The sequence below is a fragment of the Magnetospirillum sp. 15-1 genome (genome assembly GCF_900184795.1).
GTDB lineage: Bacteria > Pseudomonadota > Alphaproteobacteria > Rhodospirillales > Magnetospirillaceae > Phaeospirillum.
Window position 1 is genome coordinate 169,309 of sequence record NZ_FXXN01000027.1, and the last position, 224,779, is coordinate 394,087.

At 66.9% G+C, this 224,779-nt stretch carries 217 protein-coding genes, 1 tRNA gene, 1 other RNA gene, 1 pseudogene and 1 riboswitch (2 of these 221 running past the window's edge); of the genes and pseudogenes, 103 read left to right on the plus strand and 117 right to left on the minus strand.

All coding sequences use genetic code 11. From position 1 onward, the window contains the following. Together hisN and nth are read left to right on the plus strand one after the other, a co-directional pair. A protein-coding gene (hisN, locus tag CP958_RS18990) for a histidinol-phosphatase (RefSeq protein ID WP_096703777.1) crosses the window boundary here: on the plus strand, positions 1-365 show its end. Its footprint begins 412 nt before the window's first position; 365 of the gene's 777 nt are visible here — the last part of the coding sequence; the start codon falls outside the window, past its left edge; its stop codon occupies positions 363-365. After that, on the plus strand, positions 362-997 hold the full coding sequence (gene nth / locus CP958_RS18995) for an endonuclease III (protein WP_096703778.1): 636 nt from the start codon (positions 362-364) through the stop codon (positions 995-997). Before hisN ends, nth begins: the two co-directional genes overlap by 4 nt. Here nth and CP958_RS19000 read toward each other — a convergent pair. Further along, complete coding sequence (locus tag CP958_RS19000; protein ID WP_096703779.1) at positions 994-1,404, minus strand: hemerythrin family protein; 411 nt, start codon at positions 1,402-1,404, stop codon at positions 994-996. The two genes, nth and CP958_RS19000, sit on opposite strands and share 4 nt — an antisense overlap. A 71-nt stretch (positions 1,405-1,475) precedes the next feature. On the opposite strand from CP958_RS19000, the gene CP958_RS19005 reads away from it, so the two are divergent. Then, complete coding sequence (locus CP958_RS19005) at positions 1,476-1,955, plus strand: metal-dependent hydrolase (RefSeq protein WP_096703780.1); 480 nt, start codon at positions 1,476-1,478, stop codon at positions 1,953-1,955. Here the strand turns inward: CP958_RS19005 and CP958_RS19010 are convergent. Beyond that, on the minus strand, positions 1,941-2,546 hold the full coding sequence (locus tag CP958_RS19010; protein ID WP_096703781.1) for a DUF4337 domain-containing protein: 606 nt from the start codon (positions 2,544-2,546) through the stop codon (positions 1,941-1,943). The genes CP958_RS19005 and CP958_RS19010 overlap by 15 nt on opposite strands. Positions 2,547-2,604: 58 nt before the next feature. Here CP958_RS19010 and CP958_RS19015 point away from each other — a divergent pair, with 58 nt between their 5' ends. From CP958_RS19015 to CP958_RS19060, 10 genes are all read left to right on the plus strand, one after another. Beyond that, on the plus strand, positions 2,605-2,880 hold the full coding sequence (locus tag CP958_RS19015) for a YciI family protein (protein WP_096704180.1): 276 nt from the start codon (positions 2,605-2,607) through the stop codon (positions 2,878-2,880). After that, positions 2,880-3,293 (plus strand): EVE domain-containing protein, encoded by a 414-nt coding sequence (locus tag CP958_RS19020; protein WP_096703782.1) that lies wholly within the window; start codon positions 2,880-2,882, stop codon positions 3,291-3,293. Before CP958_RS19015 ends, CP958_RS19020 begins: the two co-directional genes overlap by 1 nt. Further along, positions 3,290-3,607, plus strand: a complete 318-nt coding sequence (locus CP958_RS19025) for a Rieske (2Fe-2S) protein (RefSeq protein WP_242442994.1) — start codon at positions 3,290-3,292, stop codon at positions 3,605-3,607. The genes CP958_RS19020 and CP958_RS19025 overlap by 4 nt, the downstream gene beginning before the upstream one ends. A gap of 153 nt (positions 3,608-3,760) precedes the next feature. Continuing rightward, complete coding sequence (acs, locus tag CP958_RS19030; protein ID WP_096704181.1) at positions 3,761-5,698, plus strand: acetate--CoA ligase; 1,938 nt, start codon at positions 3,761-3,763, stop codon at positions 5,696-5,698. Positions 5,699-5,794: 96 nt separating this feature from the next. Continuing rightward, entirely contained in the window at positions 5,795-6,601 is an 807-nt protein-coding gene (locus tag CP958_RS19035) for an alpha/beta hydrolase (protein WP_242443037.1), read from the plus strand. 50 nt (positions 6,602-6,651) lie between these two features. Next, entirely contained in the window at positions 6,652-7,605 is a 954-nt protein-coding gene (locus tag CP958_RS19040) for an acetyl-CoA carboxylase carboxyltransferase subunit alpha (protein ID WP_096703785.1), read from the plus strand. Beyond that, a complete protein-coding gene (locus CP958_RS19045; protein ID WP_096703786.1) occupies positions 7,602-8,345 on the plus strand; it encodes a glycosyltransferase family 2 protein in 744 nt (247 codons plus the stop codon). Before CP958_RS19040 ends, CP958_RS19045 begins: the two co-directional genes overlap by 4 nt. After that, positions 8,342-9,082, plus strand: coding sequence for a VTT domain-containing protein (locus CP958_RS19050; RefSeq protein WP_242442995.1), 741 nt, complete (start codon positions 8,342-8,344; stop codon positions 9,080-9,082). Before CP958_RS19045 ends, CP958_RS19050 begins: the two co-directional genes overlap by 4 nt. Continuing rightward, positions 9,066-9,662 (plus strand): BON domain-containing protein, encoded by a 597-nt coding sequence (locus CP958_RS19055; protein ID WP_096703787.1) that lies wholly within the window; start codon positions 9,066-9,068, stop codon positions 9,660-9,662. The genes CP958_RS19050 and CP958_RS19055 overlap by 17 nt, the downstream gene beginning before the upstream one ends. A gap of 58 nt (positions 9,663-9,720) precedes the next feature. Beyond that, positions 9,721-11,082, plus strand: coding sequence for a DUF4139 domain-containing protein (locus CP958_RS19060; protein WP_096703788.1), 1,362 nt, complete (start codon positions 9,721-9,723; stop codon positions 11,080-11,082). A 14-nt stretch (positions 11,083-11,096) separates the two neighbouring features. Here CP958_RS19060 and CP958_RS19065 read toward each other — a convergent pair whose 3' ends face one another. The 4 genes from CP958_RS19065 to CP958_RS19080 form a co-directional block, all read right to left on the minus strand. Then, the gene (locus CP958_RS19065; RefSeq protein WP_096703789.1) at positions 11,097-11,339 is read right to left on the minus strand and encodes a hypothetical protein; all 243 of its coding nucleotides are present in this window, start codon (positions 11,337-11,339) and stop codon (positions 11,097-11,099) included. A gap of 38 nt (positions 11,340-11,377) precedes the next feature. Then, positions 11,378-11,584: a hypothetical protein gene (locus CP958_RS19070; protein ID WP_096703790.1), complete on the minus strand. Its 207-nt coding sequence runs from the start codon at positions 11,582-11,584 to the stop codon at positions 11,378-11,380. Positions 11,585-11,912: 328 nt separating this feature from the next. Continuing rightward, positions 11,913-14,699 (minus strand): DNA polymerase I, encoded by a 2,787-nt coding sequence (gene polA / locus CP958_RS19075; RefSeq protein ID WP_096703791.1) that lies wholly within the window; start codon positions 14,697-14,699, stop codon positions 11,913-11,915. Further along, complete coding sequence (locus CP958_RS19080) at positions 14,696-14,899, minus strand: zinc-finger domain-containing protein (protein ID WP_096704183.1); 204 nt, start codon at positions 14,897-14,899, stop codon at positions 14,696-14,698. Before CP958_RS19080 ends, polA begins: the two co-directional genes overlap by 4 nt. Positions 14,900-14,948: 49 nt before the next feature. Between CP958_RS19080 and CP958_RS19085 the strand changes: the two genes are divergently transcribed. The 4 genes from CP958_RS19085 (at position 14,949) to CP958_RS19100 (ending at position 18,161) form a co-directional block, all read left to right on the plus strand. Further along, positions 14,949-15,902 carry an ABC transporter ATP-binding protein gene (locus CP958_RS19085; RefSeq protein WP_096703792.1) on the plus strand — a complete coding sequence of 318 codons (954 nt, stop codon included), beginning with the start codon at positions 14,949-14,951 and terminating at the stop codon, positions 15,900-15,902. Positions 15,903-15,925: 23 nt separating this feature from the next. Beyond that, a complete protein-coding gene (locus CP958_RS19090) occupies positions 15,926-16,897 on the plus strand; it encodes an alpha/beta hydrolase (protein WP_242442996.1) in 972 nt (323 codons plus the stop codon). An 82-nt stretch (positions 16,898-16,979) separates the two neighbouring features. Then, positions 16,980-17,564, plus strand: coding sequence for a hypothetical protein (locus tag CP958_RS19095; RefSeq protein WP_242442997.1), 585 nt, complete (start codon positions 16,980-16,982; stop codon positions 17,562-17,564). A gap of 6 nt (positions 17,565-17,570) precedes the next feature. Next, positions 17,571-18,161, plus strand: coding sequence for a hypothetical protein (locus CP958_RS19100; protein ID WP_096703795.1), 591 nt, complete (start codon positions 17,571-17,573; stop codon positions 18,159-18,161). A 21-nt stretch (positions 18,162-18,182) separates the two neighbouring features. Here CP958_RS19100 and CP958_RS19105 read toward each other — a convergent pair whose 3' ends face one another. The 4 genes from CP958_RS19105 to metZ form a co-directional block, all read right to left on the minus strand. Continuing rightward, positions 18,183-18,788 (minus strand): hypothetical protein, encoded by a 606-nt coding sequence (locus tag CP958_RS19105; protein WP_242442998.1) that lies wholly within the window; start codon positions 18,786-18,788, stop codon positions 18,183-18,185. A 74-nt stretch (positions 18,789-18,862) separates the two neighbouring features. After that, positions 18,863-19,522 (minus strand): GTP cyclohydrolase I FolE, encoded by a 660-nt coding sequence (folE, locus tag CP958_RS19110; protein WP_242442999.1) that lies wholly within the window; start codon positions 19,520-19,522, stop codon positions 18,863-18,865. A 69-nt stretch (positions 19,523-19,591) separates the two neighbouring features. Further along, positions 19,592-19,984, minus strand: coding sequence for a Co2+/Mg2+ efflux protein ApaG (gene apaG / locus CP958_RS19115; RefSeq protein WP_096703796.1), 393 nt, complete (start codon positions 19,982-19,984; stop codon positions 19,592-19,594). 83 nt (positions 19,985-20,067) lie between these two features. Further along, on the minus strand, positions 20,068-21,264 hold the full coding sequence (gene metZ / locus CP958_RS19120; RefSeq protein ID WP_096703797.1) for an O-succinylhomoserine sulfhydrylase: 1,197 nt from the start codon (positions 21,262-21,264) through the stop codon (positions 20,068-20,070). A 51-nt stretch (positions 21,265-21,315) separates the two neighbouring features. After that, positions 21,316-21,394, minus strand: a riboswitch (SAM riboswitch). A 171-nt stretch (positions 21,395-21,565) separates the two neighbouring features. Between metZ and fabI the strand changes: the two genes are divergently transcribed. After that, positions 21,566-22,369 (plus strand): enoyl-ACP reductase FabI, encoded by an 804-nt coding sequence (gene fabI, locus CP958_RS19125; protein ID WP_096703798.1) that lies wholly within the window; start codon positions 21,566-21,568, stop codon positions 22,367-22,369. Positions 22,370-22,371: 2 nt separating this feature from the next. Here fabI and CP958_RS19130 read toward each other — a convergent pair whose 3' ends face one another. Together CP958_RS19130 and CP958_RS19135 are read right to left on the minus strand one after the other, a co-directional pair. Next, a complete protein-coding gene (locus CP958_RS19130) occupies positions 22,372-22,647 on the minus strand; it encodes a hypothetical protein (RefSeq protein ID WP_096703799.1) in 276 nt (91 codons plus the stop codon). A 69-nt stretch (positions 22,648-22,716) separates the two neighbouring features. Beyond that, positions 22,717-23,352, minus strand: a complete 636-nt coding sequence (locus tag CP958_RS19135) for a helix-turn-helix transcriptional regulator (RefSeq protein WP_096703800.1) — start codon at positions 23,350-23,352, stop codon at positions 22,717-22,719. A gap of 119 nt (positions 23,353-23,471) precedes the next feature. On the opposite strand from CP958_RS19135, the gene CP958_RS19140 reads away from it, so the two are divergent. The 6 genes from CP958_RS19140 to CP958_RS19165 are packed head-to-tail and all read left to right on the plus strand — an operon-like array spanning position 23,472 to position 27,225. Next, entirely contained in the window at positions 23,472-23,825 is a 354-nt protein-coding gene (locus CP958_RS19140; RefSeq protein ID WP_096703801.1) for a hypothetical protein, read from the plus strand. Next, the gene (locus CP958_RS19145; protein WP_096703802.1) at positions 23,822-24,322 is read left to right on the plus strand and encodes a hypothetical protein; all 501 of its coding nucleotides are present in this window, start codon (positions 23,822-23,824) and stop codon (positions 24,320-24,322) included. The genes CP958_RS19140 and CP958_RS19145 overlap by 4 nt, the downstream gene beginning before the upstream one ends. Before the next feature lie 22 nt (positions 24,323-24,344). Continuing rightward, positions 24,345-24,557, plus strand: a complete 213-nt coding sequence (locus tag CP958_RS19150) for a hypothetical protein (RefSeq protein WP_096703803.1) — start codon at positions 24,345-24,347, stop codon at positions 24,555-24,557. 2 nt (positions 24,558-24,559) lie between these two features. Further along, positions 24,560-26,197 (plus strand): portal protein, encoded by a 1,638-nt coding sequence (locus CP958_RS19155; protein ID WP_096703804.1) that lies wholly within the window; start codon positions 24,560-24,562, stop codon positions 26,195-26,197. After that, positions 26,184-26,450, plus strand: a complete 267-nt coding sequence (locus CP958_RS19160; protein WP_096703805.1) for a hypothetical protein — start codon at positions 26,184-26,186, stop codon at positions 26,448-26,450. Before CP958_RS19155 ends, CP958_RS19160 begins: the two co-directional genes overlap by 14 nt. A gap of 37 nt (positions 26,451-26,487) precedes the next feature. After that, a complete protein-coding gene (locus CP958_RS19165) occupies positions 26,488-27,225 on the plus strand; it encodes a hypothetical protein (RefSeq protein ID WP_096703806.1) in 738 nt (245 codons plus the stop codon). Positions 27,226-27,413: 188 nt separating this feature from the next. Here the strand turns inward: CP958_RS19165 and CP958_RS19170 are convergent, their stop codons facing one another. Continuing rightward, entirely contained in the window at positions 27,414-28,172 is a 759-nt protein-coding gene (locus CP958_RS19170; protein WP_096703807.1) for an MBL fold metallo-hydrolase, read from the minus strand. Between the two features lie 18 nt (positions 28,173-28,190). Beyond that, positions 28,191-28,922, minus strand: coding sequence for a chemotaxis protein (locus tag CP958_RS19175; protein WP_096703808.1), 732 nt, complete (start codon positions 28,920-28,922; stop codon positions 28,191-28,193). Positions 28,923-29,109: 187 nt separating this feature from the next. Here CP958_RS19175 and CP958_RS19180 point away from each other — a divergent pair, with 187 nt between their 5' ends. Further along, complete coding sequence (locus CP958_RS19180) at positions 29,110-29,592, plus strand: hypothetical protein (protein WP_242443000.1); 483 nt, start codon at positions 29,110-29,112, stop codon at positions 29,590-29,592. A gap of 55 nt (positions 29,593-29,647) precedes the next feature. Here CP958_RS19180 and scpA read toward each other — a convergent pair whose 3' ends face one another. The 4 genes from scpA to CP958_RS19200 form a co-directional block, all read right to left on the minus strand. Further along, a complete protein-coding gene (gene scpA / locus CP958_RS19185; protein WP_096703810.1) occupies positions 29,648-31,798 on the minus strand; it encodes a methylmalonyl-CoA mutase in 2,151 nt (716 codons plus the stop codon). A gap of 20 nt (positions 31,799-31,818) precedes the next feature. Then, complete coding sequence (can, locus tag CP958_RS19190; protein ID WP_096703811.1) at positions 31,819-32,478, minus strand: carbonate dehydratase; 660 nt, start codon at positions 32,476-32,478, stop codon at positions 31,819-31,821. Next, positions 32,475-34,466: an acetyl-CoA carboxylase biotin carboxylase subunit gene (accC, locus tag CP958_RS19195; protein ID WP_096703812.1), complete on the minus strand. Its 1,992-nt coding sequence runs from the start codon at positions 34,464-34,466 to the stop codon at positions 32,475-32,477. The genes can and accC overlap by 4 nt, the downstream gene beginning before the upstream one ends. Positions 34,467-34,646: 180 nt before the next feature. Next, a complete protein-coding gene (locus CP958_RS19200; protein ID WP_096703813.1) occupies positions 34,647-36,185 on the minus strand; it encodes an acyl-CoA carboxylase subunit beta in 1,539 nt (512 codons plus the stop codon). A gap of 174 nt (positions 36,186-36,359) precedes the next feature. Here CP958_RS19200 and CP958_RS19205 point away from each other — a divergent pair, with 174 nt between their 5' ends. Continuing rightward, positions 36,360-37,796 (plus strand): short-chain fatty acyl-CoA regulator family protein, encoded by a 1,437-nt coding sequence (locus CP958_RS19205; protein WP_096703814.1) that lies wholly within the window; start codon positions 36,360-36,362, stop codon positions 37,794-37,796. Positions 37,797-37,995: 199 nt separating this feature from the next. Here the strand turns inward: CP958_RS19205 and CP958_RS19210 are convergent, their stop codons facing one another. After that, complete coding sequence (locus tag CP958_RS19210) at positions 37,996-40,422, minus strand: helicase-related protein (protein ID WP_096703815.1); 2,427 nt, start codon at positions 40,420-40,422, stop codon at positions 37,996-37,998. Between the two features lie 50 nt (positions 40,423-40,472). Between CP958_RS19210 and ffs the strand changes: the two genes are divergently transcribed. Next, positions 40,473-40,571: signal recognition particle sRNA small type (ffs, locus tag CP958_RS19215), an RNA gene on the plus strand. A 117-nt stretch (positions 40,572-40,688) separates the two neighbouring features. Here the strand turns inward: ffs and CP958_RS19220 are convergent. The 6 genes from CP958_RS19220 to CP958_RS19245 form a co-directional block, all read right to left on the minus strand. Continuing rightward, entirely contained in the window at positions 40,689-41,045 is a 357-nt protein-coding gene (locus CP958_RS19220; RefSeq protein ID WP_096704186.1) for a MarR family transcriptional regulator, read from the minus strand. Positions 41,046-41,130: 85 nt separating this feature from the next. Continuing rightward, positions 41,131-41,841, minus strand: coding sequence for a nucleotidyltransferase family protein (locus tag CP958_RS19225; protein WP_242443001.1), 711 nt, complete (start codon positions 41,839-41,841; stop codon positions 41,131-41,133). Beyond that, the gene (locus tag CP958_RS19230) at positions 41,838-42,845 is read right to left on the minus strand and encodes a phosphotransferase (protein ID WP_096703816.1); all 1,008 of its coding nucleotides are present in this window, start codon (positions 42,843-42,845) and stop codon (positions 41,838-41,840) included. The genes CP958_RS19225 and CP958_RS19230 overlap by 4 nt, the downstream gene beginning before the upstream one ends. Then, positions 42,829-43,308, minus strand: a complete 480-nt coding sequence (tsaE, locus tag CP958_RS19235) for a tRNA (adenosine(37)-N6)-threonylcarbamoyltransferase complex ATPase subunit type 1 TsaE (protein ID WP_096703817.1) — start codon at positions 43,306-43,308, stop codon at positions 42,829-42,831. The genes CP958_RS19230 and tsaE overlap by 17 nt, the downstream gene beginning before the upstream one ends. Next, a complete protein-coding gene (locus CP958_RS19240; RefSeq protein WP_096703818.1) occupies positions 43,305-44,249 on the minus strand; it encodes a tyrosine recombinase XerC in 945 nt (314 codons plus the stop codon). The genes tsaE and CP958_RS19240 overlap by 4 nt, the downstream gene beginning before the upstream one ends. A 1-nt stretch (position 44,250) precedes the next feature. Continuing rightward, positions 44,251-44,964, minus strand: a complete 714-nt coding sequence (locus CP958_RS19245; protein WP_096703819.1) for a DUF484 family protein — start codon at positions 44,962-44,964, stop codon at positions 44,251-44,253. A 50-nt stretch (positions 44,965-45,014) separates the two neighbouring features. Between CP958_RS19245 and CP958_RS19250 the strand changes: the two genes are divergently transcribed. Genes CP958_RS19250 through recQ form a run of 4 tightly spaced genes read left to right on the plus strand, consistent with a single transcriptional unit; the run spans position 45,015 to position 49,632 of the window. Beyond that, the gene (locus tag CP958_RS19250; RefSeq protein WP_096704188.1) at positions 45,015-47,207 is read left to right on the plus strand and encodes a primosomal protein N'; all 2,193 of its coding nucleotides are present in this window, start codon (positions 45,015-45,017) and stop codon (positions 47,205-47,207) included. Positions 47,208-47,258: 51 nt separating this feature from the next. Further along, positions 47,259-47,492: a type II toxin-antitoxin system ParD family antitoxin gene (locus tag CP958_RS19255; protein WP_096703820.1), complete on the plus strand. Its 234-nt coding sequence runs from the start codon at positions 47,259-47,261 to the stop codon at positions 47,490-47,492. After that, positions 47,485-47,796 (plus strand): type II toxin-antitoxin system RelE/ParE family toxin, encoded by a 312-nt coding sequence (locus CP958_RS19260; protein ID WP_096703821.1) that lies wholly within the window; start codon positions 47,485-47,487, stop codon positions 47,794-47,796. Before CP958_RS19255 ends, CP958_RS19260 begins: the two co-directional genes overlap by 8 nt. Positions 47,797-47,805: 9 nt before the next feature. Next, on the plus strand, positions 47,806-49,632 hold the full coding sequence (gene recQ / locus CP958_RS19265; RefSeq protein ID WP_096703822.1) for a DNA helicase RecQ: 1,827 nt from the start codon (positions 47,806-47,808) through the stop codon (positions 49,630-49,632). A gap of 12 nt (positions 49,633-49,644) precedes the next feature. Here the strand turns inward: recQ and CP958_RS19270 are convergent, their stop codons facing one another. Then, positions 49,645-49,875 (minus strand): zinc ribbon domain-containing protein, encoded by a 231-nt coding sequence (locus CP958_RS19270; RefSeq protein ID WP_096703823.1) that lies wholly within the window; start codon positions 49,873-49,875, stop codon positions 49,645-49,647. 322 nt (positions 49,876-50,197) lie between these two features. Between CP958_RS19270 and CP958_RS19275 the strand changes: the two genes are divergently transcribed. The 10 genes from CP958_RS19275 (at position 50,198) to CP958_RS19320 (ending at position 58,300) form a co-directional block, all read left to right on the plus strand. Continuing rightward, a complete protein-coding gene (locus CP958_RS19275; RefSeq protein WP_068428768.1) occupies positions 50,198-50,752 on the plus strand; it encodes a F0F1 ATP synthase subunit delta in 555 nt (184 codons plus the stop codon). Further along, positions 50,752-52,281 (plus strand): F0F1 ATP synthase subunit alpha, encoded by a 1,530-nt coding sequence (gene atpA, locus CP958_RS19280; protein WP_096703824.1) that lies wholly within the window; start codon positions 50,752-50,754, stop codon positions 52,279-52,281. Before CP958_RS19275 ends, atpA begins: the two co-directional genes overlap by 1 nt. Before the next feature lie 22 nt (positions 52,282-52,303). After that, positions 52,304-53,188 (plus strand): F0F1 ATP synthase subunit gamma, encoded by an 885-nt coding sequence (locus CP958_RS19285; protein WP_096703825.1) that lies wholly within the window; start codon positions 52,304-52,306, stop codon positions 53,186-53,188. 20 nt (positions 53,189-53,208) lie between these two features. After that, positions 53,209-54,636, plus strand: a complete 1,428-nt coding sequence (gene atpD, locus CP958_RS19290) for a F0F1 ATP synthase subunit beta (RefSeq protein ID WP_096703826.1) — start codon at positions 53,209-53,211, stop codon at positions 54,634-54,636. Positions 54,637-54,713: 77 nt separating this feature from the next. Further along, positions 54,714-55,115 (plus strand): F0F1 ATP synthase subunit epsilon, encoded by a 402-nt coding sequence (locus CP958_RS19295; protein WP_096703827.1) that lies wholly within the window; start codon positions 54,714-54,716, stop codon positions 55,113-55,115. Between the two features lie 117 nt (positions 55,116-55,232). Next, positions 55,233-56,054, plus strand: a complete 822-nt coding sequence (locus CP958_RS19300) for a ferritin-like domain-containing protein (RefSeq protein WP_096703828.1) — start codon at positions 55,233-55,235, stop codon at positions 56,052-56,054. A gap of 11 nt (positions 56,055-56,065) precedes the next feature. Then, a complete protein-coding gene (locus CP958_RS19305) occupies positions 56,066-56,629 on the plus strand; it encodes a pyridoxamine 5'-phosphate oxidase family protein (protein ID WP_096703829.1) in 564 nt (187 codons plus the stop codon). Between the two features lie 62 nt (positions 56,630-56,691). After that, positions 56,692-57,114, plus strand: coding sequence for a hemerythrin domain-containing protein (locus CP958_RS19310; RefSeq protein WP_096703830.1), 423 nt, complete (start codon positions 56,692-56,694; stop codon positions 57,112-57,114). Then, the gene (locus CP958_RS19315; RefSeq protein ID WP_242443002.1) at positions 57,111-57,695 is read left to right on the plus strand and encodes a hypothetical protein; all 585 of its coding nucleotides are present in this window, start codon (positions 57,111-57,113) and stop codon (positions 57,693-57,695) included. Before CP958_RS19310 ends, CP958_RS19315 begins: the two co-directional genes overlap by 4 nt. Beyond that, complete coding sequence (locus CP958_RS19320; protein WP_096703832.1) at positions 57,692-58,300, plus strand: hypothetical protein; 609 nt, start codon at positions 57,692-57,694, stop codon at positions 58,298-58,300. Before CP958_RS19315 ends, CP958_RS19320 begins: the two co-directional genes overlap by 4 nt. A 39-nt stretch (positions 58,301-58,339) precedes the next feature. Here CP958_RS19320 and CP958_RS19325 read toward each other — a convergent pair whose 3' ends face one another. The 6 genes from CP958_RS19325 to CP958_RS19350 form a co-directional block, all read right to left on the minus strand. Beyond that, a complete protein-coding gene (locus tag CP958_RS19325) occupies positions 58,340-59,104 on the minus strand; it encodes an enoyl-CoA hydratase-related protein (protein WP_096703833.1) in 765 nt (254 codons plus the stop codon). Positions 59,105-59,290: 186 nt separating this feature from the next. Then, complete coding sequence (locus CP958_RS19330; protein ID WP_096703834.1) at positions 59,291-62,107, minus strand: FAD-binding and (Fe-S)-binding domain-containing protein; 2,817 nt, start codon at positions 62,105-62,107, stop codon at positions 59,291-59,293. Further along, positions 62,104-62,760 carry a lactate utilization protein gene (locus CP958_RS19335; RefSeq protein WP_096703835.1) on the minus strand — a complete coding sequence of 219 codons (657 nt, stop codon included), beginning with the start codon at positions 62,758-62,760 and terminating at the stop codon, positions 62,104-62,106. The genes CP958_RS19330 and CP958_RS19335 overlap by 4 nt, the downstream gene beginning before the upstream one ends. Beyond that, positions 62,753-64,189, minus strand: coding sequence for a LutB/LldF family L-lactate oxidation iron-sulfur protein (locus CP958_RS19340; RefSeq protein WP_096703836.1), 1,437 nt, complete (start codon positions 64,187-64,189; stop codon positions 62,753-62,755). Before CP958_RS19340 ends, CP958_RS19335 begins: the two co-directional genes overlap by 8 nt. Then, positions 64,179-64,928, minus strand: a complete 750-nt coding sequence (locus CP958_RS19345; RefSeq protein WP_096704189.1) for a (Fe-S)-binding protein — start codon at positions 64,926-64,928, stop codon at positions 64,179-64,181. The genes CP958_RS19340 and CP958_RS19345 overlap by 11 nt, the downstream gene beginning before the upstream one ends. Positions 64,929-65,036: 108 nt before the next feature. Next, positions 65,037-65,642 carry an FCD domain-containing protein gene (locus tag CP958_RS19350; RefSeq protein ID WP_242443003.1) on the minus strand — a complete coding sequence of 202 codons (606 nt, stop codon included), beginning with the start codon at positions 65,640-65,642 and terminating at the stop codon, positions 65,037-65,039. A gap of 202 nt (positions 65,643-65,844) precedes the next feature. On the opposite strand from CP958_RS19350, the gene CP958_RS19355 reads away from it, so the two are divergent. The 5 genes from CP958_RS19355 to rmuC all read left to right on the plus strand — a co-directional run bounded on the left by CP958_RS19355 (position 65,845) and on the right by rmuC (position 71,112). Further along, positions 65,845-67,488: a lactate permease LctP family transporter gene (locus tag CP958_RS19355; protein WP_096703837.1), complete on the plus strand. Its 1,644-nt coding sequence runs from the start codon at positions 65,845-65,847 to the stop codon at positions 67,486-67,488. Positions 67,489-67,581: 93 nt separating this feature from the next. Further along, positions 67,582-68,298, plus strand: coding sequence for a gamma-glutamyl-gamma-aminobutyrate hydrolase family protein (locus CP958_RS19360; protein WP_096703838.1), 717 nt, complete (start codon positions 67,582-67,584; stop codon positions 68,296-68,298). After that, entirely contained in the window at positions 68,295-69,179 is an 885-nt protein-coding gene (locus CP958_RS19365) for a pseudouridine synthase (protein ID WP_096704191.1), read from the plus strand. The genes CP958_RS19360 and CP958_RS19365 overlap by 4 nt, the downstream gene beginning before the upstream one ends. Then, positions 69,154-69,705 (plus strand): 16S rRNA (guanine(966)-N(2))-methyltransferase RsmD, encoded by a 552-nt coding sequence (rsmD, locus tag CP958_RS19370; protein ID WP_096703839.1) that lies wholly within the window; start codon positions 69,154-69,156, stop codon positions 69,703-69,705. The genes CP958_RS19365 and rsmD overlap by 26 nt, the downstream gene beginning before the upstream one ends. Before the next feature lie 75 nt (positions 69,706-69,780). Next, on the plus strand, positions 69,781-71,112 hold the full coding sequence (gene rmuC / locus CP958_RS19375) for a DNA recombination protein RmuC (RefSeq protein WP_096703840.1): 1,332 nt from the start codon (positions 69,781-69,783) through the stop codon (positions 71,110-71,112). Between the two features lie 41 nt (positions 71,113-71,153). On the opposite strand, the gene mtnA is transcribed toward rmuC, so the two are convergent. Both mtnA and CP958_RS19385 read right to left on the minus strand, forming a co-directional pair. Beyond that, entirely contained in the window at positions 71,154-72,242 is a 1,089-nt protein-coding gene (mtnA, locus tag CP958_RS19380; protein WP_096703841.1) for an S-methyl-5-thioribose-1-phosphate isomerase, read from the minus strand. Continuing rightward, positions 72,239-73,126 (minus strand): S-methyl-5'-thioadenosine phosphorylase, encoded by an 888-nt coding sequence (locus tag CP958_RS19385; protein WP_096703842.1) that lies wholly within the window; start codon positions 73,124-73,126, stop codon positions 72,239-72,241. The genes mtnA and CP958_RS19385 overlap by 4 nt, the downstream gene beginning before the upstream one ends. Positions 73,127-73,227: 101 nt before the next feature. On the opposite strand from CP958_RS19385, the gene CP958_RS19390 reads away from it, so the two are divergent. Next, positions 73,228-73,455: a VF530 family protein gene (locus tag CP958_RS19390; RefSeq protein WP_096703843.1), complete on the plus strand. Its 228-nt coding sequence runs from the start codon at positions 73,228-73,230 to the stop codon at positions 73,453-73,455. On the opposite strand, the gene msrB is transcribed toward CP958_RS19390, so the two are convergent. The 5 genes from msrB to elbB all read right to left on the minus strand — a co-directional run bounded on the left by msrB (position 73,436) and on the right by elbB (position 78,284). After that, a complete protein-coding gene (gene msrB, locus CP958_RS19395) occupies positions 73,436-73,831 on the minus strand; it encodes a peptide-methionine (R)-S-oxide reductase MsrB (RefSeq protein ID WP_096704192.1) in 396 nt (131 codons plus the stop codon). The two genes, CP958_RS19390 and msrB, sit on opposite strands and share 20 nt — an antisense overlap. Before the next feature lie 99 nt (positions 73,832-73,930). After that, on the minus strand, positions 73,931-76,093 hold the full coding sequence (gene pnp, locus CP958_RS19400) for a polyribonucleotide nucleotidyltransferase (protein ID WP_096703844.1): 2,163 nt from the start codon (positions 76,091-76,093) through the stop codon (positions 73,931-73,933). Between the two features lie 170 nt (positions 76,094-76,263). Further along, entirely contained in the window at positions 76,264-76,533 is a 270-nt protein-coding gene (gene rpsO, locus CP958_RS19405; RefSeq protein ID WP_096703845.1) for a 30S ribosomal protein S15, read from the minus strand. Between the two features lie 9 nt (positions 76,534-76,542). Further along, the gene (truB, locus tag CP958_RS19410) at positions 76,543-77,478 is read right to left on the minus strand and encodes a tRNA pseudouridine(55) synthase TruB (RefSeq protein ID WP_096703846.1); all 936 of its coding nucleotides are present in this window, start codon (positions 77,476-77,478) and stop codon (positions 76,543-76,545) included. A 137-nt stretch (positions 77,479-77,615) separates the two neighbouring features. Next, a complete protein-coding gene (gene elbB, locus CP958_RS19415) occupies positions 77,616-78,284 on the minus strand; it encodes an isoprenoid biosynthesis glyoxalase ElbB (protein WP_096703847.1) in 669 nt (222 codons plus the stop codon). 103 nt (positions 78,285-78,387) lie between these two features. Between elbB and CP958_RS19420 the strand changes: the two genes are divergently transcribed. The 5 genes from CP958_RS19420 (at position 78,388) to CP958_RS19440 (ending at position 82,160) form a co-directional block, all read left to right on the plus strand. Then, positions 78,388-79,884: a carboxypeptidase M32 gene (locus CP958_RS19420; RefSeq protein WP_096703848.1), complete on the plus strand. Its 1,497-nt coding sequence runs from the start codon at positions 78,388-78,390 to the stop codon at positions 79,882-79,884. 23 nt (positions 79,885-79,907) lie between these two features. Then, positions 79,908-80,210: a hypothetical protein gene (locus CP958_RS19425; protein WP_096703849.1), complete on the plus strand. Its 303-nt coding sequence runs from the start codon at positions 79,908-79,910 to the stop codon at positions 80,208-80,210. A 2-nt stretch (positions 80,211-80,212) separates the two neighbouring features. Then, the gene (locus CP958_RS19430) at positions 80,213-80,518 is read left to right on the plus strand and encodes a hypothetical protein (RefSeq protein ID WP_096703850.1); all 306 of its coding nucleotides are present in this window, start codon (positions 80,213-80,215) and stop codon (positions 80,516-80,518) included. An 8-nt stretch (positions 80,519-80,526) separates the two neighbouring features. Beyond that, a complete protein-coding gene (meaB, locus tag CP958_RS19435; RefSeq protein WP_096703851.1) occupies positions 80,527-81,516 on the plus strand; it encodes a methylmalonyl Co-A mutase-associated GTPase MeaB in 990 nt (329 codons plus the stop codon). An 89-nt stretch (positions 81,517-81,605) separates the two neighbouring features. After that, positions 81,606-82,160: a protein phosphatase CheZ gene (locus CP958_RS19440; protein WP_170959038.1), complete on the plus strand. Its 555-nt coding sequence runs from the start codon at positions 81,606-81,608 to the stop codon at positions 82,158-82,160. A gap of 12 nt (positions 82,161-82,172) precedes the next feature. On the opposite strand, the gene CP958_RS19445 is transcribed toward CP958_RS19440, so the two are convergent. From CP958_RS19445 to CP958_RS19455, 3 genes are all read right to left on the minus strand, one after another. After that, positions 82,173-83,621, minus strand: a complete 1,449-nt coding sequence (locus CP958_RS19445) for a TrkH family potassium uptake protein (RefSeq protein ID WP_096703853.1) — start codon at positions 83,619-83,621, stop codon at positions 82,173-82,175. A gap of 7 nt (positions 83,622-83,628) precedes the next feature. After that, positions 83,629-85,077 (minus strand): TrkH family potassium uptake protein, encoded by a 1,449-nt coding sequence (locus CP958_RS19450; protein WP_096703854.1) that lies wholly within the window; start codon positions 85,075-85,077, stop codon positions 83,629-83,631. 203 nt (positions 85,078-85,280) lie between these two features. Then, the gene (locus CP958_RS19455) at positions 85,281-86,669 is read right to left on the minus strand and encodes a leucyl aminopeptidase family protein (RefSeq protein WP_096703855.1); all 1,389 of its coding nucleotides are present in this window, start codon (positions 86,667-86,669) and stop codon (positions 85,281-85,283) included. Positions 86,670-86,750: 81 nt separating this feature from the next. On the opposite strand from CP958_RS19455, the gene CP958_RS19460 reads away from it, so the two are divergent. Then, positions 86,751-87,377 (plus strand): glutathione S-transferase family protein, encoded by a 627-nt coding sequence (locus CP958_RS19460; RefSeq protein ID WP_096703856.1) that lies wholly within the window; start codon positions 86,751-86,753, stop codon positions 87,375-87,377. 12 nt (positions 87,378-87,389) lie between these two features. After that, on the plus strand, positions 87,390-88,154 hold the full coding sequence (locus CP958_RS19465) for a hypothetical protein (RefSeq protein WP_096703857.1): 765 nt from the start codon (positions 87,390-87,392) through the stop codon (positions 88,152-88,154). A 9-nt stretch (positions 88,155-88,163) separates the two neighbouring features. On the opposite strand, the gene CP958_RS19470 is transcribed toward CP958_RS19465, so the two are convergent. Genes CP958_RS19470 through CP958_RS19495 form a run of 6 tightly spaced genes read right to left on the minus strand, consistent with a single transcriptional unit; the run spans position 88,164 to position 92,575 of the window. Beyond that, positions 88,164-88,394 carry a DUF2283 domain-containing protein gene (locus tag CP958_RS19470; protein WP_096703858.1) on the minus strand — a complete coding sequence of 77 codons (231 nt, stop codon included), beginning with the start codon at positions 88,392-88,394 and terminating at the stop codon, positions 88,164-88,166. Then, entirely contained in the window at positions 88,391-88,660 is a 270-nt protein-coding gene (locus CP958_RS19475; protein ID WP_197706429.1) for a hypothetical protein, read from the minus strand. The genes CP958_RS19470 and CP958_RS19475 overlap by 4 nt, the downstream gene beginning before the upstream one ends. 4 nt (positions 88,661-88,664) lie before the next feature. Then, positions 88,665-89,258: a recombination mediator RecR gene (recR, locus tag CP958_RS19480; protein ID WP_096703859.1), complete on the minus strand. Its 594-nt coding sequence runs from the start codon at positions 89,256-89,258 to the stop codon at positions 88,665-88,667. A gap of 24 nt (positions 89,259-89,282) precedes the next feature. After that, positions 89,283-89,606: a YbaB/EbfC family nucleoid-associated protein gene (locus CP958_RS19485; RefSeq protein WP_096703860.1), complete on the minus strand. Its 324-nt coding sequence runs from the start codon at positions 89,604-89,606 to the stop codon at positions 89,283-89,285. After that, the gene (locus tag CP958_RS19490) at positions 89,603-91,426 is read right to left on the minus strand and encodes a DNA polymerase III subunit gamma/tau (RefSeq protein ID WP_242443004.1); all 1,824 of its coding nucleotides are present in this window, start codon (positions 91,424-91,426) and stop codon (positions 89,603-89,605) included. Before CP958_RS19490 ends, CP958_RS19485 begins: the two co-directional genes overlap by 4 nt. Positions 91,427-91,474: 48 nt before the next feature. Next, positions 91,475-92,575 (minus strand): TAXI family TRAP transporter solute-binding subunit, encoded by a 1,101-nt coding sequence (locus CP958_RS19495; protein ID WP_347337848.1) that lies wholly within the window; start codon positions 92,573-92,575, stop codon positions 91,475-91,477. A gap of 86 nt (positions 92,576-92,661) precedes the next feature. On the opposite strand from CP958_RS19495, the gene CP958_RS19500 reads away from it, so the two are divergent. Further along, positions 92,662-93,693 (plus strand): hypothetical protein, encoded by a 1,032-nt coding sequence (locus CP958_RS19500; protein ID WP_096703863.1) that lies wholly within the window; start codon positions 92,662-92,664, stop codon positions 93,691-93,693. 36 nt (positions 93,694-93,729) lie between these two features. On the opposite strand, the gene CP958_RS19505 is transcribed toward CP958_RS19500, so the two are convergent. Continuing rightward, positions 93,730-94,230: an HPP family protein gene (locus CP958_RS19505; RefSeq protein WP_197706430.1), complete on the minus strand. Its 501-nt coding sequence runs from the start codon at positions 94,228-94,230 to the stop codon at positions 93,730-93,732. 663 nt (positions 94,231-94,893) lie between these two features. Here CP958_RS19505 and CP958_RS19510 point away from each other — a divergent pair. Next, the gene (locus CP958_RS19510; protein WP_096703865.1) at positions 94,894-95,466 is read left to right on the plus strand and encodes a TetR/AcrR family transcriptional regulator; all 573 of its coding nucleotides are present in this window, start codon (positions 94,894-94,896) and stop codon (positions 95,464-95,466) included. Here CP958_RS19510 and CP958_RS19515 read toward each other — a convergent pair. From CP958_RS19515 to petA, 13 genes and pseudogenes are all read right to left on the minus strand, one after another. Beyond that, positions 95,448-95,819, minus strand: a complete 372-nt coding sequence (locus CP958_RS19515; RefSeq protein WP_096703866.1) for a response regulator — start codon at positions 95,817-95,819, stop codon at positions 95,448-95,450. The two genes, CP958_RS19510 and CP958_RS19515, sit on opposite strands and share 19 nt — an antisense overlap. 20 nt (positions 95,820-95,839) lie before the next feature. Further along, positions 95,840-98,944 carry an EAL domain-containing protein gene (locus CP958_RS19520; protein ID WP_242443006.1) on the minus strand — a complete coding sequence of 1,035 codons (3,105 nt, stop codon included), beginning with the start codon at positions 98,942-98,944 and terminating at the stop codon, positions 95,840-95,842. A gap of 67 nt (positions 98,945-99,011) precedes the next feature. Further along, a complete protein-coding gene (locus CP958_RS19525; protein WP_096703867.1) occupies positions 99,012-100,253 on the minus strand; it encodes a nucleoside transporter C-terminal domain-containing protein in 1,242 nt (413 codons plus the stop codon). Continuing rightward, complete coding sequence (locus CP958_RS19530) at positions 100,250-101,350, minus strand: hypothetical protein (RefSeq protein WP_096703868.1); 1,101 nt, start codon at positions 101,348-101,350, stop codon at positions 100,250-100,252. Before CP958_RS19530 ends, CP958_RS19525 begins: the two co-directional genes overlap by 4 nt. 48 nt (positions 101,351-101,398) lie before the next feature. After that, positions 101,399-102,313, minus strand: coding sequence for an SAM-dependent methyltransferase (locus CP958_RS19535; RefSeq protein ID WP_096703869.1), 915 nt, complete (start codon positions 102,311-102,313; stop codon positions 101,399-101,401). Continuing rightward, positions 102,310-103,179, minus strand: coding sequence for a lauroyl acyltransferase (locus tag CP958_RS19540; RefSeq protein WP_096703870.1), 870 nt, complete (start codon positions 103,177-103,179; stop codon positions 102,310-102,312). Before CP958_RS19540 ends, CP958_RS19535 begins: the two co-directional genes overlap by 4 nt. After that, a complete protein-coding gene (gene lpxK / locus CP958_RS19545; protein ID WP_096703871.1) occupies positions 103,176-104,153 on the minus strand; it encodes a tetraacyldisaccharide 4'-kinase in 978 nt (325 codons plus the stop codon). The genes CP958_RS19540 and lpxK overlap by 4 nt, the downstream gene beginning before the upstream one ends. Next, a complete protein-coding gene (locus CP958_RS19550; protein ID WP_096703872.1) occupies positions 104,140-105,414 on the minus strand; it encodes a 3-deoxy-D-manno-octulosonic acid transferase in 1,275 nt (424 codons plus the stop codon). Before CP958_RS19550 ends, lpxK begins: the two co-directional genes overlap by 14 nt. Beyond that, positions 105,411-106,112, minus strand: a complete 702-nt coding sequence (locus CP958_RS19555) for a lysophospholipid acyltransferase family protein (RefSeq protein ID WP_096703873.1) — start codon at positions 106,110-106,112, stop codon at positions 105,411-105,413. Before CP958_RS19555 ends, CP958_RS19550 begins: the two co-directional genes overlap by 4 nt. 4 nt (positions 106,113-106,116) lie before the next feature. Further along, a complete protein-coding gene (locus CP958_RS19560) occupies positions 106,117-107,901 on the minus strand; it encodes an ABC transporter transmembrane domain-containing protein (RefSeq protein ID WP_096704195.1) in 1,785 nt (594 codons plus the stop codon). A 200-nt stretch (positions 107,902-108,101) separates the two neighbouring features. Next, positions 108,102-108,854: a cytochrome c1 gene (locus CP958_RS27120; protein WP_347337851.1), complete on the minus strand. Its 753-nt coding sequence runs from the start codon at positions 108,852-108,854 to the stop codon at positions 108,102-108,104. A gap of 12 nt (positions 108,855-108,866) precedes the next feature. Beyond that, a pseudogene (locus CP958_RS27125) lies at positions 108,867-110,099 on the minus strand (cytochrome b N-terminal domain-containing protein); the annotation flags it as partial. 11 nt (positions 110,100-110,110) lie between these two features. Next, positions 110,111-110,665: a ubiquinol-cytochrome c reductase iron-sulfur subunit gene (petA, locus tag CP958_RS19570; protein ID WP_096703874.1), complete on the minus strand. Its 555-nt coding sequence runs from the start codon at positions 110,663-110,665 to the stop codon at positions 110,111-110,113. Positions 110,666-110,817: 152 nt separating this feature from the next. Between petA and CP958_RS19575 the strand changes: the two genes are divergently transcribed. Further along, positions 110,818-111,297, plus strand: a complete 480-nt coding sequence (locus CP958_RS19575) for a TrmH family RNA methyltransferase (RefSeq protein ID WP_096703875.1) — start codon at positions 110,818-110,820, stop codon at positions 111,295-111,297. A gap of 2 nt (positions 111,298-111,299) precedes the next feature. Continuing rightward, on the plus strand, positions 111,300-111,998 hold the full coding sequence (locus CP958_RS19580; protein WP_096703876.1) for a class I SAM-dependent methyltransferase: 699 nt from the start codon (positions 111,300-111,302) through the stop codon (positions 111,996-111,998). Here the strand turns inward: CP958_RS19580 and CP958_RS19585 are convergent. The 11 genes from CP958_RS19585 to CP958_RS19635 all read right to left on the minus strand — a co-directional run bounded on the left by CP958_RS19585 (position 111,995) and on the right by CP958_RS19635 (position 119,809). After that, positions 111,995-112,507, minus strand: a complete 513-nt coding sequence (locus CP958_RS19585; RefSeq protein ID WP_170959040.1) for a hypothetical protein — start codon at positions 112,505-112,507, stop codon at positions 111,995-111,997. The two genes, CP958_RS19580 and CP958_RS19585, sit on opposite strands and share 4 nt — an antisense overlap. An 89-nt stretch (positions 112,508-112,596) precedes the next feature. After that, on the minus strand, positions 112,597-113,055 hold the full coding sequence (gene rlmH / locus CP958_RS19590) for a 23S rRNA (pseudouridine(1915)-N(3))-methyltransferase RlmH (RefSeq protein WP_096703878.1): 459 nt from the start codon (positions 113,053-113,055) through the stop codon (positions 112,597-112,599). After that, positions 113,055-113,573 (minus strand): ribosome silencing factor, encoded by a 519-nt coding sequence (rsfS, locus tag CP958_RS19595; RefSeq protein ID WP_242443007.1) that lies wholly within the window; start codon positions 113,571-113,573, stop codon positions 113,055-113,057. The genes rlmH and rsfS overlap by 1 nt, the downstream gene beginning before the upstream one ends. Continuing rightward, positions 113,483-114,094 carry a nicotinate-nucleotide adenylyltransferase gene (locus CP958_RS19600; RefSeq protein ID WP_096703879.1) on the minus strand — a complete coding sequence of 204 codons (612 nt, stop codon included), beginning with the start codon at positions 114,092-114,094 and terminating at the stop codon, positions 113,483-113,485. Before CP958_RS19600 ends, rsfS begins: the two co-directional genes overlap by 91 nt. A gap of 166 nt (positions 114,095-114,260) precedes the next feature. Continuing rightward, positions 114,261-115,532, minus strand: a complete 1,272-nt coding sequence (locus tag CP958_RS19605) for a glutamate-5-semialdehyde dehydrogenase (protein WP_096703880.1) — start codon at positions 115,530-115,532, stop codon at positions 114,261-114,263. A 17-nt stretch (positions 115,533-115,549) separates the two neighbouring features. Further along, entirely contained in the window at positions 115,550-116,263 is a 714-nt protein-coding gene (locus CP958_RS19610) for an N-acetylmuramoyl-L-alanine amidase (protein WP_096703881.1), read from the minus strand. A 1-nt stretch (position 116,264) separates the two neighbouring features. Continuing rightward, complete coding sequence (gene proB, locus CP958_RS19615; RefSeq protein ID WP_096703882.1) at positions 116,265-117,380, minus strand: glutamate 5-kinase; 1,116 nt, start codon at positions 117,378-117,380, stop codon at positions 116,265-116,267. Continuing rightward, positions 117,377-118,669, minus strand: coding sequence for a GTPase ObgE (obgE, locus tag CP958_RS19620; protein ID WP_096703883.1), 1,293 nt, complete (start codon positions 118,667-118,669; stop codon positions 117,377-117,379). Before obgE ends, proB begins: the two co-directional genes overlap by 4 nt. A 181-nt stretch (positions 118,670-118,850) precedes the next feature. Beyond that, positions 118,851-119,120, minus strand: a complete 270-nt coding sequence (gene rpmA, locus CP958_RS19625; RefSeq protein WP_096703884.1) for a 50S ribosomal protein L27 — start codon at positions 119,118-119,120, stop codon at positions 118,851-118,853. Between the two features lie 30 nt (positions 119,121-119,150). Continuing rightward, the gene (gene rplU, locus CP958_RS19630; RefSeq protein ID WP_068428581.1) at positions 119,151-119,453 is read right to left on the minus strand and encodes a 50S ribosomal protein L21; all 303 of its coding nucleotides are present in this window, start codon (positions 119,451-119,453) and stop codon (positions 119,151-119,153) included. 143 nt (positions 119,454-119,596) lie between these two features. Next, positions 119,597-119,809, minus strand: a complete 213-nt coding sequence (locus CP958_RS19635) for a DUF1289 domain-containing protein (protein WP_197706431.1) — start codon at positions 119,807-119,809, stop codon at positions 119,597-119,599. Between the two features lie 101 nt (positions 119,810-119,910). Between CP958_RS19635 and CP958_RS19640 the strand changes: the two genes are divergently transcribed. The 6 genes from CP958_RS19640 (at position 119,911) to rbfA (ending at position 127,026) form a co-directional block, all read left to right on the plus strand. Beyond that, on the plus strand, positions 119,911-121,125 hold the full coding sequence (locus CP958_RS19640; RefSeq protein ID WP_096703885.1) for a 6-phosphofructokinase: 1,215 nt from the start codon (positions 119,911-119,913) through the stop codon (positions 121,123-121,125). Between the two features lie 158 nt (positions 121,126-121,283). After that, entirely contained in the window at positions 121,284-121,781 is a 498-nt protein-coding gene (rimP, locus tag CP958_RS19645) for a ribosome maturation factor RimP (protein WP_096703886.1), read from the plus strand. Positions 121,782-121,796: 15 nt separating this feature from the next. Then, positions 121,797-123,308: a transcription termination factor NusA gene (gene nusA, locus CP958_RS19650; protein ID WP_096703887.1), complete on the plus strand. Its 1,512-nt coding sequence runs from the start codon at positions 121,797-121,799 to the stop codon at positions 123,306-123,308. A gap of 10 nt (positions 123,309-123,318) precedes the next feature. Further along, the gene (locus CP958_RS19655; protein WP_096703888.1) at positions 123,319-123,915 is read left to right on the plus strand and encodes an RNA-binding protein; all 597 of its coding nucleotides are present in this window, start codon (positions 123,319-123,321) and stop codon (positions 123,913-123,915) included. Between the two features lie 27 nt (positions 123,916-123,942). Further along, entirely contained in the window at positions 123,943-126,558 is a 2,616-nt protein-coding gene (infB, locus tag CP958_RS19660; RefSeq protein ID WP_096703889.1) for a translation initiation factor IF-2, read from the plus strand. A gap of 36 nt (positions 126,559-126,594) precedes the next feature. Further along, entirely contained in the window at positions 126,595-127,026 is a 432-nt protein-coding gene (gene rbfA / locus CP958_RS19665; RefSeq protein WP_096703890.1) for a 30S ribosome-binding factor RbfA, read from the plus strand. A 317-nt stretch (positions 127,027-127,343) separates the two neighbouring features. On the opposite strand, the gene leuB is transcribed toward rbfA, so the two are convergent. The 9 genes from leuB to CP958_RS19710 form a co-directional block, all read right to left on the minus strand. Then, positions 127,344-128,453: a 3-isopropylmalate dehydrogenase gene (leuB, locus tag CP958_RS19670; RefSeq protein ID WP_096703891.1), complete on the minus strand. Its 1,110-nt coding sequence runs from the start codon at positions 128,451-128,453 to the stop codon at positions 127,344-127,346. Between the two features lie 93 nt (positions 128,454-128,546). Next, positions 128,547-129,152: a 3-isopropylmalate dehydratase small subunit gene (gene leuD, locus CP958_RS19675; protein ID WP_096703892.1), complete on the minus strand. Its 606-nt coding sequence runs from the start codon at positions 129,150-129,152 to the stop codon at positions 128,547-128,549. A gap of 11 nt (positions 129,153-129,163) precedes the next feature. Further along, complete coding sequence (leuC, locus tag CP958_RS19680) at positions 129,164-130,567, minus strand: 3-isopropylmalate dehydratase large subunit (protein WP_096703893.1); 1,404 nt, start codon at positions 130,565-130,567, stop codon at positions 129,164-129,166. Between the two features lie 173 nt (positions 130,568-130,740). Continuing rightward, positions 130,741-131,187 (minus strand): 50S ribosomal protein L19, encoded by a 447-nt coding sequence (rplS, locus tag CP958_RS19685; protein WP_008615877.1) that lies wholly within the window; start codon positions 131,185-131,187, stop codon positions 130,741-130,743. A gap of 3 nt (positions 131,188-131,190) precedes the next feature. After that, positions 131,191-131,907: a tRNA (guanosine(37)-N1)-methyltransferase TrmD gene (gene trmD, locus CP958_RS19690; RefSeq protein ID WP_096704199.1), complete on the minus strand. Its 717-nt coding sequence runs from the start codon at positions 131,905-131,907 to the stop codon at positions 131,191-131,193. Further along, the gene (gene rimM / locus CP958_RS19695) at positions 131,897-132,427 is read right to left on the minus strand and encodes a ribosome maturation factor RimM (protein ID WP_096703894.1); all 531 of its coding nucleotides are present in this window, start codon (positions 132,425-132,427) and stop codon (positions 131,897-131,899) included. Before rimM ends, trmD begins: the two co-directional genes overlap by 11 nt. A gap of 6 nt (positions 132,428-132,433) precedes the next feature. After that, positions 132,434-132,802 carry a 30S ribosomal protein S16 gene (gene rpsP / locus CP958_RS19700; RefSeq protein WP_096703895.1) on the minus strand — a complete coding sequence of 123 codons (369 nt, stop codon included), beginning with the start codon at positions 132,800-132,802 and terminating at the stop codon, positions 132,434-132,436. A gap of 46 nt (positions 132,803-132,848) precedes the next feature. Then, positions 132,849-134,213: a signal recognition particle protein gene (ffh, locus tag CP958_RS19705; protein ID WP_096703896.1), complete on the minus strand. Its 1,365-nt coding sequence runs from the start codon at positions 134,211-134,213 to the stop codon at positions 132,849-132,851. 165 nt (positions 134,214-134,378) lie between these two features. Continuing rightward, positions 134,379-136,148: a DEAD/DEAH box helicase gene (locus tag CP958_RS19710; RefSeq protein ID WP_096703897.1), complete on the minus strand. Its 1,770-nt coding sequence runs from the start codon at positions 136,146-136,148 to the stop codon at positions 134,379-134,381. A gap of 337 nt (positions 136,149-136,485) precedes the next feature. On the opposite strand from CP958_RS19710, the gene CP958_RS19715 reads away from it, so the two are divergent. From CP958_RS19715 to CP958_RS19760, 10 genes are all read left to right on the plus strand, one after another. Beyond that, on the plus strand, positions 136,486-137,961 hold the full coding sequence (locus CP958_RS19715; protein WP_242443008.1) for a TolC family protein: 1,476 nt from the start codon (positions 136,486-136,488) through the stop codon (positions 137,959-137,961). Continuing rightward, entirely contained in the window at positions 137,939-139,960 is a 2,022-nt protein-coding gene (locus CP958_RS19720; protein ID WP_096703899.1) for an ATP-binding cassette domain-containing protein, read from the plus strand. Before CP958_RS19715 ends, CP958_RS19720 begins: the two co-directional genes overlap by 23 nt. Before the next feature lies 1 nt (position 139,961). Continuing rightward, positions 139,962-141,347, plus strand: a complete 1,386-nt coding sequence (locus CP958_RS19725) for an HlyD family type I secretion periplasmic adaptor subunit (RefSeq protein WP_096703900.1) — start codon at positions 139,962-139,964, stop codon at positions 141,345-141,347. 24 nt (positions 141,348-141,371) lie between these two features. After that, positions 141,372-148,463 carry a cadherin-like domain-containing protein gene (locus CP958_RS27395; RefSeq protein ID WP_096703901.1) on the plus strand — a complete coding sequence of 2,364 codons (7,092 nt, stop codon included), beginning with the start codon at positions 141,372-141,374 and terminating at the stop codon, positions 148,461-148,463. A 125-nt stretch (positions 148,464-148,588) separates the two neighbouring features. Further along, positions 148,589-148,662 (plus strand) — tRNA-Gly (locus CP958_RS19735). Positions 148,663-148,787: 125 nt separating this feature from the next. Beyond that, the gene (locus tag CP958_RS19740) at positions 148,788-149,861 is read left to right on the plus strand and encodes a site-specific integrase (protein WP_096703902.1); all 1,074 of its coding nucleotides are present in this window, start codon (positions 148,788-148,790) and stop codon (positions 149,859-149,861) included. Positions 149,862-149,938: 77 nt separating this feature from the next. Next, complete coding sequence (locus CP958_RS19745; protein ID WP_197706432.1) at positions 149,939-150,187, plus strand: ribbon-helix-helix protein, CopG family; 249 nt, start codon at positions 149,939-149,941, stop codon at positions 150,185-150,187. Then, entirely contained in the window at positions 150,184-150,465 is a 282-nt protein-coding gene (locus tag CP958_RS19750) for a type II toxin-antitoxin system RelE/ParE family toxin (protein ID WP_096703903.1), read from the plus strand. The genes CP958_RS19745 and CP958_RS19750 overlap by 4 nt, the downstream gene beginning before the upstream one ends. A 6-nt stretch (positions 150,466-150,471) precedes the next feature. Then, complete coding sequence (locus CP958_RS19755; RefSeq protein ID WP_096703904.1) at positions 150,472-150,762, plus strand: helix-turn-helix domain-containing protein; 291 nt, start codon at positions 150,472-150,474, stop codon at positions 150,760-150,762. Between the two features lie 22 nt (positions 150,763-150,784). Then, positions 150,785-151,078 carry a nucleotidyltransferase family protein gene (locus CP958_RS19760; RefSeq protein ID WP_096703905.1) on the plus strand — a complete coding sequence of 98 codons (294 nt, stop codon included), beginning with the start codon at positions 150,785-150,787 and terminating at the stop codon, positions 151,076-151,078. A 314-nt stretch (positions 151,079-151,392) separates the two neighbouring features. Here CP958_RS19760 and CP958_RS19770 read toward each other — a convergent pair whose 3' ends face one another. The 3 genes from CP958_RS19770 to ubiE form a co-directional block, all read right to left on the minus strand. Beyond that, a complete protein-coding gene (locus CP958_RS19770) occupies positions 151,393-151,920 on the minus strand; it encodes a hypothetical protein (protein ID WP_096703907.1) in 528 nt (175 codons plus the stop codon). Between the two features lie 787 nt (positions 151,921-152,707). Further along, positions 152,708-154,249: a 2-polyprenylphenol 6-hydroxylase gene (gene ubiB / locus CP958_RS19775; protein WP_096703908.1), complete on the minus strand. Its 1,542-nt coding sequence runs from the start codon at positions 154,247-154,249 to the stop codon at positions 152,708-152,710. 91 nt (positions 154,250-154,340) lie between these two features. Next, on the minus strand, positions 154,341-155,099 hold the full coding sequence (ubiE, locus tag CP958_RS19780) for a bifunctional demethylmenaquinone methyltransferase/2-methoxy-6-polyprenyl-1,4-benzoquinol methylase UbiE (RefSeq protein ID WP_096703909.1): 759 nt from the start codon (positions 155,097-155,099) through the stop codon (positions 154,341-154,343). An 83-nt stretch (positions 155,100-155,182) separates the two neighbouring features. Here ubiE and mutM point away from each other — a divergent pair, with 83 nt between their 5' ends. The 8 genes from mutM to gyrB all read left to right on the plus strand — a co-directional run bounded on the left by mutM (position 155,183) and on the right by gyrB (position 164,405). Next, on the plus strand, positions 155,183-156,022 hold the full coding sequence (mutM, locus tag CP958_RS19785; protein ID WP_096703910.1) for a bifunctional DNA-formamidopyrimidine glycosylase/DNA-(apurinic or apyrimidinic site) lyase: 840 nt from the start codon (positions 155,183-155,185) through the stop codon (positions 156,020-156,022). 48 nt (positions 156,023-156,070) lie between these two features. After that, entirely contained in the window at positions 156,071-156,397 is a 327-nt protein-coding gene (locus tag CP958_RS19790; RefSeq protein WP_242443009.1) for a hypothetical protein, read from the plus strand. 38 nt (positions 156,398-156,435) lie between these two features. After that, positions 156,436-157,212, plus strand: coding sequence for an enoyl-CoA hydratase (locus tag CP958_RS19795; protein ID WP_096703912.1), 777 nt, complete (start codon positions 156,436-156,438; stop codon positions 157,210-157,212). Between the two features lie 115 nt (positions 157,213-157,327). Next, positions 157,328-157,600, plus strand: a complete 273-nt coding sequence (rpsT, locus tag CP958_RS19800) for a 30S ribosomal protein S20 (protein ID WP_096703913.1) — start codon at positions 157,328-157,330, stop codon at positions 157,598-157,600. Between the two features lie 503 nt (positions 157,601-158,103). Beyond that, a complete protein-coding gene (gene dnaA, locus CP958_RS19805) occupies positions 158,104-159,552 on the plus strand; it encodes a chromosomal replication initiator protein DnaA (protein ID WP_096703914.1) in 1,449 nt (482 codons plus the stop codon). Between the two features lie 106 nt (positions 159,553-159,658). After that, positions 159,659-160,777, plus strand: a complete 1,119-nt coding sequence (dnaN, locus tag CP958_RS19810; RefSeq protein WP_096703915.1) for a DNA polymerase III subunit beta — start codon at positions 159,659-159,661, stop codon at positions 160,775-160,777. Beyond that, entirely contained in the window at positions 160,774-161,955 is a 1,182-nt protein-coding gene (gene recF, locus CP958_RS19815) for a DNA replication/repair protein RecF (protein WP_096703916.1), read from the plus strand. Before dnaN ends, recF begins: the two co-directional genes overlap by 4 nt. Next, positions 161,955-164,405 carry a DNA topoisomerase (ATP-hydrolyzing) subunit B gene (gene gyrB, locus CP958_RS19820; RefSeq protein ID WP_096703917.1) on the plus strand — a complete coding sequence of 817 codons (2,451 nt, stop codon included), beginning with the start codon at positions 161,955-161,957 and terminating at the stop codon, positions 164,403-164,405. The genes recF and gyrB overlap by 1 nt, the downstream gene beginning before the upstream one ends. Here gyrB and CP958_RS19825 read toward each other — a convergent pair. The 3 genes from CP958_RS19825 to CP958_RS19835 form a co-directional block, all read right to left on the minus strand. Continuing rightward, positions 164,402-164,764 (minus strand): hypothetical protein, encoded by a 363-nt coding sequence (locus CP958_RS19825; protein WP_096703918.1) that lies wholly within the window; start codon positions 164,762-164,764, stop codon positions 164,402-164,404. The genes gyrB and CP958_RS19825 overlap by 4 nt on opposite strands. A 134-nt stretch (positions 164,765-164,898) precedes the next feature. Next, positions 164,899-169,413, minus strand: coding sequence for a glutamate synthase large subunit (gene gltB / locus CP958_RS19830; RefSeq protein WP_096703919.1), 4,515 nt, complete (start codon positions 169,411-169,413; stop codon positions 164,899-164,901). A 135-nt stretch (positions 169,414-169,548) separates the two neighbouring features. Then, on the minus strand, positions 169,549-170,964 hold the full coding sequence (locus CP958_RS19835; RefSeq protein WP_096703920.1) for an NAD(P)-dependent oxidoreductase: 1,416 nt from the start codon (positions 170,962-170,964) through the stop codon (positions 169,549-169,551). A gap of 245 nt (positions 170,965-171,209) precedes the next feature. On the opposite strand from CP958_RS19835, the gene CP958_RS19840 reads away from it, so the two are divergent. After that, positions 171,210-172,007 carry an undecaprenyl-diphosphate phosphatase gene (locus CP958_RS19840; protein WP_096703921.1) on the plus strand — a complete coding sequence of 266 codons (798 nt, stop codon included), beginning with the start codon at positions 171,210-171,212 and terminating at the stop codon, positions 172,005-172,007. 19 nt (positions 172,008-172,026) lie between these two features. Here the strand turns inward: CP958_RS19840 and CP958_RS19845 are convergent, their stop codons facing one another. Further along, the gene (locus tag CP958_RS19845) at positions 172,027-174,141 is read right to left on the minus strand and encodes a PBP1A family penicillin-binding protein (protein ID WP_096704201.1); all 2,115 of its coding nucleotides are present in this window, start codon (positions 174,139-174,141) and stop codon (positions 172,027-172,029) included. A 95-nt stretch (positions 174,142-174,236) separates the two neighbouring features. Here CP958_RS19845 and CP958_RS19850 point away from each other — a divergent pair, with 95 nt between their 5' ends. Continuing rightward, entirely contained in the window at positions 174,237-174,440 is a 204-nt protein-coding gene (locus CP958_RS19850) for a ribbon-helix-helix protein, CopG family (protein ID WP_096704202.1), read from the plus strand. 131 nt (positions 174,441-174,571) lie between these two features. Here the strand turns inward: CP958_RS19850 and CP958_RS19855 are convergent, their stop codons facing one another. The 4 genes from CP958_RS19855 to CP958_RS19870 form a co-directional block, all read right to left on the minus strand. After that, positions 174,572-175,969, minus strand: a complete 1,398-nt coding sequence (locus tag CP958_RS19855) for a nitronate monooxygenase (protein WP_096703922.1) — start codon at positions 175,967-175,969, stop codon at positions 174,572-174,574. Positions 175,970-176,073: 104 nt separating this feature from the next. After that, on the minus strand, positions 176,074-176,781 hold the full coding sequence (ugpQ, locus tag CP958_RS19860) for a glycerophosphodiester phosphodiesterase (RefSeq protein WP_170959041.1): 708 nt from the start codon (positions 176,779-176,781) through the stop codon (positions 176,074-176,076). Next, positions 176,778-177,989 (minus strand): glycosyltransferase family 9 protein, encoded by a 1,212-nt coding sequence (locus CP958_RS19865; protein WP_242443010.1) that lies wholly within the window; start codon positions 177,987-177,989, stop codon positions 176,778-176,780. The genes ugpQ and CP958_RS19865 overlap by 4 nt, the downstream gene beginning before the upstream one ends. 7 nt (positions 177,990-177,996) lie before the next feature. Beyond that, complete coding sequence (locus CP958_RS19870; RefSeq protein ID WP_096703923.1) at positions 177,997-179,517, minus strand: glycosyltransferase family 39 protein; 1,521 nt, start codon at positions 179,515-179,517, stop codon at positions 177,997-177,999. 130 nt (positions 179,518-179,647) lie between these two features. On the opposite strand from CP958_RS19870, the gene CP958_RS19875 reads away from it, so the two are divergent. Further along, positions 179,648-179,992, plus strand: coding sequence for a hypothetical protein (locus CP958_RS19875; RefSeq protein ID WP_096703924.1), 345 nt, complete (start codon positions 179,648-179,650; stop codon positions 179,990-179,992). Between the two features lie 156 nt (positions 179,993-180,148). Here the strand turns inward: CP958_RS19875 and CP958_RS19880 are convergent, their stop codons facing one another. The 7 genes from CP958_RS19880 to CP958_RS19910 form a co-directional block, all read right to left on the minus strand. Continuing rightward, positions 180,149-182,716, minus strand: coding sequence for a nitrate reductase (locus tag CP958_RS19880; protein ID WP_096703925.1), 2,568 nt, complete (start codon positions 182,714-182,716; stop codon positions 180,149-180,151). Continuing rightward, positions 182,709-183,044, minus strand: a complete 336-nt coding sequence (gene nirD / locus CP958_RS19885) for a nitrite reductase small subunit NirD (protein WP_096703926.1) — start codon at positions 183,042-183,044, stop codon at positions 182,709-182,711. The genes CP958_RS19880 and nirD overlap by 8 nt, the downstream gene beginning before the upstream one ends. Positions 183,045-183,048: 4 nt before the next feature. Next, positions 183,049-185,508, minus strand: coding sequence for a nitrite reductase large subunit NirB (gene nirB, locus CP958_RS19890; RefSeq protein WP_096703927.1), 2,460 nt, complete (start codon positions 185,506-185,508; stop codon positions 183,049-183,051). Then, a complete protein-coding gene (locus CP958_RS19895; protein WP_096703928.1) occupies positions 185,505-186,728 on the minus strand; it encodes a CmpA/NrtA family ABC transporter substrate-binding protein in 1,224 nt (407 codons plus the stop codon). The genes nirB and CP958_RS19895 overlap by 4 nt, the downstream gene beginning before the upstream one ends. 288 nt (positions 186,729-187,016) lie before the next feature. Continuing rightward, the gene (locus tag CP958_RS19900; RefSeq protein ID WP_242443011.1) at positions 187,017-188,714 is read right to left on the minus strand and encodes a bifunctional protein-serine/threonine kinase/phosphatase; all 1,698 of its coding nucleotides are present in this window, start codon (positions 188,712-188,714) and stop codon (positions 187,017-187,019) included. A gap of 11 nt (positions 188,715-188,725) precedes the next feature. Then, positions 188,726-190,000, minus strand: coding sequence for an MFS transporter (locus CP958_RS19905; protein WP_096703930.1), 1,275 nt, complete (start codon positions 189,998-190,000; stop codon positions 188,726-188,728). Between the two features lie 239 nt (positions 190,001-190,239). Further along, positions 190,240-190,818, minus strand: coding sequence for an ANTAR domain-containing protein (locus CP958_RS19910; RefSeq protein WP_096703931.1), 579 nt, complete (start codon positions 190,816-190,818; stop codon positions 190,240-190,242). Positions 190,819-190,976: 158 nt separating this feature from the next. Between CP958_RS19910 and CP958_RS19915 the strand changes: the two genes are divergently transcribed. The 3 genes from CP958_RS19915 to CP958_RS19925 all read left to right on the plus strand — a co-directional run bounded on the left by CP958_RS19915 (position 190,977) and on the right by CP958_RS19925 (position 194,180). Beyond that, a complete protein-coding gene (locus tag CP958_RS19915) occupies positions 190,977-191,552 on the plus strand; it encodes a hypothetical protein (RefSeq protein WP_141400581.1) in 576 nt (191 codons plus the stop codon). 75 nt (positions 191,553-191,627) lie between these two features. Next, positions 191,628-191,999 carry a DUF2946 family protein gene (locus CP958_RS19920; RefSeq protein WP_141400582.1) on the plus strand — a complete coding sequence of 124 codons (372 nt, stop codon included), beginning with the start codon at positions 191,628-191,630 and terminating at the stop codon, positions 191,997-191,999. A 54-nt stretch (positions 192,000-192,053) separates the two neighbouring features. Beyond that, complete coding sequence (locus CP958_RS19925; protein ID WP_096703934.1) at positions 192,054-194,180, plus strand: TonB-dependent receptor; 2,127 nt, start codon at positions 192,054-192,056, stop codon at positions 194,178-194,180. Positions 194,181-194,214: 34 nt separating this feature from the next. Here CP958_RS19925 and CP958_RS19930 read toward each other — a convergent pair whose 3' ends face one another. Together CP958_RS19930 and cobS are read right to left on the minus strand one after the other, a co-directional pair. Next, complete coding sequence (locus tag CP958_RS19930; protein ID WP_242443012.1) at positions 194,215-194,814, minus strand: histidine phosphatase family protein; 600 nt, start codon at positions 194,812-194,814, stop codon at positions 194,215-194,217. A 115-nt stretch (positions 194,815-194,929) separates the two neighbouring features. Beyond that, positions 194,930-195,709: an adenosylcobinamide-GDP ribazoletransferase gene (gene cobS / locus CP958_RS19935; RefSeq protein WP_096703936.1), complete on the minus strand. Its 780-nt coding sequence runs from the start codon at positions 195,707-195,709 to the stop codon at positions 194,930-194,932. Between the two features lie 56 nt (positions 195,710-195,765). Here cobS and cobT point away from each other — a divergent pair, with 56 nt between their 5' ends. The 5 genes from cobT (at position 195,766) to CP958_RS19960 (ending at position 199,523) form a co-directional block, all read left to right on the plus strand. After that, on the plus strand, positions 195,766-196,785 hold the full coding sequence (gene cobT / locus CP958_RS19940; RefSeq protein WP_096703937.1) for a nicotinate-nucleotide--dimethylbenzimidazole phosphoribosyltransferase: 1,020 nt from the start codon (positions 195,766-195,768) through the stop codon (positions 196,783-196,785). A gap of 36 nt (positions 196,786-196,821) precedes the next feature. Next, a complete protein-coding gene (locus CP958_RS19945) occupies positions 196,822-197,142 on the plus strand; it encodes an accessory factor UbiK family protein (protein ID WP_096703938.1) in 321 nt (106 codons plus the stop codon). A 453-nt stretch (positions 197,143-197,595) separates the two neighbouring features. After that, a complete protein-coding gene (locus tag CP958_RS19950; RefSeq protein WP_096703939.1) occupies positions 197,596-198,099 on the plus strand; it encodes a YbjN domain-containing protein in 504 nt (167 codons plus the stop codon). A 62-nt stretch (positions 198,100-198,161) separates the two neighbouring features. Next, on the plus strand, positions 198,162-198,953 hold the full coding sequence (proC, locus tag CP958_RS19955; RefSeq protein WP_096703940.1) for a pyrroline-5-carboxylate reductase: 792 nt from the start codon (positions 198,162-198,164) through the stop codon (positions 198,951-198,953). Positions 198,954-199,085: 132 nt separating this feature from the next. Continuing rightward, on the plus strand, positions 199,086-199,523 hold the full coding sequence (locus CP958_RS19960) for a phasin family protein (RefSeq protein ID WP_096703941.1): 438 nt from the start codon (positions 199,086-199,088) through the stop codon (positions 199,521-199,523). Between the two features lie 179 nt (positions 199,524-199,702). On the opposite strand, the gene CP958_RS19965 is transcribed toward CP958_RS19960, so the two are convergent. The 5 genes from CP958_RS19965 to CP958_RS19990 all read right to left on the minus strand — a co-directional run bounded on the left by CP958_RS19965 (position 199,703) and on the right by CP958_RS19990 (position 204,766). Beyond that, the gene (locus CP958_RS19965; RefSeq protein ID WP_170959043.1) at positions 199,703-200,929 is read right to left on the minus strand and encodes an ATP-binding protein; all 1,227 of its coding nucleotides are present in this window, start codon (positions 200,927-200,929) and stop codon (positions 199,703-199,705) included. Between the two features lie 625 nt (positions 200,930-201,554). Then, on the minus strand, positions 201,555-202,178 hold the full coding sequence (locus CP958_RS19975) for a ParA family protein (protein ID WP_096703944.1): 624 nt from the start codon (positions 202,176-202,178) through the stop codon (positions 201,555-201,557). Between the two features lie 35 nt (positions 202,179-202,213). Then, positions 202,214-203,539 (minus strand): ATP-binding protein, encoded by a 1,326-nt coding sequence (locus CP958_RS19980; RefSeq protein WP_096703945.1) that lies wholly within the window; start codon positions 203,537-203,539, stop codon positions 202,214-202,216. Positions 203,540-203,572: 33 nt separating this feature from the next. Then, positions 203,573-204,256 (minus strand): response regulator, encoded by a 684-nt coding sequence (locus tag CP958_RS19985; RefSeq protein WP_096703946.1) that lies wholly within the window; start codon positions 204,254-204,256, stop codon positions 203,573-203,575. A gap of 3 nt (positions 204,257-204,259) precedes the next feature. Next, positions 204,260-204,766, minus strand: coding sequence for a MarR family transcriptional regulator (locus CP958_RS19990; RefSeq protein WP_096703947.1), 507 nt, complete (start codon positions 204,764-204,766; stop codon positions 204,260-204,262). Positions 204,767-204,886: 120 nt separating this feature from the next. On the opposite strand from CP958_RS19990, the gene CP958_RS19995 reads away from it, so the two are divergent. The 3 genes from CP958_RS19995 to CP958_RS20005 all read left to right on the plus strand — a co-directional run bounded on the left by CP958_RS19995 (position 204,887) and on the right by CP958_RS20005 (position 207,929). Beyond that, positions 204,887-205,759, plus strand: a complete 873-nt coding sequence (locus tag CP958_RS19995; protein ID WP_096703948.1) for a branched-chain amino acid aminotransferase — start codon at positions 204,887-204,889, stop codon at positions 205,757-205,759. Positions 205,760-205,913: 154 nt separating this feature from the next. After that, positions 205,914-207,620 (plus strand): HAMP domain-containing methyl-accepting chemotaxis protein, encoded by a 1,707-nt coding sequence (locus tag CP958_RS20000; RefSeq protein ID WP_242443013.1) that lies wholly within the window; start codon positions 205,914-205,916, stop codon positions 207,618-207,620. Positions 207,621-207,737: 117 nt separating this feature from the next. Further along, positions 207,738-207,929 (plus strand): hypothetical protein, encoded by a 192-nt coding sequence (locus CP958_RS20005; RefSeq protein WP_096703950.1) that lies wholly within the window; start codon positions 207,738-207,740, stop codon positions 207,927-207,929. A gap of 31 nt (positions 207,930-207,960) precedes the next feature. Here CP958_RS20005 and CP958_RS20010 read toward each other — a convergent pair whose 3' ends face one another. Then, on the minus strand, positions 207,961-208,986 hold the full coding sequence (locus tag CP958_RS20010; protein ID WP_242443014.1) for an HD domain-containing phosphohydrolase: 1,026 nt from the start codon (positions 208,984-208,986) through the stop codon (positions 207,961-207,963). A gap of 378 nt (positions 208,987-209,364) precedes the next feature. Here CP958_RS20010 and CP958_RS20015 point away from each other — a divergent pair, with 378 nt between their 5' ends. Further along, positions 209,365-211,059: a cache domain-containing protein gene (locus tag CP958_RS20015; RefSeq protein ID WP_242443015.1), complete on the plus strand. Its 1,695-nt coding sequence runs from the start codon at positions 209,365-209,367 to the stop codon at positions 211,057-211,059. 59 nt (positions 211,060-211,118) lie between these two features. Here the strand turns inward: CP958_RS20015 and CP958_RS20020 are convergent, their stop codons facing one another. Then, entirely contained in the window at positions 211,119-212,321 is a 1,203-nt protein-coding gene (locus CP958_RS20020) for a pyridoxal phosphate-dependent aminotransferase (RefSeq protein WP_096703952.1), read from the minus strand. Between the two features lie 205 nt (positions 212,322-212,526). On the opposite strand from CP958_RS20020, the gene CP958_RS20025 reads away from it, so the two are divergent. Beyond that, positions 212,527-213,669, plus strand: a complete 1,143-nt coding sequence (locus CP958_RS20025) for an SEL1-like repeat protein (RefSeq protein ID WP_096703953.1) — start codon at positions 212,527-212,529, stop codon at positions 213,667-213,669. Here the strand turns inward: CP958_RS20025 and CP958_RS20030 are convergent, their stop codons facing one another. Beyond that, positions 213,670-214,077 carry an Hpt domain-containing protein gene (locus CP958_RS20030; protein WP_096703954.1) on the minus strand — a complete coding sequence of 136 codons (408 nt, stop codon included), beginning with the start codon at positions 214,075-214,077 and terminating at the stop codon, positions 213,670-213,672. Positions 214,078-214,084: 7 nt separating this feature from the next. Next, complete coding sequence (locus tag CP958_RS20035) at positions 214,085-214,504, minus strand: response regulator (protein ID WP_096703955.1); 420 nt, start codon at positions 214,502-214,504, stop codon at positions 214,085-214,087. 239 nt (positions 214,505-214,743) lie between these two features. Between CP958_RS20035 and CP958_RS20040 the strand changes: the two genes are divergently transcribed. Beyond that, entirely contained in the window at positions 214,744-215,277 is a 534-nt protein-coding gene (locus CP958_RS20040) for a hypothetical protein (protein ID WP_096703956.1), read from the plus strand. A gap of 91 nt (positions 215,278-215,368) precedes the next feature. Next, positions 215,369-215,593 (plus strand): hypothetical protein, encoded by a 225-nt coding sequence (locus CP958_RS20045; protein WP_096703957.1) that lies wholly within the window; start codon positions 215,369-215,371, stop codon positions 215,591-215,593. 17 nt (positions 215,594-215,610) lie between these two features. Here CP958_RS20045 and CP958_RS20050 read toward each other — a convergent pair whose 3' ends face one another. Beyond that, the gene (locus tag CP958_RS20050; RefSeq protein ID WP_096704206.1) at positions 215,611-215,916 is read right to left on the minus strand and encodes a 4a-hydroxytetrahydrobiopterin dehydratase; all 306 of its coding nucleotides are present in this window, start codon (positions 215,914-215,916) and stop codon (positions 215,611-215,613) included. Positions 215,917-216,042: 126 nt separating this feature from the next. Here CP958_RS20050 and CP958_RS20055 point away from each other — a divergent pair, with 126 nt between their 5' ends. From CP958_RS20055 to CP958_RS20065, 3 genes are read left to right on the plus strand one after another with little or no spacing between them, the layout of a single operon-like run. Next, positions 216,043-216,438: a metallopeptidase family protein gene (locus tag CP958_RS20055; RefSeq protein WP_096703958.1), complete on the plus strand. Its 396-nt coding sequence runs from the start codon at positions 216,043-216,045 to the stop codon at positions 216,436-216,438. Then, a complete protein-coding gene (locus tag CP958_RS20060; protein WP_096703959.1) occupies positions 216,435-218,894 on the plus strand; it encodes an AAA family ATPase in 2,460 nt (819 codons plus the stop codon). The genes CP958_RS20055 and CP958_RS20060 overlap by 4 nt, the downstream gene beginning before the upstream one ends. Continuing rightward, positions 218,894-219,937, plus strand: coding sequence for an extracellular solute-binding protein (locus tag CP958_RS20065; protein ID WP_096703960.1), 1,044 nt, complete (start codon positions 218,894-218,896; stop codon positions 219,935-219,937). The genes CP958_RS20060 and CP958_RS20065 overlap by 1 nt, the downstream gene beginning before the upstream one ends. A gap of 4 nt (positions 219,938-219,941) precedes the next feature. Here the strand turns inward: CP958_RS20065 and CP958_RS20070 are convergent, their stop codons facing one another. From CP958_RS20070 to CP958_RS20090, 5 genes are all read right to left on the minus strand, one after another. Next, positions 219,942-220,466 carry a hypothetical protein gene (locus CP958_RS20070; RefSeq protein ID WP_096703961.1) on the minus strand — a complete coding sequence of 175 codons (525 nt, stop codon included), beginning with the start codon at positions 220,464-220,466 and terminating at the stop codon, positions 219,942-219,944. A gap of 79 nt (positions 220,467-220,545) precedes the next feature. Then, positions 220,546-222,753 carry an ATP-binding protein gene (locus tag CP958_RS20075; protein WP_096703962.1) on the minus strand — a complete coding sequence of 736 codons (2,208 nt, stop codon included), beginning with the start codon at positions 222,751-222,753 and terminating at the stop codon, positions 220,546-220,548. 84 nt (positions 222,754-222,837) lie between these two features. Beyond that, positions 222,838-224,043, minus strand: coding sequence for a VWA domain-containing protein (locus CP958_RS20080; protein WP_096703963.1), 1,206 nt, complete (start codon positions 224,041-224,043; stop codon positions 222,838-222,840). After that, positions 224,043-224,432 (minus strand): hemerythrin family protein, encoded by a 390-nt coding sequence (locus CP958_RS20085; RefSeq protein ID WP_096703964.1) that lies wholly within the window; start codon positions 224,430-224,432, stop codon positions 224,043-224,045. Before CP958_RS20085 ends, CP958_RS20080 begins: the two co-directional genes overlap by 1 nt. After that, positions 224,432-224,779 carry the end of a MoxR family ATPase gene (locus tag CP958_RS20090; protein ID WP_096703965.1) on the minus strand. The gene runs 498 nt beyond the window's last position, so the window shows 348 of its 846 coding nt (coding positions 499-846); its start codon lies off the right edge, out of view — the gene reads right to left on this strand; the stop codon is at positions 224,432-224,434. The genes CP958_RS20085 and CP958_RS20090 overlap by 1 nt, the downstream gene beginning before the upstream one ends.

Sequence of the window (224,779 nt, forward strand, 5' to 3'; positions counted from 1 at the left end):
GCCAGCCGGCGCGGGTGCGGGTCTGCCCCGATCTGGCCCATGCCTATGCCTTCACCACGGCGCCGGAACTGTTCTGTGAAAAGACCCGGCCGGCCTGGGACCGCATCGCCGCCCGATGCAAGCGCCCGCGCTACGGCTGCGACTGCTACGCCTATGCCCTGCTGTCGTCCGGCTTTTGCGATCTGGTGGTGGAGGCGGGGCTCAAGCCCTACGATTTCGCCGCCCTGGTGCCGGTGATCGAAGGGGCGGGCGGAATTATGACCGACTGGTCGGGAAAGCCGCTGACCATCCATTCCGACGGCAAGGTCTGCGCCGCCGGCGACGCCCGCCTCCATGCGGAGGCGCTGGGAGTGCTCAACCAATGACTCCCGCCCAGGCCGACCGCTTCTACGCCCTGCTGGCCGAGCGCAATCCCGAGCCCAGGAGCGACCTGGAATACGCCGATCCCTATACCTTGCTGGTGGCGGTGGTGCTGTCGGCCCAGGCCACCGATTCCGGGGTCAACAAGGCGACACGGCCGCTGTTCGCCCGCGTGAACACGCCCCAGGCCATGGTGGAACTGGGCGAGGAGGGGCTGGCCCAATACATCCGCACCATCGGCCTCTACAAGACCAAGGCCAGGAACGTCATCGAACTGTCGCGTCGCCTGCTGGCCGAGCACGGCGGCAAGGTCCCCCACGACCGCGCCGCCCTGGAGGCCTTGCCCGGCGTCGGGCGCAAGACCGCCAACGTGGTGCTCAACATCGCTTTCGGCGAGCCGACCATCGCGGTGGATACCCATTGCTTCCGCGTCGCCAACCGTACCGGTCTGGCGCCGGGCAAGACGGTGCTGGACGTGGAGCAGGGGCTGATGAAGGCCACGCCCACCAAATGGATGCAGCATGCCCACCACTGGCTGATCCTGCACGGCCGTTACGTCTGCAAGGCCAGGAAGCCCGACTGCCCCGCCTGCGTGGTGCGTGACCTGTGCGCCTTCGAGGGCAAGGAGACGGCCTAACCCGCTCCCGCCACGTAGGGTTTGAATTCCATGTCGCTGTTGACGATGTGGCTGACCAGCCAGGTGGCCAGGGAATCGCCCAGAGTGCGGACGATGCCGGCGCGGACCTCGTCGCAGCCGTCGCCGTAATGGGTCAGCACCGCCTCGAGGCGCTTCAGCAGCATGAGATGGGCGGTGCGGTGGGATTCGGTTTCGGGAAAGCCGACCGCCCGCTGCAGGGCTTCCTCGCGGGCGAAGTGCTCGCGGCACAGATCGGTCAGGGCCAGCAGAGTGGACCCGATGCCGGCGCAGTCGATCTCGGCGCGGGAGGCGGCTTCCAGTCGGGCGATCAGTTCGATCATCCGGCGATGGTCGGAATCGATGATCGGATCACCGACCGCCAGCGCCTCGTCCCAGGCGATTGACATCAGACCCCTCCCGGTCGATATCCGAACCCCGCCCGGGACTCTACCCGAGCCGGGGTTGGGGGGGAAGCCGGATGATGGTCGTATCTCACGTGGTGCTGGGGGTGTCGGCCTGGGTGCTGGCCGAGCGGGCGGGGCTGGCCGTTCCCTCGGGGCCCGAGGGGGTGGCCGTGGCGGCGCTTGGCGCCCTGCTTCCCGACATTGATCATCCGTCGTCCTGGCTCGGCCGCCGCCTGTGGCCGGTATCCCGGCCGCTGTCCATGGTTCTGGGGCATCGTGGCCTGACCCATTCCCTGCTGGCGGTGATCGGTGGGCTGGCGGTGCTGGGCGCCGTGGAGCCGGGACCGGGACTGGCGCGGCTGGCCGGGCCGCTGGCCCTGGGCTACCTGTCCCATCTGGCCGCCGACGCCCTGACGCCGTCCGGCGTGCCGCTGCTGTGGCCGTGGAAGCAGCGCTTCGGCATCGGGCTGTGCCCGACCGGCGGCCTGATGGAATGGCTGGTGGTGGCGGCCTTCGCCGCCGCCACGGCGTGGTTGGAATTACAGATGAATTAGGGTCGGGGCCAGCCAGCCCAGCAGGGCGAAGGCGACGCCGACCGCGCCCAGCCCGCCGGCCACGAAGGACAGGGCCAGCATGCCGGTCACCACCGAGGCCGAGGCCAGCACGATGGCGATCTGCAGGGCGGCGGCGCCGTATTCGAACATATGGTAGGCGGACAGGGCCGTGTCGCGCCGGGCTTCCTCGGTCTTGGCCTTGGCGGCCAGTTCCTTGCGGCCCTCGCCGGTTTCCGGCTCGGAATCGTAGCGTTGGGCGGTGGCGCGCCAGTCGGCCACCTTCTTGGCGACGGCGTCCGAGGGCGGGGCCGAGAGTTCCAGCAGATCGGCGGAGGTGCGAAGCCCGGTCGAGCGGATGTGCTTGGCCTGATAGAAGGCCCACAGGTCGTTGGCGTGGATATTGGCGGCCAGCGAGGTGTTCTGCGCGCTCTTGCCGCTGGCCTCGATGATGGCCAGCAGGGCGGCCAGGACGCTGATCAGCACCGCGATCTTCTTGTTGCGGCTGCTCTTGCCCTCCTTGTGGGCCTGCTCCTGGTGGTGGTCGTGATGGGCGACCTCGTGGATGGTCTCGTGCGTCTCGTGGGCTTCCATGACCGACCTTTTTTCCGTTACCCTGGCGTCTTCCAATCCGAATCCGGAGTGCCAGAGTATGTTCATGGTCCAGTGCAAGGACAAGCCCGGTCATCTTCAGACCCGCCTCGACAACCGCGCCGCCCATCTGGAATACGCCAAGGGCTTCGGCGCCAAGATCGTCATCGGCGGCCCGCTGCTGACCGATGACGGCCAGGGCATGATCGGCAGCGCCTTCGTGTTCGATACCGATGACCGCGCCGAACTGGACGCCTTCCTGGCCAATGATCCCTACGCCAAGGCCGGCCTGTTCGAGAGCGTCACCGTCAGCCGCTACAAGAAGGTCCTGCCCTGATGGCCTATTGGCTGGTCAAGTCCGAGCCCGGCGCCTGGTCGTGGGACGATCAGGTGCGCGACGGGGTGACCGCCTGGACCGGCGTGCGCAACTTTCAGGCCTGCAACAACCTGAAGGCCATGAAACTGGGCGACCAGGCGTTCTTCTACCACTCGGTAGCGGAAAAGCGCATCGTGGGGGTGGTCGAGGTGGTGCGCGAAGCCTACCCCGACCCCACCGCCGAGGACCCCCGTTGGATGTGCCCCGACCTGAAGGCGGTGGCTCCCCTGGCCCGGCCGGTGACCCTGGCCGAGATCAAGGGCGATCCCCGTCTGGCCGAACTGCCGCTGCTGCGCCAGAGCCGGCTGTCGGTCTGTCCGGTGGACGTTGCCTCGTGGCGGTTGCTTTGCGATTTGGGGGGAGTAACGGCTTGAACATCCTCTGCCCGCTCGATTCGATCCCCGATCCCGGTGCCAGGGAGTTCAGGATCGATGGCGCCCGCGTCTTCGTGGTGCGCCAGGGCGGGCAGGTATTCGGCTATGTCAACTCCTGCCCGCACGTGGGGGCGCCGCTCAACCTGGAGGATGACAAATTCCTGGACTTGTTCCAGACTTCCATCCTGTGTGCCAATCACTTCGCCCTGTTCGAGATCAAGAGCGGACGCTGCACGCGCGGCCCCTGCACCGGCCGTTCGCTGCAGCCGTTTCCTGTCGAGATCCGGGATGGCGAGGTGGTTCAAAAGGCTTAAGGGCGTTTCGATGATGGCATGGCACCTACCCCTTTGAGCGGGCTTGTGTCGCCATGGCGAGTCGAACATAATCGTTACCTGCTTTACCGGGGAAACATCCCGCGCCAGCCAAAAATGGACGCGGGTCAATCAGAAAAGGGAGACACCCCCAAGATGTCCGAGGTTTATCCTGTTCCCGCTGAGACCGCTAAGAACGCTCTCATCGACGAAAAGAAGTACAACGAATGGTATGAGCGCTCGGTGAAGGACCCCGACGGGTTCTGGGGCGAACACGGCAAGCGCATCGACTGGATCAAGCCCTTCACCAAGGTGAAGAACGTCAGCTATTCCGGCGACGTCAGCATCAAGTGGTTCGAGGACGGCACGCTCAACGTGGCCGCCAACTGCCTGGACCGCCATCTGGCCGCCCGCCGGGACCAGACCGCCATCATCTGGGAAGGCGACGATCCCAACGAGTCCGCTCATATCACCTATGGCGATCTGCATGAACGGGTGTGCCGCCTGTCCAACGCCATGACCGATCTGGGTGTCAAGAAGGGTGACCGCGTCACCATCTACCTGCCCATGATCCCCGAGGCCGCGGTGGCCATGCTGGCCTGCGCCCGTATCGGCGCCGTCCATTCCATCGTGTTCGGCGGCTTCTCGCCCGACGCCCTGGCCGGCCGCATCCAGGATTGCGATTCCTCGCTGCTGATCACCGCCGACGAAGGTCTGCGCGGCGGCCGCAAGGTGCCGCTGAAGGCCAATGCCGACAAGGCGCTGGAAACCTGCTGGTCGTGCAAGAGCGTCATCGTCGTCAAGCGCACCGGCGGCGACATCCATATGGTCGCCGGCCGTGACCACTGGTACCACGAGATCGTGGAGAAGGCGGCCCCGACCCACACTCCCGTGGAGATGAGCGCCGAGGACCCGCTGTTCCTGCTCTACACCTCGGGCTCGACCGGCAAGCCCAAGGGCGTGGTCCACACCACCGGCGGCTATCTGGTCTACGCCTCCATGACCCACCAGTACGTCTTCGATTACCACGAGGGCGAAATCTACTGGTGCACCGCCGACGTGGGCTGGGTGACCGGCCACTCGTACATCGTCTACGGCCCGCTGGCCAACGGCGCCATCACCCTGATGTTCGAGGGCATTCCCAACTATCCGACCGTGTCGCGCTTCTGGGACGTGGTGGACAAGCACAAGGTCAACATCTTCTACACCGCGCCCACCGCCATCCGCTCGCTGATGCGCGAAGGCGAGGAGCCGGTGAAGAAGACCAGCCGCAAGTCCCTGCGTCTGCTGGGGTCGGTGGGCGAGCCCATCAATCCGGAAGCCTGGACCTGGTACCACCGCGTGGTCGGCGACGGCCGCTGCCCCATCGTCGACACCTGGTGGCAGACCGAAACCGGCGGCATCCTGATCACTCCGCTGCCGGGCGCCACGGCGCTGAAGCCCGGTTCGGCCACCCGTCCGTTCTTCGGCGTCAAGCCGGTGATGGTCGATGCCGAGGGCAAGACCCTGGACGGTGCCGTCGAAGGCAACCTCTGCCTGGCCGAGCCCGGCTGGCCCGGTCAGATGCGGACCCTGTGGGGCGATCACGACCGCTTCATCCAGTCGTACTTCGCCACCTACAAGGGCATGTACTTCACCGGTGACGGCGCGCGCCGCGACGAGGACGGCTATTACTGGATCACGGGCCGCGTCGACGACGTGATCAACGTGTCCGGTCACCGCATGGGCACCGCCGAGGTGGAATCCGCCCTGGTCGCCCATCCCAAGGTGGCCGAGGCCGCCGTGGTCGGCTATCCGCACGACATCAAGGGCCAGGGCATCTATGCCTACGTCACCCTGGTGTCGGGCGAGGAGCCGACCGAGGAACTGCGCAAGGAGCTGGTCAACTGGGTCCGCAAGGAAATCGGCCCCATCGCCAGCCCCGACCTGATCCAGTGGTCGCCGGGCCTGCCCAAGACCCGTTCGGGCAAGATCATGCGCCGCATCCTGCGCAAGATCGCCGAGAACGATTTCGGCTCGCTGGGCGACACCTCGACGCTGGCTGATCCCAGTGTGGTCGAAGACCTCATCGACAGCCGCATGAATCGCGGCTAAAAAGCCACGCAAGTGGGAAGACCGGGGCCTGCGGAGCGATTCGCGGGCCCCACCCTTTATGGGCCACCTTTTCGGAAAAGGATCGTCCCGGTGCTGATGATCATGGTGAAGACGCTGCTGGGCCTGGGCGGGGCATACCTGCTGATGGTCGGCTTCGTCGCCCTGATGCAGCGCGGCATGATCTATCATCCCGACACCACCCGCACCCGTCCCGACGCGGCGGGACTGCCCGAGATGGTGCCGGTATCGCTCAAGGCCGCCGACGGCTGGATTTCCACCAGCTGGTACGCGCCGCCGAAGACCCCCGGCCGGCCGACCATCGTCTTCTTTCATGGCAATTCCGGCACCCTGGCCGACCGCGCCCATAAGGCCCGCGCCTTTCTCGATGCCGGGTTCGGGGTGCTTCTGGTCGAGTACCGGGGCTATGGCGGCAATGCCGGGCGGCCCAGCGAGCAGGGCCTTTACGCCGATGGCGAGGCGGCGGTCGGCTGGCTGACCGGCCAGGGCGTGCCGGCCCGGCGGGTGGTATTATATGGCGAATCCCTGGGTTCGGGCGTCGCCATGGAGATGGCCATCCGCCGCCACGTGATGATGGTGGTGCTGGAATGCCCGTTCACCTCGCTGGCCGATCTGGCGCCGGCCTATGTGCTGCCGTCTTTGGCCCATCTGCTGACCTGGGACCGCTACGAGAACCTGATCAAGGCTTCCAGCCTGCGGATGCCCCTGCTGGTGGTGCATGGCGAGCGGGACGATCTGGTGCCGGCCACCATGGGCCATGCGGTGCTGAATGCCGCCCATACCGTCAAGGAGGGGCTTTTCCTGCCCCAGGCCGGCCACAACGACCTGTGGGAGCATGGCGCCGGCAAGCGGATCATCGACTTCATCTCGCGACACGCCTCATGATGGCTTGAGCCCCTTGCTCCAAAGCCCCTCTGCCTGTATGAGTTTCCCCCATGCATATCCTTGAATTCGAAAAGCCCATCGCCGAGCTCGAGGGCAAGATTGAGGAGCTGCGGCACCTGTCCGACGGCGGCGACGTCAACATCGCCGACGAGGTGTCCAAGCTCCAGGCCAAGGTCGACAAGCTGCTGCGCTCGACCTATGCCAAGCTCACCCCGTGGCAGAAGACGCAGGTGGCCCGCCACCCCGAGCGTCCGCACGCGCTGGCCTACATTTCGACGCTGATCGAGGACTTCACGCCGCTGGCCGGAGACCGCGCCTTCGCCGAGGATCAGGCGATCATCGGCGGCCTGGGCCGTTTCCGTGGGCGCTCGGTGATGGTCATCGGCCACGAAAAGGGCCACGACACCGAAAGCCGGCTGAAGCACAATTTCGGCATGGCCAAGCCCGAGGGCTATCGCAAGGCCCGGCGCCTGATGGAGATGGCCGACCATTTCCAGGTGCCCATCGTCACCCTGGTGGATACCGCCGGGGCCTATCCCGGCGTCGATGCCGAGGCGCGCGGTCAGGCCGAGGCCATCGCCCGGTCCATCGAGACCTGCCTGGACGTGCGCGTGCCGCTGGTCTCGGTGATCATCGGCGAGGGCGGTTCGGGCGGCGCCATCGCGCTGGCCACCGGCAATACCGTGCTGATGCTCGAGCACGCCATCTATTCGGTGATCAGCCCCGAGGGCTGCGCCTCGATCCTGTGGCGCTCGGCCGAGAACGCCAAGGACGCCGCCGAACAGCTGCGCCTCACCGCCCAGGACCTGCACAAGCTCAACATCATCGATTCGGTGGTGCCCGAGCCCATGGGCGGCGCCCATCGCAATTCCGATCTGATGATGCAGACCCTGTCCATGGCGCTGGATTCGGCGCTGCGCGATCTGTCGGGCCTGGAGGGCGGCGTGCTGCGCGCCCGCCGCCGCGAGAAATTCCTGGAGATGGGGCGGGCGGGCCTGTCGTGACCAGCCTCGCCGTTCCGGAACTGTCGGTGGTCGTCCCGGTCAAGAACGAGGCCGAGAACGTGCTGCCGCTGCTGGACGAGATCCACATGGCCCTGCAGGGCAAGGTGGAGTTCGAGGTCGTCTATGTGGATGACGGCTCGGACGACGGCACCCCCAGGGTGCTGGAGCAGGCCAAGGCCATCCATCCCCGCCTCAGGGTGGTGCGCCACAAGGCCAGTTGCGGCCAGAGTCAGGCGGTCGCCACCGGAATCCGCTACGCCACGGGCAAGCTGATCGGCACCCTGGATGGCGACGGCCAGAACGACCCGGCCGATTTGCCGGCCATGCTGGACCACTGGCGCTCGCGCCCCGACGAAATCCGGCCCAAGCTGATGGTCACCGGCTGGCGGGCCAACCGCCGCGACGACGGTATCCGCCGGCTGTCCTCCAAGGTGGCCAACGGCATCCGCTCCAAGCTGCTGAAGGACCGCACTCCCGATTCGGGCAGCGGCATCAAGCTGCTGCCGCGCGAGCTGTTCCTCGACCTGCCCCGCTTCGACCACATGCACCGCTTCATGGCCGCCCTGGTGATCCGGGCCGGCGGCAGCGTCGAGGTGGTCAAGGTCAACCACCGCCCGCGCGAGCGCGGCGTCTCCAAGTATGGGGTATGGAACCGCCTGTGGGTGGGGATCGTCGATCTGTTCGGCGTCATGTGGCTGATGCGCCGGGCGCGAAATCCGGTCATCGAGAGCCGCGAGTGAGCGGCCACGGCCGTCATCCCCTGCTCAATCCCCGCGCCATGGTCAAGGGGCTGGTGCTGATCGCCACCCTCGCCATGATCGGTTTCCTGCTGGAAGGATTGGGCCTGCGCAACGCGCTGGATACCCATTGGATCGATGCCGAGGTCAAGGGCCAGGGCATGCGCGGCGACGCCCTGTTCGTGCTGGTGGGCGGCGTGGCCATCGCCATCGGCCTGCCGCGCCAGGCGGTCTGCTTCCTGGGCGGCTATGCCTTCGGGTTCGCCGAGGGACTGCTGTGGTCCAGTCTGGCCTCGCTGGCGGGCTGCATCGCCGCCTTCCTGTATGCCCGGTTGATGGGGCGCGATTTCATCGCGGCGCGGTTCCCCGAGCGCGTCGCCCGCATAGACGCCTTTCTGGCCGGTAACACCTTTTCCATGACCCTGCTGATCCGCCTGCTGCCGGTGGGCAGCAATCTGGTGACCAATCTGGCGGCCGGCGTGGCCGGGGTGCGATCGCTGCCGTTCTTCCTGGCCTCGGTGCTGGGGTACCTGCCCCAGACCATCGTTTTCGCGCTGCTGGGCAGCGGCATTCAGGTCGATCCGGTCTTCCGCATCGGCGCCAGCGTGGTATTGTTCGTCGCCTCCGGGGTGATGGGCGTGTGGCTGTTCCGCCGCTTCCGCCACGGCCGGCATCTGGACGCCGCCACCGAGGCGGTCATCGAAGAAGACGGCGACGAAAATCATGAAGCGACCGGTTAAGATTCTTCTTTCCCTCGGCCTGGTGGCCGTGGCTGCTGCCTGCACTCCCGATCAGGAATCACCCATCGTCAGCGCGGCGCCGCGCACCACGGAACTGAGCCTCGATTCCCAGGGGCGCGTGATCCGTCTGCGTCCCGAGCGCAATTGGGACGACGCGGTGGGACAGCGGGCGCTCTCTACCCTTAATCAGGCCGATCACGAGGCTTTCAAGGGCGTGTCGGTACGCGCCTGGGATGGCGGCGTTCTGCTGACCGGCGCGGTCGCCAAGCCCGAGCAGCGTCGCCGTGCCGACCAGCTGGTCGGCGGCATCGAAGGCGTGACCCAGGTCTATGACGAACTGGCCCTGGCCGAGAATCCCGCCCATCCCATGTATGTCCCGGACGCCCATCTGGAGCAGCGCATCTATGCCGGTCTGCTGGGCAACGACGCAATCAGCGGCGCCTATGTGGTCCGCGTGGTCAACGGCGTCGCCTATCTGCAGGGCTCCACCCGGTCCAAGGCCGATGCGGACAAGGCCGCCGAGTTCGCGCGCGGCTTCGACGGCATCAAATGGGTGGTGGACCGGGTCTCGGTTCGCTGACCATCGTTTAGCCGCATTCCGGAGCCAGGGTTGAGACGTCAGCCCTGGAGTCCGGTCCATGTCCCATCGTGTCGCCCTGCTGCTTGCCCTGACCATTCCGGTCACCGCATCCGCCGCCGAGATTTCCGCTCCCTCCGCCGAGCGCTCCACGCTGTCGCTCACCCTGCATCAGGATGGCCCGGCCCTGGTCCGCGACCGGCGGCCGGCCGTGCTGGAGAAGGGCGGCTCCACCGTGATTTTCGACGGCATTCCCCGGACCGTCCGTCCGGGCAGCGCCACCATCGAGGGGCCGGGCCTGACGGTGGCCGAGCGGTGGATCGATCCCGGCGCCCTGTCGGCGGAGCGGCAACTGGCCGCCCATCTCGGCCGCACGGTCTCGGTGATCTGGGACGGCGGCGACCCGCCGCAACAGGCTAAGGTGCTGGCCGCCGAGGGAACGCCGCTGTTCGAGGCGGACGGCAAGGTGGTGGCCGGGCAGCCTGCCCGTATCGTCTATGACGCCCTGGCGCCCGGTCTGACCCCGCGTCCGTCGTTCCGCGCCCAGGTGGAGGCGGAAGCGGCCGGGCGGCGGGAGATCGAACTGTCCTATGCCGCCGACGGCCTGGCCTGGACCTCCCTGGCCAGCGGCGAGTTGAAGGGCGACCATCTGGCCCTGACCGTCTGGGCAGATCTCAGCAATGCCAGCGGTACCGATTTCACCGACGCCACCCTGCGTCTGGTCGCCGGCTCGACCCAATCCGGCGGCGGCGCTCCCAAACTGATGGCCCGCGCCATGGCCGATGCGGCGCCCAGCCCCATGCGCGAGGCGATCGGCCCCTATCACGTCTACACCCTGCCCCGGCCGGTTACCCTGCGTGACGGTGAAAGCCGGCAGGTTCCGCTGCTGCCTCCCGCCCAGATAACGGTCAGCCGCGAACTGGTCCTCGACCCGCAGGCCGCCCACCTCTTCCTGTCGCGGGCGTTGGATGTCCGGGCCCAGCATCCGGTGCTGCGTCTGTCCTTCGCCAACACCGCCAAGGCCGGGCTGGGCAAGCCGCTGCCCGGCGGCCCCATCCGGGTGACCATGCGCGGCCCCGGCGGCGAGCCGGTGCTGCTGGGCGAGGAGCAGATGCCGGCCCTGCCTGAAGGCGGCGAGGCCAGGCTGACCCTGGGGCAGTCCTTCGACGTTACCGCGAGGCGGGTGCAGACCGACTTTCAGAAGGTCTCGGCCGAGGTGACGGAAACCGCGTGGGAGGTGCGGCTGGCCAATGGCGGCGAGCAGGCGGCGGCGGTCACGGTGCGCGAGGCCTTCCGTTCGGACTGGCTGGTGCTGGAGGAGAGCCTTCCCCATGCCAAGGACAACGCCGCCCAGGTCCACTGGACGGTGTCCGTTCCGGCCAAGGGGGAGGCGGTGCTGCGCTATCGCGTCAGGATGAAGTGAGTGAGGCGGCGGGTTCAGGCCACCTGCTGGCGCAGGGCGTCCAACTGCTCGCGGATTTCGTCGAGCCGCATCACGATGGTGACGATGCCCAACTGTTCCTCGACCTCGTTGCGCTCGTTCATCAGCGCCTGGCGCTGGACGGGGTCGGCGGTCTGCCAGCGGACATTCATGCCTTCCTCGTACTCGGCGAAGGTGTGAAGCGCCGCATCCAGCTCGGAATCGAGCCGGGTCTTTTCCTCGATGAGAGTCTCGATCATGGCTTTCACATCATCCACGAAACCGTCGTCACCGCCTTTTAGGCGGCGAGCCTCTTCCTGGGATCAAGCGCCTCGACCTCGGTGCGGGCGGCGGAATCCTCCACTCCGGTGACCGCCGCCAGCAGCATGGCCGCCGCGGTCAGGCCCTCGGTATGGGCAACGCCGTCGCCGTGTCCGGCCGCCAGGGCATCCTGAACCGTTTCGTCGTAGGCGGTCAACACCATCTCCAACGTCGCAGCGTCCATGACATTCCCCCTTCCAGGCCGTCGTCGGGCCGCTTCGCCTTATCCCGATGACAAGGACTTTGATAGGGCAATGGTATGTCCCTGGGAGTCGTGTCCGCAATAGAATAATGTCCGCATTACAAATATGAGTATTGTAATACTGCGCCCGTTATTGCGTTCATTTATTAAACGCCACGTAAACAGAATGTAATTATGAGGTTTGCATAAACGACATTTCGCCCGCAGGTTATCATGGCGAAGGTATGTGCCCGCATAGGCTGTCGACGTCGCGGCGGCGATGGAATCAAGGTGCGTGCGAAGGGCCCCGGCCCTTCGCACGGCTTTTCCCTCAGTGCGCCGCGTCCCAACTGTCGGCGATGCCGGCTTCGACCAGCAGGGGGACGGAGAGGGTGGCGGCGGCTTCCATGATCCGCCTGACCACCGAAACGGCGGCCTCGGCCTCGGTCTCGGGGGTTTCGAGGACCAGTTCGTCATGAACCTGGAGCAGCAGGCGGGCCGACAGGCCAGCCTCCGCCAGGGCGGCGGGCAGGCGAATCATGGCCCGCTTGATGATGTCGGCGGCGCCGCCCTGAATGGGGCCGTTGATGGCGGCACGTTCGGCGAAGGCCCGCATGGCGCCGTTCTTGTCCTTGATGCCCGGCGTATAGACCTTGCGGCCGAACAGGGTGGTGACGAAGCCGTTCTCACGCGCTTCCTCCTTGGTCCGTTCCATATAGGCGCGGATTTCGGGATAGCGGGCGAAATAGGCCTCGATATAGGCCTTGGCCTCGCCCTGGGGAATACCCAGCTGGGCGGCCAGCCCAAAGGCGCTGATGCCGTAGATGATGCCGAAATTGATGGCCTTGGCCCGGCGCCGCAGCGACGGATCGATCCCTTCGACCGGCACGCCGAACACCTGGCTCGCGGTGATGGCGTGGATGTCCTGGTCATGGGCGAAGGCGTCGCGCAGGCCCTCGATCTTCGCCACGTGGGCGACGAGGCGCAGCTCGATCTGTGAATAGTCGGCGGAGATCAGTTTCCTGCCCGGCTCGGCCACGAAGGCGTGGCGGATCTTGCGGCCTTCTTCGCTGCGGATGGGAATGTTCTGCAGGTTGGGGTCCGACGACGACAGCCGTCCGGTGGTGGTGGCGGCCAGGGCATAGGAGGTGTGGACGCGCCCCGTGGCCGGGTTGATCTGGGCCACCAGGGCATCGGTGTAGGTGCCCTTCAGCTTGGACAACTGGCGCCAGTCCAGCAGGCGGGCGGGCAGGGGATGCAAAGGCGCCAAATCCTCCAGCACGTCGGCGCCGGTGGCCCACTGGCCGGTCTTGGTCTTCTTGCCGCCGGGGAGATTCAGGGTCTCGAACAGCACCTTGCCCAATTGCTGCGGTGAGGCCAGGTTGAAGGCCTCGCCGCCGTTCAGCGCCACCACCTCGGTCTCCAGCTCGGTCAGGCGGCGGCCGAAATCCTCGGACAGGGCCATCAACTGGGCGCGGTCCACCCTGATGCCGTCACGCTCCATGGCGGCGATCACCGGCACCAGCGGGCGTTCCAGGGTCTCGTAGACGGTGACCATGCGCTCGGCCAGCAGACGCGGCTTGAGGGCCGCGTGCAGGCGCAGCGTCATGTCCGCGTCCTCGGCGGCGTAGTCGCGGGCCTTGTCCAGCGGCACCCGGTCGAAGGTCACCTGATTGCGTCCGGTGCCGCAGACCTGGGAGAAGGGAATGTTGGCGTGGCCGAAATGCAGCAGGCACAGCTCGTCCAGCCCGTGGCCGTGGCTGGCGCCGTCGATCACGTAGGACAGCAGCATGGTGTCGTCGAAGGGCTCCACCGTCAGGCCCAGCCCGGCCATCACCTGCATGTCGTACTTGATGTTGTGGCCGACCTTCAGCACCGAGGGATCGGCCAGCAGCGGCTTCAGGCGCGCCAGGGTCAGGTCGGCGGGGATCGGCGTGGGGGCGTCGGCGGCGGGGCCGTCCAGACCGCCGAGCAGGTCGCCCTGGGCCTGAGGCGGAGCGTGCATCACCGGGATGTAGCAGGCCCGCCCGGGGGCGACGGCCAGGGACACGCCCACCAGCCGGGCGCGCAAGGGGTCGAGGCCAGTGGTCTCGGTGTCGAAGCCCACCAGTCCGGCCTCGGCGGCCCGGGCGATCCAGCTTTCCAGGGCGGCGAGGTCGGTGACCAGTTCGTAGGCGGTCGCCACCTGGGGCGGCAGGGACGGCGCTTCGGCCGCCGCCGGCGTCACGATCGCCCGCGTGGCGGTGGGGGCGTTGGGAATCTTGGCGTTGAGGCGGCCCATCAGCGACCTGAAGCCCTGGGCGGCGCAGAAGGCGGCCAGCTTTTCCGGGGCCGGCGGCTTGACGTCCAGATCGGCCAACGGCACCGGCACCGGCGCATCGGTGCGCAGGCGCACCAACTGGCGCGAGATGCGGGCCAGATCGGCATTGGCCAGCAGGGTTTCGCGGCGCTTGGGCTGCTTGATCTCGCCGGCGCGGGCCAGCAGGGTGTCGAGGTCGCCGTATTCCTCGATCAATTGGGCGGCGGTCTTGACGCCGATGCCCGGCACGCCCGGCACGTTGTCCGAGGAATCGCCGCACAGCGCCTGGACGTCGACCACCTTATCCGGCGGAACGCCGAACTTCTCGCGCACTTCGGCCTCGCCGATGACGCGGTTCTTCATGGGGTCGTACATCTCGACCCCGTCGCCCACCAACTGCATCAGGTCCTTGTCGGACGAGACGATGGTGACCTGTGCCCCGGCCTCGACGGCCAGACGGGCATAGGTGGCGATCAGATCGTCGGCCTCGAAGCCCTCCAGCTCGATGGCCGGCAGGTCGAAGGCCCGCGTCGCCTCGCGCACCAGGGGGAACTGGGGCACCAGTTCCTCGGGGGCCGGCGGGCGGTGGGCCTTGTACTCGGGGTAGATCTCGCTGCGGAAGGTCTGGCGCGACGAGTCGAAGATCACCGCCACGTGATCGGACTGGCTGTCGGCCAGCAGCTTCATCAGCATGGTGGTGAAGCCGTAGACGGCGTTGACCGGCGTGCCGTCCGGCCGCGTCATGGGCGGCAGGCCGTGGAAGGCCCGGAAGATGAACCCCGAGCCGTCGATCAGGGTTACGTGGCGGGGAGTGGTCAATGGTGACCGATCTTGGCGCCCTCGGCCAGCACGTAGGTCCGCGAGCAATAGGGGCACACGATCTTGCCCTCGGCCGTCAGGTCGAGAAAGACGCGGGGATGGCCGAGACCGTTGGCCACGTCGCCGTCACAGGCGACCTTGGCGGTGGAGACGGTGACGGTGTCGAAGGCGGCGGCGGGCTGGGTGGAAGCGGAAGACATGGGTGCTCCGTTGACCGAGGTGTTGGCCGGATGATACCCATTGGCGGCCATGGTTCAATCACTCTCTCACGCCACCCTGCCCGAATCGGCGGTGGAGGCCCACTCCCTGGTCAAGGTCTATCGCGGCCGGGGCGGTGACAAGCGCGCTCTGGACGGGGTCAGCCTGTCCGTTCCCCGCGGCTCGTTCTTCGGCCTCCTCGGCCCCAACGGGGCGGGCAAGAGCACCTTCATCAACATCCTGGCCGGACTGGTGCTGAAAAGCGAAGGTCGGGTGACGATCTGGGACCGCGATATCGACCTGGACGCGCGCGGTGCCAAGGCGGCCATCGGCGTGGTGCCGCAGGAACTGAACCTGGACCCCTTCTTCACGCCGCGCGAACTGCTGGACGTGCAGGCCGGCATGTACGGCGTGCCCAAGGCCGAGCGCCGCACCATGGAGATTCTCGAGGCGGTGGGGCTGGCCGACAAGGCCGGCGCCTATGCCCGGACGCTGTCGGGTGGCATGCGCCGCCGGTTGCTGGTGGCCAAGGCCATGGTTCACACTCCGCCGGTGCTGATCCTGGACGAGCCGACCGCCGGCGTCGACATCGAGCTTCGGCAGCAATTGTGGGCCTATGTGCGCGAACTGAACGCCCAAGGCACCACCGTCATCCTGACCACCCATTACCTGGAGGAGGCGGAGGAGCTGTGCGACCGCATCGCCATCATCAACCACGGCAAGCTGGTGGCCTGCGATTCCACGCCCAATCTCCTGAAGCGCATCGACGGCAAGGCGCTGACCATCACCCTGGCCGCCGATCTGGCGGAGATACCGGCCGAGCTGGCGCCTTTCGGACCCGAGCGGCTGGATGCCAGGCGGCTGCTGTTGCGTTATCGCCCCTCCGCCACGCCCATGGGCCGCATCCTCGACGCCTTCACCGCCGCCGGCCTCTCCATCGCCGACCTGTCCACCGAGGAAACCGACCTGGAGGACATCTTCCTGCAACTGACCTCATCAAAATAATGCGTGCGCTGGGAGGCCTGCTGATGGGGTTGTTGCTCTCCGCCTGCGCCGCCGCCACCTATCCCGCCGGTCCCGACATCCGTTCCGCCGCCCTCGAGGCCGATGCCATCGTCGCCGCCGACGGGGCGCGCCTGCCGTTGCGGTCGTGGCTGCCGCCGGGCGAGCCCAAGGCGGTGATCGTCGCCGTCCACGGCATGAACGACTATTCCAACGCCTTCGACGGGGTGGGCAAGGCGCTGGCGGCCAGGGGGATCGCCGTCCATGCCTATGACCAGCGCGGTTTCGGCCAGGCGCCGCATCCCGGCTGGTGGTCGTCCACCGAAACCATGGCCGCCGATCTGCGCGTCGCCGCCCATCTGCTGCAGGCCCGCCATCCCGGCCTGCCGCTTTATGTGCTGGGCGAGAGCATGGGCGGGGCGGTGGCCATCGAGGCCGCCGTGCATGCGCCGCCGCCCGAGGTGAAGGGCGTCATCCTGTCGGCTCCGGCGGTGTGGGGGCGTTCGAGCATGGGGCTGTTCCAGCGCGCCGTTCTGTGGCTGAGCTATCGCATCGCGCCGGGCTGGACGCTGACCGGGCGGGGGCTGAAGATCCAGCCCTCGGACAATATCGAAATGCTGCGCGCCCTGTCCCGCGATCCCCTGGTGATCAAGGAAACCCGGGTGGATACCATCCACGGCATGGTGGACCTGATGGATGCCGCGCAAGAGGATGCGCCGCGCCTGGAGCTGCCCGCCCTGCTGCTTTACGGCGCCAGGGACGAGATCATCCCGCCCGAACCCACCTGGGCGGCGGTGGCCGCCCTGCCCCATCTGGGCGACAGCCAGCGCGCCGCCCTCTATGCCGGCGGCTGGCACATGCTGCTGCGCGACCTGCAGGCCCAGGTGGTGATCGACGATATCGCCGCCTGGATAGCCGACCGCTCGGCCCCCCTGCCGTCGGGGGCCGACAGGGCTGCGTCAGGAAAGCTTGCGACCCTTGCGTCGGAGACCCGATGACGGCGCGGCGGGGGCGTGTCATACTTCGCGCATGCACAATGAACGGGCGATACCCATGAAGGCTCGGTCTTGGATTCCCGCGATGGTCGCCGCTCTGCTCGGAACGGGCTCCGCCTGGGCCGACCAGAAGGTGATCCATGCCCTGGGCGAGGACTTGCCGCAGCCCGGAGCGCTGTTCGAGGACGTGCGCGCCATGAAGCTGGCGCCCGGCCGGCGCATCGTCTGCGAATCCGATACCGACAAGCCCCGGCTGGCCAATCCCGGCCTGATGCAGCCCCAGCGTTCGCGCGGGGCCGATCACGTGCGGCGCTGTTCGGTCTTCGCCGACGACGGCAAGGACAATTGGGTCGTGGCCGGGGTGACGACGGTGTTCGGCGAGGCGCGGCTGTGGCTGATCTTCGTGGAGCAGGGCTCCCAGGGGCGTTATCGTCTGGCTCAGCTCAGCCTGTGGGGCCGCAATTCCGAATGGAACAAGGCGGCCGGCCTGCTGGGCGCCATGCTGGGCGAGCCCTCCACCAAGGCCGAGCGCGTGCTCGGCTGGATGGACGAGCAGCACGAGACCCTGATGTTCATCGACGAGAAGTATCCGGACGAATTCGCCGTCGCGATAGGAGACATCCGCCTGCGCAAGCTGATGAAGTCCCCCGGAACCGCCATCCGCGAGTAGCCAGTCATGCGTTTTGCCACCCTTCTGTGCGCCCTTCTGCTCAGCCTGCCCGCCTGGGCCGCCGATACCACAAGGCCGCTGGAACTGGGGCCGGCCCAACTGGGCATGCGCGCCAACCAGTTGCGCTTCTCGGCGCTGCCTGCCAACACCAGGATGGTGTGCGGCTGGGATGCAGAAAAGCCGCCGGGGGTGGAGAAGACTCCGCTGATGATGGTCGGCGCCATGGTTTCGGCCAAGGTGGACCGCTGCGCCCTGTTCCAGGATGACGGCAAGAACAACTGGAGCCCGCGGCCGGCCCTGGTGGGCGGCGTTCCCACCGAGCTGTGGTTCATGACCATCGAGGACGAGGCCGGCAGCCCGCGCATCTTCCAGATCGTCGGCCGCCAGGAGCCCAATGCCTTCCCGTCCACCTTCGCCTTCCTGACCGAGCGCTGGGGCCAGCCGGTGCAGAAGGTGCCCTATTTCGTCCGCTGGCTGAACGGCACCAACGAGGGCCAGATGAAGGAGGACGGCGAGGGCGTGATGCTCTGGCTGTTCGACACCAAGCTGCATGCCCTGATGGAATCGCGCATGCCCAGGGGCAAGGCCAAGAAATAGCCGGGGCCGGGGAGTCTCTGGCTAGGGGCAGCCGCGCAGGGACATCTGGCGGCCGATGGCGCTCAGGCGCTTTTCGCCGAGGTCCAGCGCCTTGGTCGCCACCCGGCGGTTTTCCAGCAATTCGCATTCGGCCGAAATCAGGGCCTTCTGATCCGACTTGGTCAGGATGGCGTGATATCGCTGAGCGGTGGCCTTGGCGGCGGGATCACCCTTGGCCGCCAGATAGCCCTGGTGCCAGCGGGCATAGCTGCCGTTGCCCATCAGCGAGATGGCCACATCGGCGGCGGACAGGTTGCCGGGCTTCAGGGGAAAGCGGATATAGCCGCCGGGGCGGTCGGGCGAGGTCATGGTGTAGACGCCGATGGTGTTGTCCGCCACCGCGTTGGTCCGCTTGTCCTCGGGAATGGGGGTGCAGCGCAGGTCCTTGACCTCGGCGGCCAGCGCCCGCTGCCTGGGCGGAAATTCCGCCGTCATGTCGATGGCCTTGCGCACCAGGGCCAGACATTCGCCACCCTGCTCGCCGGGCGCGGTTTGGATATGCCGCCCCTTATAGTCCACGCTCTGCTCCGCCGCGGCGGTCCCAGCCACCCACGCCGTCATGGCGGCCGCCAGAATCAGAATTCGCATCACACCCTCCCCCAATGGTTGGGTCGAGGGTGTGGCAGTTCGACCGTTCGGGCAATCTGCCCGAAGGGCTTAGGCTAAACGTTGGAGAGGCCGCCCGAGTGCTGGTTGTGGATCAGCGCCATGAACTCGCGCCGGGTCGCCGGGTCGTCGCGGAAGGCGCCCAGCATGCGGCTGGTCACCATGGTGACGCCGGGTTTGTGGATACCGCGGGTGGTCATGCACTGGTGGGCGGCCTCGATGACCACCGCCACGCCCTTGGGCTGCAGCACGTCATTGATGGTGTTGGCGATCTGGGCGGTGAGCTTTTCCTGGATCTGCAGGCGGCGGGCATAGATTTCCACCACGCGGGCCAGCTTGGAGATACCCACCACCCGGCGGTTGGGCAGATAGGCCACATGCGCCTTGCCGATGATCGGTACCACGTGGTGCTCGCAATGGGATTCCAGGCGGATGTCGCGCAGCAGCACCATTTCGTCGTAGCCGTCGGTCTCCTCGAAGGTGCGGTGCAGGATCTCGGTGGGGTCCTGGTCGTAGCCGGAGAAAAACTCCTCGTAGGCGCGCACCACCCGGTCGGGAGTGCCGACCAGACCTTCGCGGTCGGGGTCGTCGCCGGCCCAGCGCAGCAGGGTGCGCACCGCCTCTTCCGCTTCTTCCCGGCTCGGCTTTTCCAGGTGACGGCCGGTGGCGGGGAGCAGTTCCTTGGGCAGGGTGAGGGAGGTCCTGTCGTTGCTCACGGCGGCATTCCTTTCGCGTTGATCACGATCCGGCATGTGGAGGCGCCTCCGTCGGTTTGCAACCCCCGGCTAGTTCAGGCGCGGTTTCTCGTGCGGGCTGTCCAGCGAGAAGGCGGGGATGGCGATGTCGAAGGGCGAGCCGTCCTCGTCCTCCATCTCGTAGGTGCCGACCATGATGCCGGACGGCGTGGGCAGCGGGGTGCCCGAGGTGTATTCGTAGGCGTCGCCGGGGCGCAGCACCGGTTGTTCGCCCACCACGCCGGGGCCCTTGACCTCCTGCACGCGGCCGATGGCGTCGGTGATGACCCAGTGGCGGCGCATTAGCTGGACGGTGTGGCTGCCCTTGTTGACGATGCGCACCCTATAGGCCCAGACGAAGTGGTTGTCGCCGGGCGAGGACTGGTCGTCCAGGTAGAAGGGCTTAACCGTCACCTCGATATCTCGGGTGGTCTGGCTGTACATGGGAATCCCCGTCCGGAAAAATACCGACGCCCATCATATCAGGCGGGCATCGGCATTTGTCCACCGAACAGAATCGACAGGTTTCAGCTTTCCAGCGCGCGGGCCAGGTCCTCGACCAGATCATCGCCGTCCTCCAGGCCCACCGACAGGCGCAGCAGCCCCTCGGTAATGCCCATGGCATGCTTGTCCTCGGGCGACAGGCGCTGGTGGGTGGTGGTCCAGGGATGGGTGATCAGGCTCTTGGCGTCGCCCAGATTGTTGGAGATGTCGATCAGTTCGACGCCGTTCAGCAGCTTGTAGGCCGCCGGCTTGCCGCCTTTCAGCTCGATGCCGACGATGCCGCCCCAGCCGTGCATCTGCCGCTTGGCCAATTCGTGCTGGGGGTGGCTTTCCAGGCCGGGATAGAGCACGCGGGCCACTTCGGGGCGGCTCTCCAGGAAGCGGGCGACCTTCAAGGCGTTGGCGCAATGGCGCTCCATGCGCAGGTCCAGGGTCTCGAGGCCCTTGAGCAGCACCCAGGCATTGAACGGCGAGATGGCCGGGCCGGTGTTGCGCAGGAAGGGCCCCAGCACGTCGGCGCAGAATTCCTGTGAGCCCAGCACCGCGCCGCCGAGACAGCGGCCCTGGCCGTCCATGTGCTTGGTGGCGGAATAGACGACGATGTCGGCGCCCAGTTTCAGCGGGCTCTGGAGGATCGGCGTGGCGAAGACGTTGTCCACCACCACCTTGGCGCCGGCCTTGTGGGCCAGTTCGCACACGGCGGCCAGATCGATGATCTCCAGCGTCGGGTTGGACGGCGTTTCGAGGAAGACGCAGGCGGTGGGCTGGGACAGCGCCGCCTTCCAGGCGTTCAGGTCGGTGCCGTCCACGAACACTCCCGTGACGCCGTAGCGCGGCAGCAACTCGTTGATGATCCAGTGGCACGAGCCGAACAGCGCCTTGGAGGCCACCACCCGGTCGCCGGCCCGCAACTGGCAAAGCAGGGCGGCATGCACGGCGGCCATGCCCGATGCGGTGGCGCGGCAGGCGGGTGCGCCTTCGATCTCGGCCAGGCGCTGCTCGAACATGGCGACGGTGGGGTTCTTGAAGCGGGAATAGACCATGCGGTCCAGGGTGCCGTCGAAGCTCGCCTCGGCCTCCTCGGCGCTGTCGTAGACATAGCCGGAGGTCATGAAGACGGCTTCCGAGGTCTCGCGGAAATTGGTGCGGGACAATCCGCCGCGCACCGCCAGGGTGCGGGGGCGCCAGGTGCGGGACGGCTTGGAATCGCTGCTGCTCATATGACCTCCGAAGACAAAAGCCCCGACCATGGAGTGGGCCGGGGCTCGACTTTAAGGAGCGCTCGGACCTCTTTAGCGGAATGTTTTACGTGGCCGCAATCCGGTCGGACAAATCACCACGGTCAAGACATAGCGCCGGGCCGGGCCAAGCGTCAAGCCCGTTGGCAAAGGGGCGAACATTCAATGTTTTCCGAATATTACCGTTGTACGAAATGCAGGGCGGTTGTGGTCATACCGCTTGAGGCCATCGGCGGGGAGGGCTATGCTGCACTGCAGCAAGATTATTGGAGATGGGCTTATCATGAACGGAACTGCCAACGGCGCCCCGGCGCCCCTGCCGCTTCTCGACCTTCGCGGCAAGAAGGGCCTGATCATCGGCATCGCCAACGACCAGTCCATCGCCTATGGCGTCGCCCGCCATTGCCACGCCTACGGCGCGGAACTGGCCATCACCTACCTCAACGAGAAGAGTGACAAGTACGTCCGCCCCCTGGCCGAACAGCTCTACGCTCCCATCTACATGCCCTGCGACGTGCGCGAGGACGGGCAGCTGGAAGCGGTGTTCAAGGCCATCGAGGACAAGTGGGGCCGGCTGGACTTCGTCATCCATTCCATCGCCTATGCCAACCGCGACGACCTGCACGGCCGGGTGACCGATTGCTCGCGCGAGGGGTTCGCCCTGGCCATGGACGTGTCGTGCTTCTCGTTCGTGCGCTGCGCCAAGCTGGCCGAGCCGCTGATGAAGAACGGTGGCAGCCTGATCACCGTGTCGTTCTACGGTGGCCGCAAGGTGGTCGAGCACTACAACGTCATGGGACCGGTCAAGGCGGCGCTGGAAAGCACCACCAAGTACCTGGCCCACGAGCTGGGGCCCAAGGGCATCCGCGTCGTCGCCCTGTCGCCCGGTCCGCTGAAGACCCGTGCCGCCTCGGGCATCGACCGCTTCGACGAGCTGATGGACGCCGCCGCCCAGAAGGCGCCGACCCATCAACTGGCCGACATCAACGATTGCGGTTCCTTCGCCGCCTATCTGGTCAGCGACCTGGCCAAGTCGGTGACCGGCACCACGCTGTACATCGACGGCGGCGCCCACATCGTCGGGTAGCGCTATTCCGGCCGGGGCGCCGTCCAGGCGGCGCCCTGGTCGCGGTAGAAGCGCAGCCTTTCCTGATCACGGGACAGGGCTGCGTCATCGGCCGGGGCCGTAGCCTTGAGGGACTGCCGGCGGCGCGAGATATCCTCGCGCTGCTCGGCGGCCAGACGCTGGAACAGCCGTGCCCGCGCCGGACCCGAGGGTGGGGCGGCGGAATCGGCGGGCGGGATGGGGCCGTCATGGCGCCGTTCCGCCGCGTCCATCCGCCGAAAGGCGAAACGGACGGGCATGCCGGTCTCCTCAAGCGAAGATCGGCATAAGAACATAAAAAGAACATGCGTGCAAGGGGCGGCGGGCGCCTACTGGCTGGACCACAGGATGCGGGCGATCCACGCCACCTCCTCGGCGGCCAGCGAGCGCCCGGCATGGGCCGGGTTGACCGAGGCCAGTTCGATCCGCTTGGCGGTCTGGCGCACCAGTTGCTTGACCATCACCTCACCCTCGATGGTGCGCACCACCACCCGGTCGCCGCGCCGCACGCCGGCGGCGGGCGAGACGATCACCACGTCGCCGTCGCGATAGAGGGGCTCCATGGAATCGCCGCTGACCTCCAGCGCATAGGCGTGGGGATCACCGATCTCGGGAAACGGAATCTCATCCCAGCCGCCCCCCACCGGATAGCCGGCATCGTCGAAATAGCCGCGATCACCCGCCTGGGCGAAGCCGACCAGCGGAATGGTGCTGGCCGAATGCTGGGGTTGGGCCATGTCCTCGATATAGGCGACGAAGGCGGTCATGCTGGCCCCGGTCGCCTCCAGCACCTTGGCGACGCTTTCCGTCGAGGGCCAGCGGGGCTTGCCTTCGCGGGTGATGCGTTTGCTCTTGTTGAAGGTGGTGGGGTCCAGCCCGGCCTTCCGGGCAAGCGCCGACGCTGTCAGCCCGTGGTCACGGGCAAGCGCGTCAATGGCGGCCCAGATGTCGGCGTGCTTCAGCATGGGAAGATGGTCCCGCAATTCGCCGCCCGGTGCTACAGGAACATAAACCTTTTCGTTGACTCTATTCTGGAGGTAGGGCATCAAAAGACGGGATTATATCCTATATGAAGAGAACAAAGATGGCTCAAAGGCGGTCTATAAAGCTAACATACGAGGAGGAGGGGGTTCCCTTCACCACTCCCGAGGACGCCTGGGTCTGGTATTCCCGGTGCCAGCGGGCCCGCGACGAGGGGGCGCGCTACGTGGCGGGGCTGGGCGCGGTCGTCCGACCCTGTGCCCCCGATGACATCGCGCGGGAGGTCCGGCGCCTCTATCGTCACCGTATTCTGCGCGGCGCCCATCTGCGGGTGCTTGTCCGCTTCGGCTGCGACAGCGGTGTGGCGATCGGCGGCGACCAGATCGCCGGCCGCCTGTGGCGGGAGGCGCTGGACCGGCTGGAGGCGCCGCTGCGGGCCAAGGGGATCATCGCGTGAGCCCGCCCGCCACCCGCGCCCTGGTGGTGTTCTCGGGCAAGGCCGATCTGGGCTGGCTGCGGCTGTTGCGGCCGGGATTCCGTCACTGCTTCGTCTTGCTGGAATTGGGGGATTCCTGGGTCTGCGTCAATCCGCTGGCCCACCGCACCTCGGTGGAGGTGTGGTCCCTCGATCCCGCCACCGATCTGCTGGGCTGGCTGCGTGCCCAGGAGGGGCTGATCGTGGTCGAGACCACATTGCGCCAACCCCCGCGCCGTCCCAGCCCCATCGGTCTTTATTCCTGTGTCGAGGCGGTGAAGCGGGTGCTTGGGTTGCAGGAACGTTGGGTCCTGACCCCGGGGCAGTTGCATGACCACCTCACGCAATGCGGAAAAAAATCCTTGAAATCCAAAAATTATAAGGTTAGTGTTCCCAAATCAACGCCAGAACCATGCCCGAATCACTCTTCCGCCGCGGCGGAGCGAGAGGATATGGCCGTCTTCTGGAACAAAACATGATCAATCAGTAAGGAGATATGCCATGGGTGGTTTCTTCTCTTCCGATCCGCCGGCTGCCGCGCCGGCACCGGTGGTGCTGCCGTCGGCGCCCGATCCCGCCGCCGAGGCGACGGCGGAGCGCCTCGAGGCCATCAACCGCAACCGGCGCGGCCTGATGGGCACCATCGCCACTTCGGAGACCGGATTGCTGCAGCCGTCGGGCAATCGGGCGGCCAAGACCCTGTTGGGAGAATGACCATGGACGGCAACGAAAGCGGCCGCCGCAAGGCGGGCGAGGAAAGGGCCGCCCTGGGCGAGTCCCTGCTCGGCCCCGGCGGCGACGATCCGTCGGTGCTGCTGCGGCGCTACCGCAAGGCCAAGGAGCGGCGCGGCAGTTGGGAATCCCATTGGCAGGAATGCTACGACTACGCTTTGCCGCTGCGCGACGGCATGTTTCACGGCACCATTCCGGGCGAGCGCAAGGCCGACCGCCTGTTCGACGGCACCGCTCCCGATTGCGTCGACCAGTTGGCGGCCAGCCTGCTGTCGGAACTGACCCCGCCCTGGGCTCAGTGGTTCGGACTGGCGGCCGGCGACCAACTGCCCGCCGACCAGCGGGACGAGGCGGCGCCGCTGCTGGAGCGGGTGGCCGCGGTCATGCAGTCCCACTTCGACCGCTCCAACTTCGCCATCGAGATGCACCAGTGCTATCTGGACGCGGTCACCGGCGGCACCGCCTCGCTGCTGTTCGAGGAGGCGCCGCCCGGCGAGCCCTCGGCCTTCCGCTTCACCTCGGTTCCCCTGGGCCAGGTGGTGCTGGAGGAGGGGGGAGCCGGCCGCCTGGACGTCACCTTCCGCCGCAGCGAACTGTCCGTGGCGGCGCTGAAGGCCCGCTTTCCCCGCGCCGTTCTGCCCGAAGACGTGGTCAAGGCGGCGGCCGAGGACCCCGATCTGCGCCTCGGCGTGGTCGAGGCGGTGGTTCCGGTGCGCGGCGGCTATTCCTACGCCGCCGTGCTGGACGACGAGTCCTCGGAACTGGTCCTGGGGCGCGGACAGTTTTCCAGCTCGCCCTTCCTCAACTTCCGCTGGCTGAAGGCGCCGGGCGAGGTCTACGGCCGCTCGCCGGTGATGAAGGCCCTGCCCGACATCAAGACCGCCAACAAGGTGGTGGAACTGGTGCTGAAGAACGCCACCATCGCGGTGACCGGCATCTGGCAGGCCGATGACGACGGCGTGCTCAACCCCGCCAACATCAAGCTGGTGCCCGGCACCATCATTCCCAAGGCGGTGGGGTCGGCCGGGCTGCAGCCGCTGACCTCGCCGGGGCGTTTCGACACCTCGCAACTGGTGCTGGACGACCTGCGCGGGCGTATCCGCCACGCCCTGCTGGGCGACAAGCTGAGCCAGCCCGCCTCGCCGGCCCTTACCGCCACCGAGATCCTGCAGCGTTCCGACGACATGGCCCGCCTGCTGGGAGCCACCTATGGCCGCCTGCAGAGCGAGTTGCTGACGCCGCTGGTCATGCGCGCCGTCCACATCCTGCGGCGGCGGGGCGAGATCCCCGCCCTGGCGGTGGACGGACGGACCATCGACCTGCAGTACCGCTCGCCCCTGGCCCAGAACCAGGGGCGACGCGATGCCCGCAACGTACTCTCCTGGCTGGGTGCTCTGTCCAGCCTGGGGCCGGCGGCGCTGTCCACCGTCGATGCCGAGGCCGCCGCCCGCTGGCTGGCCCGGGCCTTCAACGTGCCGTCCGAACTGGTCCAGCCCGGCTCCGCCGCGCCGCCCGATGCTCCCCTTCCCGACCCTCGGGGGCTGGAACGGGTGATCCGCGGATTGGGGGCGTCGGCGGCCGCCGCGACTCCGGCGAAGGGAGGCGCCCATGTCCCGGCCTGACTCCGGCTGGACATGGCTGGACGCTCCGGGGGCGCTTCACGACGAGGACGCCACCCTGCTGCTCGCCCGTCAGGCCGCCCGGCTGTTCGCCACGCCCGACGGCGAGGCGATCGTCTCGCACCTGAAGGCCCTGACCCTCGACCGCTGCCTCGGGCCTGAGTCCGGCGACAACGCGCTGCGCCATCTGGAAGGCCAGCGTCACCTGGTCCTGCACCTCCTGGCCCTGGCCGCGCGCGGCCGGGTCGGGGCGTAGGGCATTCGATCAAACATCCATCAAGGAGCAGAACATCATGATCTCCCACTCCATCCTTCCTCCCGACGCCGCCGATAATGCCGGCGACGGCGCTCGCCCCGAAAACGTCCCCGCCAAGTTCTGGGATGCCGCCGCCGGCCAGGTGCGGGTCGATGCCTTGCTGCGGGCCTATCGCGACCTGGAGCGCCGCGCCTCGTCCATGGTGCGGGTCCCCGGCCCCCAGGCGGCCGGCGACGAGCTCGCCGCCTTCCGCCGGGCGGTCGGCATTCCCGACAGCCACGAGCAGTACGCCATCTCCTCGTCCCACCCGTCGCTGGCCAGTGATCCGGGCCTTAACCAGCGTCTGCATCAGGCGGGTTTCACCCAGGCCCAGGCCCAGCTGCTCTACGATCTGGCCCACGAGCGGCTGCTGCCCCTGATGCAGCATCTGGCCGACAGCCACGATCAGGCCGGTCAGATCGAACATCTGCGGCAGCATTTCGGCGGCGATGTCCAGTGGCAGGAAAACGCCCGCCAGATCAAGGCGTGGGGCAAGGCCAACCTGCCCAAGGCGGCCTATGAGGCCCTGGCCTCCACCGCCGACGGCGTCAAGACCATGCACCGGCTGATGCTGTCGGAGGAGCCCTCCCTGGGCGCCGCCATCCCGCCGGGCGAGGATGGCCGCACCGAGGAGCAGTTGAAGAAGATGATCAACGATCCCCGCTACTGGAAGACCAAGGACCCGACCTTCATCGGCAAGGTCACCGAGGGCTTCCGCAAGCTTTACGGGGAGTAGGCAATGAAAAGGCCCCCTTCCCGGTGGGGAAGGGGGCCTTGCTTCTCGGGGTTCCATAGCGTGATGCCCAAAATGTGCATCACGCTATGGGCTTTATCATTTTCCCTCGCCGGGCGGGCGCATCCGCGCCCTTGGCCGCGCCCTCAATGGGCGCTGGAGCGGCCCGCCTCATTTTAAGGCGCGCCGCTCTATCGGTTCATGGCGGCGATGCCGGCACCGATCTCGAGACCGGCGAACCAGTCGATGAAGCGCTTCACGTCATCGCCCTTGAACACCAGGCCGTGCTGGGGCGCCAGGAACTCGATATCCAGCTTGGAGACCTGCTGGCACCAGGCGTCACGGGCCCGGGTCGAGGCCAGCCAGCGGCGGTGGAAGCCGTCCATGTACTGGATATGGGAGGCGAAATCGGTGACGAAAGCCGAGCCGGTGGCCTTGTCCTTGGGCACCAGGGCGGCGCCGATATCGCCGGAGAACAGCACCTTGGCCTTGGGGTCGTAGACGTTGAAATTGCCCGCCGAATGCAGGTAGTGGGCCGGCACGAAGCGCAGCCGGACGTCGTGTGACAGCGAAACCTCCATGCCCTCGTCGGGGATGGTGGTGAAGGCGGCCTCGCGGTCGAAATGGGCGGTGAAGCCCGCCCACAGCCAGGACAGGTAGATCTTGATGTCGGGCTCGCAGACCCGGCGCCACAGGGGCAGGGACGAGCCGATATCGGGGTCCTGATGCGACAGGAACAGCGCCTTGATGTTGGACACCGGGATTTCGCGGGTCAGGGCCGCCAGCATGGCCGGAAACACCTCCATGCCGCCGGGATCGAGCAGGATGGCGCAATCGCCCGAGCGGACCAGATACTGGTTGGTGTCGATCACGTTGTCGGGCTTGTCCGGGTCCTGGCCGAACATCTGCCAGCAGTGATCGTCCTGGCGGAACAGAGTAACGCACTTCATGGCTGGAATCCTGACTCGCTATGAGTTGCGATGGAGTTCGTCGAGGGCGTCGAGGCCGATGCGCCGCAGCGCCTCGCCCTTTTCCGAGGCGCGGCGTACCGCGTCCGAGGCCTCGTCGATCATCTGGCGCAGATCGTCCACATAGGTCCGCATGGTATCGGATACGGTGCGGAATTCCTTCTCGTGCACCCCGGCCGCCGCCGCCTCGATGGCGATGTTGGTGGCGATGGAATCCGACTGGCTGACCACTTCCTCGACCGCGTGGGTGCGCCGCGCCAGATCGTTCACCGCATCGGCCATGCCGTCCAGGGTGTCGACCAGAACGGCCATCAGATCGGCGAAGGCCCGCTTGGCGCTGTCGCAAGGCCTGCCGCTCTCGCCCGGATCGCCTTCCATCAACTGCCCGGCGCGCTCGAACAGGTTCAACTGCATCAGGCTGCGCAGGATGGTGGAGGAGAAGGCGAAGGTCCGGCCGCGCAGGGAGTGCATTTCGCCCTGGATCTGAGCCAGCCGGTTGACCAGTTCGCGGGTGTACTGGGTCAGCGCCCGAACCGCCCGGCCCTTCTCGCCCGCCCGTCCCGCCGCCAGCTCGGCGTTCAACGAGAGGATGCGCAGGTTCTCCGCCAGTTCATCCAGATCGCCGAAGGCATGGAACGCGCGGCGGCAATCGCCGAGCAGGCCGTTGGCCCGGCTCTCGATCCGATCGGTGCGATGGGTACGTGGTCGTATGGTCGTCGAAAGCTGTGTCATGCCCCGCCTATCCGGCAAAGACCCGATTTTGCTTGATGATAATCGGTTTTGTGCCGGTCGGAAGGGGGAAACTCATCCCGCCGCAACAATGTCCGTTCCCGGTACCCCAAGGGTTGGCGGGCGGAACATGTATTTCACCGCAAGGTTCTCGGCGGGTGCCGCGAGCCTTAACTCACAGGAGATCGCCATGTCAGGATTTGAAGCCGTGATTCCCCTGGTCGCCAGCACCGCCATGAGCGTGGCGGGCCAGATCAGCAAAAACTCCGCCGCCGAGGATGCCGCCCAGGCCCAGGCCGAGGCGCAGGACCGCCAGAACCAGTACATCTATCAGCAGCAGGAGCGCGAACAGCAGCGCCAGCGCAATCTGCTGGAACAGGCCACCGCCAGCCAGCGCGCCCGCATGGGGGCGCTGGGCGTGGGCGGCGGCGGCGGGTCGGCCGACGCCATCCTGGCCGGCATGGCCGAGGACACCGCCCAGTCCATCCTGGAGTCCAACCAGGCGGCCCAGGCGCGCTACGACCGCGCCGCCAGCCGCCGCACCCAGGCCAGCAGCGGTGGCAATCTGCTGGATTCAGCCCTGAAGCCGGGCAACGCCCTGTCGATCTTCACCAGTTTCTACGGCTCGGACGGTTCGTCCTACGACATGAATGCCGGCGGTGGGGATTATTAAACGAAACGGGCGGGCCGTCGCCGGCCCGCCCGCCCGATCACGATCCGATCCGAAATCAGGCGGCCTTGCCGCGCTTCTTCAGCAGTTCCAGGATCTCGGCGGCGGCCTTGGGGATGTTGGTCCCCGGGCCGTACACCGCCGCCACGCCGGCCTTGTACAGGAAGTCGTAGTCCTGGGTGGGGATGACGCCGCCGGTCACCACCAGAATGTCGCCGGCGCCCTGCTTCTTCAACTCGCCGATCAGCGAGGGGACCAGGGTCTTGTGGCCGGCGGCGAGCGACGAGGCGGCGACGATGTGCACGTCGTTCTCGACCGCCTGGCGGGCGGCCTCCTCCGGGGTCTGGAACAGCGGGCCGATATCCACGTCGAAGCCCAGATCGGCGAAGGCGGTGGCAATGACCTTGGCGCCGCGATCATGGCCGTCCTGGCCCATCTTGCACACCAGCATGCGCGGACGGCGGCCTTCGGCCTTGGCGAAGGCCTCGATGTCGGCCTTCAGCTTGGCGAAGCCCGCATCATCCTTGTACACGCCGCCATAAACGCCCGAGATGGTGCGGTTGACGGCGCGGTGACGGGTGAAGGAGGCTTCCAGGGCGTCGGAAATCTCGCCCACGGTGGCGCGGGCCCGGGTGGCCTCCACCGCCAGGGCCAGCAGGTTGCCCTCTCCCGATTCGCCAGCCTTGGCCAACGCGGCCAGGGCGGCATCGCACTTGGCCTGGTCGCGGGTCGCCTTGATCTGGGTGAGGCGCGCGATCTGGGATTCGCGCACCTTGGCGTTGTCCACGTCGAGAATCTCGATGGGGGTCTCTTCCGCCGGCTGGTACTTGTTGACGCCGACCACCACCTCTTCGCCCCGGTCGATGCGGGCCTGACGCCGTGCGGCGGCCTCCTCGATCTTCATCTTGGGCATGCCGGATTCCACGGCCTTGGTCATGCCGCCCAGCTCTTCCACTTCCTGGATCAGCTTCCAGGCTTCCTCGGCCAGGGCGTTGGTCAGGCTTTCAACGTAGTACGAGCCGGCCAGGGGATCGACCACATGCGGAATGCCGGTCTCTTCCTGGATGATCAGCTGGGTGTTGCGGGCGATGCGGGCCGAGAACGGGGTGGGCAGCGCAATGGCCTCGTCGAGCGCGTTGGTGTGCAGCGACTGGGTGCCGCCCAGCACGGCGGCCATGGCCTCGATGGTGGTGCGGACGACGTTGTTGTAGGCGTCCTTCTCGGTGAGGCTGACGCCCGAGGTCTGGCAATGGGTGCGCAGCGCCATGGAACTGGCCTTCTGCGGGTCGAACTGCTTGATGATGCGCGCCCACAACAGGCGGCCGGCGCGCATCTTGGCGATCTCCATGAAGAAGTTCATGCCGATGGCCCAGAAGAACGACAGGCGGCCGGCGAACTCGTCGATCTTGAGGCCGGTACCCAGGGCGGCGCGCACGTATTCCAGGCCGTCGGCCAGGGTGAAGGCCAGCTCCTGCACCGCCGTGGCCCCGGCTTCCTGCATGTGGTAGCCGGAGATGGAGATGGAGTTGAACTTGGGCATGTTCTTCGAGGTGTACTCGATGATGTCCGCGATGATCCGCATGCTGGGCGCCGGCGGATAGATGTAGGTGTTGCGGACCATGAACTCCTTCAGGATGTCGTTCTGAATGGTGCCCGACAGCTGGTCCTGGGAGACGCCCTGCTCCTCGGCGGCGACGATGTAACCGGCCAGGACGGGCAGGACGGCGCCGTTCATGGTCATGGAGACGCTCATCTTGTCCAGCGGGATGCCGTCGAACAGAATCTTCATGTCCTCGACGGAATCGATGGCGACGCCCGCCTTGCCCACGTCGCCGACCACGCGGGGGTGATCGGAATCATAGCCGCGATGGGTGGCCAGATCGAAGGCCACGGAAATGCCCTGCTGGCCGGCGGCGAGGTTACGGCGATAGAAGGCGTTGGATTCCTCGGCGGTGGAGAAGCCCGCGTACTGGCGCACGGTCCAGGGCCTGGCGGCATACATGGTGGCGCGGGGGCCACGGGTGAAGGGCGGGAAGCCGGGCAGCGAGCCCAGATGCTCGAGGCCTTCCAGGTCGGCGGCGGTATAGAGCGGCTTGACCTTGATGCCTTCCGGGGTCTCCCACTCCAGGGTCGAGGGCGAGGCGCCCTTCAGATCCTTCGACGCCAGGGTTTCCCAGTCGGCAACGCTCTTCTTCGGGAACTCGCTCATGGTTCCTCTCCCTTCAATTCTTAAAAAGCCGCGCCGCGCATCAGATAGGAGGCGCCAAATTCATCCAACGACTTCAACCCGGCAACCACCGGGCCCAGGGTCCGCACCAATCCGTCGGTCAGGCCGTAGACCCAGGAATGGACCTCCAGGGACTGGCCGCGCTGCCAGGCGTCCTGGATGACCGGCGAGCGGCACAGGTTGCGCACCTGCTGCATGACGTTCAGTTCGCACAGCCGGTCGATCTGGGCCGACTCGGTGGGCAACATGTCCAGTTCGTGCCGGTGGCACTCGCAGATGTCGCGCACCGGGCGGATCCAGTATTCGGTGACGCCCAGCCGGGCATCCTGCAAGGCCGCCCGCACTCCGCCGCAGCCGTAATGGCCGCAGACGATGATGTGCTCCACCTTGAGCACGTCGATGGCGTATTGCAACACCGACAGGCAGTTCATGTCCGCATGGTGAACCTGATTAGCCACGTTGCGGTGAACGAACACCTCGCCGGGTTCCAGGCCGACGATCTCGTTGGCCGGAACCCGGGAATCGGCGCAACCGATCCAAAGATATCCCGGGTTCTGCTGCTCTGCCAGATGGGCGAAGAAGCCGGGCCTTGAACGCTCCGTCTCCTTGGCCCAGGCCTTGTTATTGGCCAGCAGGCGGTCGATCCCCGGGATTTTACTCATGAGGCGAACTCGATGATTTTCTGGTCCACCGCCAGCGAGTCGCCCGCCGCCGCGTGGGTCTTGGCGATCTTGGCGTCGCGCTCGGCCTTCAGGATGTTCTCCATCTTCATGGCCTCGACCACGGCCAGAGCCTCGCCGGCCTTGACCTCCTGGCCGTCCTCGACCAGCAGCTTGACCAGCAGGCCGGGCATGGGCGACAGCAGGTACTTGCTCATGTCCGGCGGCGCCTTGAACGGCATCAGCTTGTTCATGCGCGCCGCGTGCGGGGTCAGAACCAGCACGTCGGCGCGCGACCCGGCATGGGCCAGACGCAGGCCCGAACCGGCCCGCTCGATCTGTACGGCCACGGCGCGGCCGTCGACCACGGCCCGGAACAGCGGCTCGCCGATCTGCCAGTCGGTCTTGACGTCCACCGTCTCGCTGCCGATGGTCACGGCGTAGCCGTTCTCGGCGGGGCGCACGGTGATGTCGTGGTACTGGCCGCTCATCACCACCACCCACTCGTCGCCGGCCCTCATCTCGTGGCCGGGGAACTGGCCGGAGATGCGGATATCGCGCTCGGCGATGCGGCGGTTGGCGCTCGCGGCGACGGCGATCAGCACCGTCGGATCATCGGCGGGCAGGTCGTTGGCGTGGAAGCCGTTGGCGTATTCCTCGGCGATGAAGTTGGTGGTGAGCTGGCCCTTGACGAAGCGTTCCTTGGAGAACAACGAGGCCAGGAAGGGGATGTTATGGGACAGGCCACGGATGTGGTACTCGTCCAGCGCCTGACGCATGTGGGCGATGGCGGCGTCGCGGGTCGGGCCGTAGGTGATCAGCTTGGCGATCATGGGATCGTAGAACATGCTGATCTCGCCGCCCTCGTAGACACCGGTGTCTACGCGGACGTGCTGGCTTTCGGCCGGCGGCTGGTAGCGGGTCAGACGGCCGGTCGAGGGCAGGAAGTTGCGGAAGGGGTCCTCGGCGTAGACGCGGGCCTCCATGGACCAGCCGTTCAGCTTGACGTCGTCCTGGGTGATGGCCAGCTTCTCGCCGGCGGCGACGCGGATCATCTGCTCGACCAGATCGAGGCCGGTGATCATCTCGGTCACCGGATGCTCCACCTGCAGACGGGTGTTCATCTCCAGGAAGTAGAACTCGCCGGTGGCGCCGCCGACGATGAACTCCACCGTACCGGCCGACTTGTAGTTGACGATGCGGGCCAGGGCGCAGGCCTGCTCGCCCATGGCCTTGCGGGTCTCGGGCGTCAGGAAGGGCGACGGCGCCTCTTCGATGACCTTCTGGTGGCGGCGCTGGATCGAGCACTCGCGCTCGCCCAGATACAGAGTGGTTCCCTGGCCGTCGGCCAGCACCTGGATCTCGATGTGGCGGGGCTGCTCGATGAACTTTTCCACGAAGACGCGATCGTCGCCGAAGCTGGTCTTGGCCTCGTTGGTGGCGCTGGTGAAGCCCTCATGGGCCTCGGCGTCGTTCCAGGCCAGACGCATACCCTTGCCGCCGCCGCCGGCCGAGGCCTTCAGCATGACGGGATAGCCGATTTCACGAGCGATCTTCACCGCCTCGTCGGCGTCCTTGATGACGCCCAGATAGCCCGGCACGGTGTTGACGCCGGCCTCGCGGGCCAGCTTCTTGGACTCGATCTTGTCGCCCATGGCGAAGATGGCGTGGGCGTCGGGGCCGATGAAGGCGATGCCCGCCTTGCCCAGGGCCTCCTGGAACTCGCGCTTTTCGGACAGGAAGCCGTAGCCGGGATGGACGGCCTGGGCGCCGGTCTGCTTGCAGGCGTCGACGATCTTGTCGATCACCAGATAGGACTGGGCCGAGGCGGCCGGGCCGATATGCACGGCCTCGTCGGCCATGGCGACGTGGAGCGCATCCTTGTCGGCGTCGGAATACACCGCCACCGTCTTGATGCCCATCTTGCGCGCGGTCTTGATGACCCGGCAGGCGATTTCGCCGCGGTTGGCGATCAGAATCTTGGAGAACATTGGCTTCTTCCCCTCGTGGCCCGCGCTCTTGGCGGGCAGACCGTTTCATTCACCACGAAGACACGAAGGTACGAAGAAAAACAAGAAGGTCCAAATGGCGCGCCGGGCGCGCCTTAAGCCGTTCTTTTTCTTCGTCCCTCCTTCGTGTCTTCGTGCCTTCGTGGTTAAACCAATTCGCCGTCAGAGCGGAATGTTGCCGTGCTTGCGCCACGGATTCTTGACGTCCTTGTCCTTCAGCATGGCCAGCGAGCGGCAGATGCGCTTCCTGGTGTTGCGGGGCATGATGACGTCGTCGATGAAGCCGCGATGGCCGGCAATGAAGGGATTGGCGAACTTCTGGCGGTATTCCTCGGTGCGCGCCGCGATCTTCTCGGCGTCGCCGATATCGGAGCGGAAGATGATCTCCACCGCGCCCTTGGGGCCCATCACCGCGATCTCGGCGGTCGGCCAGGCGAAGTTGACGTCGCCGCGCAGATGCTTGGAGCTCATCACGTCATAGGCGCCGCCGTAGGCCTTGCGGGTGATGACGGTGATCTTCGGCACGGTGCACTCGGCGTAGGCGTAAAGCAGCTTGGCGCCGTGCTTGATGATGCCGCCGTATTCCTGGGATGTGCCGGGCAGGAAGCCGGGCACGTCCACGAAGGTGACGATGGGAATGTTGAAGGCGTCGCAGAAGCGCACGAAGCGGGCGCCCTTGATGGAGGACGAGATGTCCAGGCAGCCGGCCAGCACCATGGGCTGGTTGGCGACGATACCCACCGTGCGGCCTTCCATGCGGGCGAAGCCGACGATGATGTTGCCGGCATAGCCGGGCTGCACCTCGAAGAAGTCGCCCTCGTCCACGACCTTGAGGATCAGCTCCTTCATGTCGTAGGGCTTGTTGGGATTGTCGGGGATCAGGGTGTCGAGGCTGGCCTCGATGCGCTCCGGCCCGTCGCTGGTGGGGCGCACCGGCGGCTTCTCGCGGTTGGAGCTGGGCAGGAAGTCCATGAAGCGGCGCAGTTGCAGCAGCGCCTCCACGTCGTTCTCGAAGGCCAGATCGGCGACGCCCGACTTGGTGGAGTGGGTCATGGCGCCGCCCAGTTCCTCGGCGGTCACCGTCTCGTGGGTGACGGTCTTCACCACGTCCGGGCCGGTCACGAACATGTACGAGCTGTCCTTGACCATGAAGATGTAGTCGGTCATGGCCGGGCTGTACACGGCGCCGCCGGCGCACGGGCCCATGATCATGGAGATTTGCGGCACCACGCCCGACGCCATGACGTTGCGCTGGAACACCTCGGCATAGCCGGCCAGCGAGGCGACGCCTTCCTGGATGCGGGCGCCGCCCGAATCGTTGAGGCCGATGACGGGGGCGCCGACCTGCACCGCCTTGTCCATGATCTTGCAGATCTTCTCGGCGTGCGCCTCGGACAGCGAGCCGCCGAACACGGTGAAGTCCTGGCTGAACACGAAGACCAGACGGCCGTTGATGGTGCCGTAGCCGGTGACCACGCCGTCGCCGGGGATCATGTTCTCTTCCGAGTCCATGCCGAAATCGGTGCAGCGATGCTCCTTGAACATATCCCATTCCTCGAAGGAATCGGGGTCGAGGAGAAGCTCGATACGCTCACGCGCCGTGAGCTTGCCGCGCTTGTGCTGGGCGGCGATGCGCTTCTCGCCACCGCCCATACGGGCGCCTTCCCTCTTTTCCTCGAGCTGCTGAATGATTTCGTGCATGGACGCGGGCCTCCGGCGGGCAGAGTGACATTGGCGTCGGGTGTATTCGCAAAGCCATGCCTTAGGCAACAGGAGTCGCGGGGAAAAGGGCGGTGTTGCGAAGGTCTTCGCAACCGTGACCTGTGAATTTGCTAAGGTTGCGAAGATGCGCCGGGGCGGCTATAACCTAGGTTTATGAACAAGAAGCTGTTCCTCGGCTACAAGCTCCGGCGCCTGCGCGACGGCAAGAAGCTGTCCCAGGCGGCGCTGGCGGCGCTGCTGGAGGTGTCGCCCAGCTATCTCAATCAGATCGAGAACAACCAGCGCCCGCTGACGGTTCCGGTGCTGCTGCGCATCGCCAAGGTGCTGGACGTGGACCTCGCCACCCTGGTGGAGGACGAGGAATCCCGTCTGGTCGCCGATCTGCGCGAGGCGCTGAACGATCCGGTGTTCGGTTCGGGCTCCATAGGCCTGTCGGAGCTTCGGAACGCCGCCTCGGCCTCGCCGGAACTGGCGAAGCGGGTGCTGACCCTGTACCAGACCTTCCGCCAGCTCGACGAGCGCATGCAGTCGCTGACCGAAAACCTGTCCACGGCGACGGGGGAGGGCAACGGGGAAGATCGTGGCGGCCACGCCCACTTCCCCTACGAGGAGGTCCGCGACTTCTTCTATTACTGCAACAACTACTTCGGCAGCCTGGACGAGGCCGCCGAGGCGCTGGTGGAGGCCGAGGGCTTCCGCCTGGGCCAGATGCACAACGATCTGGTGGCCTATCTCGAGAACCGCCACGGTGTCCGGGTGCGCATCGTCGCCGAGGACGATACGGCGGGCATGCGCACTTTCGAGCCGGGGGCAGGCTCGCTGTCGCTGTCGGCGCTGCTGTCGGTGCCCAGCCGTACCTTCCAACTGGCCCATCAGGTGGCGCTGCTGGCCTATCACGAACTGATCGAGGAGGTGGTGGGGGGCGCCAAGCTGTCGTCGGACGACGCGCGGTCCATCTGCCGGGTCGGGCTGGCCAATTACTTTGCCGGCGCCCTGGTCATGCCCTACATGGCCTTCGCCGGGCAGGCCAAGGCGCTGCGCCACGACATCGAGCAACTGCAAAGCCGCTTCGGCGCCAGCTTCGAGCAGGTCTGCCACCGCCTCTCCACCCTGCAGCGCCCTGGGGCGCGCGGCGTGCCGTTCTATTTCGTCCGCGTCGACATGGCCGGCAACATCACCAAGCGCCACTCGGCGACGCGCTTCCACTTCACCCGCTTCGGCGGCGCCTGCCCCTTGTGGAACGTGCACGAGGCCTTTGCCCAGCCGGGCAAGATCCTGGTGCAACTGGCCCGCATGCCCGATTCCATCTCCTATATCTGCGTGGCGCGTACCGTGTCCAAGCGCGGCGGCTCGTACCTGCGCCCCGACCGCCATTTCGCGGTGGGCCTGGGCTGCGAAACCGCCTATGCCGCCGACGTGGTGTATTCCGCCGGCCTGGACCTGACCAGCGAGCAGGCCGCCGTGCCCATCGGCGTCAACTGCCGTATCTGCGAGCGCGACGATTGCCGCCAACGCGCCTTCCCGCCCATCGGCAGCCATATCAGCGTCGACGAGAACAACCGCTCGTTCGTGCCGTATCTGTTTGCGTGATGTGGGAGATCACGGGGCTTCCGCCCCGGCCCCGACCGGAAGGCTGAAGCCTCCCGGACCCTCCATCATTTTGCTTATCATTGCCCCGTCACCCCCGGGCTTGACCCGGGGGGCCACGTGGTCGCGCCACCTCTGACGGCTGAGGGACGCTATGGCGTGGATGCCCGGATCAAGTCCGGGCATGACGACATGGAAGATGTCAGCGCGGCTTTTTCAACACCGCGAAGGGTGAGTCCGACGGTTTTTCCGGCTGTATTTTCCGCCGGGGCTTCTTTCCCGTCCTGAACCCTTCGGCCGCCCGCACATAGCCCAGCCCCTCCAGCACGCTTTCCGTGGCGGCCGGTCCCAGGCCCAGGGCCGAGTGCATGGCGTGGTCGGGCTGGAAGGTTCCATGGTGGGCGCAGGCGCGGGCCAGGGCGGCGAAACGCTCCAGTACGTCGCGGCGGATGGCCACGCGGCCCAGCACACCGTAGCCCACCGCCTCGTAGAACGTCGTCGGCACGCCATCGGCCATCAGCACCGCCGGGCGGGGGCCGGGCACGGCGGGGGCGGGGGCTTCCGCGTGGACGCTCCACAGCAGGGCGCGCAAGTCCTGGGCCTTGGGCTTGAGCAAGGCGGGGATGTAGAGGCCGTGCCGCCCGACCCGGATGTCCAGACGGGCCAGGGCCAGGGAGTCTTCCTTGGACAGGGTCCGGACCAGACTTTCGCCGCCGGGCATGGAGCCCAGCCCCTCGGCCAGTTGGTGGGCCAGTCCCCGCGCCGGGCCCGACAGCGGCGCCTCGGCCAGCCGGAACAGCGACGGCAGGCGGGCGGCCAGCCAGGCCGGGACCACCTCGCCCAATCGGCGGCGCAGGCGCTCGCGGCCCTTGGGCGGCAGCAGGTCGCCCAAGGGGGCCTCCACCTGGGGATGAAGCGCATCGGCGCCGGGCGTCAGGCGGGCCAGGGGCTCGCCCCGCCATGACAGGCCGTCGGCGGTCAGGTCGAAGGCCTCGGGCGGGTCGGACAGGGCCTGGGCCAGACGGCGCTCCACCTCGGGCTGCAAGGCGCGGAGCGCGGCGGCCAGCATGGTGCGGGCGGCGGCTCCGGTCTCGGCCTTGTCCGCCTCGAAGCGGAAGCCGGCGAGGCGTCCCACATACTCGCCCTCCACCCGCACCTCACCTTCGGGCCGGATCTCGGCCTCCATGCCGTCGCCGTCGCGCATGCGCCGCACCAGCACGGCGGTGCGCTTGTCGACGAAACGGTTGGTCAGGCGCTGGTGCAGGGCGTCGGACAGGCGGTCCTCGACCCCCCTGGTCACCTCCTGCCAGTGGGCGGAATCGGCCAGCCAGTCGCCCCGGTGCGACACATAGGTCCAGGTGCGGATATTGGCGATTCTCTGGACGATGGTGTCCAGCTCGCCGTCGGTGCGGTCGATGCGCTTGATATTCTCGGCCAGCCAGTCGGTGGGCAGGCGGCCGGCGGGGGCGGCCAGATGACGGAAGATGCGGCCCAGCAGCCGGGTGTGGGACTCGTCCATCACCTTGCGGAAGTCGGGAATACGGCAGACCTCCCACAGCAGCCTGACCCGTTCGGGATGGTTGGCGAGGCGGGCCACCTCCTCGTCCTGGGCCAGGGCGGCCAGGGCCAACTGGTCGTCGGCGTCCCTGGCGCGCAGCAGGCCGGGCTTGTCCGGCGGCCGGTCCAGGCTGGACAGCAGCGCGGCCACCGAAGCGAAGCGCAGATCGGCATTGCGCCAGTAAAGGGTCTTCAGGGGATCGAAGCGGTGGTTCTCCACCTGCAGGGCGATCTCGGGGGCGATGGTTCCGGCATCCATGGTGGTGCCGAAGGTGCCGTCGTTCATGTGCCGCCCGGCCCGGCCGGCGATCTGGGCGATCTCGGCGGGCTCCAGCGGGCGGGGCGCCCTGCCGTCGAACTTGCGCAGCGCGGCGAAGGCCACATGGTCCACGTCCATGTTGAGCCCCATGCCGATGGCGTCGGTGGCGACGATGTAATCCACCTCGCCGGCCTGGTACATGCCCACCTGGGCGTTGCGGGTGCGGGGACTGAGCGCGCCCAGCACCACCGCTGCGCCGCCCCGGCTCCGGCGGACGAATTCGGCCATGGCGTAGACCTCGGCGGCGGAAAAGGCCACCACCACCGAGCGCGGCGGCAGGCGGCCCAGCTTCTTGGCCCCCACATGGGTCAGTTGGGAGAAGCGCGGCCGGCTCATGAACTCGACGCCCGGCACCAGCCGGCGGATCAGCGGCCGGATGGTCTCGGCGCCCAGGAACAGGGTTTCGGCATCGCCCCTGGCGTGCAGCAGGCGGTCGGTGAAGATGTGGCCGCGCTCGGGATCGGCGCACAACTGGATCTCGTCGACGGCCAGGAAGGCGACGCGGCGGTCCAGCGGCATGGATTCCACCGTGCAGATCAGCCAGCGCGGATGGGGCGGGACGATCTTTTCCTCGCCGGTGATCAGCGCCACGCTGGCGGCGCCTTTCAGCTTGACCACCCGGTCGTAGTTCTCGCGGGCCAGCAGGCGCAGCGGAAAGCCGATCATGCCGCTGGCATGGGCCAGCATGCGCTCCATGGCGAAGTGGGTCTTGCCGGTGTTGGTGGGGCCGAGAACGGCGAGGATGCGGGTCATGACTCGAATCGGTCTTGCATTGGGCGGGCGGTTGCTCTTATGGTCCGCCCCGGGAGATCGGCATGGACGGACCCGTCGCCAACCCGGTCAGGTCCGGAAGGAAGCAGCCGTAACGATTTCCGGTCCGGGTCGTGTCCGGTCTCCCACCCTTCCCAAATCATCAAGGCCCTCAGTCGCCGGGCGCTCGCGCTCGGCTTTCGCGGCATAAGCCGCGGCGGGTCTTGCCCTTGCCTCCTCGCCTTGACGGCTCGTCGGATTGGCGGTGGTCAGCCCGCCTCGGCGGCGGCGGCTCCGGCGGTGACGATGATGTCGCCGAATTCGCGCAGGAACACCGAGCCCTTGACCGTGCGCTGGATCAGCACCGAGCGGCGATCCTGGTCATCCACCTTGCGCTTGACCAGACCGAACTCGGTCAGGCGGTCGAGCGCGCGGGTGATGGCCGGCTTTGAGATGTTGAGCGTGGTGGCAAGGCCGCGCACCGTGTGGGGCGGCGGCGTGAGGTAGACGGTCAGCAGCAGCGCCATCTGGCGGGCGGACAGGTCGGGGGCGTCACGCCGGACACTTTCGACGATGGCTCCGCGCCAGAGGTCGAGAGCTTGCACCGGTTTCAGGGTAACGCCCATCATCCACTCATTCGTTGCGACGACGAAATCTTTTAGCCGAGGCGGGGCCGGCGGGCAATGGCTCATATGGCCCCCCGCCGATTTGTCATACCAATGGCGACGACAGCAGACGCTCCACTTCGGGCAGGGCCTCCGGGGTGCCCACGTGGTACCAGTTGCCGTCGTGGACCAGCCCGAACAGGCGCTTTCGCCCGGCAGCCCGATCATAGAGGACGTTCAGCGAGAACTTGCCCTCGGGCGCACCCTCGAACAGGCGATGGTGCAGCACCTGCACGCCGGAGAACAGGTATGGCGCGGCAGGCGCCTCACCCCGGCGGTGCGGCACGTCGGCGGCGTCGAGGAAGAAGTCGCCCTTGCCCTCGTAGCCCACGGCACCGCCCACCGGCTGGAGCAGCAGCAGGGCGTCCATGCGCTCCGGGTCCCACATGCGGGCCAGACGGGTCAGCGCCGGGACCTCGCCGTCGGTCCAGATGATGTCGCTGTTGACCACATAGAACGAGGAATGGCCGAGATGGGGCAGGGCTTTGGCCACCCCGCCGCCGGTCTCCAGCAGATCGGGCTCGTGGGACAGCGTGATCTCGCTCCGCCCGGCCAGATGCTCGACCACCTTGTCGGCCAGCCAGTGGGTGTTGACCACGATGTCGTCGATACCGGCCCGCGCCACATGATCCAGCGCCCGATCCAGCATGGTGCGCCCGGCGACGCTGACCAGCGGCTTGGGAGTGGTCAGGGTGATGGGCCGCATGCGGAGCCCCAGGCCCGCCGCGAGGACCATGGCATGGGTGATGTGGCTCACGGGCTGGGCACTCCCCGGTTGCCCTTGGGGATATGGCGGTCGAGCCAGCGGGAGAGCTCGGCCATCACCGGATGGGCGCAGGCGGATTCCAGCAGGCGCCAGACGCGGGGGATATGGATCAGATAGCCGGGCTTGCCGTCGCGCCGGCACAGGCGGGTGAAGATGCCGATCACCTTGGCGTGGCGCTGCGCCGCCATCACCGCCCACGACGCCTCGAACACCGAACGCTCCATGGCGGGGAAGCGCTTGAGGAAGCGGCCCTTCATGGTCTCGACCAGCACCGGGTCGATGTCGCGCCGGGCGTCCTCCAAGAGGCTCATCAGGTCGTAGGTGGCCGGGCCGATCACCGCGTCCTGAAAGTCCAGCAGCCCGCAGGCGGCGAGACCGGGGCGGCCGAGCAGCATCAGATTGTCCACGTGGAAATCGCGCAGCACCAGGGTGTCGGGCACCATGCGGGCCACCGGGAACAGCCGTGTCCAGATCTCCACGTATTCGGCCCGGACTGCCGCGTCGGTCTCCTGGCCGCCCATGGCCGGCACGTACCAGTCGGTGAGCAGGCAGGCTTCGGTCAGCAGGCGCCCGTCGTCATAGGGCGGCGTGCCGGCCAGCACGGATTCGGGCCGGGCGGCGATCTCGGCCAGCACGTCGGTGGCCAGGGCATACAGCGCCGTCTCGTCGTGGCCGGCCTCCAGCAGGCGGGTATAGGTGCCGTCGCCCAGATCCTCGAGCAGCAGCAGGCCGTTCTTCTCGTCCACCGCCAGCAGGTCGGGGGCGGAGAGGCCCAACGCCTTCAGGTGCCGGGCGATGCGGACGAAGGGCCGCACGTCCTCCTTGGGCGGCGGCGCGTCCATCAGCACGGCGGGGCGGCCATCCAGCAGCAGCCGGTCATAGTGGCGGAAGCTGGCGTCGCCGGCCAGCCGGCCGCGCCGGGCTGCGCCCCAGCCGGCCTTGGCCAGGAAGTCTTGGATAAGATTTTCGCGCTCAGTCTCAGAGGCCGGGGGCATGCGCTAACTCTCCGATGCGTTCGGCCCAGGGGCCATAGGCGGTCAAGGTGGCGTGGCGGCCGATGCCGGCCTCGTCCTGGCTCAACAGCACCTCGAGGCGGCGGCGCGGCAGATGCGGCCCCAGACGGTCCGGCCATTCGATCAGGCTGATGCCGTCGGCGAAGGCCTCCTCGATGTCCAGCTCCAGGGCGTCGTTGGGTTTCTCCAGGCGGTAGAGGTCGAAATGCCAGACCAGCCCGGCCGGGGATTCGTATTGCTGCACCAGGGTGAAGGTGGGGCTGGGCACCTCCTCCTCCGGGTCGGTCAGCGCCCGGATCAGGGCACGGGCCAGGGTGCTCTTGCCGGTGCCCAGCGTGCCGGCCAGGGCGATGACGTCGCCGGGGCGCACCAGCGCCGCCAGCCTTTGGCCCAGGGCGATGGTGTCGGCTTCGGTGGGCAGGTCGAAGGAGATGATCAGACTCATGCCTTGGCCCTCGGATGGGCGTCGCGGTAGACGCGGGTGAGGCGGGCGGAATCCACCTCGGTATAGCGCTGGGTGGTGGACAGCGAGGAATGGCCCAGCAATTCCTGGATGGTGCGCAGATCGCCGCCGCCGGCCAGCAGATGGGTGGCGAAGGAGTGGCGCAGCGCGTGCGGCGTGGCGGTGTCGGGCAGGCCCATCAGCAGCCTGAGGCGGCGCATCTGGCGCTGCACCACGCCGGGATTGAGCGGGCCGCCGCGCGCCCCCAGGAAGACGGGGTCGGTGGGCTCGGACGCATAGGGCAGGCGCTTCAGGTAATCGGTGATGGCGTCCCTGACTACCGGCAGGATGGGCACCACCCGCTGCTTGTTGCCCTTGCCGGTGATCACCATGGTGTCGCCCGTGGGCAGGTCGCGGCGGGCCAGGGACAAAGCCTCGCCCAGGCGCAGCCCGGCGCCGTAGAGCAGGGTGAACAGCGCCACGTCGCGGGCCGCCAGCCACGGCTCGTCGTGCAGTTCGCCGGCGCTGGCCAGGGCTTCCAGCGCCTCGTCGGGAGCCAGGGGCTTGGGGACGGATTTGGGCGGGCGCGGCGACTTCACCGCCGTGATGGCCGGGTTGTGGACCAGCCCGTGGCGGTCGAGGAACTTGAAGAAGCCGCGCAGCGTCGACATCAGCCGGGCCAGCGACGAGCGCCCCAGCCCGTCCGACGTCCGCCGGGCCAGAAAGGCGCGGAAATCGCCGGCTGCCAGCCCGGACAGGGCGGCCAGATCGGGCTCGGCGCCCAGATGGTCGGTCAGGAAGGTGAGAAAGGCGGCCAGATCGCGGCCGTAGCCGTCCAGCGTGTGGGCCGAGGCGCGCTTTTCCGCCCCCAGCCATTGCCGCCACGACTCCACCGCCCGCGACAGGTCGGCTCGGGCCGCGAAATGGATGGGAGTGGGGGGCATGTTACCCGACGAAGCGCCGCACCGAGCCCTCGACCACGCGGGCCAGGAAGGTGATCAGCTCGGTGGCCTGACCGGCATGGAAGGTACGGCCGTGGCGCGAGCCCAGCGCCATGGCGCCTTCCGGCGAGCGTCCGCCCGGCGACAGGCGGACCACCGCCGAGGACTGCACCAGCCCGGCGCCGTCGCCGAACAGGGCGGGGTCGCCCGGCATTTCCTCGGTCAGCGCGCAGTCGCGGTCGGCGCCGCCCATGATCTGGGCGACGGTGCCGACCGGCAGGGTCAGGATGCCGGGCGCCAGCAATTCGGGCAGCGCTTCCTCGGACTTTTCGAAACACAGCGTCGCCACGTCCACGTCCAGCAGCGCGGGCAGGTCGTCCGATACCGCCTCGACCAGCTCGGCCATGGTGTCGGCGCCCAGGATGGACAGCACGGCGCGATGGGTGCGGGTCTGGATGGACATATTGGAACGGCTGGTGTGGATCAGGGTCTCGGCGGCACCCCGCACCCGCTCCACCTCGTCCCTCAGGCGGTCGATCATGAACACCTGCATGTCCAGCACGCCGTCATCCTCGGCCCAGCGCGAAGGTGGCGACAGCGACAGCAACAGGTCGGGGTGGCGGACCAGGAAGTCGGGATGGGCCTGCAAAAAAGCCGTAACCTGCCGTTCGTCGGGCAGCGGCAGTTGCAACGCGGCGTCGTCGCGCTTGCGCGCCATGACCAATATCCCTTCCCTGGTTCTCCCTAGTTCCGTAGCTTATGCACGCCATGTCCGCCACTTCAACCCCCTCCCTGTTCAATCCTGGGCAACGCGTCGCCGTTATGCTGCCCCTGCCGCTCGGCGGGGCGTACGATTACGCGGTGGGCGACGAGTCCCTGCGGCCCGGCGATTTCGTCGAGGTGCCGCTGGCCGGCCGTCTGGTTGCCGGCGTGGTCTGGGGGGCCGGCGACGGCAAGGTGGACGCGGCCAAACTGCGTCCGGTGGCCCGCCGCCTCGCCGCCGCCGGCCTGCCCGAGGTGACGCGCCGCTTCGTCGACTGGGTGGCGTCCTACACCCTGGCGCCGCCCGGCGCGGTGCTGAAGATGGCCATGAGCGTGCCTTCGGCCCTCGAGCCCGTGCCGCCCCATATGGCGCTGCGCCCCGCCGCCGCGCCACCCGAATTCAAGGATACCGCCGCACGGCGCAAGGTAATGGCGGCCGCCTGCCGCCTGCCGCCCATGTCCGCCGCCGATCTGGCCCGCGAGGCCGGGGTGGGGCCGGCGGTGGTCAAGGGGCTGGTGGAGGCGGGCGCGCTGGAAAGCGTGGAACTGGCGCCGCCGCGCGCCTTCTCGCCCCCCGACCTCGCCGCGCCGCGCGCCGAATTGTCGCCGGGCCAGCAGGAGGGCGCCGATGCTCTGGTCGCCGCCCTGGGCGGAGGCTTCTCGGTGGTTCTCATCGACGGCGTCACCGGCTCGGGCAAGACCGAGGTGTATTTCGAGGCGGTGGCCGCCGTTTTGGCCAAGGGCAAGCAGGTGCTGGTGCTGCTGCCCGAGATCGCGCTGTCCGCCCAGTGGCTGGACCGTTTCCGCCGCCGCTTCGGGGTCAAGCCAGCCATGTGGCATTCCGATCTGGGCGACGCCACCCGGCGCAAGACGTGGCGGGCGGTGGCCTCGGGAGAGGCCGCCATCGTGGTCGGCGCCCGCTCGGGTCTGTTCCTGCCGTTCAGGGATTTGGGCCTGATCGTGGTGGACGAGGAGCACGACCAGGCCTTCAAGCAGGAGGACCACGTCTGCTACCACGCCCGCGACATGGCGGTGGTCCGAGCCCGGCTGGGCGGTTTTCCGGCGGTGCTGGCCTCGGCGACGCCGTCTCTGGAAAGTTTGGCCAACGTCCAGGCCGGGCGCTACCGCCTGGTCCATCTGCCCGACCGCCATGCCGGCGCGGTGCTGCCCGACATCGTGCCGGTGGACCTGCGCCGCCATCCTCCGCCGCGGGGCCGCTGGCTGTCACCGTTGCTGGTCGAGGCGCTGGAAGAGGTGATGGCGGCGGGCGAGCAGGCCATGCTCTACCTCAACCGTCGCGGCTATGCGCCGCTGACGCTGTGCCGCACCTGCGGCCACCGGCTGCAATGCCCCCATTGCACCGCCTGGCTGGTGGAGCACAGGTCGGCGGGACGGCTGGTCTGCCACCATTGCGGCCACCACATCCGCCTGCCGCCCAAGTGCCCGGAATGCGAGGCCGAGGCCAATTTCGCCGCCTGCGGGCCGGGGGTGGAGCGGGTGGCGGAGGAAGCCGCCCTACTGTTCCCCAACGCCCGTATCGCCGTGATGACCTCGGACACCTGCACCGGCCCCCATGCCGCAGCCGAGTTCGTGCGCCGGGTCTCCGACCACGAGGTCGACCTGCTGATCGGCACCCAGATCGTCGCCAAGGGCTATCACTTTCCCATGCTAACCCTGGTGGGCGTGGTGGATGCCGATCTGGGGCTGGAGGGCGGTGATCTGCGGGCCGGCGAGCGCACCCACCAATTGCTGTCCCAGGTGGCGGGGCGTGCCGGCCGGGCCGAGCGTCCCGGCCGCGTGCTGCTGCAGACCTACCAGCCCGACCACCCGGTGATGCGGGCGCTGCGCTCGGGCGAGCGCGACGCCTTCATTGCCCGCGAGGCCGAGGCGCGGCGCGACGCCGGCATGCCGCCCTATGGCCGCCTCGCCGCCCTGATCCTGTCGGGCCCCGATGCGGGAGTGGTGGATTCCTACGCCCGCACCCTGGCCAAGGCGGCGCCCAGGGCCGAGGGACTGCAGGTGCTGGGGCCGGCGCCCGCCCCCATGGCCCTGTTGCGTGGCCGCCACCGCCGCCGCTTCCTGATCCAGTCCGGGCGGTCGCTCAACCTCCAGGCCCTGCTGCGCGACTGGCTGGCCCGCACCCGGCCGCCCAAGAGCGTGCGGGTCCAGGTGGACGTCGACCCCTACAGCTTTTCTTGAAGGGGGAAGTATGGCAATCTTTGCCATGCCACTTTCCTCAAGGAGCCCGTCATGGCGACCATGAATGTTTCCCTGCCCGATCCCATGCGCGAATGGGTGGAGACCCAGGTCAAGGGCGGCGTCTATGCCAATGCCAGCGACTATATCCGCGACCTGATCCGCCACGATCAGCAGCGGCGCCAGTTGCTGGAAGCCGCCATCGCCGAAGGCCTCGACAGCGGCCGCAGCCCGCGCAAGGCGGAGGACATCATGGCCGAGGCCAAATCCCGCCTGGCGCATGGCTGATTACGTCCTTTCCAACAAGGCCGACGACGATCTCGGTCGGATCTACACGTATTCTCTCCAGACATTCGGCGAAGCGCGGGCGGACGCGTATTTCCTCGGCTTGCGCGATTGCCTGCAGGTCCTGGCCGACAATCCCCGCCTGGGCCGCCCGGCGGAGCTTGTGCCGGCCGAACTCCTGCGCCACGAGCACGGCCGGCATATCGTTTTCTACCTGACGGAAGCGGGCGGCATTTTCATCGTCCGCGTCCTTCACCGAGGGATGGATGCCCCGCGCCATATGGATGCCGAAGACGGCTCACACTGAGGATTTTTCATGCCCGCTGCCCTTCACGTCCTCAACCACGTCTTCGGCTTCCCTTCCTTTCGCGGCCAGCAGCAGGAGGTGATCGACCACGTGGTGGCCGGTGGCGACGCCCTGGTGCTGATGCCCACCGGTGCCGGCAAGTCGCTGTGCTATCAGGTTCCGGCCCTGTGCCGCGACGGCGTGGCGGTGGTGGTGTCGCCGCTGATCGCCCTGATGCAGAATCAGGTGGAGGCGCTGAACCAGCTCGGCGTGCGGGCCGCCGCGCTCAACTCGGCCCGCAGTCTGGACGAGGTCCGGGTGATCGAGCGCCGCATGCAGGCGGGTGAGCTGGATCTGGTCTACGTGGCTCCGGAACGGCTGGTGCTGCCCGGTTTCCTCGCTTTGCTCGAGGAGTGCCGCATCGCCCTGTTCGCCATCGACGAGGCCCATTGCGTCTCGCAATGGGGGCATGATTTCCGTCCGGAATACCTGCAGCTGGCCCTGCTGCACGAGCGCTTCCCCTCCGTGCCCCGCGTGGCGCTGACCGCCACCGCCGACGGCCCCACCCGCCGGGATATCGCCGAGCGCCTCAATCTCCAGGAGGGGCGGCAGTTCGTCGCCGGCTTCGACCGGCCCAACATCCGCTACCGCATCGCCGCCAAGAACAGCGCCCGCGAGCAGTTGCTGCGCTTCATCGAGGCCGAGCACGGCGGGCCGGGGGCGGAATCGGGCATCGTCTACTGCCTGTCGCGGGCCAAGGTGGAGGAGACCGCCTCCTGGCTGGCCGCCAAGGGCTATACCGCGTTGCCCTACCACGCCGGCCTCGACCAGTCGGTGCGGGCCGGCAATCAGGAGCGCTTCCTGCGGGAGGAGGGCATCGTGATGGTGGCGACCATCGCCTTCGGCATGGGCATCGACAAGCCCGACGTCCGTTTCGTCGCTCATCTCGACCTGCCCAAGAGCCTGGAGGCTTATTATCAGGAGACCGGCCGCGCCGGGCGTGACGGCATGCCGGCCGACGCCTGGATGGCCTACGGCCTGGAGGACGTGGCCAAGCTGGGGCAGTTCATCGCCTCCAGCCAGGCCTCGGATGCCCAGAAGCGCATCGAGCGCGGCAAGCTCAACGCCCTGCTCGGCCTGTGCGAAACCACCCGGTGCCGCCGGCAGGTGCTGCTGGAATATTTCGGCGAGACGGCGCACCAGCCCTGCGGCAATTGCGATACCTGCCTGGAGCCGGTGGCCTCGTTCGACGGCACCCTGCTGGCCCGCAAGGCGCTGTCCTGCGTCTACCGCACCGGTGAGAGCTTCGGGGCCGGCCACGTCATCGACGTGCTGCTGGGCAAGGACAACGACAAGGTCCAGCGCTTCGGCCACGACAAGCTCAGCACCTACGGCATCGGCACCGAACTGCCCGCCGAGCAGTGGCGTTCGGTGCTGCGGCAACTGGTGGCGGCCGGTCTGCTGACCATCGATACCGAGGGGCACGGCGCCTTCAAGCTGACCGAGGCCTGCCGGCCGGTGCTGCGCGGCGAGGCCCGTGTCGATCTCCGGCGTGATCCCCTGCCGGCCAAGGGCAAGTCCAAGGCCGCCGGAGGCAGGAAGACCGCGACTCCTCTCACCGATCCGGCCGACGAGGCGCTGTTCCAGCACCTGCGGGCCGAGCGTCTGGCCCTGGCCAAGGCCCAGGGCGTGCCGCCCTACGTCATCTGGCACGATTCCACCCTGCTGGACATCGCGCGGCGCCGGCCCCGCCGTCCGGACGAGTTGGACGGCATCGCCGGATTGGGCGAGGCCAAGCGGGAGCGTTACGGCGACATTCTGCTGGCCGCCGTGGCGGCGTTCGAGGCGCGGGGGTGACAGGCCGGGCGGCTATTTCCGCCTCAGCTCCGAGCGGGAGTAATTGCTGAAATGCCCCTCTCGGGCCGCCTGGGCACGGACCTTGCCCACCATGCCGGGAGTCCTGGCGGCGGGGGCGACGGCTCCCAACTGGCGTTCCAGTGCCTGGCTGCCGCATTGCGGGCAGGCGGGCACGTCGGCTGATCGCACCAGGGTCTCGAACACGGCGTCGCACCCGGTACAGCGATAGGTGTAGTAAGGCATTCCATCCCCTCACACGGCGTTCAGGGTGGCGGCGGGGCCAGATTAGCATCGCCCGCGCTTCGGCACGAAAAAAATTATGGGGAGCGGGTAGGTGCTCCCACCCGAGCCCCCACCCTCACTTTTGCCCACGGCGCCGCGCCCGGCGCAGGAAGGATAATTCGATCTCCTCCCCCGAATGGGCAGGAGTCGTCTTGCAACGCAAAACCCGATGTGTTAGTTAACCGTCGCGCCGACAGGGGGGCCTTTCCTGATGGCGCCAGAATTATGTTGCCTTTCAATAGGTTACGGCTGCCGGTTCGACCCTATCCAAGGACTTGCCCAGGTGCCTTCCGAAACTATTGGCGTGATCGCCGACCGCTACGCCACCGCTCTCTTCGAGTTGGCCGATTCTTCCGGTTCGCTCGACCAGGTGGCTGGTGACCTCAAGACGCTCCAGGCCATGCTGCGCGAAAGCGCCGACCTGCGCCGAGTCGTCGACAGCCCCGTTCTCAGCCGCGAGCAGCAGGGGGCGGCGATCGGCGCCGTCGCCAAGGCCGCCGGCTTTTCGGAGCTGACCTCCAAATTCCTCGGGCTGGCGGCCAAGAACCGCCGGCTGTTCACCCTGAATGGGGTGATCGCCTCCTATCTCGGCCGGTTGGCGGCCCGTCGCGGCGAAAAGTCCGCGACGGTGGCTTCCGCCGTGGCTCTCACGCCGGCCCAGCAAGACGCCCTCACCACCGCCCTCAAGGCGGCCTTCGGCGGCAATGTTGCCGTCGATGTCAAGGTTGATCCCAGCTTGCTGGGCGGCCTGGTGGTTCAGGTCGGTTCCCGCATGGTTGACAGCTCGCTCAAGACGAAGCTGCAGCATCTCAAGCTCGCTATGAAAGGGGTTGGATAATGGAAATCCGCGCCGCGGAAATCTCCGCAATCCTCAAGCAACAGATCGCCACCTTCGGGACCGAGGCGGAAGTTGCCGAGGTCGGTCAGGTGCTGTCTGTCGGTGACGGTATCGCCCGCGTGCACGGCCTTGACAAGGTCCAGGCCGGCGAGATGGTCGAATTCCCAGGCGGCATCAAGGGTATGGCGCTGAATCTCGAGACCGACAACGTCGGCATCGTGATTTTCGGCGACGACCGCAACATCAAGGAAGGCGACGTCGTCAAGCGGACCGGCTCCATCGTGGACGTTCCGGTCGGCAAGGGTCTGCTGGGCCGCGTCGTGGACGCGCTGGGCAATCCCATCGACGGCAAGGGCCCCATCGAGGCCGCCTCGCGCCAGCGCGTTGACGTCAAGGCCCCGGGCATCATTCCGCGTAAGTCGGTGCACGAGCCCATGTCCACCGGCATCAAGGCCGTGGACGCCCTGATCCCCGTCGGCCGCGGCCAGCGCGAGCTGGTCATCGGCGATCGCCAGACCGGCAAGACCGCCATCCTGGTCGACACCATCATCAACCAGAAGCGCTGGCACGACGCCAACGACGAGAAGGCGAAGCTGTTCTGCATCTACGTCGCCGTCGGTCAGAAGCGCTCCACCGTGGCCCAGATCGTCAAGACCCTGACCGATTACGGCGCCATGGACTACACCATCGTGGTGGCCGCGACCGCGTCGGAGCCCGCTCCGCTGCAGTTCATCGCCCCTTACGCCGGCTGCACCATGGGCGAGTACTTCCGTGACAACGGCATGCACGCCCTGATCATTTATGATGATCTCTCGAAGCAGGCCGTCGCCTACCGCCAGATGTCGCTGCTGCTCCGCCGTCCGCCGGGCCGCGAAGCCTATCCGGGCGACGTGTTCTATCTGCACTCGCGCCTGCTCGAGCGCGCCGCCAAGATGGGCGACGCCGCCGGTGCCGGTTCGCTGACCGCCCTGCCGGTCATCGAGACCCAGGCCAACGACGTGTCGGCCTACATCCCCACCAACGTGATCTCGATCACCGACGGCCAGATCTTCCTGGAAACCGAACTGTTCTATAAGGGCATCCGCCCCGCCGTGAACGTCGGTCTGTCGGTGTCGCGCGTCGGCTCCGCCGCCCAGATCAAGGCGATGAAGCAGGTTGCGGGCTCGATCAAGCTGGAACTGGCCCAGTATCGTGAAATGGCTGCCTTCGCGCAGTTCGCTTCCGACCTGGACCCGGCCACCCAGAAGCTGCTGAACCGTGGCGCGCGCCTGACCGAGCTCTTGAAGCAGCCGCAGTTCGCTCCCATGCCGACCGAAGAGGAAGTCATTTCCATCTACGCCGGCGTAAAGGGCTATCTGGACAAGATCGAGGTGCGCCAGGTCGGCCGCTTCGAATCGTCCCTGCTGGCTGAAATCCGCTCGAAGGCGCCGGAGATTCTCTCCACCATCGCCTCCGAGAAGCAGATCAGCGCCCAGACCGAAGAGAAGCTCAAGGCGTTCCTCGACGCGTTCTCCAAGACCTTCGCTTAACCGTCCCGTGGGAGTTTAGGTTATGGCGAGTCTCAAGGACCTGCGGATGAAGATCGTGAGCGTCAAATCGACGCGCAAGATCACGTCCGCCATGAAGATGGTCGCTGCCTCGAAACTCCGCCGCGCGCAAACCGCGGCGGAAGCGGCACGGCCGTTCGCCGAGCGCATGGAGCGTATGCTGGGCACCCTGGCCGCCAGTCTGGCCGGCCAGTCGGGTGCGCCCCGCATGCTCACCGGCACCGGAGCCGACAAGGTGCATCTGCTCGTGGCGGTGACCGCCGACCGCGGCCTGTGCGGCGGCTTCAACTCGTCCATCGTCCGCGCCACCAAGGCGATGGCCGCCGAACTGCTGAAGCAGGGCAAGATCATCAAGATCATGCCGGTGGGCCGCAAGGCCCGCGAGCAGCTGCGCCGCGACTACGGCCAGTACATGATCGAGGGCTTCGAGAACCTGGGCCGCAAGGGCGTCGTGTTCGCCGAGGCCGATCAGGTCGCGTCGCAGATCTCGGCCATGTTCGACGGCGAGGAATTCGACGTCTGCACCGTGATCTACAACAAGTTCAAGTCGGCCATCGCGCAGGAAGTGACCCGTCAGCAGGTCATTCCCTTCCCGGTTCCGGCTCAGGCCGCTAACGCGGAGACCGGCCCCAAGGCCATCTACGAGTTCGAGCCCGGTGAAGAGGAAATCCTGGCCGAGATCCTGCCGCGCAATCTGGCTACCCAGATGTTCCGTGCCCTGCTGGAAAGCCAGGCCTCGGAACAGGGCGCGCGCATGACCGCGATGGACAACGCGACACGTAACGCGGGCGAAATGATCAATGCCTTGGCGATCAAGTACAACCGGTCGCGCCAGGCCCAGATCACCAAGGAACTGATCGAAATCATCTCCGGCGCCGAAGCGCTGTGACGGAAGACTAGGAGCACACCATGGCAAACAAGAACGTCGGCACGATCACCCAGGTCCTGGGCGCCGTCGTGGACGTGCGCTTCGACGACGGCCACCTGCCGGCCATCCTCAGCGCGCTTCACCTGGAGCATCAGGGTAAGAAGCTGGTCCTTGAAGTCGCACAGCATCTGGGCGAGTCCACCGTGCGTACCATCGCCATGGACTCCACCGACGGCCTGACGCGCGGCACCGAAGTGGTGGACACCGGCGCCGCCATTCAGATGCCGGTCGGCCCCGAGACCCTGGGCCGCATCATCAACGTGATCGGCGAGCCCATCGACGAGCGCGGCCCCATCGGCAACAAGACCACCCTGCCGATCCATGCCGACGCCCCCGATTTCGTCGACCAGTCCACCGAGACCGAGATCCTGGTCACCGGCATCAAGGTCATCGACCTGCTGGCTCCGTACTGCAAGGGCGGCAAGATCGGCCTGTTCGGCGGCGCCGGCGTGGGCAAGACCGTGCTGATCATGGAGCTGATCAATAACATCGCCAAGGCGCACGGCGGTTACTCCGTGTTCGCCGGCGTCGGTGAGCGTACCCGCGAAGGCAACGACCTCTATCACGAGATGATCGAGTCGGGCGTCATCAAGCTGGACGGCCCGGGCTCCAAGGTGGCCCTGGTGTACGGCCAGATGAACGAGCCCCCGGGCGCCCGCGCCCGCGTCGCCCTGTCGGGCCTGACCGTCGCCGAGTACTTCCGCGACGTGGAAGGCCAGGACGTGCTGTTCTTCGTGGACAACATCTTCCGTTTCACCCAGGCCGGTTCGGAAGTGTCCGCGCTGCTGGGCCGCATCCCGTCGGCGGTGGGCTATCAGCCCACTCTCGCCACCGACATGGGCGCCCTGCAGGAGCGCATCACCTCGACCAAGAAGGGCTCGATCACCTCGGTGCAGGCCATTTACGTGCCGGCTGACGATCTCACCGACCCGGCTCCGGCCACGTCGTTCGCCCACCTGGACGCCACCACCGTGCTGAATCGTCAGATCGCCGAGCTGGGCATCTACCCGGCCGTGGATCCGCTCGACTCCACCTCTCGCGTTCTCGATCCCCGCGTGGTCGGTGCCGACCACTACCAGACCGCCCGCGACGTGCAGCGCATCCTGCAGACCTACAAGTCGCTGCAGGACATCATCGCCATCCTGGGCATGGACGAGCTGTCGGAAGAGGACAAGCTGGTCGTGTCGCGCGCCCGTAAGATCCAGCGCTTCCTGTCCCAGCCCTTCCACGTTGCCGAAATCTTCACCGGCTCGCCGGGCAAGCTGGTGGCGCTCGACGACACCATCAAGGGCTTCAAGGCCATCGTGGCCGGCGAATACGATCACCTGCCCGAGGCTGCCTTCTACATGGTCGGCGGCATCGACGAGGTGATCGAGAAGGCCAAGAAGATGGCCGCCGAAGCGGCCTAAGGCTCTCGGATGTATTGAGAAGGCGGGCTCTTTCGAGAGCCCGCCGCCTCGAAAGATTAGGTTGAAGGACTCGCGGCATGGCCGAGAAGATTCAGTTCGAATTGGTGTCCCCGGCGAAGCTTCTGGTTTCGTCCAAGGTGGACATGGTCGTGGTGCCCGGCAGCGAAGGCGACTTCGGTGCCCTGGCCCGGCACGCCCCGATGATCACCACCGTGCGTCCGGGTGTCATCGACATCCACGACGGCGGTAAGGTTTCGTCGTCCATCTTCGTGGCCGGCGGCTTTGCCGAGGTCAACGAGGAGCGCATTACGGTGCTGGCCGAGGAAGCCATTCCGGTGGGTGAACTGACCGCCGAGATGGCCGAAGCCCGCAAGAAGGCCGCCAAGGAAGCCATGGACGATGCCGGCAACGAGCGCGACAAGGCTCATGCCCAGCGTCTGACTCTGATCGCCGAGGCCATGGCCGCCGCCGTCGCCTGATCGACGGCTTTAAGAACTGGCGAAAGGGCCGCTTCCACCGGAAGCGGCCCTTTTGTCTTGAAAATCCCCCCTCATCTCCCAGAATGGAATTCTTCAAGGGGGGGAGCGGGTTCGATCATGCAAGGCGGCAAGGGTTGGAGCATCGACGACATCGGCTGGGATCGCTTCGATCCCGGGCTGGTGGATTCCGATCTCCTCCAGGTGATCAAGGCCGCCGCCATGGTCGAGCGCAATGCTGCCGACTACACCCTTTATCTTGCGCGGGTCTTCCGCGACGACCCCGCCTTCGTCGCCGCCCTCGAGCAGTGGCGGGCCGATGAGACCCGCCATGGCGACTGCCTGGGCCGCTATGCCCAACTGGCCGACCCCGATTTCGATTTCGCCGCCCGGTTCAAACGCTTCACCGACGGTTACCGTATCCCCGTCCATGCCGAGGCCTCGGTGCGGGGATCGACCACCGGTGAATTGCTGGCCCGCTGTATCGTCGAGACGGGAACCTCGTCCTTCTATTCCGCCATCCGCGACCGCAGCCGCGAGCCGGTGCTGCGCGACCTGTGCCACCGCATCGCCGGCGACGAGTTCCGCCATTACAAACTGTTTTACGGGGCCATGCGGGACGCCCAGGCCCGTGACCGGCTGCCGCTGTGGCGCCGTGCCCTGGTGGCGGTGGGGCGTATCCGGGAAAGCGACGACGACGAGCTGGCCTATGCCTGGCACGCCGCCAATGATCCGGACGGATTGGCCTATGATCGTGAGCGCTGCAACGCGGCCTATGCCACGCGCGCCTATGGGGTGTACGGACAGGTGCATGCCGAGCGGGCGGCGGGCATGGTGGTGAAGGCGGTCGGCCTCGATCCCCAGGGCTGGCTGGGCCGCCGGGCCCGCGATTTCGCCTGGGTCAAGATGCGGCAGCGGGCCAAAGCCCCGCCGCCGCTATAGGAACAATCGCCATGGCCCAGCACCACGCCTCCATCTCCGACCGCTTCGCCGGGTTCATCGCCGCCCAGCCCATGTTCTTCGTCGCCACGGCCACGGAACAGGGGCGCATCAACCTGTCGCCTAAGGGGCTCGACGGTACCTTCCGCATCCTCGGTCCCAATCGGGTGGCATGGCTGAACCTGACCGGCAGCGGCAACGAAACGGCGACCCATCTGTGTCGCAACGACCGCATCACCATCATGTTCTGCGCCTTTTCCGGGGCGCCGCTGATTCTGCGGCTCTATGGCCGCGCCCGTGCGCTGCACCACCGCGATGGCGAGTGGGCGGAATTCGACGCCCTGTTCCCGGATTATCCCGCCAAGCGACAGATCGTCGTGGTCGAGGTGGACAGCATCATCACCTCCTGCGGCTTCGGCATTCCCCTGATGGATTATTCCGGTCAGCGCCCGACCTTGCCGGCCTGGGCGCAGAGCAAGGGACCGGAGGGAATCGGGCAGTATTGGCGTGACAAGAATCTGGTCAGCTTCGACGGCCTGCCCACCGGACTGCTGGACGATCCCGACGAGACGGAGTGATGAATCTTGTTCCGAAGGCAACGCTGTGGTCTGCTCGCCACGCGACAACATAAGGCAGACGAATGAGCGGCAACGCATTGTGGCAGTATCGGTGGAGCGACGATTTCGCCCTGGGTGACCCCACGGTGGACGGGCAGCATCGTGCCTTTTTCGAGGAGGCCGCCGCCCTGCGCGCCGCCCTGGCGTCGGACGAGCCCAAGGAGTGCATCGTCGCCTATTGCGCCGCTTTCGTCGCCAATCTGCGGGCCCACTTCGCCGACGAGGAGCGCCTGATGGGCCGGATCGGCTTTCCCGCCCAAAATATTCACCGCCAGGAGCACCAGCGCCTGCTGGCCCGCACCGAGGAGGTGGTGGCGGAAATCCATGCCGCCGACTGCCTGATCGACTGCCTGCTCGGCGCCCACGCCCTGATGGAGGCGCTGGTGGAGCACGTCACCAACCAGGACATGCGCATCAAGGCCTTCATGCCCCGGCAATGCGCATGAGCCGCCGCCTGCCCTGTCTGGCGCTTGGGCTGATGCTGGCCGCCCCGGCCGCCGTCGCCGCCGAGCCGCCCCGTGGCGTGGCCGAGGTGGCCTCGGCCACCTTCGTGCTGGGATGCGCCGCCCATGTGGGGGCGCTGGACAAGCTGCACGACCGGCTGCAGCCGGGGGGCGACCTGTACCTTCCCCGCCTGCCCGAGGCGGCGGCCAAGCCCTTCCTGCAGGGGCGCCCCGGCGAGGCCTATATCCGCGACGAGGCCGGCGTCACCCTGGCGCTGGTGCCCAGCGACGATCAATGCGCCGTCTTCGTCCGCCGGGTGGCGGCCAATGCCATCAACGCCCAGGTGGAAAAGGACCTGAAGGCGGCGGTGGGGCGCTATTTTACCGTTCAGCCCGGCGGGCGCGACACCAAGGGGGCGCTGACGTCCCGCTTCATCGATCTGGTTCCCACCCAGACCTATCGGGAGGAACTGCTCAAGAAGCACGGACGGGAACCGTCCGGCCTCAGGGTGATCGTCACGACCTCGGAAAGCGCCAATCCCGATCTCCAGGCCATCATCACCATCGGTTTGAGGGAGCCATGAGCCGAATCATCCGTGTTCTGTTTCTCGTCCTGCTCGCCCTGCCCATCCAGGCCCGGGCCCAAAGCGGAATCGCGATGCGCGACGAGACGTCGCGGTTGGCGGTGGCGGCGCTGGGGCGCATCTGCCTGCTCAATCTCGGTGATTACAACGCCATCCTGACCGCCGCCTCGCCCACCGGTGAGTTCGGTTTTACCGAGGCGACGCCCGAGGTGGCCGCGGCACTGCTGGCGGGCCGGGAAGGGCAGGTCCGCGTGCTGCGCCGCCCCGGCCTGGGCGCCATCACCCTGGTGGCGGGGCGTGACGGCATCTGCACGGTGTGGTCGGAATACGGCGATGCCACCTCGCTGCAGCGCCACCTGCTGTCCATGGTGGAGAGGGGGGGCTTCAAGGGCGGTGCGCAATTACTGGCGCTGGACGCCCGCGACGAGGCCGGGCAACTGATCACCGAGTATTACGTCATGCCGACCGACTGGTTCGCCCGCGACCTGGGTCGGCGCTTCGCCGAGGACGGCAGCCAGCCTCTGGCCCTGGTCACCTCGGTATCGCCCCCCGGCCGCCGGCCCATGGAGGCCATGCTGTCGGTCAGCCGGATACTGAAGAAGTAGAGGGGCGGAGGTTCAGCCCTCCGCCCGCCTTTACCGATATCACCGGCACTTGCTGAAATCGGGAGCCCGCTTTTCCTTGAAGGCGGTGACCGCCTCGGTCAGGGCCTCGCCCTTCAGACAGCCGTCGAACACCCCCGCCTCGCGGGTCAGGCGATCCATGATCGGCTCGGGCGGCGTCTTCATCAGCGCCTTGATCTGCCGCAGAATCGCCTGTGGCTTGGCCGCCAGCTTGCGGGCCGCCGCCATGGCGGTCTCCTCCAGTTCCTCGCCCGGCACCACGCCGTTGATCAGGCCGATGGCCTCGGCGGTTTCCACGCCGAACGGCTCGCCCAGCATCAGCATCTCGGCGGCGCGGCGATGACCGGCCAGGGCGGGCATGGTCTGGCTGGAGCCGGCTTCCGGCACGATTCCCAGATTGATGAACGGCATATGGAAGCGGGTGCCCGGCGCGGCATAGACCAGATCGCAATGGGGCAGCAGGGTCGAGCCGAGACCGATGGCGGCGCCGCGCACCGCGGCGACCACCGGCTTCCTGGCCCCGGCCACGGCGCGGATGAACTTGTCCGCCACCGAGCCGGTAAGCGCCGTCCAGGTCAGGAAGTCGGGCAGGTCGTTGCCGGCCGAGAAGTCGGTCTGGCTGCCCAGGAGCAGGAAGACGCCGACCTCGTCGTCGGCCTCGCCCCTGACGAAGGCCTCGGCCAGGGCGGCGTACATCTCGCCGATCAGGGCGTTCTTCTTGTCCGGGCGGTTCATGCGGACCACCTGAACGCCGCCTTCGACATGGGACAGCACCAGCTCGCTCATTTCGGCATCTCCTTGCGTATTTAATTTAAGGAGAAGCTGGCACGAGGCGGGAGGGTGGTGCAACCGGGTTTTACTGGCCCCGGTTGGCCCCCCTCCCGGCCTCCCCCCAACACAGTTGGGGGGAGGGGAAGAATGTTGGGCTCCCTCCCCCGGCTATGCCGGGGGAGGGTTGGGGAGGGGGCGGTCTTACCGCGTGGTGCGATCGAGCAGATAGACGATGGAGCGGTACGGCACGTCGGCGTGGTCGGCCAGGCCGATCTCGCAGGTACGGTTGGAGGAATAGCCCGCCTCGCAGTTCCGGGGCACCTGGGGAGCCAGATGCCGCAGGGCATGGTCGTTGAGTTCGGGCGTGGTAAAGCCCTTGTCGCCGGCGAAGCCGCAGCAGCCCACGCCCTCGGGCGTCACCACCTGGGCGGCGCAGGCCTTGGCCAGACCGACCATCTTGTCGTCCAGGCCCATCTTGCGGGCGCCGCAATTGACGTGGACCAGCACCGGTTGGGTCTGCCTGTCGGGCTTGAGGCGGGGCAGCACCGCGTCATGCAGGAACTCCACCGAGTCCTGCACCGCGAGGCGCTCGCCCAGATAGGTCTTCATGCGCCAGGTACAGGCCGAGGCATCCATGACGATGGGCAGCTTGCCGTGCTCGGAGGCCTTGAACAGGGCTGCTTCCAACTGGGCGGCCTTGGCATCGGCGGTAGCCTGCAGCCCCTTGCTCTCGAAGGCCTGGCCGCAGCACAGATTGTCGAGACCCTCGGGGATTACCACCCCGAAGCCGGCCCGCTGCAGCACCCTGGTCATCACGGTGGGCAGCGAATCCTTTTCCGGATCGCCCGAGGCGGGGCCCATGGCACGGGCTGCGCAGGTGGGGAAGTACACCACCCGCTCGCCCACCTGGGCATTGACCGGCGGCGTGAAGGCGGCATTGGTGGGCAGGTGCTTGCCCACCTTGGGGCTGTGTCCGCCCGACAGCTTGCGAAGCCCCAAGGCCATGGCGGCCATGGTGCCCGGTCCCGCCAGCTTGGAGACCAGGGCGGCGGCGCCCAGTCCGAAACGGGTGGCGGCCAGGGCCGCGCCGTAATGATTGGCGGTCCACTGTCCGACGGCCTGGGCGGTGCCGCCCAGACGGCGGCCGCGCAGGGATTTGGTCAGCCGGCCGGTCTCGATGCCCACGGGGCAGGCGGTGGCGCACAGGCCGCAGGCGGCGCAGGTGTCGATACCCTGGTAGTCGTAGAGGCGGCGCAGCTCGTCGGCGTTCTGGTTGGCGGCGGTCAGCCTCGAAATCTCGCGCCACGAGGTGATGCGCTGGCGGGGGCTGAGCGTCATGCCGTGGCTGGGGCACATGCGCTCGCAGAAGCCGCACTCGATGCAGGTATCGACCAGGGCATCGGCGGCGGGCAGCGGCTTCAGGTTGTTGAGATGGGCGCGGGGATCGCGGTCCAGCAGCACGCCGGGATTGAGCATGCCCTCGGGGTCGAGCAGGTGCTTGATGTCCCACATCAGTTGCGTGGCCTCGGTGCCCCATTCCATCTCGACGAAGGGGGCCATGTTGCGCCCGGTGCCGTGCTCGGCCTTCAGCGAGCCGTCGTACTTTTTGACCACCAGTTCGGCCACCTCGTCCATGAAGCGGGCATAGCGGTCGACCTCGGCCTTGATGCCGAAATCCTGGGTGAAGACGAAGTGCAGATTGCCGTCCAGCGCATGGCCGAAGATGATCGCTTCCGTATAGCCGTGCTTGCGGCACAGGCGCTCCAGGTCCACGGTGGCGGCGGCCAGGGAATGGATGGGGAAGGCCACGTCCTCGATGATGACGGTGGTGCCCACCGGGCGCACGGCGCCCACGGCCGGGAACAGGCCCTTCCTGATCTTCCACAGCTTGCCGTATTCGGCCGGGTCGTTGGTGAACTGGGGCGGGAACAAGGTGGTGACGCCGCTCAGCACCTTGCCGATCGCCGCCAGATTGGCGGCCAGATCGTCGCCGCTTTCGCCGCGCGCCTCCACCAGCAGGGCGGTGACGCCTTTGGCCAGCCCACGGATCTGGCCGGGCATGCCGGGCTTGTCCTCGACCGAGCGCAAGCTGGCGCGGTCCATCAGTTCCACGGCGGAGACCGGCGCCTGCTTCAGCAGCGCCACGGCGCGGCAGGCCTCGGCGATGTCGGGGAACAGCAGCAGGGCGCTGGCCTTGTGGGCGTGCTCGGCCACCGTGCGGTAGGTGATCTCGGCGATGAAGCCGAGCGTGCCTTCCGAGCCGATCATCAGGTGGGTGAGGATGTCGAGCGGGTCGGTGAAGTCCACCAGGGCGTTGAGCGAATAGCCGGTGGTGTTCTTGATGGCGAACTTGTGGCGGATGCGGCCGGCAAGGGTCTCGTCGCCCCGCACGCGCTTGCCCATCTCGTCCAGCTTGGACAGCAAAGCGGCGTGGGAGGCGCGGAAGGCGGCGACGCTGTCCGGGTTGCCGGTATCGACCAGGGTGCCGTCGGCCAGGACCAGCCGCATGGACATCATGGTCTGGTAGGAATTGTCCGAGGTGCCGCAGCACATGCCGCTGGCGTTGTTGGCGGCGATGCCGCCGATCTTGCACGAATCGATGCTGGCCGGGTCGGGGCCGATCTTGCGGGCGAAGGCGGCGAGGCGGCGGTTGGCGTCGGCGCCGATCACGCCGGGCTGCAGGCGGATGCGCCGGCCGTCTTCCTCGACCACCGCCTGGGTCCAGCCGGTGCCCAGGATCATCAGCACGGAATCGCTGACCGCCTGACCGGACAGCGAGGTGCCGGCGGCCCGGAAGGTGACGGGGGCGCCGAAGCGGCGGCAGGCGGCCAGCACGCCCTTGACCTCGGCCTCGTTCCTGACCTCGGCCACCACCTGGGGCACCAGCCGGTAGAAGCTGGCGTCGGTGCCATAGGCCAGGCGGCGCAGCGGATCGGTGATCAGCCGCTCCACCGGCATCACGCCGGTCAGATCCTGCAGCAGGGCGGAATAGTCGGGGGCAGGCGAATGACGGGTCACGGAGAATCACTCCCGATCAGCAGGACGATCAGTTCCTTCGGCCCATGGACGCCATAGGCCAGGGTCTGCTCGATGTCGGCGGTCTTCGACGGTCCCGACACCAGTACGGCGTTGGTGGGCATGGCCCCCGCCCAGCCCTGGGCGCGGATGGTCTCGGCCAAGGAATCGGTCAGGCTGGCTTCTTCCACCAGCGCCACGTGGATGGGCGGCAGCAGGCTCATCAGCCGGGGCTCGTCGGGCGTCGGCCACAGCACCAGCGAGCCGGTCTGGGCGATGCCGCCCTTGGTGGTGGTCAGGCCGGCGTCGGCCTTGGACACCAGCATGTCCTTGAACTCCTCCACCGCACGGTCATAGGCCACCAGTTCGGGGCCGCTGCCCGCCCAGCTTTCGGCCAATTGCCGGCCCGCCGGAGTGGCGGGGGCATAGACCACGTTGCCCACCCCCTTGTTGGCCAGGATGGTCTTGAGCCGTTCTGGCCAGTCGCGGGGGCTCACCTCGTGCACGTCGGCGTGGGAGGCCTCCAGCATGGCCTTGAACTTGGCCTTGCGGCCGGCGGCGTCATAGGCGGGCGGCGTCCAGTCGGGGCGCAGCGGCGCGGCCGCCTTGGGCGCGGCCTTCAGGCGCGACAGGATACGCTCACGCTGGTTATTCATCGCAGTATCCCTTCTCGCGGGCCAGTTCATGCAGGCTCTTGGCGGCGAATTTCGGCTTGGTCCGCACGCTGGTCCACTGCTTCAGCATGGGGGCGGAGGACGGCATCAGATTGCCGAACCAGCCGAGCATCCTGGTGCCGATGCGGTAGACCAGGGGTGAGGCGTAAAGCAGCGTCCAGCCCTTCCAGCCCAGGGTCTCGGCGGCAGTGGCCGACGAGCCGGCACCCTTGACCGCTTGACCCGAGGTGGGGCGAACCGATTCGGTGCGCAGGCGGACCAGCAGGTCGGGGATGGGGATCTGCACCGGACAGACGTCGGCGCAGGCCCGGCACAGCGTCGAGGCGTGCGGCTGGTCGCCAGCGCAGTCCAGCCCTTCGATCTGGGGCGTCAGCAGCTTTCCGATGGGGCCGGGATAGGTGAAGGTGTAGGTGTGGCCGCCCACCCGGGTATAGACCGGGCAGTGGTTCATGCAGGCGGCGCAGCGGATACAGCGCAACGTATCGCGCAGCTCGGTATCACCGTGGACGCGCGACCGGCCGTTGTCCAGCAGCACCAGATGCACCGCCTTGGGGCCGTCCTTCTCGCCGTCCTTGCGCGGCGACGAGATCATGTTGACGTAGGTGGTGATGGGCTGGCCGGTGGCCGAGCGGGGCAGCAGGGACAAAAGCGGCGGCACGTCGTCGAGCTTTTCCAGCACCTTCTCGATACCGGTCACCGCGATGTGCAGCGGCGGGAGCGTGGTGGACAGCCGCCCGTTGCCCTCGTTCTCGATCAGCACCAGGGTGCCGGTCTCGGCCACCGCGAAATTGACACCCGAGATGCCGGCATCGGCGCCGGCGAAGGCGCCGCGCAACGCCGCCCGTGCGGCGGCGGTCAGTTCGTCCACGTTCTCGGTGTAGGCCTGGCCCTCGATCTTGTCGTGGAACAGTTCGGCGATCTCGGCCTTGTTCTTGTGGATGCAGGGCATGACGATGTGGCTGGGCGCCTCGCCCGCCAACTGGATGATGTACTCGCCCAGGTCGGATTCGACCGGGGTGATGCCGTGCTTTTCCAGATGGGCGTTGAGGTGCATCTCCTCGGTGACCATGGACTTGCCCTTGATCACCGTCCTGGCGCCCGCCGCCTCCAGGATGCCCAGCACGATGGAATTGGCTTCCTGGGTGGTCTCGGCCCAATGCACCTGGATGCCGTTGCTCAGGCAATTGGCTTCCAACTGCTCCAGCAGTTCGGGCAGCTTGGCCAGCGCGTTGGCGCGGGCCGCCGCCCCTCGGGCGCGCAAGCTCGTCCACTCCGCCTCGTCGGCGAACTGGATGGCCCGCTTGGTCATCAGTCCGTCCATGGCGCGACGGAAATTGGCCCGCAGCTTGGGATCGTTCAGCGCCGTGTGGGCCTTGGCGCCGAATTCCATCTTCCCCGCTTCAGCGGCCATGGCAGCGCTCCAGGATGAATTCGGCGATGTGGCGGCCCTTGAAGCCCTTGCGGCTTTTCTCGGCGGCGCCGGTGATGTTCATCAGGCAGCCGCAATCGCCCGACACCACCTGGGTGGCGCCGGTTTCCTCGATGGAGGCTACCTTGTCGGCGACCATGGCCGCCGAGATTTCCGCCTGACGCACCGCGAAGGCGCCGCCGAAGCCGCAGCATTCCTTCTCGCGCGGGTTCTCGACCAGGGTGACGTTGGCCAATTGCCGCAGTAGCGCCTTGGGCTGCTCGATCACCCCGGCTTCCCGCTGGGAATGGCAGGACGGGTGCCAGGTGACGGTTACCGGCTGGCCCTTGTCCTCCAGCTTGACGCCCAGCACGTCCACCAGGAACTCGGTCAACTCGAACACCCGCTTGGAAAAGGCCACCGCCCGATCATGATCGGGGGTGCCCTCGAACATCTCGGGGTAGTGGGTCTTCATCATGCCGGCGCACGAGCCCGACGGCACCACGATGGGCCGGTCGCCGGGAAAGGCGTCCAGCTGCAGCCGCGCCACGGCACGGGCCTCGTCCTGATAACCGTTGTTGCGGGCCGGCTGGCCGCAGCAGGTCTGCTTGGGGGGGAACACCACCTTGAGGCCTTCGCGCTTCAACAGCTCCATCCCGGCCAGTCCGGCCTCGGGGTAGAACAGGTCGATCAGGCAGGTGCCGAAGAAGTAGACGGAGTTCGGGCGTGGGGGCGTGGTCATGGGCGTTCCCGAGTCAGGCCGGACGTTGCCGACGATCATGATTGGCCGGGGAATCTCCCCGGTTCGACATGGTTACTCGAATTTGACCAAATCAGTAAAGTGGTAAAGTTATTTGTCCACCAATTTCCCGGCGGTTTGTCCGGCCCGGATGCGGCCAGTGAGGTCGGAGCCGGCCCGGCGGCGCAGCGCCACGTCGCGCCGGGAGTTGGCGAACTGAGCCTCGCGCAGGGATTCCTCGGTGGAATTGATATGGGCCTCGGCCATGGTCCGGGCCGCCTCGGGATTGCCCGAGGCGATGGCCTGCCAGATGGCCTGATGCTGGCGCAGGAAGGCGTCGCGGACTCCGCGCCGGCGATAGAGGTCGATCCGGTCATAGAAGACCCCGACCTTCAGCATATCGAAGATCCGGTGCATGACCTGACTCATCACCAGGTTGTGGGCGGATTCGTAGACCGCGAGATGGAATTCGGCATCGGTCGCCGCCTCCTGGGCAGGGTCGTCCAGGGCGTGGGCCTTCTCCATGGCGTCCATGCAGGCCCGCAGCCGGGCCAGATCCTCTTGCGTGGCGCGCTCGGCCGCCAGGGCGGCGGCGTTGCCGGCCATCACCCGGCGGAACTCGAAATAGTCGAAGACGGTCTCGGGGTGCGCCTGCAGCAGGCGGGCCAGCGGGTCGGTGGCGGGGGGATCGGCGGGCTTTGGGAGAGCGTGCATCATGGCATCAGGATAGGACGGTGCCGACCCATAGCCAACCATGGATTTTTGGCATGGCAACTTTTCCATTTACACCGGATGACGAATTGAGTTATCCAGCCTCATCATCTGGTCAAATTTTGTTACCACGTTCAAGAAAACGTTCAACGCCAACACTCCACCGGCATCTCGAGCGGATGCACGGTCGAACCTTCGGGGAGGCACCATGCAAGCCTGGATGCAAATCTACGATCCGGCCGGCAATCTGTGGCTGTCGTCACTGATCGCCGCCATTCCCATCATTTTCTTCTTCGTCGCCCTGACGATTCTGAAGCTGAAAGGCCATGTGGCCGGCACCATCACCGTGCTGCTGTCCATCGCCGTGGCCATCGTGTTCTACAAGATGCCGGTGGCTTCGGCCCTGATGGCCGGCGTGCAGGGCTTCCTGTTCGGCCTGTGGCCCATCGCCTGGATCATTATCGGCGCCGTGTTCCTTTATAAGGTCACGGTCAAGACCGGCCAGTTCGAGATCATCCGTTCCTCGGTGGTGTCCATCACCGCCGACCAGCGTCTGCAGATGCTGATGATCGGCTTCTCGTTCGGCGCCTTCCTCGAGGGTGCGGCGGGCTTCGGCGCGCCGGTGGCCATCACCGCCGCCCTGCTGGTCGGCCTGGGCTTCAATCCGCTCTATGCCGCCGGCCTGTGCCTGATCGCCAACACCGCTCCGGTGGCGTTCGGCGCCATGGGCATTCCGATCATCGTCGCCGGTCAGGTCTCGGGCCTGGACCCCTTCAAGATCGGCGCCATGGCCGGCCGCCAGCTGCCGCTGCTGGCCGTGTTCGTGCCCTTCTGGATCATCTTCATCATGGACGGCTTCAAGGGCGTCCGCGAGACCTGGCCCGCCATCCTGGTGGCCGGCGGTTCCTTCGCCTTTGGCGTGTGGTTCACCTCCAACTACATCGGGCCGGAGCTGCCCGACATCACCTCGGCGCTGATCAGCCTGGTGTGCATCACCGTGTTCCTCAAGTTCTGGCAGCCCAAGAACATCTTCCGCTTCAAGGAAGAGGGCGAGGAGGAGAAGCACTCCCACGACTACACCGCCGGTCAGGTGGCCAAGGCCTGGGCGCCGTTCCTGATCCTCACCGCCGTGGTGACCGTGTGGAGCCTGAAATCCTTCAAGGCCATGTTCGCCAAGGGCGGCGAACTGCTGTTCACCAACATCAACTGGGAAGTGCCCTACCTGCACAACCTGGTGTCCAAGGTGCCGCCCATCGTGGCCGCCGCCAAGGCCGTGCCCGCCGTCTACACCCTGAATCTGGTGTCGGCCACCGGTACCGCCATCCTGATCTCGGCCATCATCACCATCATCATGCTGGGGATGAAGGGCAAGGAAGGCCTCAAGACCTTCGGCGAGACTCTCTCCGAGCTGAAGCGCCCCATCTACACCATCGGCACGGTGCTGGCCTTCGCCTATGTGGCCAATGCTTCGGGCCTGTCCACCACCCTGGCGCTGCTGCTGACCGGTGCCGGCAAGGTCTATCCGTTCTTCGCGCCGGTGCTGGGCTGGCTGGGCGTGTTCCTGACCGGGTCGGACACCTCGTCCAACGCCCTGTTCGGCGCGTTGCAGGCCACCACCGCGCATCAATTGGGAATCAGCGACATCCTGATGGTCGCCGCCAACACCACCGGCGGCGTCACCGGCAAGATGATCTCGCCCCAGTCCATCGCGGTGGCCTGCGCCGCCGTGGGTCTGGTGGGCCACGAGTCGAACCTGTTCCGCTTCACCTTGAAGCACAGCGTCTTCTTCGTGTGCATCATCGGCGTCATCACCACGCTGCAGGCCTATGTCCTGACCTGGATGATCCCTTAATCACCCTCCTGCATCCCCTGATGCCGGACAAACTGGCCCGGGCGTTCTCGCCCGGGCCTTTCTTCTTTGGCCCCGGGGGGGTATAGAAGCCTGATGAGCCTCTCACCCCCTCTTATCGGCATTACCCTCGACAGCGAGGATTCCGGCGGCTATTCCCGCATGCCGTGGTACGCGCTGCGCCGCAACTACGCCGAGACGGTAGCGCGTGCCGGCGGCCTGCCGGTGCTGCTGCCGCACGAGCCCCATCTGGCCCAGGCCTTCCTGGACCGTATCGACGGGCTGGTGGTGACCGGCGGCGCCTTCGATATCGATCCGGCCCTGTTCGGCGCCGAGGCTCGCGCCGGTCTGGTGCTGAAGACCGGCCGCACCCGCTTCGAACTGGCCATGGTGCAGGGCGCCCTGGGCCGCGACATGCCCATCCTGGGCATCTGCGGCGGGCAGCAACTGCTCAACGTGGCGCTGGGCGGCACGCTGATCCAGCACATTCCCGACGAGGTCGACGGCGCCCTGGCCCACGAGCAGCCCAATCCCCGCAGCGAGCCGGGCCACTGGGTGGAGATCGCCGCCGGGACCCGGCTGGCCGCCATCGTCGGCGAGACGCGCATTCCGGTGAACTCGGCCCATCATCAGGCGGTGCGCGACGTGGCGCCCGGTTGCGTGGTCAACGCCATCGCCCCCGACGGAGTGATCGAGGGCATCGAGGCGACCGGCCGCACGTTCTGCATCGGGGTGCAGTGGCATCCCGAATATGACATTAGCCCGGCGGATTCCGCCCTGCTGCGCGCCTTTGTGGGAGCATGCCGATCATGAGCGAGGACAAGGGCGAGAGAATCGCGAAAAGGCTGGCCCGCGCCGGCCTGTGTTCGCGGCGCGAGGCCGAGCGCTGGGTCGAGATGGGCCGTGTCTCGGTCAACGGCAAGACCCTGGACAGCCCCGCCTGCGTGGTCGGGCCGGGCGATATCGTGCTGGTCGACGGCACGCCGCTGGCCGAGCCGGAAAAGACCCGGCTGTGGCGCTATCACAAGCCGGCCGGGCTGGTGACCACCCACAAGGACCCCGAGGGACGGCCGACGGTGTTCGAGCATCTGCCCGACGGCATGCCGCGGGTCATCTCGGTGGGAAGGCTGGACCTCAATTCCGAGGGGTTGCTGCTGCTGACCAATGACGGCGAACTGGCCCGCAAGCTGGAACTGCCCTCCAACGCCTGGCTGCGGCGCTACCGAGTGCGCGTCCACGGCGAGGTGTCGGAAGACGCCCTGGCCCGGCTGGAGAACGGCATCACCATCGACGGCATGGCCTATGGCCCCATCAGCGCCACGCTGGATCGCCGTCAGGGCGCCAACGCCTGGCTGAGCGTGTCGCTTCGCGAAGGCAAGAACCGCGAAATCCGCCGGGTGATGGAATATCTCGGCTGGCCGGTCAGCCGCCTGATCCGCGTCTCCTACGGCCCGTTCCAACTGGGCACCCTGGAGGAGGGCGCCGCCGACGAAGTGGCGGGCAAGGTGCTGCGCGAGCAGATGGGCGAAGGCAAGGCGGTGTTGAAGCCCAAGGCCGAGAACAAGCCGGCCGGCGAGCGCGAGAAGGAGCAGCGCGTCGCTGCCCGGGCCCGCAAGCAGAAGCTGGCCGAGGACAAGCGCGTCGCGAGCGCCAAGAAGGCAAAACCCGATGCGCATCGTCGCCGGTCTTCATAAGGGCCGCCGCCTGGAAGCGCCCTCGGGCCGCGACACCCGCCCCACCGCCGACCGGGTGCGTCAGGCGCTGTTCGACATCTTGATGCATTCCGATCTGGTGGAGATGGAGGGCGCCCGCGTGGTGGACGCCTTCGCCGGTTCGGGGGCGCTGGGCCTGGAAGCCCTGTCGCGCGGCGCCGTCCATGCCTGCTTCCTGGAACTGGCGGCGCAGCCCCTGGCCGCCATCTACGCCAACGTCAAGGCGCTGAAGGTGGAGGCCGAGACCAAGGTTGTGCGCGCCGATGCCGCCAAGCCGCCTGTCGCGCCCCATGCCTGCACCCTGGCCTTCCTCGATCCGCCCTATCATTCCGGTCTGGCCGCGCCCTGCCTCGAAGGTCTGGCCGCCAAGGGCTGGCTGGAAAGCGGCGCCCTGGCCGTGGTCGAGGTGGCCGCCGACGAGGCCTTCGCCCCGCCCGCCGGCTTCGATGCGGTGGAGGAAAGGCCGCGCGGCGCCGCACGGCTGGTGTTCCTGGTCCATCGGCCCTGATCTCCTGGGCAGGTTTGTGTCCACGCGGAAATCGTGCTACAAGGCAATCGTTCCCGTAATGTTCGGAAGATTGCCATGGATTTCGCCCTGATCGCCGCCGCTCTGTCCCTGGCCGCTTTGGCCGGCGTGGTGGTCCTGCTGCTGCGCAAGAAGGACGATTTGTCCGAACGTCTCGACCGGCTGGAGCGCAGCCTGCGCGACGAGGCCCGCCAGGACCGGCGCGAGACGGCCGAGATGATCCGCACCTTCCAGGGCGATTCCACCGCCGCCGCCGACAAGTACCATACCGAGTTGCGCATCCTGGTGGAGACCCGGCTGGCCGAGTTCCGCTCGGATCAGGCCACGCAGGCCCGTGCGCTCCGCGAAGAGGTGCTGGGCGGCATCAAGCAACTGGGCGAGGGCATCGGCAAGACGGTGTCGGAACAGACCCGCGTGGTGTCCGAGCATCTGGAAAAGCTCAGGGGCGAAAATACCCAGAAGCTGGAGCAGATGCGCCAGACCGTGGACGAGAAGCTGCAGGGCACCCTGGAAAAGCGTCTGGGCGAATCCTTCAAGCTGGTCAGCGACCGCCTCGAGCAGGTGCACAAGGGCCTGGGCGAGATGCAGTCGCTTGCCAGCGGCGTCGGCGATTTGAAGCGGGTCCTCACCAACGTCAAGACGCGCGGTACCTGGGGCGAGGTGCAGTTGGGCAATCTGCTCGAACAGATCTTCCGCGCCGACCAGTATGTGCGGGAAGCCAATTGCAAGAAGGGCAGTCTGGAGCGGGTCGATTTCGCCATCCGCCTGCCGGGCAAGGGCGACGACGAGCCGGAGGTTCTCCTGCCCATCGATTCCAAGTTCCCCAACGAGGATTACGAACGCCTGCAGATGGCCGTCGAGCGCGCCGACCCCGACGCCGTCGAGGCCGCCGCCAAGGCGCTGGAGACCCGGGTCAAGAGCTTTGCCCGCGACATCCGCGACAAGTACGTCAATCCGCCCACCACCACCGACTTCGCCATCCTGTTCCTGCCCACCGAAGGCCTTTATGCCGAGGTGCTGCGCCGCCCCGGTCTGGTTGACCTGATCCAGCGCGACTACAAGGTGATCGCCGCCGGGCCGACCACGCTGGGTGCCATCCTCAACGCCATCCAGATGGGCTTCAAGACCATGGCCATCGAGAAGCGCTCGAGCGAGGTGTGGGAAATCCTCGGCGCGGTCAAGACCGAGTTCGGCAAGTACGGTGACGTGCTCGACAAGGTGCAGAAGAAACTGCAGGAGGCGTCGAAGACCATCGACGACGTGGCGGTCAGGAAGCGGGCCATCGACCGGCAATTGCGCAAGGTCGAGGCCATCCCCGATTCCGGCGTCGAAGCCCTGCTGGCGCTGGGCGCTACTGCTATCGACGATGTGGGCGAGGACGAGGGCTGATCCCCCTCCTCCCCACTTCCGGCCGCGAAGGGGGATTGGTGTCAGACCCGTTCCGGGAACAGTCCCTTCAACCCCTCCGGCGACGCCTCACAGACGCCGCGCTCGGTGATCAGGCCGGTGACCAGACGGGCCGGGGTGACGTCGAAGCCATAATTGACGGCGGGCGAGCCGTCGGGAGTGACCTGCACCTCGCGGACCACCCCGTCCTCGGATTTGCCGAAGATGTGGGTCTGCTCGCGGGCCGAGCGCTCCTCGATGGGGATTTCCCTGACGCCGTCGGCGACGGTCCAGTCGATGGTCGGGCTGGGCAGGCCCACATAGAACGGCACGCCGTTGTCCTTGGCGGCCAGGGCCTTCAGGTAGGTGCCGATCTTGTTGCAGACGTCGCCGTTGCGGGTGGTGCGGTCGGTGCCGACGATGACGAGGTCGACCATGCCGTGCTGCATCAGGTGGCCGCCGGTGTTGTCGGCGATCACCGTGTGCGGCACCCCGTGCCAGTTCAGTTCGCGGGCCGTCAGGCTGGCGCCCTGGTTGCGCGGCCGGGTCTCGTCCACCCACACATGCAGCGGAACGCCGGCGTCGAAGGCCTTGTAGACCGGGGCCAGCGCCGTGCCCCAATCCACCGTGGCCAGCCAGCCGGCGTTGCAGTGGGTGAGAATGTTGATGGTACGGCGCTTGGCCTTGTGATGCTCGGCGATGATCGCCGCGCCGTGCTCGCCCAGCGCGGCGTTCTGGGCGGCATCCTCGTCGCAGATCTCGGCGGCGCGGGCATAGGCGGCGGCGATGCGATGGCTGACCGGCAGCGGCTTCAGCGCCGCCATCATCTCGTCCAGCGCCCATTTGAGGTTGATGGCGGTGGGCCGCGTGGCGTGCAGCACCGCATAGGCCCGCTCCAGCCCGGCGTCGGAGGCGTCGCCCACCGCCGCCAGCGCCATGCCATAGGCCGCCGTGGCGCCGATCAGCGGCGCGCCGCGCACCCACATATCCCGGATGGCCGTGGCGGCGTCGTCCAGCGAGCGCAGCGTCACTACCACGAAATCATGGGGCAGGCGGGTCTGGTCGATGATCTCGACCGTCTTGCCGTCCTTGGCCAGCCAGATGGTGCGGTAAGGGGTGCCGTTGATCTTCATTGCTTCAGCACCCGGCCCGCCACGGCGTCCAGCTTGCCCACCACGGCGGGGTCGCGGCCCTCGCCATGGGTGATGATGGCGTTGTCCAGCGCGGTGTGGCAGCCCTTGGCGCAGGGCGCCTTGCGGCTTGTCACCTTGGGGGCGACGGTCTTGACCAGCGAGCGGGCGCGGTCGGCGTTGGCCAGCAGGACCTTGACGATGGCGTCCACGGTGACCGCGTCATGGTCGGGGTGCCAGCAATCGTAATCGGTGACCATGGCGACGGAGGCGTAGCACATCTCCGCCTCGCGGGCCAACTTGGCCTCGGGCATGTTGGTCATGCCGATGACGTCGCAGCCCCACTGGCGATAGAGGTTGCTTTCGGCCTGGGTGGAGAATTGGGGGCCTTCCATCACCAGATAGGTGCCGCCCCTGACCGCGACGATGCCGGCCTCCTTGGCTGCCGCTTCCACCAGATCGCCCAGACGGCCGCAAGTGGGGTGGGCCATGGAGACGTGGGCCACCAGGCCGGTCTCGAAGAAGCTCTTGGTCCGGGCGAAGGTGCGGTCGATGAACTGGTCGACGATGACGAAGGTGCCGGGCGGCAGTTCCTCCTTGAGGCTGCCCACCGCCGAGACCGACAGAATCTCGGTGACGCCGGCCCGCTTCATGGCGTCGATATTGGCGCGGAAGTTCAATTCCGACGGGGGAATGCGGTGGCCACGCCCATGGCGGGGCAGGAACACCAGCTTCTGACCGTTCAGCTCGCCGAACAGGAACTCGTCCGAAGTGGGGCCGAATGGGCTTTCGACCCGGCGCCATTCCTTGCTGGTCAGCCCGTCGATGTCATAGACGCCCGAACCGCCGATGATGCCGAGTACGGGAGTGGAATGTCCGTCCGCCATGGGAAACGCCCTTTCGCTGGGATAATCACCGGGTGGTGTTAGGGCAAAATGCTTGCGGATGCAATTGGACGGATGGAGCCCGAGCGCATTATGCTGCGGCCATGACCGGCCAACAGCCCAACAATCCCCTGCACGGCGTCACCCTGGAAACCATACTGACCACCCTGGTCAGGCATTACGGCTGGGCCGGGTTGTGCCAGCAGATCAATCTGCAGTGCTTCTTCAACAATCCCAGCATCAAATCCAGCCTGAAGTTCCTGCGCCAGACCCCTTGGGCCCGGCAGAAGGTCGAGGACCTTTACCTGAGGCTCACGTCTTCTCGAACTTGAGCGCCAGCGAGTTGATGCAGTAGCGCAGGCCCGCCGGTCCCGGCCCGTCGTCGAAGACGTGGCCGAGATGGGCGTCGCAGCGGGCGCACAGGACTTCGGTGCGGACCATGCCGTGGCTGCGGTCATGTTCCTCGGCCACCGCCTCGGGGGCGGCGGGCATGGAGAAGGCCGGCCAGCCGCAGCCGGAATTGAACTTGGCCTCCGACAGGAACAACTCCTGGCCGCAACAGACGCAGGCGTATCTGCCCGGTTGGAAGTGGTGGTCGTATTCGCCGGAAAACGGCCGCTCGGTGGCCTTCTGGCGGGTCACGGCGTATTGGCCGGGCTCCAGCTGAGCCTGCCACTCGGCGTCGGTCTTCACCACTTTATCCGTCATGGTTCTCTCCTTCGCCTTCAATGTAGGGTGGGCGCGCCCAAGAAAAAAGCGCGGCCCCTTTCGGAGCCGCGCCCTTTTTCGTCGGACATCGCCCGAGGATCAATCCTCGTGGTGACGCTCGCGCTTGGAAGCCGCACGCTCGGCCTCCAACTGGGCGGAGATGTCCTCGCCGGTGGTCTGATCCACCTGCTTCATGGACAGCTTCACCTTGCCGCGATCGTCGAAGCCCAGGACCTTGACCTTGACCACGTCGCCCTGCTTGACCACATCGGCGGTCTTGGCGACGCGTTCGCGGGCCAGTTCCGAGATGTGGACCAGGCCGTCGCGCGAGCCCAGGAAGTTCACGAAAGCGCCGAAATCGACGACCTTCACGACCTTGCCGTTGTAGATCACGCCCAGCTCGGGCTCGGCGACGATGCCGCGGATCCAGTCGATGGCGCGCTGGGCGGCATCGGCGTCCACCGAAGCGACCTTGATGGTGCCGTCGTCATCGATGTCGATCTTGGCGCCGGTCTGCTCGCAGATCTCGCGGATGACCTTGCCGCCGGTGCCGATGACTTCGCGGATCTTCTCCTTGGGGATGGAGATGGTGGTGATGCGCGGAGCATTGCCCGACACCGAATCACGGGCGTGATCCAGGCCCTTGTTCATCTCGCCCAGGATGTGGATACGGCCGTCCTTGGCCTGACCCAGGGCGATCTTCATGATCTCCTCGGTGATCGAGGTGATCTTGATGTCCATCTGCAGCGCGGTGACGCCATCGACGGTACCGGCCACCTTGAAGTCCATGTCGCCGAGGTGATCCTCGTCGCCCAGGATGTCGGACAGCACGGCGAAGTCCTTGCCTTCCTTGATCAGGCCCATGGCGATACCCGCCACCGGCTTGGGCAGGGGCACACCGGCATCCATCATGGCCAGCGAAGAACCGCAGACGGTCGCCATGGAGGACGAGCCGTTGGACTCGGTGATCTCGGAGACCACACGCATGGTGTAGGGGAAGGCTTCCTTGGCCGGCAGGGTCGGGCGCATGGCGCGCCAGGCCAGCTTGCCGTGGCCGATCTCGCGGCGGCCCGGCGAACCCATGCGGCCGGCTTCACCCACCGAGTAGGGAGGGAAGTTGTAGTGCAGCATGAAGTGCTCGCGGTACTCGCCCGCCAGCTGGTCGATGATCTGCTCGTCCTGGCCGGTGCCGAGAGTGGCGACCACCAGGGCCTGGGTCTCGCCACGGGTGAACAGGGCGGAACCGTGGGCGCGGGGCAGAACGCCGACCTCGACCTCGATGGCGCGAACCGTCTTGGTGTCGCGGCCGTCGATGCGCACGCCGGTCTTCAGGATGTTGCCACGGACGACGTCGGCTTCCATGTGCTTCAGGATGCCACCGGCGACGGCCAGTTCGGGCGCCTCGGTCAGCAGGGCCAGGGCCTTCTTCTTCACGTCGCCCACGGCGGCGTAGCGGTCCTGCTTCTTGATGATCTTGTAGGCTTCGGCCATCTCGGCGGGGATGCCCGCGTCGTTGAACTTACCGGTGACCACCGCCACCTCGGCGGGGGGCTCGGGCAGGTCCCACGGGTCCTTGGCGCATTCCTCGGCCAGATCGATGATCGCCTGGATCACCGCCTGGAACTCGCGGTGGCCGAACATCACGGCGCCCAGCATGACGTCTTCCGACAGCTGCTTGGCCTCGGATTCGACCATCAGCACGCCTTCGACGGTACCGGCGACCACCAGGTCGAGGTCGCTGTTGGGCAGGTCGCCGACCAGCGGGTTCAGCACATAGGCGCCGTTGATATAGCCGACGCGGGCCGCGCCCACCGGGCCCATGAAGGGCAGGCCGGAAATGGTCAGGGCGGCGGAGGTGCCGACCAGGGCGGCGATGTCGGGATCGTTCTCGAGGTCATGGCTCAGCACGGTGCAGACCACCTGCACTTCGTTGCGGAAGCCATCGGCGAACAGCGGGCGGATCGGGCGGTCGATCAGGCGGGAGACCAGGGTCTCCTTCTCGCTCGGACGGCCTTCGCGCTTGAAGAAGCCACCGGGGATCTTGCCCGCGGCGAAAGCCTTCTCCTGGTAGTTCACCGTCAGGGGGAAGAAGTCGATGCCGGGCTTCTGGCTCTTGGCGCCCACCACGGTGCACAGCACGGTGGTTTCGCCATAGGTGACCATCACGGCGCCGTCGGCCTGGCGGGCGACCTTGCCGGTCTCCAGAACCAGCTTGCGGCCGCCCCAGGTGATTTCCTTGCGGTGGGCATTGAACATGGACATGTAAGTCACTTCCTTATGTTTAGGACCGCCGCCGGATTGCGGTCGGTCCCGGCGTCAATTTCTCGTACAGGCCGCTTATCTAACGGCTCAAATACGGTCACCCGCGCGGAGCCATCCCCGCGCGGGTGCATTCCAGGCGACGCCCGGCCTTCGTAATTTGGCTGTGTGGATTACTTGCGCAGACCGAGGCGGCCAATGAGGGCCTCGTAGCGCTTGTTGTCCTTGGCCTTCAGGTAGTCGAGCATACGGCGACGCTGGCCGACCATGATCAGCAGGCCGCGGCGCGAGTGGAAATCCTTCTTGTGAGACTTCAGGTGCTCGGTCAGGTTGCGAATGCGCTCCGACAGAATGGCGACCTGGACTTCGGCGGAACCGGTGTCGCCTTCCTTGGTCGAGTATTCCTTGACGAGTTCCTGGGTACGCTCAGCAGTGATCGACATCGTCTACTCCTATTCATCGGTGAGGTTCATGACCCGCACCGGACGGATTTCTCCGCATTCGATGCGAACCAACGCCACCAGCCGCTCTGCCTGCATCGCCCGGCATACAATGCCTTCGGCGAGTTCAGCCTGCGGATGTCGGGAAACCACGTGTGAAAGTGACACGGGATTACCGCTCTGGAGGCGGCGGGCCTCGCTTTCCGTCAGGGCCAGGGCCGGGATGTCGTCCAGCGCGGTCTCGATGGGAAGCAGAAAGGTCCAAGGGGCGGGAACTTGCCCCAGTTGCTCCAGGGATTCAAGGGAAATCGCTTTTTGTTCGGTGAACGGGCCGCAGGCGACGCGGCGCAGCACCGAGACGTGCCCCACCGTGCCCAGCGCCAGGGCCAGATCGCGGGCCAGGGAGCGCACATAGGTGCCCTTGCCGCAATGAACCTCGAAATCGGCGTGGTCGGCGTCGGGCTGGCCCAGCAGGGTGAAGGAATGGATGGCGACCCGGCGCGGCTTGATCTCCACCTCCTCCCCGGCGCGGGCCAGATCATAGGCCCGCTGGCCGTCGATCTTGATGGCGGAATAGGCGGGCGGAATCTGCTCGATCTCGCCCATGAAGGCGGGCAGGGCGGCAAGAATGGCTTCGGTGGCGGGGCGGTTGGCCGAGGTCGCGGTGACCTCGCTCTCGCGGTCGCAACTGGCGGTGGCCTCGCCCCAGCGCACCTGGAAGCGGTAGGTCTTGGCGCCGTCCATGACGTATTGCACCGTCTTGGTGGCCTCGCCCAGCGCGATGGGCAGCACACCCGAGGCCAGGGGGTCCAGCGTGCCACCATGACCGACCTTGGCGGCATTCAGGATGCGCTTGACCTTGGCCACCACCTGGGTGGAACCCATGCCCAGCGGCTTGTCGATGGCCAGCCAGCCATTGACGGGATCGCCTTTCCTCCTGCGAGCCACTAGAGCGATCTCCGATCAAACAGGATCGGAGATCGCTCTAGGGTTTCGTGCATGCCCCTCGCCGGGCGCTCGCCTCCGCGAGCTTGGCCGCCGCCGTAATGGCGGCTGAGCATGACCCGAATTGATCGGATCATGCTCTAGCGGCCCATCAGCGTCAGCAGGGCCTTGACCGTGTTCTCGGCGCCGTCGGCGATCTGGGAGATGGAGGAGTCCAGCATGTAGCAGGGCGACGTCACCACCTTGCGGCCCTTGTCCACCACCACGCCGCCGTGACCGGCCTCGGTGTGCTTGGCGCCCATGGCCACGATGGCCTTGGCGGTGCCTTCATCCTTGCCGACGGTGACGTCGATGCCGTGGCCGAAGATCCGGGCCAACAGGGCCGGGGCGATGCAGAGCGCGCCGATGGGCTTGCCGGCCGCCGCCATGGCCTTGACCGCCTTTTCGGTGGCGGGGTCCACCTGACACTCGGGGCCTTGGGTCGCGAAGGTGCAGAGGTTCTTGGCGGCGCCGAAGCCGCCGGGGAGGATCAGGGCATCCACTTCGGCCGCGTTGAAATCCGCGAGCGACTTGATATTGCCCCGCGCGATGCGGGCCGATTCCACCAGCACGTTGCGGCTTTCGCCCGCCGCTTCCTGGCCGGTGAGGTGGTTGATCACATGCATCTGGGCGCGGTCGGGGGCGAAGCACTGATAGCTGCCGCCGTGGCGGTCGATGGCCAGCAGGGTCAGTACGGCCTCGTGGATCTCGGCGCCGTCATAGACGCCGCAGCCGGACAGGATGACGGCGAAGCGGGGTTTGGCGGTCATGGCGGGTTCCTCGTCCTTCCGGGAAAAGTTTCGGCATTATACGATTCCCGTCGGCCGGGGCCATGGTCTATCGTTTCCTCACCCGAGATACCATGTGAGTCCCATGAGCACCAATCCGGCCTATGCCACCCTGGAAGACCGCTTTCGCAAGATGAACTCCGTCGCCGAGGCGTTGTCGGTGCTGTCGTGGGACATGGCGACCATGATGCCCGAGGGCGCCGCCGAGATGCGCGCCGAGCAGGTGGCCTGCCTGCGCGGCATCAACCACGAACTGATTACCGCCCCCGACATGGGCGAGTTGCTGGACAAGGCGGCGGCCGGGCCGCTGGACGAGTGGCGGGCGGCCAATCTGCGCGAGATGCGTCGCGACTGGATTCACGCCGCCGCCCTGCCCGCCGATCTGGTGGATGCCCTGGCGCGGGCCGAATCGGCCTGCGAGATGGTGTGGCGCCAGGCCCGCCCGGCGGCCGATTTCAAAATGGTCCTGCCGGCCTTGAAGGTGCTGCTGGGCCTGGCGCGCGAGGTCGGGCACATCAAGGCCGATGCGCTGGGCGTCTCCATCTATGACGCGCTGCTCGACCAGTATGAGCCGCTGGGCCGCTCGGCCGAGATCGATCCGGTGTTCGACCACCTGGAAAAATTCCTGCCCGGCTTCATCGGCGAGGTGTTGGAGGCCCAGAACGCCCGCCCGGTGATCGTCGAGCCGGAAGGGCCGTTTCCCACCGACCGGCAGAAGGCCCTGGGTATCCGCCTGATGGAGGTGCTGGGCTTCGACTTCCGCCATGGCCGCCTGGACGTGTCGCACCATCCGTTCTGCGGCGGCTATCCCGGCGATATCCGGGTCACCACCCGCTACAACGAGGACGATTTCACCTCGGCCATGATGGGCGTGCTGCACGAGACCGGCCACGCCCTTTATGAATTCGGCCTGCCGTCGGGCCATTGGCGGCCCCAGCCGGTGGGACGCGCCAGGGGCATGGTGGTGCACGAATCCCAGTCGCTGCTCATGGAGATGCAGGCCTGCCGCTCCAAGGAATTCTCCGGCTTTCTTTCCCCCTTGCTGAAAAGCACCTTCGGCACCGACGGTCCGGCCTGGGAGCCGGACAACATCTATCGGCGCGGCATCCGGGTCAGCCGGGGCTTCATCCGGGTCGAGGCCGACGAGGTCACCTATCCCGCCCACGTCATCATCCGCTATCGCCTGGAAAAGGCGCTGATCGAAGGACGGATGGAGCTGGAGGACCTGCCCGCCGCCTGGAACGAGGGCTATGAGCGCCTGCTGGGCATCCGGCCGCCCGACGACCGGTTGGGCTGCCTGCAGGATATTCACTGGTATGGCGGCGCCTGGGGCTATTTCCCCACTTACACCCTGGGGGCCATGACCGCCGCCCAACTGTTCGACGCCGCCAGGACCGCCGATCCCGAGGTGATGAAGGGCCTTGCCGGCGGCGATTTCCGGCCGCTGCTCGGCTGGCTGCGCGCCAATGTCCATTCCAAGGGCTCGCTGGTTTCCACCCGCGAGCTGCTGACCCAGGCCACCGGGCGGCCCCTGGACCCCACGGTGTTTGAGACCCATCTGCGGCGGCGCTACCTCGGCTGAGGCATTTGGGGTAGACTCGCCTCATGCTCGGCTGGCTGTCCCGTCTGATCTTGGACAAGCGGGCGCGCGAGGCGCTGAAACGCCCGCCGCCGCGAGCGGCCTTGCGCCCGCAGGCCTCCGCTCCCGAGCCCAAGGAACGTGATCCCGCCACCGCCCTGGCCGAGGCGGAGGAGCGCATGCAGCGCCTGCCGCCGGAAAAGGCCCAGTTGATCCGCTCGGCCATGCTGGTGCACCGGGCGCGGCAATCGGTGCTGGCCGATCTTTCCGACGACGAGCGGGCCAAGCTGGAACAGGTGGCGCGCAAGGCGCTGCTGGGGGGAGGATGAGCATGTTCGGCTTCCTCAAGACCCTGTTCGGCCCCGGCGAGCCGAAGGCCAGGCCAAGACCGAAATCCAAGCCCAAGGCCGCCACCCCCAAGGCCGCCACCCCCAAGGCCGCCACCCCCAAGTCGCCGCCGGCCAAGGCCGATCCCGGTTCGGACCGCGCCGCCCTCCTGAAGCGCGCCCAGGAGGTCCACCGGGCCAAGCGCAAGATTCTCGACGCCCTGTCGGACGAGGACCGGGCCAAGCTGGTGGGCATGGCCATCCTCACCTTCCTCAACCAGGGCCGCGAGCCCGACGACAAGAAGAGATAGCCCGCAACGTGAGCACTTCTCCCGATCCCAAGGCCCTCAGCGAGGGCGTTCTGGCCGGCGAGCGCCGCGCCCTGGCCCGCGCCATCACCCTGATCGAATCCACCCGGCCCGATCACCGCGAGGCGGCCGAGGCGCTGATGCACGAATTGCTGCCCCATACCGGACGCTCGGTGCGGGTTGGCATCACCGGCGTGCCCGGCGCGGGCAAGAGCACCTTCATCGAAAGCTTCGGCCTGCATGTGCTGGCCATGGGCAAGAAGCCGGCCGTGCTGGCGGTGGACCCGTCTTCCCCGCGCTCGGGCGGCTCGATCCTCGGCGACAAGACCCGTATGGAGGATCTGTCGCGCGATGCCCGCGCCTTCATCCGCCCCAGCCCCTCGGGCTGCACCCTGGGCGGCGTGGCGCGCCGCACCCGCGAGGCCATGCTGGTCTGCGAGGCGGCCGGCTTCGACGTCATCGTGGTGGAGACGGTGGGCGTCGGACAATCCGAGACGGCGGTGGCCGACATGGTCGACATGTTCCTGCTGGTCCTGGTTCCCGGCGGCGGCGACGAGCTTCAGGGTATCAAGAAGGGCATCGTCGAACTGGCCGACGCCATCATCGTCAACAAGGCTGACGGCGACCTGGCGGCCGCCGCCGCCCGCGCCGCGCGGGACTACAAGAACGCGCTGCACCTGCTGGCGCCCGCCTCACCCCACTGGACGGTGCCGGTGCTGACCTGCTCGGCCCTGGCGCGGTCGGGCATCGACGAGGTGTGGTCGACCATCGACACCTACCGCCATACCATGGACAAGGCCGGTGCCCTGTCCGAGCGCCGCGCCGCCCAGGCCCATGCCTGGATGTGGAACGAGGTGTCCGAGACCCTGTTGCAGGCCCTGCGCGACGATCCCCGGGTCGAACTCCTGTTGCCCGAGATGGAGCGCGGCGTCGCCGCCGGGCGGATGGCTCCGGGGGCGGCGGCCCGGCAACTGGTGCGTACCTTCCGGGGAAGAGGCTGAAACACGGGGATGGCTCTTGGCGTATTCTTGATAAACAGGCTATCCTCTGGCCCAGGTATGAAGGCGATGGAATGAACATGCAGACACCGATGACCGATAGCGGCCTCCTCAAGCGGGAGCTGGTGGGGCTGTTCGGACACCTCCAGAAGATCCGGACCGAGCTGGCCGCCCTCAATCCACCCGGTGCGACCGACCATTTCGGCAGCATGTCGGAACAGCTCGATGCCATCGTCGGCGCCACGGAAAGCGCCACCAACACCATCATGGAAAGCATGGAATCCATCAGCGAGCTGATGTGCGAGGCCCGCGCCGCCGCCGTCGACAGCCAGCCGCTGGCCCAGGTCTTCGACAAGGTGGACGACCGGGTCAATCAGGTGTTCGAGGCCTGCTCGTTCCAAGACATCACCGGCCAGCGCATCTCCAAGATCGTCAACTCGCTGAAGTTCGTCGAGGATCGCATCAAGGCCGTCATCCTCACCTGGGGCAAGGATGAGCTGACCAAGGTGGTGGTCGAGATCAAGAAGGAAGAGGTCGACCCCGACAAGGCGCTGCTGCACGGCCCGCAACTGCCGGGCCAGGGTGTCTCCCAGGCCGACGTGGACCGCATGCTGGGCCAGGACGCCATCGACAAGCTGTTCGGCTGAGGCTTTCCGGGCTTACTGCCGCCAGAAGGCTGGAACAAACAGCACCAGCACGGTGAACAGTTCCAGCCGCCCCACCAGCATTCCCATGGACAGCAGCCACTTGGCCAGATCGGGCAGGCCGGCGTAGGAGCCGCCCGGACCGATCTCCGGCCCCAGGCCCGGCCCGAGATTGGCCAGGGCCGAGGCCGCCCCCGACATCGCCGTGACGAAGTCCAGGCCCAGGAAGGCCAGCGACATGGCCAGCATGGCGAAGGCCAGCGCATAGACGAACAGGAAGCCCATCACCGAGCCCAGAACCTCCTCCGGGATGGGGCGGCGGTTGAAGCCGGCGATCAGCACCGCATGGGGCCGCAGCAGGCGGCGGATCTGCATCAGGGCGTCGGTGAACAGGAACTGGAAGCGGAACACCTTGATGCCGCCGCTGGTCGAGCCGGCGCAGCCGCCCACGAAGGCCAGGAAGAACAGGATGGCCGCCGGCATGCCGCCCCAATTGCCGTATTCCAGGGTGAAGTGGCCGGTGCCGGTCATCACCGACACCACGGTCAGCGCCCCGTGGCGGAGCGCGTCCAGCGGCGCCAGCCCGCGCGAGCTCACCAGCCAGGCCGACACGCCCATGGTGCCGAGCGCCAGCAGGGCGAAGTACCAGCGCAGTTGATGATCGCGCAGCACGATCTTGCGGTTGCCGCGCAGGAAGTGGAAGAACAGCATGAACGGCATGCCGCCCAGGATCATGCCGAAGGTGATCAGCACGGTGATGGCGGCACTGTCGAAATGGCCGATGGAGGCGTCGGAGGTCGACGCGCCCGAGGTGGAAATGGTCCCCATGGCGTGGACCAGCGCCTCGAAGCCGCTCATCCCCGCCACCCACAGGGCCAGGGCCAGCAGGGCGGTGGCGCCGCAATAGCCGGCCAGGATGGATGCCGCGATGCGCCGCCCGCGCGACGTGGCGCGCTCGGCCGGGCCGGGCACTTCCAGACGGAACATCTGCATGCCGCCCACCGCCAGTTCGGGCAGCACGGCGATGGCCATGGCGACGACGCCGATGCCGCCCATCCAGCCGAGCAGCGCCCGCCACAGCAGCAGTCCGCGCGGCAGGGCGTCCAGGCCGCGGATCACCGTGGCGCTGGTGGTGGTCAGGCCGGCCAGGGACTCGAACACCGCGTCGGTGACCGACAGTTGCAGCGGGCCGTAGATCAGGGGCAGGGCGGCGAACAGGCCGGGCACCGCAAGGCCGAAGGTGGCGGACAGATAGGTCTGGCGCACGCTGCGCCGCTGGTTGGTGACGCGGGTGCCCAGCAGCAGGGCCAGGCCGAAGAACAGGGTGAGGCCGGACGAGGTGGCGAAGACCATCCATTCCTCGTGCCCGTCGCGGAAATCGATCACCGCCGGCAGCCACATGGCGGCGGCCAGGACGCAGACCAGGGCGCCGATGGTGGAAAGGACGGGGCGGAGGTCGATCATGGTGCCGCTACTCCCGCCAATAGCTGCGTGAGAACAGCACCGCCACGGTGAACAGTTCCAGGCGGCCCAGCATCATTTCGGCGGCCAGAATCCATTTGGCGGCATCGGGCAGCGGGCGATAGCTGCCGAACGGACCGATCACCTCGCCGATTCCCGGTCCGGCATTGGCCAGGGCGGCGGCCGAGCCCGACAGCGCCGTCAGGAAGTCCACGCCCACCATGCTGAGCGCCAGGGCGAACAGCGCGAAGGTGAAGAAATACATCACCACGAAGCCCTGCACCGAATCCAGGATGGCGGGGGCGATGGGGCGCTGGTTGTAGTGAATGACGAAGACACCGTGCGGGTGCAGCAGGCGCTTCAAATGGATGCCGGCCAGGGCGAACAGCAATTCCCAGCGGAAGATCTTCACCCCGCCGGCGGTCGAGCCGGTGCAGCCGCCGATGAACACCAGGATGAAGAACACCACGTGGGCGAAGCCGCCCCAGGCGCCGTAATCGGTGGAGACGAAGCCGGTGGTGGTGACGGTGGACACCACGTTGAAGGTGGCGTGACGCACCGCGATGCCGAGGCTCATGTCGTTGACCGCCCATTGCCACAGCGCCATCACGCCGGCGGCGGTGCCGATGAACATCAGGTACCAGTGGGCCTGGGCGTCGTCGATGATGCGCGGCCGGCCCCGGCGCCACGGGCCGGTCCACAGCACGAAGCTGGAGCCTCCCACCATCATGGCGAAGACCGCCACCCACTGCACGGCGGTGCTCCAATGGGCCAGCTTGGTGTCCGAGGTGGAGAAGCCGCCGGTGGAGATGGCCGCCATGGCGTGACAGACGGCGTCGAAGCGGCCCATGCCCGCCGCCCAGAAGCCCAGGGCGGCCAGCACGGTGAACACCACGTAGACCAGGGTGATGGAGGTCGCCACCTGGGTGATGCGCGGCTTGATGGTGTCGGTCTTGTCCGAGGTCTCCATGCGGAAGACCTGCATGCCGCCGATGCGCAGCAGGGGCAGGATGGCCACCGCCATGATGATGATGCCCTCGCCGCCCAGCCAGTTGAGCAGCGCCCGCCAGATCAGGACGCCGCGCGGGGCATGGTCGAGGCCGATGATCACCGTGGCCCCGGTGGTGGTCAGGCCGCTCATGGCCTCGAACACCGCGTCGGTGGGCGACAGGTGCAGATTGCTGAAGGCGAAGGGGAGCGCCGCGAAGGCCGCCGTGCTGATCCAGGCCAGCGTGGTCAGCATGAAGGCCTGCCGCGCCGACAGCGAGGGCCGCCCCTTGCTGCGGGTGCCGAAGATCAGGGCCATGGCCGAAAAGGCGGTGACCATGCTTGATACCGCGAAGACCTTCCAGTCCACGTCGCCGGCCGACAGGTCGACCAGTGCCGGAATGCCCATGGCCGCAGCCAGCACCAGCAGCAGGAAGCCGTTGACGAAGAGAACCGGCCGGATATCGATCAAGTCATCTGTCCCCTTGGATAGGGATGACTCATGGAAGGATTCGTGTCCCCTGTAAAGTCCTGTCTTCTATCACGTCCCGGTGATACCGGGACCGCCCTCAAGCGGCGGGCGGGCGCTGTGCGCCCTTGCCTCCCGCGCCATAAGACGCGCGGCCCCTTGGGCCTGGCCAAATCCCGATGAGTTCTGCCCATCGGGATTTGGCGTCAGGCGGGCACCCGCTGGGCGATGGTGGCGAACAGGGCTTTCAGCGCCAGGGCCTCGCCGCCCTCGGGTCGGCCGGGTCGGCCCGCTCCGTTCCAGGCCATGATGTCGAGATGGGCCCAGGCGATGTCCGGCTCGACGAATTCCTGCAGGAACAGGGCGGCGGTGATGGCCCCGGCATGGGGGGAATCCGAGGCATTGGTCAGGTCGGCCACCTTGGAATCGATCATGCGGCGATAGGGCTTGTGCAGCGGCAGCCGCCACAGCGGCTCGCCCTCGGCCTCGCCGTTGCGCAGCAGATCGGCGGCCAGCAGGTCGTTGTTGCTGAACAGGGCAGGCAGGTCGGTGCCCAGCGCGCTGCGCGCCGCCCCGGTCAGGGTGGCGACGTCGATGAGCAGGGCGGGCTTCTCGGCCGCCGCCTCGGCCAGGGCGTCGCACAGGATCAGGCGGCCCTCGGCGTCGGTGTTGCCCACCTCGACCGACAGGCCCTTGCGGGTGGCGAGCACGTCCAGCGGCCGCATGGACTCGCCCGAGACGGAATTCTCCACCGCCGGAATCAGCACGCGCAGCCGCAGCTTCAGCCCGGCGGCCATGATCATGGAGGCCAGCCCCAGCACATGGGCGCCGCCGCCCATGTCCTTCTTCATCAGCTTCATGTTGGAGGACGGCTTCAAATCCAGTCCGCCGGTGTCGAAGCACACGCCCTTGCCCACCAGGGTCACCTTGGGGGCGCGCTCGTCGCCCCAGGCGAGGTCGATCAGGCGGGGGCGCCGGCCCTGGGCGGCACCGCGTCCCACCGCATGGATGGCGGGGTAGTTCTCGGCCAGCAGCCCGTCGCCGACGATCACCCGGCACGTGGCGCCGAAGCGCGCCGCCAGGGCGTCGGCGGCGGCGGCCAGTTCCGCCGGCCCCATGTCGGCGGCCGGGGTGTTGATCAGGTCGCGCACCAGGGCGACGGCCTCGGCGTTACGCTCGACCCGGGCGCGGTCGGCCCCCGCCGGCCACACCAGTCGGGGCGATTCCTTACCCTTGCGCGCCTTGTAGCGGTCGAAGGCATAGGCGGCCAGCGCCCAGGCCAGGGCGGCCCGCTCGGCCTGGATGGCGGGTAGCGGCGAGGTCAGGCGAAAGGTCCGGGCGGCGGGCAGCTTGGGCGGGAAATGGGCGAAGGCCCAGGGATCATCCTCGTCGGACAGCCCGGCCAGCGCGCCGGCCAGGGCGCCGCCTTCGCCGGGCAGCAGGCAGATTGCGCCGGGCTCGGCCTTGAAGCCGGTCTGTTGCACCCACTGGCGCACGGATTCGGGCTGGCTGTCCAGCCATGCGGACAACTCGCCCTTGCGCAAGGCGATCAGATCCGTCGCCCCATCGTCGGCCTCGACCAGTTGCTCCAGCACCCGTTCCTCCTTAAATTCCCTGTTGAAGACGCCGCACGCTTGCTTCCATGATCGGTGACCATCCACGGTTTGGGAAGCGTCATGTCTCTTACCCTCGTCGTCGGCACCAAGCGCTGGTCCTCCTGGTCGCTCAGGGCCTGGATGGCGCTGGCGGCCACCGGTGCCCCGTTCCGTCAGGTGCGGATCGAACTGCGCCAGCCCGATACCAAGGCGAAGATTCTGGAACTGTCGCCGTCGGGCAAGGTTCCCCTGCTCGACGATGACGGCATCAAGGTCTGGGACACGCTGGCCATTTGCGAATATCTGGCCGAACGCTTCCCCGAGGCCGGGCTGTGGCCCAAGGACCGCGAGGCCCGCGCCCTGGCCCGCTCGGTCTCGGCCGAGATGCATGCCGGCTTCGTGCCGTTGCGCTCGGTCTGCCCCATGGACGTGGTGGAGGATCAGAGGCTGGCGGAAATCCCCGACGACGTGAAGGCCGACGTGGCGCGCATCGACGCCATCTGGAGCGATTGCCGCGCCCGCTTCGGCCAGGGCGGCCCCTTCCTGTTCGGCGCGTTCACCAACGCCGACGCCATGTACGCCCCGGTGGTGACGCGCATCCGCACCTACGGCCTGCCGGTGGGCGCGGCGTCCAGCGCCTATTGCGACGCCATCATGGCCCATCCCGCCATGCAGGCCTGGGTGATGGAGGCCCAGGCGGCGGGGTGAGGAGCTAGGGACGTGCCTTATTTTTCGAAAGACGTTATTGCCGACCTCCATCTTGGGCGGGAGCGGGGGCATCAGCAATATGCGGACCTGATGCAGCGATATATCCAGCGGGATTACACGACCGATCTCGCCCGCGAGCATGCCCAACATGGCTTTGCTCGTCGTCTCGGTTGCTTGGTCCATGCCATTGACATGGTCTATACCGCTTTACCGCCGGAACAGGACGATATCCCCGGAAGGGATAAAACCCTGGATGCGACCATCGCTATTCAGTCTTTTGTCAGCAACGTTTTTGGGTGCCTGGATAATCTGGCATGGATTTACGTGTCCGAGAAAAATGTCCGGAACCGAGATGGAACAAGCCTTGTCCTAAGTCAGATTACACTCGGTTCGGAACCGGTTCGCGCTTCATTCACCGACGAGTTTCGCGCCTATCTGGATCGTCGTAAAAGATGGTTTACGGCAATGAAAAAATTCCGCGATAGCTTGGCGCACAGGATACCTCTTTATATCCCCCCTTTTACGATCCTTCCTGAGAATCAGGGCCGATACAATGCTCTGGAACAGGAGGCAAATGAAGCGCAGAAACGCCGTGATTTCGACGAATACGACCGACTTCGGGCAGAGCAGCGGGAAATAGGAAAATTTCGACCTTGGATCGCCCATTCCCTCTACGAAAAAGAAGCGAGGCCCATTGTTTTCCATCCGCAACTCATTGCGGATTACAATACCGTCGATGAGTTCGGCCGAAAAATGCTTGATGAGTTGGACCGTTAGCCATGGCCGCTAAGCGGCCCGCTGCCCATCCCGCTGAAGCAGTTGAAGACCCTCGGCGATAACGTCGGGATGGCGGCTGGCGAACTGGATATCGTAGCCCATGGGCTGGCCGTCTTCCCCGATGTCTACGGCGAAATCACGATCGTCATGGATGACGGTATGGGCGACCCGCCCTTCGCGCAGCGTGATATACATACTGTCGGTGGCGGGGTCATAGATAACCGGCGATGGGCTCGTCATGGCAAGAAGTCCCGATCCAGCATGGCGTTATGTACCGTCACTCCGTCGTCGAGCGTCACCACACGCAGCCAGTGGTTCAGTTCGGCGATCCAGCCCCAGTACCGAACCCGGCCGCTCGGCTCCCGTTCCTTCCGGGCGGGAGCGTTGATGACCGAGGTTACCATAATCGGATCGATCATGCGACGGTCGGACCGGGCCATGACTGTGAGGGCGTAATAGCGGGTACGCCAGAAGGGCGGTGGCGGCAGGCGATCCGGCTCGGCCATTTGATCAGAATGCCCGCCGCGCCCTGAGCGCGGCGGTGATGGTGCCGTCGTCCAGGTGGTCCAGTTCGCCGCCCACCGGCACGCCGTGGGCGAGGCCCGAGACGGTGACGTTGCACTGGGCCAGGCGCTCGGCCACGTAATGAGCGGTGGTCTGGCCCTCCACCGTGGCGGGGGTGGCGAGGATCACCTCGGTGACGGCGGGGGCAAGGGCGCGGGCCACCAGGGATTCGATGCCCAAATCCTCCGGGCCGATGCCGTCCAGGGCCGAGAGCAGGCCGCCGAGGACGGCATAGCGGCCCTTGAAGCTGCCGGTGCGCTCCATGGCCCACAGCCCGGCCACGTCCTCGACCACGCAGAGCAGCGACGGGTCGCGCCGGTGATCGGCGCAGATGGCGCAGGGATCGATGGTGTCGAAATTGCCGCACACCGAGCAGGTCCGCACCTTGGCGGCGGCCTCGGCCATGGCCTGGCCCAGCGGCACCAGCAGGGATTCCCGCTTCTCCACCAACCTCAGCGCGGCGCGCCGGGCCGAGCGCGGGCCCAGCCCCGGCAACCGCGAAAGAAGTTGTATCAGGCGTTCGATCTCGGGGCCGACCATTGCGGAGGCGGAACTATGCCGGGATCAGAACGGCAGCTTGAAGCCAGCCGGCAGGTTCAGCCCGCCGGTCAGCTTGGCCATCTCGTCGGCCATGGCGGTCTCGGCCTTGGTCTTGGCGTCGTTGAAGGCGGCCAGCAGCAGGTCCTCGAGCACCTCGACGTCGTTGGGATCGACCAGGGACGGGTCGATCTTGACCTTCTTCAGCTCGTACTTGCCGTTGAGCGTCACCTGCAGCATGCCGGCCCCGGACGAGCCGGTAACCTCCATCTCGGCCATGGTGGCCTGCATCTCGGCCATCTTGGACTGCATCTGCTGGGCCTGCTTCATCAGGTTGCCAAGGTTCTTCATAGATCTTCCTCTCCAGGGATCATTTCGTCGTCCAGGACGCTTTCCGGGTCTTCGGGCGGCGGGGGCTCGGGCAGTTCCTCGCTCCCTAGGTCGCGGACCGCCTCGATGGTGGCGCCGGGGAAGGCGGCCAGTACCGCCTTGACCAAGGGATGTTCGGCGGCGTCGGCGCGGCGGCGCAGTTCGGCGTTGGCCTCCTGCTCGGCCAGGGTCGGCTGGGCCGGGTCGGTGGAATTGACCGACACCGTCCAGCGGCGTCCGGTCCATTCCGACAGCATCCGCGCCACCTTGGGGGCGAGGTCCGAGCCGACGCTGCTGTTTTGTCGCCACTCGATGCGGCCGGCGGCGAAGGATACCGGATTGACCTGGGTGCGCAGTTGTACGGCGATCAGGCCCTCGCGCCGCTCGGAGAACAGCGCCACCGTGGCCGCGAAATCGGCGGGCATGGCGGGCAGGGTCACGGTCTGGGCGACCGGTGCCGGTTCGAGCTTGAGCGCGGTGGCCGGGCCGTGCACCGGGCCGCCGCCCACATGATGGCCGGAAACGGCATCGGCGGGACCGCCGCCGCCGAAGCCACCACCGCCACCCCCACCACCGCCGGGGCCGCGTGGAGCGGGCGGCGGCGGCGGGTTGGCGCGCAGTTGCTCGACCAGTTCGGCCGGGGTGGGCAGCTCGGCGGCATAGGCGAGGCGCACCACCGCCATCTCGGCGGCCTGCAACGGGTTGGGGGCGGCCCGCGTCTCGCCCAATCCCTTCAGCAGCATCTGCCAGGCGCGGGTAAGCGCCGCCAGGGACAGGGTCTTGGCCATTTCGGCGCCCTTGACCCGCTCGGTCTCCGAGGCGCCCAACTGGTCGGCGGCGTCGGGGGTGACCTTCAGCCGCGTCAGCCAGTGGACCAGTTCCAGCATGTCCTGCAGCACCACCGCCGGGTCGGCGCCGGCGGCGTACTGGTCGGTGATCTGGTCCAGAGCGGCGGGGACCTCGCCCTTCATGATGGCGTCCAGCAGGTCGAAGACGCGGGCGCGGTCGGCCAGACCCAGCATGTCGCGCACCTGGGCCTCGTCGACCTTGCCGGCGCCGTGGCTGATGGCCTGGTCCAGCAGCGACAGGCCGTCGCGCACCGAACCGTCGGCGGCCCGCGCGATCAGCTTCAGCGCCGCCGGCTCGATCTCGGCGTTTTCCTTGGCGGCGATGCCCTCGAAGTGACGGGCCAGCACGTCCATCTCGACCCGGCGCAGGTCGAAGCGCTGGCAGCGCGACAGCACGGTGACGGGAATCTTGCGGATCTCGGTGGTGGCGAAGACGAACTTCACGTGTTCCGGCGGCTCCTCCAGCGTCTTCAGCAGCGCGTTGAACGCCGCCGTGGACAGCATGTGGACCTCGTCGATGATGTAGACCTTGAAGCGCGCCGAGGTGGGGCGGTAGCGCACGCCCTCGATGATCTCGCGGATGTCGTTGACGCCGGTACGGCTGGCGGCGTCCATCTCCAGGATGTCGACGTGACGGTCCTCGGCGATGGCGCGGCAATGTTCGCACTGGCCGCAGGGATCGATGGTCGGGCCGCCCTTGCCGTCCGGGCCGACGCAGTTGAGCGCGCGGGCGATGATGCGGGCCGTGGTGGTCTTGCCCACGCCGCGCACCCCGGTCAGCACGAAGGCATGGGCGAGGCGCCCGGTCTTGATGGCGTTGGACAGGGTGCGGACCATGGCTTCCTGCCCGATCAGACCGGCGAAGTCGGTCGGCCGGTACTTGCGGGCCAGGACGCGATAAGGCGTGGGGGCGGGGGTCTCGCTCATGGGGGTCAAGATAGTACGGGCGGTCATGCCCTGCAATTCATACCGGATGGGCTCGGGCGATAGCCCAAGATGGGGTCAGTGCGTCACGCCGGCATCGAAATAATAGGCCGAGGCGCCGCCGTGCAACTGGATGCCCAGCTTGTCCAGCCCCGCCGCCGACAGGTTGACCAGCTTGCCGCGCGGATGGCTTTCGGTCAGCAGCTTCTGGGTGCTGGGATGCCACAGGGCGCGGGTGACGCCATAGATCAGGTCGTTGGGCCGCTCGGCCCCGGTGACCAGCACCACGCCCACGTCCAGGGTCTTCACGTCGGCGTCGGTGCCGCGATAGGTGTCGGCGGGAATGGACGAGGCGGAGAAGAAGGGATAGGTGGCGCGCATCTTGTCCACTTCCGGTCCGGCCAGCGGCACCAGCACGATATCGGCGCGCTGGGCCAGTTCGGCGACGATGGGCACCGGCACGCCGTCCACCACCAGCATGGCGTCCAGCTGGCCGGCGGCAAGCGCGTCGGCGGCGGGGCCGGGCTTCAGGAAGCTTTGCTTGATCTGGCCCTCGGTCATGCCGAAGGCGGTGAGCAGCAGGCGGCCGTGGACCAGTTCGCCGGAATCCTTGTCGCCCAGGGACACCCGCTTGCCCTTCAGGTCCTTGACCGAGTGAATCTTGGCATCCTTCCTGGCCACCAGATGCAGGCTTTCCGGATAGAGCATGGCGATGGCCCGCAGGTTCTGCACCGCGCCCTTGCCCTTGTAGATGCCGGTGCCGTGATAGGCCCAATAGGCGATGTCGGACTGAACCAGGGCGGCGTCGAGCCTTTTCGCCGCGATGGCGTCGATATTGGCGATGGCGCCGCCGGTGGACTTGGCCACCGCCACCAGGCCGGGCACCCCGCACGAGCCGCCCTTGTCGCACTCGCGCGAACCGGGGGGATTGCTGATGGCGTTGGCGATCAGGCCGCCGAAGGCGAAGCGGGTCTCGCCGGTCGGGCCGGTGCCGATCTGGAAGAAGCGGATGTCCTGGGCCGCCGCCGGCTCCGCCCCCATGCAAAGCAGCATAAGCGCGACTATGGCGGAGCGGATAGGCGTTCTGGCAGGCACGGCAGCTTTCCCCCCAAGGAAACGACGCATCAAGGCAAAAGGATACACGACAAATATCATCAAATCCTCATGTAAGTGATGCATTCTGACGGAATTGGACGCATGTTCCCCATTGCGATCGGCGGCAAAGCAGGCACAATGAGCCCTCGGGTTGGGGGCCGAGAGCAGTTATGGTAGACGACGACGGATTGAAACCGATCAACGACAGCGACATGGATTCCATGTTTGTGCTGCCGCTGTCCATCATCCCGCTTCAGACTCCTGCTCTGCAGAGCGCCAAGCTGATCAAGAACGTGCGGCTGCGCAGCGCGGTCGAGCTGTTTTCCGACGTCCAGACCGGCTCCGGCCAGGTGGACGTGGAATCGTTGCCCGCCATGTTCGGCTGGCCGACCGAGCAGATCCACCCCGATCTCGGCATCCTGCGCCGTCTGGCGCTGCTGCCCAGCTACGACGTGTACAGCTTGCGCATCTCCCTGCGCGAGCACGGCATCCCGGTGAACGACTACGCGGCCTTGAAGCTGTCGCCGGAAAAATCGGCCGAGCTTACCCGCTACATGATCATGTTCACCCGTCCGCTGATGAAGATGATCTATTCGGACGAGGATGTGCAGATCAACAGCTACGACGACCTGCTGAAGCTGTTCCGCGATCCCGACATCAAGAAGGCCCGCCAGCGTCTGGAGACCATGGCGCAAAGCCTGAACATCGACATCTTCGACGTGCCGCGCTTCCTCGAGGATTACGGCGACACCTTCATGTCGCTTTCGTATTTCCGCCACTGCCTCGACCGGCTGGAGCCCTACTTCACCGCCTGCGTCCAGGCGCTGGCTCCCATCCGCACCCATTTCCAGTTGAAGCAGAACGTCAACCTGATGAAGACCTGCGACATGATCGAGGAGGTCATCAACTCGATCTCGGCCTCGATCTCGGGACGGCTCGAGGTGTTCGACAAGCGCACCCGCGAGATGTGGGAGAACATCTCCCAGGACGAGTTCCGCTCGGTGAAGGGAATGATCGAGCGCTACCACGTCACCATCGGCGCCGCCCTGTGCGGCCTGACCGTGAAGATGAGCTCGTTCGCCAAGATGTTCCCGCGCCCCAATTCCGGCGGCCCCATCAAGCGCGCCGACTTCATGATGAGCGAGATGATCCAGGGCATCGACCTGATCAAGGACGTGGAGAAGCAGTTCTCCGCGCAGTAGGCGACGGCGGCGGGCCGTCGCCGCTCCACCCCGACCTCAACCCACCCAGTATCGGGGATAGGCGCGGTCCCGCAGCAGGTTGTTGAAGCTCACCGCCACCACCACCAGCGCCATCGCCCCCACCGTGGTGGGGAACAGCAGGAACGACCAGCCCGGCGCGGCCAACATCACGATCACCGGATTGGACCCGGCCGGCGGATGGACCGTGCGGGTAATCTGCATGGCGCCGATGGCGGTGCCCACCGCCAGCCCGGCACTCCACCACGAGGCTCCGAACGCCGACAGGCAGGCCAGCCCGATCAGGGACGACAGGACGTGCCCCATGATGACGTTGCGGGGCTGCGAGAAGGGGCTTTCGGGAAAGCCGAAGATCAGCACGCAAGATGCGCCGAACGAGCCCAGGACCAGCGGTGTCCGGCTGGCCTCGGTCAACGAGTAGACCACGGCGATGGCTAGGAAGCCGCCCATCCAGGACAGCGCGATGTGCCGCAGGTTGGCGCGTGCCGGGAGATCGGCACCGCCGCGCAGCTTATCCATAAGTCTCATCCTTTTGTGCCTTCCTAGTCTGTCCGAGTCTGGTGGAATCGGCTTTTCGTCGACTCGCCCAGGTTCGACGGTGTTCGACCGGCACGGGGATACGGAAAAGCCGGGTCGACCACCAAGGCACCAAGGACACCAAGAGAACTTTCCCCGGGTCGCCTCACCCACCCATTCGATGCCTTGTTTCTCAGGCTGTTCCGGCGGCTCCGCCCTCTTGGTGTCCTTGGTGCCTTGGTGGTGAGCAGCGGGCCCTCCGGCCTCCGAAGCCTAAACCGGGCTGACGTGGATCAAGCTTGGCCATGACAAGTAGGGGAGTGCTTCAACCTAAACATGACGGACTTTAGCGTCGGGCTGCTACAGGCCCTTGGCCCGCCCGCGTTCGATGACGCTCCCCCCCTGCGGGTCAGGTGCAGTTCGTCGCCATGGGCGACGGGCGAGGGCGTCTTCCAGCAATACGCCGATTTCGTCGGGGAAGGCCTCCTCTAGGATCATCCCTTAAAAGTTTAAATGAACAACTCTGTCTACATACTCATGCGTATAGCGTATGTGGACAGGTCTGTCCACATAGAAGTCGGGGCAATTGGGGGTTGGTGGGCCAGGAGGCGGGGTGGATAATGCCAACGTTCCAGATTACCGAAACGGGCTCGAGGCGGCGCATTCATGGCAGGAAGACCTTCCATTCACGACCGCATCCTGCGGGTGGCTCACGACCTGTTCTACCGGGACGGCATCCGCGCCACCGGCATCGACCGGGTGATCGGCGAATCAGAGGTGTCGAAGGTCACGTTTTACCGCCATTTTCACAGCAAGAACGAACTGGTTCTGGCCTTTCTGGACCACCGCCACCAGCGCTGGATGACGTGGTTTGCCGACGCGCTGTGCCGGAACGGTGGCACGGCCGGCGGTGGCGCGGCGGCGGTGGTCCCCGCCCTGGCCGAGTGGTTCCGCGACGGAGCCTTTCGCGGCTGCGCCTTCATCAACAGCGTGGTGGAACTGGGCGGGGATTTCCCCGAAGTGGCCGCCATCGCCCGGCGGCACAAGGACGAAATGACCGAAGCCATCGGCCATCTGCTGCCGCCGTCGGAACGGCGGGAAAATCAGGCCCAGGCCATCGCCCTGGCCGTGGACGGAGCGATCATGCGGGCCCAGGTGGATGGGACGCCGGACGCCGCGCTGGAGGCGCTAGGCCTCGCCATCGACGCCATCACGCCGCCCTACTGCCCGCCGCAATAGCGCGCCACTTCGTCCAGCAGCTTGCGGATGGAGATGGGCTTGGTGATGACCTGATTGAAGCCTTCCTCCATGAAGCCCGCCACGGAATCCGGGTCGGCGAAGGCGGTCACCGCCACCACCGGCACGTTTTTCGTGCGGTCGTCGGCGCGCAGCTGCTTCAGCAGATCGATGCCGGAATATTTGGGCAGCTGGATGTCCATCAAGATGACACCCGCGCCGCTGCCGGCGGCCAGTTCCACCAGCCCGTCGCCATCGGACGACTTGACGGTGGTGTAGCCTGCGATGGTCAGCGCCTGCTCGAGGAGCTTCATGTTCATCGCGTTGTCTTCAACGACGACGACGGTACCGGTCATGACCCGATCCTCTCAGTCATTCAGTTCTGCCCCGCCCGCAATACGGCGACCTTTTCCGGGCCGCGCGGGCTGTAGCTTCTGGCGAAAGTGGTGAAGTCGGCCACGGCCATGGGCCGGCCGATCATGTAGCCCTGGATCTCGTCGCAGCCGTGGCGGGCCAGCAGCGCCGCCTGCGTCTCGGTCTCGACGCCCTCGGCGATGGTTTTCAGCGACAGGGAATGGGCCAGGGAGATGATGGCGTTGACCAGGACGCGGCCGTCCTCGTCCTGATCCAGGTCGCGCACGAAGGCGCGGTCGATCTTGACGGTGTCCACCGGGAAGCGCTTGAGATAGGCCAGCGAGGAATAGCCGGTGCCGAAATCGTCGATGGACAGGGTGACGCCCAGCTTGGCCAGGGAGCGCAGCAGCTTCAGCGTGCCCTCGCCGTCGGCCATCAGCATGCTCTCGGTCAGTTCCAGGTCGAGATCCTTGGCGTTGACCCCGGTCTCCGAGATGCAATCGGCGACGATGTCGGCCAGATCGGCCTCGCGGAACTGCCGGCCCGAGATGTTGACCCCCAGGCGCAGCCCGGTGATGCCGGAATCGTTCCACAGGCGCAATTGGGTGCAGGCCTGGCGCAGCACCCAACTGCCCATGGGGACGATCAGGCCGGTTTCCTCGGCGACGGGAATGAACTTGTCGGGCGTGATGATGCCCAGTTCGGGGTGGCGCCAGCGGATCAGCGCCTCCGCCCCCACCAGGGCGTAATCGGCCAGACGGACCTGCGGCTGGTAGAACAGCTCGAACTGGCCGGCGCGCAGCGCATCCTTGATGGAGCGCTCGAGCGTCATGCGCTCGGTCACCGCGAAGGACATGGCGGCGTCGAAATAGCCCATGCGCATGTCCGAGCGGCGCTTGACGTTGTGCAGCGCCATCTCGGCGTTGCGCAGCAATTCCAGGGCGTCGTCGCCGTCGCGGGGGAAGACGGACACGCCCATGTCCACCGGCACCACCATCTCGGTGCCGTGGATGGTGTAGGGCTTGTTGAGGATGTCGTGGATGTGGGTCACCTGGGCGGTGATCTCGTCCATTTCGCGCGCCTGGGCGACCACCACGGCGAACTCGTCGCCGGCCAGCCGGGCGGCGGTGCCGCCCGAGACCACCGCCTGGGCCAGACGCCGCGCCGTCTCGCGCAGCAGGGAATTGCCCACGTCGTGGCCCATGGAATCGTTGATGGTGGTGAAGCCGTCCAGGTCGACGGTGATGATGGCGACCAGCAGGCCGGCATTGCGGGCCATGGCGATGGCCTGGCCCAGCCGGTCGGTCAGCAGGGTGCGGTTGGGCAGGTCGGTGAGCGGGTCGTGGTTGGCCAGATAGGCCACGCGCTGGGCCAGTTGCTTGTTCTCGGTCAGGTCGCGGATGGTGCCGGTGAACAGGCGGCGCTTCTCGACCCGCAGCTCCGAGATGGACAGATGGACCGGGAACAGCGACCCGTCCTTGCGTTTGCCCATCACCTCGCGTCCCGCGCCGATGATGGCGCCGATGCCGGTGGCGAGATAGTTCCTGATATAGCCGTCGTGACGGCCGGCGTCGGGCTCCGGCATCAGGACCGAGACGTTGGCGCCGATCAGTTCCGACAGGGAATGCCCGAAGATGCGCTCCACCGACAGGTTGGCGTTGAGGATGGTGCCGTCCTCGTCGATGGTGACGATGCCGTCCAGCACCGTGTCCATGATGGCGCGGATACGGTGTTCGCGCGCCGCCACCGCCCGCATGGCGGCGGTGACCTCGGTGGTGTCGCGCCCCACCAGCAGGGTGGCGTTGTGGGCCTCGCGCCGGAGCGGCACCGCCGACAGTTCCACGTCGCGCACCCGTCCGGCGAAGGTCATCACCTTGACCGGCAGGGGGTGGCCTTCCTCGTACAGGGTGTCGAGGCCGCCCTCGAAGATGGCGCGGTAGTCGGGGTGGACGAACTCGGAGAAATGCTTGCCCTCGCAGGCGGTGACGGAGGGCGCGCGCAGCATGCCGAGGCCGGCGGCGTTGATGCGTTCGATCACTCCGTCGACGCAGACGCAGATCAGGTCGGGCGACAGTTCCACCAGATCGCGATAGGAGGCCTGATCCTTGAGCAGCGCCGATTCCAGCATGGAGACGTCGGTGATGCGGTCGAGCAGCTTGAGAATCTGGCTGCCGGAATTAAGGATGGATTCGGCGTATTCGCGGTAGCCGCTCTGGGCGATGGGACCCAGCATCTCGGTGGAGATCATCTCGGCGAAACCGATGACGTCGTTCAGGGGCGTGCGGATGTCCCGGCTCATGCGGCCCATGAACTCGGTCTTGGCGCGGTTGGCGAAATCGGCCTCTTCCTTGGCCTCGGCCAGGGTGGCGGCCACGGCGCGCTCCGAGGTGATGTCGCGCGAGAACATGGCGCAGCGGTGCTCGCCCGCCCCGACGCCGGCCACCGCCAGCAGACGGTTGGCGAACCAGTGGATGCCGTCGGTATCCTCGAACTGGACGGTGCGCCCGCTCTCCAGCGCCTCGGCCAGGAACGAGCGGCGATGCTCGGCCAGCGCCTCGGGCAGCAGGTCGAAGATGGATTGGCCGATCACCGCGTCGGGCGGCTGGTTCAGGTACTGCTCGGCCTCGGTGTTCAGGGTCAGGATGTGCCCTTCGGCGTCGAGCAGCATGGCGATGTCGTGGCTGGCGTCCAGCAGGGCCTGCGAGGTGCGGTGCGAGGCTTCCAGCGCCGTCCGGGCCTGCTGGCGCTCGATGGCGTGGCGGATGACGCGGGGCAGCAGGGTCAGGCCGGCGTCGGACTTGACCACGTAATCCTGGGCGCCGGCCCGGATGGCTTCTTGCGCCATCCGCTCGTCGTCCAGGCTGGTCAGTACCACCAGCGCCTTGTCGGGAGCCCAGGACTTCAGCCGCAATACCGATTCGATGCCCGATGCGTCGGGCAGGCCCAGGTCGGACAGGATGCAGTCGAAGGCGTCGAACGGAGCGTCCTTCTCGACCTCGCCCAGGGCGCGGCGGCTGGACACTTTCCAGTTGGGCTGGGCATCGGCCAATTCGATCTCGATCAACCTCTGGTCTCCAGGGTTGTCTTCGATGATCAGCAATCTCAGGATGTCGGCGCCCGAACTCATGATCAAATGACCATGCAGCATCCGGGGCCTATTGTAAATATTCAGCGAATGATCGGGGCGGCGGGAATCATAGCAGAAGGCCAACCATCGCGCCGGTCAGGCAGCTGGCCAGTGTTCCCGAAATGATTGAGCGTCCGCCCAGGGCGACGATTTCCGGCCGGCGCTCCGGCGCCATGACCGACAGGCCGGCGATGAGGATGCCGAGCGAGCCAAGATTGGCGAAGCCGCACAGGCCATAGGTCATGATCAGGCGTGATCGGGGCGACAGCGCCTCGGGCGGCAGGCGGGCCAGATCCAGATAGGCCAGCAATTCGTTGAGCACCGTCTTGGTGCCCATCAGGGCGCCGGCGGTGAGCATCTCCGAGGCGGGAATGCCCATGGCCCACACCACGGGGGCCATGGCCCAGCCCAGGGCGCGTTGCAGGGTCAGCGGCGCTCCCGCCACGTCGGGCAGCAGGTTGAGGCCGGCATTGGCCAAGCTGACCAGGGCGACGAGGACCACCAGCATGGCGACGATGCCCACCAGCAGGCGCACCCCGTCCATGGTCCCCCTGACCACCGCGTCCATGGACCCGGCATAGGTGTGGCCGTCTCCCAGCCGGCCGGCGCCGGTGTGCGAGGAATCGGGCACCATGATCTTGCCGACCATCAGTCCGGCCGGCACCGAGATCAGCGAGGCGGTCAGCAGGTGGCCGATGGCGTCGGGGATGACCCCGTCCAGGAAGGTGGCGTAGAGCACCATCACCGTGCCGGCGATGGTGGACATGCCGGCGGTCATCACCAGGAACAGCTCGCCGCGCGACAGCAGGCCCACATAGGGGCGGATCAGCAACGGCGCCTCGATCATGCCGAGGAAGGCGGTGGCCGAGGCCGACACTCCCACGGCGCCGCCCACCCCCATGGACCTCTCCAGCAGGCGCGAGGCGGCCCGGACCACCACCGGCAGGATGCGCCAGTGATAGAGCAGCGCCGAGAGCGCGCTCATCAGCAGCACCAGCGGCAGGGCCTGGAAGGCCAGGATGAAACCGGACGAGGGATGGGTGACGGTCCAGGGCGCCGGGCCGCCGCCCACATAGCCGAAGACGAAAGTGGTTCCGGCCCGGGTGGCGGTCTGCAGCGCGTCCACCGCCCGGTCGAGGCCGAGGAACAGCAGCTTGGCGGCGGGGACCTTGAGCAGCAGCAGGGCCAGCGATCCCTGGACGGCCAGACCGGCGGCGACGATGCGCCACGAGACCGCCCGGCGATCCTCGGACAGCAGGAAGGCCGTCCCGATCAGGGCGACGATACCGATGAGCCCCTGGCCGCTCAATGCTGCTTGGCCAGCCACTCGTCCACGGCGGGAACCATGGCCTTGACCGACAGCCCGAAGGCCAGCATCAGCTTGTCCTTCTCCTGGGTCATGTGCAGGAGGTTGTCCACCACCTTGCGCAGGATGTCCTTGGCGAAGGCGGGGATGGACAGGATCTCGCGGGCGCGGGGGCCGAAGCCGGTGTTCAGCGCATGCACCATCACCTCGACCTTGTCGATGTTGAGGCGCTGGATTTCCTGCAGGTTCTCGGCGGCGATATAGCACAGCATATCGCCGAAGATCTTGGCCACCGCCTTGTCCAGCGCGGCGCAGACGTTGAAGAAGGCGCTGTCGCGGGCGAAGAACTCCCACGCCTTGTCGCCCAGCAGCTTGCGATAGAACTCGTACATATCCCGGTTCCACACCGAGATGCCGCCGATGGCCTTGGGCCGGTCGGCGAGAATGGCGCCGAAATCGGCGCCGACCGCGGCCTTGACCTTCTTCAGCTTGTCGGGCTCGAACCGGGCCACCGCCTCGATATGGGCGGCGGTGGGCAGGGCGACGATGTCCTCGCCGATCTCGAGAATCTGGGGATAGCTGAGTTGGGTGCGGTAGGTCTCGAGCAGCGGCAATTGCCAGCCGAAGGCGATATAGCGCGACAGCTCGCGGATCTTGCGTTCCTCGACCGGATCGACCGCCTGACGCTCGATCTGCTCGGTCTTCTTGATCAGGCCGAACATGGAGGTCTTGGTGACGGTCTCGGTGATCGTCTCCATGGGCTTGTCGGCCTCGAAAATCTTCTTGGCGCAGGTGCGGACCAGCAATTGCTGAATCTGGCCCAGGCTGACGCCGCACACCAAAGGCGTACTTTCGTCGCGCACCGGTCCGCTGCCTTCCTTGGCGCGGACGATGTCGTCGACCAGGTCGCGCTTGGCCTGGAAGGTCTTGATGAAGGATTGCAGCACGTCGGGGTCCGAGATCACCTGCTGATAGGTGACGGCGGTCTCCACCAGGCCGGCCTGCTGGAAGGTGGCCAGCACCTTCTTCAGGCCGTCGATGACGCCCCTCTTGGTTTCGGTATCGATTTCCACCGGAGGCGGAAGCTTTGCAACGGACATGAGGCTCGCGGTCCCGGCAGGATGTTTCCCGAAATTACCTGTTTACTCCTAAGGGCATAGGGTGGCAAGCCGCATCCAGGTCAACTCATGCTTGTTATGGGCCAGATGCAGCAGACGCGACCCGGGAATGGCGGCAAAGGCCCGCGCGGTGGCATGATCGGTCTCGCCCTGGAACTTGACCGTGCAGATGAAATTGCGGGCCAAGCCGGAATCCAGCCAGCGCTCCACCAGCCGCAGCAGGCGCTCGGGATAGCAGATGACGTCCGAGCACAGCCAGTCCACCGGGCCGATCTCGGCGGGCTCGATGCCGAAGGCGCTGCCCTGGCGGTATTCCACATTGGGCATGGCGGCGACGTTGGGGGCGAGCGGCGCCTTGTCGATGCTGATCACCCTGGCGCCGGTGGAGGCCAGCACCCAGGTCCAGCCGCCGGGACAGGCCCCCAGATCGACGCAGGTCTGGCCCGGTCCCGGCATCTCGCCGGCCAGGGTCAGCGCCTCCCACAGCTTGAGATAGGCCCGGCTGGGCGGCGTGGTGCGATCCTCGACGAAAGTCGCCTCGCCGTTGGGAAAGGGGCTGGAACAGCCGGCGGCGGCCAGCACGCGGCCCTCGTCCATCCAGGTGAACGAGCCCAGCGGCGCGGTGGGGGCCGGCTGGCCGAACACCAGCGGCTTGGCCGATACCTTGGGCAATTTCTCCACCAGCAGGGCGGTGCGGCGGTGCAGATGGAATTCGTAGGGCCACCAGTTGCGCTGGATGGCCTTCAGCGCCTTGGCCGCCTCGCCGATGGAGGCCACCTCCAGCACCTGGGGTTCCATCCAGATGTTTTGCGCCCAGGCGGCCGGCTTGGCCGGGCCGGGCGACAGCAAAAGGCGGCCGTATTCGGCGCTGACCTCGCCCAGTTCGGCCCGCAGGTCGGCCTCGAACCCGGGGGCGGCCAGATAGGCGGTGAACTTCGTGCTCATTCCGGCCAACGCCGGTGGACCCACAGCCACTGCTCGGGCCGTTCGCGGATCCATTCCTCGAGCAGGGCATTGATGCGGACCAGCAGCAGGCGGTTGTCGTCGTGACTGTCGCTGGTATGGGGAAAGTCCAGGGGCGGCAGGACGGTGAGGCGGAAATTGGCGCCTTTGATCCGCTCCACCCGGGCGGGGACCAGCGGGCATTTGAATTTGGTGGCGAAGACGGCCTGGGCGGGGGCGGTCATGGCGTCGCGGCCGAAGAAGGGGATGGGCACCCCGTCATTCATTTTCTGGTCCACCAGCATGCCGAGATGGCCGCCGTTCTTCAGGGCCAGCAGCGCCCGGCGGGCGCCTTCGGGGCCTTTCTGGATCAGGGCGAGGCAGGCGTCGGCCCGGCCCTTGCGGTAGAGATCCTCCACATACGGATTGTTGGCGGCGCGGTAGACCAGGGTCAGCGGCAGGCCGCGCATGGCCGCCACGGCGCCGTTGACCTCCCAGTTGCCCATATGGCCCGAGATGAAGATGCCGGCCTGACCGTCGTCGCGCAGCAGGTCGATATATTCGCCGCCGACCAGTTCCACCCGTTCGGCGGCGATGCGCTTCAGGTGCGGGAACTCGCCGGCCACCCGGCCGATATTGTCCCACATGGCGCGGATGATCGCCGTGATCTCGGCATCGCTCCTGTCGGGGAAGGCGGCCTTGAGGTTCTTGCGCGCCGTCCGGTTGACGCCGCCCAGCAGCGGGCCGATGGTGCGGCCCAGCCAGCCGCCCAGCCCCGAGGCGGTGTCCAGCGGCAGCAGCGCGAACAGTCCCCATACCGCGCGGGCACCCAGGGCCTCCAGGCGTTGGCGCAGTTCCTTCTTGCTCATGCCCGCACTCCGATCCGATCGAACAGGGGAGTTAGCAGAGAGGGCTTCTCCCAGTCCAGCGCCACGCTCAGCACCGAGACGCGGGCGCGCAGATCGGCGGGCAACCGCACGGAATCCTTGGCGGTGGTGACGGCCGTCGCCTCGTTGGCCTCGGCCTCGGCCAGCAGCGCCTCGATGTCGGCGCGGGTGAAGGGATGGTGATCGGGAAAGGAATGGGTGGCGGTCAGCCGCGCCCCGCATTGCTTGCACGTGGCGAAGAACTTTTCCGGCCGGCCGATGCCGGCGAAGGCCACCACCTTGCGGCCCGACAGGGCGGCGCCTTCGGGGCCGGGCACCAGCCGCGCGGCCAGCAGCACCAGATCGTGGGCGCGGGCCAGTTCGGCCAGCCCGCTTTTATCCTCGCCGATCACCACCATGGCGTCGGCGCGGGCCAGCCCCTGGTCCGGCGATTCGCGGCATGGTCCGGCCGGCATGACGCGGCCGTTGCCGAAGCCGTATTCGCCGTCCACCACCACCAGGGACAGGTCCTTGGCGATGGTGCCGTTCTGGAAGCCGTCATCCATGATGATCACCTCGGCCCCCATCTCGACGGCGGCCACCGCGCCGTCGGGGCGCCAGCGGGCCACCCAGGTGGGAGCCTCGCGGGCCAGCAGCAGCGCCTCGTCCCCCACCCGGGCGAAATCGTGGCGGTCCAGGTCGACGGCGCGTGGCCCCACCTCGGTACCGCCATAGCCGCGGGTGAGGAAATGGGGATTGGCCCCGGCGGCGATCAGGCGCCGGGCCAGGGCGATGCCCACCGGCGTCTTGCCGGCGCCGCCGGCCACGATGTTGCCGACGCAGATCACCGGCACGGCGGGGCGGTATTCCTCGGCCCGCTCCAGATTGCGGCGGACCGCCCAGCCGTAGACCGCTCCCAGCGGCGCCAGCAGGCGGGAGACGGCATTGTCGCTGTGCCAGAAGTCAGGAGCGCGCATGGGTGGCCTCCAGGGGAGAGAGGATGGGAGCCAGGGCTTCCACCACCTGATCGAGAACTCCGGCCTCGCCCTCGGCCCAGGCCTTGGCCGCCTCGCCCGCCGCCCGCAGGGATTGCGCGTCGGCCAGCAGGGCGCGGACCGTCATGGCCAGTTCGCCCTCGTCCCTGACCCGTAGCGCGGCCTCGGCCGCCAGCATGGACGGCGCCATGTCGGGAAAATTGTCCATCAGCGGACCGAACAGTACGGCGGCGCCCAGCAGGGCCGGCTCGAACGGATTCTGCCCGCCGCCCACGCACAGGCTCTTGCCCACGAAGACCGGGCCGCCCAGGCGGTAGAACAGCCCCAGCTCGCCCATGGTGTCGGCGACGTAGACCTGGGTTGCCGGCGTGATCGCCTCGCCCGCCGAGCGCAGCGCCACGGCAAGCCCCTGGCCGCGCAGCTCGGCCGCCACTTCGGCGCCGCGCGTATGGTGGCGGGGAATGACGATGGTCAGCAGGCCGGTCAGTCCGAGGGCGGCATGCACCCGCCCGGCGATGGCCTCCTCGCCCGGATGGGTGCTGGCCGCCAGCCACAGGGGGCGGTCGCCGATCTCGGCCTTCAGCCGCTCCAGCGCGGTCTCGTCGCAGGGCAGCGGCGCCACCGCGTATTTGAGATTGCCCAGGCAGCGGACGTCGCGCCCGCCCAGGGCGCGGATGCGGCTCGCGTCGGATTCGGTCTGGGCCAGGCACAGGACAAAGCCCGACAGCATCTTGTGGATGAAGCCGGGGACCTTTTTCCAGGCGGCGAAGGACCTGGCCGACATGCGGCCCTGGATCAGCACCTGGGGGATGCCGCGATGACGGGTCTCGGCCAGCAGATTGGGCCAGTACTCGGATTCCGCCCACAGCGCCAGATCGGGCCGCCAGTGGTTGAGGAAGGACCGCACATAGGCGATGCGGTCCACCGGCACGTACTGGTGCAGCGCTCCCGGCGGCAGGCGTTCGGCCAGCAGACGGGCCGAGGTGACGGTGCCGGTGGTCATCAGCACGCCCAGGCCCCGCCGGGTCAGGCGCTCGACCAGCGGCAGCATGGACAGCGCTTCGCCCACCGAGGCGCCGTGCATCCACACCATTGGACCGGCGGGACGGGGGCGGCCGGGATGACCCAGACGCTCGGCGAAGCGGGCGGCATCCTCCTTGCCGCGCGCCTTGCGCCGCCCCAGATAGGCGGCGATCAGCGGTCCGCCCAAGGTGGTCAGTCCGCGGTACAGGCGGTAGATCATGGCCGGTCCGCCGGGTCGGGGGTTTCCTGTCCCATTCGGGCGTCGGCGTCCCGCGTGATGGCGTTGAGGTGATCCTCCACCGCCTGACGCGCCGCTTCCATGGCCGTGTCGTCGGCCTCCTTGGGGACGGTGATGGGATCGCCCCATACGAAGACCCCGCGCGAGAACGGCAGGGCGACGGCGAAACGGTCCCAACTGCCCAGCAGTTTGCGGCGGCTGGTGGCGAAGGTGGCGGGCAGGATGGGAACGCCGGCCAGACGGGCTACCGCCACGATGCCGTCCGAGGCGCGCATGCGCGGCCCCTTGGGGCCGTCGGGGGTGATGCCGACGCATTCGCCGTTCTTCAGGAATTTCAGCATGGCGCGCAGCGCCGCGCTGCCCCCCCGAGTGGTCGAGCCCTGGACGGTGTCGATGCCGAAATGCGACACGGTCCGGGCGATCAGCTGGCCGTCCCTGTGCTGGCTGATCAGCATGTGGATCGGCACGGCTTGCCGCCACGACTTGGGCATCATCAGGATACGGCCGTGCCAGAAGGCCAGGATGAAGGGCTTGCCCTGGTCCCACAGGGCCTGGGCATGGCCGCCGTTGACGACCTGCCAGCGGCCGGTCAGATAGACGAGGCGGATATAGAGCGAGCCCAGCCAGCACAGCAGCCCGCGCAATCCCTCGCTCTTGCCGATGCGCTTGGCCAGGCCCATGGGCTCAGCCTCCGGTGGCCTTGGAGGCTTCCTCGGCGAACTGCATGGCGTAGAGGCGGGCATAGACCCCGTCTTGGGCCAGCAGGGCGTTGTGGTCGCCGGATTCGATCACTCTGCCCTTATCCAGCACGTGGATCAGGTCGGCGTTGACCACGGTGGACAGGCGGTGGGCGATGACGATGGTGGTCCGTCCCTTCATCAGCAGCTCCAGGGCGGTCTGCACCTGACGCTCGGATTCGGTGTCCAGCGCGCTGGTGGCTTCGTCCAGCAGCAGGATGGGGGCGTTCTTCAGCATGGCCCGCGCGATGGCCAGACGCTGGCGCTGGCCGCCCGACAGGTTCAGGCCGCGTTCGCCCACCACGGTGTCGTAGCCCTCGGGCAGGCCGATGATGAAGTCGTGGGCGGCGGCCGAACGGGCGGCGGCCTCGATCTCCTCGTCGGTGGCGCCGAAGCGGCCATAGGCGATGTTGGCGCGGATGGTGTCGTCGAACAGGGTGATTTCCTGGCTGACCAGGGCGATCTTGCCACGCAGCGAGGACAGCCCGACGGTACGCACGTCCTGGCCGTCCACCAGCACGTGGCCGTCGGTGACGTCGTAGAAGCGGGGCAGCAGGTTCAGCACCGTGGATTTGCCGGCGCCCGAGGGGCCGACCAGGGCCACCGTCTTGCCGCCGGGTACGGCGAGGTCGATGCCGTCCAGCACAGCCTTGTTGCCGTCATAGGTGAAGAACACGCCCTCGAAACGGACATTGCCCTCGAGGACCACCAGTTCGGGGGCGGTTTCCTTCTCGACGATGGAGGGCTGGGTGTCCAGAACCGAGAAGGTGCGGGCCGCCGCCGCCAGACCTTCCTGCAGGTTGGTGTTCATGGAGGCGATGGACTTGATGGGGCGATAGGCCAGCATCAGGGCGGTGATGAACGAGAAGAAGGCGCCGGGCGTGGTCTCGCCTTCCACCACCCGCGTGCCGCCGTACAGGATCACCACGGTGATGGCGATGCCGCCCAGCAACTCCATGATGGGCGACGAGGCCGAGCGCACGCGGGCCGCCTTGTAGATCAGGTCCTGCAGCATCTCGACCAGGGCGTTGACCTTGCGCTTCTCGTAATTCTCCATGCCATAGGCCTTGACCACCCGGATGCCCTGGACCGCCTGCTCCAGATAGGTGGTCAGCTGGCCCATGTGCTCCTGGGTGTTGGCGGTCACCTTGCGCATGCGCCGGCCCAGCTTGCGGATGGGCAGGATGGCGATGGGGAAGATGAAGAAGGTCCAGGCCGACAGCCGCCAGTCCTGATAGAACATGGCGCCGATCAGGAAGAGCACCGACGAGGCGTCCTTGCCCGCGCCGGTCAGGGCGTCGGACACCGCGAAGCGCATCTGCGAGATGTCGTTGGTCAGGCGCGACAGGATGCGGCCGGTGGAATTGGCGTGGAAGAAGGCGACGTCGAGGCGCATCAGGTGGGCGAACAGCCGCGACTGCATGTCGGCGATGACCCGGAGGCCCACCTTGGACAGGAACACCGCCTCGCCGTAATTGCACACCGACTTGACCGCGAAGGTGGCCAGCACGGCGGCGGCCAGCGGCACCAGGAATTCGGGACGCTTCTCGGTGAAGATCTTGTTGACCACCGGGTCCATCAGCAGGGCGTAGCCCGCATTGGCGGCGGCGCCCACCACCATGCAGAACACGGCGGCCATCACCTTGCCCAGGTAGGGGCGCATGCCCTCGTTGAAGAGGCGGCGCACCAACACCCAGGTGGAATGATCGAAGGAAATCTTCTGATTGCTCAACGGATTGACGATCCCTGCCAGCTTATGCGGCCGGACCATATCACGGCGCAGGGCGCCATCCAAACGAAACGGCGGCCAGGCGCCCGGAGGGGCGCGCCCGGCGAGGGGCCGGAAAACGAAACGGCCGCCGTTGATGACAACGGCGGCCGTCCGTATGGCGCGCGAACCGGGGGGCGGGCCGCCCCAAGGTCGCAGACCTCTTAGTGCAGGTCCTTCCAGATCTGGCGCTTCAGGGCGTACATCAGAGCGGTCAGTACACCCAGGAACACCATCACCTTGACGCCCAGGGACTTGCGGGCGTCCAACTCGGGCTCGGCGGCCCAGTTGAGGAAGGTCACGATGTCGTAAGCCACCTGTTCCTTGGTCGCCTTGGTGCCATCGGCATAGCTGACGATGTCATCCATGATCGGCGACGGCATGCTGATGGCGTTGCCGGGGAAGTAGTGGTTGAAGAACTTGCCCTCGGGGATCGCATGACCCTCGGGAGCGGCGTCCTCGTACCCCAGCATCAGCGAGTAGACGTAGTTGGGGCCGTTGGGACGGGCCTTGTTCATCAGCGACAGGTCGGGCGGCAGGGCGCCGCCATTGGCGGCCTGGGCGGCCTTCTCGTTGGGGAAGGGGGCCACGATGCGGTCCGACGGACGGGCGGGGCGGTTGTTGACCACGCCTTCGTCGTTGGGCTGATCGGGGACTTCCTTCTCGGCGGCGAAGGCCTTGATCTCGTCATCGGTGAAGCCGATGTCGGCCAGGTTGCGGTAGGACACCAGCTTCATGGCGTGGCAGTTGGAGCACACGTCATGAAACACCTGCCAGCCGCGCTTCAGGGCCGCCTTGTCGTGCTTGCCGAACAGGCCCTCCCACGAGAAAGCCTGGGCCGGCTTCTTGAACTCCGGCATGCCGGCGCTGCTGGCCTGGGCCTCGCCGCCGAAACCGGCCAGACCGACCATCATCATGGCGATGAGGGCGGCGGCCTTGACCACCGGCTGAGCGATGGAGGCGGGCAGGGGCCTGGGCTTCTCGATGCGCGACAGCAGCGGCAGGATCACCAGGAAGTGGGCGAAGTAGTAGGCGGTGCAGAACTGACCGACCTTGATCAGGATGCCTTCGGCCGGCTTGCCGCCCACATAGCCCAGCACCAGGCAGTCCACCAGGAATAGCCAGAAGAACTGGCGGTACAGCGGACGGAACTTGGCCGAGCGCACCTTGGAGCTGTCCAGCCACGGCAGGGCGAACAGGATCAGGATGGCCGAGAACATGGCCAGCACGCCCTGCAGCTTGGCGGGCAGCAGCGGCAGGTCGAAGGTGAAGGCGCGCAGGATCGCGTAGAACGGCAGATAGTACCATTCGGGCACGATGTGCGGGGGGGTCACCATCGGGTTCGCCGGGATGTAGTTGTCCGGCTCGCCGAAGAAGTTGGGCGCCCAGAACACGAAGGCCATGTAGAACATCAGGAACAGGCCGATGCCGTACAGATCCTTGATCGTGTAGTAGGGGTGGAAGGGGATCGAGTCCTGCGGACCCTTCATGTCGATGCCCAGCGGGTTGTTCGACTTGACGGTGTGCAGCGCCCAGACGTGCACGACGACCAGCCCGACGATGACGAAGGGCAGCAGGAAGTGCAGCGCGAAGAAGCGGTTCAGGGTGGGGTTGTCCACCGAGAAGCCACCCCACAGCAGGGTCACGATGTGCTCGCCCACCACTGGGAAGGCCGAGAACAGGTTGGTGATCACCGTGGCGCCCCAGAAGGACATCTGGCCCCAGGGCAGCACGTAGCCCATGAAGCCGGTCGCCATCATCGCCAGGAAGATGGCGATGCCGACGAACCACAGGATCTCGCGCGGGGCCTTGTACGAGCCGTAGTACAGGCCGCGGAAGATGTGGATGTACACCAGGATGAAGAACATCGAGGCGCCGTTGGCGTGCAGGTAGCGCAGCAGCCAGCCGTAGTTCACGTCACGCATGATGCGCTCGACCGAGTCGAACGCCAGCGAGGTGTGGGAGGAATAGTTCATGGCCAGGAACAGGCCGGTGAGGATCATGATGATCAGCATCACCGCGGCCAGCGAACCGAAGTTCCACCAGTAGTTCAGATTGCGGGGGGTCGGGTATTCGATAGCGCTGTGCTGCATCATCGAGAAGACGGGCAGGCGCTCTTCGATCCAGTTGACCACCTTGTTGTTGCTCTTGAAGTCGCTCATGACGGGTCCCCTCAGCCGATCCGGACGGTGGTGTCGGTGGTGAACTGATAAGGCGGCACCGGCAGGTTGGCCGGAGCGGGACCCTTGCGGATGCGGCCCGAGGTGTCGTAATGCGACCCATGGCACGGACAGAACCAGCCGCCGAACTCACCCTTGGGGTCGGCGGGCTTCTGGCCCAGCGGCACGCAGCCCAGATGGGTGCAGACGCCGATCAGGATCAGCCACTCGGGCTTCTTGGCGCGGTCGGCGTCGGCCTGCGGCTCGCGCAGGTCGGCCAGCGCCACCTTGCCGGCCTCGGCGATTTCCTCGGGCTGGCGATGCCGGATGAACACCGGCTTGCCGCGCCACACCACGGTGACGGATTGGCCCGGCTTGATGGCCGAGATGTCGACGTCGGTGGTGGAAAGCGCCAAAGTATCGGCGGCCGGGTTCATGCTATGCACGAACGGCCAAAGTGCCAAGCCAGTCCCGACCGCACCGACGGCGGAAGTGGCGTACAGCAGGAAATCCCGCCGTGTCTGCCCGTCCATCGACGAGGGCTGGGCATTGTGTGCCTGATCAGCCATGATTAATCCTCTTGTTGGCCCGCGGAAGCGCGACTATTAACCACATCGTCCGAGTCGATTCAACAGCCGTCTCGACCTCCATGCGCGGAAGCTAATATGATGCGCCGCAAGGCGCTATCGCACCGCACAAGAATTCACAGCCGAGACATACTTTGGATCTTCTCCGCCTTGCCCTCTATCAGCCGGACATTCCACAGAACGCGGGAACACTTCTGCGGCTGTCCGCCTGCCTGGGCGTGGCGGTCGATATAATCGAACCCTGCGGCTTTGTCCTTGATGAACGTAAAATCCGGCGCGCGGGAATGGACTATATTGAACAGGCCCGTTACACCCGCCATTCGTCGTGGGAGGCCTTCGTTGCCACCTTGACCTCTGGGGGGCGGCGACTGGTGCTGCTTACCACCGGTGGCGAGGTGCGTCATGACCGCTTTCCTTTCGCTCCCGGCGACACCATCATGGTCGGACGGGAAAGCTCCGGGGTGCCGGCGGCGGTGTCCGAGCGGGCCGAGGCGCGTATCCGCATCCCCATGCGGGCGGCGGCGCGATCGCTGAACGTGGCGGTGGCGGCGGCCATCGCCACCGCCGAGGCTTTGCGGCGCCTGGAGGGATTTCCGGACGAGGAGAGGCAATAATCATGAGCGTTGATACCGTCCGCCATTGGGACAACGACCGCGCCGCCGCCTATGACAAGCGGGTGCGGGAAGCCATTCCCGGCTATGACGCCCTGCACGTCCTGTCGTGCCAGATCGTCGCCGAGACCACCGGCGGCAAGGGCCGTGCCCTGGTGATCGGCGCCGGGACCGGCGCCGAATGCGTCGCCCTGGCCGACAGCTGTCCCAATCTTTCGGTGGTGGGCGTCGATCCCAGCAAGGAGATGCTCGACCACGCCGAATCCAAGGTGAAGGACCGCGACCTCACCGGCCGGGTGCGGCTTTATCCCGTCAAGGTCGGCGCCCTGCCCAAGTTCGAGCCCTTCGACGCCGCCACCCTGCTCCTGGTAATGCATTTCCTGCCCGATGACGGCGCCAAGAAGACCCTGCTGGAGGAGGTGGCGGCCCACCTGAAGCCGGGGGCTCCCCTGGTTCTGGCCGACCTGTTCGGAACCTGGAGCGATGCCTGGCAGCAGCAGTTGCGCGCCTGGTGGCGCCACCTGCAACTGGCGGCGGGCATTCCCGAGGTGGAGGTGGAAAAGGGCTTTCGCCACGTGGACCGCGATATCTTCCCGCTGACCGAGGCCCGCCTCGCCGAGTTGCTGGCCGAAACCGGTTTCGGTCTGCCGGAACCCTATTTTCGCGCGCTGTGTTTCGGCGGCTGGGTGGCGCGGAAAATTTAGCTCCCGCCCAGCAAGCCGTCGATTTCCACCTGGGCCATGGCGCGGTCCGAGCCGTGGATGATGGCGTTGGCACAGTCCATCAGGGCCTGGGCGGCGCGGCTGATGGCCTTGACGTGCTCGGTGGTCAGCGCCGGGTCGGCGCCGGTGACGATTTCGTCCTCCAGCTTGGCGACCCCACCCAGAATCAGCGTGTTCAGGTGGTTGATGGTCTCCTCGAAGGGACGGCGGAACTTGGTGGGGACGCGCTCATACGCCTCCACCGCCAGCTGCTTGTCCTTGAAGGTGGAGTCGGCGAAGTGCTCCTGGTAGCTCTTGGGCTGCCACATCTTGCACTCCTCGATCATGTCCGGCATGTCCGGGACCATGTCGAGCAGCATGACGATCTCGTTGAAGTGGTTGAGGTAATCGGTGGCAAGCAGAGTCTGGGCGCTGATATTGGTGCCGCCGACCCTGGCAACGTATTCCTCGAAGGCTGCCCGCTCTTCCGGCGGAATATCAGATTCCGACACTACCCCTCCTGGAGCCCACCAATTCCCCTGCCTCATCCTTGCGCCATGAGGGCGATAAATTCAAGAGCCCATGGCCCGGCATGGGGCGATCAGACCCGATGATACGGGTGTCCGGTCAAGATGGAATGGGCCCGCCACAACTGTTCGGCCAGCAGGGCGCGGACCAGCATGTGCGGCCAGGTCATGCGTCCGAAGGACAGCAGCAGGTCGGCCCTGTCCCGCACCGCCTCGCCGTGGCCGTCGGCGCCGCCGATCAGGAAGGCGACATCCTGGGCGCCGCCGTCGCGCCAGTCGCGCAGCCTGGCGGCGAAATCCACCGAGCCCATGTCGCGGCCCCGTTCGTCCAGGGCAACCACCCTGGCGCCCTCCGGGATGGCGGCCAGCAGCAGTTCCGCCTCGCGCGCCTTCAACTGAGGGCCGGCGAGGGGGCGCTTCTCCTCCACCTCCTTGAGGATGGGCGGCGGGCTGAGGCGGCGGCAATACTGGCGGAACAGGTCCTGCTCCGGCCCGGCCTTGGCCTTGCCCACCGCCGCGATCAGCAGGCGCATCAGCCCTGTTCGATCGCCTTGGCGCGCACGGCGCTGGCGGTGGGGGCGTCCGCCTTGGCTTCGAGCGCACCCCACATCTTTTCCAGATTGTAGAAGGCGCGGACCTCGGGGCGGAACAGGTGGACGATGATGTCGCCCCCGTCGACCAGCACCCAGTCGCACTGGGGCATGCCCTCGATGGTGACCCGCTGCCCGGCCTGCTTCAGGGCCTTCTCCACGTGGTCGGCCATGGCGCCCACCTGACGTTGCGACTTGCCGGTGGCGATGACCATGGTGTCGGTGATGGAGGTGCGGCCCTTGAGGTCGAGAACGACCACGTCCTCGGCCTTGTGGTCGTCCAGGGTGGCCGCGACGATCTCGGCCAGGCTCGGGGCCGGAACGGGGGCGGGAGCGGGGGCGGATTCGGCCTTGGCGGCGGGCTTGCGTGCTATGGGTCTCTCCTGTTGCGGATGGCGGTGGACGAAGCGGCGTGGCGCCGGATGTGCAGGAACACCCAGGCGGGCGGCCGTCCTTGCCACAAAAATCGGGCTCTCGACGAAGGCAGGCGGCAGCCGGCGAAGCGATGGGCCGCCCGTCCCCCCAAGGTTCGGGCAGAATAGGGGCCACGGGCCAGAATCGCAACCGGGACCGACCGGAAGATGCTCTCCCAGCGATGCCAGCGGTGGAATCCGGCCAGATTATCGGCCCCCATCAGCCAGACGAAGCGGATGCGGGGGAAGCGCCGCCGCAGCACCTCCAAGGTGTCGGCGGTATAGCGGGTCCCCAGATCGGTCTCGATGGTGGTGGGGCGCAAGCGGGGGTGGTCGCCACAGATGGCTTCGGCCGAGGCGAGGCGTTCGCCCAGCGGCGCCATGCCCGCCTCGGGCTTCAGCGGATTCTGCGGACTGACCAGCAGCCAGACCTCGTCCAGGCCGAGCAGCCGGAGCGCCAGCAGGGCGATGTGCCGATGCCCGTCATGGGCCGGGTTGAACGAGCCGCCCAGCAGCCCGACCAGTGCCCCGTGCCGCCCGCCCCAGGGATTAAGCCTCGGGCGGGTCATGACGGTATCGTTTTTTCCAGAGACACGGATGGACGCGGATGCCGGCCATGCCGGCCACGGATGGGCGGCGGGGAGGAAACGGGGGGTACCCTTTTTCCAGTCCGATCCGTGTCCATCCGTGAGCGCGAAGCGCAATCCGTGTTCATCCGCGTTCCTTGGGCGAAGCTCAGCCGGGCCTGGTCTGCCCGTTGCCCTTCACCACGTATTTGAAGGTGCAGAGCTGTTCGACGCCGACCGGGCCGCGGGCGTGCATCTTGCCGGTGGAAATGCCGATCTCGGCGCCCATGCCGAATTCGCCGCCATCGGCGAACTGGGTCGAGGCGTTCCACAGCACGATGGCGGAATCGCAGCCGTTCAGGAAGGTCTGGGCGGCGCCCGCGTCCTCGGTGATGATCGCCTCGGTATGGTGCGAGCCGTAGGTGTTGATGTGTTCCACCGCCGCGGCCACGCCGTCGACCACCTTCACCGAGATGACGGCATCCAGGTATTCGGTGCTCCAGTCGGCTTCGGATGCCGGCAAGGTGCGGCAATCGGCCTCCTGGGCCAGATGGTCGCCCCTGACCTCGCAACCCGCGTCGATCAGCATGGAGACCAGGGGCTTGAGGTGAGTCTTGGCGCAGGCGGCATCCACCAGCAGCGTCTCGGTGGCGCCGCAGACGCCGGTGCGGCGCATCTTGGCGTTGAGCACCACCGCCTTGGCCATGTCCAGATCGGCGGCCTTATCCACATAGGTGTGGCAGATGCCTTCCAGGTGCTGGAACAGCGGGATGCGGCTCTCGGCCACCACGCGCTCCACCAGCGACTTGCCGCCGCGCGGCACGATGACGTCGATGTAGTCGGCGAGGCGCAGCATGACGCCCACCGCCTCGCGGTCGGTGGTCGGCACCATCTGCACCGCGTCGGCCGGCAGGCCGCAGGCGGTGAAGCCGCCTTTCAGCGCCGTCAGGATGGCCTGGGACGAGTGGAAGCTTTCCGAGCCGCCGCGCAGGATGGTGGCGTTGCCGGACTTGAGGCACAGGGCGGCGGCGTCGGCGGTAACGTTGGGGCGGCTTTCATAAATGATGCCGATCACGCCCAGCGGCACGGCGACGCGGGCGATGTGCATGCCGTTGGGCCGGGTCCATTCCGCCAGCGAACGGCCCACCGGATCAGGCAGGCGGGCGATGTCCTCCAGCCCCTTGGCCATGGCCTCGACACGCGCCACGTTGAGCATCAGGCGGTCGAGCATGGCCGCCGAAAGACCCTTGGCCTCGCCCGCCGCCATGTCCTTGGCGTTGGCCTCCAGGATCAGCCCGGTATCGATGCGGATGGCCTGAGCCGCCGCCCGCAATGCCTTGTCCTTGTCCGCCGACGGCGCCAGGGCGAGACTCCGGGCGGCGGCGCGGGCGCGCTTGCCCAGGTCGGTCATCAGGGTCTGGAGGTCGGTGCTGTTCATCATGTCCTCACGTTACTCAATCAGTTCAGGCGCTGGCAATGGGCGTGGGCGGCCGTGGCGATGGCGCGGGCGAAGGCGGCGCGATAGCCCTCGGAGGCGATGACCGGCTCGTCGTCCCGGTTGACGATGATGCCGGCCTCGACCAGCACCGCCGGCATGGCCGCCTGACGCAGCACCGCCAGGTCGTCGAAGCGGTAGATGCCGCGCCCGGCGTCCAGCAGGGGGCGGTTTTCGCCCTCTACGGCCAAGGCGTGGTGCAGGCTGGGGCCGAGGCCCGCCGCAATCAGGCCGTCGCCGATGGCGCGGGCGACGGTTTCGCTTTCCTCCATCTGGGGATTGCGTCCCGACACGAACAGGCCGAAGCCGGAGAACACCTCGGAATGGGCGCGGGGCACGCCTTGCCAGACCCATTCCGTCTTATAGGCGTCCTGCACCGAATCGTGATGCAGGGACAGAAACAGGCTGGCGCCGGCCTGGGCGGCGCGGCGGGGGCGTTCGGCCAGCTCGGTGACGTCGCCCTGGGCGTTGATCAGGGTCCAGGCGATGCCCCGGCGGTCCAATTCCCACCCGACCCGCCGGGCCAGTTCGGCGTTGAAGACCAGTTCCGGTACGCCGCGCGCGCTGACCTCGCCCGGCGCCTCGCGATGATGGCCGATATCAAGGGCGATCAGGCAGCCGGCCAGACCGGGCCGGGGCAGCAGCAGCAGAAGGAAGGCGACGGCCAGGAGACGCACCTCATCCCTCCATCACCAGATCGTCGCGGTGAATCAACTCGTCGCGGCCACGGAAGCCGAGAATGGCCTCGATCTCACCCGACTTGCGCCCAAGGATCGAGCGGGCGTCGGCCGAGGAATAGGCCACCAGCCCGCGCCCCAGCACCTTGCCGTCCACATCCCTGACCAGCACGCAATCGCCGCGATCGAATTCGCCGGCCACCTCGGTGACCCCGGCGGGCAGCAGCGAGCGGCCCTGGGCCAGGGCGCGGGCGGCACCGGCGTCCAGCACCACGGTGCCGGCCGGCTTCATGGAGCCGAAGATCCACTGCTTGCGCGCGGTGCGCGGCTCGGAATTGGGCAGGAACCAGGTGCTGCGCCCCTGGCCGGCCTCGATGACCTTGAGCGGGTGCATGGGCTCGCCCCGGGTGATGACCATGCGGCAGCCGGCAGACAGGCAGATCTTGGCCGCCACCAGCTTTGTGACCATGCCGCCCGAGCCGTAGGCCGAGCCGGGATCGCCGGCCATGGCCTCGATCTCCGGAGTCAACTCGTGCACCTCGGGGATGAAGCGGGCGGACGCGTCCTTGCGCGGATCGGCGGTATAAAGGCCGTCGATGTCGGAGAACAGCACCAGGGCATCGGCCGAAACCATCTGGGCGACGCGGGCGGCCAGACGGTCGTTGTCGCCGACGCGGATTTCGGCGGTGGCCACCGTGTCGTTCTCGTTGATCACCGGTACGGCGCCGAGGCGCAGCAGGGTCTCCAGGGTCGAGCGGGCATTGAGGTAGCGCCGGCGGTTCTCGGAATCGTCCAGCGTCAGCAACACCTGGGCCACGGTGATGGAGTGGTGGGCCAGGGCGTCTTGCCAGGCATGGGCCAGTCGGATCTGTCCGGTGGCGGCCGCCGCCTGCTTTTCCTCGAGCTTCAGGGGCGGGGTGAGGCCCAGCTTGCGCCGTCCCACCGCCACGGCGCCGGACGACACCACGATCACCTCCTGGCCGCGCGCCTTGCAGGCGGCGATATCGGCGGCCAGGGTCTCCAGCCAGGAGCGCCGAACCTGACCGGTGGAATCATCCACCAGCAGGCTGGAGCCGATCTTGACGATCAGGCGCTTGGCGGAGCGGAGCGGGCTCATTTTTCCTCGCCGTCCTCTTCGTCGTCGTCCCCGTCCTCGTCCCCGTCCAGGTCTTGGCCTTCGTCTTCGTCCAGAACCTCTTCCTCGTCCAGGTCCTCGCCGCCGTCGTCGTCGTAATCCTCGCCGTCGTCGTCACCTTCGGCATCGTGCCAGATCCACTCGCCGTCGGGGCCCCAATGGCCGCCGGCGAACTCGTCGTCCTCGGCTTCCTGCTTGCGCTTCCTTTGCTGGAAGGTGGGGGCGCCGCGCTTGCCGGCGCCGAAGATGGCGGAGGCGGCGGGCACTTCGGGTTCGGCCTCGCGGGCTTCCCGGATGTGGGTGAACAGCCGGGCCAGGATGGGCTTCAGGCCCACGCCGGACACACCGGACAGGGGCAGAACCTCCTGGCCGCAGGCCTCCGACAGTTCCATCAGCTTCAGCTCGATGTCGTCGGCGGTGAGCGAGTCGCACTTGTTGAGCGCCACCACCTCGGGCTTCTCGTCCAGGCCGCCGCCATAGGCCGCCAGTTCGTGGCGCACCACGCGATAGGCCTCGGCCACGTCGTCCTGGGTCCCGTCAATCAGGTGCAGCAGCACGCGGCAGCGTTCGATATGGCCCAGGAAGCGGTCGCCGATGCCGGCGCCTTCGTGGGCGCCCTCGATCAGGCCGGGAATGTCGGCGATGACGAACTCTTCCTCGCCCAGCGTGACGACGCCCAGATTGGGGTGCAGCGTGGTGAAGGGGTAATCGGCGATCTTGGGCCGCGCCCGCGTCACGGCGGCCAGGAAGGTGGACTTGCCGGCATTGGGCAGGCCCACCAGTCCGGCATCGGCGATCATCTTGAGGCGCAGCCAGATCCAGCGTTCCTCGCCCGGCCAGCCCTCGTCGGCGCGGCGCGGCGCCTGATTGGTGGACGATTTGTAGTGCATGTTGCCAAAGCCGCCGTCGCCGCCGCGCATCAGCACGATGCTGTCGCCGGCCCGGGTCAGGTCGGCCAGCACCGTCTCCTTGTCCTCGTCCAGCACCTGGGTGCCGACCGGAACCTTCAGGATCACGTCGTCGCCCTTGCCGCCGGTCTTGTTGCGGCCCTGGCCGTGGTTGCCGATCTTGGCCTTGAAGTGCTGCTGATAGCGGTAGTCGATCAGGGTGTTGAGGTTGGCGACGCATTCCAGGATGACGTCGCCGCCCCGTCCGCCGTCGCCGCCGTCAGGGCCGCCGAATTCGATGTGCTTCTCGCGCCGGAACGAGCAGCAGCCGGCGCCGCCGTCACCCGACTTCACGAAAATCTTGGCCTGATCGAGGAACTTCATGGGGGCAAACCTGACATCGAGAGCGATCTCTCTCCGCCGTCATGCCCGGACGCGGTCCGGGCATCCATGGATCGCCGGGTCGAGCCCGGCGATGACGAGAAGAAGAGGATATGGTCCAAAAAGCAAAAGGGGAACGGCGGACCGTTCCCCTTCTTCATAACGCAAGCGTCCGGGAACGGCCTTATTCGGCGGCCTCCGGCAGCGGCTCCACGACCACGAAGGTGCGGCCCTCGGCCTTGTGCTTGAAGGTCACCTTGCCCATCGCGGTGGCGAACAGGGTGTGATCCTTGCCCATGCCGACATTGGTGCCGGGGTAGAACTTGGTGCCGCGCTGACGCACGATGATGTTGCCGGGGATAACCAGCTCGCCACCGAACTTCTTGACGCCGAGCCGCTGACCCGCAGAGTCGCGACCGTTGCGGGACGAACCGCCAGCCTTTTTATGAGCCATTGTCTAGTCTCCTGGTGTCCGCTCGGGCGATCAGCCGGCGGAAATATCGGTGATGCGCAGGATCGTCAGGTCCTGGCGGTGGCCGTTCTTGCGGCGCGAATTCTGGCGGCGGCGCTTCTTGAAGACGATGATCTTCTCGCCACGGGCCTGGGCCACCACGGTGGCCTTCACGCTGGCGCCGGCCACGACCGGGGCGCCGATCTTTTCGCCGACCATCAGCACCTGATCGAGCACGACCTCGGCACCGGCCTCGCCGGCCAGCTTCTCGACGCGGATCACGTCGCCCGAAGCGACCTTGTACTGCTTACCGCCGGTCTGAATGACTGCGAACATGACGATTCTACCTGAGCAAAAGAAATAGTGGCGCGCAAGGTTTGGGCCTAGCGCGAGAGGGCCGAAATATACTCACCCCCGGGGCAGAGTCAACGGCTATCTGAATCGGATTGGCAAGAACCCCGGCTAACCGATTCCGATTGCTAGGAACCGCCTCCGGCCAGCAGTTCCGGCTCGGCGGCGGCACGCCCCGGCAGGCGGGCCAGGATGTCCCGCTTCTCGGATGAACTGGCGGTGGACCACGCCTTGATCTCGGCCCGGGTCCGTTTGCAGCCGATGCACCAGCCGACCCGCTCGTCAATGCGGCAGACGGATTTGCAGGGCGAATCGAAGATGCGGCGCTCTGGTGCGGGCAAGGCCTATCCTTTCGAGGCGGTGGCTCCCCCTCATATTGGTCGCTGGCGGGCCGGCAAAAAGGGGGTATCCTGATCGGGCGCCAAAAGGGGAGGATTTCGCCATGCTGCACGGCAAGGTTCTGGTGGCCCAGGGCGGCGGCCCCACCGCGGTGATCAACCAGTCCATGGTCGGCGCCGTCCTCGAATCGCGCAAGTTCCGCAACGTCGATCTGGTCTACGGCGCCCATCACGGGGTGCGCGGCATCGTCAACGAGGATTTCCTCGACCTGACCCAGGAGACCAGCCACAACCTGGAAATGGTGGCGCAGACCCCGTCCTCGGCCCTGGGCTCGACGCGGGACAAGCCCGATCTCAAGTACTGCCACGAGATCTTCGAGGTGCTGAAGGCTCACGGCATCGCCTACTTCTTTTATATCGGCGGCAACGATTCCTCGGACACCGTGCGCATCGTCTCGGAGGAGGCGCGCAAGGCCGGCTATCCGCTGCGCTGCATCCACATCCCCAAGACCATCGACAACGATCTGGTGCTGAACGACCACACGCCGGGCTTTCCCTCGGCCGCCCGGTTCGTCGCCCAGGCCTTCATGGGGGTCAATCTCGACAACGCGGCGCTCCGGGGCGTCTATCTGGCGGTGGTAATGGGCCGCCATGCCGGGTTCCTGACGGCGGCCTCGGCGTTGGGCAAGAAGTTTCCCGAGGACGGCCCCCACCTTATCTATATCCCCGAGCGCACCTTCCGCGTGGACAGCTTCCTTGCCGACGTGAAGGCGACCTACGAGAGGCATGGCCGCTGCGTGGTCGCCCTCTCGGAGGGAATTCACGACGAGAACGGCGCGCCGATCATCACCAAGCTGGCCAAGGCCACCGAGCAGGACGCCCACGGCAATGTCCAGCTGTCGGGCACCGGAGCGCTGTCCGACCTGCTGTGCGAGGAGGTCAAGGACAAGCTGGGCATCAAGCGGGTGCGCGGCGACACCTTCGGCTATCTGCAGCGCTCGTTCATCGGCTGCGTCTCGGACGTGGACCAGCGCGAAGCCCGCGAGGTGGGCGAGAAGGCGGTGCAGTTCGCCATGTGGGGCGATCAGGACGGCTCGGTGACCATCCAGCGCACCGGCTTCTACTCGGTGGATTATAAATTGCTGCCGCTCGAGGCGGTGGCCGGCAAGACCAGGGTGATGGAAGATCAGTTCATCGCCCCCTCGGGCACCGACGTTACCGACGCCTTCCGCATGTATCTGCGTCCGCTGTTGGGCTCGGGCATGCCCGATGCCTTCCGGCTGCGCCTCAATTCCGTGCCGAGGATTCTGAAGAGGTAGGGGGCGAATCCACAAACTCTTGCCTCTGGCGCGGATTTGGCTATATTGACGCCCAGACACATTCTTGTATTCCCGTCCGACGGGATTGTGAGGGTGGGCCATCGGCCCACTTTTTTCGTTTTTAGGGACCAACGTTAGGTCGCAAGGCGACAGGGTTTATGGATCTTCAAAGCCGTTTGGAGGCCCTGATCGCGCCGTCACTGGACGCCATGGGGTACGAGCTGGTACGGGTGCAGCTGCAGGGAAAGCAGCGGCTCACGCTCCAGATCATGGCGGATCGCAAGGACGGCGTGATGATGGCCGTGGACGATTGTGCCGACATCAGCCGCTCGGTTTCGGCCCTGCTGGATGTGGAGGACCCCATCTCGGCGGCCTATACCCTCGAGGTGAGCTCGCCGGGCATCGACCGTCCGCTGACCCGGGCCAAGGACTTCGTCACCTGGGCGGGGTTCGAGGCCAAGATGGAATCGTGCCAGCCCATCGATGGGCGCAAGCGGTTCCGGGGCAAGCTGCTGGGTCTGGACGAGGCGGGCGCCAATGTGCGCCTCGCCGTCGAGACTGGAGAAGTTGCCATTCCGCTGGCCGACGTTCGCGGCGCCAAACTGGTGCTGACCGACGAACTGATCGCCGCGACCATGAAAGACCAGGAAGAGTGAGGACGAATTAGGACCATGGAACGGATCGCCGCACTTCCCCGCCCCGAACTCCTTCAGGTGGCCGACGCCGTCGCCCGCGACAAGGGCATCGACCGCGACGAGGTTCTCGAAGCCATGGAGCAGGCCATTCAGAAGGCCGGTCGCTCCAAGTACGGCCACGAGCACGACATTCGCGCCCACATCGACCGCAAGACCGGCGAAATCCAGCTGGCCCGCTACATCGAAGTGGTGGAAGAGGTGGAGAACGAGGCCACCCAGTTCACCCTGAAGCAGGCGCTGCGCAAGAAGCCGGACGCCGCCGTGGGCGACTTCCTGGTGGACCCGCTGCCGCCCATCGATTTCGGCCGCATCGCCGCCCAGACCGCCAAGCAGGTCATCGTCCAGAAGGTGCGCGACGCCGAGCGTCAGCGCCAGTTCAACGAATACAAGGATCGCGTCGGCGAGATCAGCAATGGTCTGGTCAAGCGCGTCGAGTTCGGCAACGTTATCGTCGACCTGGGCCGGGCCGAGGCGCTGCTGCGCCGCGACGAGCTGATCCCGCGCGAGACCTTCCGCACCGGCGACCGCGTCCGCGCCTACATCTACGACGTCCGTCAGGAGCCCCGGGGGCCGCAGATCTTCCTGTCGCGCACCCATCCCGTCTTCATGGCCAAGCTGTTCGCCCAGGAAGTGCCGGAAATCTATGACGGCATCATCGAGATCAAGGCGGTGGCCCGTGACCCGGGCTCGCGCGCCAAGATCGCCGTGCTGAGCCACGATTCCTCCATCGACCCGGTCGGCGCCTGCGTCGGCATGCGCGGCTCGCGCGTCCAGGCGGTGGTGGCCGAGCTGCAGGGCGAGAAGATCGACATCATCCAGTGGTCGCCCGACGTCGCCACCTTCGTGGTCAACGGTCTGGCTCCCGCCGAGGTCACCAAGGTGGTGCTGGACGAGGAAGCCGGCCGCATCGAGGTGGTGGTGCCCGACGACCAGCTGTCGCTGGCCATCGGCCGTCGCGGCCAGAACGTGCGTCTGGCCAGCCAGCTGACCCAGTGGAACATCGACATCCTCACCGAGGCCGAGGAATCCGAGCGCCGCACCGAGGAATTCCGTTCGCGCTCCAATATGTTCATCCAGGCCCTGGACGTCGACGACGTCATCGCCCATCTGCTGGTGACCGAGGGCTTCTCGTCGGTGGAGGAGGTGGCCTACGTGCCGGCCGAGGACATCGCCGACATCGAGGGCTTCGACGAGAACGTCGCCGAGGAACTGCAGACCCGCGCCCGCAACTTCCTGGCCGAGCAGGACGAGCGCTACGACCAGATGCGCAAGGACATGGGCGTCGCCGACGAGATGGCCGCCATCGAGGGGCTGGCCCCCTCCATGCTGGTCAAGCTGGGCGACAAGGGCGTCAAGACCCTGGACGATCTGGGCGATCTGGCCGGTGACGAGCTGATCGACATCCTGGGCAAGGATGCCATGAGCGAGGACGAGGCCAACGCGGTCATCATGGCCGCGCGCGCCCACTGGTTCGAGGAAGGCAAGTAAGGGGGGCGGCATGGCCGATTCCCCCGATTTGGAAGAGGAAGAAGAGGTCGGGCCCGAGCGCCGGTGTATCGTCACCGGCCAGGTCCGGCCCAAGTCGGAATTGCTGCGGTTCGCCGTGGCGCCCGATGGTACGCTGTTTCCGGACCTCGGCCATGACCTCCCCGGACGGGGAATCTGGTTGAGCGCCAGCCGGGATGTGGTAAATACGGCCGTGGCCAAGCGGTCCTTCGCCCGGGCGGCCCGCCGTCAGGTCGCCGTTCCCGAGGAACTGGCCGACCGGATCGAAGCGCTTTTGGCGCGCCGTTGCCTGGATATTCTGGGTCTGGCGCGCCGCGCCGGCCAGGCGGTCTGTGGGTTCGAAAAGGTGTGCGCCGAGATCAAATCCCGCCGCGCCGCCTTGGTTCTTGGGGCCAGGGACGCCGCCCGCGACGGGCGCGCCAAGGTCCAGGCGATGGCGCCCGGTGTGCCGGTGATCGAGCTTTTCGACGGCGCCGAGTTGGGCACTGTTTTTGGCCGCGATGCGGCCGTTCATGTCTGCGTGTCCCCGGGCAGGCTGGCGCAGCGTCTCAAGGATGACGCGGCGTTGCTTGCCGGTTTTCGCGGATGATTTTTTGCAGAAGAGACGAAGTCGTACATGAGCGATTCCCAGGATCAAGACCGTAAGGCCCCGCTGAAGCTGACCCAGCCGGGTAAGCTGGAGCTGAAGAAGACCGTCGAGACCGGCCAGGTCCGGCAGAGCTTCTCCCATGGGCGATCCAAGGTGGTGACCGTCGAGGTCCGCAAGAAGCGCACCTTCTCCAGCGCCGGCGGCGCCATGCACGAGATCAAGGACGGCGTCCACTCCGTCGCCGAGGCCGATCTCGCCGCCGCCGTGGCCAAGGTGGAGGCCGCGACCCGCGCCGCCAGCGTCCATGACCTGACCAACAACGAAAAGGCCGCCCGCGCCAAGGCGCTGCAGGATGCTCTCCGCCACGAGGAAGAGCTCCGCGCCCGCGCCGAGGAAGAGGCCATCCGCCACGCCGCCGAGGAAGAGGCCGCCCGCGCCGCCGAGGAGGAGGCCGCCCGCCTCGCCGAGGAAGAGGCCGCCCGCCGCGCCGCCGAGCCCCAGCCCGAATCCGAGGCCGAKSCCGWGGCCCCCGCCGCTTCGGCCCCGGCCGCCCCGGCTCCCGCCGCCGCTGTTGCGCCCGCCTCCGCTCCCGCTCCCGTCGCCGCCGCTCCGGTTGCCAAGCCGGTTGCCGCCGCCGATGCTCCCGCCGCTCCGCGCGCCCGCACCGAGGAAGAGGAAGAGGAAGAGGAGCGCGCCAAGAAGCGTGCCGCCGCCCACAAGCCCGCTCCGGTCAAGCGCACCGAACCGCGCCGCCGTACCGGCAAGCTGACCATCACCGATGCGCTGACCGACGACGACCGCTCCGAGCGCGGCCGGTCGCTTGCCGCCGTCAAGCGCGCCCGCGAGCGTGAGCGCCTCAAGCACATGCAGAAGGGCTCGGAAAAGGTCATCCGCGAGGTGATCGTGCCCGAGAGCATCACGGTGCAGGAGCTGGCCAACCGCATGGCGGTGCGCGGCGCCGACGTGATCAAGTGCCTGATGCGCCTGGGCGTGATGGCCACCATCAACCAGAACATCGACGCCGATACCGCCGAGCTGGTGGTCACCGAGTTCGGCCACAACATGAAGCGCGTGTCCGAGGCCGACGTCCTGGTCGGTCTGGAGGGCGAGGCAGACACCGACGAGGTGCTGGTGTCGCGTCCGCCGGTGGTCACCGTCATGGGCCACGTCGATCACGGCAAGACCTCGCTCTTGGACGCGCTGCGCGCCACCGACGTGGTGTCGGGCGAGGCCGGCGGCATCACCCAGCACATCGGCGCCTATCAGGTGACCATGAGCTCGGGCGACAAGATCACCTTCATCGACACTCCCGGCCACGAAGCCTTCACCGCCATGCGCGCCCGTGGCGCCAAGGTGACCGACATCGTGGTGCTGGTGGTGGCCGCCGACGACGGCATCATGCCGCAGACGGTGGAAGCCATCCGCCACGCCAAGGCCGCCGGCGTGCCGATCATCGTCGCCATCAACAAGATCGACAAGCCGGGCGCCAGCCCGGAAAAGGTCCGCCAGGAGCTGTTGCAGCATGAACTGGTGACCGAGGAACTGGGCGGCGACGTGCTGGCCATCGAGGTTTCCGCCAAGAAGCGCATGAACCTCGAGAAGCTGGAGGAAGCCATCCTGCTTCAGGCCGAAATCCTCGACCTCAAGGCCAACCCGACCCGCGCCGCCCAAGGCGTGGTGGTCGAGGCCAAGATGGAAAAGGGCCGTGGCTCGGTGGCTACCGTTCTGGTGCAGAAGGGTACGCTCAAGGTCGGCGACGTGTTCGTGGCCGGTGCCGAATGGGGCCGCGTCCGCGCCCTGGTGGACGATCACGGCAATTCCATCAAGGAAGCCGGTCCCTCCGCCCCGGTCGAGGTTCTGGGCCTGCAGGGCACTCCTGCCGCTGGTGACGATTTCGTCACCGTCGAGGACGAGGCCCGTGCCCGCGAGATCGCCGGCTACCGTCAGCGCATGGACCGCGAGGCCAAGGCCAAGCTGGCCCAGCGCGGTACGCTGGAGCAGATGTTCTCGGCCATCAAGTCGGGCGAGGCTCAGGAACTGCCCGTCGTCATCAAGGGCGACGTGCAGGGCTCCATCGAGGCCATCTCCTCCACTCTCGAGAAGATGGGCAACGAAAACGTCAAGGTGCGCATCCTGCATGCCGCCGTCGGCGCCATCAACGAATCGGACATCACCCTGGCCAAGGCCTCCAACGGCCTGCTCATCGGCTTCAACGTCCGCGCCAATCCCCAGGCCCGCGACATGGCCCGGCGCGACGGTGTCGATATCCGCTACTACTCGATCATCTACGACGTCACCGACGATCTGAAGAAGATGCTGTCGGGCATGCTGGCGCCGGAGCTGCGCGAGCGCTTCCTGGGCTACGCGTCCATCCGCGAAGTGTTCAACATCACCAAGGTCGGCAAGGTCGCGGGCTGCATGATCACCGAGGGTATCGTCAAGCGCGGTTCCAAGGTGCGCCTGCTGCGCGACAACGTGGTCATCCACACCGGCGACCTCGCCCAGCTCAAGCGCTTCAAGGAAGACGTCAAGGAAGTGCGCGAGAGCTACGAGTGCGGCATGTCCTTCACCAATTATGAAGACATCCGGGTCGGCGACGTCATCGAGTGCTTCGAGATCGAGGAGATCGCGGTCACCCTTTAAGGGGGTGATCGTGTCTCTCGCGGCGGAGTCTTTGCCATGAGCCGGGGTGCCAAGCCACCGTCCCAGCGCCAGCTTCGCGTCGGCGAGGAACTGCGCCACGCCATCGCCATGGTGATCGAGCGTGGCGAGTTCCGCGACCCCGACCTTCAGGGCCGCGCCATCACCGTCACCGAGGTCCGGGTCAGCCCCGATCTGCGCAACGCCACCGTCTTCGTGGTGCCGCTGGGTGGCGGCGACGTGGCCCCCATTCTGGCGGGTCTGAAGCGCGCCAAGGCCTTCCTGCGCCACGAAATCTCCCGCATGGTCGAACTGCGCGCCGTGCCGGATTTGTGGTTCCAGGAGGATACCACCTTCGATACCGCGTCGCGCATCGACACCATCCTCAATTCGCCGGAAGTCCGCCGCGACATCGACCACGCTTCGGCGGCCGAGGACGATTTCCCGTCCGACGAGGACGACGGGCAGTAATCGGGATCGCTGGCGCGAGCGGGCAGCCGCCCGCACCCGTGCGGAAGCGCAGCTTCCGCACCATCAGTTTTCCTATCAGGATCAGGGATGCGCGAAGGGATGAATCCCTTTGCCTCTTAAGAACGGCGGGAGTTCAATCAGAACCCCCCTTTCAGTCATGGCCGGGCTCGACCCGGCCATCCACGTGGAGCCGTTTGGCACGATACCAGGAGGAGATGCGTGGATGCCCGGAACAAGTCCGGGCATGACGAGAGTGGGCGCCAAAACAAAACGGCGGCCCCTTTCGGGACCGCCGCTCTGTTTGATCGCCCGAGGGATCAGGCGTTCAGCTTGTCCAACTCGCGGACCACGGCTTCGCCCATGACGGTGGTCGAGACCTTGGCCTTGCCGGGCTGCATGATGTCGGCGGTGCGCAGGCCGCCCTTCAGGACGTTCTTGACGGCGGTCTCGATCAGGTCGGCCTCGGCGGCCATGTCGAACGAGTAGCGCAGGCACATGGCGAACGACATGATGGTGGCCAGCGGGTTGGCCATGTCCTTGCCGGCGATGTCGGGGGCCGAGCCGTGGACGGGCTCGTAGAGGGCCTTGCGGCGGCCCTGGGCGTCGGCTTCACCCAGCGAGGCCGACGGCAGCATGCCCAGCGAGCCGGTCAGCATGGCAGCGCAATCGGACAGGATGTCGCCGAACATGTTCTCGGTGACCATGACGTCGAACTGCTTGGGGTTGCGCACCAGCTGCATGGCGGCGTTGTCCACGTACATGTGGGTGAGCTCCACGTCGGGGAACTCCTCCTTCTGCAGCTTGATCATCTCTTCGCGCCACAGCACGGTGCATTCCAGCACGTTGGCCTTGTCCACCGAGCAGACCCGCTTGTTGCGCTTGCGGGCCAGATCGAAGGCGACGCGGCCGATACGCTGGATTTCCGGGGTGGTGTAGACCAGGGTGTTGTAGCCCTTGCGGGTGCCGTCGGGCAGGGTCTCGATGCCGCGCGGCTGGCCGAAATACAGGCCGCCGGTCAGCTCGCGCAGGATCATGATGTCCAGGCCCGAGACCACTTCGTTCTTCAAGGTCGAGGCGTCGGCCAGGGCTTCCAGCACGGTGGCGGGACGCAGGTTGGCGAACAGGCCCATTTCCTTGCGGATCTTCAGCAGGCCGCGCTCGGGCTTGACGTCGAAGGGCAGGTCGTCCCACTTGGGGCCGCCCACGGCGCCCAGCAGCACGGCGTCGGCGGCCATGGCGGCGGCCAGGGTCTCGTCGGACAGGGGCGTCCCGTGCACGTCGTAGGAGGAGCCGCCGATCAGGCCTTCGGTGATCTCGAACTCGATCTTCCGCTTGCGGGCCATCCAGTCGATGATCCGGCGAACCTGAGCCATCACTTCGACGCCGATACCGTCACCGGGAAGGATCAAAAGCTTCTTGGCGGCCATACTAGTCTCCGAGAGTAAAATATAGCGAACGGATGCCTGCCTAGCGTCGGGGCGAGGTCCCGTCAAGCAACGGAAAGATACGAAATCCTGCGGCTACAGCCAGGGCGTGGAGGTCTTGCGGGTTTCTTCAAACGCCGCGATCTTTTCCTCGCGCTGGAGCGTCAAACCGATGTCGTCCAGGCCGTTCAGCAGGCAATGCTTGCGGAAGGGGTCGACCTCGAAGCTGATGGAGCCGCCGTCGGGACCGGTGATGACCTGCTTGGCCAGATCGACGGTGACGATGGCGTTGGAGCCGCGCGAGGCGTCATCCAGCAGCTTGTCCACCTGCTCCTGCGGCAAGGTGATCGGCAGGATGCCGTTCTTGAAGCAGTTGTTGAAGAAGATGTCGGCGAAGCTGGGCGCGATGACGCAGCGGATGCCGAAATCGCCGATGGCCCAAGGCGCATGCTCGCGCGACGAGCCGCAGCCGAAATTGGCGCCGGATACCAGGATCTTGGCCGAGCGGTAGGCCGGCTTGTTCAGCACGAAGTCGGGGACTTCCTTGCCGTCCTGGGTGTAGCGCATCTCGTCGAACAGGTTCTTGCCCAGACCGGTGCGCTTGATGGTCTTCAGGAACTGCTTGGGGATGATCATGTCGGTGTCGACGTTGATCATGGGCAGCGGCGCGGCGACGCCGGTGAGGGTGGTGAACTTTTCCATGTCCGTTTCCCTTACAGCGAGCGAACGTCGGTGAGCTTGCCGGTGATGGCGGCGGCGGCGGCCATGGCGGGGCTGACCAGATGGGTGCGGCCGCCGCGGCCCTGACGGCCCTCGAAATTGCGGTTGGAGGTCGAGGCCGAGCGCTGGCCGGGCTTCAACTGGTCGGCATTCATGGCCAGACACATGGAGCAGCCGGGCTCGCGCCATTCGGCGCCCGCCTCGAGGAACACCTTGTCCAGGCCTTCGGCTTCCGCCTGCTCCTTGACCAGGCCCGAGCCGGGAACCACCAGCACCTGCACGCCCTTGGCGACCTTGCGGCCCTTGAACACCTCGGCGGCGGCGCGGAAGTCCTCGATGCGGCCGTTGGTGCACGAGCCGATGAACACCACGTCGATGGCGATGTCGGTGGCCTTCTGGCCGGCGGCCAGACCCATGTAGTCGAGCGAGCGTTCGACGGCCTTGCGCTTGGCCTCGTCCTTGATGTCGGCCGGGTTGGGCACCGTGCCGGTGATCGGAATGACGTCCTCGGGGCTGGTGCCCCAGGTGATCTGCGGCACCAGGGTGGAGGCGTCCAGGGTCACCTCGGCGTCGAACTTGGCGCCCTCGTCGGTGAACAGGGTCTTCCAGTAGGACACGGCGGCCTCGAAGGCGGCGCCCTTGGGGGCGCGCGGCTTGCCGGCGATGTAGGCGAAGGTCTTGTCGTCGGGGGCGATCAGGCCGGCGCGGGCGCCCGCCTCGATGGTCATGTTGCAGACCGTCATGCGGCCTTCCATGGACAGGTCGCGGATGGCCTCGCCGGCGAATTCCACCACGTAGCCGGTGCCGCCGGCCGTGCCGATCTTGCCGATGATGGCCAGCACGATGTCCTTGGCGGTCACGCCCGGACCGGGCTTGCCGGTCACGGTGATGCGCATGTTCTTGGCCGGCTTCTGCACCAGGGTCTGGGTGGCCAGCACGTGCTCCACCTCGGAGGTGCCGATGCCGAAGGCCAGGGAGCCGAAGGCGCCGTGGGTGGCGGTGTGGGAATCACCGCAGACGATGGTGGTACCGGGCAGGGTGAAGCCCTGCTCGGGGCCGACGATGTGGACCACGCCCTGGCGGATGTCGTCCATGGCATAGTATTCCACGCCGAACTTCCGGGCGTTGGCTTCCAGGGTCTCGACCTGAATCCGGCTCTCCTCGTTCTCGATGCCCTTGGAGCGGTCGGTGGTCGGAACATTGTGGTCGGCGACGGCGAGCGTCAGTTCGGGATGGCGCACCTTGCGGCCCGACATCTCCAGGCCCTCGAAGGCCTGCGGGCTGGTGACCTCGTGGACCATGTGGCGGTCGATGTAGATCAGGCAGGTACCGTCGTCCTGGACGTCCACCAGGTGGGCGTCCCAGATCTTGTCGAACAGCGTGCGGGGCTTGGCCATGTCGAATCCCTAGAATGAAGCAGCACCAAGGCGGCCTGATATCTCGGGACGCGAACGCCCCTTAAGCTCAAGAGGCCGCACCAACCAGTCAAACATCCGGTCCCCGAACAGCCTCCTTCCCGACGGGAAGGAGGCTGATGCGAGGGCAGGAACCAAGGAACCGAAAGAAGAGACTACTCTTCCTTGGCGGCGGCGACCTTGGCGGCCTTGACGGCGGCGGCGTCGGCGCGCTCGGCGGCGGCCACCTTGCCGGAATGGCCGGTGGTCTGCTCGGCGATACGGGCCGACTTACCGCGACGGTCGCGCAGGTAGTACAGCTTGGCCCGACGCACGTCGCCGCGGCGCACCACCTCGATGGAGGCGATGTTGGGCGAGTACAGCGGGAAGATACGCTCGACGCCTTCGCCGTAGCTGATCTTGCGGACCACGAAGGAAGAATTCAGGCCGTCGTTCTTGCGGGCGATGCAGACGCCCTCATAGGCCTGGACGCGCTCGCGATTGCCTTCGATCACCTTGACGTTGACCTTCAGCGTGTCGCCCGGAGCGAAGCTGGGAACGCCGCGGTCGGCGGTCAGCTTCTCGATCTGCTCCTTTTCGAGCTGCTCAATGATGTTAACCATGGCTCAACCCTCACTCACGTTCTTGGCCGCGACGTACCGATCCCACAGATCGGGCCGGCGCTGCCGGGTTATGTCCTCTGCCTGGCGCTTCCGCCAGGCGCGTATCTTTTCGTGGTGACCGGAAAGCAGAACCTCCGGCACCGTTCGCCCGTCCCATACCTGGGGGCGGGTATAATGGGGATATTCAAGCAATCCCCATTCGAAGCTCTCTTCCGCCAGCGATTCCTCCTTCCCGATCACGCCGGGAAGCAGGCGGACGATGGCGTCCAACATCACCAGTGCCGCCGGCTCGCCGCCCGAAAGGACGAAGTCGCCGGCACTGACCTCGAGCGCCCCGTGGGCTTCCAGCAAACGCTGGTCAACCCCTTCGAAACGCCCGCACAGAACCCTCACACCCGGCCCCGCCGCCAGCTCGCGAACCAGTTCCTGGTTCAACAGCCGGCCGCGCGGCGTCATGTACACCAACGGCCCCGGCGCCGGTGCGCCTCGGATGGCGGCGTCCAGTACGTCGGGACGCATCACCATTCCGGCTCCGCCGCCGAAGGGCGAGTCGTCCACCGACCGGTGCCGGTCCGTGGCAAAGCCCCGGATATCCACCGTGTCGAGAGCCCACTTGCCCTCCTCCAGCGCCCGGCCTGCCAAAGACAGGCCCAGAGGCCCCGGAAACATCTCTGGGAAGATGGTGAGCAGCGTCGCCCGCCAGGGCTCCTTATGCTCCACCACTCTTCTCCTCGTTCTCGTCGGGCGCGTAGACCGGCGGAACCACCACCAGCCGACCGCCCGCAATATCCACTTCCGGCACCGAGGCCTGGGTGAAGGGCACCATCATGTCGCCTTTCGGCTCCAGCCTGATGTCCAGCACGTCACCGGCCCCGTAATCGGCCACCGCTTTCACGATGCCCAACCTCTTGCCGTCGACCCCTTCCGCCACCAGCCCGATCAGATCGGAGTAGAGGAACTCGTCCTCGGCCAATCTGGGCAGGCGCTCGCGGGCAACCCATAACTCGGTGCCCTTCAGCGCCTCGGCGGCGTCGCGGTCCGTCACCCCGTCCAGCGTGGCGATGACAAGGCCCTTGACCTCGCCCGTCACCTTCAGCCGGAACTTGACGCTGCCCGCCTCGTTCTCCACCGGGGAATAATAGCCGATATCGGCCGGCTCCTCGGTGAAGCTCTTGATGCGGACCGCGCCCCGGACCCCATGGACGCCGGCAATCACGCCGACGCGGACACGAGGTCCCATGGGTGGTTACTCGCCCGCGGTTTCGGCGGCGGCGGCCGCGTCGCGCTCGGCCTGGTCCTTGGCGCGCTGCTGCGCCTTGGCCTTGGGCTGGGGCTGCTTGGTCTGCTCGGCCCGCACGGGCTTGGCGACCAGACCCTTGTCGGCGAAGAAGCGGACCAGACGGTCGGTCGGCTGGGCGCCGACGGACAGCCAATGCTTCACGCGGTCCTCGTCGAGGATCCAACGCTGGCCGTTGTCGTTCGGCAGCATGGGGTTGTAGGTGCCCACCTTCTCGATGAAGCGGCCGTCACGCGGCGCGCGGGCGTCGGCGACAACGATCTTGTAGAACGGACGCTTCTTGGCGCCGCCGCGGGAGAGACGAATCTTCAGAGCCATTCTTAGGTCTTCCTCTGTTCGAAACCGAATAACCTTTGGACGCCGGTCAGCGCCCGAACTTCATACCGGGCGGCAGCAGGCCGCCGATGCCATGTCGCATCAGCCCCTTCTGACCCAGCTTGCCGACCTTCTTCATCATGTCGGCCATCTGCTGATACTGCTTGAGCAGCTTGTTGACGTCCTGGACCTCGACCCCGGCGCCCGCGGCGATGCGCTTCTTGCGCGACGCCTTGATCAGGTCGGGGTTGCGGCGCTCGGCCTTGGTCATGGACGTGATGATCGCTTCCTGACGGGCGACCATCTTGTTGTCGATATTGGCGTCCTTCAGCGCGCCGGCCATCTTGCCGATGCCGGGCAGCATGCCGAGGATGCCCTTCAGGTCACCCATCTTGCGCACCTGGGCGAACTGCTTGCGCATGTCGTCCAGGTCGAACTTGCCCTTCTCCATGCGCTTGGCAAGGCGTTCGGCTTCTTCCTGGTCCAGGGTCTCCATGGCCTTCTCGACCAGGCCGACCACGTCGCCCATGCCGAGAATGCGCCCGGCGATACGATCCGGGTGGAAGACCTCCAGCGCGTCGAGCTTTTCGCCGGCGCCCAGGAACTTGATGGGCCGCCCGGTGATGGCGCGCATGGACAGCGCCGCGCCGCCACGGGCGTCGCCGTCGATACGGGTGAGAACGATGCCGGTGACACCGACCTTCTCGTTGAATTCGCGCGCCAGGGTGACGGCGTCCTGGCCGGTCATGGCGTCGGTGACCAGCAGGGTTTCGGTGGGCTGGGTGGCGTCGCGCACGGCGGCGACCTCGGCCATCAGCTTCTGGTCGATGTGCAGCCGGCCGGCGGTATCCAGGATGACGACGTCATAGCCTTCCTTGCGGCCGACATCGACGGCCCGCTTGGAGATGGCCACCGGCATCTCGCCCATGACGATGGGCAGGCTGCCCACTTCGGCCTGTCCGGCCAGAATCTGCAATTGCTGCTGCGCGGCGGGACGGTAGACGTCCAGCGAGGCCAGCAGGACCTTCTTCTTCTCTTTCTTGAGCTTCAGCGCGATCTTGGCCGAAGTGGTGGTCTTGCCCGACCCCTGAAGGCCGACCATCAGGACGACGACGGGGGGAACCGCGTTGAGGTTGAGCTCGGTGCCCTTGGTGCCCAGGGTGGCGATCAGCTCGTCATGGACGATCTTCACCACCATCTGGCCGGGGGTGACCGACTTGATCACCTCGGCGCCGACGGCACGGGCCTTGACCCGGCCGATGAATTCCTTGACCACGGAGAGCGCGACGTCGGCCTCGAGCAGGGCGACGCGAACCTCGCGCAGGGCCTCGGTGACGTCGGCTTCCGACAGGGCGCCACGGCCCGTCAGCTTCTCGAACACCTTACCCAGTCTTGAGCTCAAGCTCTCGAACATGACCCGTCCATAAACGATTACACGCCGGTGCGCGAAACTCGCGGACCAGCGGGCCTCCTCGGAGGCGGTGATCTCCAGAAATCTGAAGAGGATGGGGTTCTAGTCCGTTGCGGCGAAAGAGTCAACAGGAGAGCACTCCTTGCCCATAGGAGTGCTCTCCGTTCCTTAGGCCCGCTCGGGCTTACCCTTGCGGTGGCCGTCCTTCTTGCCCTTCCAGGGCGTCTTCGGTCCGATCGGCTTGACTCCGGCGGGGGGCCTGGGGCGGTCGTCGGCGCGGGCACCGGCACCGGTGGCGGGTTCGGCGGCATGCTCGGCCAGACGCTCGATGCGCACCTCGGCCTTTTCGATCTGGCGCAGCGCGATGGCGAAGCGGTCGGCGTGGGCGGCGTCGATCTCGAAGCGGGTCTCGCGCTCGAAGATGCGGATGGCGCCGATCTCGGCCTTGGTGACCTTGCCCTGGCGGCAGATCATGGGGATCAGCCAGCGCGGGTCGGCATTCTTTTGCCGGCCGATATTCATGCGGAACCACACGGAGCCGCCGGGCAGGCCGGGGCCCTTGCCTTCGCGCGGCGGGCGGGGTTCGCGTTCGCGATGCTCCCGGGGCTCGCGCGATGGCGAGCCGGGGCCGGGATCGAACACTTCCTCGGCGGCCGGCAGGTGCGAGCGGTACATGCGCACCAGGGCGGCGGCGATGTCCTCGGGCGAGCGCTCGGCCAGCAGCGCCTTGGCCATGGCCAGATCGTCCTCGGTGTTTTCCTCGGCCAGCAGCGGGCTGGTCAGCAGGCGCTCCTGATCCAGCTTGCGGATATCCTCGACCGAGGGGGCGCCGCTCCAGATGGCCTGGACGCCGGCGGTCTGCAGCAGCATGTCCGCCTTGCGGCGCCGCGACAGCAGGACGAGGAGGACGCTGACCCCCTTCTTGCCGGCGCGGCCGGTGCGGCCCGATCGGTGTTGCAGGGTCTGGGCGTTCTGGGGCAGTTCGGCATGGATCACCAGCCCGAGATTGGGCAGGTCGATGCCGCGCGCCGCCACGTCGGTGGCGACGCAGACACGGGCGCGGCCATCCCTGAGGGCTTGCAGCGCGTTGTTGCGCTCGTTCTGGCCCAGTTCGCCCGACAGGGCCACGGCGGCGAAACCGCGCTCCAGCAGGATGGCCTGGAGATGGCGCACCGAATCGCGCGTGTTGCAGAACACCATGGCGGTGGGCGATTCGAAATAGCGCAGCAGGTTGACCACCGCGTGCTCGATCTCGTTGGGGGCCACCCGCACGGCGCGGTACTCGATGTCGGCATGGCCCTGCTGCCCGGCCGAGACGGCGATGCGCCAGGCGTTGCGCTGATAGCGCTTGGCCATGGTGACGATGCCGTGGGGCAGGGTGGCGGAGAACAGCAGGGTGCGGCGCTCCTGGGGCGTGGCCTCCAGGATGAATTCCAGGTCCTCGCGGAAGCCGAGATCGAGCATCTCGTCGGCCTCGTCCAGCACCACCGCCTTGAGGCGGTTGATGCGCAGGCCGCCGCGCTCGAGGTGGTCGCGCAGGCGTCCGGGCGTTCCCACCACGATATGGGCGCCCTGGCCCAGCATGCGCTGTTCGGTCCGGGGGTCCATGCCGCCGACACAGGACACCACGCGGGCGCCGGCATGCTCGTACAGCCAGGTCAGCTCGCGGTGGACCTGCAGCGCCAGCTCACGGGTGGGGGCGACGATCAGGGCCAGCGGCTCGGCCGCCGGCTCCAGCATGAAGGCGTCGCCCAAGAGCGTGTTGGCGATGGCCAGGCCATAGGCGACGGTCTTGCCGGAACCGGTCTGCGCCGAGACCAGCAGATCGCGATCCATGGCGCCCGGCTCGAGGACGGCCTCCTGAACGGCGGTGGGATCGGTGTAGTCGCGCTCGGTCAGGGCTCGGAGCAGCGGATGGCCCGCGGGAAAGAATTCCATGGAGAGGTGGGTGCTTTCTTCATAAGTAGGGGGATGCCCGGCCTGGATGGGGGCTGTCCCAGGCTTTCCGCCAACGCGCGGGAAGCGACGCGGTGAGATATCACGTTTCCCATCTCCGTCGCCAAGAATATCGATCTGTTCGCCGGACAGCCCAGCCGTGCGCCAGCGAGGGAAGGGGCTCAGGAACCCGACCGGTATGGCCGGAAGCGGAGAGTATTCGCTATTAGTAGTTGCTTTGATATAACAATGGCGTAGCAGGCCGACCTTCACCAAAACTTCAGACTCTGTCCGTGATAGTACACCGTTAGCCCAGTGTGATTTGCATGAGGGGGGAGGGTTGTCCGCTCGGACGGGATTTCGAAGCGCGGTCCTGGGAGTCAGCGCGGCGGCGTTGCTGTCGGCGTGTTCGGTCATGCCCGAGGATTTGGCCGAGATCCGCCAGGATATCACCCGTCACGCCGAAGCCCTGCCGCAGGAGGTGCTGAAGCGGCCGCTGACGGTGGAGGACGCCATGGCCCTGGCCGTCGCCCACAACCTCGATGCCCGCGTCAAGGTGCTCGAAGAGGTGCTGGCCGCCGGCAAGGCCGACCTGTCGCTGTTCGCCATGCTGCCCGAACTGGCGGCCAAGGGAAACTGGTCCAAGCGCAATCCGAAGAAGCTGACCACCTCCAAGGATATCGGCACCGGCACCATCAGCAATGATTACAGCACCGCCGAGGACAGGGTCAGCCGCACCGGCGATCTTACCGCCTCGTGGAACCTGGTGGATTTCGGCATCGCCATGGTGCGCGCCGACCAGGAAGAGGACAAGATGGTCCTGGCGGCGGAAAAGCGCCGCCGTGCCCAGCACCTGCTGCTTCAGGACGTTCAGGCCGCCTATTGGAAGGCGGTGATCAACGAATTCGCCAACCGCAAATACGCCTCGTTGGAGGAACGGCTGGTCAAGTCGGTGGAGGATGCCGAGATCGCCGAGCGCACCAAGGTGGGCGATCCCATGCAGATGCTGGGGCACCAGCGCGCCATCGTCGACACCATGCGCCAGATCGCCGAATTGCAGCGCCAGACCTCGACCGCCAAGGCCGATCTGGCCGGCTATATGGGAGTGCCGTCGGCCAACTCCTTCGAACTGGCCGAGCTGAAGGACGATTCCTTCCTGTCGGTGGAGGACCCGGAACAGGGCGTCGAGGCCATGGAGGCCACCGCTCTCGCCAACCGCCCGGAGCTGAAAAGCGAGGAGGTGCAGTTTCGCATCGACCGCAACGACATCCGCACCGAACTGCTGAAGACCCTGCCGGGCATCGGCCCGTTCATGGGCGGCCATTACGATTCCAATTCCTTCGTCAAGTACAACGCCTGGGCCGACGCCGGTACCCACATGGCCTGGAACCTGATCGACATCCTGAATGCCCCCAGGCGCATCGGCAACGCCCAGACCGTCGCCGAGACGACGCGGGCCCGCCGCCTTGCCATGGGCATGGCGGTGCTGACCCAGGTGCATGTGGCCGACATCCAGTATCGTCACGCGCTCAAGGAATACCGCCTGACCGAGCAGATGGCCGCCATCGACCGGCGTATCTCCGGTCTGGCCGCCAAGTCCAAGCAGGCCGGCAGCGGCAGCGCCATGGAGGCCATCAAGGCCGAGGCCTCGGGCATGCTGTCCACGCTGCGCCGCTTCATCCTTTATTCCGATCTGCAGGGCGCCAAGGCCCGCCTCAAGGCGGCCCAGGGCATCGATCACGTGCCGCCGTCCGAGACCTTCACCGATACTCCGCCGCCGGAGGCCACGGCCGATGCTGCCCCTCCGACCGGTTGAGCTGGAAGGGCTGGACGACAAGGCCCGGGCCGTTTCCGCCTGTCTGCGCGCCATGGGCCACGCGGTGGCGGCGACGGCGCTCAAGGATTCCTACGGCATGGCGACCGCCGACGCCGCCGAGGCGCCGTGGATCACCGCCCTGGCCCGCTACGGCTTCGCCGCCCATGTGGAGGACAGCGTCAATCCCGCCAAGCTGGCCGCCGATCTGTTTCCCTGCGTGGTTCTCGGACCGGGCGAGCCCCGCGCCCTGGTGATGGCCCCCGCCGAGGGCCAGCCGTCCCGCATGCTGTTCATCCGGCCGCGCCTGGACCGCGAGGCGTCGGCTGTGCCCACCTCGTGGCCCGCCCTGCTGGCGTCCTGGAAACCCATGGTGGTGCGGGCCGGGCTGGCCGGCATGCTGGCCAACATGCTGGCGCTGGCCGCTCCCATCTTCTCGGCCCAGGTCTACGACCGGGTGCTGCCCCACGGCCTGCTCGATTCACTGGCGGTGATGGTGCTGATGTTCCTGGGCGCCTCGCTGTTCGAGCAGGTGTTCCGGCGGTTGCGCGCCCTGTTCGTCGAGGATGCGCTGCACGAGGGCAATATCCGCCTCGCCATGGACATGCATCGCCGCATCCTGGAGACCCGCTTCGACGGGGCTTCGGCGCCCAGCGGCCATCTGATGCGGCTGCTGCAGGATTTCGACGCCATCCGCGACGGATTGGGGGCGGCGGCGGTGTCGCTGCTGGCCGATCTGCCGTTCATGCTGCTGTTCCTGTTCGGGCTGTTCCTGTGCGACCCGGTGATCGCCCTGGCCGTGCTGGGACTGAACCTGCTGGTGTCGCTGGGCACCCTGCTGGCCATCCACCGCCAGAAGCTGCTCTACAAGGAACTGTCGGGCGCCGCCACCCACCGGGCCCAGGCGGCGCAGGAATCCTTCTCGGACCCCGAGACGGTGCGGCGCGTCGGCGCCAGCGCCTATCTCCAGGCCCGTTTCCGCCACGGGACCGCCCTTTACGCCGCCACGGCGCGGGCCATCCGCACCCTGTCGGCGGCGCGCGGCAACATCTCCATGCTGGCCCAGAACATGGCGCTGCTGCTGGCCGTCGGGCTGGGAGCCTGGCGGGCCGTCGAGGGCGGCATGAGCGCCGGCGTGATCCTGGCCGCCACCATGCTCGCCACCCGCTTCACCGGTGCCGCCATGCAGATGGTGTCGGTGGTGCCCCAGACCCTGTCGGCCATCGCCTCGCTGGAGGCGCTGCGCACCGTCACCGGGCGGCCTACCGAGCGGCCGGCCGGCTCGTCGCTCATCCACCGGCCGGTGTCGCGCGGCGGCCTGATCATCGAGGCGGTCACCGCCGGCTATCCCGGCGCCTTCAATCCGGCGCTGGACGGCATCTCGCTGGAATTGGAGGCCGGTGGCCGGATGGCGGTGATCGGGCCGTCGGGCTCGGGCAAGACCACCTTGGAAAAGGTGCTGTCGGGCATCATCCGTCCCGTCTCGGGCCGCGTGCTGCTGGACGGTGTCGACATCGCCCTGATCGACCCCGCCGACCTGCGCCGTCACACGGCGGTGTGTCCGCAGACGCCGCCGCTCTATTCCGGCACGCTGCGCAACAACCTGTGCTTCGACGGTCTGGTCTCGGACGAGCAGATGGTCGCCATGATGAACACCCTGGGGGCGGGCGGCATCATGCCCATGGGCATGGGGCTGGACTTCCAGGTGGTGGAGGGCGGCCGCAACCTGTCGGGCGGCCAGCGCCAGATCGTCGCCCTGGCCCGTACCCTGCTGCGCAACGCTGCGGTGACCATCCTGGACGAGCCCACCGCCTTCCTGGACGAGGTGTCCGAGAAGCGGGCCATCGCCGGCATCCATCAGGCGGTGGGCAACCGCTCCCTGGTGGTCATCTCCCATCGCCCGGCGGTGGTGGCCCTGGCCTCCAAGGTGGCGAGGCTGGACCGCGGGAAGCTGCTGGAGGTGACGCGCCGCGCCCCCGCTCCGGCCCAGGGAGGAGCCTGAGATGGCCTCCGATCCCATGGATTCGTTCCGCTCGCCCATCCACGGCATCGCGCCCAGGCTGACGCCGCCGTCGGCCTCGTGGCTGCTGGTGTGGTCGGCCCTGGCCTTCGCCACGCTGGTCGGCGCCTCGGCGGTGCTGGAGATCGAGGAGGTGGTGACCGCCCCGGCCCGCGTCGAGCCCTCGAGCCAGGTGCGCCATGTGCAACATTTCGAGGGCGGCACCATCTCGGAAGTGATGGTCCACGAAGGCACCCTGGTGGCCGAGGGCGATGTGCTGGTCCGTCTGATCAACAGCCAGGGCGCCGGCGATCTGGCCGACAAGCGGGCCCATTGGTCCGCCTATCAGGCCCGCGCCGCGCGGCTGCGCGCCGACCTGGACGGGATCGTCGACATCAAATGGCCGCGCGACGTGGAGATCGATGCCGAGACGCGGAAACGCGAAACCGCCATTCATGCCGAGCGCCTGGGCCACCGCGCCCAGCAGGCCACGGTGATCACGCGCGAGATCGAGCGCCGCCGCCGCGAGGTGGTGGAAAGCGAGACCAAATTCACCGGCCTTACCCGCGCCCAGGCCAAGGGCGTCGAGGAGATGCGCATCAAGAAGAAGGCCTATGATTCCGGGGTGGTGGGCAACCAGGAGATCGTCAAGCTGGAGCGCGAGCAGCTGATGCTCGACACCGATGTGTCGACGACGCGGGACTCCATCTCGCGGCTCAAGGCCCAGATGAGCGAGGCCGAGGCCCGCCTCTCCGAGTTCGAGAAGGGCTGGCGGGCCGGGGTGCTGGACGAGATCGGCAAGGTGGAAGCCGAACTGGCGGCGCTGAAGGCCACCATGGAGGTGGCCAACGACCGGGAATCGCGCAGCGAGATCCGTTCGCCGGTGCGTGGCATCGTCAAGATGAGCGCCATTGCCAGCGTCGGGCAGGTGGCCCGGCCCGGCGATACCTTGATGGATATCGTTCCCGTCGACGACGCCCTGGTGGTCGAGGCCAAGGTGCCGCCCCAGGACATCGGCCATCTGCGCCCCGGCCTCAACGCCTCGGTGCGCCTGTCGGCCTACGACCAGTTCCGCTTCGGCTCCCTGCCGGGCCGGGTGGTAATGGTCGGTGCCGATTCCTTCGAGGAAACCAAGGGTCCGACCACCATCACCTATTACAAGGTGCAGATTCACGCCGATCGGGCCGAACTGCTGGACGGCAAGGGCGTGGCCTGGCCGGTGCGCTCGGGCATGGCGGGAACCGCCTCCATCGTCATCGGCGGAAAATCCATCTTACGTATGGTTTTGGACCCGCTGCTGCGCAACGACATGATTTTTTCATTGAATTCGTTCAAGCTGAATTGGCCGGTGCGGGCCGATGCCCCCAGAACGAAGGGCGAGGCGCCGTGATGACCGGCCAGAGGGATTGGTGCCATGCACATTGATCCATCGCAGGTTCCGGCGGCGAAGAACCTCGCCACGCCGGTCGCCGACACCAAGGAAGCCGCCGAGCCCCCCTCGGCCGGCGCGGTGCCGATCGGCAAGGTGGATAAGCTCCAGGGTGATGCCTGGATCATCCACGACAGCCAGAAGGTCCCCGCCAGGGTCGGCGCGATTCTGGCCCAGGGCGATTCGGTGGAAACCTCGCAAGGCAGCCAGATTTCCCTGGTGTTCGCCGACCGCACCACCTTCGTGCTGAAGGACAAGGGCCTGGTGGGCCTGGACGAGTTCTCCTACAACCCGGCCACCAAGAGCGGCAAGCAAACCCTCCTGGTGGCCCAGGGCGGCTTCAGCTTCGTGTCGGGCGATATCGCCAAGACCCAGCCCGACGCCGCCCACATCGCCACCCCGGTGATGAGCATGGGTATTCGCGGTACCACGGTGGCCGGAGCCGTGGGCGCCGACGGCAATACCTCGGTGGCGCTGCTGCCCGATCCCGGTTCCAACTTCGTCGGCGAGGTGGCGGTCAGCGCGCTCGGCGGCGGCGGCCAGACCTTCACCCTCAATTCCGCCGGCTCGGGTATCCTCAACGCCAGTTCGGGAAGTTCGTGGTCGGTATCGGCCAATGCGGCGGCAGCCGTGGCGAATTTCGCTCCTGCCCCGGTGGCGCCGCCCGCCACGTCGCCCAATCTCGGCAGCGGATCGACCGGAAGCGGCAACGGCCCGGCCGGCAACACCGGGGCTCCGACCGATCCCGGCACCGGTGGAGGAGGAGACCATCCACCGCCGGTCTCGCTGCCGCAGCCCATTCCGGATCCCAAGCCGGAACCGAAACCTGAGCCGAAGCCGGATCCCAAACCCGATCCCAAGCCCGATCCCAAGCCGGACCCGGTGCCGCCACAGAACCACGACCCAACTGTCACATCCACGACCCATGCCACCGCCGACGATCACAACGGTCTGACCAGCGGCACCATCACCGCCCGCGACAGTGACGGCGATAAGCTGAGCTATCACCTGCAGGGCGGGTCGGCGCTGGACGCCGCCCACGACGCCAAGGTGACCACCCACGGTACCATCACCCTCAATACCGCCGACGGTACCTACACCTTTACCCCCAATACGGCGGCGGCGGGCATGGCCACCGGGCAGACCGCCACCGACACCGCCGCCGTGGTGGTGAGTGACGGCCACGGCTCGATCACCGCTACCGCCACCGTCGACATCACCGGTACCAACGACACCCCGACGGCCAGCGGCTCGGCATCGGCCGGCTCGACGACGACCAATACCGCGCTGACCATTTCCATCTCGACCCTGGTGGGCAACGTCACCGATCCCGACAGCGGCGAGACCGCCTCGCTGACCCTGACCGGGACGATCACCGCCCTGCATGGCACGGTGGTGGACAACGGCAATGGCACCGTCACCTATACGCCCACCGGCGGTTATACCGGTGCCGACACCCTCAGCTACACCGTCATCGACGTGAACGGCGCCACCGTCGGCGATACCGCCACCCTGACCGTGGGCGCCGGAGCCAACAGCGCGCCGACCATTTCGGCGGGCGTCAATGCCACGGCCAGCGACCATGCCGGCCTGACCGCCGGAACCATCACCGCCGGCGACGTGGACGGCGACACCCTGGCCTATCACCTGCAGGGCGGGTCGGTTCTGGACGCCACCCACGATATCAAGGCGACCACCCACGGCACCATCACCCTCGACACCACCAACGGGCACTATACCTTCACGCCGGATGCCTCGGCCGCCGCTCTGGGGCTGGGGCAGACCATTGCCGACACCGCCACCGTGGTGGTATCCGACGGCCATGGCGGCACGGCCAACACCACGGTGGCGGTCGGCATCACCGGCACCAACGACACCCCGGCGGCGAGCGGCTCGGCGGCGGCCGGCTCGACGACGGCCAACACCGCGCTGACCATTTCCATCTCGACCCTGGTGGGCAACGTCACCGATCCCGACAGCGGCGAGACCGCCTCGCTGACCCTGACCGGGGCGATTACCGCCCTGCACGGTACGGTGGTGAACAACGGCGACGGCACAGTTACATACACGCCCATCGGCGGTTATACCGGCGCCGATACCCTCAGCTACACCGTCACCGACGTGAACGGCGCCACCGTCGGCGATACCGCCACCCTGACCGTGGGCGCCGGAGCCAACAGCGCGCCGACCATTTCGGCGGGCGTCAATGCCACGGCCAGCGACCATGCCGGCCTGACCGCCGGCACCATTACCGCCAGCGATGTGGACGGCGACACCCTGGCCTATCACCTCCAGGGTGGGTCGGTGCTGGACGCCACCCACGATATCAAGGCGACCACCCACGGTACCATCACCCTCGATACCACCAACGGGCACTATACCTTCACGCCGGATGCCTCGGCCGCCGCTCTGGGGCTCGGGCAGACCATTGCCGACACCGCCACCGTGGTGGTATCCGACGGCCATGGCGGCACGGCCAGCACCACGGTGGCGGTCGACATCACCGGTACCAACGACACCCCGACGGCCAGCGGCTCGGCGTCGGCCGGCTTGACGGCGGCCAACACCGCGCTGACCATTTCCATCTCCACCCTGGTGGGTAACGCCACCGATCCCGATAGCGGCGAGACCGCCTCGCTGACCCTGACCGGGACGATCACCGCCCTGCACGGCACGGTGGTGGACAACGGCAATGGCACGGTCACATACACGCCCATCGGCGCTTATACCGGCGCCGATACCCTCAGCTACACCGTCACCGACGTGAACGGCGCCACCGTCGGCGATACCGCCACCCTGACCGTGGGTGCCGGACTCACCCAAAGCGGCACAGTGCTGCACTCCACGGTGGCCACCACCCTGGCCGATACCGATTTCGCAGGGTTCACCGGCGCCAATACCCTGGTGTTCGACGTGGCCGCCGGCACCCAGGGCGTGACGCTCGGCACCAACAGCAACACCACCGGCATCACCAGGGTCGACGCCTCCCTCACCACCGGCGGCATCACCATCGACGGCCTGGCGGCCAGCGGCAACCTGTCGCTGCTTGGCGGTTCGGGCAACGACGTCATCCACGGGGCCAGCAACGACGCCCTGATCGACGGCGGTACGGGAACCAACGTGCTGTCCGTCGACGGCATCAACTTCGACGACACCTATGGCAACAACGGCCAGATCGTCAACATCCAGACCATCAACATCACCAACGCCACGGTGGCCGGTCAGTGGTTCAAGTTCGACGACCAGAACGACGGCTTCACCATCAACGTCACCAGCACTCAGAACGTCACCGTCCAGGGCAGCCAGGGCAATGACGTCATCAATGGCGGAACGGCCGGCGAATACCTGTGGGGCGACCAGGGCAACGACACAATCTACGGCAACGGGGGCAACGACACCCTGGTGGGCGGGTCGGGCAACGACGTCCTGACCGGCGGGGCGGGCACCGATGTGGCGGTCGTCAACGCGACCACGGCGGCCAGCACCATCAGCGCCAGCGGCAGCACCCTGACCGTACTCAGCACCGATGGCACCGACACCATCAGCGGGGTCGAGACCCTGCGCTTTACCGACCACGACGTCACGGTGTCGGGCGGCACCGCCTATTCCGAGGTCCAGGCCAACACCTACACCACCAGCGACCAGAAGAATCCGGCGATCACCACCCTGTCCGACGGCGGCTATGTCATCGCCTGGCAGTCCAGCGGCCAGGACGGCGACACCTGGGGTGTCTATGCCCAGATGTACAATGCCGACGGTTCGGTTCGCGGTTCCGAGCTTCACCTGAGCGGCTATACCGCCGGCGAGGAGAACGAGGTGACGCTGACCGCCACCTCGGACGGCGGCTTTATGGCCTCGTGGACCCAGTGGGCCGGGGAGGACGGCAACTATGGCGGCATCTTCGCCCGGCGCTTTGATTCCTCCGGCAACAATGTCCTGCTGACCGGCGCCAACGGCTCCGGCGAGTTGCAGATCAACGTCACCACCGCGATGGACCAGAACGATTCCTATATCACCATGCTGTCCAACGGTGGGTTCCTGGTCACCTACAAAGTGGACGACACCGATTATTCCGGAGTCTCGGGGCGTTTCTTCGACAGTTCGGGTGTTGCCACCTCGGGCGAGTTCCGGATCAACCAGTTTGCTACCCAGCACCAGATTTCCTCGGCCTCGGCCCAGATGTCCAACACCAACGTCATCGTGGTCTGGCAGTCCGACAACCAGGATGGGGACAACAGCCGGGGTGTCTATGGCCGCATCATGGACACCTCGGGGAATTTCCTGGGCAACGAGTTCGTGCTGGCCACCACCACCAACGGGGTGCAGAACACTCCGGCGGTGGCGGCGCTGGGCAGCGGCTTCGTCGCCATCTGGAGTTCCGAGAACCTTGCGGGTGATTCCGGCTTCGGTATCGCCGGACAGCGCTTCGACAGCGTCGGTGCCAAGGTCGGGTCCGAGTTCCACATCAACACCACCATGCCCGGCGACCAGTCGTTGCCGCAGGTGGTCACCCTGGCCAGCGGCGGCTTCGTGGTCGTATGGCAGGATTCCGCCGCCGACGGCTCGGGCAAGGGTATCTTCGGGCGGGTCTACGACGCTTCGGGCAACCCCATCACCAGCGAATTCCTGGTCAACACCACCGCCGCCCTCGACCAGGGAAATCCGGTGGTGACCGCCCTGGCGGACGGCAGCTTCGTGGTCGCCTGGGATTCCAACGGGCAGGACGGCGCCGCCACCGGTGTCTACAGCCGGCACTTCAACGCCGACGGCACGAGCTTGGCGCCGCTCACCCTGACCGCGTCCACCGGCAACGACACGCTGACGGTGGGCAGCGGCGTCCATCTGGTCGATCTCGGCAATGGTGACGACACCCTGAACACCAGCATGAGCGCGCTCAACGCCGGGATGTCGGTCCATGGCGGCGCCGGTTCCGATCAGGTGGTGATCAGCGACACCGCCTCGCTGGGCACGACGCAATTGGGACAGTTGACGGGGGTCGAGACCCTGACCCTGGCCTCGACCATCTCCACCGCCCAGAGTGTTGACCTGGGAAGCGACAGCAATACCCCCGGCCTGGTGGTGGTGAATGGCGCGGCGGCCACCGGAGCCCTTACTCTTAACGGCAGCGGCAAGACCGCCGCCCTGACGCTGACCGGTGGTTCCGGCAACGACATCATCACCGGCGGCGGCGGCAACGATACCCTGATCGGCGGTTCCGGCAACGATACCTTCGTCGGTGGCGCCGGCGGCGATTCGCTGACCGGCGGGGCGGGCAGCGACACGTTCGTCTACACGGCGCCGTCTCAGACCCAGGACGGGATCGCCAACCGCGACATCATCACCGACTTCGTCACCGGCACCGACCACATCAAAATCTCGCTGAGCGGGACGCATGTGGACGTGTCGAGCTTCGCCTCGGTGGGCAGCTATAACGGCGGGCAGGCGACGCTGGCCCTCGGCGGCGTCATCGGTGACGGCTTCTATTCCAGCGGCGACGCGGCTTTCTATATCTATACCCAGGGCACCACCACGGCCATTTCCGATGGCGGCTACGTCATCGGCAGCACCAATGCCATCAACGCCTCGGACCTGCAATTCGATATTACCGGCACCTCGGGCAACGATACCCTGGTGGGCGGGGCCGGTGCCGATACCATCAGCGGCGGAGGGGGCGACGATACCATCGTCGGCGGTGGGGGCGGCAACGTCATCGATGGCGGTACCGGTACCGATCAGCTCAGCTACGCCACCCTAGGGGCGGGGATTACCGCCACGGTTACCGGAGCCTCGGCCAGCGTGGTGCATTCGGGCGCCACCGATACCGTCTCCAACGTCGAGGTGCTGGTCGGCACCGCCTATAACGACACCATCAAGACCGACGGCGCCGTGGCCGGCACGGTGATCGGCGGTGGCGGTACCGACAGCTTCGTCCTGACCGCCAGCCCCGTCGCCAATCAGACCATCGACGGCACCGGCGGCACCGGCAGCAGTCTGACGCTGGACATCGCCGGGCGTTCCGCCGATTCCCTGGTGCGCGATATGTCGTGGAGCGGTTCCGACCTGGTGCTGACCATGGATGGCGGCGGCACCGTGACGATCACCGGCGATACCGTCAACATCGTCGTCGATCCCCTGGACGGCTCCACCCACCACATCGTCGGGCAGGGTCTGGCGACCACGGCGCTGCAGGACTACATCGTGGTCGGCAGCGGTGCCGATACGTCGCTGACCGGCAATACCGGCGACGATATCCTGGTCTGGCACAGCGGCAACGCCACCCTTGACGGCGGAACCGGCAACGATACCGCCGATTTCGGCCATGCCTCGGGGGCGGTGGTCGCCGACCTGTTCGCCGGCACCACGGCGGTGATCGGCGGGGCCGAGACCGTTCACCTGCAATCCACCTTCACCGAGATTCACGGCGGCGATTACAACGACACCCTGACCGCCGGCACCGGGGCATCCGTCCTGATGGGCGGCGATGGCGACAACGTTCTGGATGGCAGCCACAGCTCGTCGGCCACCGTGTCGTACCGCGACCAGTTGAGCGGCGTTACCGTCGACCTGACGGCCGGCACCGCGACCCACGGAGCCCATACCGACACCCTGACCGGCATCTCGGGGGTGATCGGTTCGGACTTCTCCGACACCATTACCGGCAGTGCCGGAAACGATTACCTGGACGGTGGCCATGGCGCCAACACCCTGACCGGCGGTGCCGGGGCGGATACCTTCGTCCTCCATGCCTCGGCCAACGCCACCGCCACCCAGACCGTCACCGATTTCACGGTGGGCACCGACCAACTGGCCCTGTCCAATCGCGAGTTCAGCCTGGGCAGTTCCGGGACCTTGACCGATGGGGTCAATTACGGCGAAGGGACGGCCATGGACGGCACCGCCCGGAATTTCGGCAGTGGCACCGACGGCGTGGTGGCCATTCAGAACGGCAGCAACGTGGACCTGTGGCACACCAGCAACATGAGCGCCGCGACCAGCACCAATTCCCACTTGGTGGGCACCTTGGAGAACGTCAACACCAGCGCGCTGGACAACACCAGCTTCCACCTGGCGGTCTGACCGGCCGAAAGGCGCGGCCGCCAAGAGGACTTGCCTGAGGCCAGAGCATCTGGCACTTTCTGCCGACAGGGGGCTTCGGCGGGCTTGCGTCCTGCCCTCCCACCCCCTATCTTCTGCGCCTCGGCGCGGGTGTAGCTCAATGGTAGAGCAGAAGCTTCCCAAGCTTACGACGAGGGTTCGATTCCCTTCACCCGCTCCAACGCTTCTGCGGCTTACAGCCCCGCAATCCCGAAAATAGCTTGAATTTTCGGACCAATTTGGACCACGCTAGTGGACCAAGGGTGGTCCAACGTGTCCGCCCGGCTTGCGATTCCGGAGGCGGAAATGGCGACCATTGACCAGCGCGGCCCCCATCAGTTTCGAGCCCGTGTGCGCCGGAAGGTGGGCGGCAAGTTGGTTACTCTGACCGAGACCTTTGAGACCCGCGAAGCGGCTGAAAAATGGGGGGTGACCAGAGACGGAAAGGTCGTCGGCGATGAGTACGTGGACCGCAAGGAGGCTCGTTCCAAGACGGTGGCGCAAGCCTGCGAATGGTTCATGGATCGCATCGCGCCGATCGATACGACGACGAGCAAGCGCGTGGCCAAGAGCCAGCATGCCAAGAACCAGCTCTCCAAACTGAAATACTGGATCACCTCGGAGTTCGCCTCCTGGTCCCTGGTCTCGCTCAAGCCCTGGGATCTGATCGACTGGCGAGATCAGACGATGGATGAAGAGGGCTGCTCCGCCCAAACCATCGTTCACCGCCTTAACACGCTGTCGCAGGTCTACGTGAACATCGCCTTGGCCCTGAAAATCGAACTCGCCAATCCAGTTGGCGAGAAGGTCCGCCCCTCCCTTGGGCCGGGTCGTGATCGACGCCTGGATGTTCACCCCGACAAGGACGGCAAGGACGAGGAGGTCAGGCTGCTGGAAGCCTGCGCCAGCAGTTCGCGCCCGTGGCTGAAGGCGGCCGTCATCATCAGCCTGGAATCGGCCTTGCGTCAGTCCGAGCTCGCTGGCCTGACCTGGGATCGGGTCAAGCTGAATGCCGAATATCCCCACTGCGATCTGCCGCGCACCAAGAATGAGCGCCCGCGCCGGGTGCCGCTTTCCACCAAGGCCATCGCCGCGTTCAAGTCTCTGCTGCCAGAGAATGTCACAGTCCTGGGCAAGCGCCCGGTGTTCCCCGTCGAGACGCCCCGAGCCTTCGGCCACGCTTGGCGCGACGTGGTGAAGGATGAGACCTTCCCGGACTTCCGATGGCATGATCTCCGCCACGAGGCCGTCAGCCGCCTGTTCGAGCGCACCGATCTCCGCGACAATGAGATCATGGCCATCAGTGGCCATCTCCGGCCGGAGATGCTGACGCGATACACCCATCTGAGGGCGGATAGGTTGGGTGGGCGACTGGGTTAGGAGGCCACTTCACCCTTGCCTCAGCGCGGCGCAGAAACTACATTGTATTCGGTTGTATTCTCATAGGGCCCGCTGCCATGCAGAAAGATGTGACCATCACCGCCCGCATCGAATCCGATTTGTCCGACCGGCTGAATCGTCTGGCAAGCGTCCAGGGACGGAGCAAGTCCTGGGTCGTGGGCAAGGCGCTGAAAGCCTATCTCGATGCCGAACTGGCCTTCGTCGAGGCGGTCGAGGACGGCCTTGCTGATATGCACGAAGGTCGCACCATCCCCCACGAGGAGGTAGTTGCCCGCTTCCAGTCCCGCTTTGGAGCGGCTGAGTGATCATCCGGTGGACCCGAAAAGCAGAAGCCGATCTGGCGGATCAATGCGACCATATCGCCAAGGATGATCCCGTCCTGGCGGCCCGGATCGGCGGCGATATCTTCCGCACCATCCAGGGATTGAGCGATTTTCCCCTGCGCGGACGGCCTGGCCGTGTCGATGGCACCCGCGAATTGGTCCTGGCGGGATTGCCCTGGATTGCTGTTTACGCCGTCACCGACAGCACCATCGTGGTCTTGCGTCTGCTCCACGGAGCGCAAGCCTATCCACCGGAGTAGCTCGGGATGACTGACCACGCAGCCGACCGGATCATGCAGGGCTTGAGCGAAGCTCTCGCCCACGCCAAGGGCGAGATGATTCCAGACCTGGCGCCTCACATTCCCGCCCAGGTGGACGTGTCGGCCATCCGCCGACGCACTGGCCTGTCCCAGGCCGCCTTCTCGCGTCGCATCGGCGTTTCGCCGACAACCCTGCGCAATTGGGAGCAAGGCCGCTGCAGCCCAAAAGGCCCTGCACGCGTGCTGTTGGCGATGCTGGACCGCAATCCCCGGATCGTCGAAGAAACGCTGGAGTAAATAGCTCGGCTCGGAGATCGCCATGCGCACCCTTGACGACATCATGACCCAGCTTCGAGCGCTTCTGCCCGACCTACGTTGTCGCTATCCCATCCGCTCCATAGGGGTGTTTGGCTCGTATGTGCGTGGCGAACAGCGTGAAGGCAGCGATTTGGATGTGCTGGTGGAATTAGGCGACGGCATGGATTTGATCGCCTTTGCCGGCCTTCAGATCGAACTCAGCGATGCCTTGGGGCTTTCCGTCGAATTGGTCGAGCGCGAGGCACTGCGCCCCAGGCTGGCGGCTCATGTTCTCGCGGAAGTCATGCTCTTGTGACGTCTAGCCGCGATCGTGAAATTTAAAGTTTCCGCCCGATCAGTTCGTCGAGCATTCGCCAAGCATTGTCAATCTGCTTGATGTCGCCGCTAGTCATGGCCTTGCTTAGCTCCGAGTAGGCCGCCTCAGCTCGCTTACGCGGCTTGGAATCGGTTGAAGGAATTCTATCAATCGCATTCAGAAGAATTCTATTCACGATCGACTGAAGCCCCGCCAATCTATTTAAGTCTTGGTCATTCACGTCAATACACCTTGTCAGATCAGAATTCATATAGATGATCAGTGCGCGGCATCATAAAAAGAGACCGCTCATGTCATGCGAACGGATCCATATTCTTCTCCCTAATAACCTTGAACAATACTTTGATTCTAGCGAATAACCTCTCAAACCCCTGAAGCGAGGCTTCGGTAAACACATCTGCAGGCTTCTCAGCTGCTTTGCGAAGTAGAAGTTTGGCCGGTCGTGTCTTGTTGAACTCCATGCCAAGTTCCTTGAAGGCTTTTTCATAGCGCTGAACTCGCCGAGGAAACTTATCATTTAATTTCAGAGTTTTGCCCTTGAGGTCCTTAGCGTAGGCCTCGAGGACAAGCGCCTCATAAACGGCAGGATCGATGAGGTCCTCAATGTCGGCCTCTGCCTCAGCCGCGAGCCCCTCACTGGCGAAAACAACATGATCGTCAGCCAGCAGCTTCTGCTTAACCAGATCCTCGGCCGTTTGGCGTGAGGCACGCTCGTCATCGAGCAGGATGACCACTTTCAGCTGGTTTGAAGCCAGCAGTACAACAAGATAGTGGACCTTTTGGGCGCCTCCCGCTGGAGTGACCGTAACCACGTCAGGCAAATGTGTGCGTCCAGCATCCTTGAGTGCCTCGGAGAATACGGTCAGATACCAGTAGTCGGTGACAGGCCTTCCAGAAGCCAGCGTTCGAATGTCGGTACGTGGTAAAGAATCCGGCCGCTTTTCCGAATCACCGGAGGACCGTTGACGCAGTCTTTCATCCCCAGCTTCTTCAGCCGCGAATAGGGAATAATGTGGCCGTAAAGTGTGGCGATCTCGCGCCGTGTTTTGAAATCTGAGGGAGCCATTATGGTCGCACACCTCTGCTGCGACCTGCCCATCCCACAGACAGAGTCCACAGCTTGGTGTGCGACGCCCAGGCTTTGCAGCAGCGATAGCGGCTGCCAGACGGCCGTAGTGCCCTGAGGTGCGCCCCTGCGAGGGGGCCTTCTTATCGGCTCTGGCGATTACTCATCGCCCCGCTGCCGTTCTCAGGTAATCTTGCGGTCCTGGTCCGACACACATCGAGCGACACCTGACGGCCACCCGATATTGGGATGAGCTAAAATTAGCAGAACCGCGAGGAACCAGCAAGCCGATCCTTGGACCAATTTGGACCACGAAGAGCGAACTTTAGGGAACTTTTACGAACTCAGGCGAACCAATAATATCAACAAAAACAGTTGACTGGCGCGAACTGCCTGGAACCGCTGGGGGCTCTGGACGGCTTCCCAAGCTTACGACGAGGGTTCGATTCCCTTCACCCGCTCCAACGCTTTCCCAAGGAAATCAACGAACAAGCATCCGCCGGAAGGCCGGATGTTTCATTTGCCGTGGGATTTGGCCCGAGCTATTTCAGATACAGCGCCACGGCCAGGGCGGCGGCGATGACCCAGGCTATCAGGGACGAGGGGCGGCGGATGCGGCCCTGGTCGGCGAAGATGGTCTTTACCGTGTCGGGATGCAGCTTGAGGCCGTGGTTGACCAGCATGGAATAGGTCTTCTCGGTCTCGGCCAGCAGGCGGGGCAGGCGTTCGAGCGAGCCGACCACGCTGGTCACCGTTTCCCGCACCCGGGCCTCGGGGCCGAGATTCTCGCGCATCCAACCCTCGATCAGCGGTTGGGCCAGATGCCACATGTTGATGTTGGGGTCGAGGATGCGCCCGACGCCCTCGGCCACCAGCATGCTCTTTTGCAGCAGCAGCAATTGCGGCTGGGTTTCCATGGCGAAGGTCTCGGTGACCTGGAACAGCTGGCCCAGCAGCTTGGCGATGGAAATCTCGTGCAGCGGGCGGCCCAGGATGGGTTCGGCGATGGAGCGGCAGGCCTGGGTGAAGGTATCCAGGGACTGGTCGGCGGGCACGTAGCCGGCAGCGAAATGCACCTCGGCCACCTTGCGGTAGTCGCCCGACAGGAAGCCCAGCAGCATCTCGCCCAGGAAACGCCGGGTGCGCTTGTCGACGCGCCCCATGATGCCGAAATCCATGGCGATCAGGGTGCCGTTCTCACCGATGAACAGATTGCCCGGATGCATGTCGGCGTGGAAGAAGCCGTCACGGAACACCTGGTTGAACATGGCCTCGGCGGCCTTGGCCAGCACGTCGACGGGATCGATGCCGGCGGCCCGCAGGCGGTCGGTCTCGTCCACCGGAATGCCCGAGACGCGCTCCAGGGTCAGCAGGCGCTTGCCGGTGCGCAGCCAGTCCACCTCGGGGACCTTGAAATTGTCGTCGCCGCGGAAGTTCTCGGCCAGTTCGGAGGCGGCGGCCGCCTCGAAGCGCAGATCCATCTCGAGGGTGACGGATTCCTCGAAGGTCTTGACCGTCTCCACCGGCTTGAGGCGGCGGATGCGGGGAATGGTCAGCTCCGCCCACTCGGCCAGCCAATACAAGAGGTCGATGTCGCGGTGGAACTTGGCCTCGACGCCGGGACGCAGCACCTTGACCGCCACTTCGCGGCCTTCGCGCGTGGTGGCGAAATGCACCTGGGCGATGGAGGCCGCCGCCACCGGTGCGTCGTCGAAGGTGGAATAGAAATCGGACAGCGGCCCGCCCAGTTCCTCCTCGACGATGCGCCGCGCCTCCGCGGGCGGGAACGGCGGCAATTCGTCCTGCAGCCCCGACAGGTCGGCGGCCATTTCCTCGCCCAGCAGGTCGGCGCGGGTAGACAGCGCCTGGCCCAGCTTGATGAAGGACGGTCCCAGTTCGGCCAGGGCGGCGGCCAGCCGCAGGCCCGGACGGCCGGTACTGACCGGCGAGCGGCCGCCGCGCAGCAGCTTCGAGCCGAAGCGCGCGATGGGCAGGTAGTCTTCCAGCAGGAACAGGGCGTCGTGGCGGGCCAGGACGCGGCCGATGGTCAGCAGGCGGTTGAGATTGCGGACGGAACGGATCATTTATGCGCCCCTCGCCGGGCGCGCCCGTGTGGGCGCTTGGCCGCCGCCTCAATGGCGGCAAGGATGCCGGCGAAAATGAAGTTCGCCGGCATCAGAGCCGCCAGCCCGAATGGATGGCGGCGATGCCCGCCGACAGGTTGCGCACCTCGACACGGGCGAAGCCGGCGGCCTCGACCATGGCGGCCATCTCCTCCTGGGGCGGGAACTTGCGGATGCTTTCCACCAGATACTGATAGGCCTCGGCATTGCCGGTGACCATGCCGCCCACCTTGGGCAGCACGTTGAAGGAGTAGGCGTCATAGGCCTCGCGCAATCCCGGTACGATGACGCGGGAGAATTCCAGGCACATGAAGCGCCCGCCCGGTTTCAGGACCCGGTAGGCCTCGGCGATGGCGCGGTCCCAATGGGTGACGTTGCGCAGGCAGAAGGCGATGGTATAGCGGTCGACCGACCGGTCGGGTATGGGCAATTCCTCGGCATTGCCGCACACCCAGGTCAGTCCCCCCAGCAGATTGCGGTCCACGGCGCGGTCGCGCCCGACGGCCAGCATCTCGCGGTTGATGTCGCAGACGGTGACCGGTCCGCCGCCCCGCTTTTTCCAGCCGAAGGCGATGTCGCCGGTCCCGCCGCCCACGTCCAGCAGGGTCTGGTCCGGGCGGGGACGCAGCATGTCGAGGAACGCCGACTTCCACAGGCGATGCACGCCGGCGCTCATCAGGTCGTTCATCAGGTCGTATTTGGACGCCACCGAATCGAAGACGCCGCGGACCAGAGAGACCTTCTCGGCCTCGGCCACGGTCTTGAAGCCGAAATGGGTGGTGCCGCCGTTGTGGGAATGGCTGTTCGTCATGGTGCGGCACCTTATCGCGGAATTTCGGCGCTGTCACGAGGAGGGAGGGGACTTGGCGCGGCGCCTCCATTATACTGACGGCCATGCCCGAGCTGCCCGAAGTCGAAACCGTCGCAAAAGGCCTGGCCCAAGTGTGGGACGGGCGCCGTTTCGTGTCGGTGGAGACGCGGCGCGCCGGATTGCGCCTGCCGTTCCCCCGGGACTTCGCCAAGCGCCTGACCGGCCGCACCGTGGAGAAGGTCGGGCGCCGCGCCAAGTATCTGGTGGTGCGGCTCGACGGCGGGCTGGTGATGCTGGGCCATCTCGGCATGTCGGGACGCATGACCATCGGAGGGTTGCGCAATGCTCCGCCCGGTCCCCACGACCACGTGGAATGGGTGACCGATCAGGGCGTCAGCGTGACGCTGACCGATCCCCGCCGCTTCGGCCTGATGACCCTGTGCGATGCTTCCGAACTGGCAAGCCACCCGCTGCTGGCCGGCATCGGGCCCGAGCCGCTGGATGACGCCTTCGATGCCGGCGTGCTGGCCGAAGCTTTGGCGGGCAAGAGCGGGCCCATCAAGACGGTGCTGCTGGATCAGAAGGTGGTGGCGGGGCTGGGCAATATCTACGTGTGCGAAAGCCTGTTCCGTTCGGGCATCTCGCCGCTGCGCCCCGCCGGAGGCCTGAGCCGGGCCGAGGTGGGCCGCCTGCTTCCCGAGATCAAGGCGGTGCTCCGCGAGGCCATCGCGGCGGGGGGCTCCACCCTGCGCGACCACGCCCGCCCCGACGGCGAACTGGGGTATTTCCAGCACTCCTTCCAGGTCTACGGCCGCGAGGGCGAGAGCTGTCCCGGCTGTCCCGGGGCGCCGGAATGCGGCGGTATCAGCCGGATTACGCAGGCGGGCCGCTCCACTTTCTATTGTGCGAAGCGTCAAGGGTGATGGTATAGGCTTTCCATGGCTCGTTTTCGGCGTCTGGCTACCGCTTTCGTGCTTACCCTCCTGCTCGGCGCCGGTTCGGCGCGGGCCGAGGCGTTCCTGTCCGCCTACGAGGATCTGCCGCTGCCCCCCGGCCTGACCGAGGCGATGGGGTCGGGCGTATCCTTCGATTCTCCCTCTGGGCGGATCGTCGAGGCCTATGCCCACGGCGCCGCCAAGGCCGCCGACATCCTGAAATTCTATGCCGCCACCCTGCCGCAGTTGGGCTGGACCCGCGAGAGCGACCGGCTCTACCGCCGCGAGGCCGAGGTGCTGCGACTCGAGACGTCCCACGACCGCGCCGGGACGACCCTGCGCTTCACCATTTCCCCCGAGTGACACACCCCAATCGACACTCTTAGCGAAGAGGAATTCCCATGGCTTTCGAGAACATCACCGTCGAGACCCGCGGCAATGTCGGCCTGATCGCGCTAAACCGCCCCAAGGCCATGAACGCGCTGTGCGCCGCCCTGATCAGCGAGCTGGGCCAGGCGCTCGACGCCTTCGAAGCCGACGATTCCATCGGCGCCGTGGTGCTGACCGGCTCGGACAAGGCCTTCGCCGCCGGCGCCGACATCAAGGAGATGGCGTCGAAGGGCTACATGGATGTCTACCTCGCCAACTTCATCACCGACGGCTGGGAGCGCGTCACCAAGTGCCGCAAGCCCATCGTTGCGGCGGTGGCCGGCTTCGCGCTGGGCGGCGGCTGCGAGATGGCCATGATGTGCGACTTCATCATCGCCGGCGACAACGCCAGGTTCGGCCAGCCCGAGATCACCATCGGCACCATTCCCGGCGCCGGCGGCACCCAGCGCCTGACGCGGGCCGTGGGCAAGTCCAAGGCCATGGAGATGTGTCTCACCGGCCGCATGATGGATGCCGCCGAGGCCGAGCGTGCCGGGCTGGTCAGCCGCATCGTGCCGGTGGCCGAACTGGTGGATGAGGCCGTCAAGGCCGCCTCCAAGATCGCGGCCCTGTCGCGCCCCATCGTCATGCTGTGCAAGGAATCGGTCAACGCCGCCTTCGAGACCATGCTGGCCCAGGGCGTCACCTTCGAGCGCCGGCTGTTCCATTCCACCTTCTCCACCGAGGACCAGAAGGAAGGCATGGCCGCCTTCGTCGAGAAGCGCGCCCCGGCTTTCAAGAACAGGTAGAACGGCGACGGAGCCCGGTGAATCCGCCGGGCTCCGATTCAACGCTTGACGACCTTCCGGCGCGGACATATAAACGCGCCTTCGAATTTGCAACCGTGTTCCAAGGTTCTGATCCATGGCCCATCATAAGTCGGCTAAGAAGCGCATCCGCCAGACCGAGCGTCGCACCGAGGTCAATCGCGCCCGCGTGAGCCGCATCCGCACCTTCGTCAAGAAGGTCGAGCTTGCCATTTCCGGCGGCGATTCCGCCGCTGCCCAGGCCGCCCTCAAGGAGGCTCAGCCCGAGCTGATGAAGGGCGCCCAGGCCGGCGTGCTGCACAAGAATACCGCGTCGCGCAAGGTTTCCCGCCTCGTCGCCCGCGTCAAGGATATGAAGCCGCTGGCCTAGTGCCAATGGTTTGATTTTCCTGCGATTTCCAAGGGCCGCGCCTTGTGCGCGGCCCTTGTCGTTTTTGTGATTCAAGGCAAATCCGTGAGTCTGGAATTGCAAGCAAAAAATTTTCCATGTTCGCGTTCCGATCACGTTGCGAGTCAACAAGCGGGTCGGTAGAGTCGCGAACCTCGCTGGTCGCAATAAAGCGGCGCCGCGAAATCAATAGAATTTTGTCTTTTTTATTTGTTCTCTGTTTCGCACTACTGTGTGAAGCGGATCACAGCCCGTTGATGACTTTTTGTAATATGGATGGTTGGACGTATTTACAGTCTGGTCACACCGGAGTATGACTCGGCGCGACCAACGTCAGGGGTGGCAAAGCCGTATGTGTACGGGGCGTTCGCGGCCCGCGGGGAGGGGACCCCACCATATAATGTCGCCGCCGGCGAAAAGAGGTCGGTGTCGAGGCAAGGTTTCACGGCATCGCAGGACGATGGGTCAAGGATTCGGGGACGGCAATGGTAAAGTCTGAGTGGGATCGGGTGAAGGTCAGGCTGAAGGACGAGGTCGGCGACGCCGCTTATCGCTCCTGGCTGCGGCCCATCACCCTGCACGGCATGACCGACGACGCCGTCAAGCTGGCCCTGCCGACGCGCTTCATGCGCGACTGGGTCAACACCCACTATGCCGAACGCATCCGCACCCTGTGGGGGGCCGAGAACCCAGCCATCCGCAATGTCGAGATCGTGGTCGAGGCCGCCCGCGCCGTCTCCGTCGCCCAGAGTGCCGCCAAGACGGCCACCGCCGCCGTGAAGGCTCTCCCCGCCGCCGAGAAGGCCCATTCCGCCGAAAAAGCCCATTCCGCCGAAAAAGCCCGTCCCGTCGAGGTTGCCCGTCCCGCGCCGTGCGCCCCGGCCGCCGCGCCGGGCAACGACATCGACGAACTGGGCGCCCCGCTGGACAATCGCTTCACCTTCAAGAACTTCGTGGTGGGCAAGCCCAACGAATTCGCCTGGGCGGCGGCACGCCGCGTGGCCGAGGCCGATCAGGTATCGTTCAACCCGCTGTTTCTTTATGGCGGCGTCGGCCTGGGCAAGACCCACCTGATGCACGCCATCGCCCACCACATCCGCGAGCGCAGCCCCGAGCGCAGCGTGCTGTACCTCTCGGCCGAGAAGTTCATGTACCGCTTCATCCGGGCGCTGCGCGGCCAGGACACCATGTCGTTCAAGGAGCAGTTCCGCTCCGTCGACGTGCTGATGATCGACGACGTGCAGTTCATCGCCGGCAAGGATGCCACCCAGGAAGAGTTCTTCCACACCTTCAACGCCCTGGTGGACCAGGGCAGCCAGATCGTCATCTCGGCCGACAAGTCGCCCAGCGACCTGGAAGGGATCGAGGAACGCCTGCGGTCGCGCATGGCCTGCGGTCTGGTGGCCGACATCCACGCCACCACCTACGAACTGCGCCTGGGCATCCTGCAGTCCAAGGCCGAGCAGATGGGGGTGATCGTGCCCCAGAAGGTCATGGAATTCCTGGCCCACAAGATCATCTCCAACGTCCGCGAGCTGGAAGGCGCGCTGAATCGCGTGGTCGCCCATTCCCAGTTGGTGGGCCGCACCATCACGCTCGAAACCACCCAGGAAGTGCTGCACGACCTGCTGCGTGCCTCGGACCGCCGGATCACCATCGAGGAGATTCAGAAGAAGGTGGCCGAGCACTTCACCATCAAGCTGGCGGAAATGTCCTCGGCCCGGCGCTCGCGTCAGGTGGCCCGGCCCCGCCAGATCGCCATGTATCTGGCCAAGCAGTTGACCAGCCGTTCGCTGCCCGAGATCGGCCGCAAATTCGGCGGCCGCGACCACACCACCGTCATGCACGCGGTGAAGAAGGTCGAGGAGCTGAAGGAATGCGACCAGAATTTCGCCGAGGACGTGGAACTGCTGCGCCGCATGCTGCAAGGCTGATCCCTACCCCCGAAATCGCTTTTGGACTCCGGCGCCTGTGATATACTGCCCAGCCCTGCCTCAGGGGGGGGCGGTAATGAATCATATGGGTAGTCAGCAAAACGCCATGAAACTGACCATCGAGCGCGCCGCGCTGTTGAAGTCGCTGGCCCACGTCCAGAGCGTCGTCGAACGCCGGACCACCATTCCGATCCTGTCCAACGTCAAGCTCGAGGGCCGCGCCGGCCAGCTGTCGCTGAACGCCACCGACATGGATCTCGACATCATCGAGGCGGTGCCCGCCGACGTGGTGCGCCCCGGCGCCACCACCGCGCCGGCCCACACCTTCTACGAGATCGTGCGCAAGCTGCCCGACGGCAGCCAGGTGGAGATCGAGCACGACGCCGAGAGCGGCCAGTTGACGCTGCGCTCCGGGCGGTCCAAGTTCTCGCTGGCCTGCCTGCCGGTCGAGGACTTTCCGGTCCTGTCGGGGGGCGATCTGCCGTTCAGCTTCTCGCTGTCCGCCGGCGAGCTGAAGACCCTGATCGACCGCACCCGTTTCGCCATCTCGACGGAAGAGACCCGCTACTACCTCAACGGCATCTACCTGCATGCCGCCACCAGCGAGGGCGTCGAGGTGCTGCGCGCCGTGGCCACCGACGGCCACCGTCTGGCCCGGGTGGAGATCACCCTGCCGGACGGTGCTTCGGGCATGCCGGGGGTGATCGTGCCGCGCAAGACCGTGGCCGAGATCCGCAAGCTGATCGACGAGACCGACGGCGAGATCACCGTGTCGCTGTCCGAGACCAAGCTGAAGTTCGCTTTCGGCGATGCCGTGCTGACCTCCAAGCTGATCGACGGCACCTTCCCCGATTACGAACGGGTGATCCCCGCCGACAACGACAAGGTGCTGGTGGTCGACTGCAAGAGCTTCGCCCAGGCCGTGGACCGCGTGTCGGCCATCTCCACCGAAAAGAGCCGGGCCATCAAGCTGGCCATCGAGAAGGGCACCGCCACCCTGTCGGCGTCGAGCGCCGAGAATGGCAGCGCGGTGGAGGAGATCGAGGCCGATTACACCTCCACGCCCCTGGAGATCGGCTTCAACTCGCGCTACCTGATGGACATCCTGGCCCAGGTGGAGGGCGACACCGCCCGCTTCGCCATGGCCGACGCCGCCTCGCCCACCGTGGTGCGCGAAGTGACCGATGGCGGCGCCATCTACGTGCTGATGCCCATGAGGGTGTGATCGGCGGCCTGGTGACCGGCGCGGACCCGGCGTCGCGGCCTGCGGTGCGCCGCCTGTCGCTGACCGACTTCCGCTGTTATCGGACGTTGCGTCTCGAGACGGATACCCGGCCGGTGGTGCTCACCGGCGCCAACGGGGCCGGCAAGACCAACATCCTCGAGGCGCTGTCCTTCCTGGTTCCCGGACGCGGCCTGCGCCGCGCCGGGGCGGCGGATATCAGCCGTCACGGCCTGCCCGCCGGCTCTCCCTGGGCCGTGGCGGCCAGCCTCGACGGACCGGCGGGACGGGTGGAGATCGGCACCGGGCGCGAAGCCGGTCACGAGCGCCGCTCGGTGCGCATCGACGGCAAGCCGGCCAAGCCCGGCGATCTGGCCGGATTGGTTTCGGCGCTGTGGCTGACCCCGGCCATGGACCGGCTGTTCATCGAGGGGGCGAGCGGACGGCGGCGCTTCCTCGACCGTCTGGTCTTCGGGCTGGTGCCCGGTCACGGCGCTGAATCGGGTGCCTACGAGCACGCCATGCGCGAGCGCACCCGCCTGCTGCGCGCCGCCCGCGACGGCGGTCCCAGGGTCGATCCGGCCTGGATCGCGGCGCTGGAAGAGGGCATGGCCCGCCACGGCACCAGCGTGGCGCTGGCCCGGGTGGAGAGCATCCGCCGACTGGACGCGGCCTGCCGCGCCGGGCTGGGGCCGTTTCCCGCCGCCGGTCTGGCGGTCGAGGGCGAGATCGAGGGCTGGCTGGCCGGGGGATCGTCTCCCGACGAGGCCGGGGAGAGGTTCAAGAGCGCGCTGCGATTCGCGCGCGCGCGCGACGAGGCGGCCGGGGCCGCCACCTGCGGTCCGCACCGTTCGGACCTGCTGGTGCGCCACGTGCCCAAGGATTTGCCGGCGGGGCAATGCTCCACCGGCGAGCAGAAGGCGGTCCTGGTGTCCATCGTGCTGGCCCAGGGCCGGGTCCAGGATCAGGCGGGCGGCCGGGCGCCGCTGCTGTTGCTGGACGAGGTGGCGGCGCATCTGGACGACGTCCGGCGCACCGCCCTGTTCGACGAGCTGTGCGGCCTTCGGGCGCAGAGCTGGATGACCGGAACCGACGCGCTGCTGTTCGCCGGCTTCGGGGAAAGGGCCCAGTTTTTCCGGGTGACGGACGCAACGGTCGCCCCAGATAAGGTTGAGACGTGATGAGCACCGAACCCATGATCCCCAACGATCCTCACGCCAGCGCGAACGGCGCCGAGGAATACGGCGCCGGCTCGATCCAGGTGCTGCGTGGTCTGGAGGCGGTGCGCAAGCGTCCCGGCATGTATATCGGCGACACCGACGACGGCTCGGGCCTGCATCGCATGATCTACGAGGCGGTGGACAACGCCGTCGACGAGATCATGAACGGCTTCGGCGACCGCTGCGACGTGGTGCTGAACGCCGACGGCTCGGTGCTGGTCACCGACAACGGCCGTGGCATCCCGGTGGACATCCATCCCGAGGAAGGCATCTCGGCCGCCGAGGTGGCGCTGACCAAGCTGCATGCCGGCGGCAAGTTCGAGCAGAATTCCAACCGCATTTCGTCGGGCCTGCACGGCGTCGGCATCTCGGTGGTCAATGCGCTCTCGGAATGGCTGGAACTGCGCATCTGGCGCCATGGCAAGGAGCACTTCATGCGCTTCCGCCACGGCGAGCCCGAGGCGCCGCTGTCCGTGGTGGGCGAGTCCGGCGACCGCACCGGCACCCAGGTGATGTTCCTGCCGTCCAAGGGGACCTTCTCGCACACTGAGTTCGACTTCGACACGGTGGAGCACCGCCTGCGCGAACTGGCCTTCCTCAACTGGCGGGCCACCCTGACGCTCAAGGACGAGCGCCACGCCGACCCCCGCGACGTCACCCTGCATTACGAGGGCGGCGTCCAGGCCTTCGTCCAGTGGCTGGACCGCTCCAAGGAGGCGCTGCACGCCCCCATCCTGGTCTCCGCCGAGCGCGACGTGGTGCGTCTGGAACTGTCCATGGAATGGACCGACAGCTATCACGAGACCTGTCTGTGCTTCACCAACAACGTGCCGCAGAAGGACGGCGGCACCCATCTGGCCGGTTTTCGCGCCGCGCTGACGCGAACCGTCAACGCCTATGCCAATGAATCGGGTATCGCCAAGAAGGAAAAGGTCAACCTGGCCGGCGACGACATGCGCGAGGGCCTGACCTGCGTGCTGTCCATCAAGATGCCCGACCCCAAGTTCTCCTCCCAGGCCAAGGAAAAGCTGGTTTCCTCCGAGGTGCGTCCCCTGGTGGAGAACCTGGTGGGCGAGAAGCTGGCCGAGTGGTTCGAGGAGCACCCCTCCGAGGCCCGCAAGATCGTCACCAAGGTGGTCGAGGCCGCCGCCGCCCGCGAGGCGGCGCGCAAGGCCCGCGAACTGACCCGGCGCAAGGGCGTGCTCGACATCGCCACCCTGCCGGGCAAGCTGGCCGATTGTCAGGAACGCGACCCGGCGCTGTCCGAACTGTTCATCGTCGAGGGCGATTCGGCCGGCGGCTCCGCCAAGCAGGGGCGCAACCGCGCCAATCAGGCCATCCTGCCGCTCAAGGGCAAGATCCTCAACGTGGAGCGGGCCCGCTTCGACAAGATGCTGTCCTCGGCCGAGATCGGCACCCTGATCGCCGCCATGGGCACCGGTATCGGGCGTGAGGATTTCAACGTCGACAAGGCGCGTTACCACAAGATCATCATCATGACCGACGCGGACGTGGACGGCTCCCACATCCGTACCCTGCTGCTGACCTTCTTCTATCGCCAGATGCCGCAGCTGATCGAGCGCGGCTACCTCTACATCGCCCAGCCGCCGCTCTACCGCGCCAAGCGCGGGCAGAGCGAGGTCTACCTCAAGGACGACCGGGCGCTGGAGGAATACCTGATCGACGGCGGCCTGTCCGACGCCGTGCTGCGTCTGGCCGACGGTACCCAGGTGGCGGCCGCCGATCTGCGCGCCCTGGTCGAGCAGTCTCGTGCGGTGCGCAATCTGCTGAACCCGCTGACCCGGCGTCTGCCGCTCAAGTTCCTGGAGCAGGCGGCCATCGCCGACGCCCTGGATTCGACCCTGCTCACCGATCAGGCCCGCGGTCCGGCCATGGCGGAAGATCTGGCCCGGCGCCTCAACGCCCTCGAGCCGCAACTGGAACGCGGCTGGACCGGGACCTGGGTGGAAGGCGACGGCTACTCGTTCTCCCGCACCCTGCGCGGCGTCACCGAGACCCATCACCTGGATTCGGCGGTGATCCGCTCGGCCGAGGCCCGGCGCCTGCACGACCTCGCGCCGCGCCTGCGTGAAACCTTCGATCAGGCCGCCACCCTGGTGGTCAAGGAGCGCGAGACGGTCCTGGCCGGGCCGGTCGCCCTGGTCACCGCCGTGATGGAGCAGGGCCGCCGCGGCATCGCCATCCAGCGCTATAAGGGCCTGGGCGAGATGAATCCCGAACAGCTATGGGAAACCACCCTGGACCCGCAGGTGCGTTCGCTGCTGCAGGTCAAGGTTGCCCAGGCCGACGACGCCGAACAGGTGTTCTCCACCCTGATGGGCGACGTGGTCGAACCCCGCCGCGACTTCATCCAGACCAACGCGCTGAAGGTCTCGAACCTGGACGTTTAACCGGCCATACGCTGGGAGGGGGGGGCGCTTTCGCGCCGCCCCATGTGGTTGATCCAGCGCCGGGCCAGGTTGACCAGCACGCGGCGTTCCAGCGCGCCGGGAGTGCCGTTTCTCCACGAATCCAGCAGGCGGCGGGCCGAGGCGATAATGGCCATGTGGTCGCTGCGCGGGGCTTCGTCATGGGCGAAATGGATGACGATGGTCCGGACCAGGGTTTCCAGGGCCTGTTCCACCACTTCGGGCGGCGCTCCCACCGAGCGGGCGACGTCGATCTCGTTGAGGATGCTGATCACCTGCCGATGCTCGGCATCGGCCTGGACATTACCCACCGAGAAACGCGCGTCCCAAATGGCGATCATCTTCGCCCCCGAATTTACCCTTTGTTAAGAGTGCCTCGGGAAGGCCGCAATGTTGATGGGGGTAAACGGGTAGCCGTGCCGCTACCCCGGAGGAGGGGGGACTCCCCTCCGGCGTAGCGGCTTTATACTTCAGGCTATTCCGCGGCGGCCATGCGGTCGCGGCCTACCGGATGGGTAAGGCGGGACAGCATTTCCTTCGGCACCACCTGCCAGAAGCGGGGCAGCTCGCGGTCCCAGTCGGCCAGCAGGGATTCCGCCCAGGCCGAGCCGGTGACGGCGGCGTGCTCCTGCACCAGGGCCTTCAGCACACCTTCCCAATGGGGCGTCTCGGGCCGTTGCCAGATGACGCTTTCCGGGTTGACCCGCCGCGCGAAGCTTTCGTCGGAATCGTAGACGAAGGCCATGCCGCCGGTCATGCCGGCGGCGAAGTTGGCGCCCACCGGTCCCAGGATCACGGCGGTGCCGCCGGTCATGTACTCGCAGCCGTTGGAGCCGCAGCCCTCGATCACCGTCTCGGCGCCCGAATTGCGGACGGCGAAGCGCTCGCCCGCCTGGCCGGCGGCGAACAGCTTGCCCGCCGTGGCGCCGTACAGCACGGTGTTGCCGATGATGGTGTTCTGGTTGCTCTTCAGCGCCGAGGCCACCGGCGGCCGCACGATGATGGTGCCGCCCGACAGGCCCTTGCCCACGTAGTCGTTGGAATCGCCGAACACTTCCAGCGTCAGGCCCTGCACCGCGAAGGCGCCGAGGCTTTGGCCCGCCGAGCCGCGCAACCGCACGGTGACGTGACCGGGCTCGAGGCCCGTCATGCCGTGGCGCTTGAAAATCTTGTGGCTGAGCTTGGTGCCGATGGCGCGCTGGACGTTGCGCACGTTGTAGTCCAACTGCATCTTCTCGCCATCTTCCAGGGCGGGCTTGGCGTCGATGATCATCTGGGCGTCCAGGGTCTCGGGGACCTCCTGGGTCTTGTCCTCGACGCAATAGCGGGGGAAGCCGCCGGTGTCGGCCTGGGCCAGCAGCGGGTTCAGGTCCAGGTCGTCCAGATGGCTGGCGCCCCGGCTGACCTGATGCAGCATGTCGGCGCGGCCGATGATCTCGGACAGCGAGCGCACACCCAAGGAGGCGAGGATTTCGCGCACCTCCTCGGCGATGAAGCTGAACAGGTTGACCACCTTCTCCGGCGAACCGGTGAACTTCTCGCGCAAGGACAGGTCCTGGGTGCACACCCCCACCGGGCAGGTGTTGGAGTGGCACTGACGGACCATGATGCAGCCCATGGCCACCAGGGACGAGGTGCCGATGCCGAATTCCTCGGCGCCCAGCATGGCGGCGATGACGATGTCGCGGCCGGTCTTCAGGCCGCCGTCGGTGCGCAGCTTGACGCGGTGGCGCAGGCGGTTGAGCGTCAGCACCTGATGGGCCTCGGACAGGCCCAGTTCCCAGGGCAGCCCGGCGAACTTGATGGAGGTCTGAGGCGACGCGCCGGTGCCGCCCACATGGCCGGAGACCAGGATGGTATCGGCCTTGGCCTTGGCGACGCCGGCCGCCACCGTGCCGATGCCGGAGCGCGACACCAGCTTCACCGTGACGCGGGCGTGCGGGTTGATCTGCTTCAGGTCGTAGATCAACTGGGCCAGGTCTTCGATGGAATAGATGTCGTGGTGGGGCGGCGGGCTGATCAGCATGACGCCCGGCGTGGCGTGGCGCAGCTTGGCGATCTCCACCGTCACCTTGAAGCCGGGCAACTGGCCGCCCTCGCCGGGCTTGGCGCCCTGGGCCACCTTGATCTCGATCTCGCGGCACATGTTCAGGTATTCGGCGGTGACGCCGAAGCGGCCCGAGGCGATCTGCTTGACCGCCGAATTGGCGTTGTCGCCGTTGGGGCGCGGGCGATAGCGCTCGCGGTCCTCGCCGCCCTCGCCCGACACCGACTTGGCGCCGATGCGGTTCATGGCGATGTTCAGCGTGCCGTGGGCCTCGGGCGACAGCGCCCCCAGGCTCATGCCGGGGGTCAGGAAGCGCTTCCTGATCTCGGTGATGCTTTCCACCTCGTCCAGGCTGACCGGGGCACCGGCCGGCTTCAGGTCGAGGAGGTCGCGGATGGTGATGGGCGGAAGCCTCCGCATGCCGTCCGAGTACTTCTTGTAGGTGGCGTAGGAATCGCTGGCTACCGCCATCTGCAGCAGGTGGATCAGGCTGCCGTCGAAGGAATGGGCCTCGGAGCCGCGCCGCATGCGGTAGAAGCCGCCGATGGGCAGGGCAGGGGCCGGGCCGGCAAAGCCGGTGGCGTGCTGCTCGACGCTCTTCTTCTGGATGCCGGCCAGACCGATGCCGGAGATGCGGCTGGTCATGCCGGGGAAGAACTCGGCCACCAGGGTGCGCGACAGGCCCACCGCCTCGAAATTGTAGCCGCCGCGATAGGAACTGACGATGGAGATGCCCATCTTGGCCATGATCTTCAAAAGACCCTGGTCCAGGGCGTACTTGTAGCGCCGCACGCATTCCTCGAGCGCCATGGAGCCGAACAGGCCCCGGCGCTGGCGGTCGGCGATGGCCTCCTGGGCCAGATAGGCGTTGACCGTGGTGGCGCCCACGCCGATCAGCACGGCGAAGTAGTGCACGTCCAGGCACTCGCCCGAGCGCACGTTGAGCGAGGTCCAGGTGCGCAAGGACAGGCGCACCAGATGGGAGTGCACACCACCGGCCGCCAGGATCATGGGGATGGCGGCGCGGGTTTCGCCGATGCCCTCGTCGGTGAGGATCAGATGGGTACAGCCGCCCCTGACCGCCTCTTCCGATTCGCGCCGCACGCGGGCCAGGGCATCGCGGAGCGCCTCGACCCCACCCTTGGGGTCGAAGGTGCAGTCGATGGAGGCCGCCGCCTCGCCCATGTACTTGCGCATGGCGGCGAACTCGGCGTTGGACAGCACCGGGCTTTCCAGTTGCAGCAGGTCGCACTGGCTCTCATCCTCGTCGAGGATGTTGCCCAGGTTGCCGAGACGGGTGCGCAGGCTCATCACCCTTGATTCGCGCAAGCTGTCGATGGGCGGATTGGTCACCTGACTGAAGTTCTGCTTGAAGAAGTGGTGCAGGCCGCGATAGCCGGCCGACAGCACCGCCAGCGGCGTATCGTCGCCCATGGAGCCGATGGCTTCCTTGGCGTCCTCGACCATGGGGTGGAGGATCAGCTCCATGTCTTCCATGGTCATACCATAGGCCGCCTGACGGCGGCGCAATTCATCCGAGGAGAGTTCCGCCGGTTCGGGCGCCCCGGTCTTGACCAGGGAGTCCAGTTCGGTGATGCGCTTGACCCAGGCCGAGTAGTTGCGGCGCGAGGACAGCAGGTCCTTGATCTCCGCGTCGCGGTAGAACTTGCCGGCGTCCAGGTCGATGGCGATGCTTTGGCCCGGTCCGACGCGGCCCTTTTCCACCACGTCGCAATCCTTGACCTTTACCATGCCGGTCTCGGAGCCGAGGATCAGCAGGCCGGTTCGGGTGATGGTGAAGCGCATGGGGCGGAGCCCATTGCGGTCGACGCCCGCCACCGCCCACTGGCCGTCGGTGGCGCAGATGGCGGCGGGGCCGTCCCACGGCTCGATCACCGAGTTGCAATAGCCGAAGAAGGTGCGATGCGCCTCGGGCATCAGGGCGTTGGACCCCAGGCTCTCGGGGATCAGCATCTGCTTGACCAGCGGCGCCGGGCGCCCGGCGCGGCACATCACCTCGAAGACGTTGTCGAGCGCGGCCGAATCCGAGCCGCCCGGCTGGACGATGGGCTTCAAGTCGTCCATGGCTTGCCCGAACACCTCGTGTTCCATGCGCGGCTCGTGGGCCTTCATCCAGTTGATGTTGCCGGTCAGCGTGTTGATCTCGCCGTTATGGGCGAGCATGCGGAACGGCTGGGCCAGACGCCAGGTGGGGAAGGTGTTGGTGGAATAGCGCTGGTGATAGATGGCGAAGCGCGACACGAAGCGCTTGTCCAGCAGATCGGGATAGAAGCTGGTCAACTGCTCGGCCAGGAACATGCCCTTGTAGATGATGGAGCGGCACGACAGCGAGCAGATGTAGAAGTCGTTGATGTGGCTGCCCAGCACCCGCTTCTCGATGCGGCGGCGGATGACGAACAGGTCGGCCTCGAACCGCTCCTCGCTGGTGCCCAGCGTGTTGGCGATCATGATCTGCTCGATCTCGGGCCGGGTGGCGTTGGCCTTCTCGCCGATGATCGACACGTCCACCGGCACCTGACGCCAGCCGTAAATGGAATAGCCGAAGTTCAGGATTTCGGTCTCGACGATGCAGCGGCAGCTTTCCTGGGCGCCCAGATCGGTCTTGGGCAGGAACACCATGCCGACGGCCAGCCGTCCGGCGGCCACCGCGTGCCCGGAATTGGCCACGTGCTCCTTGAAGAAATCCTGGGGGATTTCAACGTGGATGCCGGCACCGTCGCCGGTCTTGCCGTCGGCGTCCACCGCGCCGCGATGGAACAGCACCGACAGCGCCTGGATGCCGGCTTCCACCACGTCGCGCCGGGGCTTGCCGTCCAGCGCCGCCACCATGCCGACGCCGCAGGCGTCATGCGGGCGGGTGTCGATGCCGGCGGATTCCAGGATCTCCTGGTTGGCGAGGTATTGGGAGACGAAATCGGACATGGTGTTCTCCTTGGCCCCGGTGGGCCTGTCCCAAGCGGTGTTTTCACCACGAAGGCACGAAGACACGAAGAAAAGAGGAGGAAATTCTTTCTTCTTAATCCTTCGCGCCTTCGTGCCTTCGTGGTTAATCCTGATCTACTCGGCCGCCTGGGCGGACTTGGCACTGACATAGCGGTGGATGGACTCGGCGGCGTCGCGGCCGTCCTTGATGGCCCAGACCACCAGCGAGGCGCCGCGCACGATGTCGCCGGCGCCGAACACGCCGTCCAGGCTGGTCATCAGGCCGGCATCGGTCTCGACGGTGCCCCATTTGGAGACCTTGAGATCGGGGGCGCCGAACAGGACGGGCACGTCCTCGGGATCGAAGCCGAGCGCCGCGATGACCATGTCGGCGGGCAGCGTGAAGCCCGAGCCCTCGATCACCACCGGGCTCTGACGGCCCGAGGCGTCGGGCATGCCCAGATGCATGCGCACGGCCTTGACGCCCTCGGCCTGCTTGGCGCCGGCGATGGCTTCGGGGGCGGCCATCCACACGAACTCGACGCCTTCCTCCTCGGCATGGGCCACCTCGCGCTTGGAGCCGGGCATGTTGGCCCGGTCCCGGCGATAGAGGCACTTCACCGACTTGGCGCCCTGACGGATGGCGGTGCGCACGCAGTCCATGGCGGTGTCGCCGCCGCCGATGACCACCACGTTCTTGCCCTTGGCGTTCAGGTCACCCACCGTCTCGCCCAGATCGCGGCGGTTCTGGGCGATCAGGTAGTCCAGCGCGGCGTGCACGCCGGGCAGGTCCGAGCCGGTGATGCCCAGCGGCTTGGCCTTATAAACACCGGTGGCGATCAGCACCGCGTCGTGGCGGGAACGCAACTCGGCGAAGGAGACGGTCTTGCCGATCTCCACGCCGGTCTCGAACACGATGCCCGATTCGGCCAGCAGGCGGATGCGGCGCTCCACCACGTACTTTTCCAGCTTGAAGCCGGGAATGCCGTAGATCAGCAGGCCGCCCATGCGGTCGTGGCGGTCATAGACGGTGACGGCATGGCCCTTGCGGCGCAGTGCCTCGGCCGCCGCCAGACCGGCGGGACCGCCGCCGACGACGCCCACCGAGCGCCCCGATTCGGCGCCGGGCAGCACCGGCTTGACCCAGCCCTCGGCGAAGGCGGTTTCGGTGATGTGCTTCTCCACCGCGCCGATGGTGACGTTGCCGTGAAGGGATTGCTCCAGGACGCAATTGCCCTCGCACAGGCGGTCCTGGGGGCAGATGCGGCCGCAAATCTCGGGGAAGGTGTTGGTGGCCGAGGAAACGGCATAGGCCTCCTCCATCCGGTCCCCCGCCACCAGCATCAGCCAGTCGGGGACGTTGTTGCCCAGCGGGCAGTGGATGGAGCAGAAGGGGATGCCGCACTGCTCGCAGCGCGAGGCCTGCTCGCCGGCCGCCGGAGCCGTGAAGGCGGTGCTGATCTCGCCGAAATCCTTGCGGCGTTCGGCGGCGCCGCGCTTGTCGGGCTGGCGCTGATGGAGGTGGGTGAACTGCAGCATCTTGCGGGGCATGGCGAATCCTCGAACCCTGGGGGCGGCGAAAAAATACGTCAGAAAGCGTGACCAATCAACGGAAATCGCACGAATGGGTAAGCTATGCTGACGTAAATATGGGCTGGACTGGCTTTGGTTGAATTTGTCCACATAAGGCTGGGGTGTTGGCTGGATATATAGTCCCATTCCGGTCCTTTCCGATTCCCTTCCGACTCGTCGGGCTCGGTGCTATAAGAGGGCAGCCGTTTACGGGGGGCACCCAAGTGACGTTCCTGGAAGTCCTGGTCGTGGCCCTGATTCAGGGGCTGGGAGAGGTGTTGCCTCTCGGTGCTGCTGGTTATCTGGCGGCGCTGCCCAATCTGGCCGCCACGTCCGAGGGACGGGCGGCGCTGTCGGTGGCGGCCCATGCCGGCACCCTGCTGGCCCTGATGATCTATTTCTGGCGCGACGTGCTGGCCATGAGCGTCGGCCTGTGGCGGCTGGCCAAGGGCAAGCCCGATTACGGCTCGCATCTTCTGCTGCACGTGCTGGCCGGGACCATTCCCGCCGCCATCGCCGGCTGGCTGCTATTGGAGCGCTCCCACTCCCTGGTGGGGCAGACAGGCGCGGCCGTCATTCTCATCGTCGGCGGGGTGCTGCTGTGGGGCTGCGACAAGCTGGGCGTCACGGTGCGCCGGGTGGAGCACATGGGTTTTTTCAGCGCCGTCGGCCTGGGCGTCCTGCAGATTCTATCCCTGGTGCCCGGCGTGTCGCGTACCGGAATCATCATCACCGCCGCCCGTCTGCTGGGCTGGGAACGTCAGGCGGCCGTGCGCTTTTCCATGCTGCTGGCCATGCCGCTGGTGCTGGGACACGGCATCAAGACCTTCTGGGGGCTGGCCCACCAGTCTCATCTGGTGCTGTCCGCCGACCTGCTGATGGCGGCCGCCGTCGCCGGACTGGCCTCGCTGCTGGGGCTGGCGGGCATGATGGCCTGGGTGGAGCGCAACACCTTCACCCCCTTCGCCGTGGTCCGTATCGGCTTCGGGCTGGCGGTTCTGGGGCTGGTGTTCTTCGGCTGATCCGTGTCTATGAACAAGCCTACCGTCCGAAAATCCCCTTGAGCAGGTCGTCGATGGCGCCGCCGATGCCGCGCGCCGCGTCGCCGGCCGCCTGGGCGGCGCCGGCCACGAAGTCTCCGACGCTTTCGGCCGCGCCGGGCTCGGCGGGAACCTCCGGGGTGCGCAAGGGCCGGGCGGGCAGGCCGCGATGGGCGGCCACCATCACCTGCTTCCACAACTGGGCGGGCAGACCGCCGCCGGTGACCTTCTTCATCTCGATGCGGTAATCGTCGTTGCCCATCCACACGCCGGCCACGTAATCGGCGGTGAAGCCCATGAACCAGGCGTCGCGGTAGTCCTGGGTGGTGCCGGTCTTGCCCGCCGCCGGGCGATCCAGCCGGGCGGCCTTGCCCGAGCCTTGGGTGATGACGGCGCCCATCATGTCGTGCATGCGCGACAGTGCCACCGGCGACACCACCTGACCAAAGCCGCCGCCCTGGCGCTGATAGAGCACCTTGCCGGCGGGGTCGGTGATGTGGGAGACGCCGAAGGCGCCGACCCCGAAGCCGCCATTGGCCAGGGCGGCATAGGCGGTGGTCATCTCCAGCAGCGACACCTCGCTGGTGCCCAGAGCCAGGGTGGCGTCGTTCCTGAGGTCCGAGGTGATGCCTAGGCGCCGCGCCGTGGCGATCACCCGGGCGGGACCCACTTCCTCCACCAGCCGCACGGCGACGGTATTGACCGATTCGGCCAGGGCCTGGCGCAGCGGGATGGGGCCGAGATACTTGCCGGTGTAATTGCCGGGGCTCCAGTTGCCCAGGCGGACGGGCTTGTCTTCGAAGATGTCGTCGGGGGTGTGGCCCATCTCCATGGCGGTCAGGTAGACGAAGGGCTTGAACGATGAACCGGGTTGGCGCAGTCCCTGGGTGGCGCGGTTGAACTGGCTGTCGTCGTAATCCTTGCCGCCGGTCAGCGCCCGGACGGCGCCGTCCGGGCTCATCACCACCACGGCACCCTGGGTGGCGTGGGCCTTGGCGCCGGGGCCGGTGATCATGGCCTTGAGATCGGCCTCCACCTTGCGCTGCAGGCTGATGTCGAGCGTGGTGTGGACGATGATGTCCTTGCCGGCCACCTCGCCGAACTGGTCCAGATTGCCCATCACCCAGTCGGCGAAATAGCGCCCGGCGGGGATGGGGCGGCGCACCAGTTGGGCGGCGCCGGTCACCTGGACGGTGTCGGCGGTCTTCTGGTCGATGTAGCCGGCCTTGACCATGTTGTCCAACACGTCGGCGGTGCGCTTGCGCGACGCCTCGGGGTCGTTCAAGGGCGAATAGCGCGACGGTGCCTTCAGCAGGCCGGCCAGGACGGCGGCCTGATAGACGTCGACCTTGCGGGCCGAGACGTCGAAATAGCGCTTGGCGGCGGCGTCCACCCCGAAGGTGCCCGAGCCCAGATAGACCCGGTTGAGGTAGAGCCCGAGGATCTGCTCCTTGGAAAAGCGCTTTTCCAGCCACAGCGCCATCAGTACCTCCTGCACCTTGCGCTTCATGGTGCGGTCGGGGGTGAGGAACAGGTTCTTGGCCAATTGCTGGGTGATGGTCGAGCCGCCCTGCACCGTGTGCCCGGCCCGCAGGTTGACGAACAGGGCGCGCGCCAGGCCGATGGGGTCGACGCCCCAATGGCTGTAGAAGCGGCGGTCCTCGGTGGCCAGCACCGCCTGGGCGATGAAGGGCGACATCTCGCCGAGGTCCAGCGGTTCGCCGTAGAGGTCGCCATAGGCGGCGAAGACCTCGCCCTCCACCGACTGGAACACCGCGCTGGGCCGCCGGGTCTGGGCGGTCATGCGGTCGATGTCGGGCAGGTCCAGGGCGTAATAGGCCACCACGCCGCCCAGGCCGATACCGGCCCAGATGGCCAGCGTCAGGCCCCACAGCAGCAGGCGCTTCACCCATTTCCGGCCGCCGCCGCCGCCACTCTTTTTCGGCGCCCGGGGCTTGCGCGGTTCCTTGGGCTGGCGCGCCTTCTTGGGGAAAGACGGCGGCGGCTCGTGGCCGCCCGATCCGCCGCTGCCGCTGGGCAACAGCCGGTCGGCGGGGTCGATGGAGAGCTTGAAGGGGTTGCCGGCGCCCTTGGGGCGCGAGGGAGGAACTGCCATGGCGCCTTCTACCACGAGGCGGGGGCCGCTCGGAACTGGCAACATCCGTTCATTGGATGTAGAGTCCCAGCGGAATGTTCAACGAGGACCGAACCATGGAAACCCTGTCGATTGCCGTCCCGCCCGAACTGAAGCTGCGCCTCGAGGCGCTGGCCGCCGAGACCGGGCAGACGGTGGGGGAATGCCTGGCCGTCGCGGTCAAGGAATACGTCGAGAACTGGGAAACCCATCTCTCCGACGTGCACCAGATCGACGAGCACGAAGCCCGTGCCGTGCTGAAGGCCGCGGTCAACGAATAACGCCATCGGCATCGTCCCCCAACGCAAAACGCCGCCCGGACCGGGCGGCGTTTTCGTTTGTGGGCCGCAATTGCGGCCAAATTAGGGATCACTCGCCCGCCGTCCCCGCCGCAGCGGGGAGCGGCAAGGCCCTATTCACCGGTGGCGATGCGCTCCACAAGCTGCTTCACGGTCGGGATGAAGCCGTTCTTGTAGTAAGGGTCGGCCCCGAAACGGTAGGCGTTGTGGCCGGCGAACATCAGCTCGTTCTCGACGTCGCCGCCGTGACCGATGTTCTGCAAGGTCTTCTGGATACAGAAGCTGCGCGGATCGGCCTTCTTGCCGGTGGTGCCTGCCTCGTTCTGGGCCCAGTTGGAGAACATGCACTGGGACAGGCAGCCCATGCACTTGACCTGATCGACGCGGATTTCCTCGGCCTTGTCCGGGGTGACGAAGATCAGGGTCGAATCGGGGGTGCGGAGCGCCTCGGTGAAGCCCTCGTTCATCCAGCCCAGCGCGCGGTCACGGTCATGGGGGGTGACCCAGACGATACGCTTGCGCGCGCCGATGGGCAGCTCGGCCTCGTGGTCGCCGACGCACTCGCTGGAATAGGGAATCTGGTGGTCCAGGCGCTGGCACAGCTCATTGATGAAGTCGTTCTTCACCGCCGAGGAGTAGAAGCCGGTCGGGCTGAAATGGTGCAGCAGCACGTCGCCGGGCTTGAGCGTCAGCAGACGCTGCTTCCAGGCGTCGGAGATGGGGCTTTCCTGGGTCAGCAGCGGACGGGTGCCGTACTGGAAGGCGATGGGGCCCAGCTCGGGATTGCCGATCCAGTCCTCCCACTCCTTCAGCCACCAGACGCCGCCGGCCATGAAGATCGGCACGTTGCCCAGGCCGCACTCGGCCATGGTCTTGCGCAGTTCGGCGACGCGGCCATAGGGGGGCTCGGGCTTCCTCGGGTCCTCGGAATTGGACAGGCCGTTATGGCCGCCGGCCAGCCACGGGTCCTCGTAGACCACGCCGCCCAGCAACTGGCCGTACTTGTGGTAGGCGCGCTTCCACAGCGCGCGGAAGGCGCGGGCCGACGACACGATGGGGTAGTAATAGACGTTGTAGCGCGCCGCGATCTCGGCGACGCGGTACGGCATGCCGGCGCCGCAGGTCACGCCGTGGATCAGGCCCTTGGCCCCATCCAGCACGCCTTCGAGAATCTGCTCGGCACCGCCCATCTCCCACAGCACGTTCATGTGGATGCGGCCATTGCCGCCGGCGATGTCGTGAGCGATGCGGGCCTGGGCGATGCCGCCCCGGATGCCGTAGGCGATCAGCTCGTGGTGTTTTTCGGTCCTGGTCTTGCCGTGATAGACCATGTCGATGCGCTCGCCGTTCTCGTCGTAGAGATCGGCATTGACCCCGGAGAAGGTGGCGACGCCGCCGGCAGCCGCCCAGGCGCCGGAGCTTTCGCCGTTGGAGACGTTGATCCCCTTGCCACCCTCGACCAGGGGCAGGACCTCGCGACCGGAAATCAGAATAGGATCGAGCGGTTTCACGTCAGGGGTAACTCCTCGGATAGCAACGGCAGGCTCTCCCACGCCTGCCGATGACGGCACATATATAGCCCTTTGCCGTTATGCGCCACAGTGACGTTACGAACTCATGACGAATGAGGATAATCGCTGAATATGGCGGCCACGCCCCATTCCCGCAGCAAGGCGGCCCGTACCGGATCGTTGACGGTGTAGGTCCGCACGGCAAGCCCGGCGGCACGGGCGTTTGCCACCTGTCCGGCTTCGAGAAAACGGTGGTCCAGGTGCAGGGCGGAGGCGTCCAGCCGCCGGGCCTGACCCAGCCAGTCGGCGGGCAGGCGCTCGGCCAGCAGGCCGCGCGGCCAATGGGGCGCCGCCCGTCGCGCGGCCTCCAGGCAGGCGGAATGGAAGCTTGAAACCACCGGCGGCGGCGCCCCATCCGGCCAAAGGCCGAGCGCCAGCGCCAGGGCGGCCTCGGCGGTGGCCGTCTCGCGGCCGGGATCGGGCTTGATCTCCATGTTCACCGCCAGCCCCAGTTCCAGACACAGGCGCAGCACCTGCTCCAGGCTGGGGACTTTTTCGGCGGCGAAGGCGGGGGCGAACCATGACCCGGCATCCAGCCCGGCGATCGCCGCCCAGTGGTGATCCGCCACCGGGCCGGCGCCGGTGGTGGTGCGCTCCAGGGTGTCGTCGTGAAAAACCAGCGGCACGCCGTCACGGGACAGGCGGACGTCGAACTCGACCATGGAAAGGCCATGGGCGGCGGCGGTGCGGAATGATGCCGGAGTATTCTCCGGTGCCAGCCCGGCCAGGCCGCGATGGCCGATCAGGATCATCCCAGCAGGCGTCGCACCGCGTCCAGGACCTGCTCCACCGTAATGGCGCGCATGCAGGCGGGGTCGGTGCAGGCGGTGCTGCGGTGGTTCATGGCCGAGACGCAGGGCGAACAGGCCAGCCGGGCGGTGAGGAACTCGGCCTTTTCATTGAGGGCGCCGTAAAGGGCGGGCGTCTCGGGGCCGAACAGCACCAGGGTGGGCAGACCCACCGGCGCGGCGAAGTGGGCCGGGCCGGAATCGTTGGTGACCATGGCCTGGGACAGGGCATAGAGGGGGATCAGATCCTCCATGCGGGTGAAGCCGGCCAGATTGCAGGCGCGATCAGAGCCGGTGGCGTCGACCAGAATCTGGGCCTCCGCCTTCTCCGAGGCCACGCCGGTGACGATGATGGCGAGGCTCTCATCCTCGAGCAGGCGCCGGGCCACCTCGGTATAGCGGTCGTAGGGCCAGCGGCGCAGCGGCATCAGTTCGCTGCTGTTGGGATTGAGGATCACCCAGCGCTTGACGTCCTTCAGCACCGGATAGGCCTGGAACAGCCGGGCCTTGAAGGCGTCCAGCGCTTCCGGGGACGGCGCCACCGGGGCGAGGCGGACATCCTCGTCGCTGAAGGCCGCCTTGCCGTGGGGCGTGGTGCCTTCGGGCTCGGTCAGAGCGTGGACCAGGGCCATGAAGCTTTTGGCGATGTGCTGGTGCGGGTTGTAGCCGACCCGGTGGGTCAGCAGTTCGCCGCGATACAGCCCCTCGGTATGGAAGCGGTGAAAGCCCACCCGCTTGGGCGCCCCGGACAGGAAGGTCAGCAGCGCCGAGAAGCGCGAGAACATCTCCATGTCGATGGCGGCCATCAGGTCCAGCGAGCGCATGGTGCGGATCATGCGCAACGTGTCGACCACCAGGGTGACCAGGTTGTCGACGCGGATGGTCAGCATGTTCTCGCGGGGGATGGTGCCCATGATGTCCAGGCTGGGGCGGTTCTTGGCGAAGATCAGGAAGTAGACCCTGGCGTCGGGAAACAGCGCCCCGGCGCGCTTCAGCGCGGCGTCGGCGATCACCGCGCTGCCCATCTCGGACAATTCGATGAACAGGATGTTCTTGGCCGCCGAAGGCACGGGCGGGCTGAAGAAACAGCGGATTCGCCAGTAAAGGGTCATCAGGAAAGCGAGGGGCACCCCCGCCCAGAAATCGATCTGCCGCATCCTGTCGACGTTCACGACCGCCTCACTTGTTCTCGAAGGCGCCCGAGCCATAGGACTCGGCCAGCCAGATTTCGTAATGATCCACGACCTTGCCGCCCCAGCCCCGGTCCACGGTGCCGAGCAGCGTCAGGCTGCGGAAGGACTTGCGCATGTCCTGGACCGCGTGGAACCCGTCCTTGATCACGTAGATGCCGTCCCGTCCCGGCAGGGTCGCCGCGTCCCGCGCATCATACGAAGGAATTCGGGGAAAGCCAGCCGAACCGGTCAGGAAGACGATGGGGTGGCCGGGCAGGTAATAGGTCAGCAGACCGGCCACCTCGTGCTTGGTGGTAAAGATGAAGGCGTCGGGACGTCTGGCCCTTTCGGCTTCCACGGCGCGGGCCAGCTTGTCCCACTCGCCCAGGCGGCTCATGGGGTCGGACTTGATGGGGATGGGCAGAAGGGCGGTGGCCATCTGCACGTAGGTGGCGGCGACCAGCAGGCCGCCCAGACCGATGGCCGCCACCCAGGCCCGGCGCAGGCCCGGTCCCCAGGAGCGTCCCGCCACCACGACGGCTCCCGCCGTGGCGATGGCGGCGCCCAGATAGGCCGGTCCCGGCCAGTGGGGCTGCACCAGTCCGCCCAGGCTGTGGCGCACGAAGAAGGCCAGCAGCGGCGCCGAGGTGGCGCCCAGCAGGAACCATTCCGGCCGCCGGCCGCGCCAGCCGGCCCACAGCGCCCAGCCCATGCCCCACAGCATGAAGGCGAAGACCAGCGGGGTGACCGTTCCCAACTGGGTGCCGAGGAAGGTGGCGAGGCTCTTCAGCGGATCGCCGACCGGCGCGTCGAAGGAATGGGACAATTGCTTGCGGATGGACACCCATTCGTGCTGGGCGTTCCAGACCAGCACCGGCGCGGTGCAGGCCAGGGCCAGGACGATGGCCGCCCAGAAATGCGGACTTTTCCACCAGCGCCGCGCCTGGGGAAACAGGGCGAACACCGCCAGGATGCCCGGCGCGATCAGCACCATGGTGTATTTGGACGTAAAGCCCAGGCCCAGCGACAGGCCCAGGACGTAGAGCCAGCGCGTCCGCCCGTCGTCCAGCAGGCGGATCACGGCCCACAGGCAGGCCGACCAGAAGACCAGCAGCGGCGAATCCGGGGTGACCAGCACGCCGGCGGCGGCGAACAGGATGGTGGCGTTGAGCAGCGCCAACGCCCACCAGCCGGCCCGGATGTCGCGAAAGGCCAGCCGGGCGGTGTCGAAGGCCAAAAGGGTGACGGCCGCCGCCGCCAGTACGGCCGGCAGGCGGATGGCGGTCTCGGACTCGCCGAACAGGGCGGTGGTGGCGGCCATCCACCAGGCCATCATGGCGGGGTGGTCGTAATAGGACAACTGCAGACGGCGCGACCATAGCCAATAATAGGCCTCGTCGCCCGACAGCAGGGTGCTGCCGGCCAGCCACAGATGCAGCAGCGCGGCCAGGGTCACCAGCCCGGCCAGCAGGGCCGCGTTCCTGGTTCCCATGGCGGGGGGGCGAATGGTCTTGGCGTCGGGTGCCACGCGGGACTCCGGCTGCGTCGAAAAGGGGCGACGGGCCAATACCACGAAATGCCCACCCTCTACCAGTCGCCACCTTGCCGGGCGGCCGGGCGGCCGCTATACCCGAGGGATGATGGATGGAGGAGCCCGCATGTCCCGTTTCAGCTTCGTGAAGTCGTTTGTCGCCGTTTCCGCCGCGTGTCTGGCCCTGGCCGCCTGCAGCGGCGAACCCTCGGAGGCCGATATGAAGGCCGCCGTCGAGCAGACCTTCGGCGGCATGAACGAACAACTGGGCGATGTCGGCAAGCTGATCGGCAAGGACCTGTCGACCAAGGTCAAGAGCTTCAAGAAGCTGGCCTGCGCCGAAGCCAAGGGCAATCCCGGCTTCGTCTGCGATTTCGAGATGAGCCTGGACGGCCCCCTCGGCCAGAAGACCGAGAAGGCCTCGGCCCGCTTCGTCAAGGGCGACAAGGGCTGGAGCGTTATGGAGAAGTGACACCGACCTAATTCCGATCGCCGAGTCCACCACGAAGGCCCGAAGGCACGAAGGGAAGAGAAGAGGCCTTCGTGTTTCTTCCCGCCTTCGTGCCTTCGTGGTTCAGCGACCCCTGTCGTTTCCCGCCGAAGGGCGGATAGTGCGTAGGACGGAAGGTCACGCCACCTTCGGCACCGTTTCGGCCAGGATCGCCCGGATTTCCGGCACGCACGAGCCGCAATTGGTTCCGGCCTTCAGCATGGCCCCCACCTCGGCGGCATTGGACAGGCGGTGCTCGTGGATGGCGGCGCGGATGGCCGCCAGACCGACGTTGAAGCAGGCGCACACCGTCTTGTCGCGGCCCCGGTCGCCGCCGGGCGGGGCGCCGGCCACCAGGGTGGCGCGCTCGCCGCCGTCGATGGCGGAGTGGCCGAAGGCGGTGGCCACCCAGTCGGGTGAGAAGTCTGTGGCCCAGGGAAAGACGAACAGCACCGCGTCCAGGCGGCCGTCCACCAGCCGGGCGCCCCGGTAATGGCCGCGGTTGGGGTCGAGGAACTCGATCCACTCGCCGTCGGTGCCCAGCCATTGCTTGGCGGCCGCCGGCCAGTCCTCGCCGGCTTGGCCCGCCAACCGCCAGATGGAATGGGCCCGGCCCGCCGCCTTGGCCCAATAGAACGAGCGGGGCAGTTCCACCGGATTGCGGCTCAGCAGCACGCCGTGCCAGGCGGCGATCAGCTTTTCGACCATCACCGGGGCTTGCTTCAGTTCCGGCTGGCCCGAGACGGGGTCGGTGACGGCGTCGATCAGGCTGCCGACGACCGCGCCCGAGGCGGTGCGGTCGTTCCAGTGGATGGGGGCGAAGACCTCGCCCGGCCGCTGGCCGCCGTCGAGGCAGACCCGCAGAACCACGCTGGCCCGGCGGCCCGAGACCCGGGCCAGTTCGCCATCGGCCAGACCGAAGCGCAGCGCGTCGCGGGGATTGACGAACAGCAGCGGCTCGGGGGCATGGGCGGCCAGCCGGACCGAGCGGCCGGTGCGCGTCATGGTGTGCCACTGGTCGCGCATGCGCCCGGTGTTGAGAAGCAGGGGGAAGGCCTTGTCGGTGGCCCGTACCGGCGGGCGGGGTGTGATGTCGAGCAGGCGGGCCTTGCCGTCGGGGTGATAGAAGCGGCCGTCGGCGAACAGCCGCGCCGTGCCCCGGCCGGGGGCGCGCACCGGCCACTGGATGGGCTCCATGGCCTCGTAATCGGCCCCCACCAGACCCGACAGGTCCAGGTCGCGGCTGCCCCCGTTTTCGAAGGCGGTGAGGCGGCAGAACTCGTCGAGGATGGCCCCCGTGCCGGTCCAGGCGAAAGCCTCGCCGAAGCCCATGCGGCGTGCCACCTGGGCGATGATCCACCAATCGCCCCTGGCGTCGCCCGGGGCGGGCAGGAAGGGTCGCTGGCGCGAGATGCGGCGTTCGGAATTGGTGACGGTCCCCGTCTTCTCGCCCCAGGCCAGGGCCGGCAGGCGTACATGGGCGAACTGGGCCGAATCGGTGTCGGCCTCGCATTCCGAGATGACCACGAAGGGGCAGGCCGCCATGGCGGCGCGCACGCAATCGGCCTCGGGCAGGCTGACCGCCGGATTGGTGGCCATCACCCACAGCGCCTTGATCTTGCCGTCGGCCACGGCGCGGAACAGGTCCACCGCCTTGAGGCCCGGCCTGGCCGCCACCCGGGCGGAGTTCCAGAAGCGCCCCACCCGGTCCACGCTGGCCTCGTCGAAGCCCATGTGGGCGGCCAGCATGTTGGCGAGGCCGCCGACCTCGCGCCCGCCCATGGCGTTGGGCTGGCCGGTCAGCGAGAACGGCCCCATGCCGGGGCGGCCGATACGCCCGGTGTGGAGGTGGCAGTTGATGATGGCGTCGACCTTGTCGGTGCCCGACGAGGACTGGTTGATGCCCTGGGACCAGACGGTGACGGTCTTTTCCGTGTCGGCGAACCACGAGAAGAAGCTGACGATCTTTTCCGGCGGCACGCCCACGTCCACCTCGGTCTTCTCGCCTCTGAGGTGGGCGAGCAGGCCGTTGAACAGGATGGCGTCGCTGCCCGGCCGGATGGCCAGATGCAGATCGGCGCATTCGGCGGTGGCGGTGCGGCGCGGATCGATGACCACGATGCGCATGTCGGGCCGCTTGGTCTTGGCGGCCAGCAGGCGCTGGAAGGCCACCGGGTGGCACCATGCGGTGTTGGAGCCGACCAGCACCACCAGATCGGCCAGGTCCAGATCCTCGTAGCAACCGGGCACGGTGTCGGAGCCGAAGGCCCGCATGTGCCCGGCCACGGTGGAGGACATGCACAGCCGGGAATTGGTGTCGATATTGGCCGAGCCGATGAAGCCCTTCATCAGCTTGTTGGCGGCGTAGTAATCCTCGGTCAGCAACTGGCCCGAGACGTAGAAGGCCACGGAATCCGGGCCGTGCTCGGCGATGGCGGCGGAGAAGCGCTGGGCCACCAGATCGAGCGCCGGTTCCCAGTCCACCCGCTCGCCGCCGATCTCGGGATGGAGCAGCCGGCCGTCAAGGCCGATGGTCTCGGCCAGGGTGGAGCCCTTGACGCACAGGCGGCCGAAATTGGCCGGATGTTCGGGATCGCCCCGCACCACCCATTCCCCGGACGCGTCCCGGCGCTCGGCGATGACGCCGCAGCCGACGCCGCAATAGGGGCAGGTGGTGCGGACGGTCTCGGACATCGTGTCAGCCATGGGCCACCTTTTTCGCGAATTCCAGCTTCAGCCATACCTGCCCGTCGGCCACCTTGGATTCCACCGGGCGGGTACAGCCCTCGTCGGGAGCGGTGGCTTCGCCGGTTTCCAGGTCGATGGTCCAGGAATGCAGGGGGCACACCACCACACGACCGGTGACGATGCCCTCCGACAGCGGTCCGCCCTTGTGGGGGCAGCGGTTGAACAGGGCGAAGATTTCGTCGCTCGAGGTGCGGAACACCGCGATGTCGCCCTTGGTCGTCTGCACGGTGCGGGCCCCCAGCTTGGGGATGTCGTCCACACGTCCGATCTTGATCCAGTCCTGCATGGCTTCAGCCCACCTCGGCCAGGGTTTTGAATTCGTGCGCGTCCACCTCGCCGTCGGCCCGTTCGGCCCACGGATCGATCTGCGCGTATTTCTGCGAGAAGACGAAACGGGAGAAGGCGGCGCGGCGGCCTTCGGCGTCGTCCACCACCCGCTTCTTGACGTAGTCCATGCCGACCCGCTCGACCCACGGCGCGGTGCGTTCCAGGTAGCGGGCCTCCTCGCGGTAGATCTGCATGAAGGCGCCGGAATACTCGAGCACCTCCTCCTCGGTGGCGACGCGGACCAACTGGTCGGTGCCGCGCAGTTCGATGCCGCCGTTGCCGCCCACCGAGATGTCGTAGCCGGCCTCGACGCAGACGACGCCGATGTCCTTGATGGTGGCCTCGGCGCAGTTGCGCGGGCAGCCCGATACCGCCAGCTTGACCTTGTGCGGCGTCCACGAGCCCCACATCAGCTTCTCCAGCTTGACGCCGAGGCCGGTGGAATCCTGGGTGCCGAAGCGGCACCATTCCGAGCCGACGCAGGTCTTCACCGTGCGCAGGCCCTTGGCGTAGCCGTGGCCCGAGACCAGCCCGGCCTTGCCCAGATCGGCCCACACGCCCGGCAGGTCCTCCTTCCTGACGCCCAGCAGGTCGAGACGCTGGCCGCCGGTGACCTTGACGGTGGGAATGCGGAACTTGTCCACCACGTCGGCGATGGCGCGCAGTTCGGCCGGATTGGTCAGCCCGCCCCACATGCGCGGGATCACCGAATAGGTGCCGTCCTTCTGGATGTTGGCGTGGACGCGCTCGTTGATGAAGCGGCTCTGGTAGTCGTCCACGTATTCCGCCGGCCAGGCGCACAGCAGGTAGTAGTTGAGCGCCGGACGGCACTTGGCGCAGCCGTCGGCATGGCGCCAGCCCAGCGCCGAGCGCACCGTGTCCTGGGTCTTGAGCTCCTGGGAGACGATGGCCTTGCGCACCTCGTCGTGGGAGAGGTCGGTGCAGCCGCACATGCCGCCGGCCTTGGCTTCCACCACCTCGCCGGTGACATGGGTCAGGATGGCCTGCACCACGCCGGCGCACTGGCCGCACGACGCGCTGGCCTTGGTGTGGGCCTTGACCTCGTCCAGGCTGGTCAGCCCCTTCTCGGTGATGGCCTTGACGATGGCGCCCTTGGACACGCCGTTGCAGCCGCAGACCTGGGCGTCGTCGCTCATGGCGGCGACGTTGACGCCGCCCGCGTGGCCCTTGCAGGTGGCGTCGGCATAGGCCTGGCCGAAGATCATGCGGTCGCGGATGGCGGCCACGTCGGCCTTTTCGCGCATCAGCTGGAAGTACCAGGAGCCGTCGGCCACGTCGCCGTACATGACGGCGCCCACGATCCGGTCGGCGCGGAGCACCAGCTTCTTGTAGATGCCCTTGGCCGAGTCCCGGTAGACCAGTTCCTCGTCGGCCTCGTCCTGGGCGGCCAGTTGTCCGGCCGAGAACACGTCGATGCCGGTGATCTTGAGCCTGGTGGACAGCGGCGGCGTCACATAGCTGGTATCGTCGCGCCCGGCGAGGCGGGCGGCGCAGACCTTGGCCTGCTCCCAGATGGGGGCCACCAGGCCGAAGATCTGGCCGCGATGCTCGACGCACTCGCCCACCGAATAGATGGCCGGGTCCGAGGTGGCCATGTCGTCGCCCACCTCGATGCCGCGGTTGATGTCCAGGCCGCAGGCCTTGGCCAGATCGACGTTGGGGCGGATGCCGATGGCCACCACCACCAGATCGGCGGGAATCTCGCGGCCGTCGGCCAGCTTGACGCCGGTGGCGCGGCCTTCCTCCTCGCCCATGATCTCCTCGGTCTGGCCCGAGGTGAAGAAGTGCAGGCCGCGCTCGGTCAGGTCCTTCTGCAGCAGGTGACCGGCCTCCACGTCCAGCTGGCGCTCCATCAGGGTGGGCATCAGGTGGACCAGGGCGACGGGCATGCCGCGCCGCCGGAGGCCCCAGGCGGCCTCCAGGCCCAGCAGGCCGCCACCGATCACCACGGCGCGCTGCTTGGCCTCGGCGGCGTCCAGCATCTTCTCCACGTCGGCGATGTCGCGGAAGGCGACCACGCCGGGCAGTTCCAGGCCGGGCAGCGGCGGCATCAGCGGCTTGGAGCCGGTGGACAGCAGCAGCCGGTCATAGGGCACCACCAGCCCGGCGGCCGAGGTTACCGTCTTGGCCGTGCGGTCGATGGCCACCACCGGATCGCCGGTGTGGAGCCGGATGCCGTTGTCGGCGTACCAGGCGCGCGGGTTGATGACGATGTCGTCCACCTGCTTCTCGCCGGCCAGCACCGAGGACAGCATGATGCGGTTGTAATTGGGATGGGGTTCGGCGCCGAACACCGTGATGTCGTAGCGGGCCGGCGCGATGGCCAGCAATTCCTCGACGGTGCGCATGCCGGCCATGCCGTTGCCGATGACGACCAGCTTCTGGCGGGGAACAGCGTTCATGTGAGGTCTCCTGATTCGGTCCTGGCCGGGGGCGGCAGGGTGGTGACGCGGGAGGTGAAGGGATCGAAGGTCAGGCCGCCCAGCATCAGGTCCGGCCCCATCTCCATGGGCCGGGTGGCCTTCAGCAGGCTCCACGGGGCGGCGTGCCCGCCCTCGGTCTTGTAGTCGGTCAGCGGGACCCTGAGGCCCAGTGCCAGGGCGGCCACCCGGTAGAGGTCGGGGCGGAACACGGCTTCGGCGGCGGCGCGGGAATCCAGCGTGGCCGGCGCCATGTCCCAGCGCTTCATCATCTCCAGGTACCACATGGCCTGGGAGCGCCAGGGGAAGTTGGCGGCACGGGCGTGGAAGACCAGCAGGTCCTTGGGAAGGCCGTGTTCGCCCAGCAGCGGCGCCATCAGGGCTTCGGCCGGGGCGTTGACGTATTGCGGCTGGGCCAGCAGCTCGGCCAGTTCGCAGCGGTTGTCGTCGCACCAGCGGGCGGCGGAGATCAGCGCCTGCAGCACCGCCAGATGGGTCTCGGGATAGGTCTCGGCCCAGCTCTGGGTGACGGCGAAGACCTTTTCCAGCCGGCCGGCGAAGATGTCGCGGCTGGTGGCGGCGATGCGGCCGAGATTCATGCGCGCCGCCAGGCTGCCCCAGGGCTCGCCGACGCAATAGCCGACGATGTTGCCCGCCGACAGGAAGGAGATCATCTGGGACGGCGGCACCACGGTGAAAGCCACGTCCTTCTGGGTGTCGATGCCCGCCGCTTCCATCCACAGGCGCAGTTCGGCGGCGTGGGGGGAATGGGGGTAGACGGTGGCGAAGGTCATGGGCGGGCGGCCGCAGGCCTTGTCGGCCTCGATGACCCGCTTCAGGGCACGGGCCGAGATGGGGCGGGCGGCCATGGATTCCGGGTCGGCCCGTTCCATGCGCTCCCACAGGGCATTGCCGATGGTGATGGTGTTGCCGCCCAGATTGAGCGCCATGCCGGCGGCCATGGGGACCCGCAGCGGCGACAGTCCCAGGCTCATGGCCAGCGGCATGGGGGCCAGCATCTGGGCGCCGTCCAGCGCGCCCACCGCCACCTTGTCGCGGATCGAGGCCCACGAGGACTCGCGGGACAGCTCCACATCCAGGCCCATCTCGGCGAAGAAGCCGCGCTCCTTGGCCACCACCAGGGGGGCCGCATCGATCAGCGGCACGATACCGAGCTTCAGACGGGTCTTTTCCACTCTCATCTCTTGGGTCCCTCGGCCAAATAGAAAAGGCGTTCCCCGGAATGCCCGGCGCCGGTCCCCGCAGGGGGGCTGCGCCGATTTTCCGTGGAACGCCTTTGTTCCTTCGCCCCATGGCCGCTTCGTTGCGGCCGGGGGGCTTGATCTTGGGGCGGCGGGGCCTCGCCATTGAGGCTCGCTGCCGCATTCATAAAACTCCTATCCTGCTTTGCATGCCCCGTGCCAAGGCGGGAATGGCGGTTTGGCGAGGGTTGGTTGGCAGGGCTGCCTATTTTTTAATCTGTGAAAAAATCACTGATTAAAATTTAATCTCACAGCAAGGGCGACCAGCAGCGCGGCGGCCAGCAGAGCCGAGACGGCCTGCCAGAAGCGCACCGGGTCGCGGTCGTAAAGCGGTGGCTTCTTGATGGGGGGCGGTTCGACAAGGGCGGAGCCGTGCTCCAGTTCCAGCACGAACTCGATGACGTCGCCCTGGCGGTCGCCGGGGCCGGGCGACAGGGCGCGGGTGATGGCCGCCTCCAGCCAGGAGGGCAGGTCGGGGCGCAACTGGGTCAGCGAGGCCGGGCGGCCGAAGCGTGGCCGCGAGAACGGCTCGATCTCGCCAAAGGGATAGGCGCCGGTGAAGGCGCGGAACAGGGTGGCGGCCATGGCGAACAGGTCCGAGGCCTCGGCTCCCGCCTCGCCGGCGAACAGCTCGGGGGCCATGAAGCTGGCGGTGCCGGGAATGTCCTCGGCGCGGAATTCCTCCAGCCGCGGTATCCGGGCCACTCCGAGGTCGAGCAGGCGCAGCGAGTCGCCCTTCTCCAGGATGATGTTGTCGGGCTTGATGTCGCGATGGATGATCCCGGCCCGGTGCAGCGTCGCCACCGCCTTGCCCAGCTTGATGGCGATGTCCAGGCCCTCCTCCAGGCCGAGCGGTGGCTTGCGCTTCAGGCGGGCCTCCAGGGTCTCGCCCTCGTAGAACGGCATTACCGAGTAAAGCCGCGACTGCCGGTCGGGGGCGGGCTCCAGCACCTCGGCGATCCACGGGCTGCGCACCCTGGCGGCGATCCACGCCTCGCGCAGGAAGGCGGATTTGTAGGTGGCCTCGCTGGCGACGCGGGGGTGGGGGAATTTCAGCACCACCTGACGGCCCCCGGCTCCGTCGCGCCCCAGGAACAGGCGGGAGTAGCGGCCGTCGGACAATTGCCGCTCCAGGCGGTAGCCGTCGACCGTCTCGCCCACTCGGGGCAGGTCGCCGATGGGCAGCGGCGCCAAGGCGAGGCCCAGGCTGTCCTGGTCCATGTCCGGCACGTCGATGATGTCCAGCACCAGGGCGCTGGCGTTGTCGTCGCCCCCCGCCGCCAGGGCGGCGGCCACCAGTTCGTGGGCGGTGTCCTCGGGGGCCGAGCGTCTGCCCAGGATGGCGGCGATCGCGGGGTCGGAAAGTACCCCGTGCACGCCGTCGCTGCACAGCATCAGCCGGTCATGGGGCGAGACCGGGTGGTGGGCATAGTCCAGCCGTACCGAATCCTCCAGGCCGATGGCCCGCAGCAGGACGTGGCTCATGCCTGCCCGGTTCATGACGTGGTCCTGGGTGAGGCGCGACAGATGCTCGCCGGCCAGGCGGTAGAGCCGCGAATCGCCCACATGGAGCACGTGCAGGGTGCGCCCCGCCACCACCAGACCGGTGAAGGTACAGGCCATGCCGGCCAGGGTGGTATCGGTGCGGCCCACCGTGTGGACCCAGCGGTTGAGGGTGTCGATCACCCTGGTGGCGTTGCGCTGGGGGCCCAGGGTCTCGGGCTGCTCGAAATAGCCGTCGAGGAAGCCGCGCACCGTCACCTCGGCGGCCTCGCGCCCGCCCTTGGCGCCGCCCATGCCATCGGCCAGGGCGGCCAGAACACCCCTTCGGGCGATCTGGCCGTCGCTGCCCAGACAGGCGCCGACGAAGTCCTCGTTGCGTTCGCGCCGCCCCGTTTGGCTGGCGAAGCCGACGCGAACGCGCAAGGACCCTGTCATCAGACGCGGGCGCCCGATGCCGCGCCCCAGGTGGTGCGCCAGCGCCGCTTCACCCCGAACAGGGCGATCCAGCCCACCGCCACCAGGGCGCTGAAGAACAGGAAGCCGATGCCGAAATTGCCGGTCATTTCCTTGGACATGCCCAGAGTCTTGGCCAGGAAGAAGCCGCCGATGCCGCCGAAGCAGCCCACCAGCCCCGTCATGGTTCCGATCTCGCCACGGAAACGCTGCGGGATCAACTGGAACACGGCGCCGTTGCCCATGCCGAGGCACAGCACGCCCACCGAGAACACCAGCACGGCCCGCCAGGCTTCCACCGGCATGCTGGCCATGGACCAGCCGGCCACCGCGCCGGTGCCGGCATTGGCGGGGGCGGGGCCGGCGCCCAGGAAGGCGATACCCAGATAGGTGGCCGAGACGATGGAGAACAGCACCAGCAGGGTGCGGATGCCGCCGATGCGGTCGGCCACGTAGCCGCCCACCGGACGGAAGCACGAACCGAACATCACCACGATGGCGACCATCAGGCCGGCGGTCACGCCGGACACGTGGTACTGGATGGTGAAGTAGAGCGGCAGCGAATTGGCGAGGCCGACGAAGCCGCCGAAGGTGATGAAGTAGAAGAACATGAACCACCAGCTGTCCCGGTCGGCGAAGATGGCCTTGTACTTGGCCAGGGTCACCGGATTGCGGGCCACCGGCGCCTCCTTGGAGAACACCACGTAGAACAGCAGGGTGGGGACCAGCGGGATCAGCAGGGTGGCGAGGGCGGTCTGCCAGCCGTACTTCTCGGCCAGGGACGGGATGATCAGGGCGTCGAGCACGGTGCCCATGTTGCCGGCGCCGGCGATCCCCATGACGATGCCCTGGTACTGGGGCGGATACCACTTGCTGGCCTGGGGCAGGGCGACGGCGAACGAGGCGCCGGCCAGGCCGAGGATCACGCCCAGCATCTCGACCTCGAGAACGCTGTGCAGGCCGAACTGCCAGGCATAGGCGACGCCCAGAATGACGATGATCTGGGCGACGGTGCCGGTGATTTTGGCGCCGAACTGGTCGCAGAAGATGCCCATGGGCACCCGCAGGATGGCGCCGGCCAGGATGGGGATGGCGACCATGGTGAACTTCTCGCCCACCGGGATATTAAGCTCCTTGGCGATATAGACGATCAGCGGGCCGAGGGTGACCCAGGCCATGAAGCTGAAATCGAAATAAAGGAACGAGGCCAGCAGTGTCGGCCAGTGTCCCGCCTTCTTGAAATCCTTTAAATTCATCGCTTTGATCCCTCCAGCAAAAAAGGCGCTCCGCGAACGGACGGACACCCCCGGCGGGGCCGTCGATTCGTGGAACGCCTTTGTCCCGGGCCGGGCCTCGTCGTTGAGGCCAGACCGATTTAGGGAAAGCAAAAGCAATGGCCGTGCCAGTCCGGAAACCGGCGGAACAGTGCCGGCTCCGCAGTGCGCATGCCTAAATTTTAATCTGTAGATAATGTGCGGATTAAAAAAGCGGCAGATCAGCCGAGCAACTCGGCGGCGTCGATGATCTTGTTGGCCACGTCGATCAGGCGCTGCTTCTGGTCCATGGCCATGCGCCGCATCAGGCGATAGGCCTCGTCCTCCTCGACCTTGCGCCGTTTCATCAAGATGCCCTTGGCCTTTTCGATCTGCTTGCGCTCGGCGAGCGTGGTCCGCGCCTTGTCCAGTTCGCCGCGCAGGGACTGGAACTGGGCGAAGCGGGCGATGGCCACGTCGATCACCGGGCGGACCCGGTCGGGCTTCAGCCCGTCGACCACATAGGCGGAAACCCCGGCCTCCACCGCCGCCTTGATGGTTTCGGGCTTGCCGTCCTGGGCGAACATCACCACCGGTCGGCCCTGCTCGATGCCGACCCGGCGCATGTCCTCCAGCGTGTCGCGGTCGGGGGAGTCGATGTCGACGATGATCACGTCGGCGGCCAGTTCCGCGATCCGGGCGGGCAGGCCGGCACCGCTGGCGAACACCGCCACCACGGTGAAGCCGTCCGCCTGCAGGGCGTCGCGGACCATTTCCGCCCGGTCGCGCTCGTCGTCCACCACGATGACCCGCAATCCCATGACCCGTCCTTGCTGCAATGGTCCCGGTAAACAAGCATGCGTCATGCCAGTTGTCTCCGGAAGCGCCCCTTTCCGGAACTTAGGCGATCGGCCGGGCATTGCAATGGCCGGTGGGGGTGCTACCCTCGAAGAAGCGGTGGACGAGGAGCGGAGCGAAGGTGACCCGATCGATCATGATGGCGGCTCTGCTCGTGGCCCTGGCGGCCTTTCCGGCCATGGCCGGCGGCAAGGGCGGCAAGGAAGGCGGCGGTGAATCCCAGGGCGCCATGTGGGCGACCCTGCCCGGCCCGCGGGAAATCGTGGTGCCGCCGCCCCAGGCCAGCGAAAGCCTGGGAGTGGTCTCGATCAGCGCCACCATGTGGGCGGGCACCGGCTCGGCCAAGTGCCGGGTCAACTTCACCATCGAGAACTATTCCTCGGCCACGGTGGCGCTGGGCTTCATCGGCCGCACCTTCGGGGCCAAGGACGAACTGGTGGACAATTGGGTGATCACCGTCCTGTCCCTGCCGCCCAACGGCCGCACCGGACGCCTGTTCTCGTGCACCCTGGGGGCGACCCAACTCACCCTGGTTCCCACCAGCAGCTACGACTGGCCGCCGGCCAAGTGCGTGAAGGCGGGCGAGGAAACCGAAATGTGCCCGCTGACCGTCAAGCTGACGTCGACGGTTCCCATCGTCCTCAACAAAGAAGAGAAACGAGAGGAAAAGAAAGACGACAAAAAGGGGAAGCATTAATCTCCTAGACTTTTGGTAGCCTTGCGAGGGGGTAGTTCCGGCCATAGGGTCGCGGCTCGCAAGGGGTGCCATTACATGACCGGGATAAGGGAAGGCAGCTGGATCAGGCGCGCGGCAGCGTGGCTGCTGGCGGTTGCCTTGCTGCTGGGCACCATGCCGCCGGTTCCGGCGGTGCTGGGGGCCGGCGGGCCGGATTCCTTTGTCGCCGACGACGTCTGCGCCGCTGCCGGCCATGTGGCCGACCCGGCCAAGGCCGGCGGAACCGGCCATGATTGCGGCGGCCATTGCTGCGTCCTGTCCGGCAAGATCCTGCCGCCCGCGCCGCTGTCCGTGCGGCCGCTCGGCATGGTGGTCGCCGTACGGGCGGTGCCGACGCCCTCGCCCGCGCCGGACGAGCCGCCCTTCACCGTCCATCCCGCCCGCGCCCCTCCGTTCCTCGCCGCCTAGATAACGGCCCGCCTGTTCGGGCCGCCTTCAGCGATTCATTCATCGAGGAACATCATGACCCGCCACGCGATTCATCGTGGCGGACGCCGGCATGGCCGCGTCCGCTTGCTTGCCACGACTTTTCTGACCAGCTTCGTCCTTACCGGTATTGCTCCCGCCCTGGCCGAGGACATTCCCGAGGTGGTGATCACCGCGCCCCGCTTCAGCGTGCCCGCCGACGCCAGGACCAATGCCGGCGGCGACACCGCCAAGCTGCTGTCGGGCACGTCGGGCCTCAACCTCATCACCAACGGCGGCGTCTCCAGCCTGCCCGACATCCACGGCCTGGCCGACGACCGGCTGAAGATCGTGGTGGACGGCATGGAGGTCACCTCGGCCTGCTCCAACCACATGAATCCGCCGCTGTCCTATATGGATGCTTCCAAGGTCGACAAGGTCGAGGTGTGGAGCGGCATCACCCCGGTCAGCGCCGGCGGCGACAATATCGGCGGCGTGATTTCCGTGAAGTCGGCGTCTCCCGCCTTCGCCCGGCAGGGCGAGGGCTACAAGCTGGGCGGCCGCATGTCGGCCTTCTATAAGAGCGTCAACGACGGGGTGGGCGGTTCGCTTGCCCTGCACGGCGCCGACGAGACCTTCAGCCTGGGTTACGACGGATCGTGGTCCAAGGGCCGCGACTATTATGCCGGCGGCGACCACCGGGCGGTCCTTTCCACCCTTTACGAGGCCCGCAACCACGCCCTGACCTTCGGCGCCCGGCACGAAGGGCACCTGGTGATTCTCGAAGCCGGCCAGCACGACATCCCCTATCAGGGGTTCTCGAACCAGCACATGGACATGACCGGCAACAAGGGCGTGCACGGCAATGGGCGCTACGAGGGCGAGTTCGACTGGGGCAGGCTGGAGGCCCGCGCCTACTGGCAGCAGGTCAGGCACGCCATGGACCAGATCGCCAGTGAAAAGGGCGGGCAGATGCCCATGCGCACCGACGCTACCGATCTGGGCTATGCCGTCAAGGGCGATATCCGGGTCTCGGATGGCAAGACTGTTCGGGTCGGCCAGGAGTTCCACCGCTTTCTGCTTGATGACTGGTGGCCGCCGGTGGCGGGCAGCATGATGATGTCGCCCAACACCTTCAAATCCATCAATGGCGGCACCCGCGACGTGATCAGCGCCTTCGCCGAATGGGAGGAGAAGTGGTCGCCGCAATGGACCACCTTGCTGGGCGTGCGCAGCGATACGGTCCTGATGGATACCGGCAACGTGGCGGGCTATGCTACCTCGGGGACCGAGGCCAACGACGCGGCGGCCTTCAACGCCAAGAACCACGCCAAGACCGATTTCAACTTCGACCTCACCGCCCAGGTCCGCTACGAGCCCAATGAGGCCAGCACCAACGAGTTTGGCTATGCCAGGAAGTCCCGCTCGCCCAGCCTTTACGAGCGCTATTCCTGGTCCACCACCTCCATGGACAGCGCCATGATCAACTGGTTCGGCGACGCCAACGGCTATGTGGGCGATCCCGGATTGCGGCCGGAGGTGGCCCACACGGTCAGCACCTCCTTCGCCCTACATGACGCGGGTCGCAAGGAGTGGGCGGCGAAGATGACGCCCTACTTCACCTATATCGCCGACTATATCGGCGTCGACATGGTCGGCAGCACCACCACGCGCAGCTCGGTCTTCCCGCTGCTGAAGTTCGCCAACCACGACGCCATGATGTCCGGCGTCGATTTCTCGGGCAGCACCTTCGTGGCCCGCGACACCGGCTATGGCGACTTCAAGCTGTCGGGCACCATCGGTTGGCTGCACGGCGAGATGGTCAATACCGGCAAGGCCATGTACCACGTCATGCCCATCAACGGCAAAGCCGCCATCGAGCACGGAATGGGCGGCTGGACCAATGCCGTCGAGGCGCAGTTGGTCGGCACCAAGGCCGGAGTCGACCCGCTCCGCCGCGAGCCCAAGACGCCCGGCTACGCCCTGCTCAACCTGCGTAGCGGCTATGAGTGGGAGAATTTCCTGATCAATCTCGGCATCGATAACCTATTCGACAAGCGCTATTACCATCCGCTGGGCGGCGTCGACTATTCCGAATGGTCGCGCCACAAGTCCACCGGCCAGGTGGGGGCCTTACCGGCCCCCGGCCGGTCGTTCAACGCCGGTATCACGATGAAGTTCTGATCCCGCGGACCGAGGGGGCCTCGCCCCCTCGGGTTCAGGCGTAGGGCTGGGCGTTGACCGTCTCGATGCGCCAGCCCGAAGCCGTGGAATCCAGACGGGTCAGCGACAGCGGCTTGACCGCGAAGCGCAGCGCCTGTTCCGGCGTGATGCCCAGCGCCACCGCCAGGGCGGCGCGCACCGTTCCGGCATGAACCACCGCCAGGATGTCGCGGCCCGCCTGGGCGGCGGTGATCTGCTCCAGGGCGGCGCGCACCCGTTCCACCATGGCGGCGAAGCTCTCGCCTCCCGGCGGAGTGGCCTCGGCGGGATTGGCCCAGAAGGCGGCGAGATCCGGGTCCTTGGCCGCTTCCAGATCCATCCACGACCGGCCCTGCCAACGGCCAAAATCCTGCTCGGCCAGATCGGGCTCGATCATGGGCGGCGGCAGCAGCAGGCCGGCGGCTTCCAGCGCTCCGGCGGTCTGGCGGCAGCGGATCAGGCCGCTTTCCACCAGGACCGGATTGACCGGCAGGGCGCGGGCCAGGGATTGGAAGACCTCGTCCTCCGAGGTGTCGCAGGCCACGTCCAGGCGGCCGTGGATGCGACCGTGCGGACAGGGCACCGGGGCATGGCGCAGCAGCCACCAACGGGTCACGCTCTGACTCATCCTTTCTGCCCCTCAATCGCCGGGCGGGTTTCTTCGAAACCCTTGGCTTTCCTTCGCTTCGCTTCGGGCGCCTCAATGGCGCCGCGCTTCGGCTCCGCCTCGCTCATGACAGGACTCCCGCGGCGGCCAGCAGCACGCCGATTTCGACCGCCTGCTGCACGGCGCCCAGCACGTCGCCGGTATAGCCGCCCAGCGCCCGGCGGGCGATCCACACCACGGCGCCGCCCGCCGCCAGGGCGGCCAGCAGGGCGGCCAGGGTGCCGCCGAGGCCCAGGCCGATCAGGCAGGCCAGCAGGCCCAACCCGGCGGCGGTGGCGGCGACGGTGGCGTCGGGACAGCCGGCTCCGGCTCCCAGTCCGTCCGGGCGCGCCGGCCCCATCACCTGCATGGCGGCGGGGATCAGGGCGCGCGACAGGGCCGAGGCGGCGACCAGGGCGGCGCATTGGCTCCAGCCCACGGGAACGGCTGCCAGGGCCGAGGCCCGCAGGCCCACCGTGAAGATCAGGGCCAGCACCCCGAAGGCGCCGCTGCGGGAATCGCGCATCACCTCCAGCCGGCGCTCGCGATCGCCGCGCGCTCCCAGCCCGTCGGCCAGATCGGCAAGGCCGTCCTCGTGCAGGGCGCCGGTGGCCAGGATCAGGGACAGGACGGCCAGCAGGGCGGCGGGCAGGGCGGGCAGAACGCTTGCCGCCGCCCAGGCGACGGCCGCGGCTCCCAGACCCAGGCCGAGTCCGACCAGGGGGAAAGCGCGCATGGATCGCGCCAGATCGCCCATGCCGGCATCGGGCAGTGGCAGACGGGTAAGGAACACCGCCGCCAGATGGGCATCGCCCAGCCAGGATCGCGGTGGCGGATTGTCGTCGATGACAGGTGACTCGCTCATGGCGATGGTTTATAGGACGACCAAGGCCGAGCCGCAATATGTTGGGGAGAAATTCCTTGAATTCGTCTATTTCTAGCGTTGCCCAGATCCGCTCCCTGCTGGCCGGCATGCCTGGCCCCGATGCGGCGGCCTCGGCCGCCTGGGCGGCGCGCGAGCCCCAACTGACCAAGCCGGCCGGCTCGCTGGGCCGCCTGGAAGAGGTGTCCGCCTGGTTGTCCGCCTGGCAGGGCCGCCACCCGCCGGCCATGATTCGTCCGGTGGCCCGGGTGTTCGCCGGCAATCACGGCGTGGCGGCGCTGGGCGTCTCGGCCTTTCCCGCCGAGGTGACCGTGCAGATGGTCGCCAATTTCCAGCGCGGCGGCGCCGCCATCAACCAGCTGTGCCGCACCTTCGGCATCGAGTTGGATGTGCTGGCCCTCGACCTCGATCGCCCCACCGCCGACTTCACCCAAGGCCCGGCCCTGGACGAGGCGGAGTTCGTCGCGGCCTTCCGGACGGGCATGGATGCGGTGCCCGACGGCGCCGACGTGCTGGTGATCGGCGAGATGGGCATCGGCAACACCACCCCGGCGGCGGCGGTATCGGCGGCGCTGTTCGGCGGCGAGGCGGCCGACTGGACCGGGCGCGGCACCGGTGTCGAGGGCGGTGCCCTGGCCCGCAAGATCGAGGTGGTGGGCCAGGGCGTGGCCCGGCACAAGGGGCTCGCCCCGCTGGATATCCTGCGCTGTCTGGGCGGCCGCGAACTGGCGGCCATGGCCGGCGCGGTGCTGGCGGCCCGGCTGAAGCGGGTGCCGGTGCTGCTGGACGGCTATGTCACCACGGCGGCGGTGGCCGCCCTGGAGTCCGAGGTCAAGGGCGCGCTGGACCATTGCATGGTCGGCCATGTCTCGGTGGAGCCGGGCCACCGGCGCCTGCTGGCCGCCTTGGGCAAGACCGCGCTGTTCGACCTGGGCATGCGGCTGGGCGAAGGCTCGGGCGCGGCCTTGGCGGTGGGGGTGCTCAAGGCCGCCGTCGCCTGCCACACCGGCATGGCGACCTTCGCCGAGGCGGGAGTCAGTGACAAGGACGACGCATAGGGCCATAATAGTTCACCGTTTTTCCAAGAGGCCATCATGCAAAGCCAGAAGCCCTTCTTCGACGATCTCGCCCGTGTCGCATCCGGTGCGCTGGGCGCGCTGTCCGGTCTGCGCGCCGAGATGGAGGCGATGGTGCGCCAGCAGTTCGAACGCTTCACCTCCAGCCTGGATCTGGTCCCGCGCGAGGAGTTCGAGGTGGTGCGGGCCATGGCCATCAAGGCCCGCGAGGAGCAGGAGACCCAGGCCGCCCGCATCAACGAGCTGGAGGCCAGGCTGGCCGCCCTGTCCGCTACCGCTCCGGCTCCGGCCAAGCCCAAGGCGGCCCCCAAGCCCAAGGCCACACCCAAGGGCGTCTGATCCCGTGACGCCATGCCCCTTGGGGCATGGCTAGGCCCAAGGGGCCGCGCGCCTTATGGCGCGGGAGCCAAGCGGGCGGAGGCCCGCGCCCGGCGATTGAGGGACTTTGAAACACCTAGGCCCAAGGGGCCGCGCGCCTTATGGCGCGGGAGCCAAGCGGGCGGAGGCCCGCGCCCGGCGATTGAGGGACTTTGAAACACCTAGGCCCAAGGGGCCGCGCGCCTTATGGCGCGGGAGCCAAGCGGGCGGAGGCCCGCGCCCGGTGATTGAGGGCCTGACTGGGCAAATCCAGGGTTATCCACATAAATTCATAAATACTCCGTAAATAAAGCCTTGCGCCCGTCGTTGGCGTTTGGGTAGGCTACCCCTTGTGTAAATTCCGCAGGCGCGAACACAATCTTTTGATTCGAGCCATTGGAATCGACGGTAGCCATGCCAAGGGAGGGCACAGGCATGACCTTGACCGCCACGTATCAGGAAGAGCCCCAGATCAATCCCGTCGATCTCGTCGAGCAAGTCGTCGCCGCCAACGATTGGGCATTCGACCGGCGCAATGACGAGGAACTGGCCGCCGAGGCTCCCGGCCAGTGGTGCAATTACAGCCTTTATTTCGCCTGGCGCGAAGACATGGGGGCCATGCACTTCACCTGCGCCTTCGACATGAAGATTCCGCCGGCCCGCCGGGCGGTGGTCCACGAACTGCTCGCTACCCTGAACGAGAAGCTGTGGATCGGCCATTTCGGCCTGTGGGAGGACGAGGGCGTGCCCATGTTCCGCCACACCTCGCTGCTGCGCGGCGGGGCGGGGTTCGCTCCCGAGCAGGTCGAGGATCTGGTGGACATCGCCGTCACCGAGTGCGAGCGCTTTTATCCCGCCTTCCAGTTCGTCATCTGGGGCGGCAAGACCGCCGCCGAGGCCATTGCCGCCTCGCTGCTGGAGACTGTGGGCGAAGCTTGACTTCGCTCCGCTCTCCGTGCCATGCCGGTCGTCCTGATAGACCGGGGTACGGAGTATTTTCCATGACCAAGATTCTGCTGGTCGGTTGCGGCAAGATGGGCTCGGCCATGCTGGCCGGCTGGCTCGAACGCGGCGTTTCATCCGGCGACGTGGTGGTGGTCGAACCCTCGTCTCCCGATCTGGGAGCGGTGCGGGTGGTGGCCTCGGACGCGGCCGTTCCTTCGGACTTCGCTCCCGACGTGGTGATCTTCGCCGTCAAGCCGCAGGTGATGGCCGAGGTGGTGCCGCCCTATGCCCGCTTCGAGCGCTCCGTGTTCCTGTCCATCGCCGCCGGCAAGACCATCGCCTTCTTCCGGCAGCGGCTGGGGGCTAAGGCCATCATCGTGCGGGCCATGCCCAACACCCCGGCGGCGGTGCGGCGCGGCATCACCGTGTGCTGTGCCGAGGCGGGGGTGCCGACTGGAGCGCGCGACCTTTGCCAGTCGCTGCTGGAAGCGGTCGGTGAGGTCGGCTGGGTCGAGGACGAGGGACTGATGGACGTGGTCACCGCCGTATCCGGTTCCGGCCCCGCCTACATCTTCCTGCTGGCCGAGGCCATGGAGGCCGCCGGTCTGGCCCAGGGGCTGCCACCCGCCTTGGCCGAACGGCTGGCGCGGGCCACCGTGGCGGGGGCCGGCGAGCTGCTGCGCCAGTCGGCGGACACCGCCGAACAGTTGCGCAAGAACGTCACGTCGCCGGGCGGAACTACGGCGGCGGCGCTGTCGGTCCTGATGGCTGAAAGCCATGGAATTCCTAGCCTGATGACCGAGGCGGTGGCCGCCGCCACCCACCGGGGCCGCGAGCTGGCGGGATAACCATTCCGTCAGTGCGAAATAGGCATTTTGATATTATGCGGTGCGTTCACTACGACTCCGTTTGACTCGAAACCGTCGTTGCGACTATGTTTGCTGCACCGCAACAAAAATATACGGGTTGGAGATTCTATCATGGCCGGCAAGCAGGCAGAGCAGTTCTTTGATTTCGACGTCGCCAAGTATCTGGGCGATTTCAAGGTTCCCGGCGTTGACGTCGAGACCATCGTCGCCAATCAGCGCAAGAATATCGAAGCGCTGACCCAGGCGAACAAGCTGGCCTTCGAGGGCCTGCAGAACGTGGTCAAGCGTCAGGTCGAGATCCTGCGTCAGACCATGGACGAGGTCGCCCAGGTCTCCAAGGATTTCGCCGAGCCCGGCTCTCCCCAGGACAAGGCCGCCAAGCAGGCCGAATTCGCCAAGGACGCCTTCGAGCGCGCCCTGTCCAACGCCCGCGAGCTGGCCGAGATGATCGCCAAGGCCAATTCCGAGGCTTTCGACCTGCTGAACAAGCGCTTCACCCAGAGCCTGGACGAGGCCCGCGAGGTCTTCACCAAGGCCGGCAAGAAGTAATCCTCTCGTCCGTCGAGGGATGATACGCCGACGGCCGCTCCCTGAAAGGGGGGCGGCCGTTTCGTTTCCGGCGCGATGGTCCATAGCGTGACGCCGAAAATGTGCATCACGCTAAGGCTTTACCATTTTCCCCCGCCGGGCGGGCGCATCCGTGCCCTTGGCCGCGCCCTCAACGGGCGTTAAGGCACGCCGCTCTGGCCGGCGGTCGGTGGCAGCGGGATGTTGACGGTGACCGTGGTGCCGCGTCCCGGAATGCTGGCGATGGACATGGAGCCGCCGTGCAGCTCCGTCAGATGCTTGGATAGCGGTAATCCCAGGCCGGTTCCGGCCTCCGGCTTGGCCAGTTCCGACGGGTTCTGCCCGAATGGCGTCAGGGCGACGGCGACTTCCTCCGGCGTCATGCCGATGCCGGTATCGTTGACCGTCAGGGAAAGCTGCTCGGCATCGCTTTCCACCTCCAGGATGATCCGCCCGCCCTCGGGGGTGAACTTCACGGCGTTGGACAGCAGATTGAGCAGAATCTGGCGCAGGCGGCGCGGGTCGACGGTCGCCACCGGATCCGGGTCCAGGCCGGCGATGGTCAACGAGATGTCCTTGGCCTCGGCCCGGGGCCGAATGATCCCGGCGCATTCCTCCACCAAGGTGGCGATGGCGGTGGGGCGGGCTTCCACTTCCGCCCGGCCGGCCTCGATCTTGGACAGATCGAGAATGTCGTTGATCAGCGCCAGGAGATGGCGCCCCGATGTCTGGACGTGACCGAGATAGTCATGGCAGAGCGTCTGGCGGGAATGGCCCGGAATACCGAGCATCAGAGCATCCGAAAAGCCGATGATGGCATTGAGCGGCGTACGCAGCTGGTGGCTCATATTGGCCAGGAAGGCGGATTTGGCCCGGTTGGCGGCATCGGCGGCCAGGCGGGATTGCGCCAGTTCCTCAAGGGTATGGCGTATCCGCACCAGTTGCTGGATGAGAAGCAGGGCCAGGGTGCCGATGACCAGGCCGACCAGGGTGGCCGCCGCCGCGAGCAGCAGGCTGTGGCGTCGCCAATCGGCCAGCAATGCTTCCTGCTCGCGGGAGGTCACGGCGATCACCGGATGGCCGCTGGCCTTGTGAAAGGCGTAGAGCCGCCGGTGCCCGTCCAGGGGGGAGACGATGTCGCCGCTGCCATTGGCCTCGATCCTGGTCCGCTCGAAGGCGGGGAAACCCGCCAGGGACTTGCCCACATACCGCTCGTGATCGGGAGTCCGCGCCAGGATGGTGCCGTCCGGGGTGACCAGCAGGGCGGAATCGCGGATATTGCTGGCGGCGGCCCGAAGGATCGAGGCCATCTGCTCCAGGTTGATGGTGGCGGCCACCACTCCGGCGAAGACGCCGTCCGGTGTCTCGATCCGCCGGCTCAGCACCATGATCCAGCGTCCGTCGTTGCGGCTTTGATACTCCGCTGACATAGAGGGCGGGGGACGAGCCGTCCATGTGATGGCGGAAATAGGGGCGGTCCGAAAGGTCCACCGGCTTGTGGGGATCGGGCAGATTGGTGGCCACCCGTGATACGCCATCGGGGCCGATGACCAGCAGGGCGCGGGCGGCGGGCGCCTCGGCCAATTGCCGCCGCAAGAAGGCCAGCAGGCCGGTGTTCCGTTCCTGCAGCGCCGCCACCTCGGCGGTGGCGAGCAGCACCTTGTTGACGGTGATGAAGTTGGAGGCCGCCGCCTCGGCCAGCAGATGCGCGGTATGGCGCAGGCCGGTATCCGCGTCGCGCAGCGTCTCGTGGCGTGTCACCACGATCCAGAAGATGGTGCCGCCCACCAGCAGGGCCATGATGGCGGCCACCAGCGCCGCGATCAGAAGACGGATATGGCGGGAGGCCGGGCGGCCGGAATCCGGAATCCGGGGAAAGGGTCGGCTGAACCGCCGCGGGATGCACTGTGCCGCTCTCCGCCGCTCTAAGCATCGCGGCGAGCTTAGCCCATCACGGGGTGGGGTGGGAAATGGCGAAAATGCAAATCATGCGCGCCGCTTTCCGGCCCACGGTTATTTGCCGTCTATCAGCGCGAGCAGCGGAACCCACTCGGCGGCATAGGAGCGGGCACGGCGATCGTTCGCCTCCAGCACCGTCGAACCGGCGGCGGCCACGGCGGTGTAGATCTGGCTGTCGCGTAGGCGCGCCACCACGGGAAAGCCCAATCCGCCGAAGAAGCCGTCCAGGTGGTCGCTGGCCTTGGTGCCCGGCCGCAGGCGGTTGCCCACCACCGCCACCACCCGCTTGTTCTTGCGTACCGCCTTGACCTTGGCGAGGCGCTCGAGGAAATGGGCGGTGGCGTCCTCGTCGAAGGCGCCGGGCAGCACCGGGACGACGACGATTTCCGAGATGTCGATCAGGTCCTCGACGTCCTTGTGGTGCATGGCGGCGGGGGCGTCGATCACCAGCCGGTCCAGCCCCTTGGGCGGCGAGCCCACATCCTTGGACCAGTCCAGTCCGGCGATGGCCGGCAGGGTGGCGGGGCGGCGGCGCAGCCAGTTGAGGCTGGACCGCTGGCGGTCGCAATCGCCGATGGCGGTGACCAGCCCCTTGGCGGCGAAGGCGGCGGCGATATGGGTCGCCAGCGTGGTCTTGCCGCAGCCGCCCTTGATATTTCCCACCAGCACCGTCCGCATGGTCCGCTTCCCCTCTGTCGTGCCGGGAAAACCTATCACAACGGCAGGCGCACGCGAGCCCGCAATCCGCCCAGCGGCGAGTCTTCCAGCAACACCTCGCCGCCGTGGGTGCGCACGATGTCGCGCGCGATGGTCAGCCCCAGCCCGACGCCGCCGGTGGCCAGATTGCGCGAACTTTCCAGGCGGGTGAACGGCTTGAACACCTCTTCCCGCCGGTCGGGCGGGATGCCGGGGCCGTCGTCGTCGACCAGCACCTCGGCCGTATCGCCGCGCAACCCCACCCGCACCCAGACATGGCCGGCATAGCGCACCGCGTTGCCGATCAGGTTGCCGAGCGCGCGGGCCATGGAATCCGGGCGCAGCGGCATGGCGATCTCGCCCTCGTGGTGCAGGTCGATGATGGCGCCCTGGCGGCGGAAGCGGGCCACCACCTCGTCCACCAGGGCCGGCAGGTCGGCCTGTTCCGGCTGCTCGCTGCCCTCGCCCCGGGCGAAGGCCAGATAGCCCTCGACCATGCGCTCCATCTCGGCGATGTCCTCGTCCAGTTCGGCGCGCCCCTCCATGTCGCCCATGATGGCCAGTTGCAGCTTCATGCGGGTCAGCGGGGTGCGCAGGTCGTGGGACACGCCGGCCAGCATCTCGGTGCGCTGCTGGATCTGGCGCTGGATGCGCGAGCGCATCAGGTTGAAGGCCTGGGCGGCCTGACGGACCTCGCGGGCGCCCTCGGGCTTGAAGTCGGCCACGTCCTGGCCCTTGCCGAAGCGGTCCGCCGCCACCGCCAGCTTGCGCACGCTGCGCACCTGGTTGCGCATGAACAGGGTGGCGATGCCGAACAGCAGCATGGCGGTGCCCAGCATCCACAGGATGAAGACATAGGTGGTGGAACTGAACAGCCGCTTCTTGGGGGCGAAGATTTCCAGCATGCCGTCGGACAACTGGACGCGGATCACCACCTCGCGCTCCAGGGTCTCGGCGTCGATGCGGTAGGGGCGCTGGACCCGTTCGTCCATGGCCTCGGCCAGGGCGCGCTCGAGAAAACCGGACGGAGCGCCGCGCGGCTGGTTGGGCAGGATGGTGCCGGCCTGGAAGCGGGCGTCCAGCTCCATCTTGTTGGCGGCGATGGACAGGATCAGCCGCCGCTCCGACTCGCCCGGAAAGGTCCGCATGGATTCGATGATCGAGCCGATGTCGCCGGCCAGCCCCTTGGCCAGGCGCTTGGCGACCGTTTCCCAGTGGCTGCCGTAGAAGACGTAGGCCGACACCAGTTGCAGCACCACCAGCGGCATGACGATGATCAGCAGCGACCGCCCCAGCAGACCCTGCGGAGCCAGACGCTTTAGCCAGGTACCCAGTTGAGTCATCGCCGCATGCCCCTCAAGCGCCGGGTGTCCCGATCAGTCGGGGCGCAGCATATAGCCCATGCCGCGCACCGTCTGAAGATAACGCGGCATCTTGGGGTCGTCCTCGATCTTCTTGCGCAGGCGGGTCACCTGGACGTCGACGGTGCGGGGATTGGCCGAGTTGCCGGTACGGACCGCCAGATCGTCGCGCGACACTCCCTGGCCCGCCACCTCGGCCAGGATGGACAGCAGGTCGCGTTCGGCCTGGGTCAGATGGACCGGCTGGTCGTCCTGGCGCAGTTCGGCGCGGCCCATGTCCCAGACGAAGGCGCCCAGGCGCAGCTCGTTGGTCGGCCCCGGTTCGTCGCGAGGACTGCGGCGCAGGATGGAGGCGACGCGCAGCAGCAGTTCGCGCGGCTCGAACGGCTTGGACAGATAGTCGTCGGCGCCGGATTCCAGTCCCTTGATGCGGTCGTCCACCTCGCCGCGCGCCGTCAGCAGCAAGATGGGCAGGCCCTTGCCCTCGGCCCGCAGCGAGCGGGTCAGCGCCATGCCGTCCTCGCCCGGCATCATGACGTCGAGCACCATCATGTCGAAGGCCAGCCCGGCCATGCACTGACGCGCCTCGACGGCGTCGGCGGCGGTGGCCACCAGATAGCCGTTGTCGGAAAGATATTTGCGCAGCAATTCGCGCAGGCGCCGGTCATCGTCCACCACCAGGATGTGGGCGTCTTCCATGGCTCAGGCTCCTCGGCGCGGCCCGGCGGCGCGGGCGGGGAAGCGGCCGCGACCGGCCTCGTCCACCAGGCCCAGCATCACCTTGCGGAAGCCTTCCACCGCTTCGGCGCCGGCTTCGCGATAGGCCCGCGCGATGCGGGCGCGCTGGCGCTCGGTCAGGAGGCGCTCCAGTTCGACCCCCTTTTCGGTCAGCTCCAGCAGGCGCTGGCGGCGGTCGCGCACTCCCGGCCGCTGGACGATGAAGGTCTCGGTCACCAGTTGGCCCAGCACGCGGGACAGGCTCTGCTTGGTGATGCGCAGGATGTCCAGCAGGTCGCTGACCGTGATGCCGGGATGGCGGCCGACGAAATAGATCACCCGGTGGTGGGCGCGGCCGAAGCCGTATTCTCCCAGGATGGCGTCGGGCTCGGCGGTGAAATCGCGATAGGCGAAGAACAGCAGCTCGATCCCCTGCCGCAGTTCCTCCTCGCGCAGGAACAGCGGGTTGATGCCGGTCTTGATGTCGCTCATGGCGTGGTTATGTCAGTCATGTTGACATATATGACCTATAAATGTTACGCCATGCAAGAGAGATTGGTAATTTTCCAACCTCACGCCCTGCTGCCACCTCATTATTGGAACGGAACGACCATGTCAGTCCTCCCCTTCGACGACCGCGACGGCTTTCTCTGGTTCGACGGCAAGCTGGTTCCCTGGCGTGACGCCAAGATCCACGTGCTGACCCACGGCCTGCATTACGGGTCCTGTGTGTTCGAGGGCGAACGGGTGTATGGCGGCAAGGTGTTCAAGCTGCGCGAACATTCCCAGCGCCTGATCGAGTCGGGCCGCATTCTCGGCTTCGAGGTGCCGTGGACCGTGGAAGAGATCGACGAGGCCACCATGGCCACCGTCAAGGCCAACAACATCGTCGACGGCTACGTCCGTCCGGTGGCGTGGCGCGGCAGCGAGATGATGGGCGTCGCCGCCCAGACCACCAAGATCCGCTTCGCGGTGGCCACCTGGTCGTGGCCCAGCTACTGGAGCCCCGAGGCCCGCATGAAGGGTATCCGTCTCAACGTCTCCACCTGGAAGCGCCCCCATCCCGAGACCGCGCCGACCGCGTCCAAGGCAGCGGGCCTGTACATGATCTGCACCATGAGCAAGCACAAGGCCGAGGGCGACGGGTACGAGGACTCCCTGATGCTCGACTGGCGCGGCCAAGTCGCCGAGGCCACCGGCGCCAACATCTTCTTTGTGTTCGGCGATGAACTCCACACCCCGACGCCCGATTGCTTCTTGAACGGCATCACCCGCCAGACGGTGATCGCCCTGGCCAAGAAGCGCGGCATCAAGGTGGTGGAGCGGGCCATTTTCCCCGAGGACATGACCAAGGCGTCCGAATGCTTCCTCACCGGAACCGCCGCCGAGGTGACCCCGGTGCGCGAGATCGGGACCTACTCGTTCACGCCCGGCGATATTACCCGTCAATTGATAACGGATTATGACGCATTGGTGCGTGCCTAGTTAACGGGCGGTCGCGGCGCCCTCGTGATTTTCCACGGACCTGCGGAAAGCCGGTATTTTCTTTTCTGGGCTTTCGTAATAGGCTCCGCATGGGAATTAGGATGGGCGCTGCGACCGGATCGGGCCGGCCGCGATTGAACGGATGGGAGTTTCCGTGTCGCACGCTTGGCAGAATCTTCGGCTGTCCAGCCGTTTCATGCTCATTGTCGGGGCCGGCGTCGTAATTCTGATCGCCGGTGTCGTTCTCACCATCGCCCGATTCGAGCGCGCCGAAATGGAGCGCCAGTTGCTGCAGCTCTCGGCCAACGAGATGACTTCGCTGCACGCCCTGATTCTCAACGTCATGGCCAAGCGGCCCGAGGATGGGGACAATATCGGCATCACCGTCTTCAACAACTGGTTCGATTCGCGCAACATCCACTATCCCGGCAAGGTATGGAGCGCCTGGGGGCCCAAGGTGGCCGCCCATATGAAGGAAGTCGAGCCCGAGAAGCCGGCCAAGCTGCCCAAGGACGACGTCGACCGCGAGGCCTTCGAGACCAAGGTGGCGGTCGGGCGGTTCGAGGGCGGCTTCTACCGCTATTCCCTGCCCATCGTGCTGGGCGTCACCGACGGCGCCAAGGAAGAGGTCTGTCACGCCTGTCACGGCGGCATGGGCATGGTCGACGGCGACGTGATCGCCGTGCTGTCCTCGTCGCTGTCCACCGCCGAATCCGAGGCGCGCCTGAATCAGGTGCTGACCTGGCTGGTGGTGGGCGGCATCGTCGCCACCGTGCTGGCGGTGTTCGGCGTTCGCACCATCTTGAAGCGGATCATCGCCGACCCCATCGAGGACATGACCGTGCGCATGGAAAAGCTGGCGCGCGGTGACGTCTCGGTCGGCGTGCCGGCCCTGGAGCGTCGGGACGAGGTGGGCGACATCGCCCGCGCCGTCCAGGTCTTCAAGGACAACACCATCGCCAAGCAGCAGATGGAGGTGGAGGCCCAGGCCGCCACGGCGGCGCGGGAGCAGCGCATGCACCGTCTCGAAGGCCTGATCGCCGCTTTCGACAAGGCGGTCACGGCGGTGTTGGATTCTGTGTCGGCCTCGGCGCAGCAGATGATCCACACGGCGCGCAGCATGGTGAGCTCGGCCGATCAGGCGTTGGAGAAGGCCAACAGCGCCGCCCAACAGGCCAGCGAAGCCAACCAGAATGTCGGGACCGTGGCCGCCGCCGCCGAGGAGCTTTCCTCCTCCATCAGCGAAATCGCCCAGCAGGTCGGCATGTCCAACCAGGTGGCGGTCTCCGCCACCAAGGAGGCGGAGTCGGTCAATACCCGCGTGCAGGGATTGGCCGGTGCCGCCGACAAGATCGGCGAGATCGTCGAGATGATCACCGGCATCGCCGAGCAGACCAATCTGCTGGCGCTCAACGCCACCGTCGAGGCTGCGCGGGCCGGCGAGGCCGGCAAGGGCTTCAACGTGGTGGCGTCCGAGGTGAAGAATCTGGCCCGCCAGACGGTGGGCGCCACCGAGGACATCGCGTCCCAGGTCAATACCATCCAGCAGGAAACCGACAAGACGGTGCGGGCCATCCGCGGCATCAACACCACCATCTCCTCCATGGACGGCATCACCACCGCCATCGCCTCGGCCATCGAGGAGCAGGGGGCCGCCACCCAGGAGATCGCCCGCAACATCGATCATGCCGCCTCGGGGACCAGGTTCGTCTACGCGAACATCAACGCGGTGACCCAGACCATTCACGAAACCGACCAGTCGGCCAAGGATGTGCTGGGGGCGGTGGAAACCCTGCAGCGTCAGGCCATGACCCTTCGGGCCGAGGTGGATCGCTTCCTGAGCGGCATCCGCGAGGCATAACCTGGACGTAAGAATGGGGGGCGGCGTTTCCGCCTTCCATTCCGGAGGGATTCCAGGTAACTCTGTGGCCCACAAGGTATTGAAGGGTGCCCTGGGTCAGGGTACCAGGGGGTGTTGATGAGCCTTCCCAAGACCGTACTCGATTGCCCGCACTGCCAGCAGAGCAGCGACCATCGCGTCCATTCCTATGGCGACGGTACCGCCATCGTATGGTGCGGCTCGTGCCATAACCCGCGCGAACTGCTGATGGCCCAACTGCGCCGCATGGCGCGCCAGGGCGGACGCTCGGCGACCATCGCCGCCGAATAGCTTCGGCCCTTCGAATGACGGACTGAATCGCCTATAGCGGCGGCGGCGCATCCTCGTCGAGGATGCCGGCCCCCTTTTCCTCCACCACATCGATGCAGGCCTGGACGACCGCCGGGTCGTAGCGGGTGCCGGAATGGTCCCGCAATTCCTGGATGGCGACGTCCAACCCCAGCGCCGGCCGGTAGGGGCGGTGGGAGGAGATGGCCTCCAGCACGTCGGCCACGGCGATGATCCGTGATTCCAGGATGATTTCGTCGCCCTTGAGGCCCAGGGGATACCCGCTGCCGTCCAGCCGTTCGTGGTGCTGGCGGATCATGTCGGCCACCGGCCAGGGGAACTCGATGTCCTTCATGATCTCCCAGCCCATCTGGGGATGCATGCGGATGACCTTGTGCACCTCGGCCGACAGTTTGCCGGGGCGGCTGAGGAATTCGGCCGGAATGTGAATCTTGCCGATGTCGTGCAGCAGCCCGCCGGTGCGCAGCCCTTCCACCACCGCCTCCGACAAGCCCATCCGCCGCCCGATGGCGGTGGACAACTGCGCCACCCGGCGCTGGTGGCCGGTGGTGTAGGGGTCGCGCATCTCCAGCGTCAGCGACAGCGAGCGGACGGTCTGGAGCAGCACCCGCTTCAGGCGCTCGGCGGTGGTGCGGCGCTCCTCCTCCACCGCCTTGCGCTCGATGGCGTAGAGGATGGTGCGGCGGATCAGGTTGCCGTCGCCCTGGCCCTTGACCAGATAATCCTGACAGCCGTGCTGCAGGGCCAGCAAACCCATGGATTCGTCGTCCAGCCCGGTGCAGATGACGATGGGCAGCTTCGGCGCCGCGGCGCGCAGGCGCTCCACCGTCTCGATGCCGTGGGCGTCGGGAAGCGAAAGATCGAGAAGAACGGCATCGGGGGGCGCGTCGGCGATTCCGGCGATGGCTTCGCTCAGGGTGGCGGCGCGGCGGCAATTGAAGCCGCCGACCTCGCTCAGCAGCAATTCGATCAGGCGGGCGTCGGCGGGATTATCCTCGATGACCAGAAGGTCCACGGGGCTCGATCGCATATCGGTCATTTCGATATCCCGTGTCAGATGCATCGAGTGTATCCCCGGCCCCCTGGGACGCTATCGGGCCGAAACCCGAGGCACTCCAATGTTGTGGCATAATGTAGCGAAGATGTTAAGGGGCGTGACATCGTGGCTGGTCTGCCCTTTATGCACTTTGTGATATTGATCCGATATTTGATGGGCAATCCGTTGATTAATGTCAATGGATTGAAAAACATGAATATTCTGCGCATAAACTGAAGGCGGCATTGCGCCATCCCTCTGGATAAAAATCTTTAAAAGAGGTTAATATAAGCCCAATGTAATAGGGCTGCCTGTGCGGGTGGCGTGGTGCGCTTTCAGCCGTGCCGGGAGACCCGCCGGGCCGATTGAGGGAGGGTTCCCATGGGCGGATTGAAACTCGGGATCGGGGCTAAGATTTGGACGCTGGTCGCCCTGCTGGTGGTGGGGCTGGGCCTGTTGACCATACAAAGTCTGTCGTCTACCCGTGAAACACTGGTCGAGGATCGGCGTCAGACTCTCAGGCAACAGGTCGAAACCGCGTCTAGCGTGGTGGCGCAGTATCAGCAGCGGGTGGCCAAGGGCGAAATGACGGAGAGCGCCGCCAAGGACGCGGCCTTCGAAGTATTGCGCGGTATGCGTTACGGCAATAATGACTATTTCGTGGTGACCGACCTGAACGTGGTCACGATCATGCATCCGTTGCGGCCCGACCTCAACGGCAAGGATATGTCCCAGGTCAAGGACCCCAACGGCGTCTACTTCGCCCGTCAGCAGGTCGAGGAATCCAAGCAGTTCGGCAGTGCTTACGTGGCCTATGCCTTTCCCCGCGTCAAGGATGGACCGCCGGTGCCCAAGCTGAGCTACGCCCAGATGTTCAAGCCCTGGGGGTGGACCATCCTGACCGGCGTCTATGTCGACGACATCGACGAGGCCTATCACGCCAAGATGCTCGATATCGGTGTGAAGGCGGCGGTGCTGGGCCTGCTGGTGGCACTGGTGGCGGTGCTGATCGCCCGCTCCATCACCGGCCCGCTGGGGCAGTTGGTCACCCGCATGCGGGCCCTGGCCGACGGCGATATCGCGCACGAGGTCAAGGGCACCGAGCGGCAGGACGAGATGGGAGCCCTGGCCCGCGCCATGGAGGTGTTCCGCGGCAGCGCCCTCGAGAATCGCCGTCTGCTCGACGAGCAGGAACGGCTCAAGCAGGACGCCGCCCAGGAGCGCAACCGGACGCTGCGGGACATGGCCGAGGGGTTGGAGCGCCGGGTCAAGGTGGCCATGGACGCCATCAATCGGGTGGGCCAGCGTCTGAACGGCGCGTCCAGCGCCATGACCCACACGGCGGAACAGACCTCCGAGCAGACCAGCGCCGTGGTCGCCGCCACGGAGCAGACCTCGGGCAACGTGCAGACCGTGGCCTCGGCCGCCGAGGAACTCAGCGCCTCGGGCAACGAGATCAGCCGTCAGGTGGCCCTGACCGCCGACATCGCACGGGCCGCCGCCGAGGAGGCGGAGCAGACCAATTCCATGGTGGCGGCCCTGGCCGCCGCCGCCGGCCGCATCGGCGAGGTGGTGCAGTTGATCGACGCCATCGCCGGCCAGACCAACCTGCTGGCGCTCAACGCCACCATCGAGGCGGCGCGGGCCGGCGAGGCGGGCAAGGGCTTTGCCGTGGTGGCGGGCGAGGTCAAGACGCTCGCCAACCAGACCGCCAAGGCGACCCAGGAAATCACCACCCAGATTTCCGCCGTCCAGGCCGAGACCACCAAGGCGGTGGCGGCCATCCGCCATATCGGCGAGACCATCAACCGGGTGGATGAGGCGACATCCTCCATCGCCAGCGCGGTGGAGGAGCAGAACGCGGCCATCCACGAAATCACCCGCAGCGTGCAGGAAGCGGCGCGTGGCACCCGCGAGGTGGCCGAGCATATCGGCAAGGTGGAGGAGGGAACCAGCACCTCGCGTTCGGCCGCCGAGGAAGTGGCCGGTTCGGCCAGCGAGATGGTGAGCCAGAACGGCACCCTGACCCGCGAGATCGACGATTTCCTGCGGGAAATCCGGTCACAGGCGGTGTAGCTCCGGGCATGAAAAAAGCCCCTCGGCCGCGAGGCCGAGGGGCTTTTGCCTTGGTCGTCCTACTTGAGGCTCTCGCAGAAGCGCTTGATGCGCTCGCCGGCCTTGGTCAGCGCGGCGTCCGAGGTGGCGTAGGAGATGCGGAAATAGGGCTCCAGGCCGAAGGCCGCGCCCTGGACCACCGCCACGCCCTCGGCCTCCAGCAGGGCGCCGACGAAGTCGGTGTCGCTGGCGATGACCTTGCCGTCGGGGGTCTTCTTGCCGATCAGGCCGGCGCACGACGGATAGACATAGAAGGCGCCTTCCGGAGTGCGGCAGGTGATGCCGGGGCACTGGTTCAGGAGGCCGACGATCAGGTCGCGGCGGCGCTTGAACACCTCGGCGTTCTTGGGGATGAAGTCCTGGGTGCCGTTCAGGGCCTCGACCGAGGCGGCCTGGCTGATGGACGAGGTGTGGGTCACCGACTGGGACTGGATCATGTTGATCGCCTTGATGATCGGCAGCGGGCCGGCGGCATAGCCGACGCGCCAGCCGGTCATGGCATAGGCCTTGGAAACGCCGTTCATGGTCAGCGTGCGCTCATAGAGCCTGGGCTCCACCTGGGCCGGGGTGCAGAACTTGAAGTCGTCGTAGACCAGGTGTTCGTACATGTCGTCGGACATGATCCACACGTGCGGGTGCTTGACCAGCACGTCGGTCAGGGCCTTCATCTCGTCCCAGGAATAGGCGGCGCCGGTCGGGTTGGATGGCGAGTTCAGCACCAGCCACTTGGTCTTGGGGGTGATGGCCTTTTCCAGATCGGCGGGCTGCAGCTTGAAGCCGGCGGTCTCGGGACAGGCGACGAACACCGGCTTGCCGCCGAACATCAGGGCGATGTCGGGATAGCTCACCCAATAGGGGGCGGGGACGATCACCTCGTCGCCGGGATTGATGGTGGCCATGAAGGCGTTGAAGATCACGCCCTTGCCGCCGACGCCGACGGTGACCTGGTCAGCGGTGTAGTCCAGGCCGTTCTCGCGCTTGAACTTGGCGGCGATGGCCTGACGCAGTTCCAGGGTGCCGGCCGGCGGACCGTACTTGGTCAGGCCCTTGTCGATGGCGACCTTGGCGGCGGCCTTGACGTTGTCCGGGGTGTCGAAATCGGGTTCGCCCGCGCCCAGGCCGATGACGTCGCGGCCGGCGGCCTTCAACTCGGCGGCCTTCTGAGTCACCGCGATGGTCGGGGACGGCTTGATGGCGGAAAGCCTGTCGGCGATGAACGGCATGGGTCGGGTCCTCGAAAAAGATGAGAGAATTCGCGGGGGGCGAAGTTACGCGCGCCCGCGTACGAGTGCAAGGATCATCCTGATTCCGTGATAGAATGCCTGACCGGAGCGGGGCAAGGAATGAATGCTGAAGCTCCGATTGCCATCCCGTGCGGGAAGTGGAATCATGCGCTCCCGTCTTTCAGCCTGTGGAAAGTGCCGTTTCATGAGGATCGCCGCTGCCGTCGCCGCGCTGCTCTCGCTCTCTCTGCCCGTGGCCGAAGGTGCCTGGGCGGCACCCAGGAAGGCCGCGAAGCCCGCCGCCGCCGAGGCGCGTCACGTCAGTCTGGCTGCTGCCGCCGCCAATGGCGACATGGAGGCCCAGTACCAGTTGGCCGTGGCCTATCGCGACGGCGGCCATGGGCTCAAGGCCGATGCGCAGGCGGCGCTGGTGTGGTTCATGCTGGCCGGGGCCGAGGGCCATGCCGCCGCCGCCGCCGAGGCGGCCAAGGCTTTCGAGGCCGGCAAGGGCGTCAAGCGTGACCTCAACGCCGCCGGCAACTGGTGGTACAAGGCCGGCACCCTGGGCGACGCCCAGGCCCGTAAGCGCTGGATCGATCTGTTCATCGAGGGTGAGGTTCATGCCGTCGGCAGCCGCGACGGCATCGCCTGGCTGGCCGAATCCGCGCAAGCCGGCGATCTGCGCGCCATGATGGCCCTGGCCGACGTGCTGGAGCGTGGCCAGGGTGTGGCCCCCGATTCCGCCGCGGCCGAGGGCTGGTACCGTCAGGCCGCCCTGCTGTACGGCGACGTGGAGGCCCGCTTCCGGCTGGGCCGCCTTCTGCTCGCCCGCCCGGCCATGTGGCGCAAGCCGGCCGAGGAGGATTGGAACGCCAAGGACACCGAGCGCAAGAACCGTCCGTTCGGCGCCGTGTGGTATCCGGTCAAGCCGCCCAATGCCGAGGAGGCCGGCGCGGTGCAACTGCGTCCCGGCATCAACGAGGGCGAGCGCTGGCTGCGCTCCGCCGCCCGCCGGGGCCATGCCGAGGCGCAATATCTGCTGGGCTCTGCCAAGGTGGCCGGCATGGAGCTGCCCATGGACATGGTCGAGGGCGTGGCATGGCTGGAAGCCGCCGCCCTCCAGGGCCATGCCGAGGCGCTGTTCGCTCTGGGCGATCTGGCGACCAAGGGGCAGGGCTTTTATGCCAAGGACCCGGTCCGGGCTTATGTCATGTACGATCTCGCCGCCGCCCAGGGCGAGGACAACGCCAAGGCGGCCCGCGACGCCGTCGCCAAGGGCATGAACCCGCGCCAGACCGCCCGCGCCCGTCAGCTGGTGCAGGAACTGCGCGACCTCGCCGGGCTCTGATCAGTTCTCGGCGAGCAGGGCGCGGCCCGTCTCGCCGCCATCGCCTTCCAGGCGTTCGGCGACCACCCGCTCCATGCCTTCCGCCAGCCGGACCATGCGGGCCACGGATTCCGGGGCCGGAGCCCTTTCGGCTTCGATCAGCCGGCACAATCGGTTGCCCAATTCACTGACCAGGGGATAGCCGAAGGTGGCAGCCTGGCCCTTCATGTCATGGCCGATGGTGAACAGGCGCGGCAGCAGCAGGGTAAGGTCGGCTTCCGGCGCCCGGATTTCGTCCAGGCAGGCCCGCAGCCGCGCGGCATCGGCCGTCGCCCAGTCCATATAGCGACCGGACAATCCGGCCAGGGCCGCTTCGGCGCGGGCCAGGACTTCAGGGGGGAGGTCGGGAAATTCGCCGTCTCCGGCCATGGGGGACTTATTCCGCCGCTTGTTCCGCCGTTTCCTTGCGCCGGCGATCCGATTCGATCAGGTCGGTGGCGCGGGCGATGATTTCAACGGCCGAGATGGGCTTGGCGATGATTTCGTCGATGCCGGTCTCCACCGCCGATTCCAGAACCGCGTGGTGCAGGGTGGGGCTGATGGCCAGGACCGGCACATCGGCGCGGCCGATCTCGCCCCGGCGCAGCCGGTGAAGGAACAGCACGCCCTCGGTCGGGTCGTCGCTCCAATCCATGATGACCAGATGGGGAGCCCGCTCCGCCACCAGCGTCGCCGCCTGTTGCGGCGTGCGGGCTTCGACCACCTCGTGGGCGGGCACCGCTCCCATCAACGTGCCGATCAGCCGTCGCATATGGGCGTTCGGTTCGATGATCAAGACGCAGACGCGCCGTCCCATACCGTGTTCCCCCGAGGCGTGGGGTGCTTCGGTCTGTCGGCCGTGCACCACATTTCCGCTTCCCTGTTCCGGCGCGTTGACCGGATGCGGACGCTTTTGCAGCTTATCCGGTGAATACCCTAACACTGCGGACGTGTTGTGGAAAATCGGGCCTCTAGTATTAGGTATTTCCCAGCCGAAGGGAGGTGGGCGAAGGCATGGGCCTTGCCTTGCCGCCCGTCCGGAGAGACCATGGGGACATGATGAAGAAGCTCCTCTCGCTGGGCGCCGCCGCCCTTGCCGCCCTGGTGGGCGGATGCGGCGACGGCCCATCCACGGTGCCGGGTGGCTATCGCAACGCCGCCACCTGGAGCACCTTCTTCGCCGCCACCTCGTCGGGGCCGCTGCTCATCGAGGTGCATGGCAATCCCTTCGGCGACCCGGCCGCCGAGTTGCGGGCGCGGGTGGCCAAGGCCATGTCCGCCGCCATTCCCGCCCGGCCCTTCGCCATGACCGCCGACGCCCAGGCGGCGCCGAGTCCCAAGGTGCGGGTGGTGGTGGCGCTGGGGGCGCCGCCCTCCCTGGATGCCGCCGAACTGTGCGCCGGCAAGGTGGCGGTCGCCGCCGCCAGGGCCGGGGGTGGCCGCGTGGAACTGCTGGCCGCCTTCTGCGACGGCGGCTCTCTGTTGTCCTCGGTGCGCGGCTGGGTGGCCAAGGTGGACGGCTCAGACGATGCCCGCTTCACCCGGCTGCTGGGTCAGGTCATGCGGGAACTGGCGGGCGATCCCCCCTGAGGCCGAATCCGCGCCAGGAAAGCGAAATCGTGACATTTGTTAAATAATGCGTTAACGTGGTCTTCTAAATGTTCGCCAGAAAGGCAGGACCATGGACGCATCATCCGTCGGTGCCGGGAATTCGGCGCTCTATCTTCAGCGGGCGCAGGCCGGTTTGCAGGCTCCGTTGACGGCCGCCAAGCAGGAAGAGAATGCCGCTTTGGTCATCGCCCAGGTTCTGACCCAGGGCGGACAATCGGCGCAGCAGGCGACCGCCGTGGCTGACGCCGCCGCGAAAAGCGGTGCGGTCGGCCAGGTTCTGGATATCTCGGTCTGACCTAAGGCCGCCGCGGCTCAGCCCGCCTTGGCATGATCGGCCGCGCCGTCGATGGCGCGGGCCAGATCGATGTCCTTTCGCGTCACGCCTCCCGCGTCATGGGTGGACAAGGTGACGTCGACCCTATTCCACACATTGAACCATTCGGGGTGATGATTCATCCGCTCGGCGACCAGGGCCACCCGCGTCATGAAGGCGAAGGCCTCGGTAAAGTCGCCGAAGCGCAGCGAACGGCGGATGGCGTCGCGCCCCTCCGCCTCGGTCCAGCCGTTCAATTTCGCCAGGGCCTGGATTCTCTCGTCCTTCGTCAGCTTGTTGCTCATCATGGGACCTCGCCGCAATAGCGCGGATGGGCGTGTCGCGGATGCGGCTCACCGGTGTAACAGAGAGTGGGGACCCCTGGTGCGGACCGCAAGGACGAGGTAGATTCTCTTTCCATGAGCAGAGTGATGCCCCACCACAGCACCCCACCCAGCATGGCTGACCTGGAAACCATCGCCCAGGCCGCCTTCGCCGATATTCCCGAGGAACTGCGCCGCTACGCCGCCGACGTGGTGATCCGCGTCGATGACTTCCCGGACGAGGATGTCGAGCGCGAGATGGACCTGGAAAGCCCGTTCGACCTGCTGGGTCTGTATCGTGGTTCCGCCATGGACATCCACGCTTTCGGCGGCGCGCCCGGCGATGTGGACATGATCTTCCTCTACCGTCGTCCCATTCTGGATTACTGGTGCGAGACCGGCGAGGACCTGTCCACCTTGATCAAGCACGTGCTGATCCACGAAATCGGCCACCATTTCGGCCTGTCCGACGACGACATGCAGCGCATCGAGGACGAAGCGTGAGCAAACGCAAATCTGTTGCCCATCCCGCCCCGCTGCCTGCCGCCGCCCTGTACCGGGTGTGCGATCCGGATCAGTTCGACTTCGCCACCACGGCCGATCTTCCCGACGAGCCGGATGGACCGGGGCCGGCGCTGGGGCAGGAGCGGGCGGTCGAGGCCATCCGCTTCGCCATCGGCATGCGCCATCGCGGCTTCAACCTGTTCGCCCTGGGCGAGGAGGGGACCGGGCGGCGCAACCTGATCCTCGGGCACCTGCGCGAGGCCGCCGCCGTCCGTCCGCCGTCGGACGACTGGGTCTATGTGGAGAATTTCGCGGAAGCCGCGCGACCAAAGGCGTTGCGCCTGCCGGCCGGCCGGGCTCGGGTGCTGGAACGCGGCATGGCCCATCTGGTGGAGGAGCTTGGCCACGCCCTGCCCGCCGCCTTCGAGGCCGAGGATTATCGGGCGCGGCGCCAGATGGTGGAGACCGAGGCCAAGCAGCAGCGCGAGGCGGCTTTCTCCGCCATCCAGGAGGACGCCGAGGCGCATGGCATCCTCATGGTCCGCACGCCGGGAGGGCTGGGTCTGGCGCCCTCCAAGGGTGACGAGGTGTTGCCGCCCGACGAGTTCAAGCAACTGCCCGACGAGGTCCAGAACCGCCTGCGGGCCGAAATGGAGCGATTGCAGGAGCGCCTGGAGACCGCCATCAAGCAGGTGCCGCGTTGGGATCGCGACATGCGGGCCCGGCTGCGCGAGCTGGAGCACGAGGCGGTCGGTCACGCTATCGCCCATCTGATGGACGATCTCAAGGGCGACTGGGCGGACCTGCCCGAGGTACTGGCCTATCTGGACGACGTGGCGGCCGACGTGGCGCTCAACGCCCAGGACTTCCTGCCCGAGAGCGAGGATTCCGAACGTCGCGACGGCCGCCCGCGTGGTCCCGACGGCCGTTTCCGCCGCTACCGGGTCAACGTGCTGGTCTGCCGCGAGGGCGAGACCGGCGCTCCGGTGGTGATGGAGACCTATCCCACCCAGCCCAACATCATCGGCCGGGTCGAGCATATCGCCCAGTACGGCACCCTGATCACCGATTTCAACCTGATCAAGGCGGGGTGCCTGCACCGGGCCAATGGCGGCTATCTGGTGATGGACGCCCTGAAGCTGCTGATGCATCCCTTCGCCTGGGAGGATCTGAAGCGCGCCCTGCGCGGCCGCGAAATCCGTATCGAGTCCCCCGGCCAGGCCATGGGGCTGATCAGCACCCTGTCGCTGGAGCCCCAGCCCATTCCGCTCGACCTCAAGGTGGTGCTGGTCGGTGACCCCATGCTGTATTACCTGCTCAGCCATAACGACCCGGAATTCGGCGAACTGTTCAAGGTCTCGGCCGATTTCGACTGGCGCATGGAACGGAGCCGGGACAACACTTCCCTGCTGGCCCGTTCGGTGGCGATCCTGGTCCGCAAGGAGGGGCTGCGGCCGCTCGATCGCGGCGCCGTGGCCCGTATCGTCGAGCACGCCTCGCGCGAGGTGGGCGATTCCACCCGGCTGTCCACCCACATGGCCAGTCTGGCCGATCTGGTGCGCGAGGCCGATTACTGGGCGGGAGAAGAGGGCGCCGCCGTGGTGGCGGCCGGGCATGTGGAACGGGCGGTGACCGCCTCGATCCGCCGCCTTGACCGGGTGCGCGACAACGTCCAGGAGGAGATGCTGGCCGGAACCGTCCACATCGCCACCAAGGGCGAGGTGGTGGGCCAGATCAACGGGCTGGCGGTGCTGGAACTGGGGCGTTTTTCCTTCGGGCGCCCCACGAGGGTGACGGCGCGGGTGCGCTTCGGCAAGGGCGACGTGGTGGACATCGAGCGCGAGGTCCTGCTGGGCGGCCCCCTGCACGGCAAGGGGGTGATGATCCTGTCGTCGTTCCTGGCGGCACGCTATGCCACCGAACTGCCGCTGGCCCTGTCGGCCACCCTGGTGTTCGAGCAATCCTATGGCGGTATCGAGGGCGATTCCGCCTCGTCCACCGAACTCTATGCCCTGCTGTCCGCCCTGTCCGATCTGCCCATCCGCCAGAGTCTGGCGGTCACCGGCTCCATCGACCAGTTCGGGCGTATCCAGGCCATCGGCGGGGTCAACGAGAAGATCGAGGGCTTCTTCGACCTGTGCCGCGCCCGGGGACTGGACGGCAGCCACGGCGTGCTGATACCCGCCGACAACGTGCCGCATCTGATGCTGCGCAAGGATGTGGTCGAGGCTGCCGCCGCCGGCCTGTTCTCCATCTATCCGGTGGAGACTGTGGACCAGGGTATGGCGCTGCTGACCGGGCATCCGGCCGGCGAGCGCGACGACGAGGGCAAGTTCCCGCCGGGCTCCGTCAACCGCCGGGTGGCGGCGCGGCTGGGCGCCTTCATGCGCCGGGCCGAGGATCTGGCGGTGCCGCGTCCCATCAACGGCATGGGGCGCAACGGAGCCGGCGGGTGATGCTGCGCCGGCTGCTGCTGCTCGCCGTCGTGCTGCTGGCGTCGTTCGACGCGGCGGCCAGCGAGCTGCGGGTGCTGACCCGGTCCTTCTACCTGTCGCCGGAATTGCTGCGCAAGTTCGAGCGCGAGACCGGGATCACCGTCTCCCTGACGGTGGTCGCCGACCACGATCAGGTGATCGATCGCCTGCGGGGCGCCAAGTCGGGCTTCGACATCGCCTTTTCCCCCGACTATCACGTGAGCGGACTGATCAAGGGCGGGCTGATCGAGCGGGTGCTGGCCGACCGCCTCAACGGCTTCTGGAACGTCGAGGACCCCTGGCGGTCGCGCTCGTTCGATCCGCGCAACGAGTACACCATCCCCCATCAATGGGGGACCACGGCATTCGCCGTGGATACCTCCATCCATCGCGGCGACATCGATTCGCTCCGTCTGCTGTTCGAACCACCGCCGGAGATCGACGGGCATATCGGCCTGCTGGACGAAGGCGACATGGTCCAGCTGGCGCTGATCTATCTGGGCGAGGCGCGCTGCACCGCCGACGAGGGCAAGCTGGAAAAGGCCGCCCGCCTGCTCGAGCCGCTGCTGGCCCGCAACCGGCTGGTGGCGACGGAACGGGTGACGGCGGCCCTGGCCGACCCCTCCATCGTGCTGGCGGTCACTTGGAACGGCGACGCCATGCGGGCCAGGGAAAAGCGTCCCAGTCTGGCCTATGCCTATCCGCGCGAGGGCAATCTGGTGTGGACCGATGTGGTGGTGGTGCCGCGCAATCCCCCCAACCGGGCCAATGCCATGAAGTTCCTGACCTTCATGCTGAAGCCCGAGAACGCGGCGCTGGATTCCAACTTCAACGGCTATGCCACCATGATTCGCGGCAGCGAGGGGTTTCTGATCCCCACGGTGCTGGCCGCGCCGGAAATGGTGGCCCCCTGGCCGGCCAAGGTCGGCTTCCTGCCGTCGTGCGGCGACGCTGTCCAGCATCGCCACGAAGCGGTCTGGGAAGAGGTCAAGACGCGGGCGAAGCGGCCCTCGGCCGGAAAGTGATCCCTTACCCCTGGTGATGCAGCGGGGTGCCCTGCGGCACCTTGATGCGCAGGCCCGGCGTGGGAATCTCGGCGATGAAACGGCCCTGCTGCAGGGCCGAGCGGCGTTGCAGCAGCCGGGCGTGGCTTCCCAGCAGGGCGGCGACGTCCAGGACGAACAAGACGATGCTGGCCCGCATGGCGAAATCGCCCAGCGGGGCCATCAGCGGAATGGCGAACAGCAGGGGCAGCAGGCCATAGAGGAAGGTGTCGCGCCAGCGCCGCGCGTAGACCACCGCCGAGGCCAGCGCCGCCACCGGCGAGACCAGCACCATGTCCACCTTGGCGCGCAGCACCACCTGGGCGGCCAGGGCGGCATAGGTGGGCGGCAATCCTTCGAAGCTGGCGATCAGTGCCAGCCCGTCATTGCTCGGCGTGAAGGTGGCGCGCAGGGCCTCCACCGGCCAGTGGGCACGGGGAATGACCGGGCGGATTTCCTTGTAGACGGCTCGGGAGAACTCGGAATCGGGTCGTAGAAGCTCGCTGACCATGAGGCGTGGAGCGATCCTGGATGTTGGCTATGGCGTACTCTGCCACGGCGACGGCATCGGGGCCAAGCGGCTTGGGATCTCAGCACTCCACCACGGCCGCGGCGAACACCCGGCGGGGAGGGAAAGTGACCGCGACCATGGTGCCCTGGCCGGGCCGGCTGCGGATGGTGACCGTGCCGCCGTGCATCTCCATGATCGCCGCCACCATGGGCAGACCGAGGCCGGTTCCCTCGTGGCGCCGGGCGATGCGGGCGTCCACCTGGACGAAGGGTTCGACGGCCTGGGCCATCTCCTCCTCGGTCATGCCGATGCCGGTATCGGAGACGCGAATCTCCAACCCGCCATCCGGGGTGGGGGCGGCGGAAATGGTCACCGTCCCGCCGAAGGGCGTGAACTTGACGGCGTTGGCCAGCAGGTTGATCAGCACCTGCCGGATGCGCCGCTCATCGGCCAGGATCTGCGGCAGGCCGGGGGGAAGCTCGACCCGCAGGTCCAGACCGGCGGCGGTGCCGCGCTCGCGCAAAAGGCGCAGCGTCGCCTCGATCATGGGGGCGACGTCCTGGGTCCGGTCGTCCAGTTCCATGCGTCCCGCCTCGATCTTGGCCAGATCCAGGATGTCGGTGATGATGCCCAGCAGATGACGGCCCGAGGCCGAAATATCGCCGGCATATTCCCGGTAGCGGTCGGGCATGGGGCCGAGAACCTGGGAATACATGGTTTCGGCGAAGCCGATGATGGCGTTGAGCGGGGTGCGCAGCTCATGGCTCATGCCGGCCAGGAATTCGCTCTTGGCGCGGCTGGCGCTTTCGGCCTGCTCCTTGGCGGCCAGCAACTGGGCCTCGGTCTGCTTGCGCCGTTCGATATCCTCGGTGACGCCGATCAGGTATTCGGTGCGCCCCTCGCGCCACAGGGCGGACAGGGTCAGATTGACCCAGACGGCCGAACCGTCCTTGCGGATGAAACGCTTCTCGAGGGCGAAGCTCTGCAGGTCGCCGCGGATCATGGCGGCGATTTCCGGGACGCCCAGGTCGCGATCCTCGGGATGGGTGACGTCCAGGGTCGGGCGACCGATCAGCTCCTCCGGCGTGTAGCCCAGCATGGCGGCGAAGCGGCGGTTGACCCGGATGAAGCGGCGGTCCGGGGTGGCGTGGCTCATGCCCACCGCGGCCTGCTCGAAGGTGGCGCGGAAACGGTCCTCGCTGTCCTTCAGCCAGACTTCGCGCTCGTTCAGCGCGTCGAGCATGGCGTCGAAGGTGGTGCCCATCTCGCCCACCTCGCCCAGGCCGCCGCCGGTCCGGGCGGCCATGTTGCCGGCCCGCACCCGGCGCATGGCGTCGGCGAGGCGCCCCAGGGGCAGGAACAGCAGCCGGCGGCTGGAGAACCACAGCAGCAGCACGGCCCCCGAGCCGGCCACGGCGAAGGCGATCACCGCCATGCGCAGGAATTCCCGCTCCGAGCCGCCCAGCTTCTCCACCGGTATGGTGACCGCGACGATGGCCTCCGGCGCCATGCGGCCCAGCGGGGCGATGCCGAACACCGAGGTCTCGCCGGTGATGGTGGTGGCGGTGAACGATCCGCCGGTTCCCCTGGCCGCCGCCTCCTTCAACTCGGGCACCGGGGTGACGGCCGGCGCCGATTCGGGCAGGGCCGGCACCCGGGCGAGCACGGTGCCGTCGGATTTCAGCACCAGCAGGCGCGCCCCCTCGGGCAGGATGGGCGGCGCCACCGCCTTGGCCAGGTGGTCCAGCGAGCGGGCGGTGACCACCACGCCCCTCGTCGTGCCCAGCCAGTCGAGGATGGGGTAGGCCATGGGCAGGGCGGCACGGCCGTCGTCGAGCAGCTCATAGGGGGCGACGGTGAAATTTCCGCTCTCGATGGCCCGGCGGATGTGGGGACCCTGGGTCAGCCAGGTGATGTCGCGGCCCAGGCCGATACTGCAGCGGGCATGCCCGGTGGAATCGGTACGGATGAAGCCCTCGTGCCCTTCGATGGCCAGCAGGAAGTGGCGGTAATGGCTGCCGCACTCGTCGTCTTCGGGATCGTTGGCCAGGGCGGCCAGGGCCTCGCGCGAGCTTTCCAGGCCGCGGTCGTGGATGGCGGCGGCCATGCGGGCCAGGGCTTCCACCTGGGTTCCCGCCGCCTGCAGCGACAAGGTGTCGGCCACGCGGGCGATGATGGCCAGGGTGCCGAGGAAGATGGCGGGGACAAGGCCGAGCATGACCACCTGGAACAGGTGGCCGCGCGCTCCCCCCAGCCAAGTCAGGGTCCGGCTGCCCCTGTCCGCCATTCGGCACTATCCCCCCAAGAAGATTGCCCGAGGCCGCAAGCTATCACACCGTGTGGTTAAACCAATACCGGCTATACGTCATTATTATTGGTGGATGCCGTTCCGGTTGAGGTCGCGCATGGCGGCGTCCAGCCCCTCCAGGGTCAGCGGGTGCATGCGGCCGCCCATCAGCTGCTCGATGATCTGGGTGGAGTGGGTCCATTGCCAGCGGGCCTGGGGGGCGGGATTGAGCCAGACGGCGCTGGGCCACTGGTCGAGCAGGCGGCGCATCCAGACATGGCCCGGCTCCTCGTTCCATTCCTCCACCGCGCCGCCCGGCGTGGTGATCTCGTAGGGGCTCATGGCGGCGTCGCCCACGAAGATCAGCTTGTAGTCGGACGGAAAGGTGTGGATGACGTCGAGCGTGTTGGTGACGTCCTGATGGCGGCGGCGGTTGTCCTTCCACAGCCCGGAATAGGGGCAGTTGTGGAAGTAGTAGTGCTCCAGGTGCTTGAACTCGGAGCGCACCGCCGAGAACAGCTCCTCGCAGGTGCGCACGTGCTCGTCCATGGAGCCGCCGATGTCGAGCAGCAGCAGCACCTTGACCTTGTTGTGGCGCTCGGGGACCATCTTCAAGTCGAGCCAGCCGCCGGCCCGCGCCGTGGAGGTGATGGTGCCGGGCAGGTCCAGTTCGGTGGCGGCGCCCTCGCGGGCGAAACGGCGCAGGCGGCGCAGCGCCATGCGGAAGTTGCGGGTGCCCAGCTCGATGCCGTCGTCCAGATTGCGGTAGGCCCGCTCGTCCCACACCTTGACGGCGCGGCGATGGCGGGATTCGTGCTGGCCGATGCGCACGCCCTCGGGATTGTAGCCATAGGCGCCGAAGGGCGAGGTGCCGGCGGTACCGATCCACTTGGAGCCGCCCTGATGGCGCTCCTTCTGCTCCTCCAGGCGTTTCTTAAGCGTCTCCATCAGCTTCTCGAAGCCGCCCGCCGACTGGATCTGCTCCATCTCCTCGGGCGTCAGGTGCTTTTCCGCCAGCTTGCGCAGCCATTCCTCGGGGATGGCGGCCTTCAGTGCGGCGGCCAACTCGTCACCGGCCCCTATGATGCCGTCGAACACCCGGCCGAAGACCCGGTCGAACTTGTCCAGGTGGCGCTCGTCCTTCACCAGGCAGGAGCGGGACAGGTAGTAGAAGGTGTCGACGTTCATCTCGGCCACGCCTTCGGCCAGCGCCTCCAGCAGGGTGAGGTACTCCTTCAGGGTGACCGGCACCTTGGCGTCGCGCAGCTCGAGGAACAGGTTGAGGAACATCAGCAGCCCTTGGCCCTGGTCCAGGCCGCGTAGCGCTGATCCTCGATCAGGATATGGCCCTTGAGCCACGACCACAGGAAATCCTTGAGGCGGGAATCCGCGGCGTCGAAGGCCTGCTCGCGGTACTGCCGCAGCATGGCCGCCACCTCGTCGGCGAAGGAATCATGCTGGGTGCGGTGGCCGTCGAGGCCGGGATAGCCGATGGCTTCCAGGTGGGCCTCCTCCCGGTCGAAATGGCCGGTGGTGTAATCGAGGACCGCGTTGAACAGCTCCATGAAGTCCGGGGCCGTCTGGTCCAGGTCGTTGATCATCTGAATCAGCTTCTTGTGGTCCTTGTCCAGGAGCGGGACGTCCACGCTCATGGCCTCGGTCCACTGGATGACGGTCATCAGCGTCCCTCCCGCCGGCTGAGGAAGGCCAGGCGCTCGAACAGGTGAACGTCCTGCTCGTTCTTGAGCAGGGCGCCGTGCAGCTTGGGGATCAGCGAGGCCTTGTCCTTGGCGCGCAGGTCCTCCGGGCTCAGGTCCTCGGACAGCAGCAGCTTGATCCAGTCCAGCAGTTCCGAGGTGGACGGCTTCTTCTTCAGCCCCGCCACCTCGCGGATGTCGAAGAAGGCGGTCAGCGCCTCGTGCAGCAGGGCCGGCTTGATGCCGGGATAGTGCACGGCGACGATCCGCTCCATGGTCTCGCGGTCGGGGAAGCGGATGTAGTGGAAGAAGCAGCGGCGCAGGAAGGC

What these genes read in the sequence shown, in the direction of transcription:
- petA (WP_096703874.1), bottom strand. Translation starts at nt 110,665, where the DNA reads ATGGCTGATCAGGCACACAATGCCCAGCCCTCGTCGATGGACGGGCAG.
- CP958_RS19720 (WP_096703899.1), top strand. Translation starts at nt 137,939, where the DNA reads ATGCTGCCCCTCCGACCGGTTGAGCTGGAAGGGCTGGACGACAAGGCC.
- CP958_RS19200 (WP_096703813.1), bottom strand. Translation starts at nt 36,185, where the DNA reads ATGCACGAAATCATTCAGCAGCTCGAGGAAAAGAGGGAAGGCGCCCGT.
- CP958_RS19540 (WP_096703870.1), bottom strand. Translation starts at nt 103,179, where the DNA reads ATGAGCAAGAAGGAACTGCGCCAACGCCTGGAGGCCCTGGGTGCCCGC.
- CP958_RS19220 (WP_096704186.1), bottom strand. Translation starts at nt 41,045, where the DNA reads ATGGGCGTTACCCTGAAACCGGTGCAAGCTCTCGACCTCTGGCGCGGA.
- CP958_RS19240 (WP_096703818.1), bottom strand. Translation starts at nt 44,249, where the DNA reads ATGCCCCCCACTCCCATCCATTTCGCGGCCCGAGCCGACCTGTCGCGG.
- CP958_RS19470 (WP_096703858.1), bottom strand. Translation starts at nt 88,394, where the DNA reads ATGACGAGCCCATCGCCGGTTATCTATGACCCCGCCACCGACAGTATG.
- CP958_RS19655 (WP_096703888.1), top strand. Translation starts at nt 123,319, where the DNA reads ATGGCCGATTCCCCCGATTTGGAAGAGGAAGAAGAGGTCGGGCCCGAG.
- CP958_RS19305 (WP_096703829.1), top strand. Translation starts at nt 56,066, where the DNA reads ATGGCCCAGCACCACGCCTCCATCTCCGACCGCTTCGCCGGGTTCATC.
- CP958_RS19485 (WP_096703860.1), bottom strand. Translation starts at nt 89,606, where the DNA reads ATGAAGAACCTTGGCAACCTGATGAAGCAGGCCCAGCAGATGCAGTCC.
- recQ (WP_096703822.1), top strand. Translation starts at nt 47,806, where the DNA reads ATGCCCGCTGCCCTTCACGTCCTCAACCACGTCTTCGGCTTCCCTTCC.
- gyrB (WP_096703917.1), top strand. Translation starts at nt 161,955, where the DNA reads ATGAGCACCGAACCCATGATCCCCAACGATCCTCACGCCAGCGCGAAC.
- CP958_RS19250 (WP_096704188.1), top strand. Translation starts at nt 45,015, where the DNA reads ATGTCCGCCACTTCAACCCCCTCCCTGTTCAATCCTGGGCAACGCGTC.
- CP958_RS19975 (WP_096703944.1), bottom strand. Translation starts at nt 202,178, where the DNA reads ATGCGGACGGTGCTGGTGGGAAATATCAAGGGCGGCTGCGGCAAGACC.
- CP958_RS19500 (WP_096703863.1), top strand. Translation starts at nt 92,662, where the DNA reads ATGGTAGACGACGACGGATTGAAACCGATCAACGACAGCGACATGGAT.
- CP958_RS19210 (WP_096703815.1), bottom strand. Translation starts at nt 40,422, where the DNA reads ATGACCCGCATCCTCGCCGTTCTCGGCCCCACCAACACCGGCAAGACC.
- leuC (WP_096703893.1), bottom strand. Translation starts at nt 130,567, where the DNA reads ATGGCCAAGCCCCGCACGCTGTTCGACAAGATCTGGGACGCCCACCTG.
- pnp (WP_096703844.1), bottom strand. Translation starts at nt 76,093, where the DNA reads ATGTCCATGTTCAATGCCCACCGCAAGGAAATCACCTGGGGCGGCCGC.
- CP958_RS19230 (WP_096703816.1), bottom strand. Translation starts at nt 42,845, where the DNA reads ATGCCCCCGGCCTCTGAGACTGAGCGCGAAAATCTTATCCAAGACTTC.
- CP958_RS19170 (WP_096703807.1), bottom strand. Translation starts at nt 28,172, where the DNA reads ATGAAGTGCGTTACTCTGTTCCGCCAGGACGATCACTGCTGGCAGATG.
- CP958_RS19845 (WP_096704201.1), bottom strand. Translation starts at nt 174,141, where the DNA reads ATGGCAGTTCCTCCCTCGCGCCCCAAGGGCGCCGGCAACCCCTTCAAG.
- gltB (WP_096703919.1), bottom strand. Translation starts at nt 169,413, where the DNA reads ATGTCCGATTTCGTCTCCCAATACCTCGCCAACCAGGAGATCCTGGAA.
- apaG (WP_096703796.1), bottom strand. Translation starts at nt 19,984, where the DNA reads ATGTACAGCCAGACCACCCGAGATATCGAGGTGACGGTTAAGCCCTTC.
- CP958_RS20025 (WP_096703953.1), top strand. Translation starts at nt 212,527, where the DNA reads ATGAGGATCGCCGCTGCCGTCGCCGCGCTGCTCTCGCTCTCTCTGCCC.
- CP958_RS20050 (WP_096704206.1), bottom strand. Translation starts at nt 215,916, where the DNA reads ATGAGCAACAAGCTGACGAAGGACGAGAGAATCCAGGCCCTGGCGAAA.
- CP958_RS19060 (WP_096703788.1), top strand. Translation starts at nt 9,721, where the DNA reads ATGTCCCATCGTGTCGCCCTGCTGCTTGCCCTGACCATTCCGGTCACC.
- CP958_RS19355 (WP_096703837.1), top strand. Translation starts at nt 65,845, where the DNA reads ATGCAAGCCTGGATGCAAATCTACGATCCGGCCGGCAATCTGTGGCTG.
- obgE (WP_096703883.1), bottom strand. Translation starts at nt 118,669, where the DNA reads ATGAAGTTCCTCGATCAGGCCAAGATTTTCGTGAAGTCGGGTGACGGC.
- CP958_RS19255 (WP_096703820.1), top strand. Translation starts at nt 47,259, where the DNA reads ATGGCGACCATGAATGTTTCCCTGCCCGATCCCATGCGCGAATGGGTG.
- CP958_RS19980 (WP_096703945.1), bottom strand. Translation starts at nt 203,539, where the DNA reads ATGACTCAACTGGGTACCTGGCTAAAGCGTCTGGCTCCGCAGGGTCTG.
- CP958_RS19155 (WP_096703804.1), top strand. Translation starts at nt 24,560, where the DNA reads ATGGACGGCAACGAAAGCGGCCGCCGCAAGGCGGGCGAGGAAAGGGCC.
- CP958_RS20065 (WP_096703960.1), top strand. Translation starts at nt 218,894, where the DNA reads ATGCTGCGCCGGCTGCTGCTGCTCGCCGTCGTGCTGCTGGCGTCGTTC.
- CP958_RS19335 (WP_096703835.1), bottom strand. Translation starts at nt 62,760, where the DNA reads ATGAATAACCAGCGTGAGCGTATCCTGTCGCGCCTGAAGGCCGCGCCC.
- leuB (WP_096703891.1), bottom strand. Translation starts at nt 128,453, where the DNA reads ATGGCCGCCAAGAAGCTTTTGATCCTTCCCGGTGACGGTATCGGCGTC.
- CP958_RS19285 (WP_096703825.1), top strand. Translation starts at nt 52,304, where the DNA reads ATGGCGAGTCTCAAGGACCTGCGGATGAAGATCGTGAGCGTCAAATCG.
- rimP (WP_096703886.1), top strand. Translation starts at nt 121,284, where the DNA reads ATGGATCTTCAAAGCCGTTTGGAGGCCCTGATCGCGCCGTCACTGGAC.
- cobS (WP_096703936.1), bottom strand. Translation starts at nt 195,709, where the DNA reads ATGAGCGAGTCACCTGTCATCGACGACAATCCGCCACCGCGATCCTGG.
- CP958_RS19090 (WP_242442996.1), top strand. Translation starts at nt 15,926, where the DNA reads ATGGGGTTGTTGCTCTCCGCCTGCGCCGCCGCCACCTATCCCGCCGGT.
- ugpQ (WP_170959041.1), bottom strand. Translation starts at nt 176,781, where the DNA reads ATGATCCTGATCGGCCATCGCGGCCTGGCCGGGCTGGCACCGGAGAAT.
- elbB (WP_096703847.1), bottom strand. Translation starts at nt 78,284, where the DNA reads ATGACCGCCAAACCCCGCTTCGCCGTCATCCTGTCCGGCTGCGGCGTC.
- CP958_RS20075 (WP_096703962.1), bottom strand. Translation starts at nt 222,753, where the DNA reads ATGGCGGACAGGGGCAGCCGGACCCTGACTTGGCTGGGGGGAGCGCGC.
- rmuC (WP_096703840.1), top strand. Translation starts at nt 69,781, where the DNA reads ATGGATTTCGCCCTGATCGCCGCCGCTCTGTCCCTGGCCGCTTTGGCC.
- ubiE (WP_096703909.1), bottom strand. Translation starts at nt 155,099, where the DNA reads ATGACGAACAGCCATTCCCACAACGGCGGCACCACCCATTTCGGCTTC.
- CP958_RS27395 (WP_096703901.1), top strand. Translation starts at nt 141,372, where the DNA reads ATGCACATTGATCCATCGCAGGTTCCGGCGGCGAAGAACCTCGCCACG.
- CP958_RS19360 (WP_096703838.1), top strand. Translation starts at nt 67,582, where the DNA reads ATGAGCCTCTCACCCCCTCTTATCGGCATTACCCTCGACAGCGAGGAT.
- CP958_RS19085 (WP_096703792.1), top strand. Translation starts at nt 14,949, where the DNA reads ATGGTTCAATCACTCTCTCACGCCACCCTGCCCGAATCGGCGGTGGAG.
- CP958_RS20010 (WP_242443014.1), bottom strand. Translation starts at nt 208,986, where the DNA reads ATGACCGATATGCGATCGAGCCCCGTGGACCTTCTGGTCATCGAGGAT.
- CP958_RS19175 (WP_096703808.1), bottom strand. Translation starts at nt 28,922, where the DNA reads ATGACACAGCTTTCGACGACCATACGACCACGTACCCATCGCACCGAT.
- nusA (WP_096703887.1), top strand. Translation starts at nt 121,797, where the DNA reads ATGGAACGGATCGCCGCACTTCCCCGCCCCGAACTCCTTCAGGTGGCC.
- CP958_RS19055 (WP_096703787.1), top strand. Translation starts at nt 9,066, where the DNA reads ATGAAGCGACCGGTTAAGATTCTTCTTTCCCTCGGCCTGGTGGCCGTG.
- acs (WP_096704181.1), top strand. Translation starts at nt 3,761, where the DNA reads ATGTCCGAGGTTTATCCTGTTCCCGCTGAGACCGCTAAGAACGCTCTC.
- CP958_RS19260 (WP_096703821.1), top strand. Translation starts at nt 47,485, where the DNA reads ATGGCTGATTACGTCCTTTCCAACAAGGCCGACGACGATCTCGGTCGG.
- atpD (WP_096703826.1), top strand. Translation starts at nt 53,209, where the DNA reads ATGGCAAACAAGAACGTCGGCACGATCACCCAGGTCCTGGGCGCCGTC.
- CP958_RS19035 (WP_242443037.1), top strand. Translation starts at nt 5,795, where the DNA reads ATGATCATGGTGAAGACGCTGCTGGGCCTGGGCGGGGCATACCTGCTG.
- CP958_RS19755 (WP_096703904.1), top strand. Translation starts at nt 150,472, where the DNA reads ATGACTGACCACGCAGCCGACCGGATCATGCAGGGCTTGAGCGAAGCT.
- CP958_RS19325 (WP_096703833.1), bottom strand. Translation starts at nt 59,104, where the DNA reads ATGAGCGAGCTGGTGCTGTCCCATGTCGAAGGCGGCGTTCAGGTGGTC.
- rsmD (WP_096703839.1), top strand. Translation starts at nt 69,154, where the DNA reads ATGCGCATCGTCGCCGGTCTTCATAAGGGCCGCCGCCTGGAAGCGCCC.
- CP958_RS19725 (WP_096703900.1), top strand. Translation starts at nt 139,962, where the DNA reads ATGGCCTCCGATCCCATGGATTCGTTCCGCTCGCCCATCCACGGCATC.
- CP958_RS19245 (WP_096703819.1), bottom strand. Translation starts at nt 44,964, where the DNA reads ATGGCGCGCAAGCGCGACGACGCCGCGTTGCAACTGCCGCTGCCCGAC.
- can (WP_096703811.1), bottom strand. Translation starts at nt 32,478, where the DNA reads ATGAGTAAAATCCCGGGGATCGACCGCCTGCTGGCCAATAACAAGGCC.
- CP958_RS19150 (WP_096703803.1), top strand. Translation starts at nt 24,345, where the DNA reads ATGGGTGGTTTCTTCTCTTCCGATCCGCCGGCTGCCGCGCCGGCACCG.
- CP958_RS20035 (WP_096703955.1), bottom strand. Translation starts at nt 214,504, where the DNA reads ATGGGACGGCGCGTCTGCGTCTTGATCATCGAACCGAACGCCCATATG.
- CP958_RS19985 (WP_096703946.1), bottom strand. Translation starts at nt 204,256, where the DNA reads ATGGAAGACGCCCACATCCTGGTGGTGGACGATGACCGGCGCCTGCGC.
- CP958_RS19925 (WP_096703934.1), top strand. Translation starts at nt 192,054, where the DNA reads ATGACCCGCCACGCGATTCATCGTGGCGGACGCCGGCATGGCCGCGTC.
- CP958_RS19515 (WP_096703866.1), bottom strand. Translation starts at nt 95,819, where the DNA reads ATGACCGGTACCGTCGTCGTCGTTGAAGACAACGCGATGAACATGAAG.
- CP958_RS19875 (WP_096703924.1), top strand. Translation starts at nt 179,648, where the DNA reads ATGTCCCGTTTCAGCTTCGTGAAGTCGTTTGTCGCCGTTTCCGCCGCG.
- dnaA (WP_096703914.1), top strand. Translation starts at nt 158,104, where the DNA reads ATGGTAAAGTCTGAGTGGGATCGGGTGAAGGTCAGGCTGAAGGACGAG.
- lpxK (WP_096703871.1), bottom strand. Translation starts at nt 104,153, where the DNA reads ATGCGCGCTCCTGACTTCTGGCACAGCGACAATGCCGTCTCCCGCCTG.
- CP958_RS19530 (WP_096703868.1), bottom strand. Translation starts at nt 101,350, where the DNA reads ATGTCCGTTGCAAAGCTTCCGCCTCCGGTGGAAATCGATACCGAAACC.
- mutM (WP_096703910.1), top strand. Translation starts at nt 155,183, where the DNA reads ATGCCCGAGCTGCCCGAAGTCGAAACCGTCGCAAAAGGCCTGGCCCAA.
- CP958_RS19960 (WP_096703941.1), top strand. Translation starts at nt 199,086, where the DNA reads ATGGCCGGCAAGCAGGCAGAGCAGTTCTTTGATTTCGACGTCGCCAAG.
- CP958_RS19080 (WP_096704183.1), bottom strand. Translation starts at nt 14,899, where the DNA reads ATGTCTTCCGCTTCCACCCAGCCCGCCGCCGCCTTCGACACCGTCACC.
- rplU (WP_068428581.1), bottom strand. Translation starts at nt 119,453, where the DNA reads ATGTTCGCAGTCATTCAGACCGGCGGTAAGCAGTACAAGGTCGCTTCG.
- CP958_RS20040 (WP_096703956.1), top strand. Translation starts at nt 214,744, where the DNA reads ATGATGAAGAAGCTCCTCTCGCTGGGCGCCGCCGCCCTTGCCGCCCTG.
- CP958_RS20085 (WP_096703964.1), bottom strand. Translation starts at nt 224,432, where the DNA reads ATGACCGTCATCCAGTGGACCGAGGCCATGAGCGTGGACGTCCCGCTC.
- recR (WP_096703859.1), bottom strand. Translation starts at nt 89,258, where the DNA reads ATGGTCGGCCCCGAGATCGAACGCCTGATACAACTTCTTTCGCGGTTG.
- CP958_RS19065 (WP_096703789.1), bottom strand. Translation starts at nt 11,339, where the DNA reads ATGATCGAGACTCTCATCGAGGAAAAGACCCGGCTCGATTCCGAGCTG.
- CP958_RS19965 (WP_170959043.1), bottom strand. Translation starts at nt 200,929, where the DNA reads ATGGTGCTGAGCCGGCGGATCGAGACACCGGACGGCGTCTTCGCCGGA.
- nirD (WP_096703926.1), bottom strand. Translation starts at nt 183,044, where the DNA reads ATGCAGGACTGGATCAAGATCGGACGTGTGGACGACATCCCCAAGCTG.
- CP958_RS19295 (WP_096703827.1), top strand. Translation starts at nt 54,714, where the DNA reads ATGGCCGAGAAGATTCAGTTCGAATTGGTGTCCCCGGCGAAGCTTCTG.
- CP958_RS19950 (WP_096703939.1), top strand. Translation starts at nt 197,596, where the DNA reads ATGACCTTGACCGCCACGTATCAGGAAGAGCCCCAGATCAATCCCGTC.
- CP958_RS19640 (WP_096703885.1), top strand. Translation starts at nt 119,911, where the DNA reads ATGCTGCACGGCAAGGTTCTGGTGGCCCAGGGCGGCGGCCCCACCGCG.
- CP958_RS19135 (WP_096703800.1), bottom strand. Translation starts at nt 23,352, where the DNA reads ATGCTGAAGCACGCCGACATCTGGGCCGCCATTGACGCGCTTGCCCGT.
- CP958_RS19160 (WP_096703805.1), top strand. Translation starts at nt 26,184, where the DNA reads ATGTCCCGGCCTGACTCCGGCTGGACATGGCTGGACGCTCCGGGGGCG.
- metZ (WP_096703797.1), bottom strand. Translation starts at nt 21,264, where the DNA reads ATGAGCAGCAGCGATTCCAAGCCGTCCCGCACCTGGCGCCCCCGCACC.
- CP958_RS19895 (WP_096703928.1), bottom strand. Translation starts at nt 186,728, where the DNA reads ATGAGAGTGGAAAAGACCCGTCTGAAGCTCGGTATCGTGCCGCTGATC.
- msrB (WP_096704192.1), bottom strand. Translation starts at nt 73,831, where the DNA reads ATGACGGATAAAGTGGTGAAGACCGACGCCGAGTGGCAGGCTCAGCTG.
- CP958_RS19555 (WP_096703873.1), bottom strand. Translation starts at nt 106,112, where the DNA reads ATGGGCCTGGCCAAGCGCATCGGCAAGAGCGAGGGATTGCGCGGGCTG.
- CP958_RS19580 (WP_096703876.1), top strand. Translation starts at nt 111,300, where the DNA reads ATGAGCGTTGATACCGTCCGCCATTGGGACAACGACCGCGCCGCCGCC.
- CP958_RS19990 (WP_096703947.1), bottom strand. Translation starts at nt 204,766, where the DNA reads ATGAGCGACATCAAGACCGGCATCAACCCGCTGTTCCTGCGCGAGGAG.
- CP958_RS19850 (WP_096704202.1), top strand. Translation starts at nt 174,237, where the DNA reads ATGGAAACCCTGTCGATTGCCGTCCCGCCCGAACTGAAGCTGCGCCTC.
- CP958_RS19510 (WP_096703865.1), top strand. Translation starts at nt 94,894, where the DNA reads ATGGCAGGAAGACCTTCCATTCACGACCGCATCCTGCGGGTGGCTCAC.
- CP958_RS20045 (WP_096703957.1), top strand. Translation starts at nt 215,369, where the DNA reads ATGGACGCATCATCCGTCGGTGCCGGGAATTCGGCGCTCTATCTTCAG.
- CP958_RS19020 (WP_096703782.1), top strand. Translation starts at nt 2,880, where the DNA reads ATGGCCTATTGGCTGGTCAAGTCCGAGCCCGGCGCCTGGTCGTGGGAC.
- CP958_RS19745 (WP_197706432.1), top strand. Translation starts at nt 149,939, where the DNA reads ATGCAGAAAGATGTGACCATCACCGCCCGCATCGAATCCGATTTGTCC.
- CP958_RS20070 (WP_096703961.1), bottom strand. Translation starts at nt 220,466, where the DNA reads ATGGTCAGCGAGCTTCTACGACCCGATTCCGAGTTCTCCCGAGCCGTC.
- CP958_RS19535 (WP_096703869.1), bottom strand. Translation starts at nt 102,313, where the DNA reads ATGAGCACGAAGTTCACCGCCTATCTGGCCGCCCCCGGGTTCGAGGCC.
- CP958_RS19270 (WP_096703823.1), bottom strand. Translation starts at nt 49,875, where the DNA reads ATGCCTTACTACACCTATCGCTGTACCGGGTGCGACGCCGTGTTCGAG.
- nth (WP_096703778.1), top strand. Translation starts at nt 362, where the DNA reads ATGACTCCCGCCCAGGCCGACCGCTTCTACGCCCTGCTGGCCGAGCGC.
- CP958_RS19905 (WP_096703930.1), bottom strand. Translation starts at nt 190,000, where the DNA reads ATGAATTTAAAGGATTTCAAGAAGGCGGGACACTGGCCGACACTGCTG.
- dnaN (WP_096703915.1), top strand. Translation starts at nt 159,659, where the DNA reads ATGAAACTGACCATCGAGCGCGCCGCGCTGTTGAAGTCGCTGGCCCAC.
- CP958_RS19910 (WP_096703931.1), bottom strand. Translation starts at nt 190,818, where the DNA reads ATGGGATTGCGGGTCATCGTGGTGGACGACGAGCGCGACCGGGCGGAA.
- CP958_RS20015 (WP_242443015.1), top strand. Translation starts at nt 209,365, where the DNA reads ATGGGCGGATTGAAACTCGGGATCGGGGCTAAGATTTGGACGCTGGTC.
- CP958_RS19475 (WP_197706429.1), bottom strand. Translation starts at nt 88,660, where the DNA reads ATGGCCGAGCCGGATCGCCTGCCGCCACCGCCCTTCTGGCGTACCCGC.
- CP958_RS19495 (WP_347337848.1), bottom strand. Translation starts at nt 92,575, where the DNA reads ATGCATCACTTACATGAGGATTTGATGATATTTGTCGTGTATCCTTTT.
- CP958_RS19015 (WP_096704180.1), top strand. Translation starts at nt 2,605, where the DNA reads ATGTTCATGGTCCAGTGCAAGGACAAGCCCGGTCATCTTCAGACCCGC.
- CP958_RS19165 (WP_096703806.1), top strand. Translation starts at nt 26,488, where the DNA reads ATGATCTCCCACTCCATCCTTCCTCCCGACGCCGCCGATAATGCCGGC.
- CP958_RS19095 (WP_242442997.1), top strand. Translation starts at nt 16,980, where the DNA reads ATGGTCGCCGCTCTGCTCGGAACGGGCTCCGCCTGGGCCGACCAGAAG.
- CP958_RS19995 (WP_096703948.1), top strand. Translation starts at nt 204,887, where the DNA reads ATGTCAGTCCTCCCCTTCGACGACCGCGACGGCTTTCTCTGGTTCGAC.
- CP958_RS19600 (WP_096703879.1), bottom strand. Translation starts at nt 114,094, where the DNA reads ATGACCCGCCCGAGGCTTAATCCCTGGGGCGGGCGGCACGGGGCACTG.
- CP958_RS19140 (WP_096703801.1), top strand. Translation starts at nt 23,472, where the DNA reads ATGGCTCAAAGGCGGTCTATAAAGCTAACATACGAGGAGGAGGGGGTT.
- ffh (WP_096703896.1), bottom strand. Translation starts at nt 134,213, where the DNA reads ATGTTCGAGAGCTTGAGCTCAAGACTGGGTAAGGTGTTCGAGAAGCTG.
- CP958_RS20080 (WP_096703963.1), bottom strand. Translation starts at nt 224,043, where the DNA reads ATGTTCCTCAACCTGTTCCTCGAGCTGCGCGACGCCAAGGTGCCGGTC.
- CP958_RS19040 (WP_096703785.1), top strand. Translation starts at nt 6,652, where the DNA reads ATGCATATCCTTGAATTCGAAAAGCCCATCGCCGAGCTCGAGGGCAAG.
- CP958_RS19365 (WP_096704191.1), top strand. Translation starts at nt 68,295, where the DNA reads ATGAGCGAGGACAAGGGCGAGAGAATCGCGAAAAGGCTGGCCCGCGCC.
- CP958_RS19430 (WP_096703850.1), top strand. Translation starts at nt 80,213, where the DNA reads ATGTTCGGCTTCCTCAAGACCCTGTTCGGCCCCGGCGAGCCGAAGGCC.
- CP958_RS19180 (WP_242443000.1), top strand. Translation starts at nt 29,110, where the DNA reads ATGTCAGGATTTGAAGCCGTGATTCCCCTGGTCGCCAGCACCGCCATG.
- CP958_RS20020 (WP_096703952.1), bottom strand. Translation starts at nt 212,321, where the DNA reads ATGCCGTTCATCGCCGACAGGCTTTCCGCCATCAAGCCGTCCCCGACC.
- rpsO (WP_096703845.1), bottom strand. Translation starts at nt 76,533, where the DNA reads ATGTCGATCACTGCTGAGCGTACCCAGGAACTCGTCAAGGAATACTCG.
- CP958_RS19425 (WP_096703849.1), top strand. Translation starts at nt 79,908, where the DNA reads ATGCTCGGCTGGCTGTCCCGTCTGATCTTGGACAAGCGGGCGCGCGAG.
- CP958_RS19005 (WP_096703780.1), top strand. Translation starts at nt 1,476, where the DNA reads ATGATGGTCGTATCTCACGTGGTGCTGGGGGTGTCGGCCTGGGTGCTG.
- atpA (WP_096703824.1), top strand. Translation starts at nt 50,752, where the DNA reads ATGGAAATCCGCGCCGCGGAAATCTCCGCAATCCTCAAGCAACAGATC.
- CP958_RS19320 (WP_096703832.1), top strand. Translation starts at nt 57,692, where the DNA reads ATGAGCCGAATCATCCGTGTTCTGTTTCTCGTCCTGCTCGCCCTGCCC.
- CP958_RS19105 (WP_242442998.1), bottom strand. Translation starts at nt 18,788, where the DNA reads ATGCGAATTCTGATTCTGGCGGCCGCCATGACGGCGTGGGTGGCTGGG.
- CP958_RS19445 (WP_096703853.1), bottom strand. Translation starts at nt 83,621, where the DNA reads ATGATCGACCTCCGCCCCGTCCTTTCCACCATCGGCGCCCTGGTCTGC.
- CP958_RS19835 (WP_096703920.1), bottom strand. Translation starts at nt 170,964, where the DNA reads ATGCCCCGCAAGATGCTGCAGTTCACCCACCTCCATCAGCGCCAGCCC.
- CP958_RS19070 (WP_096703790.1), bottom strand. Translation starts at nt 11,584, where the DNA reads ATGGACGCTGCGACGTTGGAGATGGTGTTGACCGCCTACGACGAAACG.
- nirB (WP_096703927.1), bottom strand. Translation starts at nt 185,508, where the DNA reads ATGAACGCTGTTCCCCGCCAGAAGCTGGTCGTCATCGGCAACGGCATG.
- CP958_RS19310 (WP_096703830.1), top strand. Translation starts at nt 56,692, where the DNA reads ATGAGCGGCAACGCATTGTGGCAGTATCGGTGGAGCGACGATTTCGCC.
- CP958_RS19315 (WP_242443002.1), top strand. Translation starts at nt 57,111, where the DNA reads ATGAGCCGCCGCCTGCCCTGTCTGGCGCTTGGGCTGATGCTGGCCGCC.
- CP958_RS19390 (WP_096703843.1), top strand. Translation starts at nt 73,228, where the DNA reads ATGACCGGCCAACAGCCCAACAATCCCCTGCACGGCGTCACCCTGGAA.
- CP958_RS20005 (WP_096703950.1), top strand. Translation starts at nt 207,738, where the DNA reads ATGAGCCTTCCCAAGACCGTACTCGATTGCCCGCACTGCCAGCAGAGC.
- CP958_RS19710 (WP_096703897.1), bottom strand. Translation starts at nt 136,148, where the DNA reads ATGGAATTCTTTCCCGCGGGCCATCCGCTGCTCCGAGCCCTGACCGAG.
- CP958_RS19945 (WP_096703938.1), top strand. Translation starts at nt 196,822, where the DNA reads ATGCAAAGCCAGAAGCCCTTCTTCGACGATCTCGCCCGTGTCGCATCC.
- rlmH (WP_096703878.1), bottom strand. Translation starts at nt 113,055, where the DNA reads ATGCGCCTGCTGATCGCGGCGGTGGGCAAGGCCAAGGCCGGGCCGGAG.
- rbfA (WP_096703890.1), top strand. Translation starts at nt 126,595, where the DNA reads ATGAGCCGGGGTGCCAAGCCACCGTCCCAGCGCCAGCTTCGCGTCGGC.
- rpsP (WP_096703895.1), bottom strand. Translation starts at nt 132,802, where the DNA reads ATGGCTCTGAAGATTCGTCTCTCCCGCGGCGGCGCCAAGAAGCGTCCG.
- CP958_RS19520 (WP_242443006.1), bottom strand. Translation starts at nt 98,944, where the DNA reads ATGAGTTCGGGCGCCGACATCCTGAGATTGCTGATCATCGAAGACAAC.
- CP958_RS27120 (WP_347337851.1), bottom strand. Translation starts at nt 108,854, where the DNA reads ATGATGATGGTCGGTCTGGCCGGTTTCGGCGGCGAGGCCCAGGCCAGC.
- tsaE (WP_096703817.1), bottom strand. Translation starts at nt 43,308, where the DNA reads ATGAGTCTGATCATCTCCTTCGACCTGCCCACCGAAGCCGACACCATC.
- CP958_RS19605 (WP_096703880.1), bottom strand. Translation starts at nt 115,532, where the DNA reads ATGATGAACAGCACCGACCTCCAGACCCTGATGACCGACCTGGGCAAG.
- accC (WP_096703812.1), bottom strand. Translation starts at nt 34,466, where the DNA reads ATGTTCTCCAAGATTCTGATCGCCAACCGCGGCGAAATCGCCTGCCGG.
- CP958_RS19300 (WP_096703828.1), top strand. Translation starts at nt 55,233, where the DNA reads ATGCAAGGCGGCAAGGGTTGGAGCATCGACGACATCGGCTGGGATCGC.
- CP958_RS19460 (WP_096703856.1), top strand. Translation starts at nt 86,751, where the DNA reads ATGTCTCTTACCCTCGTCGTCGGCACCAAGCGCTGGTCCTCCTGGTCG.
- proB (WP_096703882.1), bottom strand. Translation starts at nt 117,380, where the DNA reads ATGAGCCCGCTCCGCTCCGCCAAGCGCCTGATCGTCAAGATCGGCTCC.
- CP958_RS20055 (WP_096703958.1), top strand. Translation starts at nt 216,043, where the DNA reads ATGCCCCACCACAGCACCCCACCCAGCATGGCTGACCTGGAAACCATC.
- CP958_RS19550 (WP_096703872.1), bottom strand. Translation starts at nt 105,414, where the DNA reads ATGATCTACCGCCTGTACCGCGGACTGACCACCTTGGGCGGACCGCTG.
- CP958_RS19385 (WP_096703842.1), bottom strand. Translation starts at nt 73,126, where the DNA reads ATGGCGGACGGACATTCCACTCCCGTACTCGGCATCATCGGCGGTTCG.
- CP958_RS19440 (WP_170959038.1), top strand. Translation starts at nt 81,606, where the DNA reads ATGACCGATAGCGGCCTCCTCAAGCGGGAGCTGGTGGGGCTGTTCGGA.
- rpmA (WP_096703884.1), bottom strand. Translation starts at nt 119,120, where the DNA reads ATGGCTCATAAAAAGGCTGGCGGTTCGTCCCGCAACGGTCGCGACTCT.
- CP958_RS19825 (WP_096703918.1), bottom strand. Translation starts at nt 164,764, where the DNA reads ATGATCGCCATTTGGGACGCGCGTTTCTCGGTGGGTAATGTCCAGGCC.
- scpA (WP_096703810.1), bottom strand. Translation starts at nt 31,798, where the DNA reads ATGAGCGAGTTCCCGAAGAAGAGCGTTGCCGACTGGGAAACCCTGGCG.
- CP958_RS19795 (WP_096703912.1), top strand. Translation starts at nt 156,436, where the DNA reads ATGGCTTTCGAGAACATCACCGTCGAGACCCGCGGCAATGTCGGCCTG.
- CP958_RS19505 (WP_197706430.1), bottom strand. Translation starts at nt 94,230, where the DNA reads ATGGATAAGCTGCGCGGCGGTGCCGATCTCCCGGCACGCGCCAACCTG.
- CP958_RS19920 (WP_141400582.1), top strand. Translation starts at nt 191,628, where the DNA reads ATGACCGGGATAAGGGAAGGCAGCTGGATCAGGCGCGCGGCAGCGTGG.
- CP958_RS19740 (WP_096703902.1), top strand. Translation starts at nt 148,788, where the DNA reads ATGGCGACCATTGACCAGCGCGGCCCCCATCAGTTTCGAGCCCGTGTG.
- ubiB (WP_096703908.1), bottom strand. Translation starts at nt 154,249, where the DNA reads ATGATCCGTTCCGTCCGCAATCTCAACCGCCTGCTGACCATCGGCCGC.
- rpsT (WP_096703913.1), top strand. Translation starts at nt 157,328, where the DNA reads ATGGCCCATCATAAGTCGGCTAAGAAGCGCATCCGCCAGACCGAGCGT.
- fabI (WP_096703798.1), top strand. Translation starts at nt 21,566, where the DNA reads ATGAACGGAACTGCCAACGGCGCCCCGGCGCCCCTGCCGCTTCTCGAC.
- CP958_RS19205 (WP_096703814.1), top strand. Translation starts at nt 36,360, where the DNA reads ATGAACAAGAAGCTGTTCCTCGGCTACAAGCTCCGGCGCCTGCGCGAC.
- CP958_RS19490 (WP_242443004.1), bottom strand. Translation starts at nt 91,426, where the DNA reads ATGACCGCCCGTACTATCTTGACCCCCATGAGCGAGACCCCCGCCCCC.
- proC (WP_096703940.1), top strand. Translation starts at nt 198,162, where the DNA reads ATGACCAAGATTCTGCTGGTCGGTTGCGGCAAGATGGGCTCGGCCATG.
- rimM (WP_096703894.1), bottom strand. Translation starts at nt 132,427, where the DNA reads ATGGGACCTCGTGTCCGCGTCGGCGTGATTGCCGGCGTCCATGGGGTC.
- CP958_RS19420 (WP_096703848.1), top strand. Translation starts at nt 78,388, where the DNA reads ATGAGCACCAATCCGGCCTATGCCACCCTGGAAGACCGCTTTCGCAAG.
- mtnA (WP_096703841.1), bottom strand. Translation starts at nt 72,242, where the DNA reads ATGAAGATCAACGGCACCCCTTACCGCACCATCTGGCTGGCCAAGGAC.
- CP958_RS19345 (WP_096704189.1), bottom strand. Translation starts at nt 64,928, where the DNA reads ATGACCACGCCCCCACGCCCGAACTCCGTCTACTTCTTCGGCACCTGC.
- CP958_RS19350 (WP_242443003.1), bottom strand. Translation starts at nt 65,642, where the DNA reads ATGATGCACGCTCTCCCAAAGCCCGCCGATCCCCCCGCCACCGACCCG.
- CP958_RS19130 (WP_096703799.1), bottom strand. Translation starts at nt 22,647, where the DNA reads ATGCCCGTCCGTTTCGCCTTTCGGCGGATGGACGCGGCGGAACGGCGC.
- CP958_RS19100 (WP_096703795.1), top strand. Translation starts at nt 17,571, where the DNA reads ATGCGTTTTGCCACCCTTCTGTGCGCCCTTCTGCTCAGCCTGCCCGCC.
- rplS (WP_008615877.1), bottom strand. Translation starts at nt 131,187, where the DNA reads ATGGTTAACATCATTGAGCAGCTCGAAAAGGAGCAGATCGAGAAGCTG.
- leuD (WP_096703892.1), bottom strand. Translation starts at nt 129,152, where the DNA reads ATGGAAAAGTTCACCACCCTCACCGGCGTCGCCGCGCCGCTGCCCATG.
- CP958_RS19880 (WP_096703925.1), bottom strand. Translation starts at nt 182,716, where the DNA reads ATGGCTGACACGATGTCCGAGACCGTCCGCACCACCTGCCCCTATTGC.
- CP958_RS19340 (WP_096703836.1), bottom strand. Translation starts at nt 64,189, where the DNA reads ATGGCCGCTGAAGCGGGGAAGATGGAATTCGGCGCCAAGGCCCACACG.
- CP958_RS19000 (WP_096703779.1), bottom strand. Translation starts at nt 1,404, where the DNA reads ATGTCAATCGCCTGGGACGAGGCGCTGGCGGTCGGTGATCCGATCATC.
- CP958_RS19010 (WP_096703781.1), bottom strand. Translation starts at nt 2,546, where the DNA reads ATGGAAGCCCACGAGACGCACGAGACCATCCACGAGGTCGCCCATCAC.
- CP958_RS20030 (WP_096703954.1), bottom strand. Translation starts at nt 214,077, where the DNA reads ATGGCCGGAGACGGCGAATTTCCCGACCTCCCCCCTGAAGTCCTGGCC.
- CP958_RS19760 (WP_096703905.1), top strand. Translation starts at nt 150,785, where the DNA reads ATGCGCACCCTTGACGACATCATGACCCAGCTTCGAGCGCTTCTGCCC.